General features: G+C 68.7%; 201 protein-coding genes, 1 tRNA gene and 9 pseudogenes (2 of these 211 cut by a window edge). 90 read left to right on the forward strand and 121 right to left on the reverse strand.

What is annotated here, in order from left to right:
- Positions 1–1,983, forward strand: the 3' portion of a protein-coding gene (gene ctaD / locus GY170_RS09350; RefSeq protein ID WP_163892594.1) for a cytochrome c oxidase subunit I. It extends 501 nt beyond the left edge of the window; only the last 1,983 of its 2,484 coding nucleotides appear in the window; the start codon falls outside the window, past its left edge; it ends in the stop codon at positions 1,981–1,983.
- Positions 1,980–2,285 carry a hypothetical protein gene (locus tag GY170_RS09355; RefSeq protein WP_163892596.1) on the forward strand — a complete coding sequence of 102 codons (306 nt, stop codon included), beginning with the start codon at positions 1,980–1,982 and terminating at the stop codon, positions 2,283–2,285. The genes ctaD and GY170_RS09355 overlap by 4 nt, the downstream gene beginning before the upstream one ends.
- Before the next feature lie 41 nt (positions 2,286–2,326).
- Here the strand turns inward: GY170_RS09355 and GY170_RS09360 are convergent, their stop codons facing one another.
- The gene (locus GY170_RS09360; protein ID WP_163892599.1) at positions 2,327–3,295 is read right to left on the reverse strand and encodes an aldo/keto reductase; all 969 of its coding nucleotides are present in this window, start codon (positions 3,293–3,295) and stop codon (positions 2,327–2,329) included.
- A gap of 276 nt (positions 3,296–3,571) precedes the next feature.
- Between GY170_RS09360 and GY170_RS09365 the strand changes: the two genes are divergently transcribed.
- The 10 genes from GY170_RS09365 to GY170_RS09410 all read left to right on the forward strand — a co-directional run bounded on the left by GY170_RS09365 (position 3,572) and on the right by GY170_RS09410 (position 14,790).
- On the forward strand, positions 3,572–4,597 hold the full coding sequence (locus tag GY170_RS09365; RefSeq protein ID WP_163892601.1) for a GntR family transcriptional regulator: 1,026 nt from the start codon (positions 3,572–3,574) through the stop codon (positions 4,595–4,597).
- A 21-nt stretch (positions 4,598–4,618) separates the two neighbouring features.
- Positions 4,619–6,166, forward strand: a complete 1,548-nt coding sequence (locus GY170_RS09370) for an ABC transporter substrate-binding protein (RefSeq protein WP_235937824.1) — start codon at positions 4,619–4,621, stop codon at positions 6,164–6,166.
- A 95-nt stretch (positions 6,167–6,261) separates the two neighbouring features.
- Positions 6,262–7,452, forward strand: a complete 1,191-nt coding sequence (locus GY170_RS09375) for a M24 family metallopeptidase (protein ID WP_163892604.1) — start codon at positions 6,262–6,264, stop codon at positions 7,450–7,452.
- Between the two features lie 7 nt (positions 7,453–7,459).
- Entirely contained in the window at positions 7,460–8,440 is a 981-nt protein-coding gene (locus tag GY170_RS09380; RefSeq protein WP_163892607.1) for an ABC transporter permease, read from the forward strand.
- Between the two features lie 4 nt (positions 8,441–8,444).
- Positions 8,445–9,332 carry an ABC transporter permease gene (locus GY170_RS09385; protein WP_163892610.1) on the forward strand — a complete coding sequence of 296 codons (888 nt, stop codon included), beginning with the start codon at positions 8,445–8,447 and terminating at the stop codon, positions 9,330–9,332.
- A 45-nt stretch (positions 9,333–9,377) separates the two neighbouring features.
- Positions 9,378–10,319, forward strand: coding sequence for a succinylglutamate desuccinylase/aspartoacylase family protein (locus tag GY170_RS09390; protein ID WP_163892613.1), 942 nt, complete (start codon positions 9,378–9,380; stop codon positions 10,317–10,319).
- Positions 10,319–11,347 (forward strand): ABC transporter ATP-binding protein, encoded by a 1,029-nt coding sequence (locus GY170_RS09395; protein WP_163892615.1) that lies wholly within the window; start codon positions 10,319–10,321, stop codon positions 11,345–11,347. Before GY170_RS09390 ends, GY170_RS09395 begins: the two co-directional genes overlap by 1 nt.
- Positions 11,337–12,341: an ABC transporter ATP-binding protein gene (locus GY170_RS09400; protein WP_163892618.1), complete on the forward strand. Its 1,005-nt coding sequence runs from the start codon at positions 11,337–11,339 to the stop codon at positions 12,339–12,341. The genes GY170_RS09395 and GY170_RS09400 overlap by 11 nt, the downstream gene beginning before the upstream one ends.
- 8 nt (positions 12,342–12,349) lie before the next feature.
- Positions 12,350–13,600 (forward strand): metal-dependent hydrolase family protein, encoded by a 1,251-nt coding sequence (locus tag GY170_RS09405; RefSeq protein WP_163892621.1) that lies wholly within the window; start codon positions 12,350–12,352, stop codon positions 13,598–13,600.
- Complete coding sequence (locus GY170_RS09410) at positions 13,597–14,790, forward strand: hypothetical protein (RefSeq protein ID WP_163892624.1); 1,194 nt, start codon at positions 13,597–13,599, stop codon at positions 14,788–14,790. The genes GY170_RS09405 and GY170_RS09410 overlap by 4 nt, the downstream gene beginning before the upstream one ends.
- A 133-nt stretch (positions 14,791–14,923) precedes the next feature.
- On the opposite strand, the gene GY170_RS09415 is transcribed toward GY170_RS09410, so the two are convergent.
- The 15 genes from GY170_RS09415 to GY170_RS09485 form a co-directional block, all read right to left on the reverse strand.
- Positions 14,924–15,142: a hypothetical protein gene (locus GY170_RS09415; protein ID WP_163892627.1), complete on the reverse strand. Its 219-nt coding sequence runs from the start codon at positions 15,140–15,142 to the stop codon at positions 14,924–14,926.
- Positions 15,143–15,154: 12 nt separating this feature from the next.
- Positions 15,155–16,006 (reverse strand): substrate-binding periplasmic protein, encoded by an 852-nt coding sequence (locus tag GY170_RS09420; RefSeq protein ID WP_235937825.1) that lies wholly within the window; start codon positions 16,004–16,006, stop codon positions 15,155–15,157.
- Positions 15,999–16,802, reverse strand: a complete 804-nt coding sequence (locus tag GY170_RS09425; RefSeq protein ID WP_235924090.1) for an ABC transporter permease — start codon at positions 16,800–16,802, stop codon at positions 15,999–16,001. The genes GY170_RS09420 and GY170_RS09425 overlap by 8 nt, the downstream gene beginning before the upstream one ends.
- The gene (locus GY170_RS09430) at positions 16,799–17,656 is read right to left on the reverse strand and encodes an ABC transporter ATP-binding protein (RefSeq protein WP_163892630.1); all 858 of its coding nucleotides are present in this window, start codon (positions 17,654–17,656) and stop codon (positions 16,799–16,801) included. Before GY170_RS09430 ends, GY170_RS09425 begins: the two co-directional genes overlap by 4 nt.
- Positions 17,656–18,681 (reverse strand): ABC transporter substrate-binding protein, encoded by a 1,026-nt coding sequence (locus GY170_RS09435; protein ID WP_235924091.1) that lies wholly within the window; start codon positions 18,679–18,681, stop codon positions 17,656–17,658. Before GY170_RS09435 ends, GY170_RS09430 begins: the two co-directional genes overlap by 1 nt.
- Positions 18,682–18,710: 29 nt before the next feature.
- Positions 18,711–19,484: an ABC transporter permease gene (locus GY170_RS09440; RefSeq protein ID WP_235937826.1), complete on the reverse strand. Its 774-nt coding sequence runs from the start codon at positions 19,482–19,484 to the stop codon at positions 18,711–18,713.
- Positions 19,477–20,436: an ABC transporter ATP-binding protein gene (locus GY170_RS09445; protein WP_163892633.1), complete on the reverse strand. Its 960-nt coding sequence runs from the start codon at positions 20,434–20,436 to the stop codon at positions 19,477–19,479. Before GY170_RS09445 ends, GY170_RS09440 begins: the two co-directional genes overlap by 8 nt.
- Positions 20,433–21,314 (reverse strand): DUF58 domain-containing protein, encoded by an 882-nt coding sequence (locus GY170_RS09450; RefSeq protein WP_163892635.1) that lies wholly within the window; start codon positions 21,312–21,314, stop codon positions 20,433–20,435. Before GY170_RS09450 ends, GY170_RS09445 begins: the two co-directional genes overlap by 4 nt.
- The gene (locus tag GY170_RS09455; protein ID WP_235924092.1) at positions 21,314–22,342 is read right to left on the reverse strand and encodes an AAA family ATPase; all 1,029 of its coding nucleotides are present in this window, start codon (positions 22,340–22,342) and stop codon (positions 21,314–21,316) included. The genes GY170_RS09450 and GY170_RS09455 overlap by 1 nt, the downstream gene beginning before the upstream one ends.
- Positions 22,339–26,499, reverse strand: a complete 4,161-nt coding sequence (locus tag GY170_RS09460; RefSeq protein ID WP_163892638.1) for a VWA domain-containing protein — start codon at positions 26,497–26,499, stop codon at positions 22,339–22,341. Before GY170_RS09460 ends, GY170_RS09455 begins: the two co-directional genes overlap by 4 nt.
- Positions 26,493–27,920, reverse strand: a complete 1,428-nt coding sequence (locus GY170_RS09465; protein WP_163892641.1) for a hypothetical protein — start codon at positions 27,918–27,920, stop codon at positions 26,493–26,495. Before GY170_RS09465 ends, GY170_RS09460 begins: the two co-directional genes overlap by 7 nt.
- Positions 27,917–28,531 (reverse strand): zinc metalloprotease, encoded by a 615-nt coding sequence (locus GY170_RS09470; RefSeq protein WP_163892644.1) that lies wholly within the window; start codon positions 28,529–28,531, stop codon positions 27,917–27,919. The genes GY170_RS09465 and GY170_RS09470 overlap by 4 nt, the downstream gene beginning before the upstream one ends.
- Before the next feature lie 22 nt (positions 28,532–28,553).
- Positions 28,554–29,402 carry a type 2 periplasmic-binding domain-containing protein gene (locus tag GY170_RS09475; RefSeq protein WP_163892646.1) on the reverse strand — a complete coding sequence of 283 codons (849 nt, stop codon included), beginning with the start codon at positions 29,400–29,402 and terminating at the stop codon, positions 28,554–28,556.
- 125 nt (positions 29,403–29,527) lie between these two features.
- On the reverse strand, positions 29,528–31,264 hold the full coding sequence (locus GY170_RS09480; protein WP_163892649.1) for a pyrroloquinoline quinone-dependent dehydrogenase: 1,737 nt from the start codon (positions 31,262–31,264) through the stop codon (positions 29,528–29,530).
- A 109-nt stretch (positions 31,265–31,373) separates the two neighbouring features.
- Positions 31,374–31,904, reverse strand: coding sequence for a c-type cytochrome (locus GY170_RS09485; RefSeq protein ID WP_163892652.1), 531 nt, complete (start codon positions 31,902–31,904; stop codon positions 31,374–31,376).
- A gap of 258 nt (positions 31,905–32,162) precedes the next feature.
- Here GY170_RS09485 and GY170_RS09490 point away from each other — a divergent pair, with 258 nt between their 5' ends.
- Positions 32,163–33,293: a hypothetical protein gene (locus tag GY170_RS09490; protein ID WP_163892656.1), complete on the forward strand. Its 1,131-nt coding sequence runs from the start codon at positions 32,163–32,165 to the stop codon at positions 33,291–33,293.
- Here GY170_RS09490 and GY170_RS09495 read toward each other — a convergent pair.
- Positions 33,290–34,246 carry a lysylphosphatidylglycerol synthase transmembrane domain-containing protein gene (locus GY170_RS09495; RefSeq protein ID WP_163892658.1) on the reverse strand — a complete coding sequence of 319 codons (957 nt, stop codon included), beginning with the start codon at positions 34,244–34,246 and terminating at the stop codon, positions 33,290–33,292. The two genes, GY170_RS09490 and GY170_RS09495, sit on opposite strands and share 4 nt — an antisense overlap.
- An 86-nt stretch (positions 34,247–34,332) precedes the next feature.
- On the opposite strand from GY170_RS09495, the gene GY170_RS09500 reads away from it, so the two are divergent.
- Positions 34,333–35,088: an endonuclease/exonuclease/phosphatase family protein gene (locus tag GY170_RS09500; protein WP_163892661.1), complete on the forward strand. Its 756-nt coding sequence runs from the start codon at positions 34,333–34,335 to the stop codon at positions 35,086–35,088.
- Here the strand turns inward: GY170_RS09500 and GY170_RS09505 are convergent.
- The gene (locus GY170_RS09505) at positions 35,085–35,657 is read right to left on the reverse strand and encodes a cytochrome b (protein ID WP_163892663.1); all 573 of its coding nucleotides are present in this window, start codon (positions 35,655–35,657) and stop codon (positions 35,085–35,087) included. The genes GY170_RS09500 and GY170_RS09505 overlap by 4 nt on opposite strands.
- 175 nt (positions 35,658–35,832) lie before the next feature.
- Here GY170_RS09505 and GY170_RS09510 point away from each other — a divergent pair, with 175 nt between their 5' ends.
- From GY170_RS09510 to GY170_RS09555, 10 genes are all read left to right on the forward strand, one after another.
- Positions 35,833–36,531, forward strand: coding sequence for a CDP-alcohol phosphatidyltransferase family protein (locus GY170_RS09510; RefSeq protein WP_235924093.1), 699 nt, complete (start codon positions 35,833–35,835; stop codon positions 36,529–36,531).
- A 2-nt stretch (positions 36,532–36,533) separates the two neighbouring features.
- Complete coding sequence (locus GY170_RS09515; RefSeq protein WP_235937827.1) at positions 36,534–38,180, forward strand: alkaline phosphatase family protein; 1,647 nt, start codon at positions 36,534–36,536, stop codon at positions 38,178–38,180.
- Between the two features lie 30 nt (positions 38,181–38,210).
- Positions 38,211–39,302 carry an ABC transporter ATP-binding protein gene (locus GY170_RS09520; protein ID WP_163892666.1) on the forward strand — a complete coding sequence of 364 codons (1,092 nt, stop codon included), beginning with the start codon at positions 38,211–38,213 and terminating at the stop codon, positions 39,300–39,302.
- Between the two features lie 30 nt (positions 39,303–39,332).
- Positions 39,333–40,625 carry an extracellular solute-binding protein gene (locus GY170_RS09525; protein WP_163892669.1) on the forward strand — a complete coding sequence of 431 codons (1,293 nt, stop codon included), beginning with the start codon at positions 39,333–39,335 and terminating at the stop codon, positions 40,623–40,625.
- A gap of 51 nt (positions 40,626–40,676) precedes the next feature.
- Positions 40,677–41,606, forward strand: a complete 930-nt coding sequence (locus GY170_RS09530; protein ID WP_163892671.1) for a carbohydrate ABC transporter permease — start codon at positions 40,677–40,679, stop codon at positions 41,604–41,606.
- Entirely contained in the window at positions 41,603–42,445 is an 843-nt protein-coding gene (locus GY170_RS09535; protein WP_163892673.1) for a carbohydrate ABC transporter permease, read from the forward strand. The genes GY170_RS09530 and GY170_RS09535 overlap by 4 nt, the downstream gene beginning before the upstream one ends.
- A 208-nt stretch (positions 42,446–42,653) precedes the next feature.
- A complete protein-coding gene (locus tag GY170_RS09540) occupies positions 42,654–44,252 on the forward strand; it encodes an OpgD/OpgG family glucan biosynthesis protein (RefSeq protein WP_163892676.1) in 1,599 nt (532 codons plus the stop codon).
- Positions 44,249–44,422, forward strand: a complete 174-nt coding sequence (locus GY170_RS09545; protein WP_163892679.1) for a hypothetical protein — start codon at positions 44,249–44,251, stop codon at positions 44,420–44,422. The genes GY170_RS09540 and GY170_RS09545 overlap by 4 nt, the downstream gene beginning before the upstream one ends.
- Positions 44,415–46,199 carry a glucans biosynthesis glucosyltransferase MdoH gene (gene mdoH / locus GY170_RS09550; RefSeq protein ID WP_163892682.1) on the forward strand — a complete coding sequence of 595 codons (1,785 nt, stop codon included), beginning with the start codon at positions 44,415–44,417 and terminating at the stop codon, positions 46,197–46,199. The genes GY170_RS09545 and mdoH overlap by 8 nt, the downstream gene beginning before the upstream one ends.
- On the forward strand, positions 46,186–47,421 hold the full coding sequence (locus GY170_RS09555) for an OpgC family protein (RefSeq protein ID WP_163892685.1): 1,236 nt from the start codon (positions 46,186–46,188) through the stop codon (positions 47,419–47,421). Before mdoH ends, GY170_RS09555 begins: the two co-directional genes overlap by 14 nt.
- A 24-nt stretch (positions 47,422–47,445) precedes the next feature.
- Here GY170_RS09555 and GY170_RS09560 read toward each other — a convergent pair whose 3' ends face one another.
- The 14 genes and pseudogenes from GY170_RS09560 to GY170_RS09620 form a co-directional block, all read right to left on the reverse strand.
- Entirely contained in the window at positions 47,446–48,135 is a 690-nt protein-coding gene (locus GY170_RS09560) for a DarT1-associated NADAR antitoxin family protein (RefSeq protein WP_163892687.1), read from the reverse strand.
- Positions 48,101–49,723, reverse strand: a complete 1,623-nt coding sequence (locus tag GY170_RS18595; RefSeq protein ID WP_163892690.1) for a DarT ssDNA thymidine ADP-ribosyltransferase family protein — start codon at positions 49,721–49,723, stop codon at positions 48,101–48,103. The genes GY170_RS09560 and GY170_RS18595 overlap by 35 nt, the downstream gene beginning before the upstream one ends.
- A gap of 212 nt (positions 49,724–49,935) precedes the next feature.
- A pseudogene (locus GY170_RS18740) lies at positions 49,936–50,019 on the reverse strand (protein NO VEIN domain-containing protein); the annotation flags it as partial.
- Positions 50,020–50,327: 308 nt separating this feature from the next.
- Positions 50,328–51,686, reverse strand: a complete 1,359-nt coding sequence (locus GY170_RS09570) for an NAD(P)/FAD-dependent oxidoreductase (protein WP_163892693.1) — start codon at positions 51,684–51,686, stop codon at positions 50,328–50,330.
- Entirely contained in the window at positions 51,683–52,861 is a 1,179-nt protein-coding gene (locus tag GY170_RS09575; RefSeq protein ID WP_163892696.1) for an amidohydrolase, read from the reverse strand. The genes GY170_RS09570 and GY170_RS09575 overlap by 4 nt, the downstream gene beginning before the upstream one ends.
- Positions 52,862–52,889: 28 nt before the next feature.
- A complete protein-coding gene (locus GY170_RS09580; protein WP_203531244.1) occupies positions 52,890–53,162 on the reverse strand; it encodes a hypothetical protein in 273 nt (90 codons plus the stop codon).
- Positions 53,163–53,166: 4 nt separating this feature from the next.
- Positions 53,167–53,787 carry a dimethylsulfonioproprionate lyase family protein gene (locus GY170_RS09585; protein ID WP_163892699.1) on the reverse strand — a complete coding sequence of 207 codons (621 nt, stop codon included), beginning with the start codon at positions 53,785–53,787 and terminating at the stop codon, positions 53,167–53,169.
- Complete coding sequence (locus GY170_RS09590; protein WP_203531245.1) at positions 53,784–54,587, reverse strand: ABC transporter ATP-binding protein; 804 nt, start codon at positions 54,585–54,587, stop codon at positions 53,784–53,786. Before GY170_RS09590 ends, GY170_RS09585 begins: the two co-directional genes overlap by 4 nt.
- Positions 54,575–55,402 (reverse strand): ABC transporter ATP-binding protein, encoded by an 828-nt coding sequence (locus GY170_RS09595; protein WP_163892703.1) that lies wholly within the window; start codon positions 55,400–55,402, stop codon positions 54,575–54,577. The genes GY170_RS09590 and GY170_RS09595 overlap by 13 nt, the downstream gene beginning before the upstream one ends.
- Positions 55,403–55,406: 4 nt before the next feature.
- The gene (locus GY170_RS09600) at positions 55,407–56,333 is read right to left on the reverse strand and encodes an ABC transporter permease (RefSeq protein ID WP_163892706.1); all 927 of its coding nucleotides are present in this window, start codon (positions 56,331–56,333) and stop codon (positions 55,407–55,409) included.
- Complete coding sequence (locus GY170_RS09605; RefSeq protein WP_235924094.1) at positions 56,330–57,442, reverse strand: ABC transporter permease; 1,113 nt, start codon at positions 57,440–57,442, stop codon at positions 56,330–56,332. The genes GY170_RS09600 and GY170_RS09605 overlap by 4 nt, the downstream gene beginning before the upstream one ends.
- On the reverse strand, positions 57,439–59,037 hold the full coding sequence (locus GY170_RS09610) for an ABC transporter substrate-binding protein (RefSeq protein WP_203531246.1): 1,599 nt from the start codon (positions 59,035–59,037) through the stop codon (positions 57,439–57,441). The genes GY170_RS09605 and GY170_RS09610 overlap by 4 nt, the downstream gene beginning before the upstream one ends.
- 127 nt (positions 59,038–59,164) lie before the next feature.
- The gene (locus GY170_RS09615) at positions 59,165–59,986 is read right to left on the reverse strand and encodes an SDR family NAD(P)-dependent oxidoreductase (protein WP_163892710.1); all 822 of its coding nucleotides are present in this window, start codon (positions 59,984–59,986) and stop codon (positions 59,165–59,167) included.
- A complete protein-coding gene (locus GY170_RS09620) occupies positions 59,983–61,515 on the reverse strand; it encodes an aldehyde dehydrogenase (RefSeq protein WP_163892711.1) in 1,533 nt (510 codons plus the stop codon). Before GY170_RS09620 ends, GY170_RS09615 begins: the two co-directional genes overlap by 4 nt.
- A gap of 250 nt (positions 61,516–61,765) precedes the next feature.
- On the opposite strand from GY170_RS09620, the gene GY170_RS09625 reads away from it, so the two are divergent.
- From GY170_RS09625 to purU, 12 genes are all read left to right on the forward strand, one after another.
- A complete protein-coding gene (locus GY170_RS09625) occupies positions 61,766–62,530 on the forward strand; it encodes an IclR family transcriptional regulator (RefSeq protein WP_163892713.1) in 765 nt (254 codons plus the stop codon).
- On the forward strand, positions 62,527–63,357 hold the full coding sequence (locus GY170_RS09630) for an alpha/beta fold hydrolase (protein WP_163892716.1): 831 nt from the start codon (positions 62,527–62,529) through the stop codon (positions 63,355–63,357). The genes GY170_RS09625 and GY170_RS09630 overlap by 4 nt, the downstream gene beginning before the upstream one ends.
- A gap of 164 nt (positions 63,358–63,521) precedes the next feature.
- Entirely contained in the window at positions 63,522–64,364 is an 843-nt protein-coding gene (locus GY170_RS09635) for an ABC transporter ATP-binding protein (RefSeq protein ID WP_163892719.1), read from the forward strand.
- On the forward strand, positions 64,361–65,371 hold the full coding sequence (locus GY170_RS09640; protein ID WP_235937828.1) for a FecCD family ABC transporter permease: 1,011 nt from the start codon (positions 64,361–64,363) through the stop codon (positions 65,369–65,371). Before GY170_RS09635 ends, GY170_RS09640 begins: the two co-directional genes overlap by 4 nt.
- Positions 65,368–66,414 carry a FecCD family ABC transporter permease gene (locus GY170_RS09645; protein WP_163892722.1) on the forward strand — a complete coding sequence of 349 codons (1,047 nt, stop codon included), beginning with the start codon at positions 65,368–65,370 and terminating at the stop codon, positions 66,412–66,414. Before GY170_RS09640 ends, GY170_RS09645 begins: the two co-directional genes overlap by 4 nt.
- Positions 66,411–67,328 (forward strand): ferredoxin family protein, encoded by a 918-nt coding sequence (locus GY170_RS09650; RefSeq protein WP_163892725.1) that lies wholly within the window; start codon positions 66,411–66,413, stop codon positions 67,326–67,328. Before GY170_RS09645 ends, GY170_RS09650 begins: the two co-directional genes overlap by 4 nt.
- Positions 67,329–67,344: 16 nt before the next feature.
- A complete protein-coding gene (locus tag GY170_RS09655) occupies positions 67,345–68,307 on the forward strand; it encodes an ABC transporter substrate-binding protein (protein ID WP_163892728.1) in 963 nt (320 codons plus the stop codon).
- A gap of 35 nt (positions 68,308–68,342) precedes the next feature.
- On the forward strand, positions 68,343–68,792 hold the full coding sequence (locus GY170_RS09660; protein WP_163892731.1) for an ABC transporter substrate-binding protein: 450 nt from the start codon (positions 68,343–68,345) through the stop codon (positions 68,790–68,792).
- 15 nt (positions 68,793–68,807) lie between these two features.
- Positions 68,808–69,308, forward strand: a complete 501-nt coding sequence (locus GY170_RS09665) for a TroA family protein (protein WP_394351492.1) — start codon at positions 68,808–68,810, stop codon at positions 69,306–69,308.
- Positions 69,309–69,451: 143 nt separating this feature from the next.
- The gene (locus GY170_RS09670; RefSeq protein WP_163892737.1) at positions 69,452–70,426 is read left to right on the forward strand and encodes an ABC transporter substrate-binding protein; all 975 of its coding nucleotides are present in this window, start codon (positions 69,452–69,454) and stop codon (positions 70,424–70,426) included.
- A gap of 77 nt (positions 70,427–70,503) precedes the next feature.
- The gene (locus GY170_RS09675; protein ID WP_163892740.1) at positions 70,504–71,463 is read left to right on the forward strand and encodes an ABC transporter substrate-binding protein; all 960 of its coding nucleotides are present in this window, start codon (positions 70,504–70,506) and stop codon (positions 71,461–71,463) included.
- Between the two features lie 658 nt (positions 71,464–72,121).
- Positions 72,122–73,003, forward strand: a complete 882-nt coding sequence (gene purU, locus GY170_RS09680) for a formyltetrahydrofolate deformylase (protein WP_163892743.1) — start codon at positions 72,122–72,124, stop codon at positions 73,001–73,003.
- A 10-nt stretch (positions 73,004–73,013) separates the two neighbouring features.
- Here the strand turns inward: purU and GY170_RS18650 are convergent, their stop codons facing one another.
- From GY170_RS18650 to GY170_RS09700, 4 genes are all read right to left on the reverse strand, one after another.
- Positions 73,014–73,214, reverse strand: a complete 201-nt coding sequence (locus GY170_RS18650; protein WP_328800491.1) for a PIN domain-containing protein — start codon at positions 73,212–73,214, stop codon at positions 73,014–73,016.
- Positions 73,215–73,410: 196 nt separating this feature from the next.
- A complete protein-coding gene (locus GY170_RS09690; protein WP_163892745.1) occupies positions 73,411–74,445 on the reverse strand; it encodes an adenylate/guanylate cyclase domain-containing protein in 1,035 nt (344 codons plus the stop codon).
- The gene (locus GY170_RS09695) at positions 74,442–74,834 is read right to left on the reverse strand and encodes a DUF1987 domain-containing protein (protein WP_163893825.1); all 393 of its coding nucleotides are present in this window, start codon (positions 74,832–74,834) and stop codon (positions 74,442–74,444) included. The genes GY170_RS09690 and GY170_RS09695 overlap by 4 nt, the downstream gene beginning before the upstream one ends.
- A gap of 5 nt (positions 74,835–74,839) precedes the next feature.
- Positions 74,840–75,394 carry a SiaB family protein kinase gene (locus GY170_RS09700; protein WP_163892747.1) on the reverse strand — a complete coding sequence of 185 codons (555 nt, stop codon included), beginning with the start codon at positions 75,392–75,394 and terminating at the stop codon, positions 74,840–74,842.
- 105 nt (positions 75,395–75,499) lie between these two features.
- Between GY170_RS09700 and GY170_RS09705 the strand changes: the two genes are divergently transcribed.
- The 3 genes from GY170_RS09705 to GY170_RS09715 are packed head-to-tail and all read left to right on the forward strand — an operon-like array spanning position 75,500 to position 78,189.
- The gene (locus tag GY170_RS09705) at positions 75,500–75,889 is read left to right on the forward strand and encodes a hypothetical protein (protein WP_163892749.1); all 390 of its coding nucleotides are present in this window, start codon (positions 75,500–75,502) and stop codon (positions 75,887–75,889) included.
- Between the two features lie 10 nt (positions 75,890–75,899).
- Positions 75,900–77,351, forward strand: a complete 1,452-nt coding sequence (locus tag GY170_RS09710) for a SpoIIE family protein phosphatase (RefSeq protein WP_163892751.1) — start codon at positions 75,900–75,902, stop codon at positions 77,349–77,351.
- A 34-nt stretch (positions 77,352–77,385) separates the two neighbouring features.
- Positions 77,386–78,189: an MBL fold metallo-hydrolase gene (locus GY170_RS09715; RefSeq protein WP_163892754.1), complete on the forward strand. Its 804-nt coding sequence runs from the start codon at positions 77,386–77,388 to the stop codon at positions 78,187–78,189.
- On the opposite strand, the gene GY170_RS09720 is transcribed toward GY170_RS09715, so the two are convergent.
- Positions 78,186–79,997, reverse strand: a complete 1,812-nt coding sequence (locus GY170_RS09720) for a patatin-like phospholipase family protein (RefSeq protein ID WP_163892756.1) — start codon at positions 79,995–79,997, stop codon at positions 78,186–78,188. The two genes, GY170_RS09715 and GY170_RS09720, sit on opposite strands and share 4 nt — an antisense overlap.
- 521 nt (positions 79,998–80,518) lie before the next feature.
- On the opposite strand from GY170_RS09720, the pseudogene GY170_RS09725 reads away from it, so the two are divergent.
- A pseudogene (locus GY170_RS09725) lies at positions 80,519–81,138 on the forward strand (IS5 family transposase); the annotation flags it as partial.
- A gap of 310 nt (positions 81,139–81,448) precedes the next feature.
- On the opposite strand, the gene GY170_RS09730 reads toward GY170_RS09725, so the two are convergent.
- The 9 genes and pseudogenes from GY170_RS09730 to GY170_RS18745 all read right to left on the reverse strand — a co-directional run.
- Positions 81,449–82,396 (reverse strand): hypothetical protein, encoded by a 948-nt coding sequence (locus tag GY170_RS09730; protein ID WP_163892762.1) that lies wholly within the window; start codon positions 82,394–82,396, stop codon positions 81,449–81,451.
- A 72-nt stretch (positions 82,397–82,468) separates the two neighbouring features.
- The gene (locus GY170_RS09735; RefSeq protein ID WP_163892765.1) at positions 82,469–83,785 is read right to left on the reverse strand and encodes an oligosaccharide flippase family protein; all 1,317 of its coding nucleotides are present in this window, start codon (positions 83,783–83,785) and stop codon (positions 82,469–82,471) included.
- A gap of 51 nt (positions 83,786–83,836) precedes the next feature.
- Complete coding sequence (locus GY170_RS09740) at positions 83,837–84,520, reverse strand: sulfotransferase domain-containing protein (RefSeq protein ID WP_163892768.1); 684 nt, start codon at positions 84,518–84,520, stop codon at positions 83,837–83,839.
- A gap of 142 nt (positions 84,521–84,662) precedes the next feature.
- On the reverse strand, positions 84,663–86,078 hold the full coding sequence (locus GY170_RS09745; RefSeq protein WP_163892770.1) for an O-antigen polymerase: 1,416 nt from the start codon (positions 86,076–86,078) through the stop codon (positions 84,663–84,665).
- Positions 86,079–86,157: 79 nt separating this feature from the next.
- Positions 86,158–87,258 carry a glycosyltransferase gene (locus GY170_RS09750; protein WP_235937829.1) on the reverse strand — a complete coding sequence of 367 codons (1,101 nt, stop codon included), beginning with the start codon at positions 87,256–87,258 and terminating at the stop codon, positions 86,158–86,160.
- 311 nt (positions 87,259–87,569) lie between these two features.
- Positions 87,570–88,703 (reverse strand): glycosyltransferase family 4 protein, encoded by a 1,134-nt coding sequence (locus GY170_RS09755; protein WP_163892773.1) that lies wholly within the window; start codon positions 88,701–88,703, stop codon positions 87,570–87,572.
- The gene (locus tag GY170_RS09760) at positions 88,700–89,812 is read right to left on the reverse strand and encodes a glycosyltransferase family 4 protein (protein WP_163892775.1); all 1,113 of its coding nucleotides are present in this window, start codon (positions 89,810–89,812) and stop codon (positions 88,700–88,702) included. The genes GY170_RS09755 and GY170_RS09760 overlap by 4 nt, the downstream gene beginning before the upstream one ends.
- A gap of 350 nt (positions 89,813–90,162) precedes the next feature.
- A pseudogene (locus GY170_RS18495) lies at positions 90,163–90,690 on the reverse strand (transposase); the annotation flags it as partial.
- Between the two features lie 30 nt (positions 90,691–90,720).
- Positions 90,721–91,073: pseudogene (locus tag GY170_RS18745) on the reverse strand (IS66 family transposase); the annotation flags it as partial.
- Between the two features lies 1 nt (position 91,074).
- On the opposite strand from GY170_RS18745, the pseudogene GY170_RS09770 reads away from it, so the two are divergent.
- Positions 91,075–91,247: pseudogene (locus GY170_RS09770) on the forward strand (transposase); the annotation flags it as partial.
- Positions 91,248–91,258: 11 nt separating this feature from the next.
- On the opposite strand, the pseudogene GY170_RS18505 reads toward GY170_RS09770, so the two are convergent.
- A pseudogene (locus GY170_RS18505) lies at positions 91,259–91,828 on the reverse strand (integrase core domain-containing protein); the annotation flags it as partial.
- A gap of 1,091 nt (positions 91,829–92,919) precedes the next feature.
- On the opposite strand from GY170_RS18505, the gene GY170_RS09780 reads away from it, so the two are divergent.
- Positions 92,920–94,422, forward strand: a complete 1,503-nt coding sequence (locus GY170_RS09780) for a hypothetical protein (RefSeq protein WP_163892780.1) — start codon at positions 92,920–92,922, stop codon at positions 94,420–94,422.
- Positions 94,423–94,626: 204 nt separating this feature from the next.
- Here the strand turns inward: GY170_RS09780 and GY170_RS09785 are convergent, their stop codons facing one another.
- From GY170_RS09785 to GY170_RS09795, 3 genes and pseudogenes are all read right to left on the reverse strand, one after another.
- Positions 94,627–96,687, reverse strand: coding sequence for a calcium-binding protein (locus GY170_RS09785; protein ID WP_163892782.1), 2,061 nt, complete (start codon positions 96,685–96,687; stop codon positions 94,627–94,629).
- Positions 96,688–97,408: 721 nt separating this feature from the next.
- Positions 97,409–97,906 (reverse strand): annotated as a pseudogene (locus GY170_RS09790) (integrase core domain-containing protein); the annotation flags it as partial.
- Positions 97,828–98,199 carry a beta-propeller domain-containing protein gene (locus GY170_RS09795; protein ID WP_163892788.1) on the reverse strand — a complete coding sequence of 124 codons (372 nt, stop codon included), beginning with the start codon at positions 98,197–98,199 and terminating at the stop codon, positions 97,828–97,830. The gene GY170_RS09795 and the pseudogene GY170_RS09790, both read right to left, overlap by 79 nt.
- Positions 98,200–98,447: 248 nt before the next feature.
- Between GY170_RS09795 and GY170_RS09800 the strand changes: the two genes are divergently transcribed.
- Complete coding sequence (locus GY170_RS09800) at positions 98,448–98,735, forward strand: DUF4198 domain-containing protein (protein ID WP_163892792.1); 288 nt, start codon at positions 98,448–98,450, stop codon at positions 98,733–98,735.
- Between the two features lie 203 nt (positions 98,736–98,938).
- On the opposite strand, the gene GY170_RS09805 is transcribed toward GY170_RS09800, so the two are convergent.
- From GY170_RS09805 to GY170_RS09855, 11 genes are all read right to left on the reverse strand, one after another.
- On the reverse strand, positions 98,939–99,919 hold the full coding sequence (locus GY170_RS09805; RefSeq protein WP_163892795.1) for an ABC transporter ATP-binding protein: 981 nt from the start codon (positions 99,917–99,919) through the stop codon (positions 98,939–98,941).
- Entirely contained in the window at positions 99,916–100,932 is a 1,017-nt protein-coding gene (locus GY170_RS09810) for an ABC transporter ATP-binding protein (RefSeq protein ID WP_163892798.1), read from the reverse strand. The genes GY170_RS09805 and GY170_RS09810 overlap by 4 nt, the downstream gene beginning before the upstream one ends.
- Positions 100,929–101,774 (reverse strand): ABC transporter permease, encoded by an 846-nt coding sequence (locus GY170_RS09815; protein WP_163892800.1) that lies wholly within the window; start codon positions 101,772–101,774, stop codon positions 100,929–100,931. The genes GY170_RS09810 and GY170_RS09815 overlap by 4 nt, the downstream gene beginning before the upstream one ends.
- Positions 101,771–102,811, reverse strand: a complete 1,041-nt coding sequence (locus GY170_RS09820; protein WP_163892803.1) for an ABC transporter permease — start codon at positions 102,809–102,811, stop codon at positions 101,771–101,773. The genes GY170_RS09815 and GY170_RS09820 overlap by 4 nt, the downstream gene beginning before the upstream one ends.
- On the reverse strand, positions 102,808–104,406 hold the full coding sequence (locus GY170_RS09825; RefSeq protein WP_167803309.1) for an ABC transporter substrate-binding protein: 1,599 nt from the start codon (positions 104,404–104,406) through the stop codon (positions 102,808–102,810). Before GY170_RS09825 ends, GY170_RS09820 begins: the two co-directional genes overlap by 4 nt.
- Before the next feature lie 163 nt (positions 104,407–104,569).
- Complete coding sequence (locus GY170_RS09830) at positions 104,570–105,892, reverse strand: amidase (protein WP_163892807.1); 1,323 nt, start codon at positions 105,890–105,892, stop codon at positions 104,570–104,572.
- Positions 105,892–106,827, reverse strand: a complete 936-nt coding sequence (locus tag GY170_RS09835) for a polysaccharide deacetylase family protein (protein ID WP_163892810.1) — start codon at positions 106,825–106,827, stop codon at positions 105,892–105,894. The genes GY170_RS09830 and GY170_RS09835 overlap by 1 nt, the downstream gene beginning before the upstream one ends.
- The gene (locus tag GY170_RS09840; protein WP_163892813.1) at positions 106,824–107,738 is read right to left on the reverse strand and encodes a polysaccharide deacetylase family protein; all 915 of its coding nucleotides are present in this window, start codon (positions 107,736–107,738) and stop codon (positions 106,824–106,826) included. The genes GY170_RS09835 and GY170_RS09840 overlap by 4 nt, the downstream gene beginning before the upstream one ends.
- Positions 107,735–108,415, reverse strand: coding sequence for an isochorismatase family protein (locus GY170_RS09845; protein WP_163892816.1), 681 nt, complete (start codon positions 108,413–108,415; stop codon positions 107,735–107,737). The genes GY170_RS09840 and GY170_RS09845 overlap by 4 nt, the downstream gene beginning before the upstream one ends.
- Positions 108,415–109,149 (reverse strand): VOC family protein, encoded by a 735-nt coding sequence (locus GY170_RS09850; RefSeq protein ID WP_163892819.1) that lies wholly within the window; start codon positions 109,147–109,149, stop codon positions 108,415–108,417. The genes GY170_RS09845 and GY170_RS09850 overlap by 1 nt, the downstream gene beginning before the upstream one ends.
- 1 nt (position 109,150) lies before the next feature.
- Positions 109,151–111,439, reverse strand: a complete 2,289-nt coding sequence (locus tag GY170_RS09855; RefSeq protein ID WP_163892822.1) for a molybdopterin-dependent oxidoreductase — start codon at positions 111,437–111,439, stop codon at positions 109,151–109,153.
- A gap of 86 nt (positions 111,440–111,525) precedes the next feature.
- Here GY170_RS09855 and GY170_RS09860 point away from each other — a divergent pair, with 86 nt between their 5' ends.
- From GY170_RS09860 to metC, 4 genes are read left to right on the forward strand one after another with little or no spacing between them, the layout of a single operon-like run.
- Positions 111,526–112,539 (forward strand): LysR family transcriptional regulator, encoded by a 1,014-nt coding sequence (locus GY170_RS09860; protein WP_167803310.1) that lies wholly within the window; start codon positions 111,526–111,528, stop codon positions 112,537–112,539.
- 25 nt (positions 112,540–112,564) lie between these two features.
- Entirely contained in the window at positions 112,565–113,896 is a 1,332-nt protein-coding gene (locus GY170_RS09865; protein WP_163892828.1) for an NAD(P)/FAD-dependent oxidoreductase, read from the forward strand.
- A 3-nt stretch (positions 113,897–113,899) separates the two neighbouring features.
- The gene (locus GY170_RS09870) at positions 113,900–114,742 is read left to right on the forward strand and encodes a sulfurtransferase (protein ID WP_163892831.1); all 843 of its coding nucleotides are present in this window, start codon (positions 113,900–113,902) and stop codon (positions 114,740–114,742) included.
- The gene (gene metC, locus GY170_RS09875; protein ID WP_203531249.1) at positions 114,739–115,914 is read left to right on the forward strand and encodes a cystathionine beta-lyase; all 1,176 of its coding nucleotides are present in this window, start codon (positions 114,739–114,741) and stop codon (positions 115,912–115,914) included. Before GY170_RS09870 ends, metC begins: the two co-directional genes overlap by 4 nt.
- A 64-nt stretch (positions 115,915–115,978) precedes the next feature.
- Here the strand turns inward: metC and GY170_RS09880 are convergent, their stop codons facing one another.
- The 15 genes and pseudogenes from GY170_RS09880 to fnrL form a co-directional block, all read right to left on the reverse strand.
- The gene (locus GY170_RS09880) at positions 115,979–116,788 is read right to left on the reverse strand and encodes an alpha/beta fold hydrolase (protein WP_203531250.1); all 810 of its coding nucleotides are present in this window, start codon (positions 116,786–116,788) and stop codon (positions 115,979–115,981) included.
- On the reverse strand, positions 116,785–117,765 hold the full coding sequence (locus GY170_RS09885; RefSeq protein WP_163892837.1) for a branched-chain amino acid ABC transporter permease: 981 nt from the start codon (positions 117,763–117,765) through the stop codon (positions 116,785–116,787). The genes GY170_RS09880 and GY170_RS09885 overlap by 4 nt, the downstream gene beginning before the upstream one ends.
- Positions 117,762–118,136: pseudogene (locus tag GY170_RS09890) on the reverse strand (ABC transporter permease subunit); the annotation flags it as partial. The gene GY170_RS09885 and the pseudogene GY170_RS09890, both read right to left, overlap by 4 nt.
- Before the next feature lie 967 nt (positions 118,137–119,103).
- A tRNA-Ser gene (locus GY170_RS09895) sits at positions 119,104–119,193 on the reverse strand.
- A gap of 53 nt (positions 119,194–119,246) precedes the next feature.
- Positions 119,247–119,948, reverse strand: coding sequence for a histidine phosphatase family protein (locus GY170_RS09900; RefSeq protein ID WP_163892844.1), 702 nt, complete (start codon positions 119,946–119,948; stop codon positions 119,247–119,249).
- The gene (locus GY170_RS09905) at positions 119,945–120,694 is read right to left on the reverse strand and encodes a M35 family metallo-endopeptidase (RefSeq protein ID WP_163892847.1); all 750 of its coding nucleotides are present in this window, start codon (positions 120,692–120,694) and stop codon (positions 119,945–119,947) included. Before GY170_RS09905 ends, GY170_RS09900 begins: the two co-directional genes overlap by 4 nt.
- Before the next feature lie 270 nt (positions 120,695–120,964).
- Positions 120,965–121,123: a cbb3-type cytochrome oxidase assembly protein CcoS gene (gene ccoS, locus GY170_RS09910; protein WP_163892849.1), complete on the reverse strand. Its 159-nt coding sequence runs from the start codon at positions 121,121–121,123 to the stop codon at positions 120,965–120,967.
- Positions 121,120–123,252 carry a heavy metal translocating P-type ATPase gene (locus tag GY170_RS09915; RefSeq protein ID WP_163892852.1) on the reverse strand — a complete coding sequence of 711 codons (2,133 nt, stop codon included), beginning with the start codon at positions 123,250–123,252 and terminating at the stop codon, positions 121,120–121,122. Before GY170_RS09915 ends, ccoS begins: the two co-directional genes overlap by 4 nt.
- Positions 123,249–123,722 carry a FixH family protein gene (locus GY170_RS09920; protein WP_163892856.1) on the reverse strand — a complete coding sequence of 158 codons (474 nt, stop codon included), beginning with the start codon at positions 123,720–123,722 and terminating at the stop codon, positions 123,249–123,251. The genes GY170_RS09915 and GY170_RS09920 overlap by 4 nt, the downstream gene beginning before the upstream one ends.
- Positions 123,719–125,263, reverse strand: coding sequence for a 4Fe-4S dicluster domain-containing protein (locus tag GY170_RS09925; RefSeq protein WP_163892859.1), 1,545 nt, complete (start codon positions 125,261–125,263; stop codon positions 123,719–123,721). Before GY170_RS09925 ends, GY170_RS09920 begins: the two co-directional genes overlap by 4 nt.
- Positions 125,264–125,466: 203 nt before the next feature.
- Entirely contained in the window at positions 125,467–126,468 is a 1,002-nt protein-coding gene (gene ccoP / locus GY170_RS09930) for a cytochrome-c oxidase, cbb3-type subunit III (protein ID WP_163892862.1), read from the reverse strand.
- The gene (locus tag GY170_RS09935; RefSeq protein ID WP_163892865.1) at positions 126,465–126,644 is read right to left on the reverse strand and encodes a cbb3-type cytochrome c oxidase subunit 3; all 180 of its coding nucleotides are present in this window, start codon (positions 126,642–126,644) and stop codon (positions 126,465–126,467) included. Before GY170_RS09935 ends, ccoP begins: the two co-directional genes overlap by 4 nt.
- Positions 126,645–126,654: 10 nt before the next feature.
- Positions 126,655–127,485, reverse strand: coding sequence for a cytochrome-c oxidase, cbb3-type subunit II (gene ccoO, locus GY170_RS09940; protein WP_163892868.1), 831 nt, complete (start codon positions 127,483–127,485; stop codon positions 126,655–126,657).
- Between the two features lie 4 nt (positions 127,486–127,489).
- Positions 127,490–129,088, reverse strand: coding sequence for a cytochrome-c oxidase, cbb3-type subunit I (ccoN, locus tag GY170_RS09945; protein ID WP_163892871.1), 1,599 nt, complete (start codon positions 129,086–129,088; stop codon positions 127,490–127,492).
- A gap of 248 nt (positions 129,089–129,336) precedes the next feature.
- Positions 129,337–130,077 carry a transcriptional regulator FnrL gene (gene fnrL, locus GY170_RS09950; protein WP_163892874.1) on the reverse strand — a complete coding sequence of 247 codons (741 nt, stop codon included), beginning with the start codon at positions 130,075–130,077 and terminating at the stop codon, positions 129,337–129,339.
- Between the two features lie 70 nt (positions 130,078–130,147).
- On the opposite strand from fnrL, the gene hemN reads away from it, so the two are divergent.
- Positions 130,148–131,494 carry an oxygen-independent coproporphyrinogen III oxidase gene (hemN, locus tag GY170_RS09955; RefSeq protein WP_163892877.1) on the forward strand — a complete coding sequence of 449 codons (1,347 nt, stop codon included), beginning with the start codon at positions 130,148–130,150 and terminating at the stop codon, positions 131,492–131,494.
- Positions 131,495–131,519: 25 nt separating this feature from the next.
- On the opposite strand, the gene GY170_RS09960 is transcribed toward hemN, so the two are convergent.
- A complete protein-coding gene (locus tag GY170_RS09960; RefSeq protein WP_163892880.1) occupies positions 131,520–132,503 on the reverse strand; it encodes an aldose epimerase family protein in 984 nt (327 codons plus the stop codon).
- A gap of 89 nt (positions 132,504–132,592) precedes the next feature.
- Between GY170_RS09960 and GY170_RS09965 the strand changes: the two genes are divergently transcribed.
- Positions 132,593–133,153: an NADPH-dependent FMN reductase gene (locus GY170_RS09965; RefSeq protein ID WP_163892883.1), complete on the forward strand. Its 561-nt coding sequence runs from the start codon at positions 132,593–132,595 to the stop codon at positions 133,151–133,153.
- A gap of 115 nt (positions 133,154–133,268) precedes the next feature.
- Here the strand turns inward: GY170_RS09965 and xylA are convergent, their stop codons facing one another.
- The 5 genes from xylA to xylF form a co-directional block, all read right to left on the reverse strand.
- Positions 133,269–134,561: a xylose isomerase gene (gene xylA, locus GY170_RS09970; RefSeq protein WP_163892886.1), complete on the reverse strand. Its 1,293-nt coding sequence runs from the start codon at positions 134,559–134,561 to the stop codon at positions 133,269–133,271.
- Between the two features lie 21 nt (positions 134,562–134,582).
- Positions 134,583–136,019 (reverse strand): xylulokinase, encoded by a 1,437-nt coding sequence (gene xylB, locus GY170_RS09975; RefSeq protein WP_163892889.1) that lies wholly within the window; start codon positions 136,017–136,019, stop codon positions 134,583–134,585.
- A 33-nt stretch (positions 136,020–136,052) separates the two neighbouring features.
- Positions 136,053–136,823, reverse strand: a complete 771-nt coding sequence (locus GY170_RS09980; protein WP_163892892.1) for an ATP-binding cassette domain-containing protein — start codon at positions 136,821–136,823, stop codon at positions 136,053–136,055.
- A complete protein-coding gene (locus GY170_RS09985) occupies positions 136,824–138,119 on the reverse strand; it encodes a sugar ABC transporter permease (protein WP_163892895.1) in 1,296 nt (431 codons plus the stop codon).
- Between the two features lie 74 nt (positions 138,120–138,193).
- Positions 138,194–139,219, reverse strand: a complete 1,026-nt coding sequence (xylF, locus tag GY170_RS09990; protein ID WP_163892898.1) for a D-xylose ABC transporter substrate-binding protein — start codon at positions 139,217–139,219, stop codon at positions 138,194–138,196.
- A 218-nt stretch (positions 139,220–139,437) separates the two neighbouring features.
- Between xylF and GY170_RS09995 the strand changes: the two genes are divergently transcribed.
- Complete coding sequence (locus tag GY170_RS09995; RefSeq protein WP_163892901.1) at positions 139,438–140,721, forward strand: ROK family protein; 1,284 nt, start codon at positions 139,438–139,440, stop codon at positions 140,719–140,721.
- A complete protein-coding gene (locus GY170_RS10000) occupies positions 140,718–142,352 on the forward strand; it encodes a CRTAC1 family protein (RefSeq protein WP_163892904.1) in 1,635 nt (544 codons plus the stop codon). Before GY170_RS09995 ends, GY170_RS10000 begins: the two co-directional genes overlap by 4 nt.
- A gap of 34 nt (positions 142,353–142,386) precedes the next feature.
- On the opposite strand, the gene guaB is transcribed toward GY170_RS10000, so the two are convergent.
- Together guaB and GY170_RS18600 are read right to left on the reverse strand one after the other, a co-directional pair.
- Positions 142,387–143,835: an IMP dehydrogenase gene (gene guaB, locus GY170_RS10005; protein ID WP_163892907.1), complete on the reverse strand. Its 1,449-nt coding sequence runs from the start codon at positions 143,833–143,835 to the stop codon at positions 142,387–142,389.
- A 115-nt stretch (positions 143,836–143,950) separates the two neighbouring features.
- Positions 143,951–146,866 (reverse strand): LysM peptidoglycan-binding domain-containing protein, encoded by a 2,916-nt coding sequence (locus GY170_RS18600; protein WP_163892910.1) that lies wholly within the window; start codon positions 146,864–146,866, stop codon positions 143,951–143,953.
- 184 nt (positions 146,867–147,050) lie between these two features.
- On the opposite strand from GY170_RS18600, the gene GY170_RS10015 reads away from it, so the two are divergent.
- From GY170_RS10015 to gluQRS, 5 genes are all read left to right on the forward strand, one after another.
- Entirely contained in the window at positions 147,051–147,605 is a 555-nt protein-coding gene (locus GY170_RS10015) for an LOG family protein (RefSeq protein WP_163892913.1), read from the forward strand.
- 209 nt (positions 147,606–147,814) lie between these two features.
- Positions 147,815–148,402, forward strand: coding sequence for a hypothetical protein (locus GY170_RS10020; protein ID WP_163892916.1), 588 nt, complete (start codon positions 147,815–147,817; stop codon positions 148,400–148,402).
- 176 nt (positions 148,403–148,578) lie between these two features.
- Positions 148,579–149,934 (forward strand): methylenetetrahydrofolate--tRNA-(uracil(54)-C(5))-methyltransferase (FADH(2)-oxidizing) TrmFO, encoded by a 1,356-nt coding sequence (gene trmFO, locus GY170_RS10025; protein ID WP_163892919.1) that lies wholly within the window; start codon positions 148,579–148,581, stop codon positions 149,932–149,934.
- Positions 149,935–149,955: 21 nt separating this feature from the next.
- Positions 149,956–150,552 (forward strand): class I SAM-dependent DNA methyltransferase, encoded by a 597-nt coding sequence (locus GY170_RS10030; protein ID WP_163892922.1) that lies wholly within the window; start codon positions 149,956–149,958, stop codon positions 150,550–150,552.
- Positions 150,549–151,385, forward strand: coding sequence for a tRNA glutamyl-Q(34) synthetase GluQRS (gene gluQRS / locus GY170_RS10035; RefSeq protein WP_163892924.1), 837 nt, complete (start codon positions 150,549–150,551; stop codon positions 151,383–151,385). Before GY170_RS10030 ends, gluQRS begins: the two co-directional genes overlap by 4 nt.
- Before the next feature lie 207 nt (positions 151,386–151,592).
- Here gluQRS and hisI read toward each other — a convergent pair whose 3' ends face one another.
- Entirely contained in the window at positions 151,593–151,949 is a 357-nt protein-coding gene (gene hisI, locus GY170_RS10040; protein WP_163892927.1) for a phosphoribosyl-AMP cyclohydrolase, read from the reverse strand.
- 72 nt (positions 151,950–152,021) lie between these two features.
- On the opposite strand from hisI, the gene GY170_RS10045 reads away from it, so the two are divergent.
- Positions 152,022–152,474, forward strand: a complete 453-nt coding sequence (locus tag GY170_RS10045; RefSeq protein ID WP_163892929.1) for an iron-sulfur cluster assembly scaffold protein — start codon at positions 152,022–152,024, stop codon at positions 152,472–152,474.
- A 159-nt stretch (positions 152,475–152,633) separates the two neighbouring features.
- Here GY170_RS10045 and hflX read toward each other — a convergent pair whose 3' ends face one another.
- The 9 genes from hflX to dusB form a co-directional block, all read right to left on the reverse strand.
- Complete coding sequence (hflX, locus tag GY170_RS10050; RefSeq protein WP_203531251.1) at positions 152,634–153,920, reverse strand: GTPase HflX; 1,287 nt, start codon at positions 153,918–153,920, stop codon at positions 152,634–152,636.
- A complete protein-coding gene (gene hfq / locus GY170_RS10055) occupies positions 153,917–154,150 on the reverse strand; it encodes an RNA chaperone Hfq (RefSeq protein WP_163892933.1) in 234 nt (77 codons plus the stop codon). Before hfq ends, hflX begins: the two co-directional genes overlap by 4 nt.
- Before the next feature lie 106 nt (positions 154,151–154,256).
- The gene (locus GY170_RS10060) at positions 154,257–155,792 is read right to left on the reverse strand and encodes a TrkH family potassium uptake protein (protein ID WP_163892936.1); all 1,536 of its coding nucleotides are present in this window, start codon (positions 155,790–155,792) and stop codon (positions 154,257–154,259) included.
- Positions 155,792–157,162, reverse strand: coding sequence for a Trk system potassium transporter TrkA (gene trkA, locus GY170_RS10065; protein WP_163892941.1), 1,371 nt, complete (start codon positions 157,160–157,162; stop codon positions 155,792–155,794). The genes GY170_RS10060 and trkA overlap by 1 nt, the downstream gene beginning before the upstream one ends.
- 253 nt (positions 157,163–157,415) lie before the next feature.
- Positions 157,416–158,816, reverse strand: coding sequence for a nitrogen assimilation response regulator NtrX (ntrX, locus tag GY170_RS10070; RefSeq protein WP_163892943.1), 1,401 nt, complete (start codon positions 158,814–158,816; stop codon positions 157,416–157,418).
- A 9-nt stretch (positions 158,817–158,825) separates the two neighbouring features.
- Positions 158,826–161,069: a sensor histidine kinase NtrY-like gene (locus GY170_RS10075; RefSeq protein WP_163892946.1), complete on the reverse strand. Its 2,244-nt coding sequence runs from the start codon at positions 161,067–161,069 to the stop codon at positions 158,826–158,828.
- An 81-nt stretch (positions 161,070–161,150) separates the two neighbouring features.
- A complete protein-coding gene (locus GY170_RS10080) occupies positions 161,151–162,521 on the reverse strand; it encodes a response regulator (RefSeq protein ID WP_163892949.1) in 1,371 nt (456 codons plus the stop codon).
- Between the two features lie 10 nt (positions 162,522–162,531).
- Positions 162,532–163,617: a two-component system sensor histidine kinase NtrB gene (locus tag GY170_RS10085; protein ID WP_163892953.1), complete on the reverse strand. Its 1,086-nt coding sequence runs from the start codon at positions 163,615–163,617 to the stop codon at positions 162,532–162,534.
- The gene (gene dusB / locus GY170_RS10090) at positions 163,614–164,615 is read right to left on the reverse strand and encodes a tRNA dihydrouridine synthase DusB (protein ID WP_163892956.1); all 1,002 of its coding nucleotides are present in this window, start codon (positions 164,613–164,615) and stop codon (positions 163,614–163,616) included. Before dusB ends, GY170_RS10085 begins: the two co-directional genes overlap by 4 nt.
- 203 nt (positions 164,616–164,818) lie before the next feature.
- On the opposite strand from dusB, the gene GY170_RS10095 reads away from it, so the two are divergent.
- The 4 genes from GY170_RS10095 to GY170_RS10110 are packed head-to-tail and all read left to right on the forward strand — an operon-like array spanning position 164,819 to position 167,360.
- A complete protein-coding gene (locus tag GY170_RS10095) occupies positions 164,819–165,967 on the forward strand; it encodes a bifunctional 2-C-methyl-D-erythritol 4-phosphate cytidylyltransferase/2-C-methyl-D-erythritol 2,4-cyclodiphosphate synthase (protein ID WP_163892957.1) in 1,149 nt (382 codons plus the stop codon).
- Positions 165,964–166,452, forward strand: a complete 489-nt coding sequence (locus GY170_RS10100) for a phosphatidylglycerophosphatase A family protein (RefSeq protein WP_394351490.1) — start codon at positions 165,964–165,966, stop codon at positions 166,450–166,452. Before GY170_RS10095 ends, GY170_RS10100 begins: the two co-directional genes overlap by 4 nt.
- Positions 166,449–166,943 (forward strand): CinA family protein, encoded by a 495-nt coding sequence (locus tag GY170_RS10105; protein WP_235937831.1) that lies wholly within the window; start codon positions 166,449–166,451, stop codon positions 166,941–166,943. The genes GY170_RS10100 and GY170_RS10105 overlap by 4 nt, the downstream gene beginning before the upstream one ends.
- A 33-nt stretch (positions 166,944–166,976) precedes the next feature.
- Positions 166,977–167,360 carry a VOC family protein gene (locus GY170_RS10110; RefSeq protein WP_163892960.1) on the forward strand — a complete coding sequence of 128 codons (384 nt, stop codon included), beginning with the start codon at positions 166,977–166,979 and terminating at the stop codon, positions 167,358–167,360.
- Between the two features lie 72 nt (positions 167,361–167,432).
- Here GY170_RS10110 and GY170_RS10115 read toward each other — a convergent pair whose 3' ends face one another.
- Positions 167,433–167,879, reverse strand: a complete 447-nt coding sequence (locus GY170_RS10115; RefSeq protein WP_163892963.1) for a type II toxin-antitoxin system RatA family toxin — start codon at positions 167,877–167,879, stop codon at positions 167,433–167,435.
- A gap of 117 nt (positions 167,880–167,996) precedes the next feature.
- On the opposite strand from GY170_RS10115, the gene hpt reads away from it, so the two are divergent.
- Positions 167,997–168,539 (forward strand): hypoxanthine phosphoribosyltransferase, encoded by a 543-nt coding sequence (hpt, locus tag GY170_RS10120; RefSeq protein WP_163892966.1) that lies wholly within the window; start codon positions 167,997–167,999, stop codon positions 168,537–168,539.
- Positions 168,540–168,722 (forward strand): hypothetical protein, encoded by a 183-nt coding sequence (locus GY170_RS10125; RefSeq protein ID WP_163892968.1) that lies wholly within the window; start codon positions 168,540–168,542, stop codon positions 168,720–168,722.
- Between the two features lie 103 nt (positions 168,723–168,825).
- On the opposite strand, the gene GY170_RS10130 is transcribed toward GY170_RS10125, so the two are convergent.
- Genes GY170_RS10130 through GY170_RS10145 form a run of 4 tightly spaced genes read right to left on the reverse strand, consistent with a single transcriptional unit; the run spans position 168,826 to position 172,429 of the window.
- Entirely contained in the window at positions 168,826–169,578 is a 753-nt protein-coding gene (locus GY170_RS10130; RefSeq protein ID WP_163892971.1) for an ATP-binding cassette domain-containing protein, read from the reverse strand.
- On the reverse strand, positions 169,575–170,561 hold the full coding sequence (locus GY170_RS10135; protein WP_163892974.1) for an iron chelate uptake ABC transporter family permease subunit: 987 nt from the start codon (positions 170,559–170,561) through the stop codon (positions 169,575–169,577). Before GY170_RS10135 ends, GY170_RS10130 begins: the two co-directional genes overlap by 4 nt.
- Positions 170,551–171,504: an ABC transporter permease gene (locus GY170_RS10140; RefSeq protein WP_163892977.1), complete on the reverse strand. Its 954-nt coding sequence runs from the start codon at positions 171,502–171,504 to the stop codon at positions 170,551–170,553. Before GY170_RS10140 ends, GY170_RS10135 begins: the two co-directional genes overlap by 11 nt.
- Positions 171,505–171,514: 10 nt before the next feature.
- Complete coding sequence (locus GY170_RS10145; protein ID WP_163892980.1) at positions 171,515–172,429, reverse strand: siderophore ABC transporter substrate-binding protein; 915 nt, start codon at positions 172,427–172,429, stop codon at positions 171,515–171,517.
- Between the two features lie 113 nt (positions 172,430–172,542).
- On the opposite strand from GY170_RS10145, the gene GY170_RS10150 reads away from it, so the two are divergent.
- On the forward strand, positions 172,543–172,833 hold the full coding sequence (locus GY170_RS10150; RefSeq protein WP_163892983.1) for a DUF2218 domain-containing protein: 291 nt from the start codon (positions 172,543–172,545) through the stop codon (positions 172,831–172,833).
- 35 nt (positions 172,834–172,868) lie between these two features.
- Here GY170_RS10150 and GY170_RS10155 read toward each other — a convergent pair whose 3' ends face one another.
- Positions 172,869–174,008, reverse strand: coding sequence for an alpha-D-ribose 1-methylphosphonate 5-triphosphate diphosphatase (locus GY170_RS10155; protein ID WP_163892986.1), 1,140 nt, complete (start codon positions 174,006–174,008; stop codon positions 172,869–172,871).
- 50 nt (positions 174,009–174,058) lie between these two features.
- Between GY170_RS10155 and GY170_RS10160 the strand changes: the two genes are divergently transcribed.
- Positions 174,059–174,748 carry a DUF1045 domain-containing protein gene (locus GY170_RS10160; RefSeq protein WP_163892989.1) on the forward strand — a complete coding sequence of 230 codons (690 nt, stop codon included), beginning with the start codon at positions 174,059–174,061 and terminating at the stop codon, positions 174,746–174,748.
- A gap of 123 nt (positions 174,749–174,871) precedes the next feature.
- Here the strand turns inward: GY170_RS10160 and GY170_RS10165 are convergent, their stop codons facing one another.
- Positions 174,872–176,113 (reverse strand): ABC transporter substrate-binding protein, encoded by a 1,242-nt coding sequence (locus GY170_RS10165; protein WP_163892992.1) that lies wholly within the window; start codon positions 176,111–176,113, stop codon positions 174,872–174,874.
- Positions 176,114–176,307: 194 nt separating this feature from the next.
- Here GY170_RS10165 and GY170_RS10170 point away from each other — a divergent pair, with 194 nt between their 5' ends.
- The 10 genes from GY170_RS10170 to GY170_RS10215 all read left to right on the forward strand — a co-directional run bounded on the left by GY170_RS10170 (position 176,308) and on the right by GY170_RS10215 (position 186,798).
- Positions 176,308–177,240, forward strand: coding sequence for a carbohydrate ABC transporter permease (locus GY170_RS10170; RefSeq protein ID WP_235937832.1), 933 nt, complete (start codon positions 176,308–176,310; stop codon positions 177,238–177,240).
- Complete coding sequence (locus tag GY170_RS10175; protein ID WP_163892997.1) at positions 177,237–178,145, forward strand: carbohydrate ABC transporter permease; 909 nt, start codon at positions 177,237–177,239, stop codon at positions 178,143–178,145. The genes GY170_RS10170 and GY170_RS10175 overlap by 4 nt, the downstream gene beginning before the upstream one ends.
- 5 nt (positions 178,146–178,150) lie before the next feature.
- Positions 178,151–179,248, forward strand: a complete 1,098-nt coding sequence (locus GY170_RS10180; RefSeq protein WP_163893000.1) for an ABC transporter ATP-binding protein — start codon at positions 178,151–178,153, stop codon at positions 179,246–179,248.
- Complete coding sequence (locus tag GY170_RS18655) at positions 179,245–180,054, forward strand: GntR family transcriptional regulator (protein ID WP_163893003.1); 810 nt, start codon at positions 179,245–179,247, stop codon at positions 180,052–180,054. Before GY170_RS10180 ends, GY170_RS18655 begins: the two co-directional genes overlap by 4 nt.
- A gap of 1 nt (position 180,055) precedes the next feature.
- Positions 180,056–181,354, forward strand: coding sequence for a family 4 glycosyl hydrolase (locus GY170_RS10190; protein ID WP_163893006.1), 1,299 nt, complete (start codon positions 180,056–180,058; stop codon positions 181,352–181,354).
- Positions 181,355–181,364: 10 nt separating this feature from the next.
- Positions 181,365–182,093: a glucosamine-6-phosphate deaminase gene (locus GY170_RS10195; protein ID WP_163893009.1), complete on the forward strand. Its 729-nt coding sequence runs from the start codon at positions 181,365–181,367 to the stop codon at positions 182,091–182,093.
- On the forward strand, positions 182,090–183,130 hold the full coding sequence (locus GY170_RS10200) for a BadF/BadG/BcrA/BcrD ATPase family protein (protein ID WP_163893012.1): 1,041 nt from the start codon (positions 182,090–182,092) through the stop codon (positions 183,128–183,130). Before GY170_RS10195 ends, GY170_RS10200 begins: the two co-directional genes overlap by 4 nt.
- Positions 183,124–183,885 carry an MOSC domain-containing protein gene (locus GY170_RS10205; RefSeq protein ID WP_163893015.1) on the forward strand — a complete coding sequence of 254 codons (762 nt, stop codon included), beginning with the start codon at positions 183,124–183,126 and terminating at the stop codon, positions 183,883–183,885. The genes GY170_RS10200 and GY170_RS10205 overlap by 7 nt, the downstream gene beginning before the upstream one ends.
- Before the next feature lie 84 nt (positions 183,886–183,969).
- Positions 183,970–185,331, forward strand: coding sequence for an amidohydrolase family protein (locus tag GY170_RS10210; RefSeq protein ID WP_163893018.1), 1,362 nt, complete (start codon positions 183,970–183,972; stop codon positions 185,329–185,331).
- A 168-nt stretch (positions 185,332–185,499) separates the two neighbouring features.
- Positions 185,500–186,798: a polysaccharide biosynthesis/export family protein gene (locus GY170_RS10215; RefSeq protein ID WP_167803311.1), complete on the forward strand. Its 1,299-nt coding sequence runs from the start codon at positions 185,500–185,502 to the stop codon at positions 186,796–186,798.
- Here GY170_RS10215 and GY170_RS10220 read toward each other — a convergent pair.
- Positions 186,780–188,045: an O-antigen ligase family protein gene (locus GY170_RS10220; RefSeq protein ID WP_163893024.1), complete on the reverse strand. Its 1,266-nt coding sequence runs from the start codon at positions 188,043–188,045 to the stop codon at positions 186,780–186,782. The genes GY170_RS10215 and GY170_RS10220 overlap by 19 nt on opposite strands.
- Positions 188,042–188,803, reverse strand: a complete 762-nt coding sequence (locus GY170_RS10225) for a family 16 glycosylhydrolase (RefSeq protein ID WP_163893027.1) — start codon at positions 188,801–188,803, stop codon at positions 188,042–188,044. Before GY170_RS10225 ends, GY170_RS10220 begins: the two co-directional genes overlap by 4 nt.
- Before the next feature lie 185 nt (positions 188,804–188,988).
- On the opposite strand from GY170_RS10225, the gene GY170_RS10230 reads away from it, so the two are divergent.
- Positions 188,989–190,263: a glycosyltransferase family 2 protein gene (locus tag GY170_RS10230; RefSeq protein ID WP_163893029.1), complete on the forward strand. Its 1,275-nt coding sequence runs from the start codon at positions 188,989–188,991 to the stop codon at positions 190,261–190,263.
- On the opposite strand, the gene GY170_RS10235 is transcribed toward GY170_RS10230, so the two are convergent.
- The 5 genes from GY170_RS10235 to GY170_RS10255 form a co-directional block, all read right to left on the reverse strand.
- On the reverse strand, positions 190,260–191,252 hold the full coding sequence (locus GY170_RS10235) for a glycosyltransferase family 2 protein (protein ID WP_163893031.1): 993 nt from the start codon (positions 191,250–191,252) through the stop codon (positions 190,260–190,262). The two genes, GY170_RS10230 and GY170_RS10235, sit on opposite strands and share 4 nt — an antisense overlap.
- 46 nt (positions 191,253–191,298) lie before the next feature.
- Entirely contained in the window at positions 191,299–193,647 is a 2,349-nt protein-coding gene (locus tag GY170_RS10240; RefSeq protein ID WP_163893034.1) for a Wzz/FepE/Etk N-terminal domain-containing protein, read from the reverse strand.
- A gap of 39 nt (positions 193,648–193,686) precedes the next feature.
- The gene (locus GY170_RS10245) at positions 193,687–196,869 is read right to left on the reverse strand and encodes a glycosyltransferase (RefSeq protein WP_163893037.1); all 3,183 of its coding nucleotides are present in this window, start codon (positions 196,867–196,869) and stop codon (positions 193,687–193,689) included.
- A 336-nt stretch (positions 196,870–197,205) separates the two neighbouring features.
- Complete coding sequence (locus GY170_RS10250; protein ID WP_163893040.1) at positions 197,206–198,000, reverse strand: sulfotransferase family protein; 795 nt, start codon at positions 197,998–198,000, stop codon at positions 197,206–197,208.
- Between the two features lie 404 nt (positions 198,001–198,404).
- Positions 198,405–199,484 (reverse strand): nucleotidyltransferase family protein, encoded by a 1,080-nt coding sequence (locus GY170_RS10255; protein WP_163893043.1) that lies wholly within the window; start codon positions 199,482–199,484, stop codon positions 198,405–198,407.
- Between the two features lie 232 nt (positions 199,485–199,716).
- Between GY170_RS10255 and GY170_RS10260 the strand changes: the two genes are divergently transcribed.
- The 6 genes from GY170_RS10260 to GY170_RS10285 all read left to right on the forward strand — a co-directional run bounded on the left by GY170_RS10260 (position 199,717) and on the right by GY170_RS10285 (position 205,230).
- A complete protein-coding gene (locus GY170_RS10260) occupies positions 199,717–199,869 on the forward strand; it encodes a lasso RiPP family leader peptide-containing protein (protein WP_163893046.1) in 153 nt (50 codons plus the stop codon).
- Between the two features lie 70 nt (positions 199,870–199,939).
- A complete protein-coding gene (locus GY170_RS10265) occupies positions 199,940–200,215 on the forward strand; it encodes a PqqD family protein (protein WP_163893049.1) in 276 nt (91 codons plus the stop codon).
- Positions 200,212–200,682: a lasso peptide biosynthesis B2 protein gene (locus GY170_RS10270; RefSeq protein WP_163893052.1), complete on the forward strand. Its 471-nt coding sequence runs from the start codon at positions 200,212–200,214 to the stop codon at positions 200,680–200,682. Before GY170_RS10265 ends, GY170_RS10270 begins: the two co-directional genes overlap by 4 nt.
- Positions 200,679–202,484, forward strand: coding sequence for an asparagine synthase-related protein (locus tag GY170_RS10275; protein ID WP_163893055.1), 1,806 nt, complete (start codon positions 200,679–200,681; stop codon positions 202,482–202,484). Before GY170_RS10270 ends, GY170_RS10275 begins: the two co-directional genes overlap by 4 nt.
- Positions 202,481–203,437 carry a phosphoenolpyruvate carboxykinase (ATP) gene (locus tag GY170_RS10280; protein ID WP_163893058.1) on the forward strand — a complete coding sequence of 319 codons (957 nt, stop codon included), beginning with the start codon at positions 202,481–202,483 and terminating at the stop codon, positions 203,435–203,437. Before GY170_RS10275 ends, GY170_RS10280 begins: the two co-directional genes overlap by 4 nt.
- Positions 203,438–203,478: 41 nt before the next feature.
- Positions 203,479–205,230 (forward strand): ABC transporter ATP-binding protein, encoded by a 1,752-nt coding sequence (locus GY170_RS10285; RefSeq protein WP_163893061.1) that lies wholly within the window; start codon positions 203,479–203,481, stop codon positions 205,228–205,230.
- Between the two features lie 10 nt (positions 205,231–205,240).
- On the opposite strand, the gene GY170_RS10290 is transcribed toward GY170_RS10285, so the two are convergent.
- Together GY170_RS10290 and GY170_RS10295 are read right to left on the reverse strand one after the other, a co-directional pair.
- A complete protein-coding gene (locus GY170_RS10290; protein WP_167803312.1) occupies positions 205,241–206,017 on the reverse strand; it encodes a hypothetical protein in 777 nt (258 codons plus the stop codon).
- 417 nt (positions 206,018–206,434) lie between these two features.
- A complete protein-coding gene (locus tag GY170_RS10295) occupies positions 206,435–207,457 on the reverse strand; it encodes a glycosyltransferase family 2 protein (protein ID WP_163893067.1) in 1,023 nt (340 codons plus the stop codon).
- Positions 207,458–207,935: 478 nt separating this feature from the next.
- Here GY170_RS10295 and GY170_RS10300 point away from each other — a divergent pair, with 478 nt between their 5' ends.
- Together GY170_RS10300 and GY170_RS10305 are read left to right on the forward strand one after the other, a co-directional pair.
- Positions 207,936–209,429, forward strand: coding sequence for a lipopolysaccharide biosynthesis protein (locus tag GY170_RS10300; RefSeq protein ID WP_163893070.1), 1,494 nt, complete (start codon positions 207,936–207,938; stop codon positions 209,427–209,429).
- A 6-nt stretch (positions 209,430–209,435) separates the two neighbouring features.
- The gene (locus tag GY170_RS10305; protein ID WP_163893073.1) at positions 209,436–210,284 is read left to right on the forward strand and encodes a sulfotransferase family protein; all 849 of its coding nucleotides are present in this window, start codon (positions 209,436–209,438) and stop codon (positions 210,282–210,284) included.
- A gap of 17 nt (positions 210,285–210,301) precedes the next feature.
- Here GY170_RS10305 and GY170_RS10310 read toward each other — a convergent pair whose 3' ends face one another.
- From GY170_RS10310 to GY170_RS10330, 5 genes and pseudogenes are all read right to left on the reverse strand, one after another.
- Positions 210,302–211,444 (reverse strand): glycosyltransferase family 2 protein, encoded by a 1,143-nt coding sequence (locus GY170_RS10310; RefSeq protein ID WP_163893076.1) that lies wholly within the window; start codon positions 211,442–211,444, stop codon positions 210,302–210,304.
- 49 nt (positions 211,445–211,493) lie between these two features.
- On the reverse strand, positions 211,494–212,693 hold the full coding sequence (locus tag GY170_RS10315; RefSeq protein ID WP_163893079.1) for a glycosyltransferase: 1,200 nt from the start codon (positions 212,691–212,693) through the stop codon (positions 211,494–211,496).
- Positions 212,694–212,851: 158 nt separating this feature from the next.
- On the reverse strand, positions 212,852–214,219 hold the full coding sequence (locus GY170_RS10320; protein ID WP_163893082.1) for an FGGY-family carbohydrate kinase: 1,368 nt from the start codon (positions 214,217–214,219) through the stop codon (positions 212,852–212,854).
- Positions 214,216–214,518: an L-rhamnose mutarotase gene (gene rhaM / locus GY170_RS10325; protein ID WP_163893085.1), complete on the reverse strand. Its 303-nt coding sequence runs from the start codon at positions 214,516–214,518 to the stop codon at positions 214,216–214,218. Before rhaM ends, GY170_RS10320 begins: the two co-directional genes overlap by 4 nt.
- Positions 214,515–215,255 (reverse strand): annotated as a pseudogene (locus GY170_RS10330) (ABC transporter permease); the annotation flags it as partial. The gene rhaM and the pseudogene GY170_RS10330, both read right to left, overlap by 4 nt.
- A gap of 257 nt (positions 215,256–215,512) precedes the next feature.
- Here GY170_RS10330 and GY170_RS10335 point away from each other — a divergent pair.
- From GY170_RS10335 to GY170_RS10345, 3 genes are all read left to right on the forward strand, one after another.
- Entirely contained in the window at positions 215,513–217,615 is a 2,103-nt protein-coding gene (locus tag GY170_RS10335) for a bifunctional rhamnulose-1-phosphate aldolase/short-chain dehydrogenase (protein ID WP_163893089.1), read from the forward strand.
- Between the two features lie 26 nt (positions 217,616–217,641).
- On the forward strand, positions 217,642–218,916 hold the full coding sequence (gene rhaI, locus GY170_RS10340; protein WP_163893092.1) for an L-rhamnose catabolism isomerase: 1,275 nt from the start codon (positions 217,642–217,644) through the stop codon (positions 218,914–218,916).
- A gap of 135 nt (positions 218,917–219,051) precedes the next feature.
- Positions 219,052–219,603, forward strand: coding sequence for an iron transporter (locus GY170_RS10345; protein WP_163893096.1), 552 nt, complete (start codon positions 219,052–219,054; stop codon positions 219,601–219,603).
- Between the two features lie 63 nt (positions 219,604–219,666).
- Here GY170_RS10345 and GY170_RS10350 read toward each other — a convergent pair whose 3' ends face one another.
- Positions 219,667–220,113, reverse strand: coding sequence for an EVE domain-containing protein (locus GY170_RS10350; protein ID WP_163893099.1), 447 nt, complete (start codon positions 220,111–220,113; stop codon positions 219,667–219,669).
- 4 nt (positions 220,114–220,117) lie between these two features.
- Positions 220,118–220,492 (reverse strand): VOC family protein, encoded by a 375-nt coding sequence (locus GY170_RS10355; protein WP_163893102.1) that lies wholly within the window; start codon positions 220,490–220,492, stop codon positions 220,118–220,120.
- Between the two features lie 80 nt (positions 220,493–220,572).
- On the opposite strand from GY170_RS10355, the gene GY170_RS10360 reads away from it, so the two are divergent.
- Together GY170_RS10360 and GY170_RS10365 are read left to right on the forward strand one after the other, a co-directional pair.
- Positions 220,573–221,007, forward strand: a complete 435-nt coding sequence (locus tag GY170_RS10360; RefSeq protein ID WP_163893106.1) for a MarR family winged helix-turn-helix transcriptional regulator — start codon at positions 220,573–220,575, stop codon at positions 221,005–221,007.
- A 150-nt stretch (positions 221,008–221,157) separates the two neighbouring features.
- Positions 221,158–222,366, forward strand: coding sequence for a DegT/DnrJ/EryC1/StrS family aminotransferase (locus GY170_RS10365; protein WP_163893109.1), 1,209 nt, complete (start codon positions 221,158–221,160; stop codon positions 222,364–222,366).
- A gap of 152 nt (positions 222,367–222,518) precedes the next feature.
- On the opposite strand, the gene GY170_RS10370 is transcribed toward GY170_RS10365, so the two are convergent.
- Complete coding sequence (locus GY170_RS10370; protein WP_163893112.1) at positions 222,519–223,481, reverse strand: LysR family transcriptional regulator; 963 nt, start codon at positions 223,479–223,481, stop codon at positions 222,519–222,521.
- A 151-nt stretch (positions 223,482–223,632) separates the two neighbouring features.
- Between GY170_RS10370 and GY170_RS10375 the strand changes: the two genes are divergently transcribed.
- The gene (locus tag GY170_RS10375) at positions 223,633–225,000 is read left to right on the forward strand and encodes an aminotransferase (protein WP_163893115.1); all 1,368 of its coding nucleotides are present in this window, start codon (positions 223,633–223,635) and stop codon (positions 224,998–225,000) included.
- Between the two features lie 439 nt (positions 225,001–225,439).
- Here GY170_RS10375 and phaR read toward each other — a convergent pair whose 3' ends face one another.
- The 3 genes from phaR to GY170_RS10390 form a co-directional block, all read right to left on the reverse strand.
- Entirely contained in the window at positions 225,440–225,982 is a 543-nt protein-coding gene (gene phaR, locus GY170_RS10380) for a polyhydroxyalkanoate synthesis repressor PhaR (RefSeq protein WP_163893118.1), read from the reverse strand.
- 150 nt (positions 225,983–226,132) lie between these two features.
- The gene (locus GY170_RS10385; RefSeq protein WP_163893837.1) at positions 226,133–226,573 is read right to left on the reverse strand and encodes a phasin family protein; all 441 of its coding nucleotides are present in this window, start codon (positions 226,571–226,573) and stop codon (positions 226,133–226,135) included.
- Positions 226,574–226,733: 160 nt separating this feature from the next.
- On the reverse strand, positions 226,734–228,373 hold the 3' portion of the coding sequence (locus tag GY170_RS10390; protein ID WP_163893121.1) for a PHA/PHB synthase family protein. The gene runs 184 nt beyond the window's last position; only the last 1,640 of its 1,824 coding nucleotides appear in the window; the start codon falls outside the window, past its right edge; the stop codon is at positions 226,734–226,736.

Below are 228,373 nucleotides of genomic sequence, written 5' to 3' on the forward strand. Positions count from 1 at the left end.
TTCGTCGAGATCTCCGCCATCGCCGCGGCGGTGGAGCTGACCGTCTCCATCCTCAAGTACCGCGCGCCCGGCATGTCGCTCGACAAGATGCCCATCTTCGCGTGGTACGCCCTCGTCACCGCGCTGATGATCCTCACCGGCTTTCCGCCCCTCATCCTCGGCTCGGTGCTGCTGGAGGTTGAGCGGGCCTTCGGGCTGCCCTTCTTCCAGGCCGATCTCGGCGGGGACAGCCTGCTCTGGCAGCACCTCTTCTGGCTCTTCGGGCACCCGGAGGTCTACATCATCTTCCTGCCGGCCGCCGGCGTCATCTCCACCATCCTGCCGGTGATGTGCCGCACCACGCTGCTCGGCTACGGCTGGATCGTCGCCTCGGCGGTGGCGCTGGCCTTCCTCTCCTTCGGGCTCTGGGTGCACCACATGTTCACCACGGGCATCCCGCACATGGGGCTGGCCTTCTTCTCCGCCGCCTCAACGCTGGTGGCGGTGCCGACGGGGGTGCAGGTCTTCGCGTGGATCGGCACGATGTGGAAGGGCCGGCCGGAGCTGCGGCTGCCGATGCTGCACCTGCTTGGCTTCTTCATCACCTTCGTCATCGGCGGGCTGACGGGCGTGATGGTGGCGGTGGTGCCCTTCGACTGGCAGGTGCATGACACCGCCTTCGTCACCGCCCACCTGCATTACGTGCTCTTCGGGGGCTTCGTATTCCCCATCCTCGCCGCGATCTACTACTGGCTGCCGCACATGAGCGGGAGGAAGCGCTTCTTCCGGCTCGGCGGCATCGCCTTCGCGCTGATCTTCGTCGGCTTCCACGTCACCTTCCTGGCGATGCACTGGGTGGGCCTCCTCGGCCAGCGGCGCCGCATCTCCACCTATGAGGTGGAGGATGGCTGGACGCTGATCAACTTCATCTCCTCCATCGGCGGCTTCATCACCGCCATCGGCATCGCCATCGTCATCATCGATGTCATCATCCAGGTCTTCGCGGCGACGCGCGGCGAGCGGAACCCGTGGCGCGCCGGCACGCTGGAATGGGCGATGATGACGCCGCCGCCATCCTACAACTTCGCCACCCTGCCCCATGTCACCAGCCGCGAGCCGCTGGCGGAGGACCCGGGCCTCGCCACGCGTCTAGCCCGCGGCGAGGGCTACCTGCCGGCGCCGGAGGAGGACTGGCGGGAGACGCTGACGGTGGAGCCGGCGACGGGGCGGCCGGATTTCCACGTCATTTACCCGGCGAACACGCATCTGCCGATCGTCATGGCGGCGGTGACGGGGACGTTCTTCCTCTCGCTGCTGCTCAAGGTCTACTGGTTCACCCCCTTCGCCCTCGCCGGAGTCGCCCTCCTCGCGCTCCGCTGGGTCTGGGTGCTGGGCCGGCGGGAGGATCTGCCGCCCCGTGCCATCGGGAGGGGGCTGGAGGTGCCGACAGCGGCGGCGGTGGACAGGCCGCCCGGCTGGTGGGGCTCGCTCTTCCTGCTGATCGCCAACGCGACCTTTTTCGGCTCGCTCATCTTCGGCTACGCCTTCCTCTGGACAGTGGCGCCGGGCTGGCCGCCGCCGGCGCTGCTGGCCCCCTCGCTCGTCGAGCTGGCCATCGGCCTTGGCGGCGCGGCGCTCGGCACAGTCGCCGCCCGCCTCGCCACCCGCGCCAACCGGAAGGGCGGCGCCCCCCTGCCCGCCCTCGCGGGTGCCGGGCTCGGCGCCGCGATGGTTGCCGGCGCCTGCATCGCGTTCCTGCTGCGCGCCCCGCCGCCGGCGGAGCATGCCTATAGCGCCACGCTCTTCATCCTCGGCGGATACGGGCTGTTCCACGCGGGGCTGGCGCTGCTGATGCTGGGCTTTGTCAGTGCGCAGACTGTGCGGGGCTATACCTCGCCCGGGCGGCGCGCCGTCTTCCCCATCGTCTCGCTCTGGCTCGATTACCTGGCGCTGACGGGGGCGGCGATCCTGCTGGCGGCGCACCTGCCGGGGATGCTGGGATGAGGGATGTCCTGCGCATCCTCATCGCGCCGCTGGTCTGGCTGGCGGCGTTCAGCGCGATCTACGGATTGCACGGCCTGATCTGCGGGCACGGGATCACCGCGCCGCCGCCGCGCCTGCTGCTCCTCGCCGGCTACGGGCTGGCCGTCGCGGCGCAGGTCGCGCTCCTCTGGGCGCTGCACGTGCCCCGCTTCGCCAGCCCCTCGCCCTTCGTGAGCTTCGTCAGCCACGCGACGGGTTGGGTCGGCCTCGTCGCCACCGTCTGGTCGCTCCTGCCCGTCGCGGTGACGAGTTACTGCGGCTGAGGGCGTCAGCCCGCCCGGACCCCGGGCGGGCTGCCTTGGTCCTACTGGTGACCGGACACAGCCTTCGGCCGGTAGGGCGCCTCGAGGGCGGCGACCTCTTCCTCCGTCAGCTGCAGGTCGAGCGCGGCGATGGCGTCGTCGAACAGCTCCGTGCGCGAGATGCCGACCAGCGGTGCCGTGATGCCGGGGCGGCTGGCGACCCAGGCATAGGCGATCTGCGCCATCGGCACGCCGCGCGCCTCCGCCACCTTGCGCACCGCGTCGGCCACCGCCTCGTCCTGCGCCTTCGACGCCTCGTAGAGCGCCTTCACCTGCCCGTCCGTCTCGCTGCGAACCGAGCTGCGCTTGCCGGCGAGGACGCCGCGGGCCAGCGGGCTCCACGGCAGGACACCGATCCCTTCGGAGCGGCAGAGCGGCAGCATCTCGCGCTCCTCCTCCCGGTAGATGAGGTTGTAATGCGGCTGCATGGAGACGAACTCCGCCCAGCCATTCGCGCGCTGGATCCCCAGCGCCTTCATGAACTGCCAGGCGTGCATCGAGGAGGCGCCGAGGTAGCGGACCTTGCCGGCGCGGACGACATCGTTGAGCGCGTCCAGCGTCTCCTCCAGCGGCGTGTCGTAGTCGAAGCGGTGGAGCTGCCAGAGGTCGATGTGGTCGGTGCCGAGGCGTTTCAGCGTGCCATCGATCGAATCGAAGACGTGCTTGCGCGACAGGCCCCTGTCGTTCGGATCGTCGCTCATCGCGTTGTAGAGCTTGGAGGCGATGACCAGCTTGTGCCGCGGCGCGAGGGGGAGGAGCTTCTCGCGCAGCACCTCCTCGCCGGCCCCGCGGGAATACATGTCGGCGGTGTCGAAGAAGTTGATCCCCCGGTCCAGCGCGCCCGAGATGATCGGCGCCGAGGCGTCGGCATCCAGCACCCAGGGCGCCCAGTCGGGGGAGCCGAAGGTCATGCAGCCGAGGCCGATGCGGGAGATCTTCAGGCCCGTGCGGCCAAGATTGATATAGTCCATCGTCACACCCTTCCTGCTGCGGGACAAAGGGGAAATGCGCCGCCCTGCACCGCGCTCGGCGGTCACCCGGCGGCGCCTCGGCCCGCGTGATTCCCTATAATTGCTAAGGCCGTCGCCGCCGGATGGGAACCCGGAGGCGGCCTCGCCGGGCGAGCTGCACAAGATTTGGGCGCCGATCCGCGCTCGAGGGGCGAGTTCGGAGGCCGGGCGAAAAAGGTCTTGCCAGGGGCGAGTGTGCTGGCCTTGTCTGTGAAGTGTTATGGTTGAGCATATCACATGAACACCGAACTCGACATCGATCCGAGCTTCATCGACAAGTCCCTCCCGGTGCCTGTCGGCCGTCAGCTCTACGGGCTGATGAGCTACCAGCTCTCCCATTTCGACCTGCCGAAGGGCACCAAGCTGCCCTCCGTCCGGCGCCTCGCCAGCACGCTGGGGATCGCGCAGGTCACGGTCGCGCAGGTCTATGCGGAGCTGCGCGACGCCGGCCTCGTCGAGATGCGCAAGGGCAGCGGCGCCTACACGCGCCTCGCCCTGCCACAGGAATCCGATCACGGCGTCACGGCGCTGCGCACGGATATCGACCTGCTGCTCAGCAAGGCCGAGCGGAAGGGCGTCTCGCCCATGTCGCTCGTCGCCATGGTCAACGCCCAGGCACAGCTGCGCCGCTCCCGTCCGGGGCTGAGCGTCATCTTCGTCGGCGTCTTCCCGGGCCCGGGCGAGGATTACGTGCGCGAGCTCTCGCCCCTCCTCTCCCCCCGCGACCGGATCTCGCTGGTCACGCTCGACCAGCTGCGGATGGAGGAGGAGACGCGGCGCGCCTGCGTCGAGGCCGACGTGGTGGTGACCTTCGTGCACCGCGAGACGGAGGTGGAACACCTCGTGCCGGATGCCAACGTCTACGGCCTGCGCTTCATCCCTTCCGATGCGACGCGCGCGGCGCTGGCGCGACTCGACCCGCGGGCGCGGGTGGCGGCGATCACGCAGCTGCAGGATTACATCGCGATCATGAAGCCGAGCGTCCAGCGCTACGCGCCGCATGTCTCCGACATCCGGGTGAGCTGGTCGCAGGCGCCCGACCTCGACGCGCTCATCGCCGGCTCCGACGCGGTGATCTACGCCTCCGGCGCCGATCACGTGCTGCGCCGGGTGCGGCCCGGCGTGCCCTGTTTCGAATACCGCCACTCCGCCGATCCCGCGGCGCTGGAGGCGGAATTCCTGCCTTACCTCGCCGAACTGCGCGAGCGCCAGAAGGCGGCGCTCAAGCTGGTCTCGGGCGGGCCGACATCATCCGACAATTAAACTAGCAGCAGGAGAATTGGTGTGACTATCAGGAAAAGCGCTACCCGCGGCGTTGCCGCGTCGCTCGTCGCCCTCGCGGCCGCCGGGGCCGTTCAGGCGCAGGACAGCCTCGTCATCGGCGCCGACGTCGATGCCGGCACGCTCGACCCGCGCCTGTCGCGCGACACCACCGCCTACCGCGTGACCGATCTCATCTATGCCGGCCTCGTGCACCTCAGCCCGACGCTGGAGCCGCAGCCCGACATGGCCGAAAGCTGGGAGAGCCCGGATCCGCAGACGGTGATCTTCCACCTGCGCGAGGGGCTCACCTTCTCCGACGGCTCGCCGCTGACGGCCGAAGATGTCGTCTACACCTTCGAGACGCTGACGGACCCGGACTTCAACGCCCCGCAGCTCACCCTCTTCGCGCCCATCGAGAGCGTCGAGGCCGTCGATGAGCTGACGGTGCAGTTCAACCTCTCGGCGCCCTACGCGCCGCTGATGAGCTACCTCTCCATGGGCATCGTCCCCTCGGACTATGCCGAGAGCGGCGCCGATCTCAGCAGCGAGCCGATCGGCTCCGGCCCGATGGTGCTGTCGGAGTGGAACCGTGGCAGCGACATCGTGCTGGAGGCCTCCGACAGCTACTGGGCCGGCACGCCGGAGATCGAGACCGTCACCGTGCGCATCGTCGGCGACAACTCCGCCCGCGCGCAGGCCTTCGAGGCGGGCGATCTGGACGTGATCCAGTCGCCGCTCTCCCCGCAGGACATCCAGCGCCTAGAGGAAGACGACCGCTTCGGCAGCGAGATCATGGCCGGCCTCGGCGTGACCTACCTCAACTTCAACACCGCCGACCCTCTGCTGGCGGATCCGGAGATGCGGCAGGCCTTCGCGATGCTGGTCGACCAGGAGACCATCGTGAACGACATCTACCAGGGTGTCGACGAGGTCGCGACGTCGATCATCCTGCCCTCCTCCTGGGCCTATGACGAGAGCATCACCCAGCCGACCTTCGATCCGGCCGGCGCGGCGGAGAAGTTCGCCGAGCTCGGCTGGAGCGACAGCGACGGTGACGGCATCCTCGACAAGGATGGCGAGCCGCTGACGGTCATCCTCTCCACCCACAGCGAGGACCCGAACCGCATCCAGGCCGTGGAATACACGCAAGCCATGATGCAGTCGGTCGGCGTGGACGCGCAGATCCAGATCACCGACTGGCCGTCCTTCTCCTCCGGCTACGTGCAGCAGGGCCAGCACCAGATCGCCCTGCTCGGCTGGCTCAACCTGACGGACCCGGACCGCCTCGGCTACGCGCAGCTGACCACCGGCGGCTCGCAGAACTGGGGGGGCTACTCCAACGAGACGGTCGACACGGCGCTGGAAGAGGGCCGCACCGCGCTCGACCAGGAGACCCGGGCCGAGGCCTACCAGACGGCTGCCGAAGTCATCGCGGAAGAGCTGCCCTACTACATCATCTCCTACCAGGGCTACCAGCTGTTCTGGGACAAGGACCTTCCCGTGGAGGTCACCGCCGACCCGCGCGGCAACTTCCGCGGCATGATCGGCATGCCCGAGACCGCCGAGTGATCTCGGCCGGCCGGCGCCCCGCGCCGGCCCCTACCCATGGCGCCGTCCTCACGTGGGGGCGGTCGCCAGACCCCATCTGCCAAAGGATCGGCCCCATGCCCGACGATCAGTCCCGCCTCTTCCACCAGCGCCTTCCGGCCAGCCATTTCGAGGCTCTGCACGGCGCCATCCGAGAGAAGATGGCCGAGGACGGCCTGTCGGTCCTCCTGCTCGATTCCAACGACGACGTCATCTACACGACCGGCTTCTCGCATTATTCCAACGAGCGCCCGGTGATGTTCGCCATCACCGCGACCGGCGCCTGGCTGCTGGTGCCGAAGCTGGAGATCGGCCACGCCCTGCATCAGGACACGGCGGCCGAGATCGTCTCCTACTTCGAGTTTCCCGGCGTCGAGAGCCCCTTCGCGGCGCTCAAGCGCGTCCTCGGCGCGGCGCCCGGCGAGGTGGGCGTCAGCCCCGGCATGTCGCTCGGCCGGCTCGCCGCGCTTCAGGCGGTGTTCGAGGGCGTCACCTTCCGCCCGACGCCGATGATCACGAAGATGCGCTATATCAAGACGCCCGCCGAGATCGCCCTGCACCGCGAGGCGGCCCGGATCTCCGATGCCATGGTGCAGGCCGGCGTCGACATGATCGCCGAGGCGATGCGCAAAGGGGGCGCCCTGCCCTCCGAGATCGAGATCGAGAGCCACGTCTCCCGCGAGGCGATGCGCATCATGTATGACGAGCACGAAGACCAGATGCTGGTGCAGGGGCTCGCCTCCGGCCTCGTCTATTCCGGCATCCGCTCCGCCTTCCCGCATGCCATGCCGACCGGCAACCCGGTCGCCGTGGGCGAGAGCATCATCCTCTCCCTCGGCTGCCGCGTCGGCGGCCGCGCGGCGGAGAGCGAGCGCACCCTCTTCATCGGCGAGCCGAACGAGACGCAGGCCGGCCACTACGCCATCGCCTACGAGAGCCAGCGCCGCGCCACCGCCGGCCTGATCGCCGGCAATACCTGCGCCTCCGCCGATGCCGCCGGGCTCGACTACCTGCGCGAGAATGCGCCGGAGGAGTGGATCCTGCACCGCGTCGGCCACGGCATGGGCGTGCTCTTCCACGAGCCGCCATGGGTGGAGGCGGGCGACCAGACGGTCCTGGAGCCCGGCATGATCACCTCCTCGGAGCCCTCGATCAGCGTGCCGAACTACGCCGGCTACCGGCTCGCCGACACGGTGCTAATCACCGAGGACGGCCCCGACAGCCTGACCCGCTTCCCGCGGAAGATCGACGACGTCGTGATCGGCTGAGGATCCCATGACCGCTTACGTGATCCGCCGGCTGCTGCTCTTCGTGCCCATGGCCGTGGGCATCATCTGCGTGACCTTCGCCCTGCTGCTGCTCATCCCGGGCGATCCCGCCTCGGTGCTGCTGGGGCAGGAGGCGACGGCGGAGGGCATCGCCTCGCTCCGCGCCGCGATGGGGCTGGACGATCCGTGGTACATCCGCCTCGGCCGCTACTTCGCCGACCTCGCGCAGGGCGACATGGGGCGGTCGATCTTCCAGAACGCCCCGGTGTCGGAGATCATCCTCGGCCGCATGGGCGCGACGATCGAGCTGGCGGCGGTGGCGCTCTTCCTCTCCGTCGTCGTCGGCATCGGCCTCGGCGTACTGGCGGCGATCCGCCAGGGCGGCATCGTGGACGCGGCGACCATGCTGCTGGCGCAGCTCGGCATCTCGATGCCGGTCTACTGGCTGTCGCTGCTCCTGATGCTCTGGTTCGCCGTCAATCTCGGCTGGCTGCCCGCCATCGGCCGCGGCGAGCCGCTGATCCCCGCCTTCGGGATGATGCTGGCCGGCAACCCCGCGCCCTTCCTCGACTCGCTGGCCCACATCACACTGCCGGCGCTGTCGCTGGCCGGCAACTCGGCGGCGATCATCTCGCGCCTCGTGCGCACCTCGATGCTCGAGGTGCTGCGGGAGGATTTCGTCCGCACCGCCAAGGCCAAGGGGATGCGCCGCCCGCAGGTCGTGCTGGGGCATGCGCTGCGCAATGCCCTCCTGCCCGTTCTCTCCGTCATCGGGCTGCGCTTCGGGGCGCTCCTCGGCGGCGCCATCCTGACGGAGACGATCTTCGCCTGGCCGGGCCTCGGCCAGCTGACCATCGCCGCGATCTCGCAGCGCGACGTGCCGCTGATCCAGGGCATCGTGCTGATCTTCGCGCTGATCTACGCCACCGTCACGCTGGCGGTGGATCTGGCCTATGCCGCGGTCGACCCGCGCATCCGGCTGAGGTGACCCCATGACCGACGCCGCCCAACCCGCCCCGCAAGCCGCCCGCGCCCGCCGCCGCATCCGCTGGCCGAAGGCCCTGCGCAGCGCGCCGCTGATCGCCGGCGCCCTGATCTCGGCCACGATCATCCTGCTGGCCATCTTCGCCCCCTTCGTGGCGACGCATGACCTGACGCAGATGGACATGCCCAACCGCTTCTCCGGCCCCTCGGCGGAGCACTGGCTGGGGACGGACAACTTCGGCCGCGACCTGTGGAGCCGCCTCGTCTACGGCGCCCGCATCTCGGTGACCATCGCCATCATCGCCGTGACGCTCTCGGCCATAATCGGCACGGTGATCGGCCTCGTCGCCGGCTATTTCGGCGGCTGGGTGGACCTGCTGCTGATGCGGCTGACGGACATCTTCCTCGGCTTCCCGCCGCTGGTGCTGGTGCTCGCCGTCGTCGCCGTCGTCGGCCCCGGCCTCCTCAACGTGGCGCTGTCGCTCGTGATCGTCTCGTGGACGGAATATGCCCGCGTCGTGCGCTCCACCACGCTGTCGCTGCGCGAGCAGAACTTCGTGCTCGCCGCCCGTGCCATCGGCGCCTCCCCGGCCCGGATCCTCTGGCGCGAGGTGCTGCCGAACTCGCTGGGGCCGATCATCGTGCTCGCCTCGCTCGGCCTCGGCACCGCCATCATCTGGGAGAGCGCGCTCAGCTTCCTCGGCTTCGGCCTGCCGCCGCCGGCCCCCACCTGGGGCTGGTCGCTCAGCTACGGCACCCGCTTCATGCGTGAAGACCCGTGGATGTCCATCATCTCCGGCGCCGCGATCATGGTCACGGTGCTCGGCTTCAACCTTCTCGGCGACGGGCTGCGCGACCTGCTCGACCCCCGCCACCAGACCCGCGGCAAGAGCTGAACGCCCGACGCTTCAGACGCCGCCAATACCAAGACAGGAGACCCCATGGTCAAGGAAATCGCCCGCTTCAGCCCGAAGATCACCACCCTCGCGGACGGGACCGACGCCCTCCTCCACATGACCGACCTGATCGGCGAGGAGCCGGGCCCGATGGTCGGCATCTCCGCCTCCGTCCACGGCAACGAGAATTGCGGCAGCCAGGCGATCCTCGATCTCTACCGCATCCTCAAGGACATGAAGATCAAGGGCACCATCCGCCTGCTGCCGGTCGTCAATGCCGGCGCAATGGTGGTCAACTCCCGCTTCAACCCCATCGACCAGCGCGACCTCAACCGCGAGTTCCCGGGCGATCCGAACGGCACCTTCTCGCAGCAGCTCGCCGCGGCGGTGACGAAGGACTTCCTCGGCGTGATCGACGCCCATATCGACCTGCACTCGGGCACCGACCGGCCGACGGTGGATTACGTTTACTTCCTCAACGACGAGAAGCTGAGCCGGGCCTTCGGCTCGAAGCTCCTCTACCGGCCCGATGACGGCAAGCAGGGCACCAAGTTCGGCGGCACGACGAAGGACGTCACCATGCCGCGCGGCATCCCCGCCGCGGTGATCGAGCTGGGCGGCGGCGTCGTCGACCAGGGCCCCTATATCGAGCGGATCATCAAGGGCGTGCTCAACATGCTCCGCCAGCTCGGCGCCATCGAGGGCGAGGTCGAGGCGGCGCCAAGCCAGGTCGTCGTCAACGAGATCGCCGGCATCCGGCCCACCAAGGGCGGCTGGGTCGAGCCGCTGTCGCCGCCGCTGGGCGGCGAGATGAAGAAGGGCGACCCGCTCTTCCGCGTCGTCAGCCCCTACACCTTCGAGGTGCTGGAAGAGGCCGTCTGCCCCTTCGACCGCGGCATCATGATCATGGGCCACCTGACCCGCAACATCGTCGAGGCCGGCGATTACGGCTGGATGGTCGGCAACATGGAGGGTGCGACCTCCTGATGGCACCCCTTCGCGATATCGAGGCCGGCGATCGGCGGCCGGCGGATGTCGCCGCGCCGGCGCTGTCGGTGCGCGATGTCGAGATCCGCATCGCCAACGCCGATCCGCCGTTCACCGTCGTCTCCGACATGTCTCTGGAGGTGGCGGCGGGCGAGACGCTCTGCATCGTCGGCGAGAGCGGCTGCGGCAAGTCGATCACCGCCCTCTCCCTCCTGCGGCTCCTGCCGGACGGGGTGCGGGTGGAGCACGGGGAGATCGATCTGGGCGAGACCGACATGCTGGCCCTGTCGGAGCGGCGGGCGGAGGATATTCGCGGCGACCGCATCGCCATGATCTTCCAGGAGCCGCTGACGGCGCTGAACCCGGTGATGCCCGTCGGCCGGCAGATCGGAGAGGCGCTCAGGCGCCACCGCCCCATGTCCCGCCGCGCCGCCGCGCGGGGCGCCGTCGCGGCGCTGGAGCGGGTGCAGATGCCCGATGCCGAGCGCCGGGCGCAACAATACCCGCATGAGCTCTCGGGCGGGATGCGCCAGCGGGCGATGATCGCGCTGGCGCTCTGCTGCGAGCCGGAGGTCATCGTCGCCGACGAGCCGACGACTGCGCTGGACGTGACGGTGCAGGCGCAGATCCTCGGGTTGATCGGAGAGCTGCAGCGCCGGCTCGGCACGGCTCTGGTGCTCATCACCCACGACCTCGGCGTCGTGGCGGAGACGGCCGACCGCGTCATCGTCATGTATGCCGGCCGGCGCGTAGAGGAGGCCCGGGTGACGGATCTCTTCGACGAGCCGCTCCACCCCTACACCCGCGGCCTCATGGGGGCGATCCCACGCGGCGCCGCTACCGGCGGCCACGGCCGGCTGACGGACATCAAGGGCACCGTCCCGCCGATGTGGGACCTGCCCCCCGGCTGCGCCTTCGCGCCCCGCTGCCCGCTCGCCATCGACAGGTGCCGCGCCGAGCGGCCGCCGCTGGAAGAGCACCGCCCCGGCCACCTCGCCGCCTGCTGGAGAGTGAACGATGCCACTTGATGCCACGGCGCCCCCGGCCGGCGCCGCCGACACCGCGCCGCTCCTCTCGGTGGAGGACCTGCAGGTCCACTTCCCCATCCGCGCCGGCGTCTTCCAGCGCCAGGTCGGCAGCGTGCGCGCCGTCGATGGGGTGAGCTTCCAGCTCGGCCGGGCGGAGACGCTGGGCCTCGTCGGCGAAAGCGGCTGCGGCAAGTCGACCACCGGGCTGGCGCTGACCGGCCTGATCCCCGCCACCGGCGGCGCCGTCACCTTCGACGGCGCCCGCGTCGGCGCGGCGCGGGGGCGGGATCTCGCCCGCTATCGCCAGCGGATGCAGATCGTCTTCCAGGACCCGTTCTCGTCGCTCAACCCGCGCCAGTCGGTGCGGGACATTCTGCGGGCGCCGCTCGACATCCATTCCATCGGTGCACCGGCGGAGCGCAACGAGCAGGTGCTGGCGATGATGCGCCGCGTCGGGCTGCGCCCCGACCAGGCCGGCAACTATCCGCACCAGTTCTCCGGCGGGCAGCGCCAGCGCATCGGCATCGCCCGGGCGCTGATGCTGGGGCCGGACGTCATCGTCTGCGACGAGCCGGTCTCGGCGCTCGACGTTTCGGTGCAGGCGCAGATCCTCAACCTCCTCGCCGACCTGCAGGAGGAGCTGGGCGTCGCCTACCTCTTCATCAGCCACGACCTCGGCGTGGTCGAGTACCTCTCCCACAAGGTCGCGGTGATGTACCTCGGCAAGATCGTCGAGCTGGCGGAGAAGGCCGATCTCTTCGCCGCCCCCCGCCATCCCTATACCGAGTTGCTGCTCGGCTCGACGCCCTCGCTCGATCCGCGCAAGCGGCACGGCTTCACGGCGCAGAGCGAGACGGTTCCTTCCGCGACCCACAAGCCCTCCGGCTGCGCCTTCCGCACCCGCTGCCCGCTGGCGACGGACCGCTGCGCCAGCGAGGAGCCGCCGCTCGTACCACGCGAGGATGGCCGCCTCGTCGCCTGCCACCATAGATGAGAGAGCCCATGACCCGCCCCATCGCCCTCACCGGCGCCAACCTGCTCGACCCCGAGGCCGGGCGCCTTCTGCCCAACCGCACCATCCTGATCGAGGGGGACCGCATCGCCGCCGTCGGCGAGGGCGTCGCCCCGCCGGAGGGGGCAGAGGTGATCGGGCTGGACGGCAAGACGGTCATGCCCGGCATGATCGACTGCCACATGCACGTGGTGGCGGAGACGCTGGATCTCTGGGGCAACATGATCGCCCCCACCTCCCTCTCCGCCCTCCGCTCCGCCCGGGTGATGGAGGAGACGCTGGCGCGCGGCTTCACGACGATCCGCGACCTCGGCGGCGCCGATCAGGGGCTGGTGCTGGGCGTCGAGGAGGGACTGATCGACGGCCCGCGCCTGATCATCTGCGGCAAGGGCCTCTCCACCACCGGCGGCCATTGCGACCTGCGCCAGCGGACGGATGACCGTCCGGGCATCATGTCGGACCGCCTCGGCTCCATGGGCATCCTCGTGGACGGCGTGGATGACGTCCGCCGCGTGGCGCGGACCTACATCAAGGAGGGCGCGCGCTTCATCAAGCTGATGGCCAATGGCGGCGTCTCCTCCCCCAACGATCCGATCCACGCGCTTCAGTTCTCGAAGGACGAGATCGCCGCGGCGGTGGAGGAGGCGGAGAATGCCGGCCTCTACGTCGCCGCCCATGTCTATACCGACCGGGCCATCCGCCGCTGCGTAGATCTCGGCGTGCGCAGCCTCGAGCATTGCAACCTGATCGAGGCGGAGACGGCTGCCATGGCGGCGGAACGGGGCTGCATCTCGGTGCCCACCCTCGTCGCCTACGAGGCGCTGGCGCTGGAGGGCGAGGCGCTCGGCCTCGGCGCCGACAGCGTCGCCAAGATCGACACGGTGCGCGAGGGCGGGCGCCGCTCGCTGGGGCTCCTCCGCGACGCCGGCGTGCCGATGGCCTTCGGCACCGACCTCCTCGGCGGCCTGCGCAAGTACCAGTGCATGGAGATCGACCTCCTCGCCGAGGTGCTCAGCCCGGCGGAGATCCTCCGCTCCCTCACCCTGACCGGGGCGGAGCTCTGCGGCCTGAAGGGCGAGGCCGGCGTGATCGCAGAGGGCGCCTTCGCCGACCTTCTGGTACTGGAGGGCGACCCCCTGCAGGACCTTTCGCTCCTCACCGGCGACGGCGCACAGATCGGCGCCATCATGGCCGCGGGGCGCTTCATCAAGAGAGACATCACCGAAGGAGCCGTGGAATGACGGACGGGCAGAGCATCGGCGCGGACGCGCTCGGCAAGGACCTCGCGGAGATCACCGCCGGCATCGACGCGCTCTATCGCGGCGGCCTCGGCACCGACGGCTTCCTCGCCCGCGAGGGGCTGATCCCCGTCGCCGTGGCGGAGATCGCGCCCCGCCCCCTGCGGGACTGGGACGAGGTGCAGGACGCCCTCGCCGCGCTGATGGAGCGGGTGCCGGCCGAGGCCGGCGATGCGCAGCGGCAGGGATGGCTCACCGAGATGACCATCTCCCTCGCCTCCGTCAGCCGCCTCTTCGCCGGCGAGACGCAGAGCTTCGAGACGCGCCTGAAGGAACAGCTGTGTGTGGGCACCACGCTGGTCCCCGAGGCGGTCCTGCAGGGCTACCGCGACACGCTGGCGGAGGCGCTGGGCGAGCTCGGCTATCGCAGCGGCGAACTCTCCGCCGATGTCGCGACGTGGGAGGCGGACACGACCGTTTCCCCCGATCAGGTGATCGACGTCCTGAAAGGGCTTGAGACAGAGGCGCAGGTGCGCTCGCAGCGGCTGGTCTTCGACATCGGCGATGACTGGATCACCCCCATCGGCGTGCGCGAGAAGCCCTTCAACGCCTATTGCGACTACCCGGGCCGGCAACTCCTCCTCAACCTCGGCTACCGCTACACGCGCTTCGAGCTGAAGCACCTCGCCACGCACGAGGCCTTCCCCGGCCACCTCGTCCACCTGTCGCGGCGCGAGACGCTGGTGCGCGAGGGGCGGATGCCGCTGGAAGGCGCGCAGGTGGTGACGAGCACCGCCTCCAGCCCGCTCTTCGAGGGCATCGCCGACAACGGGCTCGACCTGCTGGACTGGATCGAGGGGCCGGGCGATGCCGCCGGGCTCGCGCTCATGCGCCTGCGCAGCGCCCTGCGCTGCAACGCCTCGTGGATGATCTTCGCCGAGGGCAAGAGCATCGACGAGGTGGCGGAGGTGATCGCCCCCCTCTCCTTCCAGCAGCCGGAGACGATGCGCCACCGCCTCGCGCTCATCTCCCACGAGCTGCGCGCGCCCTTCCTCTACGCCTACTGGTGCGGCGACGACGCGGTGCACCGCTTCCTCGAGGCCACCCGCGACTGGCCCCGGGCCAAGGTCATGGAAGAGCTCTACGACCGCATGCACACCCCCACCACACTCGCCGCGGCCGCCTCCGCCTAGCGCGGCACCGCCCCCGAGAGCGGACCGGCCGCCAGCCAGCCCTGCTCTCGCCCTTTTTCAAATACCTCTCCGGGGGTCCGGGGGTGGAAAACCCCCGGTCCTGCGCTCTCCCGCAGCCCCGCCGTCCGCCCCGTCAGCGCCGGCCCTTGCCCTCTCGCCCGCCCGGCTGCCCCTCGGAGGGATGGCCCGGCAGCCATGGCGGCACCTCGCCGCCGCCCGCGGGCCGGCGCCGGTGGCGCCAGCGCCAGGTCGCGCCGGCCGCGGCATTGCGGTCGAGCTGGACCTCGTAGGGCTGATTGGGGGCCGAGAGATCGACCCAGTCGCACGCGGCCTCGTCGTCGTCGTCGCCCATCTCTCCCGTCCCCTACCGGCTCTGATCCAGGCTATAGCGCGACGCCAGCTCCGCGAAGGTGCCGTCGCTCTCGATCTCCTCCAGCAGGCGCGTCACCTCCCGCCGTAGCGTCAGGTCGCCTCGCCAGAAGCCGAAGCCGAGGGGGATGCGCCCCAGCTCGCCCGGCAGCCATGTCAGGGTGAGATCCGGCCGCTCGGCGATGAGCGTCTGCGCGATGAGCGCCTCGGTGATGGCGATCTCCGCCTCGCCCGTCTCCAGCGCCTCCAGCAGCGCGGCGGGGGATTGCACGATCCGCGCCGTCGTCCCCTGCCCGCGCAGGTACTGGCCGAGGCCGATCCGGTCGAGCCCCGCGAGACCGGCGTAGAAGGCGGCCGTCTGGCCCTCCTCCGGCGCCTCCTGCGGCCCGGCGGAGAGCATGGCCCAGCCCGTCTCCAGATGCGGGGCGCCGGTATCCATGAAGGCCTGCGTGGTGTCGGAGAGCGCGACGCCGCCGGCCACCATCTGGCAGATGCTGCGGTTGATGTGCCAGGCGCGCGGGTTGAAGTCGCGCCCCATGTAGGGGTTCGACGAGACGCGCAGCCGCCAGCCGGCCCGCTCGGCGATCTCGCGCACCAGCTCCACCTCGAAGCCGGGGCGCTCAGGCTCTCCCGTCACCAGGGGCGGGTAGCTCTCCGGCATGCAGACGCTGATCAGCCCCTGCTCGTCGATCTGCCGCAGCGAGCGATCCGCCGGCAGGAAGCTCAGCGCGAAGAGCAGCGCAAAGCAGATCACCACCGGCAGCAGCCAGCCCAGCCGCCGCCAGAGCGGCGGGCGGGCCGCGCTTGGCCGGCCCGCCTGCCTCGCCGGAGGGGCCGCGTCAGACACGGCGAAACTCCCAGACGGCGACGAGGAAGAGCACCAGCGTCATGATGCCGACGACGCGCAGGTCGAAGGTGGGGTCGAACTGGTTGAAGTTGATGAGGATGCCGCGCATCGCGTCTACCGCATAGGTCAGCGGGTTCCACTCAACGACCACCACCAGCCACTCCGGATAGATCGCCAGCGTCTGCGCCCGCGTCAGCGCCGGGTCGAGCGGGAAGACCGAGCTGGCCGTGAAGTAGAGCGGCAGGATCACGGCGTTGGAGAAGACGCCGAACCCCTCGAAGCCGCGCACGTAGTTGGCGATGACAATGCCGAAGGATGTCAGCCCGAAGGAGAGCGTGAACATCAGCGCGATGGCCGCCAGCGCATCCATCAGCGTCAGCGGCACGCCGACGAAGCGGGCGACGACGAGCACCATGCAGCCGTGGATCACCGCCGTCGTGGCCCCGCCGAGGATCTTGCCCAGCAGCACGAGGTTGCGCGGCATGGGGCTGACCATCACCTCGCGCAGGAACCCGAACTCCCGATCCCAGATCAGCGAGACGGCGGCCTGCACCGAGGTATAGAGGATGTTCAGCACCACCACGGCGGGAAAGATGAACTGCAGGTAGGTGTAGGGCACGACGAAGCGCACCTCTCCATAGACCTCGCCGCGGAAGTAGGGGTTCAGCCCGATGCCGAGGATCAGCACCCACAGAAGCGGGCGCGAGACGCCGCCGATGAGCTGGCCGCGGTCGCGCAAGCTGCGCTTCACTTCGCGCAGCCAGATGGCATAGACGCCGCCGAGATAGCCCATCATGCCGAAGCCTCCTTCTGTGCGGCGGCCGGGTCGCGGCCATAGAAATCCGACGCCGGGTCGGAGAGGACGAGGTCGCGGATGCGCCCCCAGAGGTAGGCGCGCAACTCCAGGAAGGCGGCGCTGGCACGCACCTCCTCGCCGAAGCGCGGGCGCGGCAGCGGCACCTCTATATCGTCGAGCACCTGCCCGCCGCCCATCAGCACCACGCGGTCCGCCAGCACGAGCGCCTCGTCGACGCTGTGGGTGACGAAGAGCACCAGCGCCCGGTTCCGCTGCCAGATGGCCATCAGCTCCATCTGCATCAGCTCGCGCGTCTGCGCATCGAGGCTGGCGAAGGGCTCGTCCATCAGCAGGATCATCGGCTCCACCGCCAGCGCCCGGGCCAGCGCCACGCGCTGGCGCATGCCCCCCGAAAGCTGGGCGGGGTAGCTGCCCTCGACGCGGGCGAGGCCGACGAGATCGAGGTAATGAAGCGCCCGCTCCTTCCGCTCGGCCGCGGAAAGGGGCAGCTCCTCCAGCGCGAACTCGATGTTGCGCCGCACGGTCAGCCACGGGATCAGCCGGAAGGACTGGAAGACGAAGCCCGCCTCCGGCCCCGGACGGGGCGCCTTGCCGCCGAGCCGCACCTGCCCCTCCTCCGGCCGGATCAGACCGTTGGCGACGCGCAGGAGCGTGGTCTTGCCGCAGCCCGAGGGGCCGACGATTGCGACGAAGGTGCGGTCCTCGCAGGCGAGCGAGATATTGTTGAGCGCCACCGACTGCTCCCCGCCGGGGCGGGTGAAGCGCTTGGTGACGCCCTGAAGCGAGAGCCGGGGGGTGCCCGGCTCCCGCCCTTGTGTGGCGCCCTGCGCCATCAGCGGACCGGCATGTCCGAGGCGCCCTCGGCGGTACCGAGATCGGCGAGCACGTTGTCCACCGGGCCGAAGTCGACCCATTCCTCCAGCGTCACCTCGCGCTGATCGGCGAAATCCTCGCTCTGGTAGAGGAAGTCCTGCGTGAACTGCAGCTCCTCGGCGTTGAGGCCGCCGTTGACCTCCCAGCCGCCCGCGAAGCTCTCGGCCAGCATGTCGAGCGTCTCGGGCGCCACGTCGGGGCGCACCTCGCTCATGTAATCTACCCAGAGCTGCGGGTTGTCGGCGACGTCGCGGCTGGCGCGGATGAGGGCGCGGATCACGCCTTCCACCTCGCCGCCCCGCTCGTCCAGCGTCTCCTGCAGCACGACGTTGACCTTGTTCACCACGGGCGCCGCCTCGTAATAGGCGTCCTGCGGCACGAGGATGTGCAGGCCCGTCTGATCCGGCAGCTCCGACCAGACGCCGATGGACATGGTCGTCGCATCCACCTGCCCGGCGGAGAGCGCCTGCCCCCGCACCGAGGGCTGGCCGAGGGCGACGAGCTCCAGATCGTCCCATGCCAGCCCGTAGCCGGAGAGGACCTCGCCGGAGAGCGTGTAATCGAGGCTGCCGATCCGGCCGACGCCGAAGCTGGCGCCCGCCAGATCCTCGGGCGAGGCGATCTCCTCGCTGGAGGCGATGAGGAAGGGCAACGACTTGTTGGGCGAGGTGACGGCGCGCATGTCGGGCGAGCCGCCGAGGACGAGCTGCACCAGCGCATCCACGGAGATGTTGGCCATCTCCCCTTCGCCCGATTGCAGGGCGGCGACGGCGGAGGGCGTCTGTTGCACGCGCACCAGCTCGACCTCGACGCCCTCCTCCTCGAAATAGCCGCGGTCGGCGGCCATGTCCTGGATGGAGTTGGGCACCAGCGGCGGCTCCAGATGCGTGACGATCAGCCGGAAGGGCTCCCCCATCGCGGTGGAGCCGAGCAGGGCCACGCCGAGGGCGAGGCCGAGGGATGTGCCGGTCTTGGTGACGTTCATGGTATTCCTCCTCCTGGTTATACGCGCTCTCACAGGTCTTTCTTCCAGCGCGCGAGCCGCGACTCGACGAGCCGCAGAAGTTCCGTGACGACGACACCGATGGCCGCGAGCGTGAGCACCACGACGAAGTACTCGGCCATGCGGAAGGTGTTGCCGTAGATCGAAAGAAGGCCGCCGAGCCCGGCCACGGCCGTGTAGAGCTCGGCGACGACGGTGTTGATCAGCCCGATTGTGGCGCCGAGGCGCAGCCCGACGATGACGTAGGGCATCGCCCCGGGCAGCACGATGCGGGCGAAGATGCGAAAGCGGCCCGCGCCGGTGGAGCGGGCCATCTCCACCAGCTCCTCGTCGGCCTGCAGGACACCGGCATAGGTGTTGATGATGATCGGCATGACGGCGCCGAGGAAGACGATGAAGGTCTTCGCCTCGAAGCCGAGGCCGAGGAGCACGATGATCAACGGGATGAAGGCGACGCGCGGCGTGGCCGAGAGGGCGTAGACGAAGATGTCGAGCACCCGGCCGAGCAGCCGCACGGCGCCCATCAGCAGCCCGAGCGGAATGGCAACGAGGATGGCGAGGCCGTAGCCCGAGCCGTAGATCGTCAGGCTCTCCAGCAGCGCCGATTGCAGCCGGCCCTCGGCGAAGAGCCGCTGCGCCGCCGCCCAAGTCTCCGACGGGGCGGGGATGAGGTTGCGCGAGACGCTGAGCGAGGCGATCCACCACAGCAGCAGCAGCAGGCCGACGAAGCCGACCCGCGCCAGCGCCACCAGCCAGGTGCGCTCGGAAAGGGCGCGGCTATCCACGGCGCCCTTTTCGCCCGCCGCGGGGCGACGCCGGCTCTTCCCGCAGGTCGCGCCCGGTGAGGGAGAGGAAGACGCTTTCGAGGCTGGGCTGGTCGATCTCGATCTGGTCCAGCTCGCCGCCCGTCTCCTGCAGCATCCGCCCCAGCGCCACCGGGTCATCCACCGGGATGGCGAGGCGCCCGTCCGTGGCCCGCGCGGCGCCGGGGAACTGCGCCAGCAGCCGCTCCGCTGCCGCGGGAGAGAGGGGGCGGCCGCGCAGAACGGTCCTGCCGTGCTCGGCCTTCAGCGCCGAGGGGGTGGCATCGGCCCGCACCTGCCCCTTGTCGATCACCACGACGCGGTCGCAATTGTCGACCTCGTCGATGTAATGCGTCGTCACCACCACCGTCAGCTCGCTGCGCGTCCGCAGCTCGGCGATGTATTCCCAGATCCGCGCGCGGGACTGGGCGTCGAGGCCGACCGTCGGCTCGTCGAGGAAGAGCAGCTGCGGCTCGTGCAGCAGCCCCCGCGCGATCTCCAGCCGGCGCTTCATGCCGGAGGAGAGGGTGCGCACCGGGGTCTCCGCCCGGTCGGCCAGCTCCACAAGCTCCAGCATCTCGGTGATGCGGCGGCGGCGGTGGGCGCCCTTCATGCGGTAGACGAGGCCATGGAAATCGAGGTTTTCGCGCACCGTCAGGCGGGTGTCGACCGTTGGATCCTGAAAGACGACGCCGATCCGCTGGCGCACATCTCGCGGCGACTTGCGCACGTCGAACCCCGCCACCTCCGCCTGCCCGGCATCGGCCTGCGTGATGGTGCACAGGATGTCGATCAGCGTCGACTTGCCGGCGCCGTTGGGGCCGAGGATGGCAAAATGGCTGCCCGCCGGCACCTCGAGGCTCACCCCGTCCAGCGCCGTGACGCGGCCGAACTCCTTGCGGACGCCCTCCACCCTGATCGCCTTGCCCGTCATGTCAGCACTCCCCTGCCCCGAAGGCGGCGCAGGAAGAGATCGGCCAGATCCTCCTCCGCCGCCACCTGGAAGGCATGCCATTGCCGCCGGCGGCATGCCTCCTCTATCCCGGCCTGCCAGGCCTGCAGCGCCTCGGCATAGCGCCCCAGCGTTCCCGCATCGAGCCGCACGTCGATCTCCTCGCCCGTCTCGGCATCGCCGAGGGTCATCACGCCGCTGCCGAGGCTTTCCGGGTTCCGCTCCGCCTCGCTGAGGAGCTGGATGGCCCAGACCTCCTGCCCCTGCGCCTCGGCGAGGGAGAGCTGATCGGGCAGCGCCTCGTCCCACCAGTCGGAGATGACGATGACCAGCCCGCGCGCGGTGAGGGAGCCGAGGAGCTGCCGGAGCGCGCCCGCGACATCCGCCGCCCCGCCACCGGGCGCCCGGGCGAGCCAGGCGAAGAGGTCATCGGCCCGGCCGGAGCCCTGCCAGCGGGGGGAGACCTGCGCCGCCACGCCGCCGGCGCCGCAGGTCGCCACCTGCACCCGGTCGCCCGCAGCGAGGCCGACGAAGCCGAAGACCTGCGCGATCAGCCGCGCCGCCGTCTCCTTCTGGGCTTTCGCCCCGCCCATCGAGGCGCTGAGATCGACGAACACCGTCACCGGCAGCTGCCTCATCTGCGCGTATTGCCGGATCACCGTGTCGCCGGTGCGGGCCATGACATGCACGTCGAGATGCCGCGTGTCGTCGCCCGCCTGGTAGGGGCGGTGATCGACGAACTCCATCCCCGCGCCCTTCTGGCGCGAGCGCCGCTCGCCGACGCCGGCCGTCGGCTGCGCCCGGGAGGGCAGCAGCCGGCTGGTCATCAGCCTGTCGAGCAGGGCGGCGGGCGGGCGCATCAGACGGCCCCCACGGTCTTGTCGAAGAGCCGCCGCATCAGGCCCGCCACGTCCACCTCGCTCGCCCGGCCTTCGAAGTTGGGCTGGACGCGGTGGCCGGTGACGGGGCCGAGCACGGCGCGCAGATCCTCCACCGCCACATGGTCGCGCCCGGCGATCATGGCGTTGGCCTTGGCGGAGAGCACCAGCGCCTGCGCGCCGCGCGGGCTGATGCCGAAGCGGATGTTGCGGCGCACCTCCTCCGGCGCATCGGGGCTGCCCGGCTGCGAGCGCACGCAGAGTTCCGCCACCGCCGCCCGCAGCCGCTCGGCCAGCGGCACGGCGCGCACGAGGCGCTGCAGGGCGAGGATATCCTCCGGCGTGATCGTCTGCGCCTGCTCGGCGGATGCTCCGCCGGTCGTGGCGGCGAGGATGCCGGAGAGCATGGCGCTGTCCGGGTAGGCGATGTCGACGCGGAAGAGGAAGCGGTCGATCTGCGCCTCGGGGAGCTGGTACGTCCCCTCCATCTCGATCGGGTTCTGCGTGGCGAGAACGAAGAACGGTTTCGGCAGCTGCATCGACTCGCCGGCGGCGGAGACGGTGCCCTCCTGCATCGCCTCCAGCAGCGCCGACTGGGTGCGCGGCGTGGCCCGGTTGATCTCGTCGGCCAGCAGCAGCTGGGCGAAGATGGGGCCGCGGCGGAACTCCAGATGATTGCGCCCGTCCTCCCCCGGCACGATGACCATGGCGCCGGTGATGTCGGCGGGCATGAGATCGGGCGTGAACTGGATGCGGGAGAAGCCCAGCCCGGTGGCGGCGGCGAGGCTGCGCACCATCAGCGTCTTGCCGACGCCCGGCGGCCCCTCCAGCAGGATGTGCCCGCCGGCGATCAGCCCGGTCAGGATCAGCCGCAGCGGCCCCTCCTGCCCGACGACGCTCGTCTGCATGCCCGTCAGCGTGCCGGCGAGCGCGGCGCGCAGGCGCGCCAGTTCGCCTGCCCCGTCCGGGCGAGCGGCTTCGGCCATCGCGGTCGTCGTCTGGTCGGTCATTGTGTTCCCTCCATGCGGGTCCTGTTGGCCCGCCCGGGCCAGTCGATGTAGCGGCGCAGCAGGGCCGCGAGGAAAAGGACGAGGCCGGCGATCACCCAGGGACGCCACGCCCCGGCCCAGCCGAAGCGGAGCCCCCGGCCGGCCTCCGTCGCCTCCTCAACCGTGGTCAGCTCGCCCCCGGTCGCCGAGGCGAGCCATTCGCCGGCCGCGAGATCGGCGGGCGGGGTGAAGGCGGGGGCGTAGGAAAGGTGATAGGCCGTCTCGGCCACGGCCTCCCCCTCGCCGACGCTGGCGCGATAGGTGCCGGGGGCAGCCAGCGGCAGGGAGCCCTCGTAGAGCCCCGGCTGCGCCTCGATCAGGCGCAGGCGGTCGGTCTCTCCTCCCGGGCGCTCCACCCTGGCGGCCTCGCGCAGGCCGCTCTCCGGTTCGCCGTTCTCGTCCAGCACCGTAAGACTGACGGTCAGCCGCTCGCCGTCGCTGCTGGCATCGAGGATGCGGCCGGTCGCCGGCAGCGGCGATTGCACGCCGCGCGCGGCGCTCGCCCAGAAGCCGCCGTAGCCGTGCAGCGCGTGCCAGTCCTCCGTCCACGGCCCCGTCGCGTCGGAGGTGAAGGCGAGCACCTGCCCCGTTCCGTAGGCCCATGCGGCGAGGAGCGGGGCGTCCTCGCCCTCCTCGTCCGGCACGGTGATCGCCACCTCCGCCTCGTCCTTGGCCGTGGTCAGCACGTAGCCGGTGACCGGCGGCAGGCGGGCGGGCAAGGCGTCCGCACCGGGGGCGGACCGGTCTGTCCACGAGGGCTGCCGCGCCCCCTCCTCCACGGGGGAGGAGAACATCATCGCCTCCTGCGAGAGGATGGAGGGCAGCGCCGCGAAGTCCCGCGTGACATGCGCCGCGCCGCCGCCGAGCGCGGCGATCTCCTCCACCGTCGTCCTGTCGGACCCCTCGCCGATGGCGACGCCAGAGACGGTGACCCCCGCCTCCCGCATCTGGCCGAGGATGCCGGGCCAGTCGCCGGGCTGAGACAGACCGTCGGTCATCACGATGACATGGCGCGCGGCGGACTCCGCCTGACCCATCTGTCCCCACGCCGCCACGAGGCCGGGGTAGATCGAGGTGCCGCCGCCGGGATCGACCTGCGTGAGCGCCGCCTCCGCCACCCCCATGTCGAGGTCGCTCATCGGCAGCACGGTGCGCGCCTCGGCGTCGAAGACGACGATCCCCACCTGGCTCTCGCTGTTGAGGAGCTCGATGGCGGAGAGCGTCGCGCGCTTGGCCATGTCCAGCCGCGTCCCCTCGCCCACCGCCTGCTGCATGGAGCCGGAGCGGTCGAGCACGAACATCATCGCCACCTCGGGCGCATCGCGCGGCACCTTGGCAGAGAGCGGCGAGAGATCCTCGAGCGGCGTCTCGAAGTACCCGCCGGGCCCGAAGCTGTTGGCGCCCCCTAGCAACAGCAGCCCCAGCCCGTGCTCGCGCACCGCCTCCTCCAGGATCTCCTGCTTGCGGCTGGTCAGCGAGATGGCGGGGGTGTTGAGCAGCACCGCGGTGCCGTAGCCGAGCCAGCCGCGCACATAGTCGGGCGCCGCGTCGGGGGCGAGGACATCCACCGTCAGCCCTGCACCGGCGAGCAGCGCCGCGAAGGCCTCGCCATGCGCCGGGTCGGGGCTGATGACGGCGACGGGCCGCAGGGGGCGCGGGTGGACGATCCGCCCGGCGCGGTTGTTGGCGGGGCTGTCGGCCCCCTCGGGCTCGATCAGCATTTCAACCAGCGCCGGCTCCGCTTCCGATTGGGCGGGGAGGACCATCTCCAGCCGGTTGGTGCCCGGCTGCAGGCTGACGGGCTGGGAGGCGATCTCCGCCCCGTCGCGGAAGATGCGCAGCCGCCGCTCCGTCCCCTGCCCCGCCTCGACGAACCCGGTGATGCGCAGCCGGTCGCCGATGAGCGCGGCGCGCGACGTCTCGATCCGCCGCAGGACGACCTCGTCGGGGGCGAGGCGCTCCGGCCGCAGGTAATCCACCGGGAGGGCGGCACCGCCGGTGGCTGCCGCCACCTCCCCCAGATCGGGGCGCTGCCCGAGTGAGGCGGTGAGCAGCACGCGCCCGCTCTGGCCCGGGGGCACGCTGGCAACGGCGAGGGCGAGGGCCTCGGTGCCGTGGAGGAGCGGGGCTTGGCCGGCTTCAGGAGCGGCGGGGTCGACCGCGGAGCCGGCGAGCTCCGGCACCGGGCCGGCGCGGACGACCGAGAGGTCGGGGCCGGTGAGGCCGCTGCTGGGTGCAAGGCTGCCGTCCGCCGTCACGAGGACAAGCCGTTCGCGGGGCGAGACCTCCGGCGCCGGCAGGCGCAGCACGCCGGCCACCAGCAGCGCGAGCGCGAGGAGCGCGAGCACAGGGAGCTGCCCGCGGTTGCGACCGGTGAAGACGGCATAGGCGCTGTCGGCGAGGATGCAGGCGGCGGCGAGGCCGATGAGCCACGGCGCCAGCCCCTGCGGCAGGAGCGCGGCGGAGGCCGGCTCCAGCGGCGGCGCCTCTCCGGCGGGGGTGTCGGCGGGCGGCGCGTTGATGGCGAGGATCTGCTCCGTGCTCGGGTCCCAAAAGAGGCCGGCGCTCAGCGGCACGTGGCCCTCATGGGCAAGCGGGGCGCCGGTGGTCGCCTCCTCCATCCCCTCCAGCGGGGCGGCACAGGGCTGGCCCACCACGCAGGCCGGCCCCGGCTCGCGGGTCGGCAGGTCGAGCGCCTGCAGGAGCGCGCCGGCCAGCAGCGCCATCTCCGGCGTGCCGGGCCAGGAGCTGTCAGCGGGGTCGAAGGCCAGCCGCAGGTCGGCGCGCGTGGCCCCGCTGCGCAGCTCCACCAGCGGCACGCCGCTGCCGGAGACGATGACCTCCGCGCCCTCCATGGCCGGGGCGGCATAGGCGCGGCTGAGCGACAGGTCGCTCCAGGGCAGCGCCTGCCCGAGGGGGTTGGTGCCGGACCAGTCCCCCGGATCGGGGCCCTCGACGGCGACGGGCTGCGGTGTCCCCTCCGCATGGGCCGCGCCGATCCAGAGGGTCGACGCCTCGGGCTCGCGGGCGACGGTGACGCCGTCGACGATGACGAGCGCGTAGGCGGAGAGGTCCTCGGGCAGCTCCGCCGCCTGGTAGAGCGCCACCTGCGGCACGGCGGAGAGCGCGGCGAGGAGCGGCTGCTCACCGGGGCCGAGGTAGAGCACCGGAAGCTCCGGCGGCGGCAGGCCGAGCGTGAAGTGCTCCTCCTCTCCCCCGGCCAGCGCAACGGTGAGGATGCCCGGCCCCGGTAGCTCCAGATCACGGGTGACGCTGTCCTGCCCGTCGTCGTCGGGCTCGACGTCGATCTCCGCCCAGGGGAGCGGCGTGACGCCCGGGGCGTCGCTGTAGCCGAGCGTCAGCTGCGTCGGCCCGGCGCCCTCGGGGAAGGTCACCTCTGCGGTGACGCGCCAGCGGCCGGCGTCGGCGTTGAGGGCGGTGACCTCCGCCGTGACGGCCGGGCGCGGCGCGGCAGTGACGGGCGGGCGGCGAAGCCCAGGCGCGAAGGGCGCCAGCTCCTCGGGCACGGGGCCGCTGGAGAGGAGGAGGATCTCCGCCCCCTCCGCGTCGCCGCCGACGCCCTGCACCATGCGCGCCACCTCGGCCCAGTCCGCCGCGGCCTCCGCCGAGGTGAGCCCGTCCAGAAGGGGCGCCGCCATCTCCGGCCGCCAGGGCCAGGCGGCGGCGAGCAGGCGCGGCTCGGGGCCGGCGAGAATGGCGGAGAGGCGGGCGGGAGAGACGGCGCCAGGGCGCTCGAGGTCTCCGCGAAGCTCCGCCAGTGCCGCGTCGAAGAGCGGGGTCCCGTCGGCGCTCTCTGCCGCCATCTGCGCGGAGCCATCCAGCACCAGTACGAGATGCTCGGCGGGCGCGCGGCGGGAGAGATAGGGCTGGGCGAGCGCCGTCGCGAGAAGCAGGACGGCGGCGATCTGCAGGACCAGCGGCCAGGAGAAGGGCGGCCAGCGGCGGCGCGCCTGCCGGCTGCCCTCCGGGAGGGCGAAGCGGCGCCAGATGAGCAGGCTCGGCACCTCGGCGCGGCGCTTGCGCACGGCGTGCAGCAGCAGGACGCCGGCCGCGACCAGCCCGACGGCGAGGAAGAGGGGGGCGGAGAAGCTCAGCACCCCGCGCCCTCGCAGGTGGTGCCGCGGCCGAGGTAGCGGGCCACCATGTCCCGCCCCTCCAGAGAGACGACGCTGCGTGCCCGGGCGCCGGCCGCCGGGCCCTCTGCGCCGCCGGAGGCGAAGCCGGCCGCCGCGGCCTCCGCCGCTGCCGCAGCCTCCACCTCCGGCGGCAGCTCGATGCGGATGCGGTTGCCGTCCGGCGAGGCCTGCCCGCCGAGGAGGATGGTCTCACCCGTCTCGGCCGCGAGACCCGCGAAGTCCGCGTCCTCCTGAAGGTCCTGCGAGCCGAGGCCGGCCATGTTGCTCTCGCCCCGGCCCGATTGCAGCGCGGCGCCGACGGGGACGCGGCCGGCGAATTGCAGATCCTCGCTGTCCATCCGCCGGGGCTCGTCCTCTCCGCCGCCGCCCGTCAGGCCGGGGTCGGAGGACGCGGCGGCCTCGCCGCTCGGCGCGTTCGGATCGGAGCGGAGCTCATCCTCGCCGCGGCCGACATAGCGCTCGGCCATGTCCGGCGGGCGGTCATACATGCCGGGGGGCCGGTCGGCCTCCTGCTCGGCCCGGGCAGCGCGGGCGGCCTCCTGCCGCGCTTCCTCCTCCAGCCGGTCGCCGAGGCCGGCGAGCCGCTCCCCCGCGCCCTCGCCCAGCCAGTCCGGCTGGTCCTCGCCATAGGCGCGGGCGGCGTGCTCCAGAAGGTCCTCCGCCTCGGCAGAGCTGATCTCGCCGCCGCCGGCGCGCGCCTGCTCCAGCCGGTCCTCGATGGCGCGGGCGACGGCCTCCAGATAGGCGTCGCCCGTCTCCTCGGCATCGGCCGCCATCCGCTCCGCCGCCGCCTGCAGCGCGGCCTCCGGGTCCTCCGGCTCCGCCTCCTCCAGCGGGCGGGGCGCGGCGGCGGGGGCCGGCGCGGCGCCCTGCCGGAGGCCGAGGCTCAGGCCGACGGCGAGGAGGAGGACGGCGGCGACCGCCGCGAGGACGATGACGGGGCGCGGGAAGAGCGGTTCGATCCGGGACGTGTCGAGGCTGCGGGCGCGGGGCGCGAGGTGCTCGAGCAGCACCTGTCCCACCGGGCCCGGCGTCTCCTCGCGGCCGGCGACGTCGATGGCGGTGCCGTAGGCCTCCCCGAAGCCGGCGCGCCGGTCGATGCGGAAGGCGAGCGCCGCGCCTGCCGGGCGCCGACGCCAGAGGACGAGCGCCACGGCAGCACCGACGAGCAGCGACGCCACCGCCGCGAAAGGGACGACGGGGGGCAGCGTGGCGCCAACAAGGGCCGCGATTTCCGCCGCCCCGATCACCGCCAGCCCGGCGATGAGCCCGGCCAGCACGGCGGCCAGCGTGTCGCGCAGCCGCGAGCGGCGGGAGACGCGGCGCATGGGCTCAAAGAGCGCCTCCCGGGCGCCGCCCGCCGGCTCCACCGCCGCGCTCATGAGACGGCCGGCGAGAGGAGGCGGACGAGGGGGCGCAGCACGTCGGCGACGCCGCTGCTCTGCAGGAGCCAGAAGAGCGCGACGAGCGCCACGCCGACGATCTGATTGCGGCGGGCGATGGCGTGGTAGCCCTGAGGCCAGACGGCCAGCAGCAGGTAGCCGCCGGGGAGCGGCGGGATGGGCAGCAGGCCGAGCAGGGCGATCCATGCCGCCAGCTCGGACGTCGTCAGCAGCCAGGAGTTCAGGCCGGCGGAGAGGCCGGGGGAGAAGGTGCCGAGCACCAGCGGCCGCAGCGCCCAGGCGAGGACGCCGAGGGCCAGCATCGCGGCCAGCGCCCCGGCGACGCAGACCAGCAGGCCCGCCCTGCCCCCTCGGAGTTCGGCGGGGTCCACGTCCACCGGCTTCACCCAGCCGGCGCGGCCGAGCACCGCGGCGAGAATGGCCCAGATCGGCACCTGCGCGACGGGGTTCAGCGTGACGCGCCCGTCCTTCTTCGGCCCGTCATCCCCGAGGATGCGCGCGAGACTGGCGAAGGCGGCGCCATGGGCCGTCAGCAGCACGAACGCGGCCGCGGCCCTGAGCAACATCTGCCAGACGGATATGTCCCTCATGATCGCCGCCGCGCCCGCAAGGTCAGCCGCCGTCCGGCCGCGCGAGATCATGCGCGACGAGCATGGCCTCGATGGTGCCGTCGGCCTGCAGCGCCGCGATGGCGTCGCTCAGCGTCGTGTTCAGGAAGCTGTCCTGCGCGCGCGTGGCGATGCCGACATCGACGCTGCGCACCTGGAAGGGCATCTGCGGCAGGATGTGGTAGCCGGCGGCCTCCGGGTCCCCGCCCGTGGCATTCAGCAGGCCGGGCAGCCACATCATGCCGGCGGTATTGCTGCCGTCCTCTATCCGCTCCAGCACCAGGGCGTTGTCGTAATAGGGCACGCGCGTCCAGTCGGCGCGCTGGGCGGAGAGGAAGTTGATGAGCTGCGCATCGCCCGGCGCCATCATGCGCGTGCCGATGCGGGTGTCGCCGGGCAGATCGCCGATCTCGTCGGCGTCCTCGTCGCGGCTGAAGATGACCGTCTCGGCGCTGAGATAGGGCCGGCTGACCGTGACCCATTCGGGGTTCCGGTCATTGACCAGAAAGCCCATGAACGCATCGCAGTACTGGACGAACATGTAGAAGATCTGATCGACCGTCAGCGGGATGCGGTAGTCGTACTCGGACTGGATGGTCTGCAGGTCGCCGCGGCTGATCTCGAAGAAATCCACCTCCGCCAGCAGCGCCATGCCGAGCGTCTCGGCCAGCTCGCGCTCGAACCCGGCCATCATCCCGAAGGGATTGTAGCAGAAGGTGATCTTGTTGCCGTCGTTGCGCAGGCGGTCCTGATAGATATCGCGGCTGATGATCCCTTCCTGCGCCGCGGCGGCGGTGGAGAGAGCCATACCGGCGACAGACGCCGCCGCGAGGGCGCGCTGGATCGGTCGCATACGTGTACCCCTTGTCGCCCGCGCCCGGCGGGCCTGAGCGCCGCGCCGGCCCCCAGGGCCGGCACGGCGGAGACAGGAAGGCCCCGGCGGACAGATGCGTCCGCCGGAGCCTCGCGTTCAGAGGGTCACTCGCCTTCCGGCAGGGCGAAGACGTAGACCGCGTTGCCGGTGGTCGGCAGGTCCAGCGTCTCCCCGACGAGGGAGGCGAAGCTCGCGCCGTAGCTCGGGCCGCCCGAGGGGATGGCCACGTACTGGCGACCGTCGACCTCGTAGGTCACCGGGTGACCGGAGGCCGCGGCCGCCAGCTTGGTCGACCAGAGCATCTCGCCCGTGGAGCTGTCGAGCGCCTTGAAGACCCGGTCGACGCCGCCGGCGAAGAGCACGCCGCTGTCGGTGGACATCAGCGGGGCGTAGATCGGCAGGGGCTGCTCGTAGCTCCAGGCCGTCTCGCCCGTGGCAATGTTGATGGCGTCGATCCGGCCGACGTTGTCCTTGCCTTCCGGCAGAACGGAGGTGGTGTCGGTGTTGTAGACGTCGAGCGCGCCGAACTCCTGATCCGTGGCCGACGCTTCGTAGCAGGCGTTGGACAGCGTGATGAAGAAGAGGTTGGAGTTCGGATCGTAGCTCGACGGGCTCCAGTCGCGGCCGCCGAGGTAGGTCGGGCAGTGGTAGACCGTCTCGCCGACCGTGCTGAGGACGGCGTCCTCGTTGACGGTGACAATGCCTTCTTCGTCGACCGACTCGATCATGTTCTGCTCGACGGTGGAGCGGGCGTAGATGAAGTCACCCGATTCCGCATCGAACTGCCACATGACGCCGGTCTTGCAGGGGATGCCGGTCAGCACGCGCTGCATCTCGTCCGTCGCGCCGTCGCCGATGGCGAGCATGCCCTCCATCGACTCGCTCGGCGTGGCGGTGATGTCCGCCGTGATCATCTCGAACGTGCATTCCTGGTCCCAGTTGTCGCGGGGCAGGGTCTGGTGGCGCCAGACGATCTCGCCCGTTTCGGGACGGACCGCAAAGCGGGTGTTGGTGCCGTAGAGGGTGCCGCCCGGCGTGCCGCGCTGCGCCTCGGAGGCGGGGCCGGCACCGGAGGAGCCGTAGAACACGAGGTCGAGCTCGGGGTCATAGGTGATCTGGCCCCAGACGCCGGTCATCCAGCGCGACTCGTAGTCGTTGCCCCAGGTCTCGTCGCCTTCCTCGCCGGGGCGCGGAATGAACTCGTTGCGCCACAGCTCTTCGCCGGTCTCGCTGTCATGGCCGGTGATGAAGCAGCCGAAGGGCGAGAACTGGCAGGTGGAGCCGAGGACGACGACGCCATTGGCGACGATCGGGCCGGAGGTGTTCGAGACCATCTCGGTCCCCTGCCCGCGGTCGATCTCCCAGGCGAGCTGGCCGCTGTCGAGATCGAGCGCCACGAGGTGGTTGTCCCACGTCGCCATGTAGAGCTTGTCTTCGTAGATCGAGATGCCGCGCTTGCGGTCGCCCAGCGAGTTGAGCAGCATCGTGTCGCCGACGGCGCGGCGGTATTCCCAGATCAGGTCGCCGGTGACGGCGTCGATGGCCTGGATGACGTCGCCCGGGTTGGGCATGTACATCACGCCGTCATAGATGATCGGCGAGCCCTGCATCGGCCCCGGCTCGAGGCCGCGGGCCCAGACGAGCTGCAGGTCGTCGACGTTCTCGGGCGTGATCTGCGTCAGCGGGCTGTGACGGTAGTTGTTCTGGGCCCGGCCATAGGTGAGCCAGTCGGCCGGGTCGGGGTTGGCAAGCATCTCGTCCGTGACGGGCGCGACCTGCGCCATGGCGGCGCCACCGGCGGCCATCATGACGGATGTCAGCAATACAGAACGCAGCTTCATTGGATCTCTCCTCCCATTTACGTTTTCTTCGCGCGGCCGCCTCCTCAAGCCCGGCCGCGCAATCTCTCCGGCGGCGGCAACGGCCCCTCGGGGGCCGGCCGCGGGCCGGTCACTCCTCCGGCTTGTGCGTGATGATGATCGTGTCGAGCACGTCGTAATCGGCCGGGAGTTCCATGTCGCCCGCGGGCGCGCCGTGCAGCGACAGCACGAAGGCGGTGACGTCGGCATATTGCTCGGACGTCAGCGAGTTCGGCTGCCCCTTGGGCATCTGGTAATGGATGTAGTCGTAGTAGGCGCTGAGCGGGACGTCGAAGTACTTGTCGTCCAGCACGTTGCCGATGATGCCGGGGCCGCCGGGCGTGCCGCGTCCGCGGACACCGTGGCAGGCGTTGCAGGACTGCCCGTAGATGGAGCGGCCGGCCAGCGCCTGCTCCTCGGTGTAGATGCCGTCCCAGATGGTCATCTCGGTGGCCTCTTCCTCCCCGGCGTCAGCCTCGGCGCGGGCGGCCTCCTGCGCGGCCTCGATCGCGGCGCGCTCCTCGTCCGTCATCTCGCTGAACGCCCAGCCGCTCCCACCGGCCGTCATGACGATCGTCGCCGCCGTGATGGCCGCCGCCACTCGTCTGTTTCGCTTGGTCATGATGCCTACAGCTCGCTTTTTCGTATCGGTTTCTCCTGTTCCATTCCTTTTCGGCCCGTCCCGCAAGCTTTGGGAGCCGCACTTCCTTTATGTGAACCATTGGAAGTCCCAATACCCTTGAAAGCACAGGGCAATCCGGGACGCTCCGCCCGTTCGCGGGTGCCGGACTGCCCCCTTCAACCGGGCGGTCGCATCGCCGTTAGGTTTCCGCTAGGTGGGATCTTGAACATCCTGCCATCTGTAAGAGTGCCCTTTTACGTGAAAACCTACGAACACGCCCTGGCCGCCTTCAAAGAGAGCCGGTTCGAAGAAATCATCGACGGCGTCATAGAGTACCTCGGCCCGCAGGCCGGGCAGCTCTCGGGCCGGCCCGATCTGATCAAGCTGTGCGACCTCGCGCTGCGCTCGGGCTTCATGCGCGAGGGGTTCGAGGTGCAGGACAGGGGCAAGATCGAGGCGCTGCTGGATATCGCCGGGCTCCTCGCCCCGCTCTCCCACTTCCGCGCCGCGCTCGCCTTCGAGGATGGCGACCGGAAGGCGGGGTGGATGTACCTCGCCAATGCCTCCCCCTACTCGCAGGAGCTGCACGCCTTCCCGTCGCTGGGGCTCAACAGTGCCGCGCGCACCCCGCACTGGCCGGAGCTGGCGCGCGGCAAGCACTGCACCTTCGGCGACCCAGTGATCGAGACGCTGGGCGACGGGCGGGAGGCGAGATATGCCATCGTCTTCTCGGCGGACAGCACCTACCTCAAGCGGTTCCTGTCCCTGTCGCTGGCGTCGATCCGGGCGAAATGCCGGGACTATCTCGCGGTGTATCACGTCATCTCGCCCGACGAGGAGGCCATGGCCCTGATGCGCGCCGAGGCCGGCGACGACGTCATCTTCTACATCGAGAACGCCCCGCAACGCCCTGACGACAAGGCTTATTTCGCCTCGGCCCGTTTCTTCGCGGCGCGGCGGGTAGTCTCCACCCTCAAGATCCCGGCCTTCATCCTCGACATCGACATGCGCTGCGAGAAGAACTTCGGCGACATGATGGAGGCCCGCTACTTCCGCCCGAGGAAGACGCAGCTGCGCATCATGTCCGGGCTGAACCTGCCGTGGCACAAGATGGTGGCCAACTGCGTCTACTCGCCGGCCACGCCGGCCTCGGAGGCGTTTCTCACCCTGGTCTGCGAATACCTGAGCTACCACTTCAGCCGCAGCTACGGTGAGCCGCTCTGGTGGATCGACCAGAACGCCCTGTTCTTCGCGCACATGAAACGGCCGGAGACGGAGTTCAAGAACATCCCCGGCGCGGCGGTGCGGGAATACGTGACCTATCCCAAGCTCTTCGAGGACAAGGACGAGGTCTTCGGCCGAGCCAGGGCCGACGCCGGGGCCGACTAGGTCTCGCCCTCGGCAGGGTCGTCGGCCCGACGTCTCGGCGCGGGCGCCATCAGCACCACCACGCCGGGCAGCGAGGCGACGAGGATCACCAGCCCCATGGCGACGGAGGCCGCGATACCCGCCTCGGCGCTGGCGCCCAGCACCGGCCAGAGCGCGGCAGCCGCGCCCTCCCGCACGCCCCAGCCGGCGACGGAGATGGGGATCACCATGGTGGCAAGGATCAGCGGCAGGATTGTCACGATGGCCAGCGGCGGCAGCATCGTCCCCGTCGCGGCGGCGCAGAGCGCGAAGGCGCCGAGGTTGCAGGCGACGATGGCGAGGCTGAAGCCCGCCTGACGCGGCCAGGCCCGGCGCGAGAGCACCGCCGCCCGCACCCCGCCGAGGAAGCCGCCCACCGCGCGCCCCACGCGCCCGCCGAGCCAGGCGAGGAGGATGAGGAGGAGCGCGATCCCCACGATGCCGCCGGCGATGCCCAGCGCCAGAGGCGGCACCCAGTCGGGCCAGCGCCCGGCCCCGCCCGTCAGGCCGACCACCGAGAGCCCGGCCAGCAGCACGGCGAAGAGCGTCACCTGCCCGACCATCCGGTCGATGACGACCGCCTGCCCCGCCTTCACCAGCCCCACGCCCTCGCGCGCCCTCACGGCGCGGCCGGCATCGCCGAGCACGCCGGCGGGCAGCGTCATGTTGAGGAACTGCGACAGGAAGTACTCCCGCAACGCCCGGCCCCGCGCGATGGGCTGGCCGAGGCCCGCTGCCGTGAGCCGCCAGCGCAGGGCCGAAAGCGTGTTCTGCGCAAGGATCGCGCCCAGCGCGAGGGCGAGGAGGAGCGGGTCGGCCGCGCGCAGGAGGCTCAGCACCTCCGGCCCGTCCGTCGCCTGCCAGAGCCAGACCAGAAGCGCGACGGGCAGCAGGAGGCGCAGGATGCGGCCGAGACGTTGCAAGGAGGGTGCCATTCCCGGCACTATCGGCGCGGGCGTCGCCGGGGCAAGCGCAATCCGCCGGGTCCCGGGCGCGCCCGGCAACGAGGGAGGCCCCCCGCGTGACGGCAGCAGCAACGGCAGAGCCGGCGGCCCTCCGGGCCGTCTCGTGGAACGTCCATCGCGGGCGCGGCGGCGACGGGCGGGTCGACCCGGCCCGCATCCTGCACACGCTGGCGGAGGAGGTCTGCCCGAAAGGCGGCGCCGACATCCTCGGGCTGCAGGAGGCGGACGACGAGGTGCCGCCTCACGCGCGCATCCTCGACATCCAAGCCATCGAGGCGGCGACGGGCCTGCGCTCCGTCCATGACAGGCCGGGGCTGCGCTGGGGGGCGCAGAGCGACGGGTTTCTCGGCGCGATCCTGTTCCTGCCGCCAGGCTGGCAGATCACCCATGCCGACGTCATCGACCTCCCCGGCCATTGCCACCGCGGCGCCATCTCGGTGGAGGCGGAGACGCCGCACGGCCCCCTGCGCCTCCTCTGCACGCATCTGTCGCTGGGCCAGCCCCTGCGGATCGTGCAGGTGCGCACGCTGGTGCAGTACATCTTCCGCCGCCCTTCCATGCCGAGCGTGCTGATGGGCGATCTCAACGAATGGCGCCCCTGGGGCGGGCTGGCCTTCTCCCCGCGCGTCACGGGGTGCCGCCTCTCCGGCCCCTGCAAGCCGAGCTTCCCGGTCGGCCGCCCGATCCTGCCGCTCGACCGCATCCTCTGCGACATGCCGGGCGCTGTCAGCGGCTTCACGGTGCTCGACGGCCCCGGCATCCGCGCCGCCTCCGACCATCGGCCCGTCCGTGCCCTCGTCGCGCCGTTCTAGCGGCGGCCCGGGAGCATGCGCTGGAAGACACCGTCCTTGCGGACCAGCAGATGGTAGAGCGCCGCGCCGATGTGCAGCAGGACCAGCACGACGATCGCGTAGCGGGCCGTGAGGTGAACGTTTTGCGCCGTCTCGGCGAGGTCGTCGCTGCGCGGCACCAGCGAGGGGAGGCCCAGCGCGTCCAGCATCTCGATGGGGAAGCCGCCCGCCTTGACGCGGATGTAGCCCGAGATCGTCATGACGAGGACGAGCAGGTAGAGCAGCCAGTGCGTCGCGTAGGCGATCCTGCGCTGCAGCGGCGGCACGCGTCCCGGCAGCGGCGGGGCGGGGTGGAAGGCCCGGTAGATGAGGCGGGCCACGACGAGCAGGAAGATCACGACGCCGACGTTCTTGTGCCAGAGGTAGAGCGCATCCTGCACCGGGCGGCTCGTCCCCTCCTCGACCATGATGACACCGGCGGGAATGGTTGAGAGGATCAGCAGCGCCGTCAGCCAGTGCAGCGCCTGCGCCGGCCCGCGATAGCGGCCGGCCCCGGCCCGGCCTGCCTCGATCTCCGCCGCGTTTGCCATGTCGCCCCCCGGTTGTTTCTCCACCCATAGGCTGCGTCCGCCGATCCAGCAACGGCGGGCTTGACTTCGCACCGGCCGGGTTAACTATTTTCTGGTGGAAACGTCCGGTCGGATCACAGAGCTTGCGCGTCGGAGCCGCCCGGTTGTGCCCGGGCCGGTCGCCGGGATGCTCGGCATGTCCGCCGTCCATCTTGCCATCGTCATCGCAGGGATCGGGGCCTTCGAGGCCCTCCGCCCTGCTTTGGAGACCGGCCGCCTCCTCGCGCTCGGGATGGCCGCGGCGATGGCGGCGACCATCGGGACGCTGCTCTGGGTGACCGGCAAGCGGACGTTCGGGCACGACAGGTTCGGTGCGGCAAATTGCGTCACCTACCTGCGTGGCAGCCTCAGCTGCATCATCGCCCTGCCTCTCGCGGCCCCCGCCACCCTCGCCGACCCAGCGGTCGGCTGGGCCGTCTTCGCGACCGGCCTGCTGGCGCTGTCTCTCGACGGCGTGGATGGCTGGCTCGCCCGGCGCGACGGCCTCTCCTCCGCCTTCGGCGCTCGGTTCGACATGGAGATCGACGCCGTCCTCGCCCTCGTCCTCGCCCTTCTGGCGTGGCAGGGCGGCGCGGCGGGGCCGCTCGTGCTGATCCTCGGGCTGGCGCGCTATGCCTTCCTCGTCGCCAGCTGGGCGCTGCCGTGGCTGGGGGCGCCGCTGCCGCCGAGCCTGCTGCGCAAGACCATCTGCGTCATCCAGCTCGGCACGCTCCTCGCCCTGCACGCGCCGATCCTGCCGGAGACGCTTGGCGCTGTCGCCGCCATCGTCGCGGCAGCGCTGCTGGCCTTCTCCTTCGGGCGTGACATCCTCTGGCTCTCCCGGCGGGGCCGCTGAGCGTGGGCCTTGCCGCGGTCCTGCGTCTGGCCGTTGCCGCGGCTGTCCTGTTCCTCGTGCTGATCCAGCCGAACCACCCCGCCGCGATGACGTGGGGCGCGCTCAAGCTCTTCCCGCTGGAGCTGCCGGCAATCCTGCTGGGCCTGCTCGCCCTTCCCTCCCGGGCGACCGTCACGCGGGTGATCCGGGTGGTGCTGGTGGCGATCCTCGCGTTCCTCGCCCTCCTGAAGGCGGCGGACTACGCCACCCAGCTCGCCTACGGGCGAAGCTTCAACCCGGTCGTCGACCTGCACCTGCTCCCCGCCGCGTGGCGGCTCGGCTCCGGCGCCGTCGGCATCCCGCTGGCGGCCTTAGCCCTCCTCGCCGCGCTCGCGGTGATCGTCGCCGTCACGTGGCTCCTGTGGTGGGCGACCGGCGTCTGGTCGCGGGCCTCGCTCCCCGGCGCGGCGCTCAGAGCGGCGGGCGCGGTGGGCGCCGTAGCTGCCACCCTCGTCGTCGTCGCCGAGGTCGGGGATCGGCGCGGGCTCTGGGATCTGCCTGTCGATCCGCCGGGCACCGCATTCACCGCCCGCGTCGCCGCCGAGCGCGTCGCGCAGATCCGCCGCACGGCCGGGCAGCTCGCCGAGTTCGCCGCCGCCGCGCGGAGCGATCCCTATGGCGACGGCGGCGACCTCTTCGGCCGGCTCGCCGGGCGCGACGTGCTGATCCTCTTCGTGGAGAGCTACGGCCGCGCCAGCATCGACGTGCCGCTCTATGCCGAGACGCATGTCGCGACGATGGAGGCGGCGGCGGCGAGGATGGAGGAGGCCGGCCTTGCCATGCGCTCGGGCTGGCTGACGGCGCCTATGCGCGGCGGGCAGAGCTGGCTCGCCCATGCCTCCGTCTCCTCCGGCCTATGGACGCCGGACCAGACGCGCTACCGCGCCATGCTCGCCAGCCCCCGCCGCACGCTCTTCCACCTCGCCCGCGAGGCGGGTTTCCACACCGCCGCCGTCATGCCGGCGATCAGCTACGACTGGCCCGAGGGGGACCTGATGGGCTTCGAGGACATCCTCGATTCCACCGAACTCGGCTACCGTGGCCCGCCCTTCAACTGGGTGACGATGCCCGACCAGTACACGCTGACGGCCTTCGACCGCGCCTTCCGCGCCGAGCCGGTGGAAGAGCGCCGGCCGCTCTTCGCCCAGATCGCCCTCATCTCCTCCCATGCGCCCTTCACGCCGATCCCGGCGATGATCCCGTGGGAGGATGTCGGCGACGGCAGCGTCTACGCGCCCTATGACGGCGCGGGCGACCCGCCGGAGGTCGTCTGGCGGGACCGCGACTATCTGCGCGAGCAATACAGCAAGGCCATCGACTACGCCCTCTCCGCCGCCTTCTCCTACGCCGAGCGCACCGCGCCGGAGGGGCCGCTGATTATCATCCTCGGCGATCACCAGACGGCCGACTGGATCTCGCTCAGCGATAGCTACGACGTGCCGATCCACGTCATCGGCCCGCCCGAGGCGCTGGCGCCGATGGAGGAATGGGGCTGGACGGAGGGCCTCGTCCCCTCCGGTAACGTCGAGCCGTGGCGGATGGACGAGTTCCGCAACCGCTTCATCGCCGCCTATACGGACGGCACCGATTTCGCCGGGGTCCACCCGTGACCGCCCGCCCCCGCATTCCTGGAGCGCACCATGTCTGAGCTCGTCCTCGACGGCATCTCCAAGAGCTTCGGCGACACCGAGGTGGTGCATGGCATCGACCTGACCGTGGCCGAGAACGAGTTCGTCGTGCTCGTCGGCCCCTCGGGCTGCGGCAAGTCCACCACCCTGCGCATGGTCGCGGGGCTGGAGGCGATCAGCTCGGGAGAGCTGCGCATCGGCGGCGAGCGGGTCAACGACCGCTCCCCCGGGGAGCGCGACGTGGCGATGGTCTTCCAGAACTACGCGCTCTACCCGCACATGTCGGTCGCCCAGAACATCGCCTTCGGCCTGCGGCGCCGCAAGCTCTCCCGCGCCGAGCGGGACGCGGCGGTGCTGGAGGTGGCAAAGCTCTTGGAGATCGAGCCGCTGCTGGACCGGCGGCCCCGCGCCCTCTCCGGCGGCCAGCGCCAGCGGGTGGCGATGGGCCGGGCGATCATCCGCGATCCGCAGGTCTTCCTCTTCGACGAGCCGCTGTCGAACCTCGACGCGCGGCTGCGGCTACAGATGCGGCTCGAGATCAAGCGTCTCCATGCCCGCAAGCCCGTCACCACGCTCTACGTCACCCACGATCAGACGGAGGCGATGACCATGGCCGACCGCGTCGTGGTGATGAACGAGGGGCGGATCGAGCAGGCCGGCCCGCCGATGGAGATCTACCGCAACCCGCGCACCCGCTTCGTGGCCGAGTTCATCGGCGCGCCCGCCGTCAACCTCTTCGATGCGCGGCTGACGGGCGGGAGTGATGACGGGCTCTGGATCGAGCTGGCCGACGGCACCCGCCTCTCCGTCCCCGCCAGCCGCCGCGCCGGCTGCGAAAGCTATGCCGGGCAGCCCGTCGTCTTCGGCCTGCGCCCCGAAGATATCGTCATCGAGGCCGGCGACGGCCCCGTCGCGCCTGTGCAAATGGTGGAGACGATGGGCGCCGAGACGCTGGCCTATCTCGGCTTCGGCGGTACCGAGGCCTGCGCCCGCCTGACGGGAGACAGTGTCCCCTCCCGCGGGGATCAGGTTCATCTGCGGCTCGGGCTGGAACGTATGATCCTTATCGACCCCACGACGGACCGCGTCATCGGCGCGGCCTGACCGACAACCAGACAGACCGGGAGAGCCAACATGAACCGCCCACTGATCGTATCCGCCCTTGCCCTCGCCATCGGCGGTGCCCCCGCCTTGGCGCAGGAAGACATGGTGACGCGTGACCGCGTCGGCCCCGCCGATGCCGAGAACGCGCTGACCTTCCGCCTGACGGCCTATGACCTCTATTCCTCCGACGAGGCGACGGCGACCGCCTTCGAGGAGCTCTTCATCGACTTCATCGAGGACAATCCCGGCTGGCGCATCGACACGCAGCTGCAGACCGGCAACCTCAACCAGGAGCAGGCCCGGATGATCGAGCAGGCCCAGGCCGGGCGCGGCCCCGACTGCGCCATGGTCGACAGCTCGCAGCTCGCCACCTACAAGGCCGCCGGTGTCCTCTCGCCGATGAACGAGTACTTCACCGAGGACGAGGTCGCCGACTTCTTCCCCTATGTTCGTGACGGGATCACCGACGACGCGGGCAACATCCTCGCCGTCTGGTGGTTCACCGACCTGCGCGTCCTCTACCGCAATACCGAGGTGGTGCCCGAGGCGCCCCAGACGTGGGAGGAGCTCAAGACCGCCGCGCTGGAGACGGTGGACGAGGGCTACGAGGGTGTCCTCTTCAACGGCGGTCGGACGGAAGGCACGGCCTTCGACTGGCTCGCCAACTTCTGGGCGCAGGGCGGTCAGCTGGTGAACGAGGCCGGCGAGCCGGTCTTCTACGAGGGCGAGAACCGCGAGCTCTTCCTGGAAGCCGTGCGCTATTACGAGGACCTGGTGGAATCCGGCGCCGCGCCGGCCCGCGTGACCTCCATCACCACCTATGACGATATGCTCGCCGCCGCCGCCGCGGGCACGACCGCGCTCTTTGTGGGCGGCAACTGGATGTACGCGCAGATCCAGTCCACCCTGCCCGAGGAAGAGGCCGCCAAGTGGGAGGCCTCCGAGCTGCCCGGCCCCACCGCCGACCAGCGCGCCACCGGCACCGGCGGCTGGACGATCGCCGCCCTGACGGACGATCCGGAAAAGGTGCGCATGTGCGCCGCCATCGCCAAGCTCTACCTCGGCCCGGGCAACGCCTTCCAGGCGCTGCTGCCGACGCAGGCCTCGCTCTACGAGGAATATGACACCTACGCCGGCCCGGAGTTCGAGGTCTTCTCGGCCGCGCTCGAGAACGGTCAGGCCCGGCCGGGGGTGGCGATCTATCCCGAGATCTCCAACCAGATCCAGATCCTCCTCGGCGAGGTGATGTCGGGCGCCGCGGAGCCGGAGGAGGCCCTCGACGCCGCCGCCGAAGCGGTCGAAGCCGCCTACGCCCGCCAGTAAGACAGCCCGGGGCGGGGGCCAGCGCCCCTGCCCCGCCGCGAAGGACCGCGCATGACCGCCACCTCCGCCCCTCGCCGCGCTGCAGCCCCGCCCGCCACCGGGGGCGGGCCGGCGCCCGCGCGGCCGCTGCCGTGGCTCCTGCCGGTCCTCTTCTTCATCGGCCTCTTCTACCTCTGGCCGATCATCGACGCGCTGCGCCTCGCCTTCACCGACGCCTCCCTGCTGGACCGCGAGGCGAATTTTTCCCTCGACGCCATCGGCGCGATGCTGGGCAGCGCCGCGCTCGGCACGGTGCTGCGCAACACCGCCGTCTTCACGCTCGGCAGCGTCTTCGGCCAACTCCTCCTCGGCCTCGCCATCGCGCTGCTTGTCGTGCGGGGGGAGCGCAACAACCTGCGCGGGATGCTGGTGCTGCGCACGCTCGTCCTCGCCGCTTGGGTGATCCCCGGGATCGCCAACGGCGTCATCTGGCAGATGCTCTTCTCCGAGGCACCGTTCGGGGCGATCAACTCCACCCTGCGGCTCGTCGGCATCCCGCCCGTCGCGTGGCTGTCGAACCCCGACAACGCCATGATGTCGGCGATCATCGCGACCGTCTGGCAGGGCACGGCCTATTCGATGATCCTGCTCTACGCCGCGCTGCGCTCCATCGACGACACGCTCTACGAGGCGGCCGCCGTCGACGCGGCGACGCCGTGGGAGCGGCTGTGGTTCATCACCCTGCCCGAGCTGCGCGGCGCGCTGCTGGTCAACGCGATCCTCATCGTCATCATGACGCTCAACACCTTCGACGTGATCATCTCGCTCACCGGCGGCGGCCCGGGCCGGGCGACGGAGGTGCTGGCGCTCTATGCCTACAATACCGTCTTCTACAATTTCGACCTCGCCGGGGGGAGCGTCCTGTCGATCCTGCTGATGGCGATCTCGCTGACCCTCGCCGCCATCGTCGCGATGTTCCTGCCCCGCTCGGGGCGGCCATGATCCAGAGCCGCCGTTCCCGCATCGGCAACGCGCTGACCTACGCGGCGGTGATCCCGCTGGCCGCGTTCTTCCTGATCCCCGTGATCTGGCTCGTCTCCCTGTCGGTGCGCACGCCTCAGGAGGTGTTCCTCGGGGCCTCCCGGCTGATCCCCGAGGCGCCGACGCTCGCCAATTTCGGGCAGGTGCTGACGGATGGCGGCTTCCGCCTCTACCTGTGGAACTCGGTCAAGCTCGCCTTCCTCGGCGCGGCCGGCGCCGTTGCCTTCGCCGCGCCCGCCTCCTACGCCTTCTCGCGGATGACCTTTCGCGGCAAGCCGGCGCTGATGATGGGCATCCTCGCGGTGCAGATGGTCTCCGGCCTCGTCATCCTGATCCCGCTCTACCGCTACATGGATCGCCTCGGCCTCTTGGAGACGCATTTCGGCACGACGCTGCTCTACATCTCCGCCGGCATCCCGGTGACGGTCTGGCTCCTCAAGACCAGCTTCGATGCTGTTCCCATGGAGCTGGAGGAGGCGGCGGCCATCGACGGGCTCGGCCGGTTCGAGACCTTCCTGCGGATCACGCTGCCGCTGGCCGCGCCCGGCGTCGCCTCGGCGCTGATCCTCAACGTCATCCTCAACTGGTCGCAGTTCCTCATCCCCTTCGTGATGCTGAGCGAGAGCGCCAAGTGGCCGATTTCGGTGGCGATCTTCAACTACGCGGGCGCCACCAACGCGACGACGACCCAGCTTCTGGCCGCCGCCTGCCTCGTCGCCGTGGTGCCGACGCTGATCGTCTTCCTCGCGCTCCAGCGGCTGATCGTCCGCGCGCTCACCTCCGGAGCGCTGAAGGGATGAGCGCGGGTGCGGCATTCTGCCCGCCCGCGTTTCAAGTCTGCCTGTTTGTTGAACAAACCCGGTCCGGAGGGGTGGGTCACATGACGCCCAACACGCGTTCGGAGCGCAATTTTCCGCCAGTGCGTCAAAGCCCCCCTTTGATCTTTTCTGCAGATGCACGATTTGAGGGTCAGCGGACGAACCCGACTCTCGCACTGAAAGACCCCCCATGAGAAATTGGCCCTTTGGCTTTGAGGACCGGACACTTCACCTGTCCCGGAGGCAGTCGATCGGGCTGCTCGCCGGGGCGCTCGCCGGCGCCGGGCTCGGCCCGGCAAATGCGCAGGATCAGGCGCAGGTGGAGACGGCCGGGGAGCCGTTCTCCTTCGATATCCTGACGGAGTGGATGCGCACGAAAAGCCGCAGCCCCTACCGCGCGCCGAAGCTCCCCGAGGGCTTTCTGGGCGAGCTCGACTACGACGATTACCGGCTCATCCAGTTCGATCCGGCGCAGGCGCGCTGGAAGGGTGAGGACGCGCCGTTCGAACTGCACGCCTACCATCTCGGCTGGCTCTTCCAGGAGCCGGTGGAGATCTACGAGATCACGGACGGCACCGCCCGGGCGGTCAACTTCACCTATTCCGACTTCCAGTATCGCGGCGACCTCGCCGATACCGTCCCCGAGGAGGGCGTTCTGCCTGGCGTCGCCGGCTTCCGACTCAACGCTCCGCTGAACCAGCCGGACCATTACGACGAGCTCGTCTCCTTCCTCGGCGCGAGCTACTTCCGCGCGCTGGGGCGCGGCAACGTCTATGGAATCTCGGCCCGCGGGCTGGCGATCAACACCGCCATGGGGAGCGAGGAGGAATTCCCCCGCTTCAGCGCCTTCTGGATCGAGCGCCCCGCCGAGGATGCCGAGCAGGTGGTGATCTACGCCGCGCTGGAGAGCCCCTCCGTCACCGGTGCCTACCGCTTCATCCTGACCCCCGGCGAGACCACGCAGATGGAGGTCACCACCCGCCTGTTCTTCCGCGCGCCGGTGGACCAGATCGGCGTGGCGCCGCTGACCTCGATGTTCCTCTTCGGGGCCAGCGACGAGGGCGCCTTCGACGATTACCGCGCCGCCGTCCATGACAGCGAGGTGCTGCTGCTGCAGACCGACGGCGACACCTTCGTGCGCGCCCTCAACAACCCACCGCGGCTGGCGAACTCGTACCTCGGCGCGGTGAACCCGCGCAGCTTCGGCCTCTACCAGCGCAGCCGCGACTTCGACGATTACCTCGATGCCGGCGCCCATTACGAGCGCCGCCCCTCGCTCCGGGTCGAGCCGATGGGCGACTGGGGGCCGGGATCGGTGCGGCTGATCGAACTGCCGTCGGATCTGGAGGCCAACGACAACATCGTGGCCTTCTGGGTGCCCGAGGCGGGCGCCGCGGCGGGAGACGAGCGCGAGTTCTCCTACCGCCTGCACTGGGGGATGGCGCCGGGGCCGGAGCAGCCGGAGCTCGGCCACATCGTGCGCACCATGTCGGGCCACGGCGGCGTCGCCGGGATCGACCCGCTCGCCGACCGCCGCAAGTTCGTCATCGACTTCGAGGGCGGGCAGCTGGCGGAGCTCGATGGCGGCTCGGAGATCGAGGCCGAGGTCTCGGCTGGCGGCGGGGAGATCCTGCAGACTGGCCTGTCGCCGGTCCAGGGCACGGGCCTGTGGCGCCTCGTGATCGAGGTGTCGGCCCCGCCCGGCGCCATCGTGGAACTGCGCGCGCTGCTCGAACTCGACGGCGCGCCGCTGACGGAAACCTGGCTCTACCAGTGGATGAAGCCATGACGATTGCCGATACCTTGGCACACGCCCCGTCCGAGCCGGGCGCACCGCAACAGGAAGCCCTCTGGGCGCCGCCCGAGGCGCCCATCGACATGCCGCGGCAGGTTCTGCAACCGGTCACCGGCGGATGGTCGCTGCGGCGCCTCTGGCCGGTGCGGGACGTGAATGCGTAACGCCCCTGCCGCCTCCCACAGCGCGCGGACGGCACTGACCCGCCTCGTCGCGCTAGGCTTCGCCGCGATCTGCGGGCTCGGGGCGGCCGCGATCCTCGCGCAGGCGGCGGCGGTGGACCATTTCTCCGTCTGGGACGGGCTCTGCGTGGCGCTGATCCTGCTCACGACCACCTGGCTCGCCTGGGGGGCGGCGCAGGTGCTCGTCGGCCTGCCGCCCCGGCGGAGCGCGCCCGCGCGCACCGCATCCGAGCCCATGGGCCGCGCCGTCCTCCTATTGCCGATCTGCCACGAGGAGCCGGGGCCGGTCTTCGCGCGAGTCGCCGCGATGGACGCTTCGGCGCGGGAGGCGGGGCTCGACCTCGACATCGCTGTCCTCTCCGACACCCGCGACGGCATCGCCAGCCGGCGCGAGACGGCGGCCTTCGCCATGCTGCTGGAGCGGACGGGCGGCGTCGGCCGCATCTTCTACCGCCGCCGGACAGACAACCGCGGGCGCAAGGCCGGCAACGTGGAGGATTTCATCCGCCGCTCGGGCGCCGCCTACGACTATGCGCTGATCCTCGACGCCGACAGCCTGATGGAGGGCGCGACGATCCGCCAGATGATCCTGCGGATGGATGCCGACCCCGACCTCGGCCTGCTGCAGACCCTGCCGCGCATCACCGGTGCCCGCTCCATCTTCGGGCGGGCGATGCAGTTCTCCGCCGGCTTCTACTCGCCCGTCTTCGCCCGCGGCCTCGCCCGGATGCAGGGCAGCGCGGGCCCGTTCTGGGGCCACAACGCCATCGTCCGCGTGCGCGCCATGGCCGAATGCTGCGGCCTGCCCGTCCTCAGCGGGCGCCCGCCCTTCGGCGGCACCATCCTCAGCCATGACTACGTCGAGGCGGCGCTCCTCGCCCGCGGCGGCTGGCGCGTGGAGGTCGATGACCGGCTCGGCGGCTCCTACGAGGAAGGGCCGGAGGATATCGTCGCCTATGCCCGGCGTGACAGGCGCTGGTGCCAGGGCAACCTGCAGCACATCCGCCTGATCTTCGCCCCGGGCCTGAAGCCGTGGAGCCGCTTCGTCTTCTTGCAGGGCATCCTCGCCTATCTCGTCGCCATCTTCTGGGGCGCTTTCCTCGCCGCCTCGGTGCTGGCGACGATCACCAGCCCGGCGCCCAACTACTTCCCCGAGGCCTACAACCTCTTCCCCGCCTTCCCCGCCGACCGCACCAGCCGGATCGTCGGCCTTGCCGCGGGGATCGGCGGCCTGCTCTTCCTGCCCAAGATCGCCATCCACCTCGGCGCCGCCCTCTCGGGCCGCTCGCGAGCTTTCGGCGGCGCGCTGCGCGCCCTTGCCTCGATGCTCGCGGAGGTACTGCTGTCGACGCTCATCGCCCCCCTGATGCTCGTCTACCAGTCGCGCGCCGTGGGAGAGGTGCTGGCCGGGCATGACGGCGGCTGGCCCGCTACCCCGCGCGACGGCGCCCGCATGACGCTGGCCGACGGCTGGGTCGCCGGGCGCCGCATCACCGCCTGGGGCGTGGCGCTGATCGCCGCCGCCGTCCACCTCGCGCCGACGCTGGCGCCGTGGCTGCTGCCCGTGGCCCTGCCGATGATGGCGGCGCCTCTCCTCATCGCGTGGACCTCCGCTCCCGCGCCCCGCTGGCTCTTCCGCGTGCCGGAGGAGGGCGACGTGCCCCCCGTCGTCGCCCGCTACCGCGCCCAGCTCGACCGCTGGGGCGCCGCTCCGGCCCACGATCACGCGGCGGAGGCGGGCAGCCATGCTGCGATCTGAGGAGCGGCTGGTGAGCGCACCGCGCCCGGCCAAGGCGGCCCCACCTGCCCCGCCCTCGCGCAGCGAGCGCGACCCGCGCATCGATGCCTTCCGCGGCATCGCGCTGGTGATGATCCTCATCGACCACATGCCCGGCAATCCTTACGAGGCCGGCACGATCCGCAACTTCGGCTTCTCCGACGCGGCGGAGGCGTTCTTCGTGATGTCCGGCATCGCCGCCGGCCTCGCCTATTCCGGCGGCTTCGACCGCTGGAGGCGGGGCGAGGGCTCGCTCTGGCGCGCCGTGTCGCCGCTGTGGCTGCGGGCGTGGACGCTCTACCTCGTGCAGATCTTCCTCACCGTCTTCGCGCTGGCCGCCTTCGCCTGGGCGGCCGGCACCTTCTGGCGCGCGGAGTTCCTGGAGATCCACAACACCGGCCTCATCTACAGCAACCCGCGCGAGGCCCTGCCGGGCCTGCTGATGCTGAGCTACCAGCTCGGCTACGTGAACATCCTGCCGGCCTATATCGTGCTGCTCCTCGGCGCGCCGCTGGCGCTCTGGGCCGGGACGCGCTGGCCATGGCCGGTGATCGGCGCCTCGTTCGCCCTGTGGTTCTGCGCCAGCCTCTGGCGCTGGAACCTCCCCAACTGGCCGGGCGGCGGCGGCTGGTTCTTCTCGCCCATGGCCTGGCAGTGCATCTTCGTGATCGGGCTGATGATCGGCATCCGGCAGCGGCAGGGCCGGCCCCTGCTGCGCGCGAGCCCCGTGCTTCTGGGGCTCGCCGTGGCCTTCCTCGTCTTCACGCTCCTCTGGCGCGTGGTCCCCGGCCTCGGCGAGGCCATGAACCACCTCATGTGGCAGCTGGGAGAGCTGGGGGTGCCGCCGAACATGGTGACGCACACGAAGACCTACCTCGGCTTCCCGCGTCTGCTGCACATCCTCGCGCTGGTCTACGTGCTCTCCTGCCTGCCCGTCGTCCGCCGCGCCGCCGCCACGCGCCTCGCCGCGCCGCTGCGCCTCCTCGGACGGCAGGGCCTGCTCGTCTTCGCCGCCGGCACCGCGCTGGCGCTCCTCGGGCAGATCGTGATGCGGGTCGAACCGGGGGAGGCGTGGCCCGCATGGGCGCTGCCGCCGCTCGCCCTCGCGATCAGCTTTGCCCTCGCCTGGGTGAAGGATCTCGGCCGGCCGAAACATGCCCCGCCCAGGGCCACGCGCGGATACTCGGCGGCGCCGCCCCCCTGACCGGGCTGGCTGGCGCGCCACGCCTCAGAGCAGTTGCCCCTGCTCCTCCCCACCGCGCGCGGCGCCGGACGCCTCGACGATCAGAGCGAGGTACCCTTCCGCCGATGTCAGCGCCGTCTCCAGCTGCCCGCTCCGGCGCAGCGCCACGTAGAGCGCGACGGCGCCGGCCTGGCAGTTGATGGATTTCGCCGGGTTGAACGCGATGTCGGTGAAGGTGTCATAGGCCAGCGCCGCCTCGGCAAGGGACGGCCGGCGGTGGAGGGCATTGAGGTAGATCCAGTCGTAAAAGGCCGTCAGCGGCTCCAGCGGCCAGTCCCTGTCCCGCCAGCGGAAGCCGGTCAGCCGGCCGGAGGACTTCAGCCGCGGGTCGCGCTTTGCGTCGAGCGGGCTGCCGGTGAGTAGGTCCGTGTAGGGGCCGCCCTGCTCGAACACCTTGGCGCCCTGGAAGGCGCATTCCACCGCGATCTCGGCGCCGCTGCGGGACGTGAAGGTCAGGTTGAAGGCGCTCAGGCTTACGCCCAGCTCCGTCTCCGACGCGCTGGAGACCTCCAGCACCCGCGCCTCGGGCCGATCCTGACGGATCGCCTCGTGCAGCGAGCGGATGCACATCTGCTTGCGCACCTTCGCCATCCCTGCGTGCCACTGGAAGTCGACCGGCTCGGCCCGGACGAGTGGCGGCTCAGTGGCGCTGAAGAATGCCGGACGCGTGGCCATTCTGCCCTCCCTTCAGCTCCGTCAACATGTGCTGCCGCGAGGCGAAGAGCCCCTTGCCCGGCCCCGCGTAGAGGCTGTCGATCCCGCCGAGTCGCCTGATGTGCCGCCCCCGCACCTCCCGCGTCTCGAAGGCGATGGTCTCGATGAACCTGGGCTCGATCGTCTCGTAGACCATCACCTCCGCCTGTGGATCGGTGGGATCGTAGGCCCGCAGCCAGTCCGGGCGCCCCTCCTCCTCGGCGAACATCTCGGCCAGCGCCTCGGCGGATTTCATTCCGGCCCGGGGCCGGCGGATCATGCGGGCATCGGCGGCGTTGCGCGGGTAGAAGGCGCAGTCCTTGAGCCAGAGGACCGAGGGGTCGAGCAGCAGCACGGCCCACTCCGCCTGCGGAGCGAGCCGGCGGTACTTCCAGAACATCCGGTAGTTGGGAAAGCTGATCGACAGCGACGTCCCGTCGAGCTGCCCGTCGTAGCGGTTCTCATCGTTTCGCAGCGCCGGCAGGCACGCATCCCGGCAGGCGCTCGCCGACATCAGGCCGGAACTGAGGATGCCTGGCAGGTTCTCGACCCGGGTGAAGTGCACGAGATGCGGAATGCGCAACTCGCGCGCCAGCCGCTCGATCTCGTCGCGCCGCTCCTGCGGGGCGGGTTCCGCCTGATCCTCCATCTGCTGCAGGAGCTCGGCCCAGGAGATGGGCGCGGCGCCGTCGGGCGCGGTGGACTTGCCGGCCGGTTGGGCGGTGGCTGGCAGGGCGGTGGCCGGCTTGGAGGCGGGTGGCTTGGCCAGGGTCGGAGCCGCCTTGCCCGAGAGCGCGGCGAGATGGGCGGAGACCTTCTCCGCCTCCTCCTGCAGGTAAGGCAGGACCGGCTCGGCCCGCTCGGCATCGATGGCCGCCAGCAGCGCGCGATCCTTGCTTACCTGCTGCTCGGCATCTTTCAGCACGTGCCGCGTGTGGGTCAGCTCCAGCTCGCGGGGGTTCAAGGCTTCGACGGGCAGCTCGCTCCTGGGCACAGGCGCGATCGTGAGGCGCGAGGGGGCGCGTGGCTTCCGGTCCTCCTCCTTGTCCGCGAAGACGGCCTGTAGTTTCGCGTAGCTCTCCCGGTAGAGGACACCGAGCTCGGAGGGGTCGGCGAGCCGCTCGTCATGGGCCTTGCGCAAGTGCCCCCGCTTTAGCAGCGCCTCCACCTCGATCCGAATACAACCAAGCTCGTGGTGCAGATCGGAATTGGCGCGCTGCGCGGCATCCAGCCGCGCCATCCAGGCGGCGAAGTCGTCGATCACGCTGGCGGGCTTCGCCGCGGACGTCTCGCGGGGTTTGGGGGCGGCGGGCGGTGGCGCCTTGGTGGGCCCGGGTGCATTCTTCTCGGAGGTTTCGTCCGACGAGGCGCCGCCGAACAGCGCGGAGAGCAGCCACACCGTTCCCCAGGCCGACCCGAGCTGCAGGAGCAGCAGGCCCTCGGCCCAGATGGCGAACAGGCTGAACAGGCTCCAGCCGGTGGCGACCCAGACCATGGCCTCGCGCGAGACGAGGCGCGCCGCGACGATGCTGATGACGACGGCGATCTGCCATCCGAGAATGGTATCCATGTCCCCCCGATGCCGCCGTCTGACACGGCCCTGCGGCAATTGCCCCGACCACCCGGCGCTGTTGAGCCTGCCTAGCCCCCTCCCCGGAGGAAGTTGTGACCCAAAGAAGGCAAAGATGGTGCAGCGGCGAGAGGACGCGGAGCGGCGGGGCGACCCCGGGGACGGCCGGCTTTCCCGGCGCAATCGAGGCGGAGCCGGTGGGACAAACCTAAGTGAAAGCTCGCTTGAAACGTTTTCGCAGTCAGCGAGACATGCGCATCGAGCGGAAGATGGACTTCGAATGCCTTAGGTTCGCGGGGGTCAGCGACGTCCGGCCGGGTCTTCAGACGACGGAGTATCCGACGGCCTTAGAATACCGCTCAACACAAAAAAAGGACCCCACTCGGGACTGTGCAGCAGACAATAATCTGATGGTGCCGGTGCCGCGTGACCGGTGCGAATGTCTCTCTGTAGAAGTCAGACGTTAGCGCCGGATGCGCCGGGACCAGTAGTTAGCCGTGCCGCCCACCGCCCCACTGCCCCACTGCCTCGGGCAAATCGCAAATACGGCACACCATTGGTCCGATATCGCAAAGGAACGGCCTCGGCACACAGACGAGTTCGCTCAGAGCGCGGGCCCAAGCTCCAGACGCGATCCGTCGGAGAAGCGTGACAGTCGGAAACGGGTCAGGTCGTGCACGGATGCGGCGCCGCGGATCAGATCGGCGGTGACACGGCCGAAGCCGGGGCCGATGCCGAAGCCGTGGGCGCTCATCCCGGTCGCCACCGTGAGGCCCGGCAGGCCCTCCACATGGTCGACCACCGGCACGATGTCCGGCATCGCGTCGATCATGCCGGCCCAGGCCTTGTGCAGCTTCACCTCGCCCAGCGCGGGGTAGAGCCTGCCGAAGGCGGCGGTCATCGAGCGGACCCGCCGCGCCTCCGGCAGCGGGTCGAGGATGCGCATCCGCTCGAACGGGCTCTGCTCGTCCATTTCCCAGCGCCGGGGCGTCCGCCAGCCATCCGGATAGCCTGCCGGCGCCGCGGGGCCGTAGCCGATGCCGAAGGGGCTGGCGCGCAGCGCGGGCAGGTAGTGGCGCGCATGGCGCAGGGCGTCTGGCCCGAGCGCGAGGCGCGCGAGCCCGCCGGGCGCGAGCGTGTAGCCCCCGTCCTGGCGGCGGCGGAAGGCGATGTGCTCGTCGGTCGCCGCGCCGTCATGGACGAGCGGCAGCGGCACCGTCGCCGCGACCGTCGCCCGGACGGCGAGCTGCGGGATGGTCACGCCGTGGGCGCGCAGCAAGAGCGACGACCACGCACCGCCGGCCACCAGCACGGCGTCCGCCCGCAGGAGGCCGGCCTCCGTCCACACCCCGGCGACACGGCCGGCCGCCATGTCGAGCCCGCGCGCGGCGCAATGCTCGCGGATCACCGCGCCCTCGCGCACCGCCAGCCGCGCCAGCGCCCGCACCGCCAGCCACGGCTCGGCCCGCATGTCCGACGGGGTGGTCATGGCGCCGAGATAGCCTCGGCTCATGCCGGGCATGAAGGCCCGCGTCTCGGCGGCATCGAGGAGCCGCGTGTCGAGGCCATGCGCCTTCGCCAGCGCCGCGAACTCGGCGAAATCCTCCAGCTCCCGCGCCTTGCGGGCGAGGTAGGTGACCGGGCTCTGCCTCAGGCCGATATCCTCGCCGCTCTGCCGGGCGAGCTCCGCCCAGAGCCGCCGCGCCTCCATGGCGATGGGCAGCTCGGCGGGGTCGCGCCCCTGCGTGCGGATCCAGCCCCAGTTGCGCGAGGATTGCTCGGCCGCGACACGCCCCTTCTCCAGCACCACGGGCCGCAGCCCGGCCCGGGCGAGGAAGAGCGCCGTGCAGATGCCGATGATGCCACCCCCGATGATCGCCACGTCCGCCCCTTCCGGCAGCGGACCGGCATATTCGGGCGGAGCCGCGAGGCTATAGGGGAAGTCGGCCGCGGGATCGCTCATGCCCGCTCGAGGCAGGCGACGAGCGTGGCGGAGAAGAGGGCGATGCCCTGCGCGATCAGCTCGTCGCGGAAGTCATAGGTGGGCGTGTGGACGGCGGGCCAGTCCGGCCCCGCGCCGAGGAAGACCATAGCCCCCTTCGCCCCGGCCAGCGCGAACTCGCCGAAATCCTCCGACGCGATGGAGAGGTCGGAGCGCGGCGCGCGGGCGATGCCCGTGCGGGCCATCGCCTCGCCGAGGATCTCCGTCGCCTCGGGATCGTTGATGGAGGCGTTGAAGACGTCGTCGTAGCCGAAGGCCGACGTCAGCCCGTGGCGGCCCGCCGCTTCGGTGACGAGGCCCTCGGCGGCGGCGACGAGCGCCTCCATCTCCTCGTCTCGCACCGTGCGCAGCGTCGCCATGATACTGGCGGCGCCGGGGGCGACGCCGTAGCTCGGGGCGCCCATTTGGGCGTGGGTGACGGTCACCATCTTGAACCCCGGCTTCAACTCGCCGCCGGTGCCCAGCGCCGTCAAAGCCGGCATCAGCTCGGCTATGGCCTGCATCGGCGAGCGCCCGTCGCCGGGGCGGGAGGCATGGGCGGTGCTGCCGGTCAGCTCGATCCACATGCCGCGGGAGGCGCAGTTGGCGGGGCCGGAGACCAGCTTGCCGGAGCCGAAGGGCACGTCGGGGGCGTTGTGCAGCGAGAAGGCCCAGTCGGGGCGGATCTCACCGTACCGAGCGTCGGCGACCACGGCCCGCGCGCCGGCGCCGTTCTCCTCCGCCGGCTGGAACATGAGGACGACCCGGCCGCTCGTCGGCCGCGCGCGGGAGAGCACCCGCGCCATCCCGACGAGGATGGTGGAATGCCCGTCGTGACCGCAGAGGTGTGCCTTGCCGGGCGCCCGGGAGCGATGCTCGACCTCGCCCAGCTCCTCGATCGGAAGCGCATCGAGCTCGGAGCGGAAGAGGATCGTCGGCCCTGGCCGACCGCTGTCGAACACCGCCGCGACCCCATGGCCGCCGAGGCCGGTGAGGATGCGGTCCGGCGCCGTGGGGCGAAGCATCTCCACCACCTTCGCCGCCGTGGCTTCCTCCTCCCCCGAAAGCTCGGGGTGGCGGTGAAGCTCTTGGCGGAAGGCGACGAGAGCGGCGAGATCGTCGGCCGTCGGCGCCGGCAGGGTGAGCGTGTTCGACATGGGATCGGTCTTTCTTCGAAGGAGGGTCTCAGGCGGCGCTATCGACACCGTGCCAGCCCTGCCGCATCACCCAGTCCGGCTCAAGCCTGCCGAAGCGCGACAGCGCGAAGGAGGAGGTGTCGGCGAAGGAGCAGGCCCCGTCGTCGATCAGGTCGCGGATGGCATGGCCGGTGGCGGGCGACAGGCCGAAGCCGACGCTCGACATCGTGGCGACCATGGCGGTCGGGCAGCTCGGCAGCCAGGCGATGATCGGGCCCCCGTCTGCTGCTTGTCGCGAGGTCTTGGGCGGGATCGGAGGCATCGGGTCAGCCGTGCCCGGGATCGTGAAGCATCCAGAGCGTGAGCATCGGCGCGTCGGCCGGCGCCTGAAGGGCGTGGGGCGTATTGGGCACGTTGTGCATCACGCCGCCCACGCCCGGCTCGTGCCAGTCGCCCTGCCCATGCCGCGCGAGGCCGGGGGTGAGGAAGAGATAGATCTCCTCCGGCGCGTGGCGGTGCTCGGGATAGGGCGCGCCCGGCGGCAGGAGCGAGGCGCCGACCCAGACGTCGCGCCGCTCCTCCAGCGCGCCGGGGCCGACGATCATCGCGTTGGCGATCTGGCCGGGCAGGTCGTCCACCGCCGCGTCCTCTCCCCCGCGCAGCCGCCAGGCGAGCTGCGGATCGAGCGCCGCCAGGGCCTCCGCCAGCTCGGCGAGCGGGCCGCCCGCGGCCCGGGCCGGTTTCAGTGCGTCGGGCAGATACCCGGCCGTCTGCGGATGCAGCGGCGCCGGGTCGATGGAGCCACTGCCGGCGCCGAGCGCCTCCTCGACCTTGTCGAGACAGGCGGAGACCTCGGGGCCGGGCCCGACGGCGCGAAACGCCGCGCTCAGGGCGGACAGGAGGTCGGACAGGGCGTCCGGCCGCGTATCGCCGGCAAGCGCGGTCATGGCGCCGTCCCCGTCCGCGCCTGGGAGAGGTCGCTCTCGCCCCCCTGCCCCTGCGCCTCGGCCAGATCGAGCGAGAGGGCACGCAGCTCCACCGTATGCGGGTGCTGGACACGGCCCTGCCGCAGGTCCTCCGCCGTCACCGTCTCGACGATCTCGCCATGCGACATCACCGCGATCCGCTCGCACAGGTGCGTCACCACGGCGAGGTTGTGGCCGACCATCAGGTAGGTCAGCCCGCGCGCGCGGCGCAGGTCAGTCAGCAGGTTGAGCACCTCGGCCTGCACGGAGACGTCGAGCGCCGAGGTCGGCTCGTCGAGAAGCAGCACCTCCGGTTCGGAGATCAGCGCCCGGGCGATGGCCACCCGCTGCCTCTGCCCGCCCGAGAGCTGGTGCGGGTAGCGGAAGCGCATCGCGGCGGGCAGCGAGACCTCCTCCAGCGCCCGGCAGATGCGGGCGTCGATGTCGCCGAAGCCATGCACGATCAGCGGTTCGGCGAGGATGCGGTCGATGGTCTGGCGCGGGTGCAGCGAGCCGTAGGGGTCCTGGAAGACCATCTGAACACGGCGAAAGAAGGCCCTGTCGCGCAGTCGCCCCAGAGGCTCGCCGGCGAGACGGACCGTTCCGTCCCAGTCCCGGTTCAGCCCGGCGAGCGCCCGCAGGATCGTCGACTTGCCCGAGCCGCTTTCGCCGACGAGGCCGAAGCTCTCGCCCTCTGCGATTGCAAAGGACGCGCCGCGCACCGCCTCGAGCGTGCCGAAGCGGATGCGCAGATCCTCGACGTCCAGCATCATGCCAGCCATTCCGCCTCCCGCTGCATCACGTTGAGCCGCTCCCGCGGGTGCGAGAGGGAGGGAAGGCAGCTGAGGAGCCCCTGCGTATAGCCGTGCCGGGCCCGGCCGAGCTCGCCCGCCTTCAGCTCCTCCACGATCTGGCCGGCATACATCACCAGCACGCGGTCGCAGAAATGCGAGACGAGCGGCAGGTCGTGGCTGATGAGCATGAGCCCCATGCCGCGCTCGGAGGCGAGCTCCTCGATCAGCCGCATGATCTCTGCCTGCACCGTCGCGTCGAGCGCCGATGTCGGCTCGTCGGCGATGAGGAATTCGGGGTCCGGCGCCAGCATCATGGCGATCATCACGCGCTGCCCCATGCCGCCGGAGAGCTCGTGCGGATAGCGCTCGGCCACCTGGGCGGGATTGCGGATCTGCACCTGCGCCAGCAGGTCCACCGCCGCCTCCATCGCCTCGCGCCGGGAGCCGCCGCGATGCACGCGCCAGCTCTCGGCGATCTGCCGGCCGGCGCTCATCACCGGGTTCAGCGAATGCTTCGGGTCCTGCAGGATCAACCCCGCCCGCTTGCCCCGGATGCGGCGCATGGCGCGCTCGCTTGCCTGCGCAACGTCGATGCCATCAAAGCTCAACTCGTCGGCCGTCATGCGCGCCTGGCCGGGCAGGAGCCGAAGGATCGAGCGGGCGGTGAGAGACTTGCCGGAGCCGCTCTCCCCCACGATGCCGACCTTCTCCCTGCCGATCTGGAAGGAGATGCCGCGCACGGCCTCGACCGGCCCGTGTGGGGTGTCGAAGGTCACGCAAAGGTTCCTGGCCACGACGCTCATCGCCTCACTCCTGCCTTGGGTCGAGGACGTCGCGCAGACCGTCGCCGAGGAGGTTGAAGGCCAGCGAGGCGAGGAGGATCGCGACGCCGGGGATCGTCGGCACCCACCATTGGCTGAGGATGAAGCCGCTCGTCGTGGCGATCATCGTCCCCCATTCCGGCATCGGCGGCTGCGCCCCCATGCCGAGGAAGCCGAGGCCCGCCGCCGTGAGGATGATGCCGGAGATATCGAGGGCGATGCGCACGATGATCGACGGCACGCAGAGCGGCATGACGTGGCGCATGATGATGCGCCCCTTCGAGGCGCCGGTGACGCGGACAGCGTTGATGAAGTCGCTCTCGCGGATGGTCAGCGTCTCCGCCCGCGCCAGCCGGGCGAGCGGTGGCCAGGCGGTGAGCGCGATGGCGATGACAGCGCTGGTGACGCCGGGCTGCAGGGCGGCGACGAAGGCGAGCGCCAGCACCAGCTTGGGGAAGGCCATGAAGACGTCGGTGACGCGCATGAGCAGCGTGTCGAGCCAGCCGCCCACGTAGCCGGCGACCACGCCGATCACCAGCCCCACCGGCGCGACCAGCACGACGACGGCGACGACCATGCCCAGCGTCACCTGCGCGCCGTAGAGGATGCGGGAATAGAGGTCGCGGCCAAGGTCATCCGTCCCCAGCCAGTGCGCAGCGCTCGGCGGGGCGAGGCGGTTCTCCAGCGCGATGGCCGAGGGGTCATGCGTGGCCAGCAGCGGCGCGAAGATGGCCGCGGCGATCAGCAGCACCACGGTGACGAGGCCGATCATCGCCAGCGTGTTGGCCCGGAACTGCAGCCAGCGGCGATAGGCATTGCCCCAGGCCGCCTGCCGGCGTGAGCCGGGCGACGGGTCGAGCAGCCATTGGCGGCGGCTGACGGAGGCATGGGCCGCACGCGAGACGTCGGTCATGCCCGCCCCCTCGCCCGCGGATCGAGGGCACGCTGGCCAAGATCGGCCAGCAGGTTCAGCGTGACATAGACGATGCCGATCACCAGCGTCGCGCCGAGCACGGCGTTCATGTCGGCGTTCATCAGCGAGCGCGTCAGGTAGAGGCCGAGGCCCGGGCGGGAGAAGACAGTCTCCGTGAGCACCGTGCCCTCGAGGAGGCTGGCATAGATCACCGCGAGCACGGTGAGGAGCCGGCCGGCGATGTTGCCCAGCCCGTGCCGCCAGAGGATGCGCGCCTGGCTGAGGCCCTTGGCGCGGGCCGTGACGATGTACTCGCCGCTCAGCGCCTCCAGCATGAAGGCGCGGGTCATCCGCACGATCATGGAAAGCGTGATGAAGGCCAGCAGGATGGCCGGCATGGCGAGGTAGGAGAGCGCGTCCCGAAAGGCCCCCCATTGCCCGTCCAGCGCGGCATCGACGGTGATCATGCCGGTGCGGGGCGGCACCATGCCCTGGTAGATGATCCCCTGAGAGCCGGTGCCCGGCGCGATGCCGAGCTTGGCGTAGAAGACCAGCAGGCAGATCAGCGCCAGCACGAAGACCGGGATGGAATAGCCGAGGAGGCCGATGACGCGCAGGACGTTGTCGAAGATGGAGTTCTGGTGCGCCGCCGCCAGCATCCCCAGCGGCACGCCCAAGGCCAGCGCGATGACCATGGCCGTCGTCGCCAGCTCCATCGAGGCGGGAAAGAAGCGCAGGATGTCCTGCATCACCGGATCGCCCGTCATGACGGAGCGCCCGAGGTCGCCCTGCAGCAGGTCACGCAGGTAGATGCCGAACTGCACGAGCACGGAGCGATCGAGGCCGAGCTCTTCGCGGATGGCCGCCTCGACCTCGGGCGAGGCGCGGTCGCCCACGATGGCGAGCACCGGGTCGATGGGCATCGTGCGGCCGATGACGAAGGTCAGGAGGGCCAGGCCGAAGAGCGTGGCCAGAACCGTCAGGAGAGTGGACGCGATGCTCTTGCCCCGGCTGGCGAGGGCGAGCCCCCGCCGCCCCGAGGGCGCGCCATCGGCGCCGCCTCCGGGCCCGCGGCCGGGCCGCCTGAGCATCGCGTCCATCAGGCTCATGACTTGGTGATCCCCGCGAAGCGGTTGAGGTAGGCGAGGCCGCCGAGATGCAGGCCCGGCGTCTCCGCCCGGTGCACCGCGATGTCCCGCATCTGCAGGAGCCACGAGACAGGCGCCCGCTCCATGAAGTCAATCTGCAACTGGTGGTACATCTCGGCGCGGACCTCCTCGTCGAGCTCCTTGCCAGCCGCATCGGCACGCGCGGCCATGTCGTCATCGATGAAGTGATTGCGCCAGGCCTGCGTCTTCAGCTCGCTGTCCTCGCTGTCGTCGATGTTGATGCACCACGTGCGGGCGTTGTAATCGGGATCGTAGAGGTTGGTCGCCCAGTAGACGAGCGCCAGCTCGTGCTCGCGAGCCCGGTACTTGGTGATGACCTGCCCCTGGTCGGCCGAGACGAGCTGCACGTCGATGCCGATCTCCGCCATGTCCGACTGGATCGCCTGCGCGATGTTGGCCCAGGGCCAGGCGGCGAAGTGGTCCAGAGTGATCGAGAAGCCGTCGGGGTAGCCGGCCTCCTCCAGCAGCTGGCGGGCGCGGTCGCTGTCCTTGTAGAAGGTGCTCGGCACGGCGCCTTTCACGTTCGACGGCAGGAAGCTGGCCTGCCAGACATCCCAGATGCCGGGCGTGATGTTGTTGGCGATGGCCTCGCAATCGACGGCCCACTTGATCGCCTGGATGACCAGCGGGTTGCTCAGGATCTCGTGGTCCTGGTTCATCACGATGTTCATCTGCGCCGTGGTCAGGGCGCTGACCTCGACGAGGTCGTCCTGCTCGCGCACCGACGGCAGCTGGTCGGAGCCGAGGTCGCGAGCGATGTCGATGTCGTCCTGCTCGAGCAGCAGCAGCTGGGTCGCCGGGTCCGCCACGTTGCGGATCAGCAGGCGCGGCACGTTCGGCTGAACCTCGGCATTGGGGTTGGCATCGAGGATGATGCGATCCCCGGCCAGCCATTCCGTCAGCTTGTAGGAGCCGGACCCGGCGGAGTGCGTCCGCAGCCAGGCGTTGCCCATGTCGCCGTCGACCTCGTGCTCCAGCGCCGTCAGCTTATCGACGACACAGCCGCGCGGGCTGGCCAGCGTGTTGAGCACCGTGCCGGGGGCCCGGACCTCCGGCATGTGGATGACGAAGGTCCGCTCATCGACGGCCTCGACGATCTCGTCGATGGTCTCGGCGCTCCAGCCGAGCAGGGCGTAGTCCGTCGCCGGGTACTGGCCCATCTTCATAAGGCGCCAGATCGACCAGCGGACATCCTCGGCGGTCACAGGGTTGCCACTCTCGAAGACCACGTCATCGCGCAGGATGAACGTGATGGTCAGGCCATCCTCGGCGACCTCCCAGCTTTCGGCGAGGTCGCTGATGTAGCGGGTGCCGTCCTCGGGATCGAGGGTCACCAGCATCCGGTAGGTGTTCGAGGTGATCTCGTAATCCGTGCCGAGATAGGCCTGCGCCGGGTCGAAGCCGTTGACGACGTCGTCGATGCCCTTCGCCATCACGACGATCTCGACCGGCGTCTGGGCCGACGCGATCTTCGCGAAGTTCGGAATGGCCGCGCTCGCGGCGGCGGCGGTGAGGAATGTGCGGCGTGACAGCATGGTGAACCCCTTGTGGTGTCAATCTTCGGCGGCCGGTCCGGCCCTGATCAATTCGTGGTCGCTTCGTTCTTTGCCTTGGGTCTGTTGGTCGTCTTGCAGCGGGGCGCCGAGGGCGCCCGGGCGCGGGTCATTTGCAGGTGAAGCCCCCGTCGACCGGCAGCTCTATGCCGGTCACGAAGCCCGCGTCGTCGGAGGCGAGCCAGAGCACCGCCTGCGCCACCTCTTCGGGGCGGACCAGGCGGCCGAGCGGCACGTTCGAGACGTACTTGTCTTCGGCTGCCTTGGCGGCCTCGGCGGAGACGCCCCGTCCGGTAAAGCCCGACTTCATCGGTGTCTCGGCGAGGCCGGGGCAGATGACGTTCACGCGCACCCCGTCGGGCGCGAAGGTCTGCGCCAGCGATTTCGTCAGCCCCACCACCGCGAACTTGCAGCTGGAATAGACGGGCGACCACATCGAGCCGACCATGCCGGAGACGGAGGAGGTGAAGACGATCGCGCCGCCCCCTGCCCCGCCATTGTTGCGACGCATGTGGGAGATGACCTCTCCGGCGCCGAGCGCGGCGCTCTGGACGTTCAGCGCGAAGGCGAGCTGGTACTCGCCCACGTCGAGCCCCTCGATGCCGCCCGGGCCGGGGATGCCAGCATGGGCCCAGAGAATATCGACGCCGCCCAGGCGCTCCGCCGCCTCGTTGATCGAGCCGCGCACGCCCTCGGCAGTTGAGAGATCGGCCTGCAGGGTGACTAGCCGGTCCCCGGCGCCAAGCTCGGCCTTCAGCGCGTCGAGCGCATCTTCGTTGATGTCCACCGCGCAGACCGTGGCCCCCTCGGCGAGGAAGAGCTCCACCCCCGCCCGCCCCATGCCGGAGGCGGCAGCGGTGATGATGGCGCGCTTGTCCTTCAGACGCGTGGAGGGGCGCGTCTCCCCGCCGGGATGTGAGGCAATGGTCATTGGGCGTAGGCATCCGGGAAGGCGCCCGTGGTGGAGATCACCGTGGCGCGGGTTTCGAGGTAGGGCTCCAGCGCCTCGAGGCCGTTCTCGCGGCCCCAGCCGCTGGCCTTGAAGCCGCCATAGGGGATCGACCAGCGCAGGTAGCGATAGGTGTTCACCCAGACGACGCCGGCGCGGATGCGCGCGGCGGTGCGATGCGCGCGGCCGAGATCCTGCGTCCACAGGCCGGCGGTCAGGCCGTAGGCGGTGTCATTGGCGAGCGCGACGGCCTCGTCCTCGCCCTCGAAGGGGATGAGCGCCGCGACGGGGCCGAAGATCTCGTCGCGCGCGATGGCCATGTCGTTGGCGACATCGGCGAAGACGGTGGGCTGCACATAATAGCCACCGTCGAACTCCGGCCCCTCCACCGCCGCGCCGCCGACGATCAGCCGGGCGCCCTCCTCGTTGCCGCGGGCGATGTAGGAGAGCGTCTTGTCCCGCTGCACGGCGCTGGCCTGCGGGCCCATATGTGTCGCCTCGTCGAGCGGGCGGCCGACGCGCACCTTGGCGGCGCGGGCCGCGAAGGCCTCCGCCACCTGATCGTAGACGGCGCGCTCCACCAGCACCCGGCTGCCGAGCGCGCAGCTCTGCCCGCAGAGCGCCCAGGCGGAGCCGGTGGCGGCGTTGATCGCCTGCTCCAGATCGGCATCGGCGAAGAGGATATGCGGCGCCTTCCCGCCCAGCTCGAAGGTGAACTTCTTCAGCGTGTCGGCACCGCGCCTGAGGATCTCCTTCGCCGTGGCGCCTTCGCCCGTGAAGGTGATCTTGTCGACGCCGGGATGGGTGACGAGGTGATCCCCCGCCCCGCCCGCGCCGTAGCCCGGCACGATGTTGACGACACCCGGCGGGAAGCCCGCCTCCTCGAAGAGGCGCGCCAGCTCCAGCGACGAGCAGGAGGTGAGCTCGGCGGGCTTGAGCACCACGGTGCAGCCGGCGGCGAGCGCCGGGCCGAGCTTCCAGCAGGCGGCCATGAGCGGCACGTTCCACGGCGTGATCGCCCCGACGACCCCGATGGGCAGCCGCTCGGTATAGGCATGGACGGAGGCGTCGAGCGGGATGGTGCGGCCGCCCTGCTTGTCCGCCAGCGAGGCGAACCAGTGATAGGCCTGGTGGTGGCTGCCGGCATCGGCGCGGCTCTCGCGGTGTGCCCGGCCGTTGTCGCGCGATTCCACCTCGGCGAGGCGGGGCGCGGCGGCCTGGTAGAGATCGGCGAAGCGGCGGAGAAGCGCAGCCCGCTCATGCGGCGGCATCCGGCCCCACGGGCCCTCGAAGGCAGCGCGGGCAGCGGCGACCGCACGGTCGATGTCCCGCTTGCCGCCGAAGGCGACCATGGCCCAAGGCCTGCCGGTGGAAGGGTCGAGGCTCTCCATGAGGCCGCCATCCTCCGGCGTGACCCAAGCGCCGTTGATGTAGAGGTGCTCGTACCGGGCGAGCGCGCCGTCCGCGGCCGCTGCCTCTCCCGTCGCACGTTCCGCTGCTGCAGCCTTCATGACCGGCTCCGAGTTCAATACATTATTGTGAATTGGTAAGTCACCATTATGAACTCAGTCAACGACCTTGATGTAGAAGAAGGCGTAAGGAGGCGCCCTTAGCGCGGCCAAACAGCGATTCATCTCAGGATTTCCCCTGTTTTCTCTACCGAGCGCTGAAAAATTGCGCGGAACGATCTGGATTGCGAAGTTCACGCTCATGAACTAGCCTGCAGGACGAAACGACGCGGCGAGCGGGAGACAGGCACGCATGTATGTGAAGCAGGCGGCCAATGTGGTCGAGCTACTGGAGTTCTTCGCCACGCACGGGGAGGCGGCGACCATCGCAGAGATCGCCGACACGCTGGGTTGGCCGCGCAGCAGCACCTTCAACATCATCGGCACGCTGGTGGAGAAGGGCTATCTCTACGAGCCGCGCAGCCGGGGCGGCTACTTCCCCAGCCCGCGCTGGCAGACGATCATCCGCCAGATCGAGGAGCGCGACCCTGTCCCCACCGCGCTGATCGACCTGATCGACACGATCGCAGAGCGGACGGGAGAGACCACCGCGCTCGCCAGCGCCTCCGGCCTGCACGTCATCATGCTCTACGTGCGCGAGTCGCGTCAGCCCATCCGCTATTTTGCCAGCATAGGCACCCGCGTGCCGATCCATGCCAGCTCCGTCGGCCGCGCGATCCTCGTCCAGATGTCGGAAAAGGAGCGCGAGGCGCTCTATCGCAAGCTCGTCTTCGAGAAGTATTCGACGACCACGCCGATGAGCATCGAGCGGATCGAGGCCGAGCTGCGGGCGGCGGGAGAGCGCGGCTACCATCAGAGCCAGTCTGAATATATCGCCGATCTCGCCGGGGCGTCCGTGCCGCTGCCGTTCGGGGGCAAGCGCCTCTCCATCGTCTCCGCCGGGCCGGTCTCCCGCTGCCTCGAGCGGCGGGGCGACATGGCGGCGATCATGCGCGAGGCCATATCGGAGGCGGGTCTCCGGGACGATCCGGGCGCGCTTCTGCCGGCCGCCGGGTGACCGCTATCGCCGCACCGCTCATCGCCCCCCTGCCCGGCCCCGACAGGCACCTCGACCTCGGCACCCACAGCCTCGCCTACGCCGATATCGGCGCCGGCCCGCCCGTGATCTTCCTGCATGGCGGGCTAATGGACCATTCCAGCTGGGGCAACCAGCTGCCCCTCGCGGAGGAACTCCGCCTCATCCTGCCCTCGACACGCGGCCATGGCGCCAGCACCGGCGGCGACCTCCCCGCCACTTACGCCGCCTTTGCGGAAGATATCCCCGCCCTCATGGACGGGCTGGGGCTGGCAAGCGCCCATATCGTCGGCTTCAGCGACGGCGGCTGCACCGCGCTGGAGCTGGCCCTGCGCGCGCCGGGCCGTGTCCGCTCGCTCTCCCTCCTCGGGACGCCCTATCACACCGACAACTACGCCGACGGCGTCCTGAGCGGCATGGCCGCCATGCAGCCGGAGCACCTGGAGCAGGCGCGCCCCGTCGTGCGGGAGCTGACCGACAAGCTCCGGGCCCGGATGTCTGTGGACGATTGGGAGGCCTATTTCCCCCGCATCATCCACGGCCTCTGGCTCCGCGAGCCGACCCTTGAGCTGTCAGACCTCGCGGCGCTCACCATGCCGACACTCGTGGTGCACGGAGAGAACGAGCATTCCATTCGTCTGGGCGCCTCCGAAGCTCTCGCGGCCGCCCTGCCAAAGGGCAGGCTCACGATCATCCCCGGCGCCACGCACGCCTCCGCCCAGGATGAGCCGGAAGCGGTGAACGCGGCGCTGAGAGAGCATATCCACCTCGCAGATGGCCAGGGTCGGGAACTCTTGAGCGGCCGTTGATTCAGGACGGACGGCGAGCGCGGCCGGCGTCCCCTGCCTGATTGACAGACGCGCTAGGGGAGCCGTTCTGCCCGGCGCAGGGAAATCCCGACTAATTTTGTCGGCTAATCTTGCCATCTCGAAATATCCATGTAGGTCTCGCGTGAGAACACCACGAGAGCCTCATGCCCACGTCCGCACTCAGAACGTCACAGGTCGCCCCACCCAGCCGTCTTGCCGCCGAAGACGTCTCCTCGGGCTATGGCGGGAAGGTCATCGTCCGCGACGTGACGCTGACCGTTCCGGACGCGGCGCTGACGGTGCTCATCGGGCCGAACGGCTGCGGCAAGTCGACGCTGCTCAAGACCATGGCGCGGGTCCTGCCCGCCTCTGCGGGGCAGGTCCTTCTCGACGGCCGGCCCGTGCACGACACGCCCACGCGCAACGTGGCCAAGCGCATGGCGCTGCTCCCGCAGGGGCCGACGGCGCCCGAGGGGCTGCGGGTCCGCGAGCTGGTGGCGCAGGGCCGCTTTCCGCACCAGTCGCTGATGCGGCAGTGGTCGCGCGAGGATGCGCGCGCTGTCGAGGCGGCGATGGAGGCCGCCGATGTCGCGCAATTCGCGGGCAGGCCGGTGTCGGAGCTCTCCGGCGGGCAGAGGCAGCGCTGCTGGGTCGCCATGGTGCTGGCCCAGGAGACGGACATCATCCTGCTCGACGAGCCCACGACCTTTCTCGACCTCAAGGTTCAGGTCGAGCTGATGAAGCTGCTGCGCCGCATCGCGCATGAGGACGGGCGCACCCTGGTCGTCGTCCTGCACGAGCTGAACGTCGCCGCCGCCTTCGCCGACCTGCTGGTCATGATGAAGGACGGCCGGCTCGTCTCGCAGGGGCCTGTCGAGACGGCCTTTACCGCCGAGGCATTGGCGGAGGTCTTCGGCCTAGAGGCCAGTGTGGTGGCAGACCCGGTCAGCGGGCGGCCGGTCTGCGTGCCAATCGTCGCGCCCAGCCTCGCGGTTGCGGCGCAGTGAGCGTGGCGGCCCTGCCGCGCGGCAGCCTGTTCGCCTGGGCCGTGCCCGTGGCGGGCGTCGCGGCGCTGCTGCTGGCGTTTGGGTGGCACATCTCGGTCGGGGCCAAGACGATCCCCCTCGGCACGGTGATGGAGGCGCTTGTGGCTTACGACGCCACCAACTTCGACCATGTCGTCATCGTCGACCTGCGCCTGCCGCGAGCCCTCTTCGCCGTGCTGGTGGGCGCCGCGCTCTCGGTTGCCGGGGCGCTGATGCAGGGCGTCACGCGCAACCCGCTGGCAGAGCCGGGCATCCTGGGGCTGCTGATCGGCGCCTCCTTTGCTGTCGTGGTCTTCGTCGGCGTGTTCGACCTCGCCCCGCCGGCCCTGATCCCACTGGTGGCGGCCATCGGGGCGCTGGCCGCGGCCGTGACCGTCTGGGGCATCTCGACCGCCGCGCCGGGCGGGGCGACGCCGCTGACGCTGGTGCTCGCCGGGGCGGCCATCACCGCCTTCCTCGGTGCGCTGATCACCGCGGCCAACCTGCTCGACGAAGAGACCTTCGAGGAACTGCGCGTCTGGCTCACCGGCTCGCTCGCCGGCCGAAGGCTGGATGTGCTGCCATGGGCGCTCCCCTGGCTCGCCGCGGGGCTGGTCATCGCCTTTGGCGCCGCGCGACAGGTCACGGCGCTGGCCATGGGCGAGGAGACCGCCGTCGGGCTGGGGATGAACGTCGGCCGCCTGAAGGCGCTGGTGCTGGTGTCGGTGATCGCGCTAACCGCCGCCTCCGTCGCCATCGCCGGGCCGATGGGCTTTGTCGGCCTCGTCGTGCCCCATGCCGTGCGGCTGTTCGTCGGGCAGGATTACCGGCTGGTCGTGCCATGGTCGGCGCTGGCCGGAGCCGCCTACCTGCTGGTGGTGGATATCGCGGCCCGCATGGCGCTGGCGCCGGTCGAGATCTCCACGGGCCTCGTCACCGCGCTGCTGGGCGCGCCGATCTTCGTCTGGCTGATCAGGGCGCGGCTGTGACGGCCGGTCTCTTCACCCGGCTGGAGGGGCCCGTCACCTTCGCGCTGCCGACGAGGGCGCTCTGCGTGCTCGGCCTGCTCCTCGGCCTCGTCGCCGTGGTGCTCGTGGTCAGCCTGATGACGGGCAGCTACGCGCTGGACCTGCCGGGCGTGCTGTCGACACTCACCGGCAACGCCCCGTCGGCCATCGCGGACACCGTCGTCTGGCAATTCCGCTTCCCCCGCACGCTCGCGTCCTTCGGCGCCGGCGCTCTCTTGGCCCTGTCGGGCGCCACCTTGCAGAACGTCACGCGCAACCCGCTGGCCGACCCCTCGCTGGTGGGCGTCAGCCAGGGCGCGGGGCTCGCCGTTGTCGCAGCCATCGTGCTCTTTCCGCAGCTGCCCTACGGGCTGCGCCCCGTTCTGGCCTTTGCCGGGGCACTCGCCGTGGCCGCGCTGATCCAGTGGATCTCCATGCGGCGGACAGGCGGGGCAACCATGCGGTTCATCCTCACGGGCATCGGCGTCGCGGCCTTCATCTCGGCGGCGACCTCCGCGATGCTCACCTATGGCAAGATCGATCAGGCGATGGCGGCTCTGGGCTGGCTCGCCGGATCGGTTCATGCCGCGGGGTGGAGCGACGTCGCCGTGCTGGGGCTGGCGCTCATCGTGCTCGTACCCGCGCTCTTCGCCGCCTCGCGCCCGATGGCCGCGCTGCGCATGGGGCCGGAGATGGCCGTGGCGCTGGGCGTGCGGGTCGGGCGGGCGCGCGTGGCGCTGATCACCCTCTCGGTCGCGCTGGCCGCGGCAGCGGTGGCCATGGTCGGGCCGCTGGGCTTTGTCGGGCTGGTCGCGCCGCATCTGGCGCATCGCCTCGCCCGCTCGGGCGTGGGGCTGCATCTGGGGCTGTCGGCGGCGGCAGGCGCCCTGCTGGTGGGGGCGGCGGATCTTGCTGGCCGCGCCCTTTTCGCCCCGATCCAGATCCCGGCGGGCATTGTCACGGCGGTGATCGGCGTGCCGATCTTCGTAGCGCTGATCCTGCGCCGGCAGGGGAGCCCGTCATGAGCCGCTTCTGCAGCGAGCGCAGCCTTGCGGCGGGTGAGCCGCTGGCGGGCACGGGCATCCACCCCGCCCGCAACCTGCTGATCCAATGGCCGAAAGCGAAATGGCGCCATTCTCTGCGCATCGCGGCGGACATGGACGAGGCGCTGGTCACCGCCCTCGAAGACGTCGTGGCGGCCGGCTGGCGCGTCAACCTCATCGACCGCAAGGGCGAGAGCCGCGAGACGCTGCAGGTCTTCCTCTATCCCGAGGCGCTCTCTTTCGAGCTGCGCGCGGAGACCCTGCCCGCCTTCCTCGCCGCCATCCCGATGGGCGTGGACGCGCTGGCCCCGTTCGGCCCGAAGCCGGCGCGCACGCCGCTCGTCCTCTGCTGCACCCACGGCAAGCATGATCGCTGCTGCGCCAAGTTCGGCTTCGCCCTCTACCGCGCCATGGCCGGCGAAGCTGAGGCGCGCGGCGATTTCGATGTCTGGGAGGCCACGCATCTGGGCGGCTGCCGGCTGGCGGCGAGCGTTCTCGTGCTGCCCTCGATGCGCAAATACGGCCGCCTCGCCCCGGCAGACGCGCCGGCGCTGCTGAGCGCCGAGGCCGCGGGCCTGCCGTATCTAAAGTGCTATCGCGGCGCCTCTCACCTCGACGGCCCGGCGCAGGTCGCCGAGGTCGCCGGCCTCCAGCACCTCGCCAGCCAGGGCATCTGCGGGACCGCCACACTGCGCGAGACCGGCGCGGGCCGCTATGCCGTGACTGTGGGCGCCAGCGTCGCGCATGTCTCGCTCACCGAAGGCAGCATGAGCGGCCATGGCACCTGCTCCGATATCGACGGGGCCAAGCCCCCCGCGACCAAGACAATCTGGCTGGCCAGCGTCGAGCCCCTCCGCGAGGCCACCACCCCGAACACCCCACCGACCAAGACCTGACCCAAGGAATAAAAGCATGACACGCGCCATCCCGGCCTTCGGCTTGCTCATCGCGCTGGCGGCTCCCATCGCCGTCGCCGCCCAGGACACCCGCATCATCACCGACGACACCGGCACTGAGGTGGAGATCCCCATAGATCCGCAGCGCATCGTCGCCTTGCATGACAGCGTGCTGACGGTGCCGCTGCTGGAGCTCGGCGCAAATCTCGCCGGCAGCCACGGCCGCGGCGAGAGCGAGGGCGAGGCCTATATCCGCTCGAGCCTGTCGATCACCGGCATCGATTTCGACAATTCGGATATCGAGTGGGTCGGCAACCTTCCCGCCGACGTGGAGCGGATCGCCGCCGTCGAGCCGGACCTGATCCTGACCACCCAGTGGCAGACGGCGGATGTCGACCAGCTGCGCGCCATCGCGCCTACCGTGGTGCTCGATTACACGCAGCGCGGCGAGTGGGAGATCTACGACTGGCTCGCCGAGCTGACCGGCACGACCGACCAGCTGGAGCTGATGAAGCGCCGCTATGCCGACCAGATCGCCCTGATCCGCGAGGTGATCGACACCGAGAGCATCATGGTCTCGACCGTGCAGGCCAATCCCGGCGAGCTCTTCGCCTACAATCCCTACGGCAACATCGGCAAGGTGCTGGTCGATGCCGGCTTCCAGCGGCCGGCCATCATCGAGGCGATTCCCGAGGGCGACAGCAAGACCTTCACCGCCGAAGTGCTGCCCGAGTTCGATGGCGATTTCATCTTCGCCACCTACCGCTCCACCGCTGGTGACGGGCCTGACGACGTGCGCGCCAATTTCGACAGCGTCCTGCCGGGCTGGTGCGAGCAGCTGCATGCCTGCCGCGAAGACCAGATGTACTTCGTCAGCCGCTCGCTCGGCGCCACCCGCTCGTATTACGCGCTCGGCGCCGTCAGCTACATGCTGCTCTCCGTGATCGGCGGGCAGGACTTCACCCCGATGCCGCGGTGAGGCCGATGACTGCTGACATTCCTTGGACGTCCCACATGCGAAACACGCTTTTGGCCCTCGCCCTCGCCACGGCGACAACCGTGTCGCCGGCTCAGGCGCAGGACATGCGCACGATCACCGACGATATGGGCCGCGAGGTGACCTACCCCGCGGCGCCCGAGCGCATCGCCACTCTGCACGATATCGAGCTCACCGTGCCGCTGCTGGAACTCGGCGCGCCGGTTGTGGCCAGTCATGGCCGACCGGGGCCGGATGGGGCGCCGATGATCCGCTCAGGCCTTCTGCTGACCGGGCATGGGTTCTCGCCGGACGGCATCGTCGATCTCGGCCAAAACCCGATCGATATCGAGGTGCTGGCCGAAGCGGCGCCCGACCTCATCCTGACCACCACATGGCAGCAGGCCGAGGTGGCGCAGCTTGAAGAGATCGCGCCGACCATCGTGATCGACACGCAGTCGGGCCTGCGCGGCGATTTCGAGCTCTAAGACCTCCTCGCCGATATCGTCGGGCGGACGGAAGAGCTTGGCCCGATGAAAGCGCGATACGAGTCGCAGATCGCGCAGTTGCAGCGCGTCGCCGGCCCCGCGCCGCGTATGGTCAGCGCCTTTCACGCGCAGAACGGCGATCTCTCCGTGTGGAACCCTTATTCCTCCTTCGGCAAGGTGCTGCGCGATGCCGGCTTCACCTTCCCCGAGCTGATCGAGAGCATCCCCGAGGGCACGTCGGAGCAGTTGAGCGCCGAGCGCTTGCCCGAGCTGGATGCCGATGTCGTCTTCGTCAGTTACCGCAGTGACAGAGGCGAGACGCCGGCCAATGCCCATGACGAGCTGGAGGCCGCCCTGCCGGGCTACTGCGCGCAGCTCACCGCCTGCCAGGAGGGCCGGATGGTGCTGATTCCGCGAGAGGAAGGCTGGGCCACCTCCTACGTGGGGCTGACCATGCTCGCCTACGCCATGACGACAGCACTCGGCACACTCGATTTCGCGCAGCGCGACAACTGACACCGCCCTCTGGGTACGCACCCGATGCGGACCCTGCTGTCCGACCACACCCCTGCCCTGACGGCAGTGACCCGCAACGGTCCTGCCGGTGCTCCCGGTGCGCGTGACGCCCCGGCCGCACCCTGACCACGAAGGAACGTGCCATGAGACTTCAGGCAATAGTATGTTTCGGCCTTACCAGCCTCGCCCTTCCTGCCGGCCCCGCCGCTGCTCAGGACTGCGGGGAGGGGCAGCGCCTCTTCGAGCATTACGCCGGTGAGACCTGCGTGCCCGACGACCCGCAGCGCATCGTCACGCTGCAGGATCAGAATGCGCTTCTGCCGCTGACGGAACTGGGCGTCCGCCCCGTTGGCTCGGCGGGCCATATCGCGGCCGAGGGCGAGCGCATCTTCCGCCGGATGGAGGGCTACGACACCTCCGGCATCGAATGGATCGGCACCTATGGCGGGCCGCCCGAGCCAGAGGCCGTCGCGGCGATGGAGCCTGACCTCATCGTCGCCTCGCCCTGGCCGACCGGAGCGCCAGAGCTCTACGGCCACATCGCGCCCGTCGTCGTCATCGACATGTTCGAGCAACCGCTGACGGATGCCCTGTTCCAGTTCGCCGATCTGGTGGGCCGGACGGAGCGGGCCGAAGAGCTGCAAGCCGAGATGGAGAGCCATATGGCCGACGTGCGCGCGGCGCTCGGGCCGGCTCTGGACAGCACGACGCTCTCTTTCGTCGAGGCCGACCTCGCCGAGGGGCTTTTCTACCCGGTCGGCGAAGGGCAGGCGATGGGGGTGATCCTGCGGGGCCTGCAGCCGGTGCGCCCCGAGGCGGAGCGAGACCTCGGCAAGGACAACGCCGCCCGGTCCATCGAGACGATCGGCGATCACGAAGCCGATGTGATGTTCCTGCTCGTCTACGACGCGGACAAGCGGGGCGACAGCGATGCCTTTGCCGCCTTCACATCGCATCCGCTGGTCCAGGCCACGCAGGTCGCGCAAGCGGGTCAGATCGTCCCGCTCGACGGCTCGGCCATGGTTGGCTCCGCTTGGGGCAAGGTCATGAACGGGCTCGACCAGATTTCCGAAACTCTCGCGCGAGAGGATTTGAACCGCGACCTCGTGGCCGAATGACCTGGTTGTCTTCCAACAAATCGGCCCGGCCCCGCGCCAAGACCCCGACCCCGAATACCCGCTTGAAAGGACCTGGTATGCCCCTTCTTCTTCGCGCCTCGGCGCTTGCCGTGCTGGCCGCGCCGGCCATGGCGCAGGATTATCCGCTGACCATCGAGCACAAGTTCGGCACGAGCATCATCGAGGAGCCGCCCGAGCGGGTGGCGAGCCTTGATTACAACGGCGCCGACAACCTGCTGGCGCTCGGCGTTCAGCCCGTCGCCATCCGCTACTGGTACGGCGATTACGAGAATGCCGTCTGGCCCTGGGCCGATGAGCTTCTCGAAAGCGAGCCGGAGATCCTGCGCGGCGACCTCAACTTCGAGCAGATCGCGGCGACAGAGCCCGATGTGATCGTCGCGCTCTGGTCCGGCATTACGGCGCAGGACTACGAGCGCCTGTCGCTCATCGCCCCTGTCGTGGCCGTCCCCGAGGGTGTCGGCGATTTCTCCCTGCCCTGGGATGAGCTTGCCCTGATGGCCGGCACCGCCGTCGGCCGGCTCGACGAAGCCGAGGCACAGGTGGCCGAGATCGAAGCCGAGATGCAGGCCATCGCCGCCCGTCACCCCGATTGGGCCGACAAGACCGCCGCCGTGGCCTATTACTACGGCGACACGCCCGGAACCTATACCGGCGAGGATATTCGCCCGCTCCTTCTGTCGCGCCTCGGCCTGTCGTTGCCGGAGCCGGTGCAGGCGCTGGCCACGGGCAGCAAGTTCGCCGTGACCTTCTCGGAGGAAGAGCTTCAGATCATCGATGCCGATGTGCTGATCTGGATGATCGACGAAACGGCGGGCCAGCGCGACAAGATCGAGGGGCTCGCTCTGCGCCCTGCTTTGACGGCCTATCAGGAGGGGCGCGAGGTCTTCACCGACGTGCTTCTGAGCAGCGCGTTCAGCCACGCCTCACTCCTGAGCATCCCCTTTGTGCTCGAGGACCTCGAGCCCCGGATCGCCGCGGCCATCGACGGTGACCCGGCTACCGCGGTGCCGGAGTGACCCGCGGCCACCGCGCCCACATGTGAACCGCTCTCGCCCCCGGATCGCCGCGGTCCGGGGGCGAGACAGCGAGGACCGGCCTGCCTCGCTTCGGAACCACCGCCAGCCAGGCCGATCGGGTGGCGACAATCGATCATGCCGGCGCCGACACTATGCTGGCGGTTAGCGGACAGCCCCTGACCGCGCGCATGTGGTTCGGCCTCCATGACCACGCCCTGCGGCCCTGAGCACAGGACTACGCAACGCAACACCCCGTCACTATCGGCGGCCTGATTGATTTCGAGGCTATCGCGGCGATCGACCCGGCGTCATCGCCTGTGCTCGGGCATGACTGGCGCGGAATAGGAGCAGTTCAGCGCCATCGCACCCGTCGTGGCGGTGCCGGCAGGACGGGGCAACGACGATATCGACTTCGACGTCAGGCGCGCGGGTGACAGACCACCATGTTCATGACTGAAAGCACGCGCTCTCCCCCGGGCCAGATGTCGTCTGTCGCCCCGCAGAGCGGCCTCCCCCCAAAAGGCACCACCCCGCATCCCGCCCCCTCCGTCGCCGACAGCGCTCCGACGTCGCAAACCGCCTTCCACCGCCCCCGCTTTCCGCCCAAAGTGGCCGCCACAGCCGACCGGCCCGCAGACCTGACCTGAAAGACCGCCCCATGACCTATGTCCTCACCGTCCACTGCACCGCCCGGCGCGGGATCGTCGCCGCCACCTCCGGCTTCCTCGCCGAACAGGGCTGCAACATCACCGATGCCGCCCAGTTCGACGACACCGAGACCGGCAGCTTCTTCGCCCGCATCAGCTTCGAGGCCGAGACCGGCACGCCGCTGGAGACATTGCGCACCGGCTTCGGCCCCATCGCCGAGAGCTTCGACATGGAGTGGGGCATCCACGACAGCGCCGACCGGATGAAGGTGCTGATCATGGTCTCGAACTTCGGCCATTGCCTGAACGACCTGCTCTACCGCTGGCGGATCGGGGCGCTGCCGATCGAAATCGTCGGCGTCATCTCCAACCACATGACCTACCAGAAGGTGGTCGTGAACCACGACCTGCCCTTCCACCACATCAAGGTCACGAAAGAGAACAAGACCCAGGCCGAGGCGCAGCTCCTGCAGGTGGTGGAGGACTCGGGCGCCGAGCTCGTCGTGCTGGCCCGCTACATGCAGATCCTGTCGGACAGCCTCTGCCGGAAGATGTCGGGCCGGATCATCAACATCCACCACTCCTTCCTGCCCAGCTTCAAGGGCGCCAACCCATACAAGCAGGCCTTCCAGCGCGGCGTGAAGCTCATCGGCGCGACGTCCCACTACGTGACCGCCGATCTCGACGAGGGCCCGATCATCGAGCAGGACACGACCCGCGTCACCCATGCGCAGAGCCCGTCCGACTACGTCTCCCTCGGCCGCGATGTCGAGGCGCAGGTGCTGGCGCGGGCCGTGCATGCCCATGCGCAGCACCGCGTATTCCTGAACAAGGAGAAGACGGTCGTCTTCCCCGCCAGCCCCGGCGCCTACGCCTCCGACCGGATGGGCTGAGGCCCCTGCCCTACTGAAACGGGTCCACCAGCCACGCGCCGCTCGGCGTGAAGTCGGAGACATTGGCGGTCACCACGGCAGCCTCCCGCACCAACGGCTGCACGGCGATCATCAGGTCGGCGCCCGGATGGCCGAGCTTGGCTGAGAGGCCGCCCCAAGCCACCGCACCCTCGGCGGTGAAGGGCAGCAGCCGGTCGGAGAAGAGCGTCAATGTCCGCTCCAGCCAGCGGCGGAGGTCGGCGGCGAAGGGCGGGTTCTTCGCGGCCTGCAGCCCGATGCCGCGTTCGAACTCGCCGAGGGTGATGACGGAGAGGTAGAACTCCCGCTCGTCCTGCTCTTACAGCCACGCCTCCACCCGCTCGGGTCGTCGGAGCCCCGAGAGGCTGCGGGACCGAGGTGACGACGGTCTAGTCGTCTTCCATCGCGCGAAGGGCTTCGGAGAGGGCGGCGCGGGCCTCGGCGCGGGCGGTCGGGCTTGCGGCGCGGGGGTCGATGCGAAGCAGCAGGTGCGGCGTGTCCGCCAGGACTCGGGCGTGTTCCTGCGCACGCCCGACCTTGAAGGTCTCGACCGGGTACGCCACGCCCCGCACCTCCAGCGCGCCGCCCGCTTCGCAAGGCACGTCATGCCCCAGGTGGACCCGCGTCTCGCGCGAGATCAGGATCTCGCCCGGCTTGGCCGCGCTTTCCAGCCGCGCGGCCAAGTTCACCGTCCCGCCCAGAATGGTGTAGTCCATGCGCGCTTCGGAGCCGAAATTTCCCACCGCGCAATAGCCCGTGTGCAGCCCCATCCGCACCTCCAGCCGTTCCAGCAGGCCCTCGCGGCGCCATTGGTCGGCCAGCGTTTCCAGCCGGGCGCGCATGGCCATGGCCATCGCGACCGCCGCCCGGGCATCCTCGGCCACGCCGCGCGTGTCCGGGTCGCCGAAGAAGCACATCACCGCATCGCCCACGAACTTGTCGATCGTGGCCCCGTGGGCCGCCGCGATCTCGGCCATCTCGGTCAGGTAGGTGTTGAGCAGAAGCGTCAGGTCCTCCGCCTCCATCCGGTCCGTCAGCTCGGTGAAGCCGACCAGATCGGAGAAGAAGACCGTCAGCTTGCGCCGCCGGGCCGTCAGGCGCACGTCCTGCCGCCCCTCGAAGATCGAGGCGTAGACCTGCGGGCTGAGGTATTTCCCCAGTTTCGCCGACAGAAGCTCGAGCGCGCGCGCCTTGTCCGCGGCATCCGCGGCGGTGGCCTCGTGCCGCTCGGCCAGCTCGGCAAGGGCGCGCTCGTTGCGGTCTGACAGCCGCATCAGGCGGCGCAGGGTCTTCAGAAGGCGGGCATAGCCGTCGGCAAGCTCGCGAAAGTCGGCGTCCGTCTCCGCGGTGTCATGGGCCAACCGGGCGTCGATCCGCTCGAGCAGGGCAACCTCCCGCGCAAAGAGGTCGTCGGAGTGGCTCATGTCGCCGCGGGGACGGGCTCCAGCCGGAACGCCGCATGTTCGAGATCCTCGCCGAACTCCTCGCCGAGCTCCTCCATGCCCTCATCCTCGGCATCGAAGAACCAGACGACCTCCACGGCGGTGCCCCGCCCGGCGGCCGCGTCGAGGCGTTCCAGCAGCATCATCAGCGCCTTTGCCGAGGACGAGTTGAAATAGGACAGCGCCACGTCCAGCCGGGCCTTGGGCGGCTCGGTCGCCAGCCAGTCGTCCACCGCCGCGAGGACGGAGCCGTAGAGCGTGGTGACATCCTCGGGGTAGCTTTCCCCTTCAAGACGCAAGGCCCCCTCCGAGAAGAGGAAGTCGACCGCCGGGGTGCGCGGCCCGGCGGGCCTGCGGATATCGTCGGGCATGGATGTCACGCGTCGCCTCCGATCCTGGCCTCGATGGCAAAGAACGTGCGCCCGTCCTCCATCTTGAGGAAGTCGAACCCCACCGGCGTCGTCGAGCGCCGGGCGATCTCGATCAGGCCGATGCCGGCACCGCCCCCGGCCGTTGTCTCGCCGTCGCGCAGGCGCATCTTGTAGGCCGCCTTGAGCGAGGCGGCGTCCATGCCCCTCAGGCTTTCCAGCTTCTCGCGCAGGGGCGCGACCTCGGGGGCCGAGACGACATTGCCCGAATGCACGACATAGGCATCCGACTCCCGGCTAATCGCGAGGATGCCGTAGCTCAGCGTCTCGCCGCCGGTGTCGAGCCGCTCGTCGGAATAGCGGATCACGTTCTGCATCTGCTCCACGAAGACGGTGAAGACGGAGCGGATCGTCCGCCGCGCGGCATCCTGCGAGGCCATCTCGCGGCGCAGCGCTCCGCCCACGCCGCTGAGGATGTCGTCGGTCACATATCCCGAATAGGCGAAGATCACCCCGCGGCTCTGAAGGTCGGCTCTCAGGTCGTAGGTGCGTTGCGCCAGCATCCTTTTTCGTCTCCCCCCTGCGCCGATCCTCAGGCAAAACCCTATCGCCCGCATCGGACGCGCGCTACTGTTCTGCCTATCGAAATTTCCTTTGCGAGGCATTCCATGCAATTTTTATCGCTCTTCGCCGCCGCCGCTCTTGGCATCGGCGCCCTGACCCTGCCCGGCCCGGCCCTCGCCGAGATTTCGGCCGAAATGCGCGTGGCCCTGCAGGGCGCGATGCTGTCCTACGTCGATTCGGTCCTCGTCGACGGCGCCTATACCTATCTCGATCCCACCGCGGACGAGATGCGCACCGTCTATCCCGCCAACGTGCATCCGATGATCGTGACCGTGGGGGACGACTATTTCGTCTGTTCCGAAATGGTCACCGAGACGGGGGAGCAGGTCACAGCAGATTTCCTGGTGCGCGAGGTCGAGGGCGAGTGGACGGTGGTGCAGGCGCTGCTGAACGACCGCGCCTCGCTCGAGACGGCGATGTCGAAGGACATGTGATGGCCTCGGTGTGACAGGCTTCCTGCGCCGCCGGATCTTCGTCAAATACGCGGTCTGGTCGATCGTGGTAGGGGCGATCCTGTCGGCCGCCGTGCTGGCGACCTACCGAGAACGGGTCCGAACCCGGGTCGTTTCGGAGGCGGCGACCGAGGTCGCCACGCTTGCCGCGCAGCTGGCCCGTCCTGCCGCGGCCCTCGCGGCGGACGGCGAACAGACCCGCGCCTCCGAGGTGCTGGCGGTCTTCGCGTCGTTCCCCTACGCGATCTGCGCCGAGCTGCGCGGGGCGGAGGAGCTGCTTGCCGCATGGCCCCGGATCGGCTGCGGACCGATGCGGGAGGGGCTGGACCTGTCTCCCCCCGTCGCGATCCAGGGGGCGACCTTCACCGTCAGGATCGACGAGTCGGTGCTTCGGCAACGCCTCCACGAAGAGACGATCCTGCAGGCCGGCCTCGCCGCGGGCCTCGGCCTTTTGCTGCTGGCCAGCGGCGCGGCGGGGTTCTTCCTCTTCGTCGAACGGCCCGTCCGGCAGCTTTCGCGGGCCATGTCGGCCTATGATCGCGGGCGCCCCGAACATGCCGACGTGCGCACCGAAGACGAGATCGGGCGCCTCGTCGGCACCTACAACGCGATGCTCGACCGCGAGGCGGCCCGCACCGGGGCGCTGCGCGAGGCCCACGAGGCCATCATGGAGAACATCGGCTACGCCGCGCGCCTGCAGGAATCCCTGCTGCCGGACCCGGCCGCCATGACCGCCGTCTTCGGGGCGCATGCCGTGCTGTGGCGGCCCCGCGACAGCGTGGGCGGGGATCTGTACCGCCTCGTCGCGGACGGCCCCGGCGGCGCGGTGCTGGCGATGGCGGATTGCACCGGCCACGGCGTTCAGGGCGGGCTGCTGACGATGCTGGTCGCCGCCGAGCTCGACGCCGCCCTTGCTGCCCGTGCCGAAGCGGGGCCGGCGGCGCTTCTGGCCCGGATGTCCGATGGCATGCGGCGTCGCCTGACCCAGCGCACGCGCGACTACGACGTGGGGGCCGGGGTCGACGGGTTCGACGGCGCGATCTGCCGCCGCACGCCGGATGGCGGGCTTCTGGTGGCGCTGGCCCGCCAGTCGATCCTGATGCTGGACCGGGACGGAACGGTGCAGCGCCTGCGCGGCGACCGGCTGAGCCTCGGCTATCCCGACACGCCGCCCGCCCCAGTGGTTGCGGAACAGCGCATCGCCCCCGCCCCGGGACGGATGGTCGTCCTCGTCACCGACGGGATCACCGATCAACCCGGCGGGCCGCGCGGTCACGGTCTGGGGTGGAGGCGCCTCAGCCAGGCGCTGGCCGCCGCGGCGCCGGGGGGACCCGAAGCGGTCGCCGACGCCGCGAGGACCCTCGTCGACGAGTGGACCGATGACCGGGGCGCGCGCGACGACCAGACGCTGCTTGTCATCTCCCTCGAACCGGGCGCTCATTGAGCGTCGCGGTCGCGGTGGAGTGGGATCGAAGGCGATGCTGAACCTGACGATACACGGCGCTCGCGGCTCGTTGCCCGGCGCCCGGTCCTCCGCGGAATTCGGGACGGCCTCGATCTGCGCGGTGGCCCGCGGCGCCGGATCGGCCGTCATCCTCGACGCGGGAAGCGGCGCGGCGGCGGCAGGGGCAGCCCTCCTGGAGGAGGGCCATGTCGAGATCGACCTGATCCTGTCGCATCTTCATCTGGATCACGTGATCAGCCTGCCGTTCCTGCCGCAGCTGCTGCGGGGCGACGGGCTGGTGCGGGTCCATCTGTCGCAACGATACGGGCCCGACCCGGCCGCCGTGCTTGGCGAGCTGCTGCGCGCCCCGTGGTTTCCGGTGCCCCTGTCGGGATTGAGGGGGCGGATCGAAGGGCATCCCATCGCGGATGGCGCGACGCTTCGGGTGGGCGGGCTGTCGGTCGAGACCGCGCCGCTCAACCATCCCGGCGGGGCGACCGGGGTGCGGATATCGGACGGGGCGGAGGCGGTGGCCGTCCTGCTGGATCACGAACCGGGCGACGACCGGATCGACGCCGGGGTCTGCCGCCTGATGCAGGGATGCCGCGTTGCAGTCATGGACGCGGCATGGACGCCGGAAGAAGCCCCGGCGCGCGCCGGCTGGGGCCATGGCTGCTGGGAAGCCTGCATCCGCCTCGCGCGCAGGACCGACGTCGCAGCGATCCTGCTGTCCCATCACGCCCCGTCGCGAGACGACACGGCGTTGCTGCACGAGGAGGCCCGGGCCCGGCAGGCCTGGTCCGGCGCCCGGATGGCGCGCCAGGACGAGGTCATCTAGAGGGGCCCGGCGCCCTGCCCCGTGGCTTGCACAGTGACCTGCTCCGTGCCCTGCCCCGTGCCATGACCCATGAACGGATCCAGCGCCCCCTCTTCGATCGCGGCCCGGGCCTGGGCATAGGCCGAGGCTTCCTGCTCGCGCCCGCGCTTCCAGTCCATCAATCCGATGCCGCGGACCGGGGTCAGCGCCAGAAGCACATCGTCGCCAAGATCCGTCTGGGCCATCGTCCGGCGCGACGCCACCACCATCGCGCGCGACATCACCGCCATCAGCTTGGGGACCCCGGTGCGCCGGCGCGTGACCAGATGCGCCAGCGTCGACATCCGCGTCGGCAGATCGGCATAAGGGGCCCGGGCGCGATATTCCTGATCCGGCGTGAGGTTGATGACGAGGTTCGGCCCGGTCTTGCGCTCTCTCATCGCGGCGAGGGGAAGGTTGTCCGTCAGCCCGCCGTCCACCAGCACCTCGCCGTCCTCGGCGATGAAGGGCGGCAGCATCATCGGCAGCGAGCCCGAGGCCCGCACCGCCTCCCACGACGGCCCGGTGCGGAAGAGATGCAGGTCGTTCCGGGTCAGGCTGGTGGCGGCGGTGAAGACGGGAACGGGCAGATCCGCGAGGTCCGTCTCGCCATAGTGCAGGCGCAGCTGCCGGTCGAAGACATGCGCATCGAGCAGCCCGTAGACCGGCGGCGCGAAGGTCGACAGCGCGGCGTTGCGCACGAAGATCTCGTCGGTCCGGTCCATGATCTCGGCCGCCTCAAGCCCGGAGGCGAGCGCAACCGCCATGGCACCGCCGACACTGGTGCCCCCCCAGTAATCCACGGATATCCCCGCCTCGGCGAGGGCCCGCGCCACGCCGAGATGGGCGCAGCCGAGGGCGCCGCCGCCGCCCATCACCACACCCCGGGCGCGCCCGGAGAGGAAGCGCGCGATCCGCGCGGCATCCTCGTTGCGCGCCTCGGTGTCATCGAGGCGCAGGTGGTAGTGCTGCGTCACCTCCCACGTGTCGAGCCACGACCGCGCGCCGGCGATCTCCGCGCCGTTGCGCCAGAGCACGAGGCGCCGCGCTTCGGGCTCGTGCATCTCGGCGGCCAGCTGCGACAGCCCCTCGGCCGGGCGGGGCGCGGCAAGGGGCCCCAGGATCACCACCCCGTCCGACTGCCGGACCATCGCGCGGCAGAGTTCGCTATCGGACCGCGCGATATAAAGCGATCGCGGCGCCTGATCCTCGCCATCCAGAAGCGCCGCACCGGGCGCGCCGGACGACTGGACCGCCGCATCGGCGGAATCCACGACCCGCAGCGGCCCTTCGGCCTCCATCATGCTGCGCAAGGCGCCCAGGGCGATGTCCGGCGTATCCTCCGGCACCAGCATGCAGGTCACGCGCGGGACCGGCCGCTCCAGCGAGGGCAGACGCGCGGTTGCGGCGGCGAGGCGCCGGGCCAGCCAGGCGGTGAGATTCGTGTTGATCTGCGGCGCGCGGGCGACCAGCCCGTCGAAGGTCGAGCGATCCAGCTCGAGCACTTCGGAGTCGCGCGCGGCGACGACATCGGCCGTCCGGGTGCCCCCGGTCAGGAAGGCGATCTCGCCAACCGACTGGGGCGGGACGATCTCGGCCACGACCCGGCCGTTCACGCGCACCTCGAACCGGCCCTTCAGCACGAAATAGAGGGACTCCGCCTCGGCCCCCGCCTCGATCAGCCGGGCCCCGCGGGGCAGCGACCGTCGGTCGCCCGTCGTATCGAGGGCTCCGTCACCGGATTGCCGCAGCATGTCGAGCAGACCCGAATCCGCGTCGAACTGGGTCATGTCCTACCCCCCGGTACCCCATTCACTGCCGATAGATCGCTCTGGTCCCACCCGTGTCAATCCGGCCGCGGGGGTTATTGCGCTGTGTGGCCTGCCCCCCACCGGCCGTCCGCTTCGAGATGGGACGAATGCCCGACATAGACGGCATCGCATTGTGCGCAGCTCCGGAGTCCTCGCTCTGAGCGAGCTTTTTCGTGATTCACTTCGTCTTGGGTCACCGGTGGGTTTGGCGATGAGGAGTCAGAGGGGGTGTCTGGTCGATCACGGAGCGGCTGGCATAGAACTCTGCTCAGAGCGATCCGCTGAACATGCTGTCCGCGATGTCGACTGAGCAGAGTTTTTTTTCCTATAACCCACCTCTGGTTCTTAACGAGCCGGCTAGCTGCAAGGCCGAAGAAATAGGACGGATCAGAGAGTTAACTGCGGCCGGTATGGGTTCGCGTCGCGCGGCAGGCTAGGCTCAGGACCCATTGATCAGGACGGCGCTGCATGGTTCAGGCTTCATCAAAAGTAGGCTGACGATGAGTAATGTTTACTGGTTGAGCGATGCGCAGATGGAGCGGTTCCGGCACTATTTTCCCAAGTCCTATGGTCGACCCCGCGTGGATGATAAGATCGTGCTGAGCGGCATTATCTTCATCAATCGTAATGGCTTGCGTTGGCGGGATGCGCCACGCGAATACGGACGGCACAAGACGCTCCACAATCTCTGGATCAGATGGAGCCACATGGGGGTGTTCGCCAAGCTCATGGAGCGGCTCGCCGCCGAGCAGGCCGACTGCCATCATGATCGACGCGACCTATCTGAAGGCGCACCGCACGGCCTCAAGCTTGGAGGATCAAAAGGGGCGTGGAAGCCTGATCGGACTCACCAAGCGCGGCATGAACACCAAGCTTCACGCCGTCACCGACGAGAAGGGCCGACCCGTCCGCCTCTTCCTGACTGCCGGTCAGGTCAGCTACAAGAGCGCTTGCCCCTTTCCGCAAGCAGCCTGGCTTCTCGCCGCCCGGCCACGACGCCGACTGATTTCGCAAGTCTCTGCCGGAAAGCAAAATTCGGGAATGCATTCCGCCTCGAAAGTCGCGCAAGGCAGCGAACAAATACGACAAGCGAAGATACCGAAGGCGCCACCGTATCGAGGGTGAGTTTAGATGGGTGGGATTCATCGATCTCTTTTATTAGTTCGGAGTCAGTATTTCGCAATCCTAGAAACTGTGAGGCTGAGGAGCCGTCCACACTAGCACGCCTGTTCAGAGGCGAGTTCGTGCGCCGCCGCTGCCCGTAACCCCACGGCGGCGACATGATCCTGCCGGATCGCTTCGCGCCACCAAGGGAAACGGCCACACCAGCGACACCGACTGGCCCTTCTTTTATGCCTCGACGGTCAGCCCGCCGCCAAATCGCGAGCGCCCCTCCCCCGGCACATGCGGCGGGCGGCACAGTTTGCCAGTTAGCAATGCGCGATGATGTGGGCCCGAACCTCGTCCCAAAGCCCGCCGTTGATATCCTCGACAAGCGCAACCTCGTCCTCCGTCAACACCTCTTTCCAGTAGGTGTTGGCCTGCGCCGAAGTCCGGTTCCAGTCGTGTACTCGCCGCTCTTTCGGCGACCCCGACCCGCTTGCTGCGGCACGCCGGACAAGGTTGTGACGCACCGCCGCCGGCATTGTACGCCCGAGCCAGTCAAAGACCGCGTCAAAGGCGGCCTGATCGTCCTGCCCGCGCACCTGGGGCGCGAAGAAATGCACGTGACCCGCCTCTTGCGGGGTCACCCGCAGCAGATGGCGATGAATAAGGTGCCACAGTAGCGCGCTTGATCCCACGTCCTCGTATTCGAGTTCGTCAAGTCGGTCGGCGACCTCAGGCACAGGCCCGAACCGGGCTGCGTAACGGTCGTAAATCTCGCGCGTGCGCGGCCGCCACGCCAGCCGCTTGTAGCTAGCCGCCTGCGCCAGCGGCGGGCGGACGGTGATAACGCTACGAAACCCGTGGGAAGCCTCGTGCCGCACACAGAACACCGCCATGGGATCCTTCCAGATCAAGGTATCCTTGCGTGGCGTCAGCCGGGCGATCCGCTGGCTCATCAGGGCGCGAGTGCCGACCACGCGCACCGCCGCCGCCCGCATCCAGCCGACCCGCTCAACCGGGCGCCGTTGCTTATGAAAGCGCAAGCGGAAACGCCGCATGTCCTCAAGTACCTCGCCAAAGGTCTCTTCTGTGAACGCCGGCTCGCCTGGGATCGGAAAACGGACAGTGACACGGCCGTCGCCCGAGAGCCCCAGAGGTTCGTACAAGGACACGGCGCCCGGAAGATGCCTCAGGGCATCGCCCATCGGGGTTGTGCCGCTGCGGGGTGCGCCGGTCACCAGAATAGTGTTCGAAATCATCGTCGTCCTCACTGTGTCCTCCTGGCGCCTCTAGTCTTCTGGATGTGGACACCGCAACCGGCTCGATGGCCACAGTGCTCGGTCCTAGCCGCCCGGGGCGCGGCGGAGATAGGACAGAATGCTGGGATCCAGCCCGGTATGTTTCCGACATGCCTGAACTGTCAGCACGGCGAGAAGGCTTTGGCTGACCGCGGTGGCAAGCCCGGCGCCGAACGCACCTAACTTGGGGACCGCGATCAGATCCAGCACCAGATTGCACACCAGAACGGTCCAAAGGATTCGCGAGGCGATCGCCTCGCGCCCCGTCATCATCAGCAGCAAGGTCCCCGGACCGGCCAGCATCAGCGCCAGCGCGCCGAAGGCATAGGCCCGCAGGGCCGGAATTGCCGTGACATACTCGGGACCGAACAGCATGGCAAAGAAGGGCGCAAAGATGACCATGACCGCGAAGCTGGCGATCCCGAACCCGGACAGTAACTTCGACAGCGTGTCAACGTGGCGGGCCAGCCCGTCCCGGTCGCCCTGACCGTGGGTTTCGGCCAGCAGGGGCCGGTACTGGATCATTGCGATCACCAGAATAAGGCCGATGGCCTCGGCCAGTTTCTGGCCTACCCGCGCATAGGCCGCCTCTTCCGGGCTGGCAAGCGTGCCAAGAAGGATGGTGTCCATATGCAGGATGATCAGGTTGGCCGACATCACCGCGCCCATCAGCATGGCAGAGACGAACACGCGCCGGGTGTCCGTCCGTGCCGGGTCGGGACTGTCGGTGAACAGGGTCCGGATGTCGGGCCGCACAAGCGCGACCGCGACGACCGTCGAGATGAACATCGCCAGGGCGTAAAGCAGGATGATGCCCGGCGTCGTGAACGAGGCGCCCCCCCCCTCGGCATAGGCGAGGGTTCCGATGATCATGATGATGGGAAACGCGATCTTGCTGCCCAGGATCGACAGTGCCTGCTTCTTGACCGCGACGGCCAGCGCCTCGGTAAACTGTCGCACCACCCGGATCGGGTAGGTGGCCGTTACGATCAGCAGGGCCAGCCCGTAGGGCCCCCCAAGGTCCATTAACCCGAACAGCGCAATGCCGCCCATTGTGATAACGACGGCAGCCGGACAGACGGTCCACGCTGCGAACCTCAGCATTCCGTGCAACTCCCTGTCTTTACGGGCCGCGGTGAGGCCCCGCGCCGCAATCTCGCGCATCAGAAATTCGTTCATGCCGAAGCTGAAGACCAGCCCGATGATGGCGATGATCGACATCGAGAACGTCAGGATGCCGTAGACCTCCGCGCCAAAGAATCGTGCAAGGAAAACCGCTTGGAGGAACGCCAGCCCGATCCCGAGTATCCTCAGCGCTCCAAGAGGAACCAGCTTGACGAAACTGCCCCAGAATTCTTTCATTGCCGGCTGTCCTTTGCTGGGCCGCAGGCGCGATCCGCGCCCGAGAACACGTCATCTCGCCGACAGACAGCGGCGCCAGTCGAATGCGCCCTCCATCGCCGCCGCCTCGAGGCTTTGTGCCGAAGTCAGATTTTGCCGGGGTGCGTCCAGCGGCTTGGAATGGCGCACCTTGCGGATCGAGACGGCGGGATCGATTGGGGTCTGCCGCGCGACCCCGGCAAAGCGGTCGACGCGGGCGAGCACCTCGGCCGGTTCGGTCTTAAGGTCCTGATACCGCAAGATCAGAACGTGATCGGGATCCGCCGCTGCAAGCCGATGCCAATGGCCATAGAAGGCATGCCATTCGGCCATGAACGCCCGATGTTTTCCGGTTTCGATGAACTCAGCCTCCGAGGCGAACCACTCGTTGTCCACGCCCCACCGGAAAATCGCGTGAAGCCAGTCCTCGGGATCGCGAAACAGCACCAGATGCCGCGTTCCCTCGGGCCACCCGGCCGTGGCATTGACCTCGCCGATCGTGGTGGCAGTGACGCTGTTGCAATAGCGGTAGTCCATCGCGATCAGGTCTTTGTCGGCGAACCATCGGAAATGCTTGTGGCGGGGGTCGTCGCGGGGCGGGTCAACCTGATTGAGAACGCGGTAATTTCCGGCCATCAGGACTTCGGACAGAAAGTTGGTCCCCGACCGCTGAATGCCTTGCAGGACGATGGGATTAAGTCCCTTGGACATCAGCATCACGCGTTCCCAAGTCTTTCGAATCCGGTCGTAGGCAGGTCGAACTATAGTCTTGAATGCATGCGACATCAGGCTGTCTTCAAATGAAAATGGCGCTCCGGCCTCTCGGCAGGGGGCCTATGAAGAAGGAGAATGCTATGGATCACGACGACGTCCATACGAAATTGTTGCGGCGTACGAACATCATCAGGGCGAACGCCAGAAAGCCGCTGGCGAAGGCGGGGGCGACGGCGTTCAGCGCCCCGCGCATGATGATCACTATGAACCCCATGGTGATCGCGTAGAGAACGAACTGCGACAGGCTTGAACCTGCCGATCCCGGCGACCCGGCGGCACGCTCGATCCGCAGGACGAAATACCCCAGTAGGGCGAAAACGATCACCGGCCCGATCAGTCCGAACGCCATGAGCGATTCAGCCGGCAGCGGGCTCGAGACATTATTGTACCAGTAGCCGAGGCTTTCCGAGACCAACGACCCGGTGTCGCGCGGTTTGCCTGGCCAGATGCCGCGGGGCACAAAGAACAGCAGAACGCCAAAAAAGTTGTAGCCCCACCGGATGCCGCCATGCCCCTCTTCAAGGTATTCTACGGTCGACACGATTTGCATGAACGCATCGAAATCGGCCCGCACTAGCGAGCCGAGGACATTGACGCTTCGCACCGACTCGACGACCTCGGCCACAGAGAACGTACCGTCGGCAAGGATTTTCGCAACCGGATAGACGAACAGCAGGAACAGGATCGACAAAACAATCATCATCACCTTAAACACGCGGTTCTTGTAGTTCAGGAACGGGCAGGAAATCGCGATCATCGCGCCGAAAAGAGCAAAGCGGGACAGCGCTGGGGGGAAGTGGATCACGAAGAAGATTGGTATATAGAGGACCAGGGCAATACGGCATTGTCTTCTAAGCCCCGCGAACGGGCAGAATCGCGCAAGATAGATCATCATGACCATCGCAAGGACGCTGACCGCGCGGGATATGAACAGGAACTGCTGCGTCAGCCCCTCGAACCCGCCTTCGCCCCGCTCCTGACGCGCGGTAAGCAGGCTGTCGGGCCCGGCAAGTCCGGCGCAGATAATGGCAAACAGCGCAAGGCCCCAGGACCATTTGACGTAGAAGCTTACGTCCAAGACTGTCAGGCGGGAATCGTCGACCCGCGGCGGCGGCTTCGACTGCGCATAGGTCTGACCCATCGCATATGATAGCTGGGACAAGGCGATCAAGCCGATCCCCAGCGAAAGATGACCCAAGGGCAACTGCGCGCCCCAAGGGAAGATGCCCAGCGAAATTTGCATGTAGCCGGGAAACGCGAGGAAAAACAAAAAGAAAAACGAGATCAGAAAATCGATACCGGCTTTCTGGCGACTCGTGGCGGAAGACAGCAGGAACAGCGCCGTGCCCAGCAACAACAGGTTGATCAGGGTGTCGACCCTGTCCTGGGTCTGCAGCGTCACCGACAGGATCGCCGTAGCAAGCTGAACGGCGGCACCGATCAGCGCCAGCAGTACCGAAAAGTCCTCAGACTGCGCGCGGGTCTGGGCACGGATCGTCATGGCGTGGCTCCGCCGCAAAGAGAAGCGGCCCGTACCGTGCTGCGGTGGGCACAGGAAAAAGTCACGACCGTCACGTGCTTTACCCCGATACCCGCGCGACGCAGTCGCGGATCTCGCTGCGGAATCGCTCTGCGCTGAACCGCAGGGCGTTGTCGCGGCAGTTCTCGGGTGTCACCACCTCATAATTAGCCTCAAGCTTGTCTATCGCAGAAAGCAGGCTTTCGACCGTCTGCGTCTCAAACCACGCGCCGGTGGGGCGGTCCATCGACAGATCGCGGATCGTCTCCGCCGTACCGCCCGAGCCGAGGGCGATAACCGGGCAGCCCGCCGCCTGCGCCTCGACCGGGACGATGCCGAAATCCTCGCGCGCGGCAAAGACGAAGGCGCGGGCCTTCTGCATGTGGCTGCGCAGCGCCTCAAAGGTGACGTGGCCCAGTAGCGTCACGTTCGGCCCGGCGGCGGCCCTCACTCGGGCCATCTCGGGGCCGTCACCGGCAATCATCAGCCGTAGCTTGGGCCGTTCGCGGAAGGCGGCGGCGATCATCTCGATCCGTTTGTAGGGAACCATGCGCGACGCAGTAAAATAATACTCCTCGCGCGGCCCTTCGCCGGGCACAAAGGCGCTGATATCCACGGGCGGATAGATCACCTCAGCCTCTCTGCGGTATGCCTTCCAGATCCGGTCTCGGATAAAATTGGAGTTCGCGACGAACTGATCCACCTGTGCAACCGTCCGCATATCCCAGATGCGGAACTTGTGCATCATCCTTTGGGCTAGATGCCGCGAGAGCTGATTGCTCAGACTGTTGATGTAGTCGTGCGTTAGGTCCCACGCATAGCGCGCCGGGCTGTGAACATAGGCGATATGGGGCTGTCCCGGCGCGGTCAGGACGCCCTTGGCCAGCGCAGCCGAAGAACTGATCACCGCGTCATAGGCCATAACGTCGAAATTTTCGATCGCCCGGCTACACTGCAGCAGCAGATAACGGTAATACTTTGCCACGCCGGGCAGCTTGTTAAGGCCGCTGACGTGGACCGGGCGCCCCCCGGTAACCATTCGGCGCTCCTCGTCGGTCAGAAAGTCGAACAGAGTATAAAGTTCGCTGTTTGGAAACGCACTAATTAATTCCATGACGACCCGTTCGGCACCGCCGATGGTGGGCAGCCAGTCGTGGACCACAGCGACTTTTCGATCTGGTGATGTGCTCACCCTTGTTCCCTTCTTCGATTGGCCCGAGCGCTGGCAGCGGCATTCGGAGACAGTGGCGTCGATTGACAGTTCCGCATTAGATTTTCTAGCTCCGAATCAGGGTACGCCAATTTTCTTCAGCTGCGCCCGCTACAGCCGTTCCATTTCGGCAGGTCACCGTGAACCTCGTTCGCATCGTCGTCCATCCTCAGGGTGGGCCGGCCCCGAATCAATGGTGGAGGAAACCCGTGGCAGGTCAGGCGGCGTGGATCCATCTCGACTCCGAGCGCGCGAGTGCCGGTTCAATTCGGTTGAGCCGATGTTCCGCGGCTATATAGTTGCGAGTTTTCGTGCAAGATTTGCTGCATCCAGGCCTGCGAGACGGCGCCGATTTTATAAGAGGCGGCGGCCGGCGCCTGCACTGCGTGCAAAGCCGCGGCCGCCGCCGGGTTCTCCGACAGTGCTTCAATGCGGCGGCGGATCCCGTCAGTATCGTCCTCATCAAAAAGACCGGCGTTGCCTACCTGCGCTAAGACTTCTGACGGCCCGACATGGTCGCTCGCGATCACCGCCAAGCCTGCGGCCAACGCCTCCACGAGAACAATCCCGAAAAGCTCCTCCCACCCCTTAGTGCGCCGCGAGAGGAGTACTAGTACGTCGTGCTCGGCCATCGTTCGAGCGAGGTGGGATCGATCCCAGATTGGGCCGTGGAACGTCACTGTCGGTCCCGCCGCTTGGACTGCTGGGGCCAGCGGCCCGTCTCCGATCACGCTCAGCGTGACTCCCCGCGCCGCGAGCTCGGGCATCATATTGAGGAGGGTTCCAATCCCTTTCTTTTCCGACACTTCCCCAACATGGAGGAGACGAAGCCCACGATTCGTCTTGGAAGGTCGAGAGGCCCCGGCCTCGAAAAATAGCTCCGGCACAGCATGTGGTATGATGGTTGCAGCAATCTTCCATTCCCGCCACAGGCTTTCGGCAACCGCAGGAGTGACCGCTATTGTATGAACTTTCGGATCGGTTAGAAAACGCAGCCAAACATTCTGGAGAGCTGTCCGAACCACGGCCAAACGCGGCTGTCGGGGAGTCTTCTCGGCCCGCCAGTCGTGCCAAGAGGTGTGGTATAGGACATGATTGTGCCTCGTGAGGCCTCGATAAAAGAGTATTCGCCAATCCCAAGGAGCGAAACCCAATACCACTGTTTCGTCGCGGACCGAACACTGAGAGAGGCGGAAGCGGAAATCCGCCAAAGCGTTTCGGCTTCTTGCACCGAAGGGCACCCTTTCGCGCCTCCAAGCACGCAACCATTCCTTGAGGACGCTATAGCGGTGCGCACCGGTTAGCGTAACTTGATCGTCCGCAGCCAGCTTGTAAAGCGCTGGAAAGTATTTCGCGGGATTGGTCTCGTGCAACAGACGTAGGCGCGGAAGGGTCATTTCGCATCCTCGCAAAGCGCAACAACTCCTCGGGCCTGATTCGCCCAGCTGAAGGTCGCGGCGCGGTCCCGGGCTTTACGCGACAGGAGATCCCAAGTCAGAGAATCTTCCATCAAGCAACTGACCGCCGTTAAGATTGAGGCTGGATCGTACGGGTCGCAATAAAGCGCGGCGTCGCCGCAACGCTCCACCAGCGAGGGAATCTCCGATGCAACAACTGGGCAGCCGAAGGTCATCGCCTCAATCGGAGGCAGCGGCGAAGCTTCGTAGAATGACGGAAACAATAAGAATCGGGCCGAACGGTATAGCTCTTGAATCCGCGAGGCATCATCGACCTGACCTAGGAAGTCGATTCGATCCGCTAACCCTTGCGAAAACTCTAGATTGACCCCTTCGAAACTGGCTGCGGTGGCGCCAGCGATGACGAATCGCATTTCTGAATAGCGCTCCAAGAAGGCCGCAGCGGTCCGCAAGATACCAGCGGCGTTCTTTCTATGGGTCAACGAGCCCACATATAGGCCGTAGGTACGTACTTCCTGAGGCGCACAATCTGCAACGCCGGCGGCTCGAGCAACCCCGTCTGAAACGCCGCCGTTCTGGAGGTAGCAGAACCGCGGATTGTCCTTCAGATCGGGGTAATGCTCGCTGATCATCGCTCGTTCGGCTTGCGAGACTGTCACCACCCTGTCAGCGCGCCGAAGTATTGCCGGCGTCAAAGCTCCGTAAAGGCGCTTGAACTTCCAGCTATATGCGTTGGGAAAATACTTGTATGAAAGGTCGTGGACCATAACGACTACCGGCCGGCGAGGCAGATGGAGCTGAATTATCGGCGCCGTATTGCCGAGGCAGAGCAGTGTTCGTGTCCCGACAAGTCGAGGTAGCTCGAGTTGTTCCCACGCGTGGCCGCCCAAAACACCGCGGCGTTCGATCTCAATCACAGAAAGGTCCGGCGGTAGAACCATTTCCCCTTTGCCCGGCACCAACAGCCGCGGAACTGGAATTGAACCAGCTGCGGCGAGCTGATCGAACTCAGCCAAGAGTTCGCGAGCAACTCGCTGCACGCCAGTAACATGCTGCATCAGAAAACGGCCATTAATCACCAAGCTCACGGTCGCCAAATCCTTTTTTTCATTCGAGTCAGAATATTTTGTGATCTAGTCGCCTCGGCATGGATCTCATCTGCCTCTCTCTGGCAAAATTTAAAACTTACGACCCTCGCGAGGTACGCCACATCCCTCCATCCTGATCGTCGAGCCACCACGCCGAGAGGAGTTGTGCCTGATTTTGAGATCTCTTGAGCCACAAATGACTCTTATTCGTCTGCTCTACGCAAAATTTCGCTACCGAATGCTTGGCTTGTCTGTTGCCCGCCGCGCTCCGCACAGAACCTATCGAGATGGTTCCGTCAAGGGCCTCGTTGAACAATGTGCTCGCTGACCGGCTTATCCTCTACCCACTGTCATCGTGCCACGGGAACGTTCTCGGCGATGCCGAGGGCTGAGAAGCGGTTGATGAGACCGATGCGGATGTGGAGGCATTGCATCTTCGCCTCTATCCGGCTTCGGGCGTAGTATCCGCTCCAGCGCTTCCAGAACGCCCTGCCATAGTGCCGGGCCGAGCAGAACGTAGTTTTTCGTGATCGCGGCTGGGGTATCCTCTTTCCACGGCGGCCCCTTCTTGCAGAGCGGGGTGATCGGAGCGGCTTTGCGGTCGATGATGGTGGGGTGACAGCGCCGGGGTGACGTTTGTCTTGAATAGAGACCAGTGGCCTGTTTCGGCTCCGTATGGGCGGAGCCCGGGTCGTAGGCGCCATCTGCGGTCACCGTGCCGATCTCCTTGTCTTCGGGTATCTGGCCCAGCAAGTCTGGCAGGACGGCGCTGTCCCGTCGCTGCTGAGCCTAAACTTCAGCGCCCGGATGTCAGGCGTGGTCCTGTCCGTTGCCAGTTGTACCCGGCGCTATTGGCGCCGGCCCTGTACACCCTGCTTTGTGTAGGCTGCGTTTACGCCCCACCGATGTTCGATACCGTTGATCATCTCGGTGGCAACGAGCGAGGCGATGCCGCCCCAGGTGCGGCCACCTTCATCGTGCCCGGCGAAGAGTTCGTTCTTCCGGGTCAGGGCGATCGGACTTATAAGATTCTCCACTGCATGGGAGTAGATCTCTACGCGGCCGTCCTGAAGGAAGGTCTTCAACCCGTCCCGCTGCCGGTGTGGATGTAGGTGAGTTTCTCTCCGAGGCGGAACTTTGCAGAGACCCGGCTCCGCTGGAGCTGCAACTATTCGCCGAACTCGGCCACGAGCGGCGCAGTGTGTGTCTCTCTCGCCGACAGGCGCTGTCCCGGCCCAATTCCGCGGATCTTCGTCTCGAGTGGCGAGCGCAGCCCGGACCGGGAGGATCAGCGCAACAGCTACCGGCCAAGGCAGTGGGATACCCGCGCGGGCTCTACCGGCCTGAACATCGCGAAGCTGCGCAAGGGCAGTTACTTCCCGAGCTTTCTGGAACCGCGCCGCACGCCGAGAAGAAGCTGATGGCGGTCGTCCTATAGGCCTAAATTCACGGCATATCGATGGGCGCCGTGGATGATCTGGTGCGCGCCATTTGGTCTTCATTCGACCGTTGGATACTCCAACGGTGTAAGCCTGTCGCACCCGTGGTGGTTCTAGTCATCGCGCTAGATCAGATCACGGGCGTGGCGAATAATGGGGAAGAGGTGCTCGTTCACGCACTAATCCTGTAGGCGCCCGTTGAAGCTCTCCAAGAAGCCGGTCTGCATCGGCTGGCCGGGAGCGATGTAGTGCCAGTCGACCTTGCGGTCCTCCTGTCAGCTCAACATCGCGTTCGAGGTCAGTTTGGTGTCGTTGTCGCTGAAGACCGTACAAGGGTAGCCCTGCTCTTCGGCAATCCAGTCCAGTTCGCGGAGTCTTGGTGCCTCGAAAGCAAGGTGTCGACCGCCGTGGCTAGGCACTCCAGGCTGAAGTCGTCAATCACGCACCAGATGCGGCAGCATGCGAGATTTTCGGCGAAGGAGTCCAAGCTCCAGCGCTGGTTCGGCTTCTCCGGAATGGCCATCGGCGCCTGGGTCCCGAGCGTCCGCTTGCGACCCCCGCGCTCGCGCACGGCGAGGCAATTTGAGATTTGCGGAGGATTCGAGGGCCACATCGTGCGCAGTTTTGGTCTCTGAACTGGCTGCGTGCGGGAAGAGCCCGAGAATCTGGAGAGATTTTCCGCGATAAAACGGCAGAGCACCAAGTGTGTGAGTTCGGTGGCGGCGCTGGCAGGCAGGTTCGAACCGGTCTCGACATAAGCATGGTCATCGAGGAGCTGGCTGACATAGAGGAGTCAGCGGCGGTCTATATCGGCGTTGAGGTGCGCTAACGGAGGTACTTGAACCGATGTGCCGGTGAAGGGACAGCTCAGCATAGCTTCGTGTCTGTTGCCCAGAAGGGCGACGCGATAAGCGATCTGACGCCTCTTTTTGAGCTTCCGCCGAAAAGGCCGTGAGTGAAGGCTTTCTGGAACAACAGCAACACCATCGGCAGCGACGAGACGATGGCCGACGCCGTCAGCGGTCCGTCCTCGAACTGGAACGATCGCGCGTTTATGGTGAGGCCTCGGGCGAACGCCCGAGGGCAAGGAGCAAGCCGGTCCAGACGCCGCGACTCCACACGATGGCGGACGCCGGCATGCCCGAGATTGACGCCGGCATCTATTGGATCTTAAAGAAACACCCAGTCACGTCGCAGCCGTAGTTTAGCGCCTTTTCCCACGTCGTGCGGGGCACGGTGGCGAAATAGTAGCGTATGAAGAATGTGTAGAACGGGATACCGAGCGCCTGATTTACCACAGCCATAGATCGTGTCGTAGAACCTGAGGGCCGAAGAACCTGCTTGACGCCCTACCCGCTCAGCGAGACCAGCGGACGCGGAAAATCGGCAAACGCCTCAATAGTTGCTGGGGCACAAGCGCTCACGCAATGCAAAAGGCATCAGCATCTCTGCAGTCGTCTTCAACGAGGCAAAGATCGTTAGAAGCAGCAGGCCCAGACGGAAGACGGCGGCCACGAGCAGAAGCCCATGGCGCCGAAAAAGCTGCGTCGCAACAACATCATCTTGCCGCAACGCCAACAGCTACTCACTGAAAATCGGCCTTGCTGCCTAAAGGGAAGTTTGTTCTATCAACAGCGATGAGTTCAGATGTTGCGCAACGGAGGCGACATGCAAGAAAACGAACGGATCCTGCACATCGGCGCGCACCGGACCGGCACCACTTCCATGCAACACTACTTGCAAAAGAACGAACAGCATTTCAGTACAAATGACATTCGTGTCTTAATACCTCCTCATACGAGGCATTCAAGCTCTTGGCATGAAAATTTGGGCTCTGGTCGCTTTATTATTAGTGAAGAAAACATAGCCGGCACAATGGAGAATTGTCTAGCCAGCGGGAAGCTATATCCGAACATAAAGGAACGCATAGAGACTCTTGACCGACTGATCACCAATCAGACGACGATCTTCTTCACAATGCGCAGATCTGCCGATTGGTGGCGGTCCGTGGCTACCTTCTGTGTTTCACGGGGTCTGGCTAACCCGAGCAGAGCTGACTTCTCAAACATTACCAACTCGGACCGAGGTTGGGCCGATGTTGTCCGAGACATCCGCCAAGCAGCACCTCAAGCTAGAATTGTAGTGCGCGAATTCGAATGGAAGCGCAACAACCCCAAGCAACAACTACTTCAAACTGCCCAATGGGACGAACTTCGATCCAGTACTGCGTTTCGGGATGTTCACAACAAAGCTCCGGTGATTGAAGAAATTATCGCGCAACTAATTGAACGAGAAGACTTTGAGGCAGTAAGGGAAACCCAGAAGACCGGGTTAAGCTTCTTCACACAAGACGAAACCGATAAACTCGATAAAATGTATCAACGAGACTTAGAGGCCGTTGCGAATATGAAGGAAGTAGCGTTCTATTCCGCCCCTACCTCCCATAGAATCCCGATAACGGCCGACGTCGAGAAGCTACCCCAAGTCAATAGGCCGCCCCCCCCTCGCTGCATTCTTCACATTGGAAAAACAGGCGGCACTTACCTTAAATCAAGGATCAGAACTGCGGCGGAGCGCGACAAACACCTTCATCTCTGCGATCATTCCGAGACATTGGTATCTACACTAAAGTCACATGGCAGGAATAGAAAAATCGGCTTCTTCTTTAGAGACCCTCAGTCCCGCTTCGCATCTGCATTTTTATCCCGAATGCGCCAGGGCCGCCCAATTTATAACTCTGTATGGTCAACGGCAGAAGCCATATCATTTTCGTTCTTTGAGAGCCCAAATCATCTCGCGGAGAGTTTGTACTCAAAAGACGAGCGTCTCCGGTCAGCAGCAGATTTCGCGATGGGCAACATTCAGCATTTGAAACTAGGGATGCAGTACTTCCTGCACTCTCCTGCAGCTGTGGATTACGAGTGGAATTCGGGAAATATCATTTTCTGCTGCGAAACGCATTCTATCGATTCGAACTGGTCAGCCATAATTGACGCGCTAGCACTTAGCCAAATGGATAGGGCCGTCATCTCCGAGGATGGTATTCGGCATCACGGAACCGAAGCCATCCTTTCCGAAAACGCGAAAGCAAACTTACGAGTTTATCTCAAGAGAGAATATGACATCTACGAAAAGTGCTCCGAAGTTTCTCGCGCAATGGGGATGGCGTGAATCACGTTATTCTGGCAGAGAGGCTGAACAGGATCCTTCGACAAAAATATTTGTTAGCTTGTCGCCAGGGACTCGAAAGACATATTTCGAACCCATTTAATGACCACGCATATTCTTGTCGGAAACTACTATAAATTTTCATCTTGGCGCGGGCCGCGCTTTGCCTGTCACCCTTGAAATAGTTCAGCAGGATCTCTCATAAAGTCAAATCCATAGGTCAGCTATCCAGTCCTGAGCGTGATATTCTGGGAGATCAATCTGTGCAAATACAACCCCATCGTTCCGAAGATCCAGAGTCAAACAGTCATTTTTCTTCTCAGCAGTAATTGTAAGTGATCCAAATCCCTCCGCGCTACTTTCGCAAACTGTGGCTACGAAGTAGCCCCCTTCGGAAATTGCAGTTAGAGTCTCAGCGCGCTCAAGCAGCTGAGATAAGTCGAGCTTGTCAACGCCTGGGTCGAAATCTTCAATTCTAAGATAGTGTGTTGCCGGATCTACCACAAAGTAGTCCGCGCCTTGACCGCCCTGTACGACATCACTACCACCATCATTGAAGATTATGTTATTCCCGGCACCCCCAAACAGAAACTCGTCTGTCGTATCGCCTGTAAGTGCCTCGCTGCCTTCTGCCCCAAAATGGTCTGAGCCGTTCTCTTGGTTGGGAGGTAATGGTGCCCCTGAACCATCGTATAGAAACATCACCTCATACGGCTGAAGAGTAACCTCAATAACGCCGCCGGAAATCAGCGAAGCTGCTGAGAACTTTCTGACATCGGCAGCGACGTCTGCTTCTGCCCAGTAGTCGTCAACAGGCCTTCCATTGTAAGTTCCGTCTGAGGTGGCCTCATCCACACCCACGATGATTACGTGGGAATCACTAGATATTCGAGCGGGGACACTCACCCTCACGACCTGCACCGTTTCGCTCAGTGAGCTTGTAGCGAAAAGGAAGCGATCCGGGCTTGAGAATACGTAAGTTTCGCAGTTGTCTACCTTAGGCCCCGTTGAAAGCACCGTTCCGCGAGTGAGGCCAGAAAGGAACTTGAACATTTCACCTGCCGGCGTAAGCTGCGCTCCGCTTGCCGCGAGGCTGACCGGCTTGTACTGTGCCGACCAAAAATCGAGTTGATCCACCCCCTCGCTAACGAAGGTTGCGAACATCTTGAGCATGACGGGAAGCTGCTGTAGTCCGTGTGTATCCACATTCTTGTGGTTTACATTCCACTCTGAAAAAATGATGTCCAAGTTGTCATTGAACTTTGGATTCTCTTCCCATAATCTCATTTGATCCACTGACCAACCGATAATCGAGTCAATATTTTCGTAGGCATGCTCGTTCACTTGCCCGTCGTGACTACCTGCGTCATAGTAATAGTGGCTAACTACTGCGTCGACAGCAGCCGCCTCGCTTGCGTTAAACTCCGCCATCACTTTCTGGTTCTTTTCGGAAAGCGTCGCGAGCGACGTTCCTTCATTTGCGGATTCTGTCCAGACTTGGATAGCAATCTTGGGCTCGGTCCAACTCAAGGAATCGCTTTGTTGAGCATAATCGTCGATCGCTCTCTGAGCGATCTCTGCAATGGCGCTTGCTACTCGTCCATACTCAACTGCAGACATATGTGTCTCGTATTCGTTTCCAATCTCAAAGCGCGAGATAACCCGCGGGCCACCAGCTTCGAGTGCCTGCATTACGAAATTGTAGACGTCGTTCTCGGCCGCAACATCAAAATCGCGGTGACCCTCGATCTTGTTTTCAGTCAACGTCTCTGCTGTTGGTATGACAACCGATGCCTTCCATCCAGCCGCTTTGCAGTGCTGTAGAAATTCCGTTAGCGGCATCACTTCCTGCCGCTGACCATCTGAAGTTATATAATGGGCCTGATCAGGGTCCTGCAAGCTGAGAGACGTTTCGGCAGCGATCCCGCCGGGGTATCGGATTGTGCCGGAATTCAAACTCTCGACTATTTCGTCAAACTTTTCCCAAGGTTGATCGCCGATCCTCTCAAAGTCGTAAACAAAATTAACACCAAAATGGCTTGCATTGATGCTCGCTGACGCTTCCGCCCACTGACGATCGACGCTGAATTTCAGTCTTGAGTTGTCGAAGTCCCTCGGAATTTCCTCAAGATGCTGGATTACTGAGCAGACATCAGAATCTCTGCTTTCACTGTGGAACGATGCCGATATGCCCGAGGTCGATTTGGTATTCAGGTTTGCTTCGTGACAATGCGGTTCCTGACCGCTACTCGTAGTAACATTCAGCATTCATACACCCACGCTTTAGCCGCGTGAATGATTGGCTGACGTTTCTCTACAAATACCTTACGGAACTTTGAAGTTCTCTATAGTTTTATTCTAATTCTGTGCGGTCGAGGTGCCTGTCGTTCTTCATACGCTCTCTTCGTAACTCCTGGCTGGCCTCTGTAATCAGAATTCCTGTTAACTCGGCTGAGCGGGGGAGACCTAGATCGTAGTAAAGGATTAGCGCCTGTTCATGCGTGGATATCGCCCATGAGGCCGCAATTAGGCCCCGCTTCCGCCTGATCAGCGAGGCCCGCTTGGATGGGTTGTGGAAGCTGTAGACTTCCCAACCGCTTCCCATATCGAACTGTTGTCGAGGGTATTTTCTATCGAACATGAGATTTCCGAATACTTGGAGCGGGCCGTTGCTGATTTAACAGTGTTTGAGGCTGACAGGAGGGTGTTAAGCGTTCGTCAACAAGGGGAGGCGCTTACACATCTTCCTCAAGCGGTCGCCGCACCACCTTCGAGGAGTATAGCTGTCGCCCCGCCCAACAAAAGGAAGGTTAAGACGGGAAGCTGATGTTGACGGAATCTTTGAAGAGCCTCGGCGCCCTGCTTTCGAGTTGCTTTTGGATGCCTCATGACCTGAGACCCGCTACTACTCCACCTCAAGGTCGAGCCCAGTCCAATCTGCTCTGCTCCCAAATCCTGGATCGCCGGCGGCTGGAATTTGCGGCTTCGATCACGGCGACGGGCTGGTTGCGCCACCGAGAACGTAAAGGTCGATCGGTTCTATCCGATCGCGCTGTGCGGTCTGACCTCGTCGTAGTCTCGACGTGAAGTTTCCAGCTTCTCGCGAGCATCGACAAGAACCATGAAACAGGGGGCGTTCAGGCATTCCGACCGAACTTGCTGTTGAAGGTCTCGATGTAGCCGTTGTCGGTTGGATTGCCGGCCGCGGGACCTCTAGGGTGACGTCGTTGGCGTAAGCCCAGAGATCAGTTTCCCAACTGACGAACGCAGTCCCTTTGTCGACCTTGATCGTCTGCGGATCGCCGATCTGGTGGCAGACGGGTTCCAGCGTCTGGATGACGTCCTCGCCGCGGTAAGCCGAGCGTTGATCGGCCGCCAGACGGTAGCGCGAGTGGGTGTCGACGATGGTCAAAAACGGGAGCTCCTTTCCGAGCGCGACTTGTTCGTGGACGAAGTCCATCGCCCATCCCTCGTTCGGCCCGGCAGCCTCCTGGCTGCGCCACGCAGCGTGCGGCTCCCAGTCGGCGCCTTCAAAGTCGACCACCTGAACCGCATGGCGCCCACCCCGGACATCGAGTGGATGATGAAATAGCGCCCGCCGTTCGAGCGGTAGAAGGGACGCACTAGCTCGGGCCGCAACGGCGTGACGAGGATCTGTCGATCCTTCAACTGGGGAGTGCCGAGCCGGTAAAACCAGACCGCGTGATTGACGAACGAGGCGGCGGTGTCGGCGACCGGATCCTGATAGCGGTTGTAGAAGAACCCCGAGCCGGCGCCCATTCCAGCGCCGTGGACCGTGCCCAATCCACCCGATCGTCCAGCACCGTGCCGCTCGCCACGTCGAGCACACGCAGGCTGCGCCAGTCGCTGCCGCCCTCCTAACGGGCGAAGACGAGATGGTTTCGTCAATCTCGTTTTCAATTCCGACGGCGTCTCGACGGATTAGGAGCGCAGGATGGGCCTGGCGACAGAGATCGTGCCGCTCACCAAGCCCTACAGAGTCCTCGCCGGCTCGACCTTTCGGCTAGTTGCCGACGAATGACGACCCGGCGTCGGGCTGGCAGGTTGAGGTCATCTACCATGCCGATGCCCCTGACGTGGAAAGCCACGCCATGCCGGACGAAGACGTGACCTTTCCGCAGGGCGGCCTCCTCGTCGCCACGACCCACGAGAACGGCCTCTTTGCCTTCGGCATCCCCACCGCCTGCTTCTGGGGCTTCGCAGCACTCGGCGTCGGCTTGCAGTATCGCGCCGGAGACAGCGCCTTCCTGTCAAAGGACGCGATCATGTGGGTGCAGGACGTTGATGTCGACTAGCTTGGCGCGTGACGGGAGGCAGATACGGCCGGTCTTCGCGAAAACCCGATGGTCGGGCGGGAGCCAGGCGTGGCTGGCATAGCGGCACGCCCGAGCCGTTTTGAGTTGAGTGTAGCGACCATCAGGTCGCTGGCCGATGTCAAGGAAGGTGACAATGCACCGATCAGGAGGCCTGCCTCCGTGCAACCATACTCTGCGGCCGTTTATCCGTGAGCCCTTTCTGGCTCAGCTCCCGAGCCGGCAGCGATCTCCTCGGCGAAATGGCAGGCGACCTCGTGAGACCCTACGGCCCGCAGCTCCGGCCGCGCCTCGGCGCAGGCGGCACGCGCGAAGGGGCAGCGGGTGCGGAAGGCGCAGCCCGAGGGCGGGTTGACCGGGCTCGGGACGTCGCCTTCCAACGTCACCGTTCGGCCGGTCTTGGCGGCCTCCTCGGGGATCGAGTGGATCAGGGCCTGCGTATAGGGATGCAGGCGGCTGGCCCAGACATCTTCTGCCGCGCCGATCTCGACGATGCGGCCGAGATACATCACCGCGATGCGGTGCGAGATGTAGCGCACCACGGCAAGGTCGTGGCTGATGAAGAGGTAGGAGAGACCAAGCTCCTTCTGGATGTCGAGCAGCAGGTTCAGCACCTGCGCCTGCACCGAGACATCGAGCGCCGAGACCGCCTCGTCGCAGACCAGCAGGTTGGGGTTCAAGACCAGCGCCCGCGCAATGGAAACGCGCTGGCGCTGCCCGCCGGAGAGCTCGTGCGGCATCCGTTCGAGGTGGTAATCCGACAGGCCTACCTTGCGGGCCGTCTCGATGGCCCGTGTGCGGTGGGCCGAGCGGCTTTCCTCACCCGCCACGCTGAGCGGCTCGGTGATGATGCGCTCGACCTGCAGGCGCGGGTTGAGTGCGCCCGACGGGTCCTGGAAGATCATCTGGACGTTGCGGGCGCGCTGCAGCCGCGCGGCCTTGCCGCGACCGGCGGTGACACCCTCGATCTCGACGCTGCCGCCGTTGGGCTTGTCGATGCCGGTCACGCAGCGGGCCAGCGTGGACTTGCCGCAGCCGCTTTCGCCGACGAGGCCGAGCGTCTCGCCCCGGGCGATCTCCAGCGAGATGCCATCGACGGCGCGAAGGGCGCCGCGGGCCGTGTCGTGATGGACCTGCAGGTCCGTCAGCTTGAGGACGGCACTCATTGGGCAAGCTCCTTGGGCGCATCGGTCTGACGATCCACCGGGAAGTGGCAGCGCACGGCATGGCCGCCCTGCCCTGTCTCCAGCATCGGGCGGGTCGTGGCGCAGACCTCCTGCGCATAGGGGCAGCGGTCGCGGAAGACGCAGCCGGCGGGCCGATCCTCCGGCGCCGGCACGCTGCCGCGGATATCTGCAAGGCGCGGCGCCCCGGCGGCGAAGCTGCCCGTGGGCCGCGCAGAGATGAGGCCGAGCGTGTAGGGGTGGCGCGGGTTATCCAGCACCGCCTCGACGGCGCCCTCCTCCACCACCGAGCCGGCATACATCACTACGATGCGGTCGGCGACGAGGCGCACGACATCTAGGTCGTGGGTGATCATGAGCAGGCCGAGGTTTTCCTCGCGCTGCAGGCTTGCGAGCAATTCCAGGATCTGCGCCTGCACGGTCACGTCGAGCGCGGTGGTCGGCTCGTCGGCGATCAGGAGCGCGGGGTTGCAGGCGATGGCCATGGCGATGACGACGCGCTGGCGCATGCCGCCCGACATCTGGTGCGGATATTCTCCCAGCCGCTCCTCTGGGTCGGGGATCTTGACGAGGCGCAGAAGCTCCAGCGCCCGCTCATGCGCCGCCTTGCGCGAGACGTCGCGATGGGCGCGCACCATCTCGGCGATCTGGGCGCCGATGGTCATCACCGGGTTCAGCGCCGTCAGCGGCTCCTGGAAGATCATGCCCATCTTCTCGCCCCGCAGGCGCCGAAGCTTCCTCTGCGAGAGGCCCTGGATCTCCTCGCCGCCGAGCCGGATCGTGCCGCCCACCACCTTCAGGTTGCCGGCCAGAAGCCCCATGACGGAGAGCGCCGTCAGCGACTTGCCGCAGCCGCTTTCGCCGACGAGGCCGACCGTCTCGCCGCGGCGGACCTCAAGGCTCATCTGCTCGACGATTGGGGCCTTGGTGCCCTGCCCGATGCGCAGCTTGTCGATCTGCAGGATGGGGGGCTCGCTGCCGGTATTCAGACTCATGTCCGCTCCTTCAGGCGCGGGTTCAGCACGTCGTTGAGCGCATCGCCGATGAGGTTGAGCGCCAGCACGGTGAGGACGAGCGCGACGGCCGGCACGATGGTGATATAGGCCTCTGTCCGCAGCTGCTGGCGGCCCACGTTGAGCAGCGTCCCCCAGCTCATCACGTTGGGGTCGCCGAGGCCGAGGAAGGCGAGGCTGGCCTCGACGATGATCGCATTGGCGACGAGGACGGAGGTGGTCACGATGATCGGCGCCATGCAGTTCGGCAGGATCTGCTGGAAGACGATGCGCATGTCGGACATGCCGATGATCTTGCAGGACTGCACGAAATCATAGGTCCGCAGCCGCAGCACATCGGCCCGCACCAGCCGCGCGATGATCGGCCAGGCGACGATGGAGATCGCGAAGGTGATCGTGGGCAGCGAGGCACCGATGATGCCGACGATGGCGATGGAGAGCAGGAAGTTCGGGATGGTCTGGAAGGCATCGGTCAGCCGCATCAGCGCGTCATCGACCTTGCCGCCGAAATAGCCCGCGATGGCGCCCACGACGATGCCGACGATGAGCGCGATGGCCGCCGAGGCGATACCGACGAAGAGCGACACGCGCGCGCCGTAGAAGATGGCGGAGACGATGTCGCGGCCGTAGGTGTCTGTCCCGAGCGGAAAGCGCGGGTCCACCCCGGGGTGCAGGCGCGTCGGGCCCACCATGGCCCAGGGGCCTTCGGGGAAGATCCAGCCCGCCGAGACGGACATCAGGATGATCGCCGCGAGCAGCAGAAGGCCGAAGAGGCCCGAGGGGTGGCGGGCGAGCCGCCGGATATGTGCGAAGGTCCCCGTCATTTCAGGTTCACCCGCGGGTCGAGCACCATGTAAAGCATGTCGATCACGAAATTGACGGTCACCACCGCCAGCGACGAGGTGAAGATCACCCCGAGCAGCAGGTTGGTGTCGCGTTGCAGGACAGCGTCATAGGCCGTGCGCCCCATGCCGGGCAGGCCGAAGACCGTCTCGATCAGCACGGCGCCGCCTACGAGCGAACTCACCTGCAGGCCGGCCATGGTGATGAGCGGCAAAAGCGCGTTGCGCAGCGCGTGCACGTAGAAGACGCGCCCCTCCGAGATGCCCTTGGCGCGGGCGGTGCGCACGAAATCGAGGCGCATCACCTCCAGCATCGAGGCGCGGCCGATGCGGCCGTAGATGGCGATGTAGAAGGTGCAGAGCGCGACGACGGGCAGCGTCAGGTGGCGCGTCACGTCCCAGATATGCTGCCAGCCGGTATAGCCCATGCCGACGCTCTCATAGCCTGCGATGGGCATGAGCCCGAGCTTCAGCCCGAAGACGAGGATCAGCATGATCGCCACGATGAAGCTGGGCGTCGCGTAAAGCAGCAGCATGAAGATGGAGATGCCAAGGTCCACCGGCTTGCCGGCATTGCGCGCGGCGGCGATGCCGAAGAGCGTGCCGATGACCATCGACAGGCTGACCGAGGCGACGACGAGGATGGCTGTCACGGGCAGGCGGGCGAGGATCACATCCGTCACCGGCGCCGCGTTGATGGGCGAATAGCCGAAATCGAAGGTCGCGAGCAGGCCCATGTAGCGGACGAGCTGGATCACCAGCGGCTGGTCGAGCCCGTAGCGGGCGCGCAGCTCTGCCGTCTGCTCGGCGGTGAGGTCGCGGGTGCCGGCGAGCACGTCGACGAAATCGCCGGGCGCGAGCTTCATCAGGAAGAAGCTGCCGACCATGACCAGCACCATGACGAGAAGGGCCTGGACCAGCCGGCGCAGGATGTAGCGCCCAAGCGGGGAAGACAGGGCCGCGAACGGCCCCGCCTTTTTTGTCCCGTTCCCGGTGATGGGTCCGGAGGTTTGTGTCATTGCTCGACCCAGGTCTGCTTGAGGCTGCCGAGGGCGCCGAGCGCATCGGGGGCGAAGTCATGCACCCGGGTGCTGGCCAGCGTCGGCGCGGCGGCAATGTCGACCATCTTGACGATGGGCAGATCCTCGTAGGCGATCTGCTGGAACTCGGCATATTGCGCGATGCGGGCCTCCTCATCCATCTCGATGGAGGCCGCGTTCAGGAGCTCGTCGACCTCGGGGTTGTCGTAATGCGCCCCGTTCGAGAAGCCGGTGCCGGGCTGGAAGTTGCTCGACAGGTAGAAGCGGTGCACCCCGATCGTGGGATCGACGCCCATCGTGGCGGTGTAGAGCACCAGGTCGTGCTTGCGCTCCGTCCAGACCGTCGTGACGAAGACGGCGAAGTCCTGCTGGCGCACCTCGACGTCGATGCCGACCTGCCGGAGCACCTCGCGGATATAGGCCGAGGAATTGATCGATTCCGTGCCCCAGGGCGAGGGATCGAGCATCAGCTTGAAGCGCATGTCGCCCTCGCCGCGCGGGTAGCCCGCCTCGTCGAGCAGCTCGTTGGCCTTCGCGAGGTCGAACGGATAGCTCGGCACGCCCTCGGTCGTGTAGAAGGGCCGCTGGTCATAGTGCAACGGCGAGGCACCGGTCTGGCCCATGCCGTAGAAGACATTCTCGAGGATCCAGTTGGTGTCGATGGCATGGGCGATGGCCTGCCGGACGAGCTTGTTGGCGAGGATCTCGTTCTCGAGGTTGAACTCGAGTTGCAGGCCGCTCGGCATCGCCTCGAAGCCGGTGGTGGTCATCTCGAAGCCATCCATCTCGGCGATGCGCAGGATCTCCTGCGTGGGGATCATGCCGAGGAAGATCGCGTCGGTCTGGCCGGATTCCAGCATCGCGGCACGGGTCGCCGGATCGGGCACGAACTGCACGATGAAGCGGTCGAGCAGCGGGTAGCCTTCGTCCCAGTAATCCTCGTAGGGCACCATGACGACGGCGGAGCCGATCTCGTAGCTCTCCAGCTTGAAGGGGCCGGTGCCGACGGGGGCGGTGTTCACCGGGTTCTCCATGATGTCGGTGCCCTCGTAGAGGTGCGCCGGCAGGATGGGGCATTCGCGGCTGTCGAGCGCGCGCATCATCGCGGGCGACGGCTTCGAGAGGTTGAAGACCGCGGTGTAATCGTCGGGCGTATCGACAGACGTCAGGTTGGCGAAGGTGTTCACGCCGCGCCCGTGGTGGACCTTCAGCACCTCCATGAAGGTGAAGGCCACGTCATGCGAGGTGAAGGGCTCGCCATCATGCCAGGTCACGCCCTCGCGGAGGGTGAAGGTCACGGTCAGGCCGTCTTCGCTGATCTCCCAGGCGGTGGCGAGCGAGGGCTTGGGGACCATGCCGCTTTCGTAGCCGAGGAGGCCATCGTAGAACTTGGGCGACAGGAAGCTCTCGGGGCCCGAGGTGGAGATGGCGGAGTTGAGGTAGGTCGGCGCCGGCCAGAACGGCGTGCGCAGGATGCCGCCCGCATCTTGGGCGAGCGCGGGGCCGGAGGCCACCATGCCGGCGGGGACAAGGCCGGCGGCGGCGAGGCTGCCGAGGAAACCACGGCGGTTCATTTCAAACGACTTGGACAAGGGTACGTACTCCGTATTGCGCGATGATCGCGAGACAGTCGGGCCCGCCGGTGATGGGATTTGGCGGGGCCAGTGGGGGTAGTCGCGGCGCGCATCGCTTGCGCCAGGATAGAGGAACGGGAGGGAGAAGCGGGACACAGCTCTGTCAGAGGGAAGCCTCCTCTGACGCCTGACCACCGGGTCGGCGCGGCTGCGGCAGAAGGGCCCCGAGCTGGCCAGCCAGGGCGATGAGCCGCCGGTCGCTGTAGCGCGGACCGGCGAGGGTGACGCCGACAGGCAGGCCGTTCGGGCCGGTGAGGCCGGGCACATTGACCGTGGGCATGTGCAGGAGCGTCCATATCCGGTTGAAGATCGCGGCGCCGGTATCCTGCGGGCCCAGCGGCGCTTCGCCGGGGGCGCTGGGCGTAAGCACGGCATCGAACGGAGCCGCGAGCCGGTCGAACTCGGCCCGGCAAGCTGCGGCAAGGTCGAGCACGGCAAGCAGATCGGCGCGGCTGTCGCCCCGCTCGTTGCGCAGGATCGAGACGAGCTCTGGGTAGAGCGCCTCGCCGAGCTGGCGCCAGTCGGCAAGGAAAGAGCTGCGCATCTCGGCCTGCATGATGACGCGGTGCGCCTCGGTCAGGCCGCCAAACGCCTCCGGCAGCTCCAGCTCGGTCAACTCGGCGCCGGCCTCAGAGAGGGCGCGGGCGGCGGTGGCGATGGCCTCGCGCGTTTCCGGCAGGGCCTTGTCCCAGACGGGCGTCTTGCAGAGCGCGATGCGGGCGCCTTGCAACGTTGCGGGCGCGGGCACAGCCTCGATCCCCAGCACCTCGGCGATCAGGTCGAGGTCTTCCGCACTCCGGGCATACCAGCCGAGCGTGTCGAAGCTCGCGGCGCAGACCTTGAAGCCCTCGGCGCTGACGGCGTTCCACGTCGGCTTGATGGCATAGACCCCGCAGTAAGAGGCGGGGCGGATCACCGAGCCACCCGTCTGGGTGCCGAGCGCCACCGGCACCTGCCCGTCCGCCACCGCGGCGGCGGAGCCGGAGGACGACCCGCCGGGCGTGCGGGACGGATCATGCGGGTTGGTCGTGGCGGCGCGGCGGCCGTTCACGGCGAATTCCACAGTATCGCATTTGCCCATCATCACCGCCCCGGCCTGCCGGAGGATGGCGACGCTCGCGGCGTCGATATTGGGGAAATGCCCTTCGAAATGCGGCGAGTTGAAGCTCGTCGGCATGTCCTTGGTGTAGATGATGTCTTTCACGCCGATGGGCAGCCCGGCAAGCGGCCCCTGCCCCGCCGCCTCGGCCCGCGCCATGGCGGCATCGGCGTCGAGGAAGGTCCACGCGCGCACCTCGCCATCGCGCGCCCGCCAGCGCTCCAGGCAATCGGCCATGAGCGCGCTGGCGGAGAGCGCGCCGGCGCGCATCTCGGCCAGCGCCTCGCGGGCGGTCAGCCAGTTGGCGGGGGGACGCGCGGGGGTCATCAGGCTTCCAGCTCCAGCGCAGTCCACTGCCGGCAGATCTCGGCGCCGGTGGCGGTGGCCACCCCGTCCGCCGACATGAAGCGGGTCAGCAGGCGGTTCAGCGCGTCGACGCGGCCGGGCTGGCCGATGACCCAGGGCGAGAGCGACAGCGACAGGATGCGCCCGCCGCGCTCGCGGCTTTCGGCAAGCATCATGTCGAAGGCGGCGCCGAGCTGGTATTCGTAATCCTCGATGGGCATGTGCTGCGCGGCGAGGATCTTGTGATCCGACAGGTCGTAGGAGAGCGGCATCTGCGTCAGATCGCCGGCCCGCGTGTGAAACGCGTAGGGCATGTCGTCATTGATCCAGTCGCAGATATACTGCCCGCCCGCTTCGGCCACGAGATCGGGCGTGACGGCCGATTGCGAATGCGACGGCGAGTGCCAGCCAGTGACGGGCTGGCCGGAGACGTCGCGCAGGGTGCCGAAGGCCTCGGCCACCAGCGCCTTCTCCTCGGCCTCGCTCAAACCCGAATGGTGCAGATGCCCCATGTCGGTGCCGGCGGCGGCAACCTCCCAACCCCGCTTCAGCACGTCAGCCATGAGCCGCGGGTAGCGGGTGGCGAGCACCGAATTCATCGCCGCCGTCGGGCGGATGCCGTTCGCGTCCAGCACCTCCATCAGCCGGTAGATGCCGACGCGGTTGCCGTAGTCTCGGCTGGAGTAATCCCAGACGCTGGGCGCCGGGCGCTCCATCGCGCCGATGGGCTTCACGGGGCCGCGGGGCATGTCCATCGGGAAATGCTCCAGATGCACCGTCACCCAGACCATCAGCGAGGCGCCGCCCTGCCACTCGAACTTCGGCAGATCGCGCAGATAGCGGATGCCGTAGTGGCCCTGATCCATCTGGGGCCCGCGGTTCGGGTAGTCGAAGTAATCGTCTGAAATCAGGCTCATGCCGCGCCCTCCATCCAGCTTTGGAAGCTGTCGTAATAATTCGCCTCGAAATGGGCGGCGATCTCGCGCCCGGTCGCCAGCCAGACCTTGTCGTGGCCGGTGATGTATTTCAGCGCCTCGTCGAGGATGTGCAGCCGGTGCGGCTGGCCGATCAGGTAGGGGTGCAGCGGCAGGCACATGACGGTGCCGCTCTCCTCCCCTTCCGCATAGAGCCGGTCGAAATGGCTCGTGATGATGGAGAGGTAATTGCGCGGCGAGATGTTCTTGAAGTTCAAGACCGGCACGTCGTTGCATTCCATCATGTAAGGCACGCTGACGAGGCGGTTCTCGCTGCGGGTCTTCACAGGCATGGGCTGGTCGTCATGGAAGAGATCGAGCGTGTATTTCACGCCCTCCTCCGCCAGCAGATCCTGCGTGGTCTCGAGGTTCGAGATCGCGGGCGAGAGCCAGCCGTCGAGATCCTGCCCCGAAGCGCGCAGAATAGTCTCCCGGCTGTCGCGGATGATCTGCCGCTGCTGATCCTCCGTCATGTCGTAGAGGTAGCGGGTGTTGTAGACGCCGTGCGAGAACAACTCCCACTCCAGCTCGCAGCAGCGCTCGATGATGGCGGGGAAGTGGTCGCAGACCGCCACGTTCAGCGAGACAGAGCCGCGCACGCCGTGCCGGGCCATGACATCGGCCATGCGGTGAAAGCCGACGCGGTTGCCGTAGTCGCGCATCGAGTAGTTCAGGATGTCGGGCTCGGGCCGATACCAGACCTCGCGCGTCGGCGACGGCGGCGGGGCGTATTCATAGAACTCGATATTGGGCGCGACCCAGAAGGCCACGCGCGCGCCGTTCGGCCATTCGATATTCGGGCGGCCGGTGTAAGGCGCGTAATCGTAGGAAAAGGGCTCGGCCCAGGCTGTCATGGCTGGTCTCCTGCGGGAAGGCGGGCGGCAAGGCGGGCGAGCACATCATCCACCGGCACCACGTCGCCGTATTTGAAGGCGATGTCGTAGAGGTTGGCGTAATGGGCGCCCTCCTCGCGGTCGGCGACCGTCTCTTCGGGCACGCAGACGCGGTAGCCGAGCGAGAGTGCATCCATCACCGTGCCGCGCACGCAGCCCGAGGTGGCGCCGCCGGTGACGATGACCGTGTCGACGCGGTGGAAGTTGAAATAGCTCGGCAGATGCGTCTCGAAGAAGCACGAGCTCATGCGCTTGTGCAGCTTCAGATCGCCGGGCTCGATGTCCAGCCGCCGGTCGAACTCCGCCTGCGGGCTGTCATGGCCGACCTTGTGCAGCGCCATGTCGCTGGTGGAGAGCTTCGACCACATGCCGGCATCGGAGCCATCCGGCAGATAGGCGACATAGGCCCAGACGACCGGCCCGCCGAGGGCACGCACGGCGCGGGCGAGCGCGTTCGTCGCCTCGAACTGACGGGGATGGCCGGCATAGGCGGAGGAAAAGCTCGCGGTATCCGTATAGCGGCGCTGCAGGTCGACGTTGATGAGCGCGATGGTCTCGCCGAGGCCCCGGGCGGGAACGCGCGGGTTGGCCTGGTAGTCGAGAAAGATCTGCTTTGAGGTCTTGTCGGTCGGCTGCATCAGGGCGCCTCCATCGTCAGCGGCGCGCCATGGGTGAGCGCGGCGTCGAAGCTGGCCGCCTCAGGCCCGGTGAGGACGACCTCGAGGATGCCGCCGCCAGCGCGGGCGCCGGGGATGTCCATCGGGAGGACCTCCACCCAGCCGTCGGCGAAGGTGTAGCGGCCCGGCGCGGTCTCTTCGCAGCCGATGACCGTCAGGGCCTCGCCAACCGCCCGGGCATCGTCCGTGGTCAGGCGCAGGCCGACCATGCCGGTCGCGCCGTTGGCATGCGGCTTCGGCGCGGGGATGCGGGCGCCCCGGCCCTCGACATCGCTGACGAGGAACGGCAGGGCGACGTCGCCGCCGGCCCCGCGCCCGCACATCAGCAGGTCGAGCCCCCAGGGCGTACCGCCGGCAATGACATTCGCCACCCGCACCGGGCCCTTCACGGGGTGCCCCGCCGCCGCCATCGCCGCGCCGGTCTCGGCCACGTCGGGCAGCGTGAAGCTCCAGTCGGCCCAGCCCTCGCCGGCGGCGAGCACCTCGCCGAGGCGATGGGCGGCCTGATCCTCGGGCGAGGCGAAGGCGGTCAGCAGGATGTAGCTGCCATCGTCGAAGGAGACGAAGCGGAAGCGCGTCTTGCCGTGCTCGGTGTCGGCGCGCTCCTGCACGGTGAAGCCGAGCGCGGTGAAGTCGGCCTCGGCAGCGGCGAGGTCATCCACGAGCAGGACGATATGGTCGTAGGGGGTGGGCATGTCAGGCGGTCTTTCGGGTCTTGATCTGCGGCGGCCGGGTGACGCGCAGCGGCGGCAACGGCTCGGGATAGCGCTCCACCTGCACGAGGCAGGATTGCGCGGCGCAGCCCTGCCCCAGCTCTGACGAGCCGATATCGCGGGTCAGCACGTTGGGGTTGGAGTTGCGGTCGAGCGCGCCGTCCGGGTCGTAGGTCGCGCCGGTGGGCAACAGCACGACGCCCGGCATCACGCCGTCATCGAACTTGGCGATGGCAAGGCAGGCGCCACGGGCATTGAAAACCCGCAAGGCATCGCCCTCGGCAATACCGCGCGCGGCGGCGTCGGCGGGGTTGATCTGCAGGCACTCGCGGTCCTGCACCTTGCCCTCGCGCGAGGGGGCGGAGAAATCCATCTGTCCGTGCAGCTTGCGGGCGGGCTGCGGCGAGAGGAGGTGCAGCGGCGCCTCTGCCGTCGCCGCGCCCAGCCATTCCTCGGGGTCGAGCCAGACGGGGTGGCCGGTCTGGCCCGGCTCGGCGGCGGCCTGCGCGGAGTAGAGCTCGATCTTGCCGGAGGGCGTGTGCAGCGGGTGCGCCTCGGGGTCGGCGCGGAAATCGGCGAGCATCACGTAATCCTCGGCCGGCTTGGGCATCTTCAGGTAGCCCTGCGCCCAGAACTCCTCGAAGCTCGGCGGGTTGATGCCACGCGCGGCCAGAGTGTCGCTGATCTTGCCCCAGGTCTGCGCCAGCCAATCGGCCGGGCGCTTGCCCTCGGTGAAGGCCTCGCCCTGCCCGAGCCGCTCGGCGAGGTCGGCGAAGATGGCGTAATCGTCGCGCGCGCCGGCATTGGGCTCGACGAGCTTATGCATCGCCAGCATGTAGCGGTCGCGCGAAGCGCCGCCGATATCGTCGCGCTCCAGCGTGACGGTCGTGGGCAGCACGATGTCGGCATGGCGGGCCGTGGCCGTCCAGTAGCCTTCGTTGACGATGATCGTCTCTGGCTGGCGGAAGGCCTCGCGCAGGCGGTTGAGATCCTGATGGTGGTGGAACGGGTTGCCGCCGGCCCAGTAGACGAGCTTCACCTCCGGGTAAGTCCGCGTCTCGCCGTCGTAGCGATATTCCGCGCCCGGGTTCAGCAGCATGTCGGAGACGCGGGCGCAGGGGATCGACTGGCCGGTCGGGTTGCCCAGCGTCGGCAGGCCGAAGAGCGGCGTGCGGTAATTGGGGTTGCCCATGGCGTTGGACGAGCCGTAGCCGAAGGCGAAGCCGCCGCCCGGCAGGCCCACCTGCCCGAGCACAGAGGCCAGCGCGATGGCGGCCCAGTAGGGCTGCTCGCCGTGGCGGGCGCGCTGCAGGCTCCAGTTCGCGGCGACCATCACGCGCTTGCCGGGCAGATCGCGCGCCAGCTTGCGGATGCGCGCGGCCTCGATGCCGGTCAGCTCCGCCGCCCATTCGGGCGTCTTGGCCACGCCGTCGCTCTCGCCCGCGAGATAGGCAAGGTAGCCCTCGTGGCCGCTGGTGTATCGGGCGAGGAAGTCCGTATCTGCCTTGCCCTCGGCCACGATGACCTGCGTCAGCGCCATCATCAGCGCGGCATCGCTGTTCGGGCGGACAGGCAGCCATTCCGCGCCGAAGCGGTCTTCGACATCCTTGCGATAGGGCGAGATGTTGATGCAGCGGGGGCCGCCCGTGGCGCCGCCCATGAAGCTGTCATAGACATGCTCTCCGACGCCGCCCGACTGGATCTCCCAGTTCTTGGCCGGCAGCCCGCCGAAGGCGAGGAAGATGTCGCACTCGGCCTTGATCGAGGCGAGCGAGGTGACAGACGAGCCGATCATCCCCTGCCCCACGATCCGCGGCAGAAAGGCCATCGCGGCGCCGTAGGAATAATTCGTCTCCTGATCGACGAAGCCGCCAATGGCGCCAAAGAACCGGCGCACCAGCGTGCGGGCGTGATGCAGGCGCCCGGCGCTCGACCAGCCGTAAGAGCCGCCGAAGAGCGCGGCGTTGCCATGCGTCTCGCGCACCCGGCCGATCTCACCGGCGACGAGATCGAGCGCCTCGTCCCACGAGACCTCGACATAAGTGTCATCGCCGCGCGCCGCGCCGCCGTCACCATCGAGCCAGCCCTGCCGCACCACCGGCTGCGTGACGCGCAAGGGGGCATCGAGCATTTCGGGCCAGGCCTCGTTCATGCGGCTGGGGCGCGGGTCATGCTCGAACGGGTGGATCTTCACGACCTTGCCCTCCGCGACCTCCGCCCGGAACGCGCCCCAGTGCGAGGCGGACAGGGGAAGATGCGATGTGTCGGTCATGTAGGCCCTCGACAAAACTTGGCCGCGATGCGGCTGTTGAGACGACGCTAGGAAATAACATTTATGCCGTCAACGCCGGCCTTGACGTGCTAGAGGTTATATATCAACCTCAAACACAAGATCGCCGCATCGGCACAATTTTTGTGCAACTCGGCGGCACCCTGCGGACGGAAGGCTCCTTCGTGAAACGCTTCAACGTCAGACAGATCGAGGCTTTTCGGGCGATCATCACGCTCGGCAGCATGACCAAGGCTGCGGAATCATTAGGCATTTCTCAGCCCGCCGTGTCGCGACTCATGGTCGACTTTCAAGAGGCGGTCGGGTTCAAGCTGTTTCGCCGCTCACGCGGGGGCGCCGAGCCCACCGAAGATGCGCGCCGCCTTTTTGAGCTTGTCGACAAGTTCTTCGTCGGCCTCGACGAGATGAATGAAGAGGTCCGCTCCATCAAGGCGCTGGCCAGCGGTACCGTCACGATCGCAGCGATGGGCCCCTACGACAACGGCCTGCTGCCCGAGATCGTGGCGCGCTTCCGCGAGGACTACCCCGACATCTCCATCCGGCTCGAAAGCCAGCCGCAGGGCCGGATCAGCGAATGGGTGGCGACGCGCCGGGCCGATATCGGCTTCGTCTCGCTGCCGATCTCGAACGGCCAGGTCACTGTGCACGAGCTGCTGACCATGCCGGCGCTCTGCGTCATGCCGGCGGGGCACAGGCTGGCCGAGAAGACAGAGATCAAGGCCGAGGATCTGGCGGACGCGAGCTTCGTCAGCTTCCCGCGCGGCGCCCCCTTCCGCTTCGAGACGGACAGCCTGTTCGAGAAGCGCGGCATCGACCGTCGCCTGCGCACCGAGGCGACGACGCATGAGGCGGTCTGCAACCTTGTCGCCTCGGGGCTCGGCATTTCCATCGTCAGCCCGTTCTCGCCGCATCTGCGGCGCAACCCGCGGCTCGAATTCCGCCCCTTCCTGCCCGCCATGCCCATCACGCTGGGCATGATCGCCGATGAAGAGACCCTCTCCATCGCGGCGCAGACCTTCCATGCCTTCGTTCTGAAACGCGCGGCCCTGCTCAAGGACTCGCTGAAGACGACCGCCGGCTGACCCTTTCACGATACTGGACCCACGAATGAACGCCCCCTCTTCCCCGCAAGCCGATTTCTCCGTCACTCCGCTCGAGACCGAGGTGGTCATCGTGGGGGGCGGCATTGTCGGCGCCTCGACCGCGCTGTTCCTCGCGAAGAAGGGCATCCCCGTCACGCTTTGCGAGAAGGGCGTGCTCGGCGAGGAGCAATCGGGCCGCAACTGGGGCTGGGTGCGCAAGATGGGCCGCGACCCGCGCGAAGTGCCGCTGATGAAGCTGGCGATGGATCTGTGGGGCCAGCTCGATGGCATGATGCAAGACGATGTCGGCTTCCGCGTGCGCGGCATCACCTATTTCGTCAACGAAGAGAAAGACCTCTCCCGCTACGAGGAATGGATGAAGGAGGTCGCGCAATACGACCTCGACACCCATTGGGTCAGCAAATCCGAGATCGGTAAATACGCCCCCGGCAGCACGCGCGAATTTGGCGGCGGCCTGCACACCCCCTCCGACGGCTTCGCCGAGCCGCATGTTGCCACCAAGCGCATCGCCCGCGGCGCCGAGAAACTGGGCGCCCGCATCATCGAGGGTTGCGCGGTGCGCGGCTTCGAGACGGAAGGCGGGAAGATCAGCGAGGTCGTCACCGAGAAGGGCCGCATCAAGTGCAAGACGGTCGTGCTGGCCGGCGGCATCTGGTCGTCGCTCTTCGCGCGCAGCATCGATGTGAAGATGCCGCAGTTGAAGATGCTCAGCCAGGTCATGCGCACGCGGCCCATCGACGGCATGCTCAAGGGCTGCGGCTCCGGCCCCGGCTTCGGCTTTCGCGAGCGGCTCGACGGCGGCTACAACGTCGGCATGCGCTCGGCCCACGCGGTGGACATCGTGCCCGACAGCTTCCGCTTTTTGAAAGACTACGTGCCGGCGCTGAAGAACGAGTGGCGGGCGATGAAATTCCGCATCGGCAAGCGCAGCTTCCAGGAAGTGAACATGGAGCGCGGGTGGAAGCTCGACCAGCGCTCGCCCTTCGAGACCTACCGCATCATGCGGCCCGAGCCGGGGCACAAGATCCTCGATCAGGCCACGATCAACTTCAAGGCGCTCTTCCCGCAGTTCAAGGACATGCAGGTCAACGAGCGCATGAGCGCCTGGATCGACGTGACGCCCGACGCCATCCCCGTGATCTCCCCGGTCGAGGCGATCCCGGGCTTTTACATCTCCACCGGCTATTCGGGCCACGGCTTCGGCATCGCGCCCGGAGCGGGCCAGTTGATGACCGATCTCATCACCGGCGACACACCCTGCGTCAATCCCGCGCCCTTCCGGCACAGCCGCTTCATCGACGGCTCGGAGATCAAGCACTGGCCGATCGGGTTCTGAGCCATGGACAAGTATCTGGTAGAGCCTGACTGGCTGGAAGCTGAACTCGGCGCCGACGATCTCGTGGTGCTGGATTGCTCTTGGTACATCCCCGAGGCCGGCAAGAGCGGCATCGACGAGTTCAGCGAGCGGCATATCCCGGGCGCGCGCTTCTTCGATCTCGACACGGCCTCTGACACCGCCTCGCCTTACGTGAACATGCTGCCGAGCGCAGAGGCTTTCGCGGCTGTTGCCGGCGCGCTCGGCATCGGGGCGCAGACGCGGGTGGTGGTCTATGACAGCTCCTACGTCTCCGCCCGCGTCTGGTGGATGTTCCGCCATTTCGGCCATGACAAGGTCGCGGTGCTGAACGGCGGCATCAAGCGCTGGCTGGCCGAGGGCCGCCCGGTCGAGGCCGGCGACCCGGCCCCCGCCCCGCAAGCCACCTTCCCGCTGCGCGCGCCGCAAGACGACGTGGCAGGCTGGGAGGAGGTGCTGGGTGCCCTGCAAACCGGCAGCGCCACCCTGCTGGACGCCCGCACCGCCGAACGCTTCACCGGCAAGCTGCCCTCAGGCTACCCCGGCGTTGCCGGCGGCCACATGCCCGGCGCCGTGAATCTGCCCTGGGGCAAGCTTCTGCCGCAGCAGGGCGATTTCACCTTCACCGCGCCGGAGGAAACCCGCGCCCTCCTCGCCGAGACAGGCGTGCCGGAAGACGGCCCCGTGATCGCGACCTGCGGCTCCGGCGTCACCGCCGCCATCCTCCTCTTCCAGCTCGCCCGTGTCGGGCGAACGGACGTGCGCCTCTATGACGGCTCCTGGCACGAATGGGGCCAGCGCAGCGATTTGCCGAAGGAAAGCCTGTGAAGACCGACACCAAGCTCGTCACCGCCGGCCGCCCGCATGGGGCCTCCCCCGCCCCGGTGAACCCGCCCGTCGTGCGGGCCTCCACCTTCCTCTTCGACAGCCTGAAGAGCTTCCAGACCGCCGCGAAGACGCCGTTCGACGGCGCCTTCTACGGCCGCGTCGGCACGCCCACGACATTCGCCTTCGAAGAGGCGATCTGCGCGCTGGAGGGCGGCCATCGCTCCATCGCCACCGCCTCGGGCCTTGCCGCCATCACCGCCACGATCACGGCCTTCGCCGAGGCGGGCGGACATCTCTTGGTGCCCGACACCGTCTACGAGCCGGTGCGCCGCTTCTGCACGCGCACGCTGGGGCGGATGGGCATTGCCACGACCTTCTACGACCCCAGCATCGGGGCGGGCATCGCCGAGCTGATCACCGAGGCGACGACGCTGATCTATCTGGAAAGCCCCGGCTCGGGCACCTTCGAGGTGCAGGATATCCCGGCCATCGTCGATGTCGCCAAGGCGCGCGGCATCGCCACGGCCATCGACGCCACATGGGCGACGCCGCTCTACCTGCAGCCGCTGTCGCTGGGGGTGGATGTGTCGATCCACGCCGCGACGAAGTACATCGTCGGCCATTCCGACGGCATGCTCGGCGTGCTGACCACGAACGCCGCCGTCTATGACAAGGTCCGCGCCACGGCGCAGGATCTCGGCGGCTGCGCCGGCGTCGAGGAATGCAACCTCGCGCTGCGGGGCCTGCGCACGCTCGGCGTGCGTCTGGAGAGGCAGGGCGCGGCGGCGCTGGAGCTGGCCGAATGGCTGGAGACCCGCCCCGAGGTCGCCCAGGTCCTGCACCCGGCCCTCCCCAGCTTCCCGGGCCATGAGATCTGGGCGCGCGACTTCACGGGCTCGTCGGGCCTCTTCTCCATCGAGTTGGCCTCCCATGACCCGGATGCCGCCCGCCTCTTCATCGACAGCCTGCAGCACTTCTCCATCGGCTTTTCCTGGGGCGGCTTCGAGAGCCTCGTGCTGCCCATGCACCCCGAAAGCCGCTCCCTGCCACTGTGGGAGGGGCTAGGCCCGGTGATCCGCCTGCAGATCGGGCTGGAGGCGCAGGACGATCTCAAAGGCGACCTTGGTCAGGCACTCGATCGGTTGACAGCAGGTCAGCCAGACGCTCGCTAACCGCGAACGCGAGAAGATCACGCTAGGTTATCGGGCATGAAGGGGTCGAATTCCCTTCTCCCCTTTATCCCAGAAAGCGCCTGAGGATTGGATCGAACAGCTCCGGCACCTCCCAGAACGGGGCGTGGCCGATGCCCACCATGCGGTGGACCTGGCCCTCCCAGAGATTGTCGTAACTGATGGCGGCAATGTAATCGTTGTCGATGAACGCGTCCTCCTCGCCGTTGACGATGGCGAGCGGGATGTTCGCCTTCGCCGCCGCGCGCCGCTGGTCGACGGCGGCCGCATCGGTAATTCGGTCGATCATCCGCTCGCGCGCGCGCCCATCGGTGCGGGCGACGGCCTCGTGCAGGAACGCCTCCTGGGGCGCGTTCTCGCCGCAGGTGGAGCGGGCGTAGTCGGTCACATCCTGCGCGGAGAAATCGCGCTGGCCGGCCAGGTGCATGTGCGGCGTGTCGCGGAAGGCGCGGTCGACGCTGTCCTTCGTCATCTCGAACGGCGGCGTGCCCGAGATCATCAGCCGGGTCACGGCATCGGTGCGGCCGATCATCTCAAGCCCGATATGCCCGCCAAGCGACCAGCCGAGGACGGCGTAGGCGGGGATATCCAGATGCTCCATCACCTGCATGGCCGCCTCGGCATAGCCGGGCATCCAGTAGGTCCGCTCGGGATCGGCCGCGTCGTCAGAGGCGCCGTGGCCCGGCAGGTCCATCGCGATGCAGCGATAGTCGCGCCCGATGGCACCGTCGTACTGGTTGCGGAACACCTCCTTGCAGGAGGAATTGCCGTGGATCATCAGAAGCGGCGCGCCGGCCCCCTCGCTCTCAATGACTGCGATGGTGCCGTGATCCGTGGGTATACGGTGGGTCTTCAACTCTCGTCTCCCGTTTTAGCGTTGCGGCGCGACCGAAGGGACAGGCCGCGGCCGAGTATGTCGATGACCCCGCGCGGCGCGATGCGTAGGACGAGGATCATCGCCAGTGCCACGATGATGAAGCGCGCCTCCTCCATGCCGCGAATGCCGGCCATCGCCTCGGTGCCGAAGGTCAGTGCGAGCGCCGCCAGCGCGGGGCCGAGGATCGAGCCGGCGCCGCCGATGAGCACCATTGAGAGCACGAGGCTGAGCGTGGCGAAGCTGAACACCTCGGGCGCGGCGACGCGCAGGTAGATGGCATAGAAGCCGCCGGCGATGCCGGTGAAGACGGATGAGGCGACGAGCACCAGCACCCTCTGTCGCGCGACCGAGATGCCACGGGAGGCCGCATAGTCCGGATTGTCGCGCACGGCCCGGAGCGACTTGCCGAAGGGCGAGCGCGCCAGAAGCAGCAGAAGCGTGACCGACAGCGCCAGCAGACCCAGCGACAGGTAGTAATAGCCAAGCTTGTAGTCGCGGATGAAGCTGTACTCGCCAATGGTCAGGTAGGGGATCCTCACGATGCCCTCTGCCCCGCCGGTGATGTCGCCCTGGCTGAGGACGATCTGCAGGGCGAGCTGGCTGAAGGCGAAGGTGACGAGCACGACATAGATGCCCTGCAGCCGCGCGACCGGCAGCGCGATGAGCAGCGCCGCCACCGCCGCCGCTACGCCGCCCGCCGGTATGGCGAGCCAGGGGCTGACCTCCAGCGTGCGCGCCAGGATTGCCGCGGCATAGGCGCCGGTGCCGAAAAAGGCGAGATGGCCGAAGTTGAAGAGGCCAGCGAAGCCGAGTGACAGGTCCCAGTTCACCGCTACGATCGCGTAGATGAAGGCGATGATGAAGAGGTGCCGCGTGTAGCTGTCGAGCACGAAGATGGGCACGAGGGCCAGCAGGACCAGCGCGGCAAGCGCCACGATCAGACGGTTGCGCGTCATGACGTCCTCCCGAACAGGCCGTTGGGGCGAAAGACGAGGACGAGGATCAGCAGAAGGAAGACCACCGAGGGCGTCCAGTAAAGGCCGAGCCAGAGCGTGAGGAACGCCTCGAGCAGCCCGATGACGATCGCAGCGCCCGCCGTCGCGCCAAGGCTGCCAAGGCCGCCGAAGATCACCACGATCATCGCGCTGACCAGCGGCTCGGCCCCCATCGTCGGCGTGACGAAACGGATGCCACCCAGAAGCACGCCGGTCAGCCCGGCCAGCGCCGCCGACAGGCCGAACGCCAGCGAGAAGGCGCGCGGCACGTCTATCCCGATCAGGGCGGCGCTGTCCTGGTTCTGCCCCACCGCGCGCAGGCTGCGGCCGTGCCGGGTGCGACGGCCTGTCGCACGGGTTGGCCAAACTTGTGCTGCTACAGGAGCTGTCGCCGTGCTAGACTAACATCTCCTCCCCGACGCCGGATCAGCGCAACATCCTGCATTGTGTCGCCGGCCTGCTGGAACTAACGATCATTCGTTACGTGATCGACAGCGTCGGTTCCGAGACCGTCCGCCGCCCGATCTACGCGGGCAATGCGCTCCAGACCGCACCACTCATGACGGAGCTGTGACAAGTGGCCGAAGGCGTTGTTTGCTGTCTCTGTGCGGGTCAGACCTGAATGTGCTCGTTCCCACCAACGCCGGAGTGCTAGGGCATCCTCAAGGGTGAGTCTGTTGATGGTCCGCGCGCTGGCCGCGGCACATGACTATGCGGATCAAACGAAATCGGGAGCCCCGCTCCGGATTATAGATCAAGGCGCCAAGTCCTCCGAGCGGTACTCGTCCCGGATATTTGCCCTCGCGACGCTCTCGCCGAAGATCCAGAGCGCTATCGTTGCTGGGACCCAGCCGCCGGAGTTGACGCTCGATCGGCTCGTCCAGAGCACGATCCCTTTCGAGTGGGCTGCTTAGCAGCGCATGCTCGGCTTTTTTTAGCTGACCCTCGCCGACTCTATCTCTTTCGCCAATACATCGCGAGAATTCTCTGTTCCAGGCGAGCAGATTCCCTGTTCCGCTGCTTAGAGAACCGCGCTGACAGCCATTGTTATTTACCGTCTTTCTGAACCTAACCTTCCTCGCAGCCGCTAGCATGGTAACGACTCACTGCTAATTTTCCCTGTTCGTAGGGAAATCAGCCAGTACAAAAAACCGCACCGGGGCCATCAGCGATTTGCGGAAATTTGGGAAACCAGTACAGGAGCAGATCCGGTCTCTGAATTGGCCCCGCTGCAAGAGGCCGGCGATCGGGCGGGATTTTGACCACAAAGCGGCAGAGCACAGATAGGGAGAGGTCAGGTGGCGGACAGGGTGGGATTCGAACCCACGAGACGGTCTCCCGCCTACACACTTTCCAGGCGTGCGCCTTCGACCACTCGGCCACCTGTCCGGCGGGGGCCTAGATGGCAAAAGCCCGGGGGGATTGCAAGAGGCCGATGCACGTCAGGTGTGACTGCGGAAGGGCCGGCGGTCACGTGTCGAAAGGTGGGGCGTCGCGTTGAAGAGATCGAGGCGCAGATGGTCCGGCCCCGGGACGAGGCGGTGCATCGAGGTATTCTCGATCTGCAGCGCCACGTGAGAGAAGGCATGGACGCCGAGGCCCATCGCCACCTTCAGGGCCATCGCGATGACGCCGCCGGAGGTGACCAGCATGGTCTGGGCTGGCTCCTCGCCCGGGCCGGGTCCATGGGCGCCCTGCCCCGCCTCCGCCAGGGCCGCTGCGATGCGGAATTCGAAGGCGGCGAAGCTCTCGCGCGGTGTGCCGATGCGCTCTTCCGCCCAGGCCGCCATGACCTGCGGCATGTGGGAGAGGAAGCTGGCGCGGTCGGTGGGGAACGGCAGCGCGTGGTGGCGGTTGGCGGCTTCAGCGAGGCCGAAGTAGTCGAGCTCGTCGAGCCTCGGGTCCTCCTCCGGCTCCAGCCCCAGTTCCGCGCCGATGAGCGCCGCCGTCTGGCGCTGGCGGGCGAGGCTGCCGGAGACGAGGCGGCGCACCGGCTCCCCCGACTGCGCGAGGTGGGCGCCGAGCCAGCGGGCCTGGCGCTCGCCCTGCTCGGAGAGGCGGTCGTAGCTCGCCTCGTCGCGGGCGCCCGTCTGGGCCTGACCGTGGCGGACGAGGGTGATGACGGGGGCCGGCGAGGCGCTCATTCGTCGATGGCCGGGGAGAGGCGGCAGGTCAGGCAGGCCTCGCCCGGACCGGTGCTGAAGCTGCGCGGCGGCAGCGTCCGGTCGAGGGGGGTGGCCGGGTCCTCCAGCGCCGTATCCTCCAGCGCCTCCATGTCCTCCGCCGGGAGGGGATAGAAGGTCACGTCCTCGGCGAAGTACTGGTAGCTGTCGGCGTTGCGGATGGCGCCGGCGGGGTCGCGTTCGGCCATGGCCGAGCAGTCGCTGCGCGAGTAGCAGAGGTCCTCGGTGTCGGCGACGACGCGGAAATGGCTCATCTCGTGGATGATCGTCCCCTCGCGGGTGCCGAATTCCAGCTCCGGCGCGCCTGGCGGGTGGGCGTGCATGTTCGGCTGGCGAAAGAAGGCCGGGCAGAGGTTAATGATGTAGGGCTCGTCGGGGTAGACGTTGGCGTAGGTGTCGCGCAGGCACCCGTCCTCGCCGAAGGCCGGGCAGACGACGGCCATCTCGTCGCTGATGAGCGCCCGGTTGATGGCCTTGAGATTGCGGCGCACCGTCTCGGCCCGGAGCGAGTCGTAGCGACCGAACCAGCGACGGTATGCGTCGCTGTCGCTGACGGTCGCGGCGGCGGAGAGGACGATGTCGCCCGCCCCCCGCAGCGCGGCGGAGGCGACGGCGATTTCCGTCTTCCCGCAGCGCTCGAAAGTGGCCGCCTGGGCCGTGATCGGGAGCAGCAGGAGGACGGCGGAGAACAGGGAACGCAGGAGCATGACCGCAGGATAGCGCGCCCTGCGGGCAGGGCCAACAGGTGGCGGTGGTCATAGTGGTCGTCTTCCGGGATGAGAATTGCCTGAGATACGCTCAGCGCCTTCGGCTGCCCGAACGTTTCAGGATCTGATCTATCGCGGCGCCCATCATAACCGCATGGCCGCGGAGGCACCCCGCCCGCTCCGCCGTATCCAGATGTGCTATTCCGGGGGGGCGCCGACGTCCCCGGCGGGCGATGTGGTCGTCAGGGGCGTGGACTCACGGGCGTGGGCTCAGGGGCGCGGTTCGTCGTCCCAGCGGTCGTCGAGGATGCGGGCGCGGCTGCCTTCCGGGTCCTCGTACTGGCGGGCGCGGAGACTCCAGACGAACGCGCCGAGGCCGGCGAGGCCGAGCGTGACGGAGACGGGGATGAGGATGACGAGGACGTTCACCGGCCCCCCCGTATCGCGTTGAGGGAGACGGTGACCGACGAGGCCGACATGGCAAGCGCCGCGAGGAAGGGCGTCGCCAGCCCGACGAGGGCGAGTGGCACGGCGACGATGTTGTAGGCACCGGCGAGGGCGATGTTCTGGCGCATCCGCGCCGTGGCGCCGCGGGCCGTGGCCAGCATCGGGGCGATGCGGTCGAGCCGGCCGGAGAGGAGCACGACGTCGGCGGCGCTGCGGGCGGCGTCGAGCGCCGAGGCGGGGGCGAGCGAGGCATGGGCCACGGTCAGCGCGCCGGTGTCGTTGAGGCCGTCGCCGACCATCAGCGTCCGGCGGCCCTCCGCCGCGCGGGCGCTCAGCCAGTCGGCCTTGTCCTGCGGCGAGAAGCCGGCCTCGGCCGCCTCGATCCCCAGCGCCTCCGCCACGCGGGCGACGGCGGCGGGGGCGTCGCCGGAGAGCAGCGCCACGTCCCGCCCGGAGGCGCGGATGGCGGCGACGGCCTCCGCCGCCTCGGGGCGGAGCGTCTCCTCGAAGGTGAAGAGCGCGGGTGCTCCCGCCCCGTGGCTGAGCGCCACGCCCTCGCCGGAAAGGCCCAGCCAGGCGGGCCGGCCGAGGCGGACGCGGGCGCCCTGCCAGAGGCCCTCGACGCCGGAGCCGGGGATCTCCGTCACCTCCTCCAGCGCCGCGGGGGTCACGCCCTCCTCCGCCGCCGCCGCGCAGATGGCGCGGGAATAGGGGTGGGCGGAGCCGCGGGCGAGGCCGGCGGCGAGAGCGAGCGCTTCCAGGTCCGCCGGGTCCCGCAGGCGGGCTTCGCCCGTGGTCAGCGTGCCGGTCTTGTCGAAGACGACCATGTCCACCTCCGCCAGCCGCTCCAGCGCCGTGCGCGATTTCACCAGCAGCCCCTGCCGGAAGAGCCGCGCCGTGGTGACGGTGGAGACGGCCGGCACGGCGAGGCCGAGCGCGCAGGGGCAGGTGATGACGAGGACAGAGATGGCGACGTCGAGGCTGCGCATCCCGTCCCGCGTCGCCCAGAACCAGGCGATGAAGGCGGCCGCGCCGAGGATGTGGACGAGCGGGGCGTAGATCGCCGCCGCCCGGTCGGCGAGGCCGGAATGGCGGGAGCGCTGGCTCTCCGCCGTCGCCACCATCTCCGCCAGCCGGGCCAGCGAGGTGTCGCGGCCGGCATGGGTGACGCGCACGGTCAGCGGGCCGGAGAGGTTCACCTCCCCCGCCGCGACGGCGCCGCCGGGGGCGACGGCACAGGGCTGCGTCTCGCCCGTCAGCGCGGCGCGGTCGAGATCGCTGGCGCCGGCCTCCACCACGCCGTCCGCCGGCAGCCGGTCGCCGGGGCGGACGCGGATGAGATCGCCGGCGGCGAGGTCGGCGGCGCGCACCACGCGCTCCCCCTGCCCCTCCAGCCGGATCGCCTGCGGCGCCTCCAGCGCCGCGAGGTCGGCGGCGGCAGAGCGGGCGGCGCGGCGACCGGCGTGATCGAGGTATCGGCCGATCAGCAGGAAGAAGGTCAGCGCCAGCGCCGCGTCGAACCAGCCGGGACGTTCGGCACCGACGAGCGCGCCGAAGAATGAGACGCCGGCGGCGAGGAGGATGGCGAGCGAGATCGGCACGTCCATGTTCAGCCGCCCGGCCCGCAGCGCCGAGAGGGCGGAGGCGAAGAAAGGCCGGCCGGAAAAAGCGACGGCCGGCAGCGCAATGGCCGCCGAGATGAGGTGGAACAGATGCGCCGTCGCCTCCGCCGCGCCGGACCACACAGCGACGGAGAGGAGCATGACGTTCATCATGGCAAAGCCCGCGACACCCATGCGCATGAGGAGGTCGCGGCTGCCCGTATCCCGCGCCGGCGCGGCATCCAGCCGCTGCGCCCGGTGGCCGGCGGCGGCGAGGGCGTCGATCAGCGCCTCGGGCTCCACCCCGGCGGCGGAGACGAAGACCCGGCGGAGCGACAGATTCACCCGTGCCTCGCGGACGCCCGGCTCGGCGCCGAGCGTGCGCTCGACGGAGGCGATGCAGGCGGCGCAGTGGATGTCCGGCAGGTGGAGCACGAGGTCCGCCCGCGCCGGCACCGGAACGGTGGCGGACGGCGGCAGCTCCACGCAGGCCGGGCAGGCGGCGGTCATGACGCGACCTCGATGACGAGGTGGCGCTCAAAGGGCGTGCCGTCCGGCGCCTCGGCGGTCAGGTCCAGCCGCCAGCGGCCGGGGGCGAGATCGAGCGGCAGGGCGTCGCCGGGCGTGACGTCGTAGCTGGTGTCGTCCAGCTCCTCCGTCGGGCGGCCGATCGTCAACGCCAGCGGCTGGGCGACGCGCAGGCCCGTGGCATCCGTCAGGTCGATGAGGAGGCTGCCGGGCGCGTAGTCGGCCGTCACCTCCCAGCCCAGCGCCTCCTGCGCGGCGCGGCGGGCATCGAAGCTCTGGCTGGCGACGTAGCTGTTGGGCGTCTCGAGGCCGGAGAAGGTGCGCACGGCGTTGGTGGCGAGCACGAGGTTGACGGCGATGATGATGCCGAAGCCGCCGGCGAACATGGCGAAGACGGCGCGGCCGGTGAGCGGGCGGCCGGTCAGCGGGCGCGAGGAGGGGCGCGTGGTCATGGAGCTCTCCCGTTGAAGGTGGTGTCGACGGCGCTCTCCTCCCCCGTCTCGGGGTCGGTGGCGACGAGGGTGATGGCGCTGCCGGCGCCGGCGGCGGCCTCGCTGCCGGCGGGCGCGGTGACGTAGACGCGCACCTGCGCCAGCGCATCGGTGGGCACGGTGACCTCCGCCCCCGCCTCTCCCTCGACGGAGAGGGCGAGCGCCCCGCCCCCCGCTAGCGACAGGGCCACGTCGCGGGGCGCGCCGGTCATGTTGCGCAGGCGCACGTCGTAGGCGTTGCGGACCGCGCCGTCGGAGAGGACGATATGGGTGGGGTTGCGGATGGGCGCGACCGTCATCCCGAGGCTCGGGCGCAGGACGAGGGCCACGACCAGCGCCACGCCGATGCTCGCCCAGAGCAACCCGTAGATCAGGTTGCGGGGGCGCAGCGCGTGCTGCCAGCCTGGACGCGGCTCGCCGCCGGCCCGCTCACGCGGCGCGTCGGAAAGGGCGACGTAGTCGATCAGGCCACGGGGCTTGCCGATCTTTTCCATCACCTCGTCGCAGGCATCGATGCACAGCGCGCAGGTGATGCAGGCGAGCTGCTGGCCGTCGCGGATGTCGATGCCCATGGGGCAGACGTTGACGCAGGCATTGCAGTCGATGCAGTCCCCCGCCGCGCCGGGCGTTACCGGCGCCGGCTGCGGTGTTAGGCGAATGGCCGTGCCGCCGCGCACCTGCATCGGGATCACGGGCGAGCGGCCGCCGATCTGCGGGCCGGCGGCGCGCGTCTGAGCCTCCGCCGCCTCGGCGCGGGCGCGGCGACGCAGGCCCTTGCCCCGCGGCTCCCCCCGCCAGTCGCGGTAGGCGACGGTCATCGTGTCCTCGTCCATCATCGCGCCCTGGATGCGCGGCCAGGGGCAGGCGTAGATGCAGATCTGCTCGCGCATGAAGCCGCCGAAGGTGAAGGTCGTCGCCGTCAGGATGGCGATTGTCGTCCACGCGACGGGCGGCGCGTGCAGGGTGACGAGATCACCCAGCAGCGTCGGCGCATCGGTGAAGTAGAAGACCCAGGCGCCGCCGGTGCCGAGCGCGATGACGAGCCAGATGGCCCACTTGGTCAGCCGCAGCCGCCATTTGCGGGCGTCCCACGCCGCCTCGTGCAGGCGCAGGCGGGCGTTGCGATCCCCCTCCACCCAGCGCTCGACGAGGAGGAAGAGGTCCGTCCACACTGTCTGCGGGCAGGCATAGCCGCACCAGACACGGCCGAGCGCTGCGGTAAAAAGGAAGAGCCCGAGCCCCGCCATCACCAGCAGCCCGGCGACGAAGTAGAATTCGTGGGGCCAGATCTCGACCCAGAAGAAGTAGAAGCGCCGGTTCGCGAGATCGACGAGCACTGCCTGGTCCGGCAGCTCCGGACCGCGATCCCAGCGGATCCACGGGGTGATGTAGTAGATGCCCAGCGTCAGGGCCATGATCTGCCACTTGAACCTCCGGTAGAAGCCGGAAACTCGGCGGGGAAAGATCGGCACGCGGGCGGCGTAGAGGGAAGGCTGGCTCATGTCTCTCGTCCTTGGTCGGCGCCTTCTCGTCCACGGTGCGCCGGGTCGCCTTGACGTGGATCAAGGGCTGGTCACGAGGCGGAGAGGCCGTGGCCCGGAGCCGGTTTCGACGCGGAAATCGGGGCGGATTCCGCGCGAAGTCCGTGCCCCGGTCGCAGCAGGAGGCGCGAAGGGGCGCGCCGGTGAGCGCGCCCCCTGCCCTCTCACTCCGCCGGGGCCTCCTCGCCCGCGCCCGGGAAGGGCACCTCGCCTGGATCCGACGGGTCGGCCTCCGTCTCCTCCGGCGGGGTCGGCGTCTCGCCCTCACCCACCTGCTCCTCGGCGGAGTAGTCGGAGCGCTCCGCCTCCGGCTCACCGCCGCCGAGCTGGTGGACGTAAGCCGCCAGCGCCCGCACCCGCGCTTCGCCGAGCCGGTCCCCCCAGGGCGGCATGACGCCGTAGGGGCCCCGGGAGATCACCTCCGTCAGCGTCTCGGCGTCGCCACCGTAGAGCCAGATGGCATCCGTCAGGTCCGGAGCGCCGATCTCGGTGTCGCCCGTCGCCGTGTCGCCATGGCAGGAGGCGCAATTGTCGCCGAAGAGCTGTCCGCCGGGGCCGGCCAGCGGATCCGCTCCCTCGGGGAGAGACTGGACATGCGCCACCAGCGTGGCGATCTCGCCGCGGCCGAGGAAGTCGCCGAAGGCCGGCATCTGGCTGAAGCGGGCGTCCGGGTCCTCCTCGTTGCGGATGCCGTGGCGGATGGTGACGGCGATCTCCTCGATCCGCCCGCCCCAGAGCCAGTCGTCATCCAGCAGGTTGGGGTAGCCCACCGCGCCCGCGGCGCCGGAGCCGTGGCACTGCGAGCAATTGGTGCGGAAGAGCGCCGCGCCGGCCTGCGAGGCGAAGCGGTTCAGCGCCTCGTTGTCGCGCAGCATGTGCACGTCGGTGGAGACGAGGGAATCCCACATCTCCGCCTGGCTCGCCTCGACCGCCGCCATGTCGGTGGCGACCTCGTCGCGGGTGGACCAACCGAGCACGCCGCCCGTGGCGCGGTCGACCAGCGGCCAGGCCGGGTAGAGCACCACGTAGATCAGCGCGAAGACGACGGTGGCGTAGAAGGTCCACAGCCACCAGCGCGGCAGCGGGTTGTTGAGCTCCTCGATCCCGTCCCACTCGTGGCCGGTCGTCTCGACGCCGGTTTCCTCGTCGATCCTGCGGTCGGTCATTGATCCCCCTCCCCGTCAGGCGCGCGCTCGCGGAAGATGGAGGCGGCGGCATCGGCATGGAGCGCCCGGCTGCCCGGGCGGACCGCCCAGAGGATGCAGGCCGCGAAGAAGCCGAACATGGCGATCAGGAACCAGCTGTCGGCGAAGTGGCGTAGGAACGTGTAGGTGTCATGCATGGCTGGGCCTTTAGCGGCTGGCATCTGCGGTGAAGGTGGAGAAGTCGACGAGCGTGCCGAGCATCTGCAGGTAGGCGATCAGGGCATCCATCTCGGTCAGCTCCGGCTGGCCGTCGAAGTTGCGCACCTGCGCGCCGGGGTAGCGCTCGAGCAGGCCGTCGATATCGCCGAACGGATCGACCTGGACTCGGAAGTCCGCCTCGGCCGTCTCGATCATCTCCTCGGTATAGGGCACGCCGACGATCCGGTGGGTCGCCATCAGGTCGTCGATGCGCTCGCCGTCCAGATCGGCCCGCAGCAGGTAGTCGTACTTCGGCATGATGCTCTCGGGCACCACCGATTGCGGATCGATCAGGTGGTCGACATGCCACTCGTCGGAGTAGCGCCCGCCGACGCGCGCGAGGTCAGGCCCGGTGCGCTTGGAGCCCCATTGGTGCGGGTGGTCGTACATCGACTCCGCGGCGAGGCTGTAATGGCCGTAGCGCTCCACCTCGTCGCGCAGCGGGCGGATCATCTGGCTGTGGCAGACGTAGCAGCCCTCGCGGACGTAGATGTCCCGCCCCGCCAGCTCCAGCGGGGAATAGGGGCGCACGCCCTCCACCTCCTCGATGGTGTTCTCCAGCCAGAAGAGCGGCGCGATCTCCACGATGCCGCCGATGGTGACGACGAGGAAGGAGAAGACGAGGAGCAGCGTCGCGTTGCGCTCGATGATCCCGTGCTTGTCGGTCAGCGCCGTCTCGGGCGGCAGCTCGTTGGGCACCTCTCCATGCTTGGCGTCACTGAGGGTCTTCGTCTTCGGGTCTTCGCCCGGCGGGGGGACCTGGTCGTTGTGGTCGGTCATTGATTTACTCCGCGGGGATGGGGGCACGGGCGCCGGCACGGGCCGGGGCATGGCGGATGGTCATCCACATGTTCCAGACCATGAGCAGCGCGCCGGCGAGGTAGAGGCCGCCTCCCGCCGCCCGGACGACGTACATCGGGAACTTGGCGGAGACGGTGTCGGCGAAGGAGTTCACGAGGAAGCCGTTGGCATCCACCTCCCGCCACATCAGGCCCTCCATGATCCCGGAGACCCACATCGAGGCGGCGTAGAGCACGATCCCGAGGGTCGCGAGCCAGAAGTGCCAGTTGATGGCGGCGACGGAATACATCCGCTCCCGGCCCCAGAGCCTCGGCGTCAGGAAGTAGAGGCAGCCGAAGGTGATGAGGCCGTTCCAGCCGAGCGCGCCGGAATGGACGTGCCCGATGGTCCAGTCGGTGTAGTGGCTGAGGCTGTTGACCGCGCGGATCGACATCATCGGCCCCTCGAAGGTCGACATGCCATAGAAGGCGAGCGAGGCCACGAACATGCGGATGATCGGGTCGGTGCGGATCTTGTCCCACGCGCCTTCCAGCGTCATCAGGCCGTTGATCATGCCGCCCCAGCTGGGCATCCACAGCATGATCGAGAACACCATGCCGAGCGTCGAGGCCCAGTCGGGCAGCGCCGTGTAGTGCAGATGGTGCGGGCCGGCCCAGATGTAGAGGAAGATCAGCGCCCAGAAGTGGATGATGCTGAGCTTGTAGGAATAGATCGGCCGCCCGGCCTGCTTGGGCACGAAGTAGTACATCATCCCGAGGAAGCCGGCGGTCAGGAAGAAGCCCACGGCGTTGTGGCCGTACCACCATTGCGTCATCGCATCCTGCACTCCGGCGAAGACGATCACCGACTTGGAGCCGAGGAGCGAGACGGGGATGGAGATGTTGTTGACGACGTGGAGCAGCGCCACGGTGACGATGAAGGCGAGGAAGAACCAGTTGGCCACGTAGATGTGGGGTTCCTTGCGCTTGATCAGCGTGCCGAGGAAGACGGCGAGGTAGGCGACCCAGACGATGGTCAGCCACCAGTCGACGTACCATTCCGGCTCGGCATATTCCTTCGATTGCGTGGCGCCGAGGAGGTAACCGGTCGCGGCCAGCACGATGAAGAGCTGGTAGCCCCAGAAGACGAACCACGCGAGGTTGCCGCCCCAGAGCCGCGCCGCGCAGGTGCGCTGGACGACGTAGAAGGAGGTGGCGAGCAGCGCGTTGCCGCCGAAGGCGAAGATCACGGCGGAGGTATGGAGCGGGCGGAGGCGCCCGAAGTTGGCATAGCCCTCCGACCAGTCGAAGTTCAGCGCCGGGAAGGCCAGCTGCAGCGCGATGAAGACGCCGACGAGAAAGCCCGCGATGCCCCAGAAGGCCGTGGCGATCACCCCGGCGCGCACCGGCCCGTCCATGTAGGCGCCGGTATCGGCGGCCGGGTGGGCCTCGTCCGTCCGGCGCAGTGTCCAGAGGAAGAGGCCGCCGGCCACCAGCATCACAAGGATGGCGTGGACCTTGTAGGCGAGGTCATGGCCGAAGTTCGCGGCCATGGCGGCAAGGAGCGTGATGACGCCCAGTACCAGAAGTTTCAGATAATCCATTTCGCTCCGCTCCATAGGCAGCCGGCCGGCAGACCGGCGGCTTCGCGGGGAGGGAGTGAAGGAGATTGGTTAGCGCTTCCTTGACATGGATCAAGGGGAGGCACCGCAATCTGCGTGCCGGCCCGGTTCGGGCGCTAGGGGTGGTGATGGAAGGGGGTTCCGGGCTGAACGCTCGGCCTACAAGCCGGCGCCGGCGGCCCGTAGGGTGGATTTACAACCCACCTTTCCCGCCGCCCGCGCCCCGCGCCTCAGACGATCGGCCCGCCGTCGTCATCCTCGCCGGCCTCGAGCGACAGGCGCTCGAAGCTTGGGATCAGGATGTCCCGCGCCGAGGGCGTCTCGATCAGGCCGTCCTTGCGCAGCGCCGTGATCTGCCGGCTCGTCGTCTCGATGGTCAGGCCGAGGTGGTCGGCAATCGCCTCGCGCGAGAGCGGCAGGTGCAGCGACACGGCACCCGACGGCCCGGCCTCGCCGCTGGAGGCAGAGGCGCGGCGGGCGAGGCTGACGAGGAAGGTGGCGATCTTCTCGCGCGCCGTCATCCGCCCCAGCACCACCGCCCAGTCTCGGGCGGCGTCCAGCTCGTCCAGCGTCATGGACAGAAGCCGCGCGGCGATATGCGGCGTGTCCCGCACCAGCCTCTCGAAGGTGCGCCGCTCGAAGCGGCAGACGGTCACCTCGCTGACCGCCTCGACATCGTAGCCCGAGGTCGCCCGCCCCGGCCGGCCGATATAGTCGGACGGCAGCAGCAGGCCGACGGTCTGGCGGCGGCCGTCTTCCAGCGTGCGAGACAACGTGGCGCAGCCCGTGACGATCGTGGAGAAGTGCTCCAGCGGCTGCCCGGCGGCGGCAATCTGCGTTCCCGGCGGCACGGTGCGGTAGCTCTTGGCCTTCTCCAGCATGGCAAGCTCCTGCGAATCGCAGTCCGCGCACACGGCGTTGTGGCGGATCGGGCAGGCATCGCAGGCGGTAACGGGTGTGAGCTTGACCATGCCCCTCGTCTATTCGCTCACTTGACCTGCATCAATGCCGGAGGCCCCGGCGCATGCCAGCTCTTCGCCCATGACACAGCACACCCTGCGCACCGCGTTGCTCGATGCCCGCGTACCCCGCTACACCAGCTACCCGCCGGCCAACCGGTTCTCCCCAGCCGTCGGAGCAGAGACCTCCGCCGCATGGGCCGCCGACCTGCCCGCGGGGGCGGACCTGTCGCTCTACGTCCACGTGCCCTTCTGCCGCCGGCTCTGCTGGTTCTGCGCCTGCCGCACGCAAGGCACGACGAGCGACGCGCCGCTCGATTCCTACCTCTCGCACCTTGAGCGGGAGGTGGCGCTCGTCGCCCCGCTCCTGCCGGCGGGCCACCGGACCTCGGCGCTGCATCTCGGCGGCGGCACGCCGACGCTGCTCTCCGCCGACCGGCTGGACCGGCTCGGCGAGATCCTGGCGCCGGTGATCCACCGCGACGCCGCCACCGAGGTGGCGGTGGAGATCGACCCCTGCGAGCTCGACGCGCCGCGTCTCGACGCCCTCCTGCGCCTCGGCCTGACCCGCGCCTCCATCGGCGTGCAGGATTTCGACCCCGCGGTGCAGGCCGCCATCGGCCGCGAGCAGAGCCCGCAGGTGACCGCCCACGCCGTCGACGGGCTGCGCGCCCGCGGCGTGGCGGGGGTGAACTTCGACCTCCTCTACGGCCTGCCCCACCAGACGGAGGCGCGCCTCGTCGCCACGCTCACCGAGGCGCTGCGCCACCGGCCTGACCGTGTCGCGCTCTTCGGCTATGCGCATGTCCCATGGATGTCGCGTCGCCAGAAGCTCATCGCGGAGGAGGCGCTGCCCGATGCCGCGGCGCGCCTGCACCTCAATGCCACCGCGCGGGCCTTGCTGGAGGCCGAGGGCTACGTCTCCATCGGCATCGACCACTTCGCGCTGCCGCACGATTCGCTCGTCGCGGCCAGCGCCGCCGGTCGCCTGCACCGCAACTTCCAGGGCTACACGACCGACGATGCCGCGGCGCTCATCGGCCTCGGCCCCTCCTCCATCTCGCGCTACCCGCAGGGCTACGCGCAGAACGCCCCCGCCACCGGCGCCTGGGCGGAGCGGGTGATGGCCGGCAGCCTCGCCACCGTGCGCGGCTACGCCCTCTCCCCGGAGGACGCGCTGACGGCGGAGGTGATCGAGCGGCTGATGTGCGACGCGGCGGCGGACCTGCCCGCCCTCGCCGCCCGCCACGGCGCGCCCGCCGCGCCGCTGCTGGCGCTGGCGGAGGCGGGGATGACCCGGCTGCCGGGCGCCGCCCGCCTCTCCGACGGGGTGCTGAGCGTGGCCGATGCCGCGCTCAGCCGCATCGTCGCCGCGTGGTTCGACGAGGGGCTGACGGGCGACACCGGCCGCTTCAGCATGGCCAGCTAGGCGCTGGCCGCTTCAGCATCGCCAGCTAGGCGCGGCTCACCCGGAAGCGCGCCCGCTGCCGCCATGTCTCTCCCGGGCGGAGAGTCACCGGCGGATAGGCGGGCTGGTTGGGGGAATCCGGATACATCTGCGGCTCCAGCGCCAGCCCGGCGCGGGGGCCGTAGGCCTCCCCCGTCAGGCCGCGGTGGGGCGCGGTGTCGACCAGCACCCCCTCGTAGACCTGCAAGCCCGGCATGTCGGAGGTGATGTCGAGCCGGAGACCGCCTGCCTCCAGCGCGCAGACATGGCGCAGCCCCTGCCCCGCGGGGCAGAGGTTGTGATCGAGCACGGCATCCCCCGTCCTGTGCACCGGCCGCCCGGTGCGGAAGTCGAACCGCGTCCCTGCCACCGGCTCGGCCGGGCCGAGGGGGATCTGGTGATCGTCCACCGGGTGGTAGCTCTCGGCGGGGATCGTCATCAGGTGATCGTCGATCGTCTCCTCGCCGCTGAGGTTCCAGTAGGTATGGTGGGCGAAGGCACAGAAGGTCGGCGCATCCGTCACTGCCTCGACATCGAGCGACAGACCGTCGGGCCCGACCGCCATGTGCGCCGTGACGTCGAGGTTGCCCGGAAAGCCCCCCTCCCCGTCCGGCATGCGCAAAGTCAGGCTCACCCTGTCCTCGCCCACGTGGGTGAAGCGCCAGTTCTTCTCGCCGGCGCCGAAGGGGCCTCCGTGGAGGGTCGCAAAAGGCTCGTTGCGGTCGAGGACGACGCGCTCCCCGTCCAGCTCCGCCTCGCCTCGGTCGATCCGGTTGGAGACGCGGCCGACCAGCGCGCCGAAATAGAGCATCGTGCCGAGATAGGCGGAGAGGTCCTCCGACCCAAGCACCAGCGGGTGATCCACCCCCTCCAGCCGCAGATCCTGCAGCGTGGCGCCCCAGCTGATGATCTTCGCCTCCAGCCCGCCGCCACGGATGGTCACCCGCTCGACATCGGCCCCGTCGGGCGCCCGCCCGAAATGCTCTCTCATCGCAACCTCTCCCCGCGCCCGCCTTGTCCCCGCGCGCGGGCGCCATACTCTCTGCGCGGCGCGCCTCGCGTCAGAAGGAAGGATAGCCCATGCTCAGACTCAAAACCGTTATCGGCAGTACCCGCCCCACCCGCAAGGGCCCGGCCGTGGCCGAATGGGTCCACCGCGCCGCCACCGCCCACGGCGCCTTCGACGCCGAGCTGGTGGACCTCGCCAGCTTCGAGCTGCCCCTCCTCGACGAGCCCGCCCACCCGGCGATGCACAAGTACGAGCACGAGCACACCCGCGCCTGGTCGGCCAAGATGAAACAGGGGGACGTCTACCTCTTCGTGACGCCGGAATATGATTTCTTCGCTCCCGCCAGCCTCGTCAATGCGCTGCAATGTCTCTCGACGGAGTGGAACCGCAAGGCGGCGGGCGTCATCAGCTACGGCGGCGTCTCCGGCGGACTGCGCTCGGCGCAGGAGCTGCGCATTCTCATCGCGAACCAGGGCATGATGCCGCTCAAGCAGACGGTGCCGGTGCCCTTCTTCGGCAACCTCATCGAGGAGGACACCCTGAAAGCGAACGAGGAAATGGAGAAGGGCCTCTCCGGCTTGCTGGACGAGCTCGCGGTCTGGGGCGAGGCCCTGAAACCGCTGCGGAATTAATTCTCCCAGAGAATAAAAGGCGCCCCCGGTCCTCCCCGCGGCGCCTTTTCATCTGGCCAAAAATACCCTTCGGGGGGTCCGGGGGGCAGACAGCCCCCCGGCCTCTCCAACAGGCTCAGAGGTAGGAATTGACGAGATTCTCCAGCCGCTCCTGCCGGCCCGAGCGCGGCTCGGGGTTCACGCCGTCGGCACGCACCTTGGCCTCGATCGCCTCGAGATCCATGTCCAGCCACGGCGCGTCGTTCCAGCCGGCATAGCGGGCGGCGCGGGCCTCTTCGAGCTTGCCGTCCTCCAGCATCGCCGCGGCGGCCTTCAGGCCGCGGGCGCAGACGTCCATGGCGCCGACATGGCCGAGGATCAGGTCCTCGGGGTCGAGCGACTGGCGGCGGAGCTTGGCGTCGAAGTTGGTGCCGCCGGTGTTGAAACCACCCGCTTTGAGCACCTCGTAATAGGCCAGCGCCACTTCCGGCACGTTGGTCGGGAACTGGTCGGTATCCCAGCCGGACTGGTAGTCGTTCTTGTTCATGTCGATCGAGCCGAGAATGCCGAGGCTCGCCGCCATCGCCAGCTCATGCTCGAAGCTGTGGCCGGCGAGGATGGCATGGCCCTGCTCGATGTTCATCTGCACCTCGCCCTCGAGGCCGAATTCCTTGAGGAAGCCGTAGACCGTCGCGACATCGTAATCGTACTGGTGCTTGCTCGGCTCCTGCGGCTTGGGCTCGACAAGGATCGCACCGTCGAAGCCGATCTTGTGCTTGTAGTCGACGACCATCTGCAGCATCCGGCCCGCCTGCTTGCGCTCCTGCGCGAGGTCGGTGTTCAGCAGCGTCTCATAGCCCTCGCGGCCGCCCCAGAGCACGTAGTTCTGGCCGCCGAGCTTGTGGGTCACGTCCATGCAGCCCTTGATGGTCGCGGCAGACCAGGCGAACACCTCCGGATCGGGGTTGGTCGCGGCGCCTGACATGAAGCGGCGGTGCGTGAAGAGGTTGGCCGTGCCCCAGAGGAGCTTGGTGCCGGTCTCTTCCATCTTGCCGGCGAAGACATCGGCGATCTCATCGAGGCGCGACTGGTTCTCGGCGAAGCTGTCGCCTTCGGGCCGCACGTCGAGATCATGGAAGGCGTAGAACGGCGCGCCGAGAATGCGGAACATCTCGAAGGCGACATCGGCCTTCAGCTTGGCGGCGTCCATCGAAGAGCCGAACCACGGCCGGTCGAAGGTGCGCCCGCCGAAGGGGTCGCCGCCCTCCCAGGCGAAGCTGTGCCAATAGGCGATGGAGAAGCGCAGGTGGTCGGCCATGCGCTTGCCCATCAGCATCTCGTCGGGGTTGTAATGCTTGAAGGCGAACTCGTTGCTGCTGTCCGGTCCCTCGTACTTGATCTCGGGGATGCCCTTGAAGAAATCGGTCATGTTGGTCCTCGTCACTGATGGTCAGACGCTGCGGATCGCGCCATAGGCGGCGCGGTAGCGGTCATGGGTGTCCTTGAAGGCCTGGGTCAGCCCGGCCTCGGGCTCGATGGTCCGGGCGATGGCCGGCGGGGTGGCGATCTCGGTGCCGGCGCCGGTGGCGGCCATGAGGCCGAGCCGGGCAGCACCGTAGGCCCCGCCGAAATCGCCGGCCTCGGGCAGCTCGACGGGCATGTCGAGCGCCGTGGCGATGGCCTTCAGCCAGTAGTCGGAGCGCGAGCCGCCGCCGACGGCGATCAGCCGGTCGATGGAGGTGCCGGTGCCCTGCAGCGCCTCGGCGCAATCGGCGAGCGCGAAGGTCACGCCCTCCAGCACCGCGCGGGTCAGCGCGGCGCGGTCGGCGCCATGGTCGAGCCCGAGGAAGGCGCCGCGCACCTTGGCGTCGTTATGCGGCGTCCGCTCGCCGCCGAGATAGGGCAGGAAGAGCGTGCGGCCGGGGGCTTTCAGGTCGCCCAGGCTGCCCGTCAGCTCCGAGGCGGGGGCCCCGGCGATGCCGGCGAACCAGTTCAGCGCATCGGCGGCGGCGAGGATCACCCCCATCTGGTGCCAGGTGCCCGGCAGCGCATGGGCGAAGGTGTGGACGGCGCTGGCGGCGTCGGGCTGGTAGGCGTCGGAGGCGGCGAAGAGCACGCCCGATGTGCCGAGGCTCACGAACGCCTGCCCCGCCTTGACCACGCCCATGCCCACGGCAGAGGCCGCGTTGTCGCCACCGCCCCCGGCGACGACGACGCCGGCCGGGATGCCATACTTCGCCGCCAGCTCACCGCGGAGCGTGCCGGAGACCTCCGAGCCCTCGACCAGCCGCGGCATGTGCGCGCGGGAGAGGTCGGTGGCGGCCAGCAGCTCATCCGCCCAGTCGCGGGTCTCGACGTTGAGCCAGGCGGTGCCGGCGGCGTCGGACATCTCGCCGACATACTCGCCCGTCAGCCAGAGCCGCAGGTAATCCTTGGGCAGCAGCACCTTGGCGACTTTTTCGAAGATCTCCGGTTCGTGCCGCTTCACCCAGGCCAGCTTCGGCGCGGTGAAGCCGGGGAAGACGATGTTGCCCGTCAGTTTGCGGAAGGCGGGGTTGCCGTCGAGCTCCGCGGCCTCCTCCGCGCTGCGGGTGTCGTTCCACAGGATGCAGGGGCGCAGCACCTTGTCGGCACTGTCCAGTAGCGTCGCGCCATGCATCTGGCCGGAGAGGCCGATGCCCTTCAGGCCCGACAGGTCCGCCTTGGCGCCCAGCTCGGCGAACACCGCCTCGGCCGCGGCGATCCAGCTTTCGGGGGCCTGCTCCGACCAGCCGTCGTGGGGGCGTTCGTTGGTCAAGGGCGCGGTGGTTTCGGCCACCACGCGCTGATCGTCATCAAGGAGGATGCCCTTGAGGCCGGACGTGCCGAGATCGAGGCCGAGATACATGCGGTCCCTTTCCAGTTCAGACTTGAAGGCGGCTCAGGCCGCCAGATGTTCCGGCTTCTTGCCGAGGATGATCATGGCGAGAAGGTCGTCCTCGCTCACCTGATCCACGTCCACCGTGCCGACCAGCTCGCCGTTCTTCATAACGCTGGCGCGGTCGCAGAGCTGCTTTACCGCGTGCACGTCGTGGTCGATGAGGAAGATGCCGAGGCCATCCTTCTTCAGCTCCTGGATCAGGTCGGCGACCATCTGCGTCTCCTGCGGGCCGAGCGCGGCCGTCGGCTCGTCCATGATCAGGATGCGGGCGTTGAAGTAGACGGCCCGCGCGATGGCGACGGACTGGCGCTGACCGCCCGAGAGGGCGGAGACCGGGTCCTTGAACTTTTTGAAGTTCGGATTGAGCCGGTGCATGATCCGGCGCGTCTCCGCCTCCATCTTGGCGTCGTTGACGAGGCCGAGGCCCGTCGTCAGCTCGCGCCCGAGGAAGAGGTTCGAGGCGGCATCGAGGTTATCGGCCAGCGCGAGCGTCTGGTAGATCGTCTCAATGTTGTAGCCGCGCGCATCGCGCGGGTTGTTGATCGTCGCCCGCTCTCCGTTGACGAAGACGTCGCCCGAGTCCTGTTTGTAGGCACCGGAGAGGCACTTGATCAGCGTCGACTTGCCGGCGCCGTTATGGCCGAGGAGGCCATGGACCTCGCCGGGGTAGAGATCGACGCTGACGTCGTCGACGGCATGGACGCCGCCGAAGGAGATGCGGATGTTCTTGAGCTCGACGAGCGGGGTTCCTGAACGGTCAACAGCGGCCATCTACTTGCCTCCCCAACGCTTGCGATAAAGGATGTCGATCAGCACGGCGAAGACGAGCACGGCGCCGACGACGATGTTCTGCAGCGGCGCATCGACGCCCACCATGCCCATCCCCGATTGCAGGGATTGCATGATCAGCGCGCCGAGGATGGCGCCGTAGATCGTGCCGATCCCGCCGGAGAGCGCGGTGCCCCCGATGACGGCGGCGGCGATGACGCGCAGCTCGTCCAGTGTGCCGATGTCATTGGTGTGGAAGGTCAGGCGCGCCGAGGCGACCACGGCGGAGAGCCCGCAGAGGAAACCCATGATCGCGAAGACCTTCACGGTCAGCATCTTGGTGTTGATTCCAGAGAGCTCCGCGGCGTCCGGGTTGCCGCCGGTGGCGAAGATGTAGCGGCCGAGCCGCGTCTTGCGGGCCACCAGCGTCATCACCACGGCGACGAGGATCAGGATGAGGACGGAGATCGGCAGGCCGTGGCCTTCGACGTAACCCTCCGGCATCACCTCGCCCCGGGCCTCGAAGACACGCTCCAGCCGGCCCTCCGGGATGAGATAGGCGTTGAGGATCCAGACGAAGCCGAGGATCGCGGCGCAGAAGATGACACCGAGCGCCACCTCCGCCCAGACGGGCTTGACCGGGAATTCGTGCGCCAGTTTCGAGCGGCGGGCCGACCAGAGGGCATAGACCGCGGCGAGGCAGGCGGCGATGCCGATGATCCACGACCAGGTGACGCCCATCGTCCCCTCGGCGCCGCCGAAGATGAGGAAGGTCGGGTCGAGCGGGCCGATCGTCTGCCCGCCGGTGATGTACCACGCGACGTTGCGCCAGACGAGCAGCCCGCCGAGCGTGACGATGAAGGCGGGAATGCCCTGGTAGCCGACCAGCCAGCCATTGAAGACGCCGATCAGCGTGCCGACGACGAGCCCGGCGATGATGGTCAGCGGCGCGATCCAGAAGGAGCCGAAGCCGAGCGCCTGAGGCAGCCACTGCGCCTGCACCATCCCCATGGTCGCCGAACAGACGGCGAGGATGGCACCGACGGAGAGGTCGATGTGGCGGGTGACGATGATGAAGACCATGCCGGTCGCCATGATGGCGACGGAGACGGTCTGGATCGTCAGGTTGAAGATGTTCCGGGCCGAGAGGAAACGGCCATCGGTGAAGATCGAGAAGGCGATGCAGATCAGAAGGAACGCCCCGATCATGCCGAGGAGGCGTGTATCCACTTCAAGCTGCTGAAAGAGGCTCCGCTTCTTTGGGGCGTTGGCGGAGGTGCCCGTGGTCGTATCGCTCATGTGGCCGGCCTTCGGCGAAGAGGGAGACGCCCCGGGATGATCCCGGGGCGTCTGTATTGAGGTCAGTCAGTCGATCAGTTGCAGGGCGCCGGGCCGTCGGTCACGCCCTGGCAGAGCTCTTCCTGGGAGATCCAGCCGGCGTCGACGATGACGTCGAGGTTGTCGGCGGTCACCGGAACCGGCTCGAGGAATTCGGCCCACAGCGTGGTGCCGGCCGGGGAGGTCCACTCCTCGGCGCCCTCGACCTCGGACATCTCGGTGCCCTGGGCGAGCTGCACGGCGATCTCGCCGGCAGCGCGGCCGAGGTCACGGCTGTCCTTCCAGACGGAGACGGTCTGCGTGCCGCTGGCGACGCGGTTCAGCGCGGCGAAGTCGGCGTCCTGGCCGGAGACGGGGATGCCGTCCATGCCTTGCGCGGCCAGAGCGGCCACGGCGCCGCCGGCGGTGCCGTCGTTGGAGGCCACGACCGCGTCGACGTTGTTGTCGTTCTCGGTCAGGATCTGCTCCATGTTGCGCTGAGCGTTGGCCGGGACCCAGCCATCGGTGTAGGCCTCGCCGACGATGGTGATGTCACCGGCGTCGATCGCCTCCTGCAGCACTTCCTGCTGGCCGCCACGGAGGAAGTCCGCGTTCGGGTCGGTGGGCGAGCCCTTGATCATGACGTAGTTGCCGGTCGGCTGGGCTTCCAGCACGGCGCGGGCCTGCATGCGGCCGACTTCGACGTTGTCGAAGGTCAGGTAGAAGGCGCGGTCGTCCTCGATGAGACGGTCGTAGGCGATGACCGGAATGCCTTCGTCGGCGGCGGCCTGCACGGCCGGGATGACGGCCTGCGTGTCCTGCGCCAGAACGATCAGCGCGTCGACGCCCTGCGCCATCAGGCTCTCGATGTCGGAGAGCTGCTTGGACGACGAGGATTGCGCGTCGGTGGAGACGTATTCGGCGCCGGCGGCCTCGAGGGCCTCCATGATGGCGGCCTCATCCGTCTTCCAGCGCTCTTCCTGGAAGTTCGACCAGCTGACGCCGACGGTCAGATCCTGGGCAAGGGCAGACGTGGAAAAGCCGACCGTCGCGGCGACGGCGGCGAGAATAGCGGTGCGCATAGAGTACCTCCCGTTTCTTCATTCGGCCCGCTTTCGGGACGAAAGGCGAGCCTTACGACTCTGCGCGCACAGCATGACGCAATATTTTCGTCTGTCAAAGTTTATTTCTCCGCTGAGCGAACAGAATTTGGCTCTTCCAATCAATCCGATGCCTTCTAAGATGCACCTCAAGAATGGGAGGGGGCCAAGGCGCCCAATAACTCGCACGGGTGAAGAATATGGAGGAGCTCATCATCGCGCGTGGGCCGGGGGCGGCATCGGAGCCTTCCGGCTGCGGTCCGCTGGTCAACGCGCCTGTCGCGGGGGACAGCAAGCCGCTGCGTCAGCTCGTCTTCGAGCATGTGCGCGCCTCCGGGCGGGCCGCGCGCGCCGATGTCGTGCGCGCTCTGGGCATCTCCGCCGGCTCTGTCACCACGCTGACCTCCGATCTCATCGGCCAGGGTTACCTGCGCGAGGTCGCCGACGCCCCCCGCGAGCGGCTGGAGCCGGGGCGCGGCCGCCCGCCTGTGGCGCTGGAGGTGGTGGGCGAGGCGCATAACGTCATCGGCATCAAGCTGGGCGACGAGCGCCACACCGCCGTCCTCGCCGATTTCGCCGGCACCATCCGCGCCGAGGCCGCCGTGCCCGCCTCTCCCGGCCGCAAGTCCCTCCCCGACATGCTGGGGGAGACGGGGCGCCTCGTCGACCGTCTCCTGCAGGAAGCGAAGCTGCGCCTCGATGACATCGCCGCCGTCGGCCTCGGCCTGCCGGGGATGATCGACCACAACGCCGGCACCGTGGCATGGTCCCCCGTCCTCACCCGGCGAGAGGAGCGTCTCGCCGAGGCCTTCGAGGAGCGCTTCGGCGTGCCGGCCCATATCGACAACGATGCCAACATGCTCACCCTCGCCGAGCTGTGGTTCGGCGCCGGGCGCAACACGTCGGACTTCATCGTGGTGACGATCGAGGGCGGCGTCGGCATGGGCGCCGTCATCGGCGGCAAGCTGTGGCGCGGCACCCGCGGCATGGGGCTGGAGCTCGGGCACACCAAGGTACAGATCGACGGCGCCCTCTGCCGCTGCGGCAAGCGCGGGTGCCTGGAGGCCTACATCGCCGACTACGCCCTCGCCCGCGAGGCGCGCACGGCCCTCGGCATGTCCACCCGCGATCCCGTCGACGTGCACCGCCTGCTGGCGGATCTCTTCGCCGAGGCCAAGGCGGGCAGCGTCTCCGCCCGCTCCATCTTCGAGCGGGCCGGGCGGATCCTCGCGCTCGGCCTCAGCAACATCATCCAGATCTTCGACCCCGAGCTGCTGATCCTTTCCGGCGAGCGGATGCAATACGACTACCTCTATGCCGACGAGGTCTTCGCCAGCCTCCACCGCCTCGTCCTCGATTCCGGCCGCCCGCAAGCCGACGTGCAGATCCACGCCTGGGGCGATCTCGTCTGGGCCCGCGGCGCCACCGCTCTCGCCCTCGACAAGGTCTCCGACTGCGCCCTCGGCTCCGCCGCCTCCGCATGACCCGCCCCATTTCCTCCGGCGCGCCCGCGGCGCGCCCCCGTGCCCCCGCACGCCAAGGCGCCCACCCGTCTGTCTCTCGCCCTTTTCCAAATCCTCCGGGGGGGCCGCAGGCGGGGGGCAGCGCCCCCCTCCGCATTCTCCTCCCTGCGCTGGCCGTCGCCCTCTGCGCCGCCCTCCTCGCCCCCGCCGCCCAGGCCGAGCCGCGCTTCGAGGACCGCTCCGCCACGATTCCCGAGCACGTCTACACCGGCGACTGGGAGCACTTCGTCGGCGGCGGCGCCGCGGTTTTCGACTGCAACGGCGATGCCCTGCCGGAGATCGTCGCCGCCGGCGGCACCTCCCCCATGCTGCTCCTGCGCAACGAGGGCGGCTTCGCCTTCACCCCCGCCCCCTTCCCCGAGATCACCGACAGCACCGGCGCCTACCCGCTGGACGTGAACGGCGACGGCGCGCTCGATCTCTTCGTGCTGCGCGTCGGCACCGACCGGCTGCTCCTCGGCGACGGCGCCTGCGGCTTCACCGAGGCCACCGGCCAGTACGCCATCCCGCAGGAGGACCGCTGGTCCACCGCCTTCACCGCCTGGTGGGAGGGGGACGGGGCCCCGACCCTCGCCATCGGCCACTACGTTGACCGGACAGACCCGTCCGGCCCCTTCGAGGCCTGCGACGGCAACGTCATCCTGCGCCCCTCCCCCTCCGGCTACGTCTCCGAGCCTCTGGAGCCCGGCTTCTGCGCCCTCTCCATCCTCGCCGCCCGCGACGCCCGCGGCCGCCTCGGCCTCCGCCTCTCCAACGACCGGCACTACTACGTGCGCGGCGGCTACGAGCAGATGTGGGACATCGCCGAGGGCCGCTTCCTGACCGAGGAGGATGGCTGGCCCACGGTCTCCCTCTGGGGCATGGGTATCGCCTCCCGCGATCTCGACGGCGACGGGCGCGACGAAGTGATGCTCACCTCCATGGGCGACCAGCTCCTCCAGCTCGCCGGGCCCGACGGCGCCTACCGCGCCGCGCCCTTCTCCATCGGCACTTACGCGCAGCGCCCCTACCTCGGCGACGACGGCCGCCCCTCCACCGGCTGGCACGCCGAATGGGGCGATGTCGACAATGACGGGCGCGACGACCTCTTCATCGCCAAGGGCAACGTCGACCAGATGCCGACGAATGCCATCCATGACCCCAACAACCTGCTGATGCAGGGGGCGGACGGCACGTTCGCGGAGGCCGGCCTCGCCGCCGGCATCGCCACGACCGACCGCTCGCGCGGCGCCGCGCTGAGCGATCTGGACGGCGATGGCCGCCTCGACCTCGTCGTCATCAACCGCCGCGCGCCGATGGAGCTCTACCGCAACGTCACCGAGAGCACCGGCCATTGGCTTGCCCTCGACCTCTCCCAGTCCGGCGGCAACAGCCGTGCCATCGGCGCGCAGATCGTGGTGGAAACGGCCGACGGCCAGCGCCACACCCGCCAGCTCACCATCGGCGGCGGCCATGCCGGCGGCGAGGCCGGGCCGCTGCACTTCGGCCTCGGCGCGGCGGAAGCGGCGAGGGTCAGCGTCACCTGGCCGGACGGCACCGTCACCACGGCGGAGGCCCCGGCCGACCGGCCCCTCCGCCTGCAGCACCCCTAGGCCCCGCGAGCCCGCCCATCAGGGCGGGTCGAGCTCACCCCGCCCGGTAGTTCGGGGATTCCCGCGTGATCTGAACGTCATGGACGTGGCTCTCCTTCAGCCCCGCCCCGGTGATCTTCACGAAGGTCGCGCCCTTGCGCATCTCCTCCACCGTCGCGCAGCCGGTATAGCCCATGGCGGCCCTGAGGCCCCCCACGAGCTGGTGCACCACGGCCGAGGCCGCGCCCTTGTAGGGCACCTGCCCCTCGATCCCTTCCGGCACCAGCTTGTCGCTGGCCGCATCCTTCTGGAAGTAGCGGTCGGCCGAGCCCCGCGCCATCGCGGCGAGGGAGCCCATGCCCCGGTAGCTCTTGAAGCTGCGCCCTTGGTAGAGGATCACCTCGCCCGGGCTCTCGTCCGTCCCCGCGATCATCGAGCCGATCATGGCGACCGAGGCGCCGGCCGCGATGGCCTTGGCGAAATCGCCGGAGAACTTGATGCCGCCATCGGCGATCACCGGCACGTCGCCGGCGGCGCCGGCGCAATCCATGATCGCAGTCAGCTGCGGCACGCCCACCCCGGCGACGACGCGCGTCGTGCAGATCGAGCCCGGCCCGATCCCCACCTTCACCGCGTCCGCCCCGGCGCCGATCAGCGCCTTGGTGCCCTCGGAGGTCGCCACGTTGCCGGCAATCACCTGCACCTCGTTGGAGAGACGTTTCAGCCGCTCCACCGCCTTGCCGACGCCTTCGGAATGGCCATGCGCCGTGTCGATCACCACGACATCGACGCCGGCGTCGATCAGCGCCTCGCTGCGCTCGAAGCCGGCATCGCCCACTGTCGTCGCGGCGGCGACGCGCAGGCGGCCGAGGCCGTCCTTGGCGGCGGCGGGGTTGAGCACCGCCTGCTCGCTGTCCTTCAGCGTCAGAAGGCCGGTCAGCTTCCCCTGGCCGTCCGTCACCAGCAGTTTCTCGATCCGCCGCGCCTTCATCAGGCTGCGCGCCTCGTCGAGGTCCGCCGGCTCCTGCAGCATGGCGAGGTCGTCCGACGTCATCATCACCCGCACCGGCGTCGCGTCATCCTGCGCGAACCGCATGTCGCGGTTGGTGACGATGCCGATCACCCGCCCGTCGGCCCCCACCACCGGGAAGCCGGTGACGCGGTAGCGCTCCATCATTGCCTTGGCGTCGGCGAGCGTCTGGTCGGGGGTCAGCGTGATCGGGTTGTAGACGATGCCGGAGACGAAGCGCTTCACCCGCGCCACCTCCGCCGCCTGCTCCTCCACCCCGAGGTTGCGGTGGATGACGCCGAGGCCGCCGGCCTGCGCCATGGCGATGGCCATGCGGCTCTCCGTCACCGTATCCATCGCCGAGGAGACCAGCGGAATGTTGAGCGCCACGCTCTTCGTCAGCCTCGTGCGGGTATCCGCCGTCGAGGGCAGCACCGAACTGGCCGCCGGCACCAGAAGCACATCGTCGAACGTGAGAGCCTCACGAATCTCCATCACCGGTCTCCTTATGGGTGGGATCGTTTGGCGCTTCCCTATTTCATGCTTGGCGGCAGGGGGAAAGGGCACTTTGAGCCCTCCCGGCCGCGTCCGATCGGCGCCCGCAGCGGCGTCACGGGGTGGCGGTGGCCCCCGAGAGCGACGGCAGGCGGAAGATCTGGCCGGGGTAGATCAGGTCCGGGTCACGGATCTGGTCGCGGTTGGCGTCGTAGACATGCACGTAGAGCACGCCCTCGCCGTAGCGGTCACGCGCGATGGCCCAGAGCGTGTTCCCGGGCTGAACGGTGCGGACGGCGACGGAGAAATCGGGGTTCGAGACCTCGTCGGCCAGCGCCTCTGCAAGGCGCTCGCGCTCTTCGCGCAGGAACGGCGTCTCGATCCGCGAGACGACCTCGCCCGCCGGCGTCACCTGATCGACACGCATGCGGTAGACACCAGGCGTCACGCCGAGAAGCGGCAGCGACCACGCGTTGTCCGCGCCGATGGGCGCGGTGCCGGCGATCTCGTTGTCGAGGTAGACACGCACCTCGCCCCCCCGCTCCCCATAGGCCCGGCCGGAGAGCACAACCTCGCCGGCGGCGTCATAGGCGATCGTGTCCAGCGCGACGGATGCCGGCGCGTCCTGCGTCGCCTCGTCCGGCATGGGCGGCGCGGCAAGGCGCACCCCCTCCGCGTCGGAGATCAGCATCGCCGGCGGACGCGCCGGGGCGGGGTCTTCTGCGGCATCCTCTGCGGAAGACGCCAGACCAGGCGCCTCCTGCACGGCAGCCGGCTGCGGTGCGGCGGTGGCGGCCTCCTCCGGCAGCGCACCGGGCGTGGCACTCGCCGGCGGCGGAGCGATGGCCGGCGCCGGCTCCGCCCCGGCGACCGCCTCCGGAGCCTCCGGAGGGGCAGTGGCATCCGGCACCGCACCCGCCTCGGGCGCCGCCTCCAGCGCCTCCGGCCGCGGCGCCGCTTGGGCGTCGGTCTCCGCCGGCGGTGCCGGGACGGAGGCGGCGGGCGCCTCGGCGGGATCGGAGAGTTCCGGCCCCGAGGACGGCGCGGCGCCGTCGATCTCCGGCGAGCCCGGAGCGACCGGCGGCTCGCTCAGCGCCGCGATCTCGACGCCGGCGACATCGGGTGGAGAGGATGCGTCCGGGCCGGCTGGGTCGCGGGAGCGGAGGGCGTCTTCTGTGGAGGCCAGCTCCTCCGAGGGGTCCGTGGCGTCTCCCTCGTCCCCCGGCTCACTGCCCGGCCCCGCTGCGCCTGCGATCGCGACGTCCTCGGATGATCCGGTAGAGCCGCCAGCGCTGTCCGCCGGAGATGTGCTTGCTTCGATGCCGTCCGTCGGTGCCCCCGGAGTCGTCTGCGCGACGTCCTCCGGCGAGACATTCGCTCCGCCAGCTTCGTCCGTTTGCGAGACGACTCCTGCGCCATCTGCCTCAGCCGCCCCTTCGGCGATCAGGAGGGTCGCATCGTCGTCCTCTCCCGAGCCCATTTCCGACGTGCCAGCTGATGCTACTCCGTCCGCCCCGGCCTGCTGGGACCCATCCCTGTCCGAGCCAGCCTCGGCCGTTCCCTGCGACGTCCCGGTGCCCGGCGCCTCGACACCGTGCTGAGCGGTCGCTCCGGCGACGGCGGTTGTCCCGGCGCCAGAGGCCGATCCAACCGCATCACCATCTTCGGCAACCGCGCCCGATCCGGCCGCCGCATCACCGTCGGCAATCACGTCTGACCCGGCAGCACCGCTGCCGTCTCCATCCGCATCAGCCCCGACGACAGTACCCAGGTCGGCGTCCGAGCCATCATCGTCGGACAGCGAGGCGACCATCCCGGACCCGTCGCGGTCTATCAGGTCCCCTGCAGCCACAGAATCCTGCGAGCTCCCCGTGTCGCTCTCCACATCCGTGGCGTCCGGGTCAGGAACGAACTCCAGCCCCGCCACCTGATCCCCGGAGCCTTCCGACGCGTCCGCATCGTCCAGCGCCTCACCCGTCGCAACCGAGACATCCTCTGCAGAGTCATCTTCGCCCGCGATGGCATCGCCCCTCGCCACATCCGGCTCAACGCCGTCCGGGTCAGACGTCTGCGCCGTAGACAGCGTCCCGCCGTCAGAGCCGCTGCCGCTCTCGGCGCCCCCGCCCTCGGCACCCTCAGCCACATCTGTTCCAGCCGGATCAGCGCCCGAGGTCGCCAGCCGCGCCGTGCCGAGGTCCGTCGTGGCGGCGTCTGCTTCCCCGTCGCCCGCGGCCTCGCCGGACACATCGTCCGCCGGCTCCACGTCCACGGTCTCGTCAGACCCGCTCGCTCCGGGCGCGCTCGAACCAGGTCCCGAGGTCCCATCTGCGCCAGCGCCGCCATCGGCCGCTTCGCCAGCTTCAGCATCGGAGTCTTCGCTCGTCTCTGGCAGATTGTCTTCGGCCGCCGAGCCAGCCTCGGTATCCGCCTCTCCCGCACCATCTCCGGGCACCGGCAGGATCTCGGGCTCCGCCTCGGCAATGATGATGACGTCGTCCCCGGATCCCGCCTCATCGACCTCCTCCCCAGCTCCCGGCGTGGCCAGCGCCACCTGCGGCGGGTTCACCGGGGCGACGAGGATGGTCTCGTCGGAGAGGATCGAGGTGCCGGCGACGTCGGAGAGCAGGGTCAGCGCGCGGGGGCCGGCGGAGGGGGAGAGCGAGAGGAGGAGGAAGAACTCGCCGCCGCCGTCCGCGAATGTCTCCGCCACCGCCTCGCCGTCGAGCAGCACCTGGATGCGCGCCTCCGGCCGGGCGCGGCCGGCGATGAGGCCGGTGCCGTCGGGCTCCAGTAGAAACGTGTCCACCGTGGGGCCATCGGCGGCGGCCTCGGTCTCAGGCTCCGCAACCCCTGCGTCACCCTCCGAGGGCTCCACCGGCAGCGCCGTCTCGTCCGTCTCCGGCACGCCCGGCTCCACGGCAATCGCCCGCTCCGCCCCGGGGCGCAACGTCGAGACGCCGATCACCACGATGGCGACAGCGGCGCCGGCCCCGATGAGACCGGCGAGGACAACTCTGTTCGTGCTGGCCAAGGCCCAGCATCCCCCGTGGCGTTTCGTGGCGGTCTTGTTGCCGCACGTGCAGTTGCACGACAATAGCAATGCGGTCAGACGCGGTCAAAATCCTTCGCAGCGCGGCAGAATCGCCGACGCAGCGGAACAATCCGCCGCCCGCGCCTCAATCCGCGGTCCGGCGCGACACCACGGAGCCTGCAACATGAGCCACACATCTTCCGTCTGCGTCTATTGCGGCGCCCGGGACGGCGCCCGCCCCACCTATGCCGCCGCCGCCGAGGCGGTGGGCGAGATGATCGCCCGGCGCGGCTGGCGGCTCGTCTATGGCGCCGGCGACGTGGGGCTGATGGGGCGGGTGGCGTCGGCGGCGAAGGCAGCGGGCGGCAACGTCTTCGGCGTCATTCCCCTGCACCTGGTGCGCGCCGAGGTCGGCAAGCGCGACATCGACAGCTTCGTCGTCACCGAGACGATGCACGAGCGCAAGAAGGTCATGGTGATGAACGCCGACGCCATCGTGGTCCTGCCCGGCGGCGCCGGCACGCTCGACGAGTTCTTCGAGGTGCTCACCTGGTCGACCCTCGGCCTGCACGACAAGCCGATCTTCCTCTACGGCCCGGATGGATACTGGGAGCCCCTCACGGCCCTCATCGATCACGTCGCCTCCGAAGGCTTCGCCGACGCGGCTCTCGCCGGCCGTGCCCCCTCCCACACCGACCTTTCGGCCCTCGAGGAGGCCCTCGCCGCCGCCCTGTCCTGACCCGCCCCATTCACCTGGCCCGAAATACCTCGGGGGGGCCGCAGGCGGGGGGCAGAGCCCCCCTCCCCGCCCGGCCTCTCTCCCCGCCGCGAGGCCCAAAGGCACCGCCCGCACGCCCGCCCGGGCACCATCTTTCCCGCTCTCGGCCCATCTTGGGCCACATTCCCGCCCGATCCTCCGGCTCCGTCCCCGCAACCGGAGCCCTGTCCATGCGTCGCCTGACCCCCGTTCTCCTGCTCGCCAGCCTCGCCGGCCCCGCCGCCGCGGAGGCGACGGTCACGCCCAACGCGGCCGAGGACATCTACCGCGCCCACGCCACGAGCTTCGAGAGCGCGACCATCGCGGTGCTGAGCGAGGTCGAATGGCTCGACGATTCCATCCGCGTCACCCAGGTGGACGGCGCCGAGGAGGGCATCCTCACCGAGATCCCGCTGGAGGGGCGCGACGGACTGCGCTCCTGGTATCCCAACGGGGCGGACACCGGCTACACCGTGATCTCCATGGCCGACGGCAGCCCGATGACCTCCGTCACCCTGCTCCTCGGCAACGGCAATTTCGAGACCCGGACGGGCATCTACCGGATGATGCTGGACGGCGGCATCGTGGCCGAGGGCAGCTTCGAGAACACCGGCCCCTTCTCCCGCGTCCGCTTCGACGGCGCGCGTTTCGACGCCCTCTGGCTGCGCAACCGCGCCACCCCAGAGGACCCGGCGCCGAGTTTCGGCGACGGCACCGCGAACACGCTGGCCATCGACGCCATCGAGGTGCGGCTGGAGGAGACGGTCGAGGAGATGTGACGGGCGCCCGGCGCGTGTCCATCGGCCACTCTCACATCCCGGACTGACCGGAGACCCAGCTCCCACCCCCGCCCCACAGCGCACCGCTGCCCGGGCGCGCCGGGGTGGGTGGGCGGGAGGCGGGCCCGGGCAGCGGCCCCTTCCGTTTGCGCGCCGTTCGGCCTATCTGCGCAGGCATGACACATACCCTTCACATCGTCGGCGGCGGGCTCGCCGGGTCAGAGGCCGCATGGCAGGCGGCCGAGGCCGGCATCGACGTCGTCATCCACGAGATGCGGCCGCAGGTCGGCACCTTCGCCCACAAGACGGGCGACCTGGCGGAGATGGTCTGCTCCAACTCCTTCCGCTCCGATGACAGCGACAACAACGCCGTCGGCCTCCTCCACTGGGAGATGCGGCAGGCCGGCGGGCTGATCATGGCGATGGGCGACGCGCACCGCCTCCCCGCCGGCGGCGCGCTCGCGGTCGACCGCGAGGCCTTCTCCGCCGCCGTCACCGAGCGCCTGCACGCCCACCCGCGCGTCACCATCAAGCATGGCGAGATCACCGCGCTGCCCGAAGACGGCCACTGGATCATCGCCACCGGCCCCCTCACCTCCTCCGCCCTCGGCCAGGCCATCGCGGCGGAGACGGGCTCTGACGCGCTCGCCTTCTTCGATGCCATCGCGCCAATCGTCCATGCCGACACGATCGACATGGATGTCGCCTGGGCGCAGTCCCGCTACGACAAGGGCGAGACGGAGGACGAGCGACGCGCCTACCTCAACTGCCCGATGACGAAGGACGAGTACGAGGGCTTCATCGACGCCCTCCTCGCCGCCGACAAGACGGAGTTCCACGAGGGGGAGACGGCCGGCTATTTCGACGGCTGCCTGCCCATCGAGGTGATGGCCGAGCGCGGCCGCGAGACGCTGCGCTTCGGGCCGATGAAGCCCATCGGCCTGACCAACGCCCACAAGCCGGACCAGAAGCCCTACGCCGTCGTGCAGCTGCGCCGCGACAACAAGCTCGGCACGCTGTACAATATCGTCGGCTTCCAGACGAAGATGAAGTACGGCGCGCAGACCGAGGTGTTCAAGACGATCCCCGGCCTGCAGGACGCCGCCTTCGCGCGCCTCGGCGGCATCCACCGCAACACCTTCCTCAACTCGCCGACGCTGCTCGACGAGCAGATGCGCCTGCGCTCGCGGCCCCACATCCGTTTCGCCGGGCAGATCACCGGCGTCGAGGGCTACGTGGAGAGCGCGGCCATGGGACTCCTCGCCGCGCGCCTCGCGGTGGCGGAGCTGCGGGGGCAGAGCTTGCCGCCGGTGCCGCCGACGACGGCCATCGGCGCGCTCGTCACCCACATCACCGGCGGGGCCGAGGCGAAGAGCTTCCAGCCGATGAACGTCAACTTCGGCCTCTTCCCGCCTCTGCCGGAGGCCAAGAGCGGTCGTCGCGGCCGGAGGGAGCGCTACCCCGCCTACACCGCCCGCGCCAAGGAGGACTGGCAGGGCTGGCTGCAAGCAGGGGCGTTGGCGCCGGCCTGAGGGGCTGCTAGGCTGAAGTCCATGACAGGACATCTCAAGGGCGTTTACGATCTCGACGGCGAGGGCGAGGTCCGTGCCTATTACGACGACTGGGCCGGCAGCTACGACAGCGAGCTGGCCGAGGCCGGCTATGCCACCCCCCGCCGCTGCGCCGCCGCGCTGGCGGCGAGCGATCTGCCGAAGGACGCGCCGATCCTCGACATGGGCTGCGGCACCGGCCTCTCCGGCGCGGCGCTGGCAGAGGCGGGGTTCACCGTGATCGACGGCTGCGACCTCTCCGCCGGGATGCTGGAGCAGGCCCGCGCGCGCGGCATCTACCGCGATCTCTTCCTCGCCGGGCAGGCGCTGCCGGAGAGCTACCGCGCCGTGGCCGCCGTGGGTGTCATCGGGCCGGGGGCCGGGCCGGTGGAGCTGTTCGATCAGTGCCTCGCGCTGCTCCCGCCCGGCGGGCGGCTCGTCTTTTCCTACAACGACCACGCGCTGGAGGTGCCGGAATTCCCGGCGCGGCTGGAGGCTGCGCTGTCGTCCGGCGCCGCGCGGCGCCTCTTCGAGGAGCGGGGGCCGCATCTGCCGTCGATGGGCATCGAGTCGACCGTCTACGTCATCGAGAAAGCGTGAGGACGCGCTTCGCCCCGTCTCCCACGGGGCCCCTGCATCTCGGCCACGCCTACGCCGCCATCCTTGCGCATGACATGGCGCGGGCGGCGGGCGGGGAATTCCTCATCCGCATCGAGGATATCGACCGCTCCCGCGCCCGGCCGAAATGGGAGGCGCAGATCTTCGACGACCTGCGCTGGCTCGGCCTCAGCTGGGAGGAGCCGGTGCTGCGCCAGTCCGCCAACATGGGCGCCTACCGCGACGCCCTGGCGCGGCTGGAGGCGGACGGCCTTACCTATCCCTGCCAGTGCCGCCGCCGGGACATCGAGGCCGCCCTCTCCGCCCCGCAGGAGGGCGCGCCGCTGGTCGGCCCGGACGGGCCGATCTACCCGGGCACCTGCCGCCACGGCGGGGCGGAGCCGGAGGGCGCCGCCATCCGCCTCCACATGGCGCGGGCGGCGACGGAGCCGGTGACCTTCCTCGAGGAGGGCGCGGGGCCGGAGGGGCAGAGCGGGGAGATCGAGGTCACGCCCGAGGATATGCGTCTGGGCATCGGAGACATCGTCCTCGCCCGGCGCGACATGGGCACCTCCTACCACCTCTCGGTGGTGGTGGACGACGCGGCGCAGGGGATCACCCATGTCACCCGGGGCGAGGATCTCTTCGCGGCCACGGCAATCCACGCCCTGCTGCAGGACCGCCTCGCCCTGCCCCGCCCGCGCTACCACCACCACCGCCTGATCCGCGACGATGCCGGCAAACGCCTCGCCAAGCGCGACGATGCCCGCGCCATCGGCGCCTTCCGAGCGGAGGGCGCGAGCCCGGCGGACATCAGGCGGATGGTCGGTCTCTGACGCTGGTCTCGTAGGGTGGGTTTGTAACCCACCTCCCCTGACACCCTGTGCTGACTGCTCCCGACTCCGCGCCCGTAGGGTGGGTTTCCAACCCACCTTGACCCCGCCGCCTCGCAACGCCGCCGCTCTTCCCCCGCCCGGTACGCGCCAACGGCGCAGGGCGAGCGCCTGCGTTGGACCTGGCTGCAACCGGGCGTGCTCTCAAGCTTACTCCGGCCCCATCAACTCCTCGACTTCGCCGCCGCGCACGGCACGATAGAAGCACGTCCGCCGATTGGTGTGGCAGGCCGGCCCCGTCTGCTGCACCAGCACCAGAAGGCAGTCGCCGTCGCAATCGTAGCGGAAGTCCACCAGCTCCTGCACGTGGCCGGAGCTCTCGCCCTTCACCCAGAAGGCGGCGCGCGAGCGGCTCCAGTAGGTGACGCGGCCCGTCTCCAGCGTGCGGGCCACCGCCTCGGCGTTCATCCAGGCCATCATCAGAACCTCACCGCTCGCCGCGTCCTGGGCGATGGCGGGAATGAGGCCGGCCTCGTTGTAGGTCAGCGACGTGGGGTCGAAAGGCACGGCGGTCTCCTTTGCTTCGGCGGCGGCCGGGCCTATCTAGGGCAGAACGACGCGACCAGAAAGACCGGCCCCATGTCTGCCGACAGCGATCTCATCAAGCTTTACTCCGCCCGCATCCTCGGGCTCACCGCCGACATGCCCCGCATCGGGCGGCTGGCGGAGCCCGATGGCGAGGCCAAGCGCCGCTCGCCCACCTGCGGCTCCACCGTCACCGTGACGGTGGACTGGGATGGCGAGCGGGTCACCGATTACGCGCAGGAGGTGAAGGCCTGCGCGCTCGGGCAGGCTTCGGCCTCCATCACCGGCCGCGTGGTGGTGGGGCTGGACGAGTCGACGATCCGGCAGGGGCGCGACGAGCTGGCGGCGATGCTCGCCGGCGGCCCGCCCCCCTCGGCCCCCTTCGACGGGCTGGAGGCGCTGTCCCCGGCGCGCGAGTACAAGAACCGCCACGGCTCGATCATGCTGGCGCTCGACGCCACGCTTGCCGCCATCGAATCCGCCCAGGCCGCGCGCGCCACCGGCTGAGCGGGGGACGAATTCCGCGCGGAATTCGTGCCGGAAATCGCGCGATTTCCGTCCCCCGCCGAAGCCAAGCGATCTCCGATCAGCGACGCGCCCCGCGGCCACCGGGCGCCGAATTCCATATGGAATTCGTCTGCGGAAACCATATGGTTTCCGCCCCCCTCAGAGGGCCGCGAACCGTTCCTTCTGGCGCTCCGTCCAGCGCAGGTGGAGCAGGTAGCCATCCTCCGTCTCCTCCTCGCGCTCGATCACCTCTTCCTCGTGCAGCCAGGCGCGCTTGCGCCCTTCCGAGAAGGGAAGCAGCAGCTCTTCCTCCAGCCGCGCCGGGGCAAGCGTGGCCGCGATGGTCTCCACCAGCGCTTCCATCCCCTGCCCCGTCCAGGCGGAGATGGCGACCGGCCCCTCCTGCCCGGCGCGGCGCTCTGCCGCCTCGCGGGCCATCTCGGGCAGCAGGTCGATCTTGTTCCAGACCTCGACGACCGGCACCTCGGGATCGACGCCGAGGCTGGCGAGGATCGTCTCCACCTCCTCGGCCTGCTCCTCCGTCTCCGCATGGGAGATGTCGCGCACGTGCAGGATGAGATCGGCCTCCAGCACCTCCTCCAGCGTGGCGCGGAAGGCGGCGACCAGCTCCGTCGGCAGATCGGAGATGAAGCCCACCGTGTCGGAGAGGATCACCTCCTGCCCCTCCAGCCGAAGGCGCCGCATCGTGGGGTCGAGCGTGGCGAAGAGCATGTCCTTTGCCATCACCTCCGCCCCCGTCAGGCGGTTGAAGAGCGTCGACTTGCCGGCGTTGGTGTAGCCGACGAGCGCGACGATCGGATAGGGCACCTTGGCGCGGGCGGCGCGGTGGAGGGCGCGGGTCTTCTGCACCTTCTCCAGCTGGCGCTTGAGGCGCGTGAGCTGCTCGTCGATGGCGCGGCGGTCCGCCTCGATCTGCGTCTCGCCGGGGCCACCGACGAAGCCGAGGCCGCCCCGCTGGCGCTCCAGGTGCGTCCAGGCCCGCACGAGGCGGGTGCGCTGGTAGGTCAGCGCCGCCATCTCCACCTGCAGCACGCCCTCGCGGGTGCGGGCGCGGTCGGAGAAGATCTCGAGGATCAGCCCCGTCCGGTCGAGGAGCTTGACCTTCCACTCCTTCTCAAGGTTGCGCTGCTGCACGGGGCTCACCGGCCCGTCGACCAGCACCAGCTCCACCTCGGCGTCGTGGATGCGCTCCTTCAGCTCGGCGACCTTGCCGGTGCCGAAGAGCAGGCCGGGATGCGGCTTGGGCAGGGGCACGACTTCCGCGCCGACCACCTCGATGGCGGCCAGTGCGGCGGCGAGGGCGCTGGCTTCTTCCAGCGCCGGCAGGGCGGCCCGACGGTCCGGGTCGCCCTTCAGATCGGGGTGGAGGACGAGGGCCCGCGTCGGGCGCTCCTCGGTGGACCCCTCAAGAATACTGTCTGTCAATCTTCACTGTCGTTCAGGTTGATCGGCTGGCTCGGCATGATGGTGGAAATCGCGCTCTTGTAGACGAGCTGCGACTGACCGTCGCGGCGCAACAGGACGCAGAAGCTGTCGAACCAGGTGATCACGCCCTGCAGCTTCACGCCATTGATGAGAAAGATGGTGACCGGAACCTTGATCTTGCGGACGTGGTTGAGAAACGCGTCCTGCAGGTTCTGCTTGTCAGCGGCCATTGGCAGTCGCCCTTTTTTCTTGTTGAGGCCGCAGATCGGCCTGCCCCGTCGTTAAGTGGAGTATGGAACGCCCGTTTCGGACTTTCCACCCCCAATTGCACGCGCCTCAGCGCCGCCAGGCGGCCGGGTTGAGGAGGGCGATGAGCGCCAGCGTCTCCAGCCGGCCGAGCACCATGGTGAAGGCGAGGATGGTCTTCGCCTCGGGCCGCAGCCCCTCGAAGGAGATGGGATACTCCCCCGCGATCTGCACGATCGGCCCGCAATTGGAGAGGGCGGCGACGGCGAGGATCATCGCCGTCTCGAACTGTACGCCGTAGAGCGACAGCAGCAGCATGACCGTGGTGAGGGAGAGCGCGAAGAGCATGAAGAAGAGCCACGAGATATAGGCCCCCTCGCGCCGGATGCGCCGCGCCGTATGGCCAGATCCGCCAACGGAGGAGGGGTGGACCAGCCGCGCCAGCTCTCTCACGCCGTGCTTGTAGAGGGCGTAGATGCGCAGCAGCTTTACGCCGCCGGCGGTAGTGGCGACGCCGCCGCCCACCAGCGCCAGACCCACCAGCACCAGGCCCGGCGTGTGCAGCCCCGACCAGTCCTGCGCCAGCCGCCACTCGGCGCTCTCGAAGCCGGTGGTCGTCAGGAAGGACAGGACGGTGAAGATGCTCCCCCAGAGCGCGCCGATCCCGGCGAGGATGCCGCCGGTGTGCAGCCCGTCGCCCGAGGCGGCGACGAAATGGCGCAGGAAGAGCAGCCCCGGCACGATAATGACCAGCGACATGGCCATCGCCACCTCCGGGTCATGCACGAGGCTGCGGCTGCGCTCGATCACCGGGCGGCGGGCGAAGGCGTGGCGCGAGATGGCGAAGATCATGAAGAGCGCCATCAGGAGCTCCCCGAAGAAGCCCGAGCCGGTGAAGGTCGTCCCGCTCGTCAGGGGAGAGATGCCGGAGGTCGCCATGACGGACATGGCGTGGCAGATCGCCACCAGCGGCACCTCTCCGGCGATCAGCAGGCCCACCCAGAGCGCCCCCGTCAGCCCGGCATAGACGGGCGCCAGCGCCGCCGCCTGCCGTGCCAGCCGCTCCGCCGGCAGGGAGTGACGGGCAAAGCGCGATAGCCGCCCTGCCCCGCCATCGACGCCGGCGGCCGCCTGAACTTCGTAGCCGCCGAGGTTCATCGGCGCGAGGATTGCCGCCGCCGTCACCCAGACGGTCAGCCCGCCGAGCCAGCCGACGAGCGCGCGCCACAGGTGCAGGCTTGGGTTCAGGCGGCCGACGTTGTCGTAGACGGTGCCGCCGGTGGTGGTGAAGGCGGCCACCATCTCGAACCAGGCCTCGAGAAAGCTGTCCTCTCCCAGCGCCACGAAGAACGGCACGGCGAGCATGACGGGCAGCAGCAGGAAGGCGGCGAGCAGGCCCGCCAGCTGCCCCTGCGGCGCCGCGCTGGGGCGCGCGCCGCGGGTGGCGACGCCGATCAGCGCGGTCAGCATCCCGAAGAGGATGAAGCCGTAGAAGAAGATGCGGGCGGTCTCGAAATCCTCCAGCGTCAGCGCATGGAAGGCCGGCACCAGCATGGCGATGGCGCCGGTGGCCATGGCATAGACGAAGAAGGGCGCGCCTCCCCTGCGCTCGGCCACGCCCTCCATCAGAAGAAGTCGATGGAGACCTGCAGGAGCCGCTCCACCTGATGCACATCGGGGCTCATGGCGAAGAGGGCGACGAGATCCCCCTCCTCGATGCGCATGTCCCCGGTCGGTTTCACGAACTTGCCGTCCCGCAGGATGCCGCCGACGCGCACGCCCTCGGGGAAGGCGATCTCCCGCACCCGCTGGCCGGCGATGGAGGAGGTGCCGAGCACCTGCGCCTCGATCATCTCCGCCTCGGCATCGCCAATGGAATAGACGCCGCGCACCCGTCCGTGGCGGATGTGGCGCAGGATGGAGGAGACGGTGGTGGCGCGCGGGTTGATATAGGCGTCGATCTTGAGCGGCCCCATCAGCGGCAGCAGCGTCGGGTCGTTGACCAGACAGATCGACATCTTGGCGCCCATCTCCTTGGCGCGCACGGAGGCGAGCAGGTTGGTCTTGTCGTCATCCGTCACCGCGAGGACGGCATCGGCGGAGCCGACGTTCGCCTCCTCCAGCAGGGCCGAATCGAGGCCGTCGCCGTTGAGCACGATGGTGCGTTCCAGCGTGTCGGCGGCGCTCTCGGCGCGGCGGCGGTCCTTCTCGATGACCTTGGCGCGCACGCGCCGCTCCTCCAGCACCCGGGCGACGCCGAGGCCGACGTTGCCGCCGCCGATGATGACGACGCGGTCCTGCTTGGCGGTGGACTTGCCGAAGATCTCCAGCGTCCGGCCGACATCCTCGACCGCCGAGAAGACATAGGCCTCGTCATCGACGAAGAGCTGGTCGTCGGCGGAGGGTACGAATAACTTGCCGCCCCGGCGCACGCCTACGACGACGGCGCGCAGGGTGGAGAAGAGATCGGTCAGCTGGCGCAGCGGCGTGTCGATGATGGGGCAATCCTCCCCCACCTTGATGCCGAGGAGCTGCCCCTTGCCGCCGAAGAAGCTCTCCGTATCGAAGGCCGAGGGCGCGGCGAGGCGCTGCATGGCCGCCTCGGCGACCTCCTTCTCAGGCGAGATCACCACGTCGATCGGCATGTGGTCGCGCCGATAGAGATCGGAATAGATCGCGTCGAGGTAGCTCTGCGAGCGCAGACGGGCGATCTTGCGGGAGATGGCGAAAACGGAATGGGCCACCTGGCAGGTGACCATGTTGACCTCGTCGCTATGGGTCGCGGCGATGATCATGTCGGCATCCGGCGCCCCGGCCCGCTCGAGGATGTCGGGGTAGGACGCGTGGCCGATGATGCCCTGCACGTCGAAGCTCTCGGTGATGCGGCGGACGAGATCGGGGTTGAGATCGACGACGGTGACGTCGTTGCGCTCCCCCGATAGATGCCGCGCGATCTGCCAGCCGACCTGCCCTGCGCCGCAGATGATGACCTTCATGCGCGCCTCTCGATGCGGCCTCTTGGTGGGGGCCATGGGTGACAGAGGCGGCCAGCATGGTCAATCGGTGCCTCTGCGGCGACCTGGGTGGGAATGTGCGGGGGAGTGTCGGGGGATTGCATCCCCCGAGCCCCCTGCCGTTCGTGGGGGCCCACGGGCCCCCACACCCCCCTTGCGGTGGGGGCGCTGCCCCCCCGCCCCCGAGGTATTTCCGGCCAGATGAACCAGGGGGCGTGGGGTCAGGCGGGGCGCGTCAGTCTTCGCCGACGTGGGCGACGCGGGCGCCGGACTTGTTGCTCGTGACCACGCCGAGGCTCTTGAGCTTGCGGTGGAGGGCCGAGCGCTCCATCCCGACGAAGCTGGCGGTGCGAGAGATGTTGCCGCCAAAACGGTTGATCTGGGTGAGCAGGTACTCTCGCTCGAAGAGCTCGCGCGCCTCGCGCAGCGGCAGCGTGGCGAGGCCGCCGGAGAGGACGACGCGGCCCTCCTCCTGGCCCGAGGCATCCTCGGGGCCCGGCAGCTCGCGCGCCGAGATATCGCCCACCGCCTCGCCGAGGATGAGGATGCGCTCCACCACGTTCCTCAGCTGGCGGACGTTTCCGGGCCAGAGCATCGTCTGCAGCAGGGCACGCGCATCCTCGCCCAATGCGCGGAGCGGCATGCCCTGATCGCGGTTGAGAACGGCGATGAAGTGTTCGGCAAGGAGCGGGATGTCCTCGCGCCGTTCCTCGAGGCTCGGCACCGAGATCGGCACGACGTTGAGGCGGTGATAGAGCTCCTCGCGGAAGGTGCCGGAGGCGATGGCGGCTTTCAGATCGCGGTTCGTCGAGGAAATGACACGCATGTCGACATGCACCTTCTCGGTGCCGCCGACGCGGGTGAAGGCCTGTTCCACCAGCACGCGCAGGATCTTCGACTGGGTGCCCACGGGCATGTCGGCCACCTCGTCGAAATAGACGACGCCGCCATGCGCCTGCTCCAGGAGGCCCTTCTCCACCCCGCGCTCGCCGCTCTCGCGGCCGAAGAGCACCTCCTCCATCCGCTCCGGCTCGATCGAGGCGGAGTTGACGGTAACGAAGGGCGCGTTGGCGCGCGGCGAATGGGCGTGGATGTAGCGCGCCGCCGTCTCCTTGCCGGAGCCGGGCTGGCCGGTGAGCATCACCCGGCCGTTGGAGCCGGTGACCTTGTCGAGCTGGCTGCGCAGGCCGCGGTAGGCGGCGCTGTCGCCCAGCATCTCCGCCGGGGCGAGATCGCCGCGCCGCAGCTCGCTGTTCTCGCGGCGCAGGCGCGCCGTCTCCATCGCGCGGCGGATGACGACGAGAAGCTGGTCGATGTTGAAGGGCTTCTCGATGAAGTCGTAGGCGCCGAGCTTGATGGCCGCGACCGCCGTCTCGATGTTGCCGTGGCCGGAGATGATGACCACCGGCACCTCCGGATGCTCGCGCTTGGCGTGCTTGAGGATGTCGATCCCGTCCATCCGGCTGTCCTTCAGCCAGATGTCGAGGATCACCAGCGCCGGCTCCGCCTCGACCAGCTCCTCCAGGCAGGTGTCGGAATTGGCGGCGAGACGGGTGGTGTAGCCTTCGTCCTTCAGGATGTCCGAGATGAGTTCGCGGATGTCGCGCTCGTCATCGACGATCAGAATGTCGCTCATGCTCTGGCCTCATGCGGTTTTTCTTGTGTCTTCGACGATCAGCGGCAGGGTGATGCGCGCCTCCGCCCCGGCGCGGGCGCCGGGTGCGAAGGGCTCGGCATCGATCAGTTCGAGGCTGCCGCCATGCTCCTCGATGATCTTCTTGACGATGGGCAGGCCGAGGCCGGTGCCCTTGTCGCGGGTGGTGACGTAGGGCTCGAAGAGCTTCGAGCGGTCCTCCGGCAGCCCGATGCCGTTGTCGGAAATGGCGACGACGGCGGCCGCTGAGGATGCCTCCAGCCGGATGCGGATCTCCGGCGAGTAACCCTGCGGCACACCCTCTTCGCGATAGGTTTCAATGGCTTCACCGGCGTTCTTGATGAGGTTGGTGAGCGCTTGGCTGATCATGGTAGCGTCGAGATCGGCGCTGACGGCCATGTCCGGGACATCCGCCTCGATGCGCACCTCCGGCTGGCCAGCCTGCTGCAGGACGACGGCGTCGCGGAGGAGTTGGGCCAGATCGCAGGGGGCGCGATCGGGCTCCGGCATGCGGGCGAACCTGGAGAACTCGTCGACGATGCGGCGCAGGTGGAGCGTCTGGCGGATGATGACGTCGGTCATCTGGTCGAGCGCCTGCTTGTCCTCCCCCTCCACCAGCCGGCCGAACTTGCGCTTGATGCGCTCGGAGGAGAGCTGGATGGGCGTCAGCGGGTTCTTGATCTCATGCGCGATGCGCCGCGCGACATCGCCCCAGGCCGCCATCCGCTGCGCGGAGACGAGATCGGTCACGTCATCGAAGGCCACCACGTAGCCCTCCAGCGCGCCGTCGGCGCGGCGGCGGGGGGCCATGCGGACCAGCAGCGTCTCCTGCTTGCCGCCTCGGGTGAGCGCGACCTGGCCCTGCGCCACCCCTCGCTCGCCGGCCTGCAGGTCTTCGAAGAGCGCGCCGAACTCCGGCACGGCGACGGTGAGCGGCATCTCCTCCTGCGCCTCGCCAACGTAGAGGAGTCGGCGGGCGGAACGGTTGGCGAAGTCGATGCGACCCTCGGGGGAGAGGCCGATGACGCCGGAAGTGACGGAGGTGAGCACGGAATCGAAGAGCCGGCGGCGACCCTCGATCTGCCGGTTGGTGTCCATCAGCTCTTCACGTTGAGCTTTAAGCTCGCCCGTCATCTGGTTGAAATAGCGGCCCATCTGGGCGAACTCATCCTCTCCCGCCGCCTCGACGACCCGCACGTTGAGATCGCCGGAGCCGACGCGCTGCAGCGCCGTCACCAGCCGGCCCACCGGGCGGGAGAGGCGCTCGGCGAACCACAGGCCCAGCCAGATTGCGGCGAGGATGAGCAGCGCGGCGAAGCCGAGGTAGAGCAGCCCGAACTCGAAGAGGATGCGGCTGCGGTCCTGCTCCAGCTGCTCGTAGAGGGAGACGGTCTCCTGCGTCTCGTCGAGCAGCGAGAGGATGGCGCCGTCGACGGGACGGGTGACGTAGAGATAGCCGTCCTCGAAATTCTGCAGCGGGATCAGCGCCCTGAACTCGTTGTTCGGGTAATCCTCGATGATCGTCAGCCCCTCGTCGCGGGCGCGCTCGAAGGCCTCCGGCGTCGGCCGTTCGTAGTAGAACTCGTAGCTGCGCGCCCCGCGGGCGCGGATATTGCCGGCGCCGTCCAGCACGAAGGCCTCGCTGAGCCCCCTGTCGATCTGCGGCTGCACCTGCGCCAGCGCCTGCCGGATATCGCCGTTCGACATGAAGAATTCTCTGGCGCGCTCCGCATCGAGCCAGGCGGCGAGGCCGAGGCCGTCGCGCGTCAGCTCCAGCCGGTGCTCCTCCTCATAGGCCTGCGCCGCCTCCAGCGAGGTGCCGACGACGTTGCGCACGCGCTGCGAGAACCAGCCCTCCAGCCCGACATTGATAATGAGGACAGAGAAGATGGCGACCGTCACGGTGGGGATCAGCGCGAGGAGCGCGAAGACCCCCGTGAGCCGCAGGTGCAGGTTGGAGCCCGCGGAGCGCGCCCGGCGGGCGAGCACCATGCGGCCGACGCGCTGCAGGACGAGCGCCGCGAGAACGAGGATGTAGACCAGGTCGACCAGCAGCACGATGCGCAGGAGCGGCGCCGAGGCGCCCTGGTCGAGCGGGCCGAGCACGAAGTAGGTGCCGGCTGCCAGCGCCGGGCCGAGCAACACGAGGAGAAGCGTGGCCGCGTTCTGAACGCGCCTCTGCCCTCCCCAGCGGCTGACCCGCTGAATCGTTCTGGCCGTGAGCGACCGCCGCACTGTTACCGCCTTGCCACGGGGGACCCGCCCCTTTTGTGCCGGGCTCGCCTATGGTTTGGCGGCCACGGTTCTGTGGCTCTTTTACATCAACTTGCGGCGCCGTGTCACGCGAATATCCAGATCGGTGATCTTCTTGCGCAAGGTATTGCGGTTGATTCCCAAAAGATCGGCACATTTGGCCTGATTGCCGCCAGTCGCGTCGAGCGCGATCTCGATGAGCGGCATCTCCACCTCCTTGAGGATGCGCTGGTAGAGGCCCGGCGGCGGCAGCACCCCGCCATGCAGGTCGAAGTAGCGGCGCAGGTGCCGGGCAACGGAGGCGTTGAGCTTCTCGCCGTCCCCTCCCCCCTTCAGCGGCTCCATCGTCGGCTGGTTGCCGAGGACGGTTTCCACCTCCTGACGGGTGATCTCCTCCTCCGAGCCGGTGACGACGAGGCGGCGGATGGCATTCTCAAGCTGGCGGACGTTGCCGGGCCAGGAATAGGTGCGCACGAGGTCCAGCGCCGGCTGGGAGAGACGGCGCAGCGGCAGCCCGTCCCGCTCCGAACGGGCGAGGAAGTGATCGGCGAGGAGCGGGATGTCATCGACCCGCTCGCGCAGGCTCGGCACGGCGATGGTGACACCGCCGAGGCGGTAGAAGAGATCCTCGCGGAAGCCGCCCTCGTCGATCTTGCCCTTCAGATCGACCTGACTGGTGGACATGATGCGCGGCGCGCTGTCGCCGAGGCTGTCGAGCATCCGCACGATCCGCGCCTGCGCCTCGGCGGGAAAGTCCCCCACCTCGTCGAAGAGGATCGAGCCGCCCCGCGCCCGCCCGAGCACCGAGGAGGGCCCGTCGGCGCCCTCGAGGTCCGAGGCGGAGACGACGATGAAGGGCAGCGTGCGCCGGTCGGAGAAGTCGTGAATAGCCTTGGCGATGAGGCTCTTGCCCGTGCCGCTCTCGCCGGAGATCAGCACCGGCAGGGCCGTGTTCATCACCCGCGCCACCAGCCGGTAGAGCGACTGCATGGCTGGCGTGCGCCCGACGAGCGGCAGGTCACCGTCGCCCGTCTCCTCGGTCACGGTGGCGCGCGGCGTCGGGGCACGGCGCTTGACCTCCAGCGCCCGGGCGGCGCGCTTCATCAGGTCCGGCAGGTCGAAGGGCTTGGGCAGGTAGTCGTAGGCATCCGCTTCCGCCGCCTGGATGGCCGTCATGATGGTGTTCTGCGCCGAGATGACGATGACCGGCAGGCCCGGGCGCGTCTCCGCGATGCGGGGGATCTGATCGAGCCCGTTGCCATCGGGCATGATGACGTCGGAGATGACGAGGTCGCCCTTCCCCTCGTCGACCCAGCGCATCAGCGTCACCAGCGAGGAGGTGGCGTGCACCTTGCAGCCGGCGCGGGTCAGCGCCTGCGTCAGCACCGTGCGGATGGTGCGGTCGTCATCGGCGACCAGAACTGTTCCGTCCATCTCCTACTCCTTAATCGCTCTCTGTCTCGGCAGCGGCCGCCTCGGCCGGTGCCAGCGGCAGCGAAATGCGGAAGACGGTGCGCCCGGGCACCGAATCCACGCTGATCCATCCCCCGACGTCGCCGATCAGCTTGGAGACCAGCGCCAGCCCCAGCCCCGTGCCGTTCTCGCGGCCGGAGACGAAGGGCTCGAAGATGTCGGAAGCGATGTCCGGCGGCAGGCCGGGGCCGTCGTCGATGATCTCCACCTGCACGGGCAGCCGGGCGAGGCTGCCGTCGGGCATGCGCCGGCGCAGCGACGCCTCGTAGAAGGTGTGCAGGCGGATCGTGCCGCCATGCGCGCCGGCCTCGGAGGCGTTCTTGAGCAGGTTCAGGAAAACCTGCAGCAGCTGGTCGCCGTCGGCATAGACGCGCGGCAGCGAGGGATCGTAATCCTCGAGGAAGTACATGTGCGCGCCGAAGCCGACTGAGGCCGACTGGCGGGCGCGGTCGAGAATGTCGTGGATGTTCACCGGCCGCAGCAGCGGCGGGCGGAGGTTCCCGAACTGCTCGACCTGCTCCAGTAGCTTCACGATTCGCCGCCCCTCGGCGACGATCAGGTCCGTCAGCTCGAGGTCGGAGCCCTTGAGCCCCATGGAGAGCAGCTGCGCGGCGCCGGTGATGCCCGCGAGCGGGTTCTTGATCTCGTGCGTCAGCATCTCCGCCATGCCGATGGCCGACTTGGCGGCCTTGGAGGAGGAGATGTTCTGCGTCATCCGGCTGGCCATCTCGCGCGGGGCGATGAGCATCAGCATGGTGTCCTCGCCGCCTTCGAGCGGTGCGATCTGGATGTTGCAGGTGACCGGCGGGCGCTCCCCCGAGCCGACATCGACATCGTTGATGAAGAGCGAGGATTTCTGCGCCCGCGCCCGGGCGAAGGCCTCTTCCAGCTCGGCGTCGATCATCACCTTGTCCCAGACCGAGGCGCCGGTGAGCGCCTTGGAGGAGAGGTTGAGGAATGTCTCTGCCGCGGGGTTGCTCTCGATGATCGTGTCATCGTCGCACAGAAGCAGCGCCGGCAGCGGCAGCGAGTTCCAGAGCGCGAGGTCGCGGATCATGCCGCCGCCCTTTCCGCCAGGGCCTCGGGGAGGAGGGGCAGCACCTCCTCCGGCGTGGCGGTGAGCAGGCGGCGGCGCAGATCGGCCGGCGTGCCGGCGTGATCCATGTACCAGCCGAGGTGCTTGCGGAAGACGCGCGCCCCGAGCCACGTGCCGTAGAAGGAGAGCGAGGCCTCGTAATGCTCGGCGACGAGCGCGGCGAGCGCCTCCCCCAGCGGGATATCCGGGCCCTCGGCGCCAGTGAGCCGAGCCGCGATCTCCGCCGGCCGCCACGGCGCCCCCTGCGCCCCACGGCCGACCATGACCCCGGCGGCGCCCGAGAGGCGGAGCGCCTCGCCCGCGTCCCGGTCCGTGACGATGTCGCCATTGGCGATGACGGGGATCGACACCGCCTCGACCACGGCGCGGATCGCCGCCCAGTCGGCGGAGCCCTTGTAGAACTGGCAGCGCGTGCGCCCGTGCACCACGATCCGCCGCACGCCCGCCGCCTCGGCCCGGGCAGCGATGGCGGCGGCGTTGCGGCTTTCGTCGTCCCAGCCGAGCCGCATCTTCAGCGTCACCGGCAGGTCGCCGGCGCCGCGCACCACCGCCTCGATGATCGCCAGCGCCGCGTCCTCGTCGCGCATGAGCGCGGAGCCGGACCAGCCGGAGGTGACCTTCTTCGCCGGGCAGCCCATGTTGATGTCGAGCGCCGCGGCGCCGAGGGAGGCGAGCATCCGCGCCACCTCTTCCATCGGCGCCGGCTCGCAGCCGATGAGCTGGATGGCGGAGCCGGCGGCATCCTCCCCCAGCTCGGCCCGCGCCTCGGCGCCCTTGGTGCCGCAGAGCATCTCGCGCGTGGCCACCATCTCCGACGTCACCCAGTCGGCGCCGAAGCGGCGGACGAGGCGGCGGAAGGGCAGATCGGTGATGCCGGCCATGGGCGCCAGCGCCACGGGGCGGGCGGCTCCGGCGCCGGGAAGGCGGCCGTCACGGGTCTCGGCAAGCTGAGGTGCCATGTGGTTGATCGAATGCCTAATCGTTGTGCGCCCCTAACGCCGTTGTGACGTGGCCCGGCCCGGAAGGCAATTGCGCCCAAGCGTCAATCGTAAATCTGTCATAACCTGCCCATTATTTAAGCATAAGCGGGCGCCCGATGGGGCGGTTTGCACCTGTCCTCATCAGGACATAAGAGGTGCCAGACGCATTTTGGAGGTCACGCATGGGCTGGGCCCTGATCCTCACCGCCGCCGGGCGGGGCACCCGGGCGGGGGGCGGCCAGCCCAAGCAGTTCCGCCCGCTCGCCGGGCGGCCGATGATCGCCCATGCCCTTGCGCCCTTTCAGCAAATCGATGGCCTTGCCGGCGTGTGCATCACGCTGGAGGATCCAGCCTCCCCCGAGGCGGAGGCTCTGCGCGCCGCCGGCCACAATGTCGTCGCCGGGGGCGCCAGCCGCGCCGCCTCCGTCCGTGCCGGGCTGGAGGCGCTGGAGGAGCTGTCGCCGGAGCATGTTCTCATCCACGATGCCGCCCGTCCCTGCGCCTCCCCTGCCCTCGTCGCCCGCGTTTTGGGCGCGCTGCAGACGGCCGAGGCCGCCGCCCCCGCCCTGCCCGTCACCGATGCCCTCTGGCGCGGCGATTCTACGGTGGAAGCGTCACACCCGCGCGACGGCCTCTGGCGGGCGCAGACCCCGCAGGGCTTTCGCTTTGCCGCCATCCTGGCCGCCCACCGGGCGCATGAGGGCGAGGCGGCCGACGATGTGGCCGTCGCCCGCGCTGCCGGGATCGAGGTGGCCATCGTCCCGGGAGAGGAGGACAATCTCAAGGTGACCCATCCCGAGGATTTCGCCCGCGCCGAGCGCCTGCTCGCCCCCGCCCTCAACTCGGCCGCGCCGCAGGTGCGTGTCGGCAACGGCTACGACGTGCACCGCTTCGGCACCGGCGACCATGTCTGGCTCTGCGGCATCAAGGTGCCGCATGACCGCATGCTGCAGGGCCATTCCGACGCCGATGTCGGGATGCACGCGCTGACCGACGCCATCTACGGCGCCCTCTCGGCCGGAGACATCGGCCAGCATTTCCCGCCTTCCGACCCGCAGTGGAAGGGGGCCGAAAGCCACATCTTCCTCGCCCATGCCGCCGAGCTGGCGCGCGCGCAGGGCTGGCGTCTCTCCCACGCCGACGTCACCCTCGTCTGCGAGCGCCCGAAGATCGGCCCCCATGCCGAAGCCATGCGCGTCCGGCTGGCCGAGATTGCCGGCGTCGCCGCGGAGGCTATCTCCGTCAAGGCAACCACCTCAGAGCGGCTGGGCTTCACCGGCCGCGAAGAGGGGATCGCCGCCCTCGCCACAGCAACCCTGGTCCGCCCATGATGCATCTCGTCGCCATTGTCTTCGGCCTCGGCCGGCTCCGCCCCGGCCCCGGCACCTGGGGCTCGCTCGGCGCGCTGCCGCTCACCTGGGCGCTGCACGTCCTCGGCGGGCCGTGGCTGGTGCTGATCGTGGCCCTCCTCCTCATCCCGCTCGGCGTTGCCGCCGCGAAGGCGGAGATGGCGGCGACAGGTGACAGCGACCCCTCCCACGTCGTCATCGACGAGGTGGTCGGCCAGATGATCGCCCTGCTGCCCGTCACCTTCGGCGCCTGGGCCATGGGCGCCGGCGTGCTGGCGCTCTGGCCCGGCTGGATCGCCGCCTTCGTGCTCTTCCGCCTTTTCGACATCTGGAAGCCGTGGCTCGTCGGCAAGCTCGACGCGCGCGGCGATGTCTGGGGGCTGATGGCCGACGATATCGTGGCGGGCGTCTTCGCGGCGCTGGTGACGATCCTCTTTGCCGGCCTCGCCCACGGGCTGCTGATGTGAGCCTGCCCGCCTCCCCCGAGGCGGTGCTGGAGGCCGCCCGCCGCAAGCATCTGCGCCTCGCGGCGGCGGAGAGCTGCACCGGCGGCATGGTCAGCGCCGCGCTGACCGACATCCCCGGCTCCTCCGACGTGCTGGAGCGGGGCTTCGTCACCTATTCCAACGACGCCAAGCGCGAGATGTTGGGCGTGGCGGAGGCGACACTCGCCGCCCACGGCGCCGTCTCGCCCGAGGTGGCGGTGGAGATGGCAGCGGGCGCGCTCGCCCACTCCCACGCCGACATCGCCGTCTCGATCACCGGCATCGCCGGCCCCGGCGGCTCGGAGCACAAGCCCGAGGGCCGCGTCTGCTTCGCCATCGCCGGCGCTGGCGGCGACTGGACGGAGACGGTGGAGTTCGGCGCGCCCGGCCGCGCGACGGTGCGCGCCGCCGCCGCCGCCCATGCGCTCGCGCTCCTCGCCGAGGCGATTGACCGGAGTGCGCCCAAGGCCTAACGTTCCCGTATTGTTCTCATGCTGGAGCCCGCCATGCCCGTCCTAGATGCCGTCAGCGTCTTCGCCCATGACCTGTCCGAAAGCACCGCGTTCTACGAGCTTCTCGGCTTCGTCTTCCCCGACGAGGCGATGAGCGAGCAGCATGTCGAAGGCAGCCTGCCCGGCGGCGAGGTGCGTGTGATGATCGACACGATCGAGCTGATCGAGAGCCTCCTCGGAGAGCCGCCCCGCGCCGGCAACGCCTCGATCTTCGCCCTGCGCTGCGACACGCCGGCGGAGGTCGACAGCCTCGCCGCCCGCATTGGTGCTGCCGGCCAGACCGTCAAGGTGCCCGCCTGGGACGCGCCCTGGGGCCAGCGCTACGCGACCGTCGAAGACCCGTCGGGCCACCGCATCGACCTCTACGCGCCGCTCTGACCTCGCTTTTCTTCAGATATCCCGGGGGGCCGAAGGCGGGGGCAGAGCCCCCTCCCACGTCTCCACCCGGCCTCAGCCGTAGAGCTGGTGCGCCCGCTTCTCGAAGGCCCGCACGATGGAGTTCATCGCCTCGGTGAAGAACAGCCCCGCCGCGCCCTGCAGCAGGCGGTTCTTGAACTCGAAATCGACGTTGAAATGCACGTCGCAGCCCCCATCCGCCGCGTCGCGGAATTCCCAGCGGCTGTCCATCTGCTTGAACGGCCCCTCGATGTAGCTGGTGTCGATCGCCATCTTCTCCGGCCAGAGCACCACCTTGCTTCCGAAGCGCTCGCGGAAGACGCGGAAGGAGACGACGAGGTCGGCCAGCATGATCGTGTGATCCCCCTTGTCCTCGGTCGAGCGGATGCGCGCCGCCGCCGTCCAGGGGATGAACTCGGGGTAGCTCTCGACGTCGGCCACGAGGTCATACATCTGCTGGGGGCTGTAGGGCAGGTGCCGGGTTTCGGAATGGTGGGTCATGCAGGCTCCTTCGTGCCCCCCTTCAAATCCGGCCGGCGGACGAGATCAAGGGCCTAGCCGGCCATTGCGGCGAAATCGCCCTTTGCAAACGGGCGCGTCTGCCGCATGTCTGGGCCCATGAGTGAGACCCGCCCCCCCTACGTGATCGACGAGATGATCTCCGCCAAGGCCATCGCGGCCCGGGTGGAGGCGCTGGCGAAGGACATCCACGAGGAATTCGCCGGCACCGAGCAGCTCGTCCTCGTGGGCCTGCTGCGCGGCTCCTTCGTCTTCATCGCCGATCTGGTGCGCGAGCTCGACCTGCCCGTGGAGGTCGATTTCATCGAGGCCAGCTCCTACGGCAACGCGATGGAATCGAGCCGCGAGGTGCGCATCCTGAAGGACCTGCGCTCGGGCATCGAGGGGCGCGACGTGCTGGTGGTGGAGGATATCGTCGACACCGGCCACACGCTCACCCATGTCGTCGGCATGCTGAAGAGCCGCACGCCGGCCCGGCTGAAGACCATCGCCCTCCTCGACAAGCCGACCCGGCGGGAGGTGGATTTCCGCGCCGACTGGACGGGCTTCTCCATACCCGACGAGTTCGTCGTCGGATACGGGATCGACTATGCCCAGAGGGATCGAAACCTGCCCTTCATCGGCAAGGTGCGGTTCACCTAGATGAACCCGTTGCAGTTCCTCCGCATGGCCCACTGGGCCCGCCGCCCACCCTCGAAGCGGATGGTCATGGTGGTGCTGGGGGTGATCGCCGTCTGCGCCGTCCTCTGGGGGATCGAGCGGCTCTGGGGCTGGCCGGACTGGCTGGTGCCGGAGCGGACGGGGCGCCGGGTGATGCGGCCCTGAGCCGGCGGCACCGCGGGGTGGCGGAGGGGCTGTCTGCCCCGCACCTGCGGCGCCCCCCGAGATTTTTTTCGGACCAAAGACAGGGGGGCCGCCCGCTTGCCGCTCAGATGGGCAGGATGATGCGGCGGCCGTCGATATGGGCGACCTCCACCTCCGTCTCGTAGAGGGCGCCGAGGCCGGCGGCGGAGAGGACGTCGGCGACAGGTCCCTCGGCGTGGAGGCGGCCATCCTTCAGGGCGATGACGTGGTCGGCGTAGGCCGCGGCGATGGTCAGGTCGTGCAGGACGACGGCGACGGCCTTGCCGGTGGCGGCCTCCTCCCGCGCGACGGCCATGACGCGGCGGGCATGGGCGAGGTCGAGGTTGTTGAGCGGCTCGTCGAGGAGCAGCGCCTCCTCCGCCTGCACCAGCGCCATGGCGATCAGCGCCCGTTGCCGCTGGCCGCCGGAGAGCGTGTCGAGGAAGCGCTCCGCAAAGCCCGCGAGGTCGAGCCGGCGCAGCGCCCGGTCGACGGCGGCGCGGTCCGCCGGGCCGGGCCGGCCGCGGCAATGTGGGTAGCGGCCGAAGGTGACGAGGTCGCGCACGTTCAGCCGCGCGGTGATTCCGCCGTCCTGCCGGAGCACGGCCATGCGGCGGGCGAGATCCTCCGGCTTGTATGCCGCCAGCGGCCGGCCATGCAGGCGGACCTCGCCGCGGGACGGGCGCACGAGGCGGCCCGCGGCGGCGAGGAGCGTCGACTTGCCCGCCCCGTTCGGCCCGACCAGCGCCGTGACCTTCCCCGCGGGGAAGCGCGCGGTGATGCCGTGGAGGATGGGCGAGGGCCCGAGGGTGACGTGGATATCGGTGAGGTCGATCATCGGGCGGGCCTGCGCAGGATGAGATAGAGGAAGACGAGCCCGCCGAGCGCCTCGATGACGACGGAGACGGTCGCCTGAAAGCCCAGCACCCGCTCGAAGAGCGTCTGGCAGCCGACGAGCACGGTGGCAGAGACGAGCGCCGCGACGGGCAGCAGCACGGCGTGCCGCCATGTCCCGGCGATCTGGTGGGCGAGCGCCGAGACCAGCAGCCCGAAGAAGACCACCGGCCCCACCAGCGCCGTCGGGATGGCGACGAGCAGCGAGACGAGGAGCAGCACCCAGCGGCTCTCCTTCGCATGGTCGAGGCCGAGGCCCGTCGCCGCGTCGCGCCCCAGCGCCATCACGTCGAGCCGGCGGTGGCGGAGCATCAGGGCGGCCATCGCCAGCGCCGTCAGCGGCAGCGCGATCCAGACCAGATCCTTGTCGATGGTGTTGAAGCGGGCGAAGGAGACGACCTGCACCATGGCGTATTCCGCCGGGTCCATCAGCCGGTTCATGAAGGTGGAGAGGCTGCGCAGCAGCGTGCCGAGGATGATCCCCGTCAGCACCAGCCGGTTGAGGTCACTCCCCTGCCGCAAGAGCACCCCGAAGAGCAGCAGCGCGGCGGACATCATCGCCGCCGTCACCAGCGCGAAGCGCGGCAGCGACCCCAGCGCCCCGTACTCTCCGGCGGAGAGGAAGAAGACCAGCCCGGTCTGGAGGACGAGGTAGAGCGCGTCGAAGCCCATGATCGCCGGCGTCAGGATGCGGTTGCCGGTGACCGTCTGGAAGGCGACGGTGGAGACGGCGACAGCCGCGGCGATGGTGACGAGGGCGACGAGCTTCGGCCCCCGGAAGGCGAGGACGAAGCCCCAGTCCCCCCGCGTGCCGAGGGTCATGAAGAGCACGCAGGCCGTCAGCAGCGCCAGCGCCGACAGCACCAGGGGCTTCAGGTGCGGCGAGCGCGGGCGGGCACGCGGGGCGGGAAGCGCCTCAGCGTGCATGGGCGGGCCGCGCGTAGAGAAGCCACAGGAAGATCACCGCCCCGAGGATGCCGAGGATGGTGCCCACCGGGATCTCGTAAGGATGGATGATGAGCCGCCCGCCGATGTCGCAGGCCAGCACCAGCCCCGCCCCGGTGGCGGCGACGACGGGGAGCGAGGCGCGCAGGTTCTCCCCCATGATCCGCGCCACGATGTTGGGCACGACGAGGCCGACGAACGGGATCATCCCCACCGTCACCACCGTCACCGCGGTGATGACGGAGACGATGGCCAGCCCCAGCGCCATCGCCTGCCCGTAGTTCAGCCCCAGCGCGCGGGAGACATCCTCCCCCATGCCGGCGATGGTGAAGCGGTCGGCGTAGAGGTAGGCGGCGGCGGCGAGCAGGCCGGCGATCCACAGGTACTCGTAGCGGCCGAGCATGACACCGGAGAACTCGCCGCTCATCCAGACGCCGATGTACTGCAGCAGGTCGCTCTCGTAGGCGAGGAACGTCTCCGCCGCGCCGACGATGCCGCCGAAGACGATGCCGGTCAGCGGCACCAGCAGCGGCTGGCTGGGCGGCAGGCGGCGCACCAGCGCGAGGAAGAGGCCGGTGCCGACGAGGGAGGTCAGCGTCGCCACCCCCATCTTCGCCCAGAGCGCGGCGCCGGGGGCGAGGAGCGTCACCAGCACCAGCCCCAGCCCCGCCGATTGCGCGGTGCCGGCCGTCGCAGGCTCGACGAAGCGGTTGCGAGCGAGCATCTGCATGATGACGCCCGCGACGGCGAGGCTGGCCCCGGCGATCAGCGCCGCCGCCGTGCGCGGCAGGCGGCTGACGGCGATGAGCCAGAGCGCCTGCGGGTCGGAGAAGAGCCGCGAGACATCCAGCGTCGCGGCCCCCGTGAAGATGCTCACGAGGGCCAGCCCCGCCAGAGCGGGGATCGTCAGGGAGGCAAGGCGCAAGTCGCGCGCCTCAGGAGCCGGCGCCGGCGAAGACGTCCTCGATCAGCTCCAGCGTCGTCATGGTCGAGGTGTAGCCGCCCATGGCGATGTAGAGATCGGCGGAGTTGAGGTAGACGACCCGGCCGTCCTGCCAGACGGAGGTCTCGCGCATGATGGCGTTGTCGAGCGTCGCCTCGGCGCTCTGGTCGCCGGAGCCGATGGCGGCGGCGCGGTCGAGCACCAGCAGCCAGTCCGGGTCCGCTTCCGCGATGAACTCGAAGGAGATGGCGTCGCCGTGGGTGGCCTCCTCGCTCTCGATGTCCTCGGCGCTGATGGCGGGCGTCAGGCCGATGGCGTCGTAGAGGTAGCCGAAGCGCGAGCCGGGGCCGTAGACGGAGATGTTCGGCCCGTTGGTCATCAGGATCAGGCCATCGCCCTGCCCCTCGACGGCGGCGCGCGTCTCGGCCAGCTGCGCCTCGATGTTGGCGATCAGCTGCTCGGCCTCGGCCTCCTTGCCGAAGATCGCGCCATAGGCCGTCAGCTGCTCCTCCATCGCGGCGAGGACGTCATCGCCCCAGAGGGTCATGTCGATGGTCGGCGCCACGTCATTGAGGTCTCCCGCGACGGAGGAGGAGCGGCCGCCGGCGATGACGAGGTCGGGGGAAAGGGCGTGGAGGGCCTCGTAATCCGGCTCGAAGAGGGTGCCCATCTCGCCCTCGTAGCCCTGGAGGTAGTCCACGTAGATCGGCGCAATGGAGCCGGCGACGGGCACGCCCAGCGCATCGAGATTGTCGAGCGCCGGCATGTCGTAGACGACCACCGTCTCGGGATTCTCGGCGACGGTGACGGGGCCGGTGTACGTTTGTACCTCGATATCGGCGAGGGCGGGCGCGGCGGCGAAGGCCGCGAGAGCGGCTGCGCAAGTGGTTGAGAACATGCGGGTCATGAGACTCTCCTGCTGTTTTGCCGGGCTCGATCGCCCGATTCCGACAATTTCGATAAGGAATTGCCGGCAGCCCGTCCAGAGGTTATTCCTACGAAAAAAGTAGGAGATCAGCCATGCGCTCGGACGCCCGCCTCGCGACCCCCAACGGATCGCGCTACCTGCAACAGCTCTGCAAGCATTTCGCCCACAAGATCGAGGTGGAGTATTCCGCGACAGAAGGTCGCTGCGCCCTGCCCCCCGGCCCCGCCCTGATGAAGGCAGACGAGGAGAGCCTGTGGATCGAGGTGACGGCGCCGGACGAGGAGGGGCTGACCCGCGCCAAGAGCGTCATCGACAGCCACCTCGCCCGCTTCGCCTACCGCGAGGAGGTGGAGGCGATGCCGTGGGGGGAGACGCGCGCCTGAGGGGAGCCGCCGGGGCGCGCCCCCGGCCCGGCCGCCTAACCGACGCGCACCCCGCCGGACCAGACGCCGCGCACCATCGGCGTGCCGCCGGGGCCCCGCCTGATGCGGAGGAGATCGGCCCGCAGGCCAGGGGCGAGGCGCCCGCGGTCGTCCAGCCCGGCAGCGCGGGCCGGCGCCTCCGTCACCGTGGCGAGGCCGCGGGCCATGTCGCCCCAGAGGTCGCCCAGCATGACGGCGCCGAGGAGGAGCGAGCTCGGCACGTAATCCGACGACAGGATGTCGAGCACCCCCGCCTCCGCCGCCTCCCGCGCCGCGACGTTGCCGGAATGGGACCCGCCGCGCACGAGGTTCGGCGCCCCCATGATGACGGCAATGCCGGCGGCGCGGCAGGCATGGGCGGCCTCCAGCGTCGTCGGGAATTCGGCCATGGCGACACCATGCCCGGCGCTCTCAGCGACATGCGCCTCGGTCGTGTCGTCATGGCTGGCCAGCGCGGCCCCGAAGCGGCGCGCGGCCGCCACCGCCTCCGCCAGATGACGGGCGCCATGCTCGGCTGTCAGGGCGGTCTGCTCGGCGACGGCGCGCCGGAACTCCTCCTCCGTCACGCCGCGCTTGCCCATGACGTAATCGCGCACCTTGTCCAGATCGGTGAACTGGCGCTGGCCGGGCGTGTGATCCATCAGGCTGACGATGCCGACCCTGTCCTCGGGGTGGAACGCCGCCAGCTCCTCGACGACGGAGTTGGAGCAGATCTCGGCGCGCAGGTGCAGGAAGTGGCTGATGCGCAGCGCCCCGGCCTCGCGCAGGGCGATGATCTCGCTGGCGAGCGGGCGGGCATAGCTGCGCATCTCCTCCCCGGCGAGGAAGCCGAGGCGCAGGGCGTCGAAGACGGTGGTGATGCCGGTGGAGGCCAGCTCGCCATCATGGGCGGCGATGGCCGCGGCATGTGGCCAGTCGACCTTCGGGCGGGGGGAGATGTGGCGCTCCAGATTGTCGGTATGCAGCTCGATCAGGCCCGGCGCGAGGAGATCGCCCTCGGCATCCAGCGCGCCGGGCGGCACGGACGTGCCCTCGGCGATGTCGGCGATGCGCCCGGCCTCGATGCGCAGCGAGCCCCGCAGGAGCGCGCCCCCGGTGACGAGCGTGGCGTTTGCAATCGTGAAGCTCTCTGTCATGAACGGGACCATTCCGTCTTTCTCGCCCGCCCACAACCGACGATTCTGCCATGCGCTGGACGCGTTACGCCCTCTACTACACGCCGCCCCCCGGCCCCCTCGCCGCGGCGGGCGCCGACTGGCTCGGCTGGTCGATCGACGAGGGGGCGGCGCGGGTGCAGCCCGCCCTGCCCCTCCCCCGCCCGGGGGAGGCGATCACCGAGGCGCCGCGCCGCTACGGCTTTCACGCAACGCTGAAGCCCCCCTTCCGTCTCGCCGGGGGCCGGCAGCCGGAGGAGCTGGAGGCCGGGGCCCGCGCCCTCTGCGCCCGCCTGCCCCCGGTGCGCCTCGCCGGCCTGCGGCTCGCGGCGCTCGGCCCCTTCCTCGCGCTGGTGCCGGAGGGAGAGACGGGGCCGCTCGGCGCCCTCGCCGGGGCGCTGGTGGAGGGGCTGGACAGCTTCCGCGCCCCGCCGGCGGAGGCAGATCTCGCCCGCCGCCGGGTCTCAGGTCTGAGCGCGCGGCAGGAGGAGCTACTGCAACGCTGGGGCTATCCTTACGTCTTCGAGGAATTCGCCTTCCACATGACGCTCACCGGCCCGCTGCCGGAAGAGGAGCGGGACGCCGTGGCGAGCACCCTCCGCACCCTCTTCGCCCCGCATCTGGGGCCGCTGACGATCGACGAGATCACGCTGGCCGGGGAGGACGAGGCGGGCCGTTTCCACAGCCTCGCCCGACTGCCGCTGGCGGAGGCCGCCGGCTGACAATCCCGGCGCAGGCCATCGACCTGCCGACGGATCGGCAGGAGCAGCTGCGAGCATGAAAAAGGGGCCGGCGATGCCGGCCCCTTCTCTATTGGTGCGGGGCGGGGCCAGAGGCCCCTGCCCTCAGCCCTGGCTGGCGATGATCGAGGCGAACTGCTCGGCAGCGGCCTCCGGCGTCATCGACGGATCCGACCAGAAGGAGGCGAGCATGTCCTGCATCTGGCCCCAGGCGTCAGAGGAGTTGCTGGCGGAGATGGTGGCGAGACCGCCGCCGCCCTCCTCGGTCAGCACTTCCGCGGCGAGCTGCGTGCAGGTGGAGAGCTCGGAGACATCGGCCGCGCCGCTCGGCGGGACGGCGCCCTTCACGGCGGCGAAATCGGCCTGCACTTGCGGATCCATCATCACCTCGATGAAGAGATCCTGCCCGGCGATGGCGTCCGGATCGTCGACGAGCGGGAACATGAAGCCCGCGCCTTCCACGACGACGGCCTCGCTGCCCGGCGTCAGGGAGCAATCCCACTCGGTGCCGTATTCCAGACCCATGTTCTCCAGCTCGGCGCCGGCCCAGCTGCCCATGACCTGCATCGCCGCGCGACCTTCGGCCACGAGGTTGAGCGTGTCGTTCCAGGCGCGGTTAGCGGAGCCGGGGTCGGAGGCGTCGGCGAGCGCGCGCATCACCGTGAAGGCCTCTACCATGCCCTCGCCGCCCGCGGCCTCGGCATCATGGTCCATGATCACGGAGCGGTAGAGATCCGCGCCGCCGGTGCCGACGATGACGGAGCTGAGCAGGATGCCGAGCTGCCAGCCCTCGGCGCCCACGGCGATCGGGATGAAGCCGGCCTCCTCGATGGCGGGGGCGGCCTCGAGGAAGGCGTCCCACGTCTCGGGCACCTCGACGCCGGCCTCTTCGAAGACGGTCGGGTTGTAGTACATCAGGTTCTGCGTCTCGAGCCCGATGGGCAGGGCGTAGAGCTCGCCGCCGGGGGCGGTGGAGATATCCACCATCACCTGAGCCATCTGGTCGAGCCCGTTGGCCTCGGCCACCTCGCGCACGTCGCGGAGCGCACCCTGGGAACCCAGTTCCTGCGCATCGGGGCCGAGCGCGAGGAAGGAGGCACCCGGCGGGTCACCGCCCCCGATACGGGTCAGCAGCATGGCGCTCGCATCGGCGCCGCCGCCGGGGGCCGCGCTGTCGACCCATGTGCCGCCACGGGCCTCCACCTCGTCCGAGAGGATCTGGACGGCCGCGGATTCCGCGCCGGCGGTCAGCCAGTGAATGACGTCGATCGTCGGCTCGTCCTGGGCGAGAGCCGGCGCAGCGCCCGCGATGAGGGCGGCTGCAGATGCCGTGTAGAGTTTGTTCATGAAGAGACTTCCTCCGTGCCGGGTGATGGTCTGGCGCACTTCTGGCGGCGGCGTTCCCAGACAGGTTCGGGCGCGTTGACAGGCCTCCCGAATAGGCATAGCACTACCATGCATAACTGGTAATTACAAGCTGTATCCAAGGGTGACCAGATGGCCCGGACCAGCGAAGAGGGACAGGGAGCGCGGGGAGCAAAATGGCCGACACAACGCCATTTTCGGGCGGACGGCGCGGCGGCTCTGCCGGCAGCCCGGGCCCCCTCGGCCGCTTCGGGGCAGACAACATGGCCCGCCTCGTGCTGGTGCCGACCATCCTGCTCTGCCTGATCGGCTATTACGGCTCCATCGCGTGGACGACGGGGCTGTCCTTCACCTCCTCCTCCATCCTGCCGAGGTCGGAGTTCGTGGGGCTGGAACAGTACGCCCGGCTCTGGAGCGAGCCGCGCTGGCATGTCGCCTTCCGCAACATGTTCGTCTTCGGCGGGCTCTACATTGCCTTCTGCCTCGCCTTCGGCATCCTGCTCGCCATCGCGATGGATCAGGGCGTGCGCGGGCGCACATTGCTGCAGACGGTCTTCCTCTACCCGATCGCTCTGAGCTTCATCGTCACCGGCCTCGCCTGGCAGTGGTTCCTCAACCCCACCACCGGTCTGCAGGAATTCGTGCAGGGCTTGGGCTTCGAGAATTTCCGCTTCGACTGGCTGTCGCGGCCCGACCGGGCGGTCTACACGCTCGTCGTCGCCGGCGTCTGGCACTCCGCCGGGCTGGTGATGGCCATCGTCTTCGCCGGGCTCGGCTCTGTCGACGGGGAGATCTGGCGCGCCAGCCGGGTGGACGGGGTGCCGAAGTGGAGGATGTACCTGCGGGTCGTCCTGCCGATGCTGTCGCCGGTGCTGCTGGTCTGCGTCGTGCTCCTCGCGATGGACGTGGTGAAGAGCTACGAGCTCGTCGTCGCGATGACGGGCGGCGGCCCCGGCTACTCCACCGACCTGCCCGCCAAGTTCGTGGTGGATCACTACTTCTCGCGCGCCAATATCGGGCTCGCCTCGGCGGCGGCGACGGTGATGCTGATCACCATCCTCGTCATCCTGCTCTTCTCCGGCCTCGCCGGTCGCCGGAGGGCCGCATGAGCTTTACCGACACGCGCACCGGCTATCACCGCCCCGAGGCGCCCACGGGGCGCGGCTGGGGCACCGCCGCCCGCGTCGGGCTCTGGGCCTTCCTCGCCATCTCCGCCCTGTTCTTCGCCATCCCGCTCTTCGTGATGCTCTCCACCTCGCTGAAGACGGCGGAGGAGGTGCGCGGCGGCTCCGTCTTCGCCCTGCCGACGGACCCGAGCCTCGCCGCATGGGGCAAGGCCTGGGGCTCCGCCTGCATCGGGCGCGTCTGCGAGGGGATCTCGAACGGGCTCTGGAACTCGGTGAAGATCCTCGTGCCCTCGACGATCCTCTCCGTCGCCATCGCGGCGATCAACGGCTACGCGCTGTCGCTCTGGCGGGTGCCCTATGCGGGGCTGCTGCTGGCGGGGCTGCTCCTCGGCGCCTTCATCCCCTTCCAGGTGATGATCTACCCGCTCGTGCGCATGTTCGCGCAGGTCGGCATCTACGGCAGCCTGACGGGCGTCGTCGTCGTGCACGTGCTTTTCGGCCTGCCGATCCTGACGCTGATCTTCACCAACTTTTACCGCTCGCTCCCGCCGGAGCTGATGAAGGCGGCGCGGGTGGACGGCGCCGGCTTCTTCCGCATCTTCCGGCGGATCGTGCTGCCGATGTCCGCCAACGTCATCATCGTGGCCGTCATCCTCTCGTTCACGGGCGTCTGGAACGACTACCTCCTCGCCCTGATCTTCGCCGGGCGGGACAACCTGCCGATGACGGTGCAGCTCAACTCCCTCGTCGGCACGCGCATCGGCCTGCCGGAATACAACGTCAACATGGCCGCGACGCTGATCGCCGCCCTGCCGCCGCTGATCCTCTACCTGATCTCCGGCCAATATTTCGTCCGCGGCGTGACCGCCGGCGCCGTGAAAGGGTAAATCGCGTGACCCGAGTTTCCCTGCAGAACATCGACCGCCATTACGGCGCCCTGCATGCCCTGCGCGATGTCTCCTTCGAGGTGGAGGATGGCGAGTTCGTCGTGCTGCTCGGGCCCTCGGGCTGCGGCAAGTCGACCCTCCTCTCCTCCATCGCCGGGCTCGACCCGCTGCAGGGCGGGCAGATCCTCTTCGACGATCAGGATGTCAGCCGGCTGGAGCCGGCGCAGCGCAACATCGGCATGGTCTTCCAAAGCTACGCGCTCTACCCCTCGATGAAGGTCCGCTCCAACCTCTCCTTCGGGCTGGAATCGCAACGGATGAGCCGCGCCAAGATCGACGAGCGTGTCGGCTGGGCCGCGCAGCTCCTCCAGATCGAGCCGCTGCTCGACCGGCGGCCCGCCGCCCTTTCCGGCGGGCAGCGCCAGAGGGTGGCGATCGGGCGGGCGCTGGTGCGCGATACCGACCTCTTCCTCTTCGACGAGCCGCTGTCGAACCTCGATGCCAAGCTGCGCACCGAGATGCGGGTGGAGATCAAGGCGCTGCACAAGCGCCTCGGCGCGACTTTCATCTACGTGACCCACGACCAGGTGGAGGCGATGACGCTGGCCACCCGCATCGCGGTGATGAATGGCGGCCGGCTGGAGCAATACGACACACCCGAGACGGTCTACGAGCGCCCCGCCTCGACCTTCGTCGCCAGTTTCATCGGCGCGCCGCCGATGAACCTGCTGCCCGCCCGCGTGGTGCGGGGGGATGGCGGCGCGGTGGCCGAGGTGCAGGGCGCCCGCCTGCCCATCCCGTCCGGCATCGCCGCGCAGGTGGAGGGCGAGGTGACGCTCGGCGTGCGCTGCGAGGCGCTGACGGTCATGCCGGCCGGCTCCGGCGGGCCCGAAGCCTTCACCGGCTCCGTCGTGGTGACGGAGCCGCTCGGCGCCGACACGCTCGTCTGGGTCGAGGTCGGCGAGCATCGCCTCTGCGCTCGCATCCCGCCGCGCGACGCCAGGAGCCTGCCCGGAGAGGTCGCCCTCGCCCCCGCGTCTGGCGCCCTCAGCTTTTTTCACCCAGAGTCGGGCCAGCGTATTCCGGGGGAGGCAGAGGCATGAGCGGTTCCGGCGACAACCTGCAGGACGGCATGCAACCCGACAGCGCCGACCCGCTGCACAGCCAGCTGCGGCGCTTCATCCTCGAGCAGATCCGCACCGGCGAGTGGCAGCCCCACGCCCGCATCGCCTCCGAGCGGGAACTCTGCGACCGCTTCGGCGTCAGCCGGACGACGGCGCGGCGCGCGATCCTCGATCTCGTCCACCAGGGGGAGCTCTACCCCGTCGCCGGCAAGGGCACCTTCGTCGCTGACCGGCCGCTGCGGCAGGAGCTGCGCCCCCTCGTCGGCTTCGACGAGGACCTGCGCTCGCAGGGCCTCGTCACCCGCTCGCAGATCTGCGACTTCCGCCGGATCGAGGCGGACACGGATCTCGCCCGCAGCCTCGGCGTCGGACTGCATTCGCCGGTCATCCTGCTGCGGCGCCTGCGCCTCCTGCGTGACCAGCCGCTGGCGATCCAGACCTCCTTCCTGCCGGAGCATCTCTGCCCCGGGCTCATGCGGCTCGATTTCAACGGCCGCTCGCTCTACCGGACCCTGCGCGAGCAATACGGGCTCGACCTGATGGAGGGGACGACGGTCATCACCGCCGCCCTCGCCAGCGAGGAGGAGGCGGGGCTGCTGAAGCTCAAGCCCCCCGCTGCGGTGCTGCGCACCAGCCAGATGACCCAGCTCGCCACCGGCGAGGTGATCGAGAAATGCGAATCCAGCTTCAATGGCGGGCTCTTCGAGCTGACCTCCGCCGCCGGGCGGCTGGCACCGGTGAACCTGTTCCCGACCCCCGGCCCCGGCCCGAACAAGGATACCTGACATGGCCCGCACGAAGATCGCCTATATCGGCGGCGGCAGCACCCGCGCGCCCGCCGTGGTGCGCGGCCTGATCGACAAGGCCGCGGCCTTCGCCGGCTCCGAGGTCACGCTGATCGACGTCGACCCGGGGCACCTCGCCACGATTGAAAAGCTCGCCCGGCGCATGGCCGCGGCGGCGGGGGCGGACATCCGCTTCAACGCCACGAGGGACCGGCGCGCGGGGCTGGAGGATGCCGACATCGTCCTCTCCTCCTTCCGCCCCGGCGGCTTCGAGGCGCGGCTGCAGGACGAGACGATCCCGCTCCGGCACGGCGTCATCGGGCAGGAAACGCAGGGCCCCGGCGGCTTCTTCATGGCGCTGCGCGCCATCGAGGCGCTGAAACCCATGCTCGCGGAGATGGACGAGGTCTGCCCCGACGCGCTCCTCCTCAACTACACCAACCCGGTCAACATCGTCGCCGATGCCGTCAGCCGCTACACCGACCGCAAGGTGATCTCCCTCTGCGAGGGGCCGATCATCTTCCCCATCGAGGTGGCGGAGGCGGCGGGGCTCGACCCGGCTGGGCTGGACGTGCGGATGATCGGCGTCAACCACGGCTCTTGGTCCGTCCGCCACCTGCATGACGGGACGGACATGATCGCCAAGGTGCGCGAGGCCTGGGAGGCGCGGCGGGGCGACAACAGCCTGTCGCCGCAGCACCGGCGCCTCTTGCACATGACCGCGGCGATGGGGGCGATCCCGTCGCAGTACTTCAAGTACTACTACTTCCGCGAGGAGATCGTCGCCGAGCTGAAGGCCGCGCCCACAACGCGCGCCGAGGACATCATGGCGACCAATCCCGACAACTGGGCCCATTACAAGGAACAGGCGGAGGCGGAGACGCCCCGGCTCGACCCGGCCCGCTCGCGCGGCGGCATGGACCTCCTCGAGATCGCCGTCGACGTGATGGACGCCGTCACCAACGACCGGCCGGAGATCTGGCCGGTCAACGTGCCCAACAACGGCGCCATCGAGGGCCTGCCCGACGATCTGGTGATCGAGGCGCACGGGCTGGTGGACAGGCATGGCGCCCAGCCGCTCGCCTCCGGCCCCATCCCCTCGCAGGTGCGCGGGCTGGTGATGATGCTGGCCGAGTACCAGCGCCTCGCCGCGGATGCCGCATGGACGGGCGGCAGGACGGAGGCGATCCAGGCGCTGACGGCCAACCCGCTGGTCATGCAGCTGCCGGTGGCCGAAGCGATCTGGGAGGACATGGTCGCCGCTCAGGGGGATCTCCTGCCCGCGCGGATGGTCGGATGAGGGGGCCGCGATGAAACGGATCATCACCGACGATGCCGCCTCCCTCGCCGAGACCGGCGCCCGCCAGCTGGCCGAGGCGCTGGCGGAGGAGCCGGCCCTCGTCGCCGCCATCGCCACCGGCAACTCCCCCATCGCCCTCTACGAGCGGCTGGCGGAGCTGCGGGCGGCAGGAGAGGTCGATGCCGGGCAGATGACCGCCGTGCAGCTCGACAGCTACATCGGCACGCCCGACGACGACCCCCGTTCGCTCTGGGACTGGATGCGCCGCGCCTTCGTGGCGCCGATGGGCCTCACGGACGCGCAGGTGCTGCGCTTCGCCGCCGATCCGGAGGACCCGGAGGCAGAATGCGCCCGCATGGGCACCGAGCTGGAGGCCGCCGGAGGGCTCGGGCTGGCGGTGGTGGGGCTCGGGCCCAACGGGCATCTCGGCTTCAACGAGCCGGGCAGCGCCCCCGGCGCCCTCACCCGCCCCGTGGAGCTTTCGCCGGAGAGCCTGCAGAGCAACGCCGCCTATTGGCAGGGCGGGATCGAGAGCGTGCCGCGCCGGGCGATGACGCTCGGCCTCGCGCCCCTGCTCTCCGCCCGGCGCATCCTGCTGGTGGTAAGCGGCGCCCACAAGCACGAGATCCTGCGCCGCGCCGTCGAGGGACCGGTGAGCGAGGATTGCCCCGCCTCCTGGCTGCAGCGCTGCCCGCAGGCGACGGTGATCGCCGATCGCGCCGCTTGGGAGGGCGCATGAACGGCGGCGCCGTGCTCGCCGTCGACGGCGGGGCCAGCAAGACCATCGCGCTGGTGGTGGCGCGGGACGGCACCGTCCTCGGCCATGGCCGCGCCGGCAATGCCGACATCTACCAGACGCCGGATGCCGTCGCCCATGTCCGCTCCGCCTCGACCGACGCGCTCTCCCGCGCCGGGCTGGCGGCGGAGGAGCTGGCCGGCGCCGCATTCAGCCTCGTCGGCGCCGACTGGCCGGAGGACATCTCCCACTGGCGCGCCTCGCTGCCCGGCCTTGGGCTCGGCCATCTGCAGGCCGAGCGGGTCACCATCGTCAACGATGCGCTCGGCGCCCTCGCCGCCGGCGCCCCCGAGGGGCCGGCCATCGCCGTCGTCCTCGGCACCGGCTGCGCCATTGGCGCGCGGGGGCCGGAGGGGGAGATGTGGCACTCCAGCTTCTGGCAGCGCACCCAAGGCGGCGGAGAGCTGGCCGAGCGGGCGCTCGACGCCGTCTACCTCGCCGATCTCGGCATTGCGCCGCCCACCGCTCTGACCGCCCGCGCCCTCGCCCATTTCGGGATGGCCAGCGTCGAGGACCTGCTCCACGCCTTCACCGGCCGCCTCACCCCGCCGCCTAAGCCCCTGCCCGGTTTCGCGCCGCATGTGCTCGACGCCGCGGCGGAGGGGGACGCCGCGGCGCTCGACCTCGCCGAGCGCCATGCCGATGCGCTCATCGGCTACGCCCGCGCGGCCGCCCGCAAGGTGGGCATCGGCCCCGGTGACGCGCCGAGGATCGTCCTCGCCGGCGGTGTCTTCCGCCATCCGGCGCGGCTGATCCCGGCGCGGCTCGTCGCCGCCCTCTCCGCCGACCTGCCGGGCGCGGAGGTGGTGGCCGACGTGCCCGAACCCGTGGCCGGCGTCGCCGCGCTGGCCCTGACGGCCGCCGGCACGGCCCCCGGCGGCGCCGTTGCCGCGCGGCTCGTCGCGACGCTGCCGGACCATGACGTCTTCCACACCGGCGCGCCATTGCCGCCACAAGCCGAGGGGCTCCGCCCATGCTGACGATCACCGATCTCTGGATCTACCCGGTCAAATCCCTCGGGGGTGTCCACCTGCAGAGCGCCGAGGCCACGCCGGAGGGCTCGCTGCGCCATGACCGGGAGTGGCTGGTGGTGGACGAGGCCGGTGCCATGCTCTGGCAGGGCGACCTGCCCCGCATGACGCTGCTGCGTGTCGGCTTCGCGGAGGGCATGCTCACCATCTCCACCCCCGACGGCGCCTCCGTGAGCGTCGCGGCCGGCCATAACGGCGCGCCCTGCACCGTCACCCAGTACGGCAACAGCTTCGCCGCGATCGACGCGGGCGGCGAGGCGGCGGAGTTCCTCTCCGACTGGCTGGGCCAGCCGGTGCGGCTGGTGCGCATCGGCGACCTCGCTCACCGCTGGCCGAAGGTGAACCCGCTCCACGTGCTCACCCATGCCTCCATTGCCGCGCTCAACGAGCGGCTCGCCGCCGGCGGCACCGGTCCGATGCCGGTGCAGCGCTTCCGCCCGAACGTGCTGCTGAGCGGCGGCAGCGCCTTCATCGAGGAGCGGCTGGCCGAAATCGCCTTCGACGGCGCCGCCCTTGTCCTCCGCGAGCCCTCGACGCGCTGCGAGCTGGTCAACATCAGCCTTAAGGACGCCGCCATCGAGCGCGAGCCCTTGCGCACCATCGCCGGCATGTCCCGCGAGCGGGAGACGGCGCGGCGCGGCAGCTTCGGCGTCTACTCGATGATCCGCGGCCCAAGCCTGAACGTCGGAATGACCGCCGACTGAGGCCCCCCGCTTTCGCTTGGCCCGTTTGCGCTTGCCCGCCCGGCGGTGCGATACTGGCCTCGTCCCCCATCCCGGAGCCCGAGCATGACCGAGACGCCCCCTGCCCCGCAGATCGAGAGAGCCTTCGACCTGCTCATCCGCGGCGTCGACCTCCTCGATGTCACCGGCAGCGGGGCCTCGCTCCAGCGGGGCGTCGACATCGCCATCGCCGGCGGCAAGATCGCCGCTATCGCTCCGAGCATCGAGCCGGAGCGGGCGCGCGAGGTGATCGAGGGCGAGGGGCGGCTGGCGCATGCGGGCTTCGTCAACTGCCATTCCCACGCGGCCATGGGCCTCTTCCGGGGCGTGGCGGAGGATGTCACGGTTCAGGAGTGGTTCAACGACCACATCTGGCCGATGGAAACCGGGATGGACGACGAGGACGTCTACTGGGGCGCCCTCCTCGGCATCGCGGAGATGATCGCCTGCGGCGTCACGACCTTCGCCGAGCATTACTTCAAGATGGAGCACATCGCTCGCGCCGTCACCGACACAGGAATCCGCGCCGAACTGGCGCCGACCATCTTCTCCGGCGAGGGCGAGGCGGAGGAACTGGCCGCCAGCCTCGCCTTCGCCGAGGCATGGCAGGGCGCCGCCGGCGGGCGGATCGGCGTGATGCTGGGGCCGCACTCGCCCTATACCTGCAGCCCGGATTTCCTGCGCTCCGTCGCCGGGGCGGCGCGGGGCACGGGGCTGGCCGTGCACCTGCATGTCTCCGAGACCGCCGAGCAGGTGGCGCTCTGCCGAGAGCAGTCGGGGCGCACGCCGGTGGGGCTGCTGCAGGAGCTGGGGCTGCTGGACGGCCCCGTCCTTGCCGCCCACCTTGCCCATCCGCAGGATGACGACCTGCAGCTCCTTGCCCGCGCCGGCACCGCCGTCGGCTGCTGCCCGAAGACGGAGATGAAGCTTGGCGCCGGCGTCACGCCCGTGGGCGCCATGCGCGCGGCCGGCATCACCGTCGGCCTCGGCAGCGACGGGGCGGCGAGCAACAACACGCTCGACATTCTCGAAGCGGCGCGCCTGACGGCGTTGCTGGAGAAGCACGAGCGGCGCGACCCGACCGCCCTGCCCGTCGCCGAGGCGCTGGCCCTCGCCACCTCCGAGGGTGCCCGTGCCGTGGGGCTGGAGGGCAAGGTCGGCCGGCTGGCGGAGGGGTACCAGGCCGATATCGTGCTGCGCCGCTTCTCCCGCCCCTCCGACAGGCCGCTGCATGACGCCGCCGCCACCCTGCTGTGGAGCGCCGCGCCCGCCGATATCGAGACGGTGCTCGTCGCGGGACGGCCCCTCTACCGGGACGGCGCGCACCTGACGCTCGACCTCCCCGAGGTGCTGGGGCAGGCACAGGCACGGGCCGAGCGGCTCAGCCGGCAGGCGACGAACCGGCGGATGGCCTATTATCCGGCCTGAGCGGGGCGGGTGGGCGCCCGCTGAGCCTCTTTCTGCCCTGCCGGGCATGGCGAGGATCGACAACGCTTCCGCAGCGCTTACCATCGCGTCAATCGCCGCTTCAGAGCCCCGGTCTGGAGCGGCAAGCCCTGTCTATTTCCAAGGGTCACCGCCTGCCGCGCTGGCCCCATGACTGATTGTTCGGAGAATGATGTGATCCGTGACCGCCTCCCTGCCCTCCTGCTGATCCTGCTGGCTCTTGCCTCTCCCGCCGCCGCGCAGGCCCCGATCGTGCAGCCGGAGGACCGGCTGAGCATCCGCGTCATCAGCTGGGACCCGATCGAGGGTGTCCTGCAGGACTGGCCCGCCATCGCGGGCGAATACGGCGTGACGGCCGGCGGCGCGCTCAGCGTGCCCTTCGTCGGCCAGCTGGAGGCCGCCGGCCGCCCGCCGGAGGAGATCGCCGCGATGATCGCCGAGGGACTGCGCAACCGCTTCGCGCTGAACGCCGCGCCCGAGGCCGTGGTCGCCATCCTGCAATCGCGACCCGTCGTCGTCGGCGGCGCGGTGCGCGCGCCGGGGCAGCTGCCCTTCACGCAAGGCATGACCGTTCGCAGCGCCATCGCGCAGGCGGGCGGGCTGGTGCTGCCGACCGACCAGGCGGATTTCGCGGGGCGCGACTACGTCAACAGCGAGGGCCAGCTGCTGATCCTGCGCAACCAGCGCCGCCGCCAGCTGGCGCGGCTGGAGCGGCTGCTGGCGGAGCGCGAGGAGCGCGAGCTGGTCATGCCGGCGGAGCTCGACGACATCGAGGGCCGCCAGCTCCTCGCCGAGGAGGAGGAGATCATGGAGCACCAGACCGACCGGCTGGAGGCGGAGCGCGTCTCTCTCTCCGGCCGGCAGGAGCTGCTGACCGCGCAGATCGCCTCGCTGGAGCAGCGCACCACCTCTCTGGAGCGGCAGCTGGAGCTGGCGCGCGAGGCGCTGGAGAACGCTCAGGCCCTGTCGGAGCGCAACCTCGTCTCCAGCGACCGGCTGGCGGATGCGGAGCGCAACGTGCTGACCATCGAGGGGCAGATCCTCGAGAACTCCAACGCCATCCTGAGCGCGCGGCTCGATCTGTCGGCGAATGACCGGGAGCTGAGCACGCTGACGGCGGATTATCGCACCGGCCTCATCAATGAACTGCAACAGGTCCGCGCCAACCTCGCCGATACCGAGCAGCGCATCGCCACGACGACGCGGCTGATCGGCGTCGATGCCGAGCGCGCTGCCGCAGCGGCGGCGGAGGCCGAGGCGGGCGGTGCGCTTGCCCCCGAGCCGGAGCTGACGATCTACCGGACGGACGCCGGCGCGGTCACGGCCATGGAGGCGGGGATGGAGACGACGCTGCGGCCGGGGGACCTCGTCGATGTCGAGAGCCTCGCCGCGGCCCCGCTCGCGCAGGAGACGGCCCCCGGGCTGGAGGATCAGGCCGCCGCGGAGTGAGCCGGGCCGGAGGGCGCTCGGCGCGCCGTCCGGCCCCCCTCCTCCCGCCGGGCGCGGACACCGTAGACGGCGGCGGCGACCAGCAGCATCGACTCGAAGTGGAACTGCATGAACGCCACCAGCTCGATGGCGCTCATCGTCACCTGCATCAGCGTGAACATGGCGAAGAAGAGCGTGTCGCTGCGCGCGTCGCCCAGCACCCGGACGAGGGAGACGACGAGCGCGTAGCCGACGACGGCGATCTGGAAGGCGATGCCGATCAGCCCGACCTCCACCGTGTTGGAGATCCACGTATTGTGGAAGTGAAAGCCCGTCTTCGTCGTGATGCCGAACATCTCCCACATCCGCTCGGCGACGTCGTTCCCCTCCACCCAGACGGCGTTGTAGCCCTTGCCCAGAAGCGGGTCGTCCGCGATCTGGTCGAAGGCCTCCTGCCAGAGGTCCGTCCGCCCGGTGAGGGTGACATCCTTGTCCGTCGCATCGAGGAAGAGGGCGAAGATGGCGTCGAGATAGGGCTGGATGAGGTAGAGCGCCGCCGCGGCGCCGGCACAGGCGAAGAGCAGGAAGAGCGCCCGCTGGGCCGGGTACCAGCGGCGCAGGAGCCCGAAGAGCAGCCCGGCGCCGATGGACAGGACGCTGGAGACGAGCCAGCCGGCCGATTGCCCCAGTACCAGCATCAGCACCGCCGGCCCGAGGCTGAGGAGGCCCGCGAGCCGCCAGGGTCGCGTCTCGTCGCGCCCCAGCGCCAGCGCGAGGCCGGAAATCGCCCAGAGCCCCATCGTCTGCGAGAAGGCGTTCTTGCTGCCGAAGATGCCCTGCAGCGCGCCCGTGTCGCCGCGCGAGCTGCCGATGAGCAGGCTGAGGGCGGCGACGACGGCGAGGACGACGAAGAGCGTGCGTAGCAGGGTGCGGGGTGAGAGCGCGGCGCTGATGGCCATGGCCACGACGAGCGACAGGCCAAGCTGCACGCCATAGCGCAGCGAGAGCGCCGGGTAATCTGACCACACGGTGGAGATCGTGCACCAGACGGGCACGGCCAGGATCCACCACGCCGGGCCGGCGCGGGCGAGGATGACATCGTAGCGCCGCAGGATGAGCAGCGCGCCCGAGGCGAGGAAGGCCAGCACGGCCAGCGAGCCGAAGCGCGGCACGAGCGCGATGGAGAGAAACACCAGGAACGTCAGCACCGTCGTCGGGCATATGCGCACCACGCGGACGGGCGCCGCCTCTGCACCGGCGAGGCTCATTCCGCCGCTTCCGTGCAGAGGATGGACTGCGGGAAGGCGCAGCCCTCGCCGGGGGCCGTCCACGCGACCCAATCGACCTCCAGCGCGAGGTCCCGCCCGGGCGGCGCGAAAGGGCCCATCCAGTCCGACAGCTCGTCGGTGCTCCAGTGGCTGAGGTAGATCTTCTGGGGATGGGTCGGAAGCTCGCCCGTCGCCTCGTGCACCAGCTCGCCGTCGATGAACCAGCGAATGCGCTCCGCCTCCCAGGTGAAGGCGTAGTCGTGAAAGCCGTCATCCGCCGGGACGGGCAGGTCGATGGTCTCGCCGTGCCGCATCTCGCCGCCGATGAAGGTGTTGAGCGCGACCTCGCCGGGATCGCGGGTGAGGATCTCGACGTCGATCTCATCATGGGGGGCGTCGTGGGCGGGACCGATGTAGGTGAAGAAGGCGGCGTTGACGCCCGACCACCTGTCGGTGCGCATCCGCACCTCGAAGGTGCCGTGGTGGAAGCGCTCCCGCGTCTGGATCTCGGCGCAGATGTAAGGGCGATCCGCCTCCCCCGTCTCCCGCAGCCGCAGGGAGAGGGCGCCGTCGCCCGGCAGATCGAGGGCGTCGGCGGACCACCAGCAGTTCTGGTGTGGGCCGTTCGTCCAGCCGTCGGAGACGAACCAGCGCTCCCGATCGAAGCTCTCGAAATCGTCGAAGAAGGAGGATTGCGCAGAGACGCCGCGCCCCAGAGAGAGAATCGGCAGGGCCAGAACAGGAATGAGCCATTTCATGGTTCAATCTTCTACCTCAATTTTCTCTCTTGCCAGACCTGGGCGCGGTCAAATTCTGCCCCACTTTCCAACCATACCGAAACGTGATCGAAATGGTTTGGCAAAAGATCGGAGAACGGGCTGTTTCTCTGGAGACCGCACCGAAAAGATGGCCTAGCCCTGTCGCAGGAGGAACTGCAATTTCCATGAGCGATTCCAGACGCCCCTCCGTCTCCATCCTGATGTCGAATTATTGTGGCGAGGCCTATCTCGCCGCCGCGGTCGGCTCTGTCCTCCGGCAGACGCACCGCGATCTGGAGCTTCTGGTCATCGATGACGGCTCCAGCGATGGCAGCGTGCCCTTGCTCCGCCGCATGGCCGCCGAGGACCCGCGGCTGCGGGTTCTGGAGATGCCGGCCAACGGCGGCCCGGCCGCGGCGCGCAACATGGGGCGCGATCATGCCCGCGGCGACTGGATCGGCATCGTCGACAGCGACGACCTGCTCCACCCCGGCCGCATCGCCGCGCTGCTGGCCGGCGCCGAGCAGACGGGGGCGGACATGGTGGCCGATGACATGGTGTTCTTCGGCGACCCCGCGACGGCCGGGCGGACGCTGCTGGAGGGCGGCGGCCACGCCGCCGGCTGGGTCAGCGCCTCCGATTTCGTGCACAGCGATCTGCTGGGGCGGTCGCTCGGCTACCTCAAGCCGCTGATCCGGCGCGAGGCCTGGGGAGACGTGCGCTACGACGAGGAGCTGCGGATCGGCGAGGATTTCGACCTCTGCCTGCGCCTCCTCCTCGGCGGGGCGCGCTACAAGCTGCTGCCCTCGCCGACCTATCTCTATCGCCGCCACGCCTCCTCCATCTCGCACCGGCTGTCGACGGAGGCGATCGCAGGCATGATCCGATCCCACGACGCCACCGTCGGCATGGCGGAGCGGGTCGAGCCGAGGGAGGCTCTGCTGGGCCAGATGCTGGAGCGGCGGGGCCGCGTCCTCCAGCGGCGGCTGGCCTACGAGACGCTGGTGGCGACGATCAAGGCGCGCAGCGCCGGCTCCGCCGGCCTGCAGCTGATGGCGCGGCCGGCGATGGTCGTCGATCTCGGCCGCAGCTTTCTGGAGAACCGGGCGCGCCGGCGCCAGCAGGCGGGCGAGGCCCCGGCCGAGGCATCGCCGGTGACGCTCGTTCTGGCGACGGACGGCAAGCTGGGCAAGACGCCGGCACCGGAGGAAGCGGTGCGCATCCCCCTGCCCCCGGGCCTGCCCGAGGCGGCGACGCTGGGGGAACAGCGCCGGCTCGCCCAGCGGCTCGCGCGGCTGCATGCGGAGGCGTCCCTCGATGTCATCGCCGTGGGCCCCGAGGGGCGCGCGGCGCTCGGATACCTGCCCGGCTGGCGCAAGGCGCGGCTGCTGGTCGACGAGGACGAGGCCCATGGCCACGACCTGCCCGAGGATTGCGCGCTGGAGGTGGCGCCTGCCTAGGTGTCGCCGCCCGGCAGGAGCAGGCGCACCCCATCTTTGCCGAGCGCGCTGCCCCGGTCCGGGCCGAGCTTGTCACGCAGGATGTCCCGCGCCAGCGGCCAGGGGCGTCGCGGGTCCGCCAGCGCGTAGCCGAGCGCGGAGCGGGGGCCCTGCTCGCGCTTGAGGTCGAGGAAGCGCCGATGGTCGCGCTTCATGCGCACCTCGGCGAGATGCTGCAGCATGGCGCGCCGGAGATCCGGCGCCATCGGACCGGAGGCCAGGTGGCGCTCGATGGCGTCGTGCAACTGGGCGAGATCGTGCCCCGTGTGCCGGGCGCTGAGGCTCTGGTTGCGGACGACGGAGAGGTAGCCGGGGCGGGAGGTCACCTTCATCCGCGCCCCGGCGAGCAGCGCGCGGGTGTAGAGGTCGTAATCCTCCCCCAGCCGCAGGGCCGGGTCGTAGCGCAGCCCGTGCCGGGAAAGGAAGTCTCGCGACATCAAGGGCTTGAGGAACCCCAGTTCCCCCCGCGCCGTGTTGCGCTGGCGCAGGTTGCCGCGCACGAAGGCCTCGGGCGTCAGGGGGCGGAACCGTTCCGCCCCGGTGGGCGGCGGGCGACTCGCCATCCGGTCGCGCTGCTCGGCGGTGACGAAGGCGATGTTGTCGGCGACGAGATCCCACTCCGCCGCCTTCAGAAGCGCGCCGAGGCGGCCGGGCAGGAACATGTCGTCGGAATCGAGGATGGCGACGTAGAGCGCCGTGGCGCTGCCGAGCGCGATGTTGCGCGCCTCCCCGGGGCCGACGTTGTTGTCGAGGCCGATGACCCGGACCCGGGGGTCGCGGGCCCCCTCGGCCTCGGCCAACTGACGTGTGGTGTCGCTCGAGGCATCATCGACGACGATCACCTCGCTCGTCTCCGCCTCCGCCAGAGCGGATCGGATCGCCCGCTCCAGCGTGGCGGCGGCGTTGTGGGCGGCGATGAGCACGGCCACCTGCCGAGCACCGGTGGTCATGACGGCCGCGCGCGGGTCGGCCGACGGCTGGTCGACAAGGCTGCACTCACCGGAAATAGGTCTCGTAGTTGCGATAATGCAGCTCCTCGGTCCCCGGCCGGGCGTAGCGGCGCAGGGCCTTGAGGTTCGCCTTGTTCAGGACGACCCCGAGGAGCTTGTCGTAGAGCTCCGGCTCTTCGCGTACGATCTTGCGCAGGATGTCCCGGGGCGTCTTGCCCCATTCGGCGATCAGCAACACCTGGTCGACCATTGGCAGCATCTCGCGGGCATCGACGATGGGCCCGAGGGGGGCGAGATCGAGGATGACGCAGGTGTAGTGCTCGCGCGTCTCGGCGATGAGATCGCGGAACTGGACGGATCCGAGCACCTCGCCGGCCTGCTTGCGATCCCGGTTCGCCGGCCAGCTGAGGACATCCACCTCCGTCCCGGTGATCTGCTTGGTCGCCTCGCGCCACGTGCCCTTGCCGAGCAGCACCCGGTCCAACCCCGGCTCTCCCCCAAGCCGCAGAAGGCGGGAGAGGCCGGCCTGCCGCATGTCGCAGTCGATCAGCAAAACGGGGCCGATGCCGGAGGCCATGACGCGCGCCAGCTGGAGCGACGTGAAGGTCTTTCCCTCGTTGGGGAGGGCTGAGGTGACGCCAATGACAGCGGCGCCGCCGTCGGACGGCGGGTGCGTCATGGCGGCCCGGCGCACGAGGCGCAGCGTCTCGATGTAGCGAGACGTGCCGTCGAGCGGGGCGACGGAGACGCGCGTCTTGTCCACCGCGGTGCTCCCGCCCCGCTTGGGCGCGGGGATGATGCGGGCCTTGGAACTGCCGAGCTTCGGCAGGTAGCCGAGGAACGGCAGGCCGGCCGTGTCCGTCACCTGGCTGCCGGTGCGCAGCGCGGTGTCGCGCCACTCCCGGACCGTCGCATGAAGCATCGCCGCCATGAGGCCGAGCACGATGGCCACCCCGATGGCCCGCGTCGTCGACGGCCCCGAGGGGCTGCGCGGCACGTCGGCGGGGTTGAGCACGCGGTTGTTCGCGACCGGGAAGGAGCGCAGGTAATCGGTCTGCTGCGACTGCGCGAGGAAGGAATCGTAGAGCCGCGAGAGGGACTCGGCCCGCCGCTCGAGCAGCTCCAGCTCGATCTGCGCACTGGCGTCGCCATCGAGCGCGCTGGACGTGTCGGAGAGCTGCTGGCGCAGCGAGGCGACGGCGGCGCTGGAGAGCTCCAGCTCGCCGCGGGCGGCGCGAGCGCGCTGCTCCATCTCGGCGTAGAGGCGTTCCGCGGCATCGATGATCTGCGTCTCCAGCGCCGTGACCTGTGGGTGATCGGGGCCGAAGTTGCGGCTGACCTCATCGCGCCGCGCCGTCAGCGCGGTCAGCTCGCCCTGCAGGTTGTCGAGCCGCGCATCGCCGGGCAGGCTCAGGCGCTCGTCCGAGGGCAGCGAGACCAGCGCCTCCGGCCCCAGTGCCAGCGCCGTGTCGTAGGCGGCGACGAGGGCACGGTTGCGTGCCAGCTCGGCCTGCGCGTCGGAGAGGGCCTGGTTCAGGCGGCTCATGTTCTCGTCGCCGAGCACGCTCGGGCTGGAGCCGATCATGCCGTTCTCGACACGGAAGGCCTCCACCGCGAGAGCGGCCTCACGGGAATCCGCCTCCAGCGCCGTCAGCCTCTCCTGCAGCCAGTCGGTGGTGCGCGACGCGGCCTCGAAGGAGGAGGAGAGCTGGTCGGCCACGAAGGCCGAGATGAAGCCGTTGACGATTGCCGCGGAGAGATCCGGCTCATGCGTCACCATGCTGATGAAGACAGCCGAGCTGTCGCCAACGCGGCCGAGCACGACCCGCCCCTGCAGCATCCGCGCGACGGCCTGCCGCCGCTCCTCCGCCACCAGCGCCGGGTCGGGCGCCGGCGCCGGGGCCACGTCTGCCGGCACCTCCGCCACGGGCGCCACGGCGCTCGTCACGCGGTCGATGGAGGAGCCGACGAAGCCCCGCGCCCGGCCGATCAACTTGCCGGCCATGGAGCTTGGCGGGGAGAGGAAGGTGGCGTTCTCATCCAGCGCCAGCGCGTCCGTGACGTCGAGCGCCAGTTGGCGGGAGCGCAGGATCTGCAGCGCCGTCTGCACGTTCGCATCCGTGACCGGGCCGACGTCGCCGATATCGTTGACGTTCAGCCGCGCGTCGCCGCCGAGGAGGATGGTGCCCACCGCCTCGTAGCGCTCCGGCGTCGTCGCGAGATAGGCGAGCGAGATCGCCCCGAAGACCGCCCACCAGAGCGGGAACAGCATCCGCTGCCGGCGCAGGACTGCGAAAATGGAGCGCAGATCGAAGAGCGGCTCATTCGCCGCGCTATTGCCGGACGGGCGCAATGCGCCGTCGCTGTCCGCCAAACCGAAGGCCATCTGTTTCATGCCGGACCTGCCAATGAGCGAAAACGCAGCGCCCGCGGGTTACGCACTGCTTTTTTCCGCGGACCCGTAGAGGATCACCTGCCGGAAGCCCAGCATGGAGGAAATTGCGCCAAGATGCAGCGCGCCCCGGATCAAATTGTCATTTCGCGGGCCGGGGAGCGGCGCGAGCACAACTGCAAGGCACATGCAGTATCCGAATTTCGCGAGGGCCAGGGGGAGATTCTCTGCCCGCGACATGGCCGAGGCGCAGAAATGCAGCTGCGCATGGGTGTGCCCCATCCGGTAGCGCCGCAGCAACAGCCACCGCAGGCTCATGCGGGTGGGCGGCACCGTCTCCGTCACCATGGCGGCCGGCTGCATTACGAAGCGGGCGCCGTTCCGCCGGGCCTGCTCGAAGAAGGCGGTGTCCTCCCCGCCGGTGGCGCCGAGCGCCGGGTCGAACCTCAGCCCGTCGAAGGGCGCGGCGGCGAGGCGGATCATCACGTTGCAGCTGTGTCCGGCGATGGGGCGACCGTTGGCATCGAGCTCCGGCCGCGTGTCATGCACGCGCCGCTGGCGCATCCAGGCCGGCGCGGTAGAGGGATAGAGCGCCTGCACGGGACCGACGACGATCTCCGCGTCATCCGCCTGTAGCTGACGAAGCAGCTGGCTGACCCAGTTCCGCGAGGCGATCTCGTCGTCGTCGATGAAGGCCAGCACCTCGATCCCTTCGGCCCGCGCCTGCCGGAGGATGGCGTTGCGGGCGACGGAGATGTTCTCCGCCGGGGCGTGCAGGTAGATCACCTCGTGGCGCGACATCGCGCCGAACCGCTCCACCATCGCCCGGGCGCTGTCGCTCCGGTCATTGTCGGAGACGATGAGCGTCAGGGGCACCCCGTCGAGGCCGCGCTGATCCTCCAGCGATTCCAGCGTCTCCAGCAGCTGATCGCGGCGGAAGGTGCAGATGCCGACGGCGACACGCTCCGGCGTCAGCGGCGCCGCCTCCTTCGGCCGCGCCGGCAGCTTGTAGGGCTGGCCGCTGGTGAGGTTCAGGACCATCTGCCGCCAGAAGCCGGCGGACCATGCGAGGTGCATCATCCCCGCGAGCGGCCCGGCGGCGAGGCCGAGCAGCGAGCGCCTCGACAGCGCCAGCGCCAGCCCGCCGAGGAGGCACCCCGTCATCCAGACGACGAGGAAGATGGCGAGGATCGGCAGCCACGGCGCGAAGAGCGCCAGCGCGACTGAGGGGGCGAGCGCGATCATGATGAGCTGGCGGAGGCGCGGCCGGGAGCCGTGCTTGTACATCGTGCGCGCCCGCCCCCGCCCGAAGTTGTAGTACTGGCGCATGAGCGAGGCGGCGCCGTCCCGCGGCAGGTACTGCAGCCCCGTGCGGGCCGTCAGCCAGATCTGCGCGCCGATGGAGGCGAGGCGCAGGTCGAGCTCGGCATCCTCGTTGTGCGAGAAGGTCTCGTCGTACCCCCCTGCCCTGCGAAAGCCGGCCATCTGCATCAGCGCGTGGTGGCCATGATCGACGAACTTGCCGCTCGGGCTGTTGCGATGCGCCGCGCCGCCGTTGCCGAGGGGAGAGTTCTGGGCCATCGCGATGGCCCGCTGCAGGAAGCCCGTCCCCGTCGCCTCCATCGAGACGACGATGCTCTCGGCCTGCTGCCGCTGCGCCTCCTCCAGCAGGATGTCGCAGTAATCGTCCGGGTAGCGGGCGTGGGCATCGAGCCGGATGAGCCAGCTCATCCCCTCGCCGTAGGTCTCGCAGGCAAGATTGATGCCGGCGCTCTGCAGCTTCTTCGGGTTGTCGAGCAGGCTGATGCTGCCGGGCATGGCACCGGCCTTGCGCAGCACGACATCCTGCGTGCCATCCTCCGAGCCGCCATCGGCGACGACGACCCGCGCCTCCCGCCCGCTCTCGCCGCAGCGACGCAGGAACGGGACGATGGAGTCGATGACATCGCCGAGATGCGCCTCCTCGTTCAACGCCGGGATGACGACCAGCACGCCGCCGCTCTCCAGCACCCGCTCGACCTTGGCGAGCTCCTTGGGGGCGACATCGAAGGCCTCCCCCGTGACGCCGGCGACGAGGACCTCGCAATCGGCCCGATGGCATGTCCAGCGGTCGGCCGGGACCTTGGCATAGGCGGCGCGAAGCTCCGCCACACGGGTCTCGGTGATCTGCTCCAGCGCGTCGTGCACAGCCTCGCCGGTGTCGTCCTTCACGACCAGCCCGACGCCGAGCTCGCTCGTCACCCGCTCAACCTCGCTGCCAGCGTGGACAATGCCGGGGACATGGTGCTGCCCCGCCTCGTAGAGCCGGTTCGGCAGCAGCCACTCCGAGTTGCCGCCCGCCTCGTAGCGGTCGATCAGCCAGGCGACGTCGATGTCGCCGTAGATGCGCGGCAGGTCGGCGGGGTAGTCGTAGGGGCCGTCGAAGCTGAGGTCGGGGTTGGCCGCGACCACGTCATGGAAGTGGGGAATCTCGTCGAGCGCCGGGCGCCCGCGCATGACGACCCGGTAGCGCCCGGGCGACTGCCGCGTGGCCGCGTCGAGCAGCGCCAGCGACCGCTTGCAGCGCAGGATGCCATTCCAGCCGATGCGGATGGGGCTGCCGGGTTCCAGCTTTGGGCGCGGGTTCTCGCGCGGCTCGGGCGGCGGCGCGAGGGACTTGTTTTCGACGATAAGGGTCGGCGCGCTGCATTGCCCGTATTTCTCGAAGTACTCCCGGTGGAAGGCTTCGGAGGACAGCACGAGGCGGTCGACGTTTCTGCAAAGCCGCCGCTCCACCGACCGGAGCGCCCGCGACTTCGCGCCGTCGCCGAGCATCATCCGGTGAATATCGAGCACCTCGTAGGAGAGCGGCACATGTCCGGCGCCATCTTCGGAGAACTTGCGCGCGAGAGGCGAGGCGAGCGCCAATACCTCCAGATTGCGCGCCATAATGGCATCGGGCCGCGGAAGGCCCTTCAGGGCGCGCATCAATCTCAGCCGGGCGGAGATCACCGTGGAAATGCGCGCGCCAAGCCGCCCGTTCTTCGTGCGGCCGAGAACAATTGCATCTTCGGGGAGAGGATCGTCCGTCCGCGCGAATCCCGCGACAAACACCTCGGCCCCGCCCTCCCGTAACATCCGCACACGGCGCCAGGCAGCAGCGTCGTTGAGATTGTAGGTCAGGTACAAAATCGTCTTGGCGCCGCTCGTCTGAGCGGCATTCGTCCTCGTCGTCTCAAATGGCATTGAACACCCACCCAGGTTGAAAATAACGGAGACCGAGAATTGATGTAATGAACCCCACCATCAAAAGTTGCCACGCGCATCATGGCAATCTCGCCGAGGGACACCGGCGGAAATCAGCCAAGAATTGCGGTCGGCTTTGATTTTATTCCGAAAACTTGGATCAATTGCGGGCAGAAAAGAAAATTAAGCCCGGTCAGCAGGATGCGAACTTGACTAAAATTAAGCGCATTGCCGGCTGATTGTGCAGGAATGACGCGACCGCTCGGCCCGAGGCGGGGCCGTTTCACCGAATCGGTCTTCCCGGCACGAGGCCGATCTGAGCCCTGCTTGGACGCGCTACAGCTGGTAGCCGAGCGTCTCCCAGATGCCCTGCCCGAGGCGGCGCTGGCCGAATTCGGCAATGGCGGCAGTGTCATCCTCGTTACGCAGCGACAGCGGTGCGGCATCCGGCCGGAGGGGCAGGCCGAGCTCGGCGATCAGGCGGTCGACGACCTCCTCCGGCGCGTCCCGCAGATCCTCGTGGCGCAGGAAGATGCAGTCATCCAGCCCCTCCTGCTTCGCCCGCCAGGCCGCGGCATAGGCGGCGCCCCAGTTGATAAGCATCTCGTCGACCGAGGCGCCGTATTCCTTGGACGACGTCACGGCGACGACACGCGGGTCGCGCGTCATCATGACGAAGCGCGCGCCGGGGAAGAGGCTCCTGAGCCAAGGGATCCTGACAAGGTTCGCCGCGCTTTTCTCAACGAGAATATCGGCTTCACCGACAACCGACGGGCCCCAGCACTCGAGCAGCCGTCGCCGCTGCCGCTCGGCCTCCGTGGGCGGCGCGGGGGGCGTGTGCATCCTTGCGTCGAGGGCGAACCGCCCAAGCCCGCCGCGCTCCCGGTCGTTCGGGACCACGTCCTGCAGATACTGGCCCTCGCGCTCCGGCAGATCCGGGCGGAGGGTGGCGACGACGGAGCGGTCCACGAGGCATCGCTCGATCAGCGCGAGGCTACCGCGATCAAGGCCGCCGATGAAGATATAGCGTTGCTCATGGGTCTCGCGGGCAGGAGCAGTCTGCTCTTCCGTGCCTGTCTCGGCAGGTCGCTCCTCGCTCTTTGCCGCGCCCGATGGTCGCGGGACAAGCATCCTCAGGATCCTGGAAAAAATCGCACTGTCCCCATCTTTGGAGGCCTGCGACGCCCCCTGTCTCCGGGCCAGTCCTACACGACCTGGGCGCACACGGCGACAGACAAGCATGATGTGTCCAATGACATATCAAACCTTTTTGGCCCGCTCACGGAAAAGAGATTTGGAGGCCGAGTGGGTGTGACGCGGAAATGCGGGACACCGTCGGACCCGAGCACAGTATCGTTAGCGCCATCATCGCTGCGAAAGCCCTCTTTTCCTTGGTCTAGGGCGTCGCAAGACCTCGATTCTTTTAAGACAATTTTCTACACCGCGCGCACGGCGGAATCGCGGGCGGCTTGTAATACAAGGTGTCTATTTCGCGATTCGTTCTATCTGACTGAATTCGTATTCGACGACCGATTCTAAGAGAGAATACGTCTCAAGACATCCGCCATTCCCGATCGCCCCGCCTCAGCAAGGAATGGAAACGGCCGTCGCTCACAAAACAGCCAGAGCAGTTCCCGGCGACGCGGCCAGGGCAGGCCGGAGGTCCAAGGAATTAAGGCCATTTCCCTCAGAGCACAATCTTCGAGCGAAAGAGGATGCCGCGGTAGCACAATGGGGAGAGGTCCCAGCACAGCGCAGGTCAGTTGAAGGGCAAAAAGTATCGTTCCTTCAATACCTTGCGCCTTCGCATGGGCCAGAAGATCACTCAGTTGGTCCGGGGCCAGGTCTCGGCTGATCCGGGCCAGATCCAGCAGGTAGCGGCCCCCCGGTTCGCGCCCGTAGAGGGCCCGCGTGAGGGAGATCGCCGTCAGGCAGATCACATCATGCGAAGACGGCACAGTGTACTGCGCGCCCTCGAAAGACTGGATCTCGCGCTCCGTCAGCACCTGCTCCTCGTCGCGCAGGCGAACCCCTCCGGGCTGCTGGAGACGGTGGTGCAGGTCCACCACGTTGCCCGCGTCGTCCTGGAAGTGCTGCTCTCCCAGCCCATGAATCCACCAGGCGGATAGGTTACCGCCCCCGCCCTTGAACCCCTGCTGCGCCAGGATACGCCGCGCGGTGGGCAGATCACCGGCGCCGACATAAAAATCACTGTCGCCAGAAGGCTTTACGCACGGGTCGCCGTACAGCGTCACCTGGCTCAAAGGGCCTTTCAGGACGAGATATGGCAGCCCCGCCGCCTCGAATTCCGCCGCGATCCGCCGGGTCAGGGCGAGGCCCTTGCGGTTGATGGCGACCGTCCGCAGGCGGGTCATGTCGACCGTCGGGGCGATGGCCTCAAAGCCCGTCCAGTCCCGCAGCGTGGCCAGCGCGAGCGTCACCTGGTTCAGGCGCGCCACGTGCAGGAGCGTCGTCGGGTCCACCTCCTCCGCACCCTCACCGAGTCGCGAATCCGGCAGGCCGGCGCGGCGTCGGAGGGCTTCGACCAGCAGGGCAGAAGCGGGCCGGCAGTCGCGCTGGAGGACATCGGCGTAGTGTCGCTCGACTTCAATCATTGCCGCACCGCAGCAATTCGCGCATGTCGAAGCCCGTGAATTCATGCGACATTTCGCGTCTCTTCACAGTCAATTTCCGCCCTAAACCTCCGCATTTTCTTCACCTTATTTTACCGCTCGCATTGCCTACCATTTTCTATTAACTTGAATTTGCGCAAGAGAGCGTCACTCTTTCTCATTGCGGCTACCACCGCAATCGCATCGTTTAGCAATGTAACTTTTGAGGATAACCATGACAAATCATGACGATAAACGGCAATACGAAGCCCCGGCGCTCGTCGCCGGCGGCTCTCTCGAAGAGCTGACCCAGGGTGCCTCGACGGGCACCAAGCTGGATGCCAGCTACCAGATCGGCACGCCCTTCGGCGATCTCACCTTCTCGTAAGGTGAGTGCCTGACCACTCCGCCGGCGCAGTTTGCGCCGGCGGCCCTCTGCTTCCTCCAGAGATATCGTCATGACCAACGCAATCGGCCGGCTGCGCGCAGCCGACGGCTGTTACGTGTGCGAGCTCGGCGATGGCGCCGCGATCCTCGATACGCGGGCAGACAAGTATTTCACCCTCAACGCCGTCGGCCGCTTCATCTGGGAGCAGCTCGCCCAGCCTGCGACGCAGGACGAGATCATCGCGAAGACGGTCGGCGCCTTCGACGTCTCGGAAGAGCGCTGCCGACAGGATGTCGATCGGCTGCTCGAGAGCCTGAGACTGCAGAGCCTGGTCGAGCCCGCATGAGGCGCGGCGATCAGGCGACGGGCCCGGCCGGGTCAGCCGTACGGTGGCGGCAGAGGCCGCTCCCGGCGCTGGCCGAAGCCCTTCGCCTCGTCACATGGACACGCCTGATGCTGTCGCTCCGCCGGGCGGCGACGCTGCGCCGCCGGATCGCGCGCCTGCCGGTCAGGCAGGCCCCGGATCTGGGAGACCTGCGGGTCGTCGCCTGGGCGGTCGCGGCGACGGCGAGGCTCGTGCCGGGCGCAAGCTGCCTCACCCAGGCGATGGCCGGGCAGGCGATGCTGGCGCGGCGGGGCATTGCTTCGGAGGTGCGCATCTCCCTGCCCCGGGACGCGGCGGCCGGGCTCGCCCCCCACGCATGGCTCCAGTGCGGCAGCACCATCCTCCTCGGCGGCACACAGGCGGAGGCGCGGGCGCATCGGACGCTGGCGATCTACGACTGCGACGGCACGACGAGGGGCGCGGCGTGACCTTCGCCTGCGCCCTCTCCGGCGATGGCTCGTCGCAGCGCCGCATCGTCGGGGCGATCCTGACGGCGGCGGGCATCCCTGCCCCGGCGCAGACGATCCTCTCCATGGGCGAGGCGACCTTCGGTGCCGACAGCCGGCGCGGCTGGGGGCCTTGGGAGGTGACGGAGGCGGGGGTTCTTCTGCTCGGGCCGAGTTCCGCCGTTGCCGAGCAGGCCGAGCGATACCGGCGGACGGGCCGCTGCGGCGCGGGCGAAGGCGCCTTCGCCGCCGTGCTGTGGGACAGCCGGGCGAGGAGGCTCGTGGCGGAGCGGGACATGTTCGGCATCGTGCCGCTCTACCGGCTCGACGGGCCGGATAGCCTCCTCCTCTCAGATGATCTGCCGGCGCTCGCGCGCGTCTGCGGGTCCCTTTCTGCCGATCCCACCTGGATCGCCGAGTACCTCTCGGGGCTCGATACCGACCCCCGGGCCACGCCCTACCGCGAGATCCGCAAGCTCCCTGCCGGCCACGCCCTTCAGGTCGACCTGCACCCCACTCACCAGGCACAGGAGCGCCCCGTCGCCTTGCCCGGCCGCAGCCTCGCGCGGCCGGTCGCGCCGGGGGAGCTGCCGGAGGCCCTCCGCGAGGCGCTGACCCGCGCCACCACCACCCGGCTCGGCGCCCGGACGGCCTGCATGCTCAGCGGCGGGCTCGACTCGGGCAGCCTCGCCGTGCTGGCGGCGGAGCATCGCCAGCCCGTCACCGCCCTGTCGCTTGTCTTCCCGGACCGGCCCGAGGCGGACGAGAGCGCCTACATCGCCGAGGTGCTGCGCCATGGCGGCTTCGAGCCTCACCTGCTGGAGACCGTGGGGAGCTGCCTCGATGACATCCCGGCCCTCCTCGCCGAGCAGGGCCAGCCGATCAACGGCTTCGGGCAGAAGGGCATCGGCGCGCTCTACGCGCTCGCCCGCAGCCTCGGGATGGACAGCATCCTCGACGGGCATGGCGGCGACGAGGTGGTGGGCACCGGTCAGCGGCACCTGCACCGGCTGGCCCAGGGGCTGAAGCTCGGCGCGCTCTGGCGGCAGGCGGAGGGGCCGGCGCGTCTGGCCGGGCGGCAACGCGGCGACGTGGTGCTGGAGGTCCTCTCCAACGCGGCGCCTCGCTACCGGCTGCGCCGCGCCGCAGCGGGCCTGCGCGGCGCCTCGGGCCGGGAGGACGCCTGGGCGTGGCGGGCGCTCGTCTCTGCCGAGCTGGCGCAGTCCACCGATCTGGTGGCGCGCGCCCGGCAGTCCGCCGGCGCCCCGGCGCGGGACGATCTGGACGCGCATCTGGACCTGCTGCGCGTTCCTGCCACCGCCTCCGCCTTCGAGGGGCACTGGCGCACGGCGCGGGCCCACGGGATCGAGGCGCGCTACCCGTTCTACGACCGTGAGGTCGTCGCCCTCTGCCTCGGGGCGAGCGAGGCACAGCGGCTGGCCGGCGGCCTGACCCGCGCGCCGCTCCGGCAGGCGATGGAGGGGCGCCTGCCGGACAAGGTGCGCCTGCGCCCGGACAAGACCGATTTCACCGCCGTCGCCTGGGCCGGCCTGCGCGCCAGCAGCCCCGCGGCGACGGACCGGCTGCGCGCCGCCATCGCCGGCCCGCTCTCGGGCTTCGTCGACCGGGAAACCGCCACCGCCGCGGTGGACCGGCTGCGGGGCGAGGCGCCGGACCCGACGGCCATGCGGCAGGTCTGGCGGATGGGGCAACTGGCCGAATGGCTGGAGAGCCTGCCGCGCGCAGCGGGCGCCGCCGCAGAGCGGGAGGCGCTGAGCGCATGAGCTACGACCTCTCCCCCCCGGTCATCGCGCCGGCCCGCTACCGGGCCTTCGGGCTGCGCATCCACTCCGAGATCCCCCTGCCGGAGATGGCCCCCGAGGCGCCCGGCGATGCCTTGCCGGACGTGACAATCCTGCGCGGGCCGCCTCTGGACGAGACGGGCCGGACCTCCCCCGAGGCGCAGTTCCAGCCCGGCCGCGCCGAGTTCTTCTGGCCCGCCGTCGGCCGCTTCACCGTCACCGCGCCCGGCCGCATCGAGGCCTCGGCGGCTGCCGGTGTCAGCGATGAACTGCTGGCCTTCCCGCTGCTCGGCCCGGTGCTCGCGACGCTCCTGCACATGCGTGGGCTGTTCCTGCTCCATGCCAGCGCCATCACGATGAACGGGCGCGACGCCATCGTCCTCGCCGGCGACAAGGGCGCCGGCAAGTCGACGACCGCCGCCGCGCTCTGCCATGCCGGGCACGCGATGCTGTCGGACGATATCGTCGCGCTTGGGGACGAGGCGCCGCCCGCCGTGCTGCCGGCCTGGAACCAGATGAAGCTCTCGGCGGAAGCCGCAGCGCATCTGGCGCCCGAGGCCTCCGTGACCCGGGGCCACGTGCATGACGATATCCCGAAGCTGCGGATCCTCATGCCGGGGGAGCCGCCCGCCGCTGCCGTCCCCCTCGCCCGCGTCTATACCCTGAAGCGGGACAGCGCGGTCAGCGTGCCGCAGATCCGCCCCCTGTCCCCACCTCAGGCGCTCGCGCTGACGCTCCGCTACGCCTACATGGCGCGCTTCCATGGCATGGCCCCGAAGGGAGAGGCCGAGCGGCGCAGCTTCCGTCAGGCGAGCGCGCTGGCCGGGCAGGTGACGATGGGCGAGCTTTTGTTGCCCGTCGGCATCGACCGCCTCCCCGCCGTGGCCGACGTTATCGCGGCCGACCTCGCCTCCAGTCGGCGTGGCGCCCCGTGACCGCCCTCGCCCCCGAAATGCCGGCCTCGCCCCCCGGGGCCATGACACTTCTGGATGCGCTCCGCCGCTCCGCCGGGCGCTCCTTCGCCGCCGCGCTGCTGTTCCTCGCCCTCGGAACGCTGACGGAGGGGCTCTCCCTCGCGCTGCTCGTGCCGGTGCTGGCGCTGGCCGACCGCAGCGGCAGCCACGCGATCAACCTCGGCGGGCGCGAGGTGCTGGGGGTCGAGCTGCCCGACATCGCCGTGGGTCTGGCGCCGACGCTGATCGCCCTCGTCGTGCTCGTCGGGCTGATGGCGCTCTTCCACCGCTACCGCAGCATCTTCGTCGCCCGCATCCTCGTCGACTTCGGAAACAACCTGCGGACCGGCTTCTTCCGCAGCATCGCCCATGCCCGCTGGGACAGGCTCAGCCGCCTCCGCCGGGCGGACCTGCAGCATGCCCTGATGGCGGAGATCGACCGTGTGCAGGTCGCCGCGACGACGGTCATGGGCATCTTCCAGACCGTCGTGGGCCTGCTGCTCTACCTCGGCCTCGGCCTGCTGATCTCCCCCGCCATGACAGCCTTCTCGCTGGCCATCGGCGGGCTGTCGCTCTGGGCGCTGCGCGGCTACCGGCGCGCGGCGGGGCGGCACGGCCACCACCTGCAGAGCAACCGGCAACACCAGAGCCGCCTCGTCTCCGACTTCCTCGGCAACCTGCGCGCGGCGCGGATCATGAACGACGAGCGGCGCCACATCGCCGGCTTCGAGGCGGCGCTCGACCAGGGCAAGACGGAGGGGCTGGCCCACCTGCGCCGGGCAAGCGCCAGCAGCGCGCTGCTGCAACTGGCGATGGCCGTCGGGGCGGCGGGATATATCTACGTCGCGCTGCAAATCGTCGGCCTGTCCTTCCCGCGGATGCTCGTGCTGCTGCTGATCCTCATGCGGGCCTCGCCGCGCATCATCGCCTTGCAGCAACAGGTCAGCCAGCTGCTCGTTGACCTGCCGGCATATGCCGCCGTCGTGGGCGCGACCGCCGACCTCGACGCCGACAAGGACGAGAGCCTCTCCGGCCATCCGGCCGAACCCCGCTCCGCCGCGCCGAGCGAGGTGACGCTGGCCGGCGTCGATTTCGCCTACGCGGACGGGACGGTGGCCCTCCGCGACGTCACGCTGGAGATCCCGGCCGGGCAGATCACCGCCCTTACCGGCCCCTCCGGCTCCGGCAAAAGCACGATTGCGGATCTGGTGACCGGGCTGATCCGCCCGCAGAACGGGCAGGTCCTCATCGACGGGCAGAGCCTCGGCCCGACCGACCACCGGGCCTGGCGCCACCGCCTCGCCTATGTCGCGCAGGAGCCGGTGCTGATGCACGCGACCCTCCGCGACAACCTCATCCTCGCCGCCCCGCTCGCCTCGGACGAGGACATGACCGAAGCGCTCCGCTCCGCAGGCGCGTCGGAACTCGTGCCGCTTCTCGGCAGCGACGTCGGCGAGCGCGGCGGCCTCTTCTCAGGTGGCGAGCGGCAGCGGGTGGCGCTGGCGCAGGCCTTCCTGCGCCGGCCGCGCTTTCTGATCCTCGACGAGGCGACGAGCGCCCTCGACTGGCGGCATCAGGACGATATCGCCGCCGGATTGCGCAACCTGCTGCCGGAGACGACCATCCTCCTCATCGCGCACCGGCCAACGATGATCCGCATCGCCGATATCGTCCATGTCCTGTCCGGCGGGCGGATCGTGGAAAGCGGGCCCCTGCCCGACCTGTCCTCGATGAGCGGCAGTCACGTTTCACGGATGCTGGCCTCGGCCGGGTGATCGTGCCGCCCTAGATCGACACGGGCATGTGGCCGAGCGCGGCGGAGTCCCGGCGCGGCATCGAGGAGCCGTCGTAGAGATCGATCTCGAAGTGATCCATGATCCGGCGGAAGCGCCCGATCGTCTGCTGATCGTAGCCGTCCTTCCACTTGTCGAGCTGTTCCAGCCGGCTGGAGCGGAAGTCCCCCTCGATATTCGTCCGGCTCGCCCGGTCGAACCTCTCGGAAATCCGGTCGGGCATCGCCATCCCCCACTCGGAGAAGATGTGCTCGACACTCTCCTGCGGCGCGAGCAGCAGGTGCTCGTAGTGGAGGACGCACCACTTCTGCCGGTGGTCCGGATGCTCGAGCAGGTACTTGTTCGTCAGGCACCAGCGCGCGACGAAATATTCCTCCGGCGTCTCGAGGGACTGCAGGATATCTTCGTGCTCTAGGTAGTAGCCCGGGTAATGCTCCGGCATCGGGAAGGCGCCGCCCTCCTTCTTGAACCATTTGTGCTTGCTCGCCGAAAGCGCGACCGCGATGGGATGCCGGGTCATCATGATCGGCTTGTGGCGGAAGGCAAACGTCCGGATCAGCCAGGGCAGCATGAGTTTCGCGCGCACGAACTTGACGAGGAGGCGCTCGGCGTAAAGGAACTCACGGAGACGCGAATAGCCGCAGATGAACTCGTTCAGCTCGGCGCCGCTGAAACACTTGGCAAACCACTCCTCCAGCTCCGGCCAGTCTGCATCATCGGGGACCGGCTGGTCCCACCCGACGCCGATGGCCTTCAGTCCGGGAATCACACCCAAATGAAGCGGCTCGTAGATTGTCGCCGTCTTGGGAATGCCCTGCAGAACCTCGAAGAGCCACGTACTCCCTCCCCGGGGGTCGGCGGCGATGATCAGGGCATCCTTCGCATCATATCGCCGAAAGCGAGAAATCGCATTGAGCGACGGGCCGATCGCGCGGCGCTTCAGGCTTTGCAGGGGCATGCAGGTGATCCAATCTGGTGCGTGCGCAAGAAAGAGCTATGAGAGAATAGCAATGAGAGTAGGCCGGTGAAAACGGCGAAATATGGCAAGCATGAAGTGAGGAAATATTCGAGGGGAACAGGGGGAATGTCAACGCGCGAGGCAGGGTAAATGCTTTGGCGCCGAGATTCTTGTTCAAAGGGAGCGTTGGCGTAAAATTAAGCCAGTGATGCTGAAGATCTTGGCCCGTCACCAAAGGCGACTATCGGGGCGCCGATCGAGCAGGACCTTCGCGAGGTATACGGGCATCCGCGCCGGGAAGGTCGGGTCCAGCCGGCTCACTTTCTGGAACGCACTGGCGCTCGCGAATCGGCCGCGCAGAAGGTTGCGCGCCAGCAGGTAGCTGTAGGCGCGGCCGTAGTGCTCGCACTTGGCCTCGACCGCCCCGAGCCACGGCTTGTCCGTGACCAGCCTCTTCAACTTCCGGGCGAAGAGGTATTGCGAGGCCATCCGGCGCAAGGTCGCGGGGGAGCTCCAGTCGAAGGACTGGAAGAAGATGTTGACCCCCCGCCCCGCCACGACATTGCAGCGCCAGGAGATCGCCACCCGCGCCCCCGAGAGCACCAGCTCGACCCAGAACAACCAATCCTCGCAGGCGGCTCGGAGATCGGGATCGAAGCGGATTTTCTCCACGGTTGAAGCCCTTACCACGACGGTCGACGTCTGGCACATGTAGCGGTCGAGGAAATATACCGTCAGCGCGCCGGGGGCGAAGCCCATGACCGGGCCGTCCTCGTCGACCCACGCGGCCTGCCGCGCGAGGGTCTGTCCGCCGTCGTCCAGCACGGGCACTTCGGAGGAATAGCGCTCGAAGAAACCGGCGCGGGAGTTGTCGCAGAAGTAGAAGTCGGCCCCACGGTCCAGGGAGGTGAGCGCGTCCTGCAGATGGGTCGGCGTCCACTCGTCGTCCGAGTCGAGGAAGGCGACGATGTCGAACCGTCCCTCCCGCGCGATCCAGTCCAGCCCCGTGTTCCGGGCCCCGCCGGGGCCGCCGTTCGGCTGCTCGATCAGGTGCAGGGTCAGGCCGCTCGGAGGATCGTAGGACTCCAGCTCCTGCTTGGCCGGGAGCGGCGAGGAATCGTCGACGATGACGACGGTGATTTGCGGGGCGGGGCCGAAGCCATCGGAAAAGGTCTGGCCGGCGATACTCGCCAGAGCGCGGAGCAGTATTCTCTGCTCCGTTTGGTAGAACGGGATGACGACGGCAATCATCGGGCCGCCAGTCTCGGGGCTCACCACTGCGCGCCCACTTTCCCTGATCGCCGGGCGTTCGTGCGTCCCCGCCATTTCCTCAACACCGGCAATATCTCCAAAATACGGCTCTACCTGAGCGGGATTCGCGGCACCGCGTGCCGCTCCACTTCTCATAGCCTAGCAGACATTCCGCAGACCAGACATGATGAACCGTTCAGGCGAGAGACTTTCTTTGTCTCTGCCGACGCTCCTGCTCATTGGGTCACCAAATCCTCTGACCAGTCCGGCGCCCTCTACCATTGGCTCCAGCTTAAGATTGAGGCCTCTTTTCCGTGAACGCCGAAGACGAGTTCAAACCCAATGATGCCGATTCCCCAAGCACCCGCTCTGACCATCGGCACAATTCCTCCCATCGACCCCACCTCCTCCTTGCTCCGGCCTCCCGAAACTGCGACATCTTCAAAAGACGCGGCAATGAGCGAGCAGCTGTCTTTTCATGTCGAGCGAATCGCAGGATTCCGCCGCGCGCGTGCCTTCCTTCGGGAAAATCGCCCTGCGGGGGGCAATGGTGACAGGCGGCGGGCAGGCCGTGAAGATCGGGCTCAGCCTGGTTTCCGTTGTCGTGCTCGGGCGGCTTCTGCAGCCCGAGGATTTCGGCCTCATCGCCTCCGTCAGCCCCATTCTGGCGCTGGTCGCGATGTTTCAGGAGCTCGGCCTTCGCGAGGCCCTCATCCAGCGGGCCGACCTGAGCAATTCCGACATCAACCAGGTGTTCTGGGTGGCCATCGCGGCCTCCATCGTCTGCTCGCTCGTGATCGCCGCCCTCGCCCCCGCGGTCGCCGCCTTCTACGAGCAGCCCCGCCTGCAGGCGGTCGTCCTTGTCCTCGCCCTGCCCTTCTTCCTCGGCGGCATGATCATGGTGCCCACCGGGCTCCTCGCGCGTCACCTGCAGTTCGGCAAGCTGGCCGGCATCGAGGTGCTGGGCGCGTTCACGAACCTCGTCACCGCAATCATCGGCGCCGTCGTCGGGCTCGGCTACTGGTCGCTCGTGCTGGGCGGTGTCACCTCGGCGCTCGTCGTCTGCATCGCCTACTGGTCCGTCGTCGGCTGGTCCCCCGGGCGGCCGAGCTTTCGCATCCAGCGCGAGATCGTCTCCTTCAGCGCCAACCTCTCCGGCTTCCGGCTGGTGAACTACTTCAGCCGCAACGCCGACAACGTGCTGTTGGGCAAGTTCGCCGGGCCGGTGGCGCTCGGCTACTATGACCGCGCCTACCGGCTGCTGCTGTTCCCGCTGCAGTCGATCAACTATCCCCTGAGCCAGGTGATCATCCCGCTGCTGAGCAAGCTGCGCGGGGATGTCCCGCGGCTGAGGCACGCCTACCTGCGGGTCGTCGGCATCCCCGCGCTTGCCGCCATCCCGGCGATTGCGGCGGTGACGATCAACGCCGAGGAGACCATCGTGCTGGTCTTCGGCGACAAGTGGCTCCCCTCCGCCGCGATCTTCTCGTGGCTCGGCGTCGCCGGCATCGCGCAGTTCGTGGCGAGCACGGGGGGGTGGATCTTCATCTCGCAGGGGGAGACGGGGCGGATGTTCCGCCTCAACATCGTCTTCTCTCTGCTGCTGATCGTCGCCTTCGTCGCCAGCCTGCCCTGGGGCGCCGTCGGCATGGCCGCGGCCTATACCATCGTCAACGTCGCCTTCCTGCCCTGTCGCTGGTGGTACATCAGCCGGCTCGGCATCGTCTCCTTCCGTGACCTGTTCATCCTGCAGGCGCCCTACTTCGCCGCTTCCGGCATCACCTGGGGGATCGTCAGCCTCCTGAAGTCAGAGGTTTCGATGCCGGATATTGCGGCCATCGGCATCACCGTCGTCATCTCCTACGCCGTCTCCGTGGCGCTCGTCCTGCTGACCCGGCCGGGGCGGGAGACGGTGCGCGAGATCGTCTCGATCCTCTCCGGCCTCGTGAGGAGCCCGAAGGTTGCGGGGTGAGCGGGCATGAGCGTCAAGGGCAAGCTGCGATCCGCCCGGGCCCTCTGGCGGGAGGTGCGAGACCCGCCGCTGATCACGCGCAATGAGAGCCTGAAGCGAGAGCGGATCAAGGCGCTGGTCTCGACCCCCTGCCCCGCGCCGGTCTTCATCTTCGGGCTGCAGAAATCGGGGACGTCGGCGATCTGCGGCCTGCTCGGCGAGGCCACGGGCGAAAGGACTCAGATCGACTTCGAGGGCGCGTGGGAGCCCTACATGTCGCGCCTCGTGCGTGGCGAGACGGGCACGCGCGCCTTCGTGCGCCGCAACGCCTGGGCCTTCTCGGCTCGGATCATCAAAGAGCCCTGCCTCACGCTCGCCGCGCCGGAGCTGATGGCGCATTTCCCCGCGGCCCGGGCGATCTTCGTGGTCCGCGAGCCGGCGAGCAACATCCAGAGCATCCTCAACCGCCTGAAGATCCCGGGGCACCTCGCGGAGCTGGGGGGCGACGCGCCGCCACTGCCGAACGACACCTGGCGCTGCCTGCTGGGCGGCGCGGACCTCGGCTACGGGGGGCAGAGCCACATCGAGGCGCTGGCCCTGCGATGGAGCCGGGCGGCGGAGACCTACCTCGCGCAGCCCGAGCGTTACGTGCTGGTGCGCTACGAGGACTTCCTGGCGGACAAGACCGGCGCCATCGAGGGGCTCGCGGCCGCCGTGGGGCTGGAGGCCACCCGGCCCATCGACCACCTGCTCGATGTCCAGTTCCAGCCGGCAGCGAAGGTCCGCTCCGCGCCCGCCGAGTTCTTCGGGGAGCGGAACCTCGAGATCATCACCCGCCTCACCGGCCCGGCGGCGGAGCGGCTCGGATACGCCTGAGCGGAGCGTCCCCGGCCTCAGGCCGGGAAGGCGAGGAAGCGGCCGTAGGTGACGGCCTTCGACAGCTCGCCCTGCAGCGTCGCGCGCTTGAGGCGCCAGCGGGTGTGACGGCGCATCGTCTTCCACATCTGCCGCCCGACGGGCTCGGTGCGGATCAGCTGGCCGATCTTGCCGCGCGCCAGCCCGTCATGGACGAGATCGTCGAAGCCGAAGGGGGAATCGAGCGGCCGGCAGAGCAGCTCCGCCTCCGCCGGGCTGAGCGTGGGGGCGCCGCGCGCGGCGGCTGCGCAGATCAGGTCCAGCGCCTCGGGCCACATGCCCTGCCGCCCGTAGACGCCGCCGCGCCGGATCAGCAGCAGCCGCTCGCGCGCCTCGCCCGTCAGGCCGTCGAGCGCGCCATCGGGCAGCATCTCCTCATCCGCCAGATCGGGCACCAGCGCGCCGAAGAGCTTGCGGTTGTAGATCTTCCACTTGGCCATGATCTCGCTCGCCGCGATGGGGGCGGAGGACGGCCCCCGCGGCCCCTCGTGCTTGCGGTAGAGGTAGACCACCTCGTCCACCAGCCGGCCCCGGCAATGGCGGGCGATGCGCAGGTTCATCTCGTAATCCTGCGAGCGGATGAACGCCGTGTCGAAGCCGCCGACGCGGTCATAGCACAGCCGCCGCGACAGGAGGGCGGGCTGCAGGATGAAGCAATCGTCGAGCATGTTGGGGAAGATGGTTCCCGGCCCGCCGGGGTGCCAGTTTAGGTATTTGGCGAACACCTTCTCTCCGCTCGCCGGATCGACGTGGAACACCTTGTGCTGCCCGGCGACGAACTCCGTCTGCGGCTCCGCCTCCAGCACGCCGGCCAGCCGCTCGCAGGCGGTGGGAACGAGGAGGTCGTCGTCGTCGCAGATCCAGATGAGATCGCCGGTGGCGAGGCCGAGGCCCCGGTTCATCGTGGCCGCCTTGCCCATGTTCTCATGCACATGAACGGAGATCCGGTCGCCATAGCGGGCGAGGACGTCCTCCGTCCCGTCCGTCGAGCCGTCGACCATCACGAGGATCTCGTCGATGGGACGGGTCTGGGCGAGGATGGCGTCAAGCGTCTCGCCGATCAAGTCGGCCCTGTTGTAGGTCGGCAGGATGAGGCTGACCCTCAGGCGTTGCTCCGGCACGGTCAGATCATCCTTCGATTGCTGAGAGAAGGGCTCACGGCGGCGGCGCTCATGACCGGCGCTCGGCGGGGCGTCTGGGCAGGACTTTGGCGGGGGACCGCGCGGCGCGGGGCGCCCTGATCTCCTCGAAGCGGGCAAGGAGGGCGGCGTTGCGCGTCTGCTGGTCGAAATCGGTGGCCACCTTGGCGCGCGCGGCCGAGGCCATCGCGTCACGGTCGCAGGTTCCATCCAGCAGTTTGAGCAGGTTGTCGCGGAGGCCGGCGACGTCGTGCTCGTCGGCGAGGAGGCCGGAGGCGCCATGGTGGATCAGCTCGGGGATGCCGGAATGGCGGGTGGAGCAGACGATGGTGCCGAGCGCCATCGCCTCCATCAGCGTCACCGGGATGCCCTCCTGATCGCCATCCTCGCCCGTCACGCTGGGCGCGAGGAGGACATGCGCCGCCCCGATCCGCCGCAGCGCCTCGGCATGCTCGAGCGCGCCGACGAAGCTCACGCGCTCCCCCAGCCCCAGCTCGGCGGCGCGGGTGCGCAGATGCTCCTCCAGCGGGCCGGAGCCGGCAATCTCGTAGTGCCAGTCGAGCTCCGGCCGCTGCGCCAAAAGCTCGGCGGCGGCCTCCAGCGCGACCTCGACCCCCTTCTTCTCCACCAGCCGGCAGAGGGAGATCATCCGCACGGGCGCCGACCAGTCGGCCGGCTGGAACCGGTAGTCCGCGACCGGCACGCCGAGGTGGTGGACGGCGACCCGCTCCGCCGGCGCCCCGGCCCCTTCGAGAAGCTCGGCGAAGGGGCGATTGACGGTCAGGTGGAGGGTGCCGGCGCGGAAAAGGGCGGCGTAACGCGTGAGGCCATTGCTTTGATATTCATGGCTAACATCGCGGCCATGGTAGATTGTCACCAGCGGCGCCGCGGGTTTCCCCCCGGCGAGGCCGACAAGCCCCGCGCCCTGCCAGCCGAAATGGGCGAGGAAGATGTCCTGATTCCGCAGCGATTTCAGAAAGCGGCGATTGGCCAGACGGGCGAGACCATTGCGCAGCCGCCATGGCAGGCTGGTCCGCGCATGCCAGCGGGCAGCGGGCCACTCCAGTATCCGCACATGAGATAACCCCGCCCTGTCAATGGCTTGAGTGGTGTCCGCCGCCCGGCAGACGACGGTGACGTCATGGCCGAGATTGGCGAAATGGAGGACCTGGGACAGAACGAAGGTTTCGGAAAGCTTCGGAAAAGCATCTGCGAAAACGGCAACCTTCATTCAACAATGCTCCCACGCATGAAGGCCCAGACAATTTGACTATTGTCGTGCCCTTTCCGCCGCGCAAGAGAAATGGGCGCGCCGACGCGCGGAATCGCCCGGAAAGGCGATTTCCCGCTCGCATAAGCGCCACCTTTCGCGCCGGAACCGGCGCAGGCTCAGCCCCCGCCGTCCACCAGCTGCCGCCAGCGTCCGGCATAGGCGCGCAAGGCCTCCGCCTCTTGCGGCTCGACCCGCCGCTGCGGGGCCTCCACGTAATCCGGCAGGAAGAGCAGCGCCCCGCCCGTCGAGGTGCCGGTGGCGGAGGCAGAGGCCTCCACGCCGCCGGGGCGGAGAGCCGCGAGCATCTGCAGATAGTCGTCGTTGCGGGCGAAGGGGCCCTCCACGATGGTCGGGCCCTCCGCGCCGATGAGGCCGAGGCAGATGTCCGTCATCAGGGCGAGGTACCACGAGAGGGCGAGCATCCGCTCGCCGGGCGTCGCCGGCTCGGCGGTGAAGCCCCCGGCGCGGCCGGCGAAGGGGCCGGTGCCCGCGGCGATGGCGGGCAGCAGGAACAGCCCCTCCTCCACCGCCGCCCTGTCCGCTCCGGTCGGCGTGGCGCTGGCGCCCTCGCGGATCATCTCGAATTCCCGCCCGCCCATGAAGCGGGCCGAGGGCACGGCCCCGCCGCGGGCATCGACGTTGACGAGCGTGTCGCGGCCGGGGTCGAGCCGGCGCGGCGCGGCGCCGACGGCCATGCAGATGACCCATGTGCCGGTGGAGACGACGGAGAACGGCGCCTCTCGTCCCGCCAGGTGCGGGTAGAGCGAGGCGTTGCTGTCATGGATGCCGCAGGCAACGGGCGTCCCGGGGGCGAGGCCCGTCCGCCCCGCCACCTCGCCCGTAATCGCCCCGAGGATGTCGGAGGAGTGGCGCGCCGGCGCCAGCTTGTCCGCGATCCCCAGCCGCTCGGCCAGCGAGGACGGCGTGCCCGCCCAGGGGTTCCAGAGATCGGTGTGGCAGCCGAGGGAGGTTACATCCGTCGCGAGCTGCCCCGTCAGCCGGTGCCCCCAGAACTGCGGATAGGTGACGATATGCGCCGCCCGCTCCCGCAGGCCGGGGTCGGCCTCCAGCATCCAGTGCAGCTGCGCGCCGAGGTTCAGCCCGCCCGGCAGGCGGGGCGAGCCCGTCTCCTCGAAGGGCGGGCGGAGGGCGTCGTAGGCCTCCGCCACGCTCTCCGGCCCGTCATGCTCGTAATCCAGCATCGGCGCGGCGAGCGAGCCGTCCTCCGCCAGCAGGACACCCGCGGCGCCGTGCGTGGTGACGGAGATGGCGTCGATCCCGTGCTGGCGATGCATCCGGCCCAGCGCCTCCAGGAGAAAGGCCCAGTGCCCCTCCACGTCGAAATGCGGCCATGGCGGGCCGGGGAGCACCTTGTTGGGCCGGGTCGTCACGTCAATCTCGGCGAGCGTCGCGGCGTCGACGAGCGCCAGCTTGGCGTTGGTCTTGCCGATGTCGATGACGGCGATATGGCGGGGGGACGTCATGGCAGGTGGAAGACGCAGTCGAGGTCGCGCTGGACGGGGGAGTTGTCGCGGTTCGTCTCCATGATGTCCGCCATGTGCGCCCACCAGCGGCGCATGAGATCATCCATCCCGTGCCCCTCCTTCCGCCAGAGGACGCCGAAGAGCGTCAGCGTCGCACGGTCGAGATGGATCGAGTAGTCGCTGACGCCGGCCTCGCGCAGCAGCGCCACCAATTCCGGCCAGATCTCGTCGTGGCGGCGGCGATACTCCTCCTCCTGCCCCGGCAGGAGCGTCATGACGAAGGCGTGCTTCTCCCTCATGCCGCGCGCCTCCTGCGGATCAGGCGGAAGAGGCGCGGCAGGGCGATGACCCCGATGAGCAGCCCGCCGATGAAGATCGACATGACGATGCCGGGCACGTTGAGCAAGCCAAGGCCGAAGGTCACCATCCCTATGATCAGCGCCGCGATCACCACCCCGAGGATGGAGCCGGAGCCGCCGAGGATCGACACCCCGCCGAGGACCACCATCGTCACCACCTCCAGCTCCCAGCCGAAGGCGATGGAGGGGCGGGTGGAGCCGAGGCGCGAGGTCAGGCAGATCGCGGCGACGCCGGACATGAGGCCCGTGAGCAGGAAGAGGATCATCTTCACCCGCGCGACCCGGATGCCCGAGAAGGTGGCGGCGGTGGGGTTGTTGCCGATGGCATAGACCTGCCGGCCGAAGTTGGTGAAATGCAGGATCACGGCGTAGATCACCGCGAAGGCGAGGAACAGCACCAGCTCGAACGAGACCACCCAGAAGACGTAGCCGCGCCCGAAGAAGGAGAAGTCCTGCGGGTAGCCGTTGAAGGCCTGATCGCCGAGGACGATGTAGCTGATCCCCCGGAAGAGGCTCATCGTGCCGATGGTGACGACGATGGGGGGCAGGCCCAGCCGCGTCACCAGCACCCCGTTGAACGCCCCGCAGATCAGCCCGACGCCGAGGCCGATGGCCACCAGCCCCACCGTTCCTACCTCGAACTGCAGCGCCCAGCCCATGGCCGTGGAGGCCAGCGCGCGATGCCGGCGACGCGTACTCTGCCAAGCGGACCAGTTCGGACGACAGGATGATGCGATGGCGCTCGCGGTCGATCATGGACCTTCTCCCTGACCGGCAGCCTGTCTCGACGCGCCGCTCAGTGTCAATCATAAAAGATCAAAATCAATCGCTCTGCGCCGCAGCATGATTGTTTATGACGGAAACTAATTGACTTCATCAGCGCCGCAGTGGAGTGTCCGCGATAAAGAGCGCCCACGTAGGGGAAGGAAGAGCCATGCCGAAAGACGCCGCCAGCAGCCGTATCACCAACGCGTGGGACGACGCTCATGCCAACGCCATGAGTGAGCCGGAAAAGCTGCTCTATCGGTCAAACCTGCTCGGTTCCGACAAGCGGGTGACGAATTATGGCGGCGGCAACACCTCCGCCAAGGTCATGCAGCCCGATCCGCTCACCGGCGAGGAGGTGGAGGTGCTCTGGGTCAAGGGCTCCGGCGGCGACATCGGTTCGATCAAGATGGAAGGCTTCTCCACCCTCTACATGGACAAGCTGCGCGCGCTGAAGGGCAAGTATCGCGGTGTCGAGTTCGAGGACGAGATGGTCGGCTACCTGCCCCACTGCACCTTCAACCTGAACCCCCGCGCCGCCTCCATCGACACGCCGCTGCACGCCTACGTCCCCAAGAAGCACGTCGATCACGTCCACCCGGATTCGATCATCGCAATCGCCGCCTCCGAGAACTCGAAGGAGCTGACGCAGAAGATCTTCGGCGACGCCATCGGCTGGCTGCCGTGGAAGAAGCCGGGCTACGAGCTCGGTCTGTGGCTGGAGACGTTCTGCCTCGACAATCCCGAGGCCAAGGGTGTCGTGCTGGAGAGCCACGGCCTCTTCACATGGGCCGACGACGCGCGCGAGTGCTACGAGCTGACGCTGGAGACGATCAACCGCGCCATCGGCTGGTTCGAGGAAGAGACCGCCGGCAAGGCCCCCTTCGGCGGCGAGACGCACCCCACCCTGCCCGCCGATGAGCGCCGCCGCGTCGCCGCCGCGCTGATGCCCGCCATCCGCGGCATGATCTCCGGCGAGAGCCACAAGGTCGGCCATTTCGACGATCAGGACGCCGTGCTGACCTTCGTGGGCGCCAAGGACATGGAGCGCCTCGCCGCGCTCGGCACCTCCTGCCCCGACCACTTCCTGCGCACGAAGATCCGCCCGCTGGTGGTGGATTTCGACCCGGCGAACCCCGACATCGCCGCCACGCTCGACGGCCTCAAGGGCATGGTGGAGGAGTACCGCGCCGACTACGCCGCCTATTACGAGCGCTGCAAGCATGACGACAGCCCGGCGATGCGGGACCCCAACGCGGTGGTCTACCTCGTCCCCGGCGTCGGCATGATCACCTTCGCCAAGGACAAGGCCACCGCCCGCATCTCCGGCGAGTTCTACGTCAACGCCATCAACGTGATGCGCAATTCCGACGCCGTCTCCCGCTACCAGGGCTTGCCGGAGCAGGAAGCCTTCGACATCGAGTACTGGCTGCTCGAAGAGGCCAAGCTCCAGCGGATGCCGAAGCCGAAAAGCCTAGCCGGCCGCATCGCCATCGTCACCGGCGGCGCCGGCGGCATCGGCTCGGCCACGGCGGAGAAGTACCTCTCCGAAGGGGCCTGCGTGGTGCTGGCCGATATCGACACCGACGCGCTCGCCGCGACGGAGGAGAACCTCTCCGGCCGCTACAGCAGCGATGTGGTGCGCGTCGTGCAGATGAACGTCACCTCCGAAGAGGCGGTGGCGCAGGCCTATGCCGACATGGCGGTGGAGTTCGGCGGCGTCGACATCGTCGTCTCCAACGCCGGCATCGCCTCATCCGCCAAGGTCGAGGACACGACGCTCGACCTTTGGAACAAGAACATGTCGATCCTGTCGACCGGCTACTTCCTCGTCAGCCGCGAGGCGTTCAGGACGTTGAAGACCCAGGGCATCGGCGGCTCGATCATCTTCGTCGCCTCCAAGAATGGCCTCGCCGCCTCGCCCGGCGCCGCCGCCTATTGCACCGCCAAGGCCAGCGAGATCCACCTCGCCCGCTGCCTCGCGCTGGAAGGCGCGCCGGAGGGTATCCGCGTCAACACGGTGAACCCCGACGCGGTGCTGCGCGGCTCCAAGATCTGGTCAGGCGAGTGGCTCGATCAGCGCGCCTCGACCTACGGCACCGACAAGGACGGGCTGGAGGAGATGTATCGCGAGCGCAGCCTGCTCAAGCGTTCCGTCCTGCCGGAGGATATCGCCGCCGCCTGCTACTTCTTCGCCAGCGACGAGAGCGCCAAGTCGACGGGCAACATCGTCAACGTCGATGCGGGCAACGTACAAGCGTTCACGCGCTGACCGCCGCGCCCCGGGGAGGACAGGACATGATCGACAAGACCACCATCGCCGCCGCCAACGAGACGGCCGAGAGCGCCCTGCGCGCCGAGTACGACGCGCTGGGCGAGGCACTGGATCGCCGCGGCATCGACATCGGCGCGGTGAAGGACAAGGTGTCGGCCTACGGCATCGCCATCCCCTCCTGGGGTGTCGGCACCGGCGGCACGCGTTTCGCCCGCTTCCCCGGCACCGGCGAGCCGGCCGGCATCTTCGACAAGCTCGACGATTGCGGGCTGATCCACCAGCTCACCGGTGCGACGCCCCGCGTCTCCCTCCACGTCCCGTGGGACGATGCCGACCCGGCGGACCTGATTGCCAAGGCCGAGGAGACGGGGCTGGGGTTCGACGCGATGAACTCCAACACCTTCCAGGACCAGCCGGACCAGCCGCTCAGCTACAAGTTCGGCTCCCTCAGCCACACCAAGGCCGAGGTCCGCCAGCAGGCCATCGAGCATAACCTCTACTGCATCGAGCTCGGGCGACAGATCGGCTCCAAGGCGCTGACGATCTGGGTGGGCGACGGCAGCAACTTCCCCGGCCAGTCGAACTTCACGAAGCAGTTCGAGCGCTACCTCGCGAGCGCCCGCGATATCTACGCCGGCCTGCCGGAGGATTGGCGCCTCTTCACCGAGCACAAGATCTTCGAGCCGGCCTTCTACTCGACGGTCGTGCAGGACTGGGGCACCAACTACCTGATCGCCAGGGAGCTGGGGGAGCGAGCCTACTGCCTCGTCGATCTCGGCCACCATGCGCCGAACGTGAATATCGAGATGATCGTCGCCCGGCTCATCCAGTTCGGCAAGCTCGGCGGCTTCCACTTCAACGACAGCAAGTATGGCGACGACGATCTCGATACCGGTGCGATCGATCCCTACCGCCTCTTCCTCGTCTTCAACGAGCTGGTGGACGCGGCGGGCACCCCCGGCTTCGACCCCGCGCACATGCTCGACCAGAGCCACAATGTGACGGACCCGATCGAGAGCCTGATGAACTCCGCCATGGAGGTGCAGCGCGCCTATGCGCAGGCGCTCCTCGTCAACCGGACCGCGCTGGCCGGCTTCCAGGAGGAGAATGACGCGATGATGGCATCGGAGACGCTCAAGCGCGCCTTCCGCACCGACGTGACGCCGATCCTCGCCATGGCGCGGCTGGAGAAGGGCGCCGCCATCGACCCGCTCGCCGCCTACCGCCACTCGGGCTACCGCGCGAAGGTGACGGAGGAGCGCCCCGCCTCCGGCGCGGGGGGCGGCGGCATCGTCTGACCCTGGGGCGGGCACCGGCCCGCCCTGCCCTCACCTGCTCCCCGGGATGACCTCTCGGCCCCTTCCGCCGGGACACCGGGCAGGAACCTTTCCGCCGGCGCCCGGTTTCATGGGGAGACGCGAAAGGAACACCCCATGAGCACCGGACAACCGACACCGCTGATCCCGAGCGACGAGGGCGACAAGAAGGGGCTGGAGCTTGGCCGCGCCCAGGGCGAGGCGCTCACCCGCACGCTTCAGCACATGACCGACGAGATCGCCCATGACGGGCGCGAGGTTACGCATGGCGAGTACCTCGTCGCCTATGCCGTGGAAGAGGCCGAGGGCATGTACGTGCCCGGCGACAACGGGCTGGAATGGCAGCCGCCGCAGGACGAGAACGCCCATATCGAGGTCGCCGTCCGCGACCCGGCCGACGGCCGCCTGATCCCCGGGCTGACCATCGAGGCGACGCTCACCGCGCCAGACGGCAGCGACGCCGGCACCCACGAGCTGCCGCTTCTGTGGCACCCCTACCTCTACCACTACGGCCGGAACTGGCGGGTCCCCGGCGACGGCGCCTACACGCTGCGCGTGCGCTTCGACGCGCCGACCTTCATGCGCCACGACGAAAAGAACGGCCGCCGGTTCCTCGAGGGCGGCGACGTCACCTTCGAGAACGTTCAGATCAAGACCGGCCAGGACTGACCTGCGCTTCGCGTCCTCCCTCCGCCCGTTGGAGGGGGGCGCTTCGGGCTACGGGCCGGGCGCTCAGCCCTCCTGGCTCAGCCGCTCCGGCGAGACACCCATGGCCTCCGCGATCCGCCGCATGTCCTCCTCCGTGACCCGCCGCTTCGGGCCGCGCAGCAGCAGACCCCAGTTGCCGGCGCGGCCCTGCGTCAGGTCGAGGACCTCCAGCAGCGGCCGGATGGGTGCGGGCCGGGCCTCCTCCAGATAGTCCACGTCGACTCGGAAGGGATTGAAATCCATCGCCTGCGCCGCCTTGTAGGGGGCCTCCGACGTCACCCGCCCCAGCGCCGTGAACGCCTGGACGGGCGCTCCCTCCCCTATTCCTTCGCGCGGCGAATAATAGGCGAGCCAATCGCCTTTCCGCAGCGCCTTCACCGCGTCGTGCCGGCCATGGCCCAGCTGCGCGAAGCCGCCCGCCACGCCGCCGCGGACATGCTCGGCCGAGGCGACGCCGATCCAGCAGGTCATGGCCTCAGTTCCCTCGGGCAGCGGTATGCGCCGTGATCGTGTAGCCGAAGGGGTCGACGAAGGCGAAGTAGCGCCCGAAGGGGCCGTCCTTCGGCGGAAAGCCGATTGTGACGCCCTCGGCCACCAGATGATCGTGCAGCGCGTCGGCATCGTCGCAGCCGAACCAGAGGGCGATACCGTGGCCAAGCGGCCGGGTGGCCTCCAGATCGACCAGCGGCTTGCGCAGGGCGAAGGGGATGGGCGTCGTCTCGAAAACCACCGCGTCCGGCGGGGAAGCGGGCGCTGGGGTGAGGCCGACGACGTCGGCGTAGAAGGCGCGGGCGGCATCGAGGTCGGCGACCTGAAGGCCGATGAAGTCGGGTCCGATAAGACGGGGCATAGCGATTGTCTTTCTGGGGCTGGAGAGATAATGTCAGGGGGCTGACATAATGTAAGCCTGCTGATATTGAAAGAGCGAAGATGCTCCCCTCCGCCGAAACTCCGCCCTTCGCCCCCCACGAGACGCTGGGCTACGCGCTGAAACGGGCGCACCATGCCCTCCGCCTGCACATGGACGGGCAGCTGAAGAGCCTCGGCTTGACGGCGCCGCAGTACAACGTCCTCAGCAGCCTCGAGGCGGAGCCCGGCGCCTCCAACGCCCGGCTGGCGCGGCGCGCCTTCGTGACGCCGCAGACCATGCAGGCGATGCTGGTGAAGCTGGAGCGGGCGGGCCTCATCGCGCGCACGCCCGACGACGAGCATGGGCGCATCCAGCGGACCGAGCTGACGGATGCCGGACGCGCGACGCTGGCGGAGGCCCATCGGGCCGTCATGGAGACGGAGCGCCGGGCCCAGGCCGCGGCCTCCCCGGACGCGGCGGCGATGCTCCTACGGATCGCCGCCGCGTTGTCATAGGAGCGGTCGGCCTTGCAGCTTTCGGCTTTCCGCACGCTGGAAAGAACCTGGCTCGACCGCGCCGCCGCCCCGCACCCAAACAAAGTTCGTCTTGGCACTGTCATATCCGGCGTGTAAGATTTCCCGAAAGAAGTCTTCGGGATTGCTGAAATGACCAGAACCGAGCAGATCGACGTCTACTCCGCCGAGCCCATCCCCGCCGCCGCCCGGGACGAGATCGAACGGCTGCTGCAGTCGGCAGACCTCTTCCGCTACACCGCCAAGGAGAACGCGCCGGTCACGCTGCTGGAGCGGGAGTTCGCGCAGATGCTGGGGGCGCGCTACGCGCTCGCCGTCTCGTCCTGCTCGGCCGCACTGTTCCTGTCGCTGGAGGCGCTGGAGCTGCCGAAGGGCTCGCGGGTGCTGATCCCCGCCTTCACCTTCGCCGCCGTCCCCTCCTCCATCGTCCATGCCGGGATGGTGCCGGTGCTCGTCGAGTGCGGCGCCAACTACCGGATCGACATGGCCGATTTCGCCCGCAAGCTGCCGGGTGCGGATGCCGTCATCATCTCCCACATGCGCGGGCACACCTCGGACATGGACGCCATCATGGCGCAATGCGAGGCCGCCGGCGTGCCGGTGATCGAGGATGCCGCCCACTCGCTCGGCACCACCTGGGCCGGGCGGAACATCGGCACGATCGGCAAGGTCGGCTGCTTCTCCTTCCAGAGCTACAAGCTGCTCAACGCCGGTGAGGGTGGCATCCTCGTCACCGACGATGCGGAGATCATCGCCCGCGCCGTCATCATGTCCGGCGCCTACGAGCATGCCTGGCGCAAGCATGACCGCGACGAGGCGCTCGATGCGGCGCTGGCCCGCTGGCAGAACCGCCTGCCGCTCTACAACCTGCGGCTCAACAACCTCTCCGCCACGCTGATCCGCGCCCAGCTGCCCGAGCTGCCGCGCCGCGTGCGCGACGGGCGGCGCAACCATGACCTCGTGGCGGGGCTGCTGAACGCCTCGCCCTGGCTGGACGTGCCGGACCCGCTGGCGAGCGAGGAGCGGGCGCCCGATTCCATCCAGTTCAACCTCGTGGGGATGGACGGCGACGAGGCCCGCGCCTTCGCCGCGGCCGCCGCCGCGCGGCACGTCGCCATTCAGATCTTCGGGCTGTCGACGGACAATGCCCGCGCCTTCTGGAACTGGCAGTTCCTCCCCGAGGATCCCGGCCCCCTGCCCGGCACCCGCGCCATGCTCATGTCCGCCTGCGACATGCGCCTGCCCGCGCGTCTGACGGAGGAGGAGTGCCGCGCCATCGCCGCCGCCGTCGTCGAGGCGGTGGACGAGGTGATGGCGGAACGGCGGGCTTACGGAACCTGAGGCCGGGCCTGAGCGCCGGTTGAGGGGACAGGACCGGGGGTTTTCCACCCCGTCGCCATTGGGCTTGAACCAATGGCGCCACCAAATGGCGACCCCCCGGTTTCTTAGGAGCAAAGACAGGGGGGCGCGGGCTTCGCCCGGGCGCCCCTTCGCTATTCGCCGAGGACCTTGAGGCTGCCGTCGAGCCACGGGTGCTCCTTCACCGCCGGGCAAACGATGTACTCGGTCAGGAGCGGGCGGAGGCGGGCGGCCATGCTGGCGGTCATTTCGCCGAGGGCGCCGGAGCGAGCGATCAGCGAGATTGAGCGCGACAGGGGGGCGAAAGGCAGCGGGCGGAGTTCCACCGCCTCATGGAAGCGCTGGGCGGAGAGCCAGCCCATCGGCGTGAGGACCGTCCAGCCGGCGCCGGCGGCGACCATGGCCATGATGGCGTGGTAGCTGTCCATCTCGAACCGGTAGGGCACGAGCGCCCCCTCGCGGGCCAGATGGGCGGCAATGGTGCGCCCCATGTGATGGCGCGTTGTGTAGCGGATCATCGGGCGGCGACGGAGAATCCGGGGCTCGGCCTCGGGGAAACCCTTCGGCACGGCGAGCACGAAGGGCTCCTCGAAGAGGGCGTGCTTCTCCATCCCCTCCCCCTCCGCGCCGGTGTCGGCGGCGACGATGACATCGAGGGCGCGGGCGTCGAGCAGGTCGTAGAGGCGGTGGGAGGCGCCCGTCTCCAAGAGGAACTGGCAGCGCTCCAACTCCTCCCCCATCGAGGCGAGGAGGCGGGGAGTCACGTCGGCATCGAAATCCTCGATCATGCCGAGGCGGAAGCGGGTGAGCGAGGTGAGCTGGCGGAGGCCCAGCTCCGCCCGCGCCTGGTCCGCCTCGTTGAGGATGGCGTTGGCGCGGCGCAGGAAGATGTCGCCCGCCGGCGTCAGCCGCACGGGCCGCGCTGCCCGGTCCAGCAGGCGCACGCCGATGGCGGCCTCGAGGTTGGTGAGCTGCTGAGAGACGGTGGCGGGCGAGGCGCCGAGCCGGCGCGCGGCGGCGGAGAGGGACTTCTCCTCGGCGGTCGCCACGAAGACCTCGATGCCCCAGAGGCTGATCCGCCCTTCCGATGCGCTCACGCCGCCGCCCCCGTTTCTCGCTGCCCCGCGGCGAAGGGTAGCTGCGCGGGACGGCCAAGGCCAGAGGACGCAGGCCCTCCCCCTTGCCCCCGATTGCGGAGAGCGGAGCGCAGGTCTAGCATCCGCCGGCAAACACTCAGAGGGGCCTGCCATGCGCGAGACCAATCCGAACAGCTGGGAGGCGCGGGCCGACGCCCATTCCTTCTACGGCTTCACCGACCTGCCCACCATCGCCGACCGCGGCGCCACCATCGTGACCTCGGGCCACGGCCCCTACATCACCGATGTTCATGGCCGCGATTACCTCGATGCGAACTCTGGCCTGTGGAACATGGTGCTCGGCTTCGACAACAAGGAACTCGCCGAGGCTGCCAAGGCGCAATACGATACGCTGCCCGGCTACCACGCCTTCTTCGGCCGCATGTCCGACCAGGCGGTGATGCTGAGCGAGAAGCTGATCGAGGTCTCGCCCTTCTCCGACGGCAAGGTGTTCTACACCAACTCCGGCTCCGAGGCGAACGACACGCTGGTGAAGATGCTGTGGTTCCTCTGGGGCGCCGAGGGGCAGCCGCAGCGGCGCAAGATCATCACGCGCAAGAATGCCTATCACGGCGTGACGGCAGTAAGCGCCTCGATGACGGGCAAGCCCTACAACTCCGTCTTCGGCCTGCCGATGGACGGGTTCCTGCACCTCACCTGCCCGCATTACTGGCGCGAGGGCAAGGACGGCGAGAGCGAGGCGGAGTTCACCGCCCGCATGGGGCAGGAGCTGGAAGACATGATCGCCCGCGAAGGCGCCGACACCATCGCCGCCTTCGTCGCCGAGCCGGTGATGGGCGCGGGCGGGGTGATCCCGCCGTCGGAGGGCTACTTCCAGACGATCCAGCCGATCCTGCAGAAGCACGGCATCCCGCTCATCTCCGACGAGGTGATCTGCGGCTTCGGGCGCACGGGCAGCGACTGGGGCTGCCAGAGCTACGGCTTCATGCCGGACGCCATCATCTCCTCCAAGGTGCTGACGGCCGGGCTCTTCCCGATGGGCGCCGTGATCCTCGGGCCGGAGCTGAGCGACCGGCTGACACGGGCCTCGGAGGCGATCGAGGAGTTTCCCCACGGCTTCACCGCCTCGGGCCACCCGGTGGGCTGCGCGATTGCGCTGAAGGCCATCGAGATGGTGATGAGCGACGAGATCAAGGGCAATATCGCCCGCCTGATCCCGCAGTTCGAGGCCGGGATGGCGCGACTGGCGGAGAAGAAGAACATTGGCGAATGGCGCGGCCGCGGCCTGATGGGCGCGCTGGAGGCGGTGCAGGACAAGGCGACGAAGACGCCGTTCCCCGGCAACCTCTCCGTCTCCGAGCGGATCGCCAATGCCTGCACCGACCAGGGTCTGATCTGCCGGCCGCTGGGCCAGAGCATCGTGCTGGCGCCGCCGTTCATCCTGACGGACGAGCAACTGGCGGAGATGTTCGACAAGCTCGAAGCGGCGCTCGACAAGGTGTTTGCCGAAGTGGCGTGACGCGGGGTGGCGGCGGGGCGCGCCTCGCCGCCGCCGTTTTTGCCCGGAAGTGTGCAACGCCCGGCACCGTTCGCCCGCCCGGTACGCGCCAAAGGCGCAGGGCGAGCGCCGGCCAGTCCCGCGGGCTGGCGCTCTGGCGGGGATGGGTGCTCCGCTCGGATCATGGAGGGGCTTGGCCGGCATAAAGCGCGCCGCTCTGGAAGTCGGAGCGCCACCCCACGGGCCGGCACTCGCCCTGCGCCTGCGGGTGGTGTGCCTGGCGGAGGACGGGAAGGTGGGTTGGAAACCCACCCTACGGAGGGGTCGGGCCTTCCGCCCACTTTCCGGCGGCATCGCGCGGGGCTGGCGTTCCGGCCCGTAGGGTGGGTTTTCGACCCACCTTCCCCCGCCCTCGCAAGGAGCGGGCCATCACCCCTCAGGTACCGCGCAACGTCCTGCCCTACTGCCCCATCTTCGACAGCTTCTCCTGCAACTCGGCGAGCTGGCGCTTGATGTCGGTCAGGTCCTCGCCGCCCTTCTCCGCTGCGGGGCCGGAGGAGGCGCCGGGGACCATGCCGCCCACCGCTTTCAGCCACGCCTCCTGCTGGGCGCGCATCGCCTCGAAGCCGGGCATCTGCGCCATCGGGTTGGCGCGGGTCATCGTCTCCAGCATCTGGCTCTGCCCCTCGCGCAGCATCTCGAAGCTGGCGGCGAGGAACTGCGGCACCACCGACGACGCCTGGCTGGTATAGCTGCGCACGAGGTCCGTCAGCACATCCACCGGCAGGACGCTCTCGCCGCGGCTCTCATGCTCGGCGATAATCTGCAAAAGGTACTGGCGCGTGAGGTCGTCACCCGATTTCAGGTCGACGATCTTCACCTCGCGCCCCTCGCGGATGAAGAGCGCGATATCCTCCAGCGTCACGTAATCGCTCGTCTCGGTGTTGTAGAGCCGGCGGCTGGCATATCGCTTGATCAAGAGCGGTTTCGCGTTGTCTGCCATGGCCCGTCCTCCCCCTGACATATTGCGGTGCAGAGAACCTTACGACGCCATGCAGAAAAAGAAAGAGCGAGCTGCACCGGCGGCAGCTCGCTCTTTCAAGGGTCACTCCTGCAGAGGTCGCGCGGCCCCGATCCCGGGGCCCGCAGACGCTCAGGCCGTGGCGTTCATCGCGGCCGAGGAGGCCTCGCCCTGCGCCTTGCGGGTGGCGGCGGCGGCCTCGTCCTGCATGTCCTTGCCGGCGGAGAGCATGAGCTCCAGCGTCTCTGTCTGGGCGGACTTGGCGATCTCGGCGAAGGCGGCCATGTGCTCGGCGGCACTCTCGGCGGAGGCGGAGGCGAAGGCCGTCATCGACTTGGCGTAGTCGGTCGGCTCGGTCTTCACCTTGGTGATGTCGGCCATCTTGGAGAGGGTGTCCTGCGTCCAGCGGGCGGAGAGATCTGTCGATTTCTGCGCCGCCTCGATCGCCACGGCCGACATGCGTTCGGCCAGGGCGGTCTGCGAGCGGAACATGTTTTCCATCGCCTTGGTGTCGACGGGGAACATGGACATCATGTCCTTGAAGGCGGCGGTGTAATCGGGCGTGTTCGGCATGTAGGCCATCGGTGCAATCCTCTTAAACTCAGTCCGGCGGGGCGGGCCGTTTCCGGCGCCCTCTCGCCAATGAGGAGAATATGGATGCTGCACTGCAGCAATTCAAGGTTTTTCTGCACTGCAGCGAAGGAAAGCTCCCCTAGCGTCACTTAACAACGGGTTACGACGGCTCCACCACGGCCGGCAGGTTGAGGACGTAACTGCCGGGTGCCCGCCCGAGCGGCGGATGGCCCGAATCGCCGGGCTGCCGGGCAGGCACCGGCTTGCCGGCCCGGGGCCGCAGCCATGCCTCCCAGCGGGGCCACCAGGAGCCGTCGTGCTTCTGCGCCGTCTGCCGCCAGCCCTCGGCATCCTGCCCCAGGTCGCCGCCGGTGTAGTGGCCGTACTTCTTCTTCGAGGGCGGATTGACGATCCCCGCGATGTGCCCACTCTCGGAGAGGAGGAACGTCTTGTCCTCCGAGCCATACTGCCGGAACCCCTCGTAGCAGGAGCGCCATGCGGCGATGTGATCCGTCTCGCAGGCGATGGAGCAGAGCGGCACGGTGACATCGGAGATGTGCACCCGCTCGCCGCCCAATGGGAAGCCGCCCTGCACGAAGCGATCCTGCTGGCAGAGCCCGCGCAGGTACTCCACCGCCATCTTCGCCGGCAGGTTGGTGCCATCGCCGTTCCAGAAGAGCAGGTCGAAGGCGGGGGGCGGCTCGCCCATCATGTAGCTGCGCACGGCGGGGCGGTAGATCAGGTCCCCCGCGCGGAGGAAGGAGAAGGTGCGGGCCATGTAGAACTTGTCCATGATCCCGGTCTCCTCCGCCTCCGCCTCGATGGAGGTGACGAAGCCGTCGTCGAGGAAGACGCCCATCTCCCCCTGATCGGAGAAGTCGGTCATCGTCGTGAAGAAGGTCGCCGATTTAACGAGGTCCTCGCCCCGCTTCTTCAGCAGAGCCAGCGTCAGCGACAGGGTCGTGCCACCGATGCAGTAGCCGATGGCGTTGACGCGGCGGGTGCCGCAGATCTTCCGCGCCTCGGTCATCGCCGTCAGGTAGCCCTGCTCGATATAGTCCAGCAGCCCCGTCTCGCGGAAGCCGGGCGTCGGATTGATCCACGAGACGACGAAGACCGTGTAGCCCTGATCGACCAGCCACTTGATGAAGCTGTTCTTCTCCTTGAGGTCGAGGATGTAGAACTTGTTGATCCAAGGCGGGAAGATCACCACGGGGATCTTGTGCACCTCCTTCGTGGACGGTGCGTACTGGATCAGCTCGAAGAGGTGATTGCGGTAGACGACGGACCCCGGCGTGGTCGCGAGATTCTCGCCGAGGCGGAAGGCGGAGCGGTCGGCGAGGGAGACGACGAGGTCGCCGGCATTCGCCTCGAGGTCCGCCACGAGGTTCTCCAGCCCGTCGACGAGGCTCTGCCCCTCCGTCTCCACTGCCCGCTCCAGCGCGTCGGGGTTGGTGGCGAGGAAGTTGGTGGGCGAGAGCAGCTCGACGATCTGGCGGCTGAAATAGGCCAGCCGCTTCTTCTCGCGCGGCTCCAGCTCGATCGCGTCGACGGCCGCCTCGATGGCGGCGGCGTTCACGAGGTACTGCTGCTTGATGTAGTTGAAATAGGGGTGGCTTTCCCAGAGCGGGTTGGCGAAGCGCTTGTCTTTAGGGGCCGGCGCCTCCTCCCCCGACGGGGCGGTCAGACGGCCCTGCGCGAGATGCTGCTGGGCCTCCACATAGTGCTTCACCGTCTCCCCCCACCAGCCGATCTGCTGCTCGATCAGCTTGGCCGGGTCATGCACGGCCTGATGCCACC

This window comes from Pseudoroseicyclus tamaricis (assembly GCF_012070395.1).
GTDB lineage: Bacteria > Pseudomonadota > Alphaproteobacteria > Rhodobacterales > Rhodobacteraceae > Pseudoroseicyclus_A > Pseudoroseicyclus_A tamaricis.

Bases quoted from the DNA above. Each gene is read 5' to 3' on its own strand.
- GY170_RS09830 (WP_163892807.1), bottom strand. From the start codon at position 105,892: ATGACCCCCGCGCGTCCCCCCGCCAACTGGCTGACCGCCCGCGAGGCG.
- GY170_RS09900 (WP_163892844.1), bottom strand. From the start codon at position 119,948: ATGAGCGCCTCGCCGGCCCCCGTCATCACCCTCGTCCGCCACGGTCAG.
- GY170_RS09485 (WP_163892652.1), bottom strand. From the start codon at position 31,904: ATGACCAAGCGAAACAGACGAGTGGCGGCGGCCATCACGGCGGCGACG.
- hfq (WP_163892933.1), bottom strand. From the start codon at position 154,150: ATGGCCGCTGACAAGCAGAACCTGCAGGACGCGTTTCTCAACCACGTC.
- GY170_RS09355 (WP_163892596.1), top strand. From the start codon at position 1,980: ATGAGGGATGTCCTGCGCATCCTCATCGCGCCGCTGGTCTGGCTGGCG.
- GY170_RS09825 (WP_167803309.1), bottom strand. From the start codon at position 104,406: ATGAACCGCCGTGGTTTCCTCGGCAGCCTCGCCGCCGCCGGCCTTGTC.
- GY170_RS10335 (WP_163893089.1), top strand. From the start codon at position 215,513: ATGCCGAAAGACGCCGCCAGCAGCCGTATCACCAACGCGTGGGACGAC.
- GY170_RS09560 (WP_163892687.1), bottom strand. From the start codon at position 48,135: ATGGCCACGCGTCCGGCATTCTTCAGCGCCACTGAGCCGCCACTCGTC.
- GY170_RS10355 (WP_163893102.1), bottom strand. From the start codon at position 220,492: ATGCCCCGTCTTATCGGACCCGACTTCATCGGCCTTCAGGTCGCCGAC.
- GY170_RS09495 (WP_163892658.1), bottom strand. From the start codon at position 34,246: ATGGCACCCTCCTTGCAACGTCTCGGCCGCATCCTGCGCCTCCTGCTG.
- GY170_RS09600 (WP_163892706.1), bottom strand. From the start codon at position 56,333: ATGACCGACGTCTCGCGTGCGGCCCATGCCTCCGTCAGCCGCCGCCAA.
- GY170_RS10125 (WP_163892968.1), top strand. From the start codon at position 168,540: ATGAACCCGTTGCAGTTCCTCCGCATGGCCCACTGGGCCCGCCGCCCA.
- GY170_RS09885 (WP_163892837.1), bottom strand. From the start codon at position 117,765: ATGACGCGCAACCGTCTGATCGTGGCGCTTGCCGCGCTGGTCCTGCTG.
- GY170_RS09820 (WP_163892803.1), bottom strand. From the start codon at position 102,811: ATGACACAAACCTCCGGACCCATCACCGGGAACGGGACAAAAAAGGCG.
- GY170_RS09505 (WP_163892663.1), bottom strand. From the start codon at position 35,657: ATGGCAAACGCGGCGGAGATCGAGGCAGGCCGGGCCGGGGCCGGCCGC.
- GY170_RS09555 (WP_163892685.1), top strand. From the start codon at position 46,186: ATGCTGCGATCTGAGGAGCGGCTGGTGAGCGCACCGCGCCCGGCCAAG.
- GY170_RS09815 (WP_163892800.1), bottom strand. From the start codon at position 101,774: ATGACGGGGACCTTCGCACATATCCGGCGGCTCGCCCGCCACCCCTCG.
- GY170_RS09450 (WP_163892635.1), bottom strand. From the start codon at position 21,314: ATGCGCCCGCCCGCCGCCCTGCTCGACAGGCTGATGACCAGCCGGCTG.
- GY170_RS09590 (WP_203531245.1), bottom strand. From the start codon at position 54,587: ATGGCTGGCATGATGCTGGACGTCGAGGATCTGCGCATCCGCTTCGGC.
- GY170_RS09720 (WP_163892756.1), bottom strand. From the start codon at position 79,997: ATGACCCAGTTCGACGCGGATTCGGGTCTGCTCGACATGCTGCGGCAA.
- hemN (WP_163892877.1), top strand. From the start codon at position 130,148: ATGACACAGCACACCCTGCGCACCGCGTTGCTCGATGCCCGCGTACCC.
- GY170_RS10220 (WP_163893024.1), bottom strand. From the start codon at position 188,045: ATGAGCCTCGCCGGTGCAGAGGCGGCGCCCGTCCGCGTGGTGCGCATA.
- GY170_RS10270 (WP_163893052.1), top strand. From the start codon at position 200,212: ATGAGGCGCGGCGATCAGGCGACGGGCCCGGCCGGGTCAGCCGTACGG.
- GY170_RS09395 (WP_163892615.1), top strand. From the start codon at position 10,319: ATGGCACCCCTTCGCGATATCGAGGCCGGCGATCGGCGGCCGGCGGAT.
- GY170_RS10295 (WP_163893067.1), bottom strand. From the start codon at position 207,457: ATGATTGCCGTCGTCATCCCGTTCTACCAAACGGAGCAGAGAATACTG.
- GY170_RS09810 (WP_163892798.1), bottom strand. From the start codon at position 100,932: ATGAGTCTGAATACCGGCAGCGAGCCCCCCATCCTGCAGATCGACAAG.
- GY170_RS09805 (WP_163892795.1), bottom strand. From the start codon at position 99,919: ATGAGTGCCGTCCTCAAGCTGACGGACCTGCAGGTCCATCACGACACG.
- GY170_RS09580 (WP_203531244.1), bottom strand. From the start codon at position 53,162: ATGCCTCCGATCCCGCCCAAGACCTCGCGACAAGCAGCAGACGGGGGC.
- guaB (WP_163892907.1), bottom strand. From the start codon at position 143,835: ATGGAGATTCGTGAGGCTCTCACGTTCGACGATGTGCTTCTGGTGCCG.
- GY170_RS10160 (WP_163892989.1), top strand. From the start codon at position 174,059: ATGCGCTGGACGCGTTACGCCCTCTACTACACGCCGCCCCCCGGCCCC.
- xylF (WP_163892898.1), bottom strand. From the start codon at position 139,219: ATGCGCACCGCTATTCTCGCCGCCGTCGCCGCGACGGTCGGCTTTTCC.
- GY170_RS09625 (WP_163892713.1), top strand. From the start codon at position 61,766: ATGTATGTGAAGCAGGCGGCCAATGTGGTCGAGCTACTGGAGTTCTTC.
- GY170_RS09360 (WP_163892599.1), bottom strand. From the start codon at position 3,295: ATGGACTATATCAATCTTGGCCGCACGGGCCTGAAGATCTCCCGCATC.
- GY170_RS10230 (WP_163893029.1), top strand. From the start codon at position 188,989: ATGAGCGATTCCAGACGCCCCTCCGTCTCCATCCTGATGTCGAATTAT.
- ccoP (WP_163892862.1), bottom strand. From the start codon at position 126,468: ATGACCGACCGCAGGATCGACGAGGAAACCGGCGTCGAGACGACCGGC.
- ccoO (WP_163892868.1), bottom strand. From the start codon at position 127,485: ATGACCGACCACAACGACCAGGTCCCCCCGCCGGGCGAAGACCCGAAG.
- GY170_RS10175 (WP_163892997.1), top strand. From the start codon at position 177,237: ATGAGCTTTACCGACACGCGCACCGGCTATCACCGCCCCGAGGCGCCC.
- GY170_RS09745 (WP_163892770.1), bottom strand. From the start codon at position 86,078: ATGACGATCCGTGCCCAGACCCGCGCGCAGTCTGAGGACTTTTCGGTA.
- GY170_RS09650 (WP_163892725.1), top strand. From the start codon at position 66,411: ATGAGCCGCTTCTGCAGCGAGCGCAGCCTTGCGGCGGGTGAGCCGCTG.
- GY170_RS09925 (WP_163892859.1), bottom strand. From the start codon at position 125,263: ATGAGCCAGCCTTCCCTCTACGCCGCCCGCGTGCCGATCTTTCCCCGC.
- GY170_RS09540 (WP_163892676.1), top strand. From the start codon at position 42,654: ATGAGAAATTGGCCCTTTGGCTTTGAGGACCGGACACTTCACCTGTCC.
- GY170_RS09435 (WP_235924091.1), bottom strand. From the start codon at position 18,681: ATGAACGTCACCAAGACCGGCACATCCCTCGGCCTCGCCCTCGGCGTG.
- GY170_RS09385 (WP_163892610.1), top strand. From the start codon at position 8,445: ATGACCGACGCCGCCCAACCCGCCCCGCAAGCCGCCCGCGCCCGCCGC.
- GY170_RS10360 (WP_163893106.1), top strand. From the start codon at position 220,573: ATGCTCCCCTCCGCCGAAACTCCGCCCTTCGCCCCCCACGAGACGCTG.
- GY170_RS09675 (WP_163892740.1), top strand. From the start codon at position 70,504: ATGCCCCTTCTTCTTCGCGCCTCGGCGCTTGCCGTGCTGGCCGCGCCG.
- GY170_RS10300 (WP_163893070.1), top strand. From the start codon at position 207,936: ATGTCGAGCGAATCGCAGGATTCCGCCGCGCGCGTGCCTTCCTTCGGG.
- GY170_RS10350 (WP_163893099.1), bottom strand. From the start codon at position 220,113: ATGACCTGCTGGATCGGCGTCGCCTCGGCCGAGCATGTCCGCGGCGGC.
- GY170_RS10250 (WP_163893040.1), bottom strand. From the start codon at position 198,000: ATGCTTGTCCCGCGACCATCGGGCGCGGCAAAGAGCGAGGAGCGACCT.
- trkA (WP_163892941.1), bottom strand. From the start codon at position 157,162: ATGAAGGTCATCATCTGCGGCGCAGGGCAGGTCGGCTGGCAGATCGCG.
- GY170_RS10100 (WP_394351490.1), top strand. From the start codon at position 165,964: ATGATGCATCTCGTCGCCATTGTCTTCGGCCTCGGCCGGCTCCGCCCC.
- trmFO (WP_163892919.1), top strand. From the start codon at position 148,579: ATGACACATACCCTTCACATCGTCGGCGGCGGGCTCGCCGGGTCAGAG.
- GY170_RS10085 (WP_163892953.1), bottom strand. From the start codon at position 163,617: ATGATCCGCGACCTCGCGCTCTGGAACTCGCTGCCGCTGCCGGCGCTG.
- GY170_RS10365 (WP_163893109.1), top strand. From the start codon at position 221,158: ATGACCAGAACCGAGCAGATCGACGTCTACTCCGCCGAGCCCATCCCC.
- GY170_RS09690 (WP_163892745.1), bottom strand. From the start codon at position 74,445: ATGAGCCACTCCGACGACCTCTTTGCGCGGGAGGTTGCCCTGCTCGAG.
- GY170_RS09850 (WP_163892819.1), bottom strand. From the start codon at position 109,149: ATGCCCACCCCCTACGACCATATCGTCCTGCTCGTGGATGACCTCGCC.
- GY170_RS10115 (WP_163892963.1), bottom strand. From the start codon at position 167,879: ATGACCCACCATTCCGAAACCCGGCACCTGCCCTACAGCCCCCAGCAG.
- fnrL (WP_163892874.1), bottom strand. From the start codon at position 130,077: ATGGTCAAGCTCACACCCGTTACCGCCTGCGATGCCTGCCCGATCCGC.
- GY170_RS10225 (WP_163893027.1), bottom strand. From the start codon at position 188,803: ATGAAATGGCTCATTCCTGTTCTGGCCCTGCCGATTCTCTCTCTGGGG.
- GY170_RS10130 (WP_163892971.1), bottom strand. From the start codon at position 169,578: ATGATCGACCTCACCGATATCCACGTCACCCTCGGGCCCTCGCCCATC.
- GY170_RS09595 (WP_163892703.1), bottom strand. From the start codon at position 55,402: ATGAGCGTCGTGGCCAGGAACCTTTGCGTGACCTTCGACACCCCACAC.
- GY170_RS10170 (WP_235937832.1), top strand. From the start codon at position 176,308: ATGGCCGACACAACGCCATTTTCGGGCGGACGGCGCGGCGGCTCTGCC.
- GY170_RS10240 (WP_163893034.1), bottom strand. From the start codon at position 193,647: ATGAAACAGATGGCCTTCGGTTTGGCGGACAGCGACGGCGCATTGCGC.
- GY170_RS10210 (WP_163893018.1), top strand. From the start codon at position 183,970: ATGACCGAGACGCCCCCTGCCCCGCAGATCGAGAGAGCCTTCGACCTG.
- GY170_RS09585 (WP_163892699.1), bottom strand. From the start codon at position 53,787: ATGACCGCGCTTGCCGGCGATACGCGGCCGGACGCCCTGTCCGACCTC.
- xylB (WP_163892889.1), bottom strand. From the start codon at position 136,019: ATGTATCTCGGCCTCGATCTCGGCACGTCCGGCCTCAAGGGCATCCTC.
- GY170_RS10020 (WP_163892916.1), top strand. From the start codon at position 147,815: ATGCGTCGCCTGACCCCCGTTCTCCTGCTCGCCAGCCTCGCCGGCCCC.
- GY170_RS09445 (WP_163892633.1), bottom strand. From the start codon at position 20,436: ATGACGGGCAAGGCGATCAGGGTGGAGGGCGTCCGCAAGGAGTTCGGC.
- GY170_RS10190 (WP_163893006.1), top strand. From the start codon at position 180,056: ATGGCCCGCACGAAGATCGCCTATATCGGCGGCGGCAGCACCCGCGCG.
- GY170_RS09470 (WP_163892644.1), bottom strand. From the start codon at position 28,531: ATGAGGGACATATCCGTCTGGCAGATGTTGCTCAGGGCCGCGGCCGCG.
- GY170_RS10080 (WP_163892949.1), bottom strand. From the start codon at position 162,521: ATGGACGGAACAGTTCTGGTCGCCGATGACGACCGCACCATCCGCACG.
- GY170_RS10375 (WP_163893115.1), top strand. From the start codon at position 223,633: ATGCGCGAGACCAATCCGAACAGCTGGGAGGCGCGGGCCGACGCCCAT.
- GY170_RS09980 (WP_163892892.1), bottom strand. From the start codon at position 136,823: ATGGCCGCTGTTGACCGTTCAGGAACCCCGCTCGTCGAGCTCAAGAAC.
- GY170_RS09870 (WP_163892831.1), top strand. From the start codon at position 113,900: ATGGACAAGTATCTGGTAGAGCCTGACTGGCTGGAAGCTGAACTCGGC.
- GY170_RS09525 (WP_163892669.1), top strand. From the start codon at position 39,333: ATGAACCGCCCACTGATCGTATCCGCCCTTGCCCTCGCCATCGGCGGT.
- GY170_RS09935 (WP_163892865.1), bottom strand. From the start codon at position 126,644: ATGCATGACACCTACACGTTCCTACGCCACTTCGCCGACAGCTGGTTC.
- GY170_RS09510 (WP_235924093.1), top strand. From the start codon at position 35,833: ATGTCCGCCGTCCATCTTGCCATCGTCATCGCAGGGATCGGGGCCTTC.
- GY170_RS09410 (WP_163892624.1), top strand. From the start codon at position 13,597: ATGACGGACGGGCAGAGCATCGGCGCGGACGCGCTCGGCAAGGACCTC.
- ccoN (WP_163892871.1), bottom strand. From the start codon at position 129,088: ATGGATTATCTGAAACTTCTGGTACTGGGCGTCATCACGCTCCTTGCC.
- xylA (WP_163892886.1), bottom strand. From the start codon at position 134,561: ATGACCGATTTCTTCAAGGGCATCCCCGAGATCAAGTACGAGGGACCG.
- GY170_RS09740 (WP_163892768.1), bottom strand. From the start codon at position 84,520: ATGCTGATGTCCAAGGGACTTAATCCCATCGTCCTGCAAGGCATTCAG.
- GY170_RS10205 (WP_163893015.1), top strand. From the start codon at position 183,124: ATGCTGACGATCACCGATCTCTGGATCTACCCGGTCAAATCCCTCGGG.
- GY170_RS10045 (WP_163892929.1), top strand. From the start codon at position 152,022: ATGTCTGCCGACAGCGATCTCATCAAGCTTTACTCCGCCCGCATCCTC.
- GY170_RS10145 (WP_163892980.1), bottom strand. From the start codon at position 172,429: ATGACCCGCATGTTCTCAACCACTTGCGCAGCCGCTCTCGCGGCCTTC.
- GY170_RS09465 (WP_163892641.1), bottom strand. From the start codon at position 27,920: ATGAGCGCGGCGGTGGAGCCGGCGGGCGGCGCCCGGGAGGCGCTCTTT.
- GY170_RS09615 (WP_163892710.1), bottom strand. From the start codon at position 59,986: ATGACCATTGCCTCACATCCCGGCGGGGAGACGCGCCCCTCCACGCGT.
- GY170_RS09670 (WP_163892737.1), top strand. From the start codon at position 69,452: ATGAGACTTCAGGCAATAGTATGTTTCGGCCTTACCAGCCTCGCCCTT.
- GY170_RS09605 (WP_235924094.1), bottom strand. From the start codon at position 57,442: ATGAGCCTGATGGACGCGATGCTCAGGCGGCCCGGCCGCGGGCCCGGA.
- rhaM (WP_163893085.1), bottom strand. From the start codon at position 214,518: ATGAGGGAGAAGCACGCCTTCGTCATGACGCTCCTGCCGGGGCAGGAG.
- GY170_RS09715 (WP_163892754.1), top strand. From the start codon at position 77,386: ATGCTGAACCTGACGATACACGGCGCTCGCGGCTCGTTGCCCGGCGCC.
- GY170_RS10345 (WP_163893096.1), top strand. From the start codon at position 219,052: ATGAGCACCGGACAACCGACACCGCTGATCCCGAGCGACGAGGGCGAC.
- GY170_RS10095 (WP_163892957.1), top strand. From the start codon at position 164,819: ATGGGCTGGGCCCTGATCCTCACCGCCGCCGGGCGGGGCACCCGGGCG.
- hpt (WP_163892966.1), top strand. From the start codon at position 167,997: ATGAGTGAGACCCGCCCCCCCTACGTGATCGACGAGATGATCTCCGCC.
- GY170_RS10280 (WP_163893058.1), top strand. From the start codon at position 202,481: ATGAGCTACGACCTCTCCCCCCCGGTCATCGCGCCGGCCCGCTACCGG.
- GY170_RS09365 (WP_163892601.1), top strand. From the start codon at position 3,572: ATGAACACCGAACTCGACATCGATCCGAGCTTCATCGACAAGTCCCTC.
- GY170_RS09655 (WP_163892728.1), top strand. From the start codon at position 67,345: ATGACACGCGCCATCCCGGCCTTCGGCTTGCTCATCGCGCTGGCGGCT.
- GY170_RS10255 (WP_163893043.1), bottom strand. From the start codon at position 199,484: ATGATTGAAGTCGAGCGACACTACGCCGATGTCCTCCAGCGCGACTGC.
- GY170_RS09390 (WP_163892613.1), top strand. From the start codon at position 9,378: ATGGTCAAGGAAATCGCCCGCTTCAGCCCGAAGATCACCACCCTCGCG.
- GY170_RS09430 (WP_163892630.1), bottom strand. From the start codon at position 17,656: ATGGCGCAGGGCGCCACACAAGGGCGGGAGCCGGGCACCCCCCGGCTC.
- GY170_RS10110 (WP_163892960.1), top strand. From the start codon at position 166,977: ATGCCCGTCCTAGATGCCGTCAGCGTCTTCGCCCATGACCTGTCCGAA.
- rhaI (WP_163893092.1), top strand. From the start codon at position 217,642: ATGATCGACAAGACCACCATCGCCGCCGCCAACGAGACGGCCGAGAGC.
- GY170_RS09610 (WP_203531246.1), bottom strand. From the start codon at position 59,037: ATGCTGTCACGCCGCACATTCCTCACCGCCGCCGCCGCGAGCGCGGCC.
- GY170_RS09425 (WP_235924090.1), bottom strand. From the start codon at position 16,802: ATGATGGGCTATCTCGGCGGCGTCTATGCCATCTGGCTGCGCGAAGTG.
- GY170_RS09795 (WP_163892788.1), bottom strand. From the start codon at position 98,199: ATGGGCGCCGGCTCGGGGTTCTTCTACAACCGCTATCAGGATCCGGTC.
- GY170_RS10265 (WP_163893049.1), top strand. From the start codon at position 199,940: ATGACCAACGCAATCGGCCGGCTGCGCGCAGCCGACGGCTGTTACGTG.
- GY170_RS09375 (WP_163892604.1), top strand. From the start codon at position 6,262: ATGCCCGACGATCAGTCCCGCCTCTTCCACCAGCGCCTTCCGGCCAGC.
- GY170_RS09530 (WP_163892671.1), top strand. From the start codon at position 40,677: ATGACCGCCACCTCCGCCCCTCGCCGCGCTGCAGCCCCGCCCGCCACC.
- GY170_RS10165 (WP_163892992.1), bottom strand. From the start codon at position 176,113: ATGAACAAACTCTACACGGCATCTGCAGCCGCCCTCATCGCGGGCGCT.
- GY170_RS09960 (WP_163892880.1), bottom strand. From the start codon at position 132,503: ATGAGAGAGCATTTCGGGCGGGCGCCCGACGGGGCCGATGTCGAGCGG.
- GY170_RS09415 (WP_163892627.1), bottom strand. From the start codon at position 15,142: ATGGGCGACGACGACGACGAGGCCGCGTGCGACTGGGTCGATCTCTCG.
- GY170_RS09545 (WP_163892679.1), top strand. From the start codon at position 44,249: ATGACGATTGCCGATACCTTGGCACACGCCCCGTCCGAGCCGGGCGCA.
- GY170_RS09965 (WP_163892883.1), top strand. From the start codon at position 132,593: ATGCTCAGACTCAAAACCGTTATCGGCAGTACCCGCCCCACCCGCAAG.
- ntrX (WP_163892943.1), bottom strand. From the start codon at position 158,816: ATGAGCGACATTCTGATCGTCGATGACGAGCGCGACATCCGCGAACTC.
- GY170_RS10320 (WP_163893082.1), bottom strand. From the start codon at position 214,219: ATGACGTCCCCCCGCCATATCGCCGTCATCGACATCGGCAAGACCAAC.
- GY170_RS10060 (WP_163892936.1), bottom strand. From the start codon at position 155,792: ATGGAGGGCGTGGCCGAGCGCAGGGGAGGCGCGCCCTTCTTCGTCTAT.
- GY170_RS10385 (WP_163893837.1), bottom strand. From the start codon at position 226,573: ATGCCGAACACGCCCGATTACACCGCCGCCTTCAAGGACATGATGTCC.
- dusB (WP_163892956.1), bottom strand. From the start codon at position 164,615: ATGGCACCTCAGCTTGCCGAGACCCGTGACGGCCGCCTTCCCGGCGCC.
- GY170_RS09570 (WP_163892693.1), bottom strand. From the start codon at position 51,686: ATGAGCGATCCCGCGGCCGACTTCCCCTATAGCCTCGCGGCTCCGCCC.
- GY170_RS09835 (WP_163892810.1), bottom strand. From the start codon at position 106,827: ATGAGCCTGATTTCAGACGATTACTTCGACTACCCGAACCGCGGGCCC.
- GY170_RS09840 (WP_163892813.1), bottom strand. From the start codon at position 107,738: ATGACAGCCTGGGCCGAGCCCTTTTCCTACGATTACGCGCCTTACACC.
- GY170_RS09380 (WP_163892607.1), top strand. From the start codon at position 7,460: ATGACCGCTTACGTGATCCGCCGGCTGCTGCTCTTCGTGCCCATGGCC.
- GY170_RS10315 (WP_163893079.1), bottom strand. From the start codon at position 212,693: ATGAAGGTTGCCGTTTTCGCAGATGCTTTTCCGAAGCTTTCCGAAACC.
- GY170_RS09855 (WP_163892822.1), bottom strand. From the start codon at position 111,439: ATGACCGACACATCGCATCTTCCCCTGTCCGCCTCGCACTGGGGCGCG.
- GY170_RS09785 (WP_163892782.1), bottom strand. From the start codon at position 96,687: ATGCTGAATGTTACTACGAGTAGCGGTCAGGAACCGCATTGTCACGAA.
- GY170_RS10305 (WP_163893073.1), top strand. From the start codon at position 209,436: ATGAGCGTCAAGGGCAAGCTGCGATCCGCCCGGGCCCTCTGGCGGGAG.
- GY170_RS10000 (WP_163892904.1), top strand. From the start codon at position 140,718: ATGACCCGCCCCATTTCCTCCGGCGCGCCCGCGGCGCGCCCCCGTGCC.
- GY170_RS18595 (WP_163892690.1), bottom strand. From the start codon at position 49,723: ATGGATACCATTCTCGGATGGCAGATCGCCGTCGTCATCAGCATCGTC.
- GY170_RS09660 (WP_163892731.1), top strand. From the start codon at position 68,343: ATGCGAAACACGCTTTTGGCCCTCGCCCTCGCCACGGCGACAACCGTG.
- GY170_RS10235 (WP_163893031.1), bottom strand. From the start codon at position 191,252: ATGACCACCGGTGCTCGGCAGGTGGCCGTGCTCATCGCCGCCCACAAC.
- GY170_RS09480 (WP_163892649.1), bottom strand. From the start codon at position 31,264: ATGAAGCTGCGTTCTGTATTGCTGACATCCGTCATGATGGCCGCCGGT.
- GY170_RS09535 (WP_163892673.1), top strand. From the start codon at position 41,603: ATGATCCAGAGCCGCCGTTCCCGCATCGGCAACGCGCTGACCTACGCG.
- GY170_RS10155 (WP_163892986.1), bottom strand. From the start codon at position 174,008: ATGACAGAGAGCTTCACGATTGCAAACGCCACGCTCGTCACCGGGGGC.
- GY170_RS10195 (WP_163893009.1), top strand. From the start codon at position 181,365: ATGAAACGGATCATCACCGACGATGCCGCCTCCCTCGCCGAGACCGGC.
- GY170_RS09620 (WP_163892711.1), bottom strand. From the start codon at position 61,515: ATGAAGGCTGCAGCAGCGGAACGTGCGACGGGAGAGGCAGCGGCCGCG.
- purU (WP_163892743.1), top strand. From the start codon at position 72,122: ATGACCTATGTCCTCACCGTCCACTGCACCGCCCGGCGCGGGATCGTC.
- GY170_RS09695 (WP_163893825.1), bottom strand. From the start codon at position 74,834: ATGCCCGACGATATCCGCAGGCCCGCCGGGCCGCGCACCCCGGCGGTC.
- GY170_RS10015 (WP_163892913.1), top strand. From the start codon at position 147,051: ATGAGCCACACATCTTCCGTCTGCGTCTATTGCGGCGCCCGGGACGGC.
- GY170_RS09700 (WP_163892747.1), bottom strand. From the start codon at position 75,394: ATGCTGGCGCAACGCACCTACGACCTGAGAGCCGACCTTCAGAGCCGC.
- GY170_RS09995 (WP_163892901.1), top strand. From the start codon at position 139,438: ATGGAGGAGCTCATCATCGCGCGTGGGCCGGGGGCGGCATCGGAGCCT.
- GY170_RS09735 (WP_163892765.1), bottom strand. From the start codon at position 83,785: ATGAAAGAATTCTGGGGCAGTTTCGTCAAGCTGGTTCCTCTTGGAGCG.
- GY170_RS10260 (WP_163893046.1), top strand. From the start codon at position 199,717: ATGACAAATCATGACGATAAACGGCAATACGAAGCCCCGGCGCTCGTC.
- GY170_RS10285 (WP_163893061.1), top strand. From the start codon at position 203,479: ATGACACTTCTGGATGCGCTCCGCCGCTCCGCCGGGCGCTCCTTCGCC.
- phaR (WP_163893118.1), bottom strand. From the start codon at position 225,982: ATGGCAGACAACGCGAAACCGCTCTTGATCAAGCGATATGCCAGCCGC.
- GY170_RS09475 (WP_163892646.1), bottom strand. From the start codon at position 29,402: ATGCGACCGATCCAGCGCGCCCTCGCGGCGGCGTCTGTCGCCGGTATG.
- GY170_RS09845 (WP_163892816.1), bottom strand. From the start codon at position 108,415: ATGCAGCCGACCGACAAGACCTCAAAGCAGATCTTTCTCGACTACCAG.
- GY170_RS10200 (WP_163893012.1), top strand. From the start codon at position 182,090: ATGAACGGCGGCGCCGTGCTCGCCGTCGACGGCGGGGCCAGCAAGACC.
- GY170_RS09705 (WP_163892749.1), top strand. From the start codon at position 75,500: ATGCAATTTTTATCGCTCTTCGCCGCCGCCGCTCTTGGCATCGGCGCC.
- GY170_RS09920 (WP_163892856.1), bottom strand. From the start codon at position 123,722: ATGACCACGCGCCCCTCCTCGCGCCCGCTGACCGGCCGCCCGCTCACC.
- GY170_RS09985 (WP_163892895.1), bottom strand. From the start codon at position 138,119: ATGAGCGATACGACCACGGGCACCTCCGCCAACGCCCCAAAGAAGCGG.
- GY170_RS09865 (WP_163892828.1), top strand. From the start codon at position 112,565: ATGAACGCCCCCTCTTCCCCGCAAGCCGATTTCTCCGTCACTCCGCTC.
- GY170_RS09400 (WP_163892618.1), top strand. From the start codon at position 11,337: ATGCCACTTGATGCCACGGCGCCCCCGGCCGGCGCCGCCGACACCGCG.
- GY170_RS09905 (WP_163892847.1), bottom strand. From the start codon at position 120,694: ATGCTCCTGCGTTCCCTGTTCTCCGCCGTCCTCCTGCTGCTCCCGATC.
- GY170_RS09755 (WP_163892773.1), bottom strand. From the start codon at position 88,703: ATGACCCTTCCGCGCCTACGTCTGTTGCACGAGACCAATCCCGCGAAA.
- GY170_RS09520 (WP_163892666.1), top strand. From the start codon at position 38,211: ATGTCTGAGCTCGTCCTCGACGGCATCTCCAAGAGCTTCGGCGACACC.
- GY170_RS09575 (WP_163892696.1), bottom strand. From the start codon at position 52,861: ATGTCGAACACGCTCACCCTGCCGGCGCCGACGGCCGACGATCTCGCC.
- GY170_RS09405 (WP_163892621.1), top strand. From the start codon at position 12,350: ATGACCCGCCCCATCGCCCTCACCGGCGCCAACCTGCTCGACCCCGAG.
- GY170_RS10215 (WP_167803311.1), top strand. From the start codon at position 185,500: ATGACTGATTGTTCGGAGAATGATGTGATCCGTGACCGCCTCCCTGCC.
- GY170_RS09635 (WP_163892719.1), top strand. From the start codon at position 63,522: ATGCCCACGTCCGCACTCAGAACGTCACAGGTCGCCCCACCCAGCCGT.
- GY170_RS10245 (WP_163893037.1), bottom strand. From the start codon at position 196,869: ATGCCATTTGAGACGACGAGGACGAATGCCGCTCAGACGAGCGGCGCC.
- GY170_RS10135 (WP_163892974.1), bottom strand. From the start codon at position 170,561: ATGCACGCTGAGGCGCTTCCCGCCCCGCGTGCCCGCCCGCGCTCGCCG.
- mdoH (WP_163892682.1), top strand. From the start codon at position 44,415: ATGCGTAACGCCCCTGCCGCCTCCCACAGCGCGCGGACGGCACTGACC.
- GY170_RS18655 (WP_163893003.1), top strand. From the start codon at position 179,245: ATGAGCGGTTCCGGCGACAACCTGCAGGACGGCATGCAACCCGACAGC.
- GY170_RS10150 (WP_163892983.1), top strand. From the start codon at position 172,543: ATGCGCTCGGACGCCCGCCTCGCGACCCCCAACGGATCGCGCTACCTG.
- GY170_RS09915 (WP_163892852.1), bottom strand. From the start codon at position 123,252: ATGACCGCCGCCTGCCCGGCCTGCGTGGAGCTGCCGCCGTCCGCCACC.
- GY170_RS09780 (WP_163892780.1), top strand. From the start codon at position 92,920: ATGCAAGAAAACGAACGGATCCTGCACATCGGCGCGCACCGGACCGGC.
- GY170_RS09455 (WP_235924092.1), bottom strand. From the start codon at position 22,342: ATGACCGACCAGACGACGACCGCGATGGCCGAAGCCGCTCGCCCGGAC.
- GY170_RS10030 (WP_163892922.1), top strand. From the start codon at position 149,956: ATGACAGGACATCTCAAGGGCGTTTACGATCTCGACGGCGAGGGCGAG.